This is a genomic window from Cupriavidus pauculus (genome assembly GCF_003854935.1).
Classification (GTDB): domain Bacteria; phylum Pseudomonadota; class Gammaproteobacteria; order Burkholderiales; family Burkholderiaceae; genus Cupriavidus; species Cupriavidus pauculus_C.
Genome location: NZ_CP033970.1, coordinates 1478265 through 1704144, shown reverse-complemented (window position 1 = coordinate 1704144; position 225880 = coordinate 1478265). Strand labels below are relative to the sequence as shown.

201 protein-coding genes, 1 pseudogene and 1 riboswitch are annotated in these 225880 nt (G+C 68.8%); of the genes and pseudogenes, 110 read left to right on the top strand and 92 right to left on the bottom strand.

Annotated features, from left to right (window positions below):
* The first annotated feature begins 47 nt into the window (after positions 1-47).
* Complete coding sequence (locus tag EHF44_RS25725; protein WP_124686500.1) at positions 48-275, top strand: hypothetical protein; 228 nt, start codon at positions 48-50, stop codon at positions 273-275.
* Positions 276-293: 18 nt separating this feature from the next.
* Here the strand turns inward: EHF44_RS25725 and EHF44_RS25720 are convergent, their stop codons facing one another.
* Complete coding sequence (locus tag EHF44_RS25720) at positions 294-1487, bottom strand: MFS transporter (RefSeq protein ID WP_124686499.1); 1194 nt, start codon at positions 1485-1487, stop codon at positions 294-296.
* Positions 1488-1603: 116 nt separating this feature from the next.
* On the opposite strand from EHF44_RS25720, the gene EHF44_RS25715 reads away from it, so the two are divergent.
* Both EHF44_RS25715 and EHF44_RS25710 read left to right on the top strand, forming a co-directional pair.
* Positions 1604-2050, top strand: a complete 447-nt coding sequence (locus EHF44_RS25715; protein ID WP_124686498.1) for a winged helix-turn-helix transcriptional regulator — start codon at positions 1604-1606, stop codon at positions 2048-2050.
* A gap of 97 nt (positions 2051-2147) precedes the next feature.
* Positions 2148-4283: a LamG-like jellyroll fold domain-containing protein gene (locus tag EHF44_RS25710; protein ID WP_124686497.1), complete on the top strand. Its 2136-nt coding sequence runs from the start codon at positions 2148-2150 to the stop codon at positions 4281-4283.
* A gap of 65 nt (positions 4284-4348) precedes the next feature.
* Here EHF44_RS25710 and EHF44_RS25705 read toward each other — a convergent pair whose 3' ends face one another.
* Complete coding sequence (locus EHF44_RS25705; protein ID WP_172966182.1) at positions 4349-5281, bottom strand: DMT family transporter; 933 nt, start codon at positions 5279-5281, stop codon at positions 4349-4351.
* An 80-nt stretch (positions 5282-5361) separates the two neighbouring features.
* Here EHF44_RS25705 and EHF44_RS25700 point away from each other — a divergent pair, with 80 nt between their 5' ends.
* Positions 5362-6231, top strand: a complete 870-nt coding sequence (locus tag EHF44_RS25700) for a LysR family transcriptional regulator (RefSeq protein WP_124686496.1) — start codon at positions 5362-5364, stop codon at positions 6229-6231.
* Positions 6232-6558: 327 nt separating this feature from the next.
* Entirely contained in the window at positions 6559-8139 is a 1581-nt protein-coding gene (locus EHF44_RS25695; protein ID WP_124686495.1) for an isocitrate lyase, read from the top strand.
* A 100-nt stretch (positions 8140-8239) separates the two neighbouring features.
* On the opposite strand, the gene EHF44_RS25690 is transcribed toward EHF44_RS25695, so the two are convergent.
* Complete coding sequence (locus EHF44_RS25690) at positions 8240-8887, bottom strand: TetR/AcrR family transcriptional regulator (protein WP_124686494.1); 648 nt, start codon at positions 8885-8887, stop codon at positions 8240-8242.
* 118 nt (positions 8888-9005) lie between these two features.
* Positions 9006-10439 carry a cardiolipin synthase gene (cls, locus tag EHF44_RS25685; protein ID WP_124686493.1) on the bottom strand — a complete coding sequence of 478 codons (1434 nt, stop codon included), beginning with the start codon at positions 10437-10439 and terminating at the stop codon, positions 9006-9008.
* A gap of 337 nt (positions 10440-10776) precedes the next feature.
* On the opposite strand from cls, the gene EHF44_RS25680 reads away from it, so the two are divergent.
* Positions 10777-11547, top strand: a complete 771-nt coding sequence (locus EHF44_RS25680; protein ID WP_124686492.1) for a response regulator transcription factor — start codon at positions 10777-10779, stop codon at positions 11545-11547.
* A 7-nt stretch (positions 11548-11554) separates the two neighbouring features.
* On the opposite strand, the gene EHF44_RS25675 is transcribed toward EHF44_RS25680, so the two are convergent.
* Complete coding sequence (locus EHF44_RS25675; protein ID WP_124686491.1) at positions 11555-13387, bottom strand: EAL domain-containing protein; 1833 nt, start codon at positions 13385-13387, stop codon at positions 11555-11557.
* A gap of 308 nt (positions 13388-13695) precedes the next feature.
* Between EHF44_RS25675 and EHF44_RS25670 the strand changes: the two genes are divergently transcribed.
* From EHF44_RS25670 to EHF44_RS25660, 3 genes are all read left to right on the top strand, one after another.
* Positions 13696-15300 (top strand): methyl-accepting chemotaxis protein, encoded by a 1605-nt coding sequence (locus EHF44_RS25670; protein WP_124686490.1) that lies wholly within the window; start codon positions 13696-13698, stop codon positions 15298-15300.
* A gap of 174 nt (positions 15301-15474) precedes the next feature.
* Positions 15475-15675: a hypothetical protein gene (locus EHF44_RS25665; RefSeq protein WP_124686489.1), complete on the top strand. Its 201-nt coding sequence runs from the start codon at positions 15475-15477 to the stop codon at positions 15673-15675.
* A 313-nt stretch (positions 15676-15988) separates the two neighbouring features.
* Entirely contained in the window at positions 15989-16639 is a 651-nt protein-coding gene (locus EHF44_RS25660; protein WP_124686488.1) for an HAD domain-containing protein, read from the top strand.
* A 95-nt stretch (positions 16640-16734) separates the two neighbouring features.
* Here the strand turns inward: EHF44_RS25660 and EHF44_RS25655 are convergent, their stop codons facing one another.
* Positions 16735-17280, bottom strand: a complete 546-nt coding sequence (locus EHF44_RS25655) for a carboxymuconolactone decarboxylase family protein (protein WP_124686487.1) — start codon at positions 17278-17280, stop codon at positions 16735-16737.
* 129 nt (positions 17281-17409) lie between these two features.
* On the opposite strand from EHF44_RS25655, the gene EHF44_RS25650 reads away from it, so the two are divergent.
* Positions 17410-18303 (top strand): AraC family transcriptional regulator, encoded by an 894-nt coding sequence (locus tag EHF44_RS25650; protein ID WP_124686486.1) that lies wholly within the window; start codon positions 17410-17412, stop codon positions 18301-18303.
* On the opposite strand, the gene EHF44_RS25645 is transcribed toward EHF44_RS25650, so the two are convergent.
* From EHF44_RS25645 to EHF44_RS25630, 4 genes are all read right to left on the bottom strand, one after another.
* The gene (locus EHF44_RS25645; protein ID WP_253700216.1) at positions 18297-20489 is read right to left on the bottom strand and encodes a TonB-dependent receptor; all 2193 of its coding nucleotides are present in this window, start codon (positions 20487-20489) and stop codon (positions 18297-18299) included. The genes EHF44_RS25650 and EHF44_RS25645 overlap by 7 nt on opposite strands.
* 127 nt (positions 20490-20616) lie before the next feature.
* Positions 20617-21000 (bottom strand): DUF3325 domain-containing protein, encoded by a 384-nt coding sequence (locus tag EHF44_RS25640; RefSeq protein ID WP_124686485.1) that lies wholly within the window; start codon positions 20998-21000, stop codon positions 20617-20619.
* Positions 20997-22679, bottom strand: a complete 1683-nt coding sequence (locus EHF44_RS25635; protein WP_124686484.1) for a PepSY-associated TM helix domain-containing protein — start codon at positions 22677-22679, stop codon at positions 20997-20999. The genes EHF44_RS25640 and EHF44_RS25635 overlap by 4 nt, the downstream gene beginning before the upstream one ends.
* Entirely contained in the window at positions 22679-22993 is a 315-nt protein-coding gene (locus EHF44_RS25630; RefSeq protein ID WP_253700214.1) for a DUF3649 domain-containing protein, read from the bottom strand. Before EHF44_RS25630 ends, EHF44_RS25635 begins: the two co-directional genes overlap by 1 nt.
* A 277-nt stretch (positions 22994-23270) precedes the next feature.
* On the opposite strand from EHF44_RS25630, the gene EHF44_RS25625 reads away from it, so the two are divergent.
* Together EHF44_RS25625 and EHF44_RS25620 are read left to right on the top strand one after the other, a co-directional pair.
* A complete protein-coding gene (locus EHF44_RS25625; protein WP_124686483.1) occupies positions 23271-24848 on the top strand; it encodes a class I adenylate-forming enzyme family protein in 1578 nt (525 codons plus the stop codon).
* 11 nt (positions 24849-24859) lie between these two features.
* The gene (locus tag EHF44_RS25620; protein WP_124686482.1) at positions 24860-25717 is read left to right on the top strand and encodes an IclR family transcriptional regulator; all 858 of its coding nucleotides are present in this window, start codon (positions 24860-24862) and stop codon (positions 25715-25717) included.
* Positions 25718-25735: 18 nt separating this feature from the next.
* Here the strand turns inward: EHF44_RS25620 and EHF44_RS25615 are convergent, their stop codons facing one another.
* Entirely contained in the window at positions 25736-26275 is a 540-nt protein-coding gene (locus tag EHF44_RS25615) for an MgtC/SapB family protein (protein ID WP_124686481.1), read from the bottom strand.
* A gap of 90 nt (positions 26276-26365) precedes the next feature.
* On the opposite strand from EHF44_RS25615, the gene EHF44_RS25610 reads away from it, so the two are divergent.
* The 3 genes from EHF44_RS25610 to EHF44_RS25600 all read left to right on the top strand — a co-directional run bounded on the left by EHF44_RS25610 (position 26366) and on the right by EHF44_RS25600 (position 27549).
* Positions 26366-26734, top strand: coding sequence for a 5-carboxymethyl-2-hydroxymuconate Delta-isomerase (locus EHF44_RS25610; RefSeq protein ID WP_124686480.1), 369 nt, complete (start codon positions 26366-26368; stop codon positions 26732-26734).
* 86 nt (positions 26735-26820) lie between these two features.
* Entirely contained in the window at positions 26821-27060 is a 240-nt protein-coding gene (locus tag EHF44_RS25605; protein WP_124686479.1) for a DUF2789 domain-containing protein, read from the top strand.
* A 120-nt stretch (positions 27061-27180) separates the two neighbouring features.
* Positions 27181-27549, top strand: coding sequence for a hypothetical protein (locus EHF44_RS25600; RefSeq protein WP_124686478.1), 369 nt, complete (start codon positions 27181-27183; stop codon positions 27547-27549).
* Positions 27550-27674: 125 nt separating this feature from the next.
* Here EHF44_RS25600 and garD read toward each other — a convergent pair whose 3' ends face one another.
* Entirely contained in the window at positions 27675-29264 is a 1590-nt protein-coding gene (garD, locus tag EHF44_RS25595; protein WP_124686477.1) for a galactarate dehydratase, read from the bottom strand.
* Between the two features lie 14 nt (positions 29265-29278).
* Positions 29279-30643, bottom strand: a complete 1365-nt coding sequence (locus EHF44_RS25590; protein ID WP_124686476.1) for an MFS transporter — start codon at positions 30641-30643, stop codon at positions 29279-29281.
* 434 nt (positions 30644-31077) lie between these two features.
* Here EHF44_RS25590 and kdgD point away from each other — a divergent pair, with 434 nt between their 5' ends.
* Both kdgD and EHF44_RS25580 read left to right on the top strand, forming a co-directional pair.
* A complete protein-coding gene (gene kdgD, locus EHF44_RS25585) occupies positions 31078-31992 on the top strand; it encodes a 5-dehydro-4-deoxyglucarate dehydratase (protein ID WP_124686475.1) in 915 nt (304 codons plus the stop codon).
* 315 nt (positions 31993-32307) lie between these two features.
* Positions 32308-33300, top strand: a complete 993-nt coding sequence (locus tag EHF44_RS25580; RefSeq protein WP_124686474.1) for an isopenicillin N synthase family dioxygenase — start codon at positions 32308-32310, stop codon at positions 33298-33300.
* Positions 33301-33408: 108 nt separating this feature from the next.
* Here the strand turns inward: EHF44_RS25580 and EHF44_RS25575 are convergent, their stop codons facing one another.
* Positions 33409-33870 (bottom strand): HU family DNA-binding protein, encoded by a 462-nt coding sequence (locus EHF44_RS25575; protein ID WP_124686473.1) that lies wholly within the window; start codon positions 33868-33870, stop codon positions 33409-33411.
* A gap of 271 nt (positions 33871-34141) precedes the next feature.
* A complete protein-coding gene (locus EHF44_RS25570) occupies positions 34142-34639 on the bottom strand; it encodes a DUF962 domain-containing protein (RefSeq protein ID WP_124686472.1) in 498 nt (165 codons plus the stop codon).
* Positions 34640-34828: 189 nt separating this feature from the next.
* On the opposite strand from EHF44_RS25570, the gene EHF44_RS25565 reads away from it, so the two are divergent.
* The 3 genes from EHF44_RS25565 to EHF44_RS25555 all read left to right on the top strand — a co-directional run bounded on the left by EHF44_RS25565 (position 34829) and on the right by EHF44_RS25555 (position 38487).
* Positions 34829-35734, top strand: coding sequence for an arylamine N-acetyltransferase family protein (locus tag EHF44_RS25565; protein ID WP_124686471.1), 906 nt, complete (start codon positions 34829-34831; stop codon positions 35732-35734).
* A gap of 191 nt (positions 35735-35925) precedes the next feature.
* Entirely contained in the window at positions 35926-36690 is a 765-nt protein-coding gene (locus EHF44_RS25560) for an SDR family oxidoreductase (RefSeq protein WP_124686470.1), read from the top strand.
* Positions 36691-36714: 24 nt separating this feature from the next.
* The gene (locus EHF44_RS25555; protein ID WP_124686469.1) at positions 36715-38487 is read left to right on the top strand and encodes a class I adenylate-forming enzyme family protein; all 1773 of its coding nucleotides are present in this window, start codon (positions 36715-36717) and stop codon (positions 38485-38487) included.
* Between the two features lie 21 nt (positions 38488-38508).
* Here the strand turns inward: EHF44_RS25555 and EHF44_RS25550 are convergent, their stop codons facing one another.
* The 3 genes from EHF44_RS25550 to EHF44_RS25540 form a co-directional block, all read right to left on the bottom strand.
* On the bottom strand, positions 38509-38985 hold the full coding sequence (locus tag EHF44_RS25550) for a CreA family protein (protein ID WP_124686468.1): 477 nt from the start codon (positions 38983-38985) through the stop codon (positions 38509-38511).
* Positions 38982-39470 (bottom strand): acyl-CoA thioesterase, encoded by a 489-nt coding sequence (locus EHF44_RS25545; RefSeq protein WP_124686467.1) that lies wholly within the window; start codon positions 39468-39470, stop codon positions 38982-38984. The genes EHF44_RS25550 and EHF44_RS25545 overlap by 4 nt, the downstream gene beginning before the upstream one ends.
* 179 nt (positions 39471-39649) lie before the next feature.
* Complete coding sequence (locus EHF44_RS25540) at positions 39650-39931, bottom strand: HU family DNA-binding protein (RefSeq protein WP_008651272.1); 282 nt, start codon at positions 39929-39931, stop codon at positions 39650-39652.
* A 552-nt stretch (positions 39932-40483) separates the two neighbouring features.
* Between EHF44_RS25540 and EHF44_RS25535 the strand changes: the two genes are divergently transcribed.
* Positions 40484-41686 carry an ammonium transporter gene (locus tag EHF44_RS25535; RefSeq protein ID WP_124686466.1) on the top strand — a complete coding sequence of 401 codons (1203 nt, stop codon included), beginning with the start codon at positions 40484-40486 and terminating at the stop codon, positions 41684-41686.
* A gap of 14 nt (positions 41687-41700) precedes the next feature.
* Here EHF44_RS25535 and EHF44_RS25530 read toward each other — a convergent pair whose 3' ends face one another.
* Positions 41701-41913 (bottom strand): hypothetical protein, encoded by a 213-nt coding sequence (locus tag EHF44_RS25530; protein WP_124686465.1) that lies wholly within the window; start codon positions 41911-41913, stop codon positions 41701-41703.
* Here EHF44_RS25530 and EHF44_RS25525 point away from each other — a divergent pair.
* Complete coding sequence (locus tag EHF44_RS25525; RefSeq protein ID WP_124686464.1) at positions 41912-42772, top strand: mechanosensitive ion channel family protein; 861 nt, start codon at positions 41912-41914, stop codon at positions 42770-42772. The genes EHF44_RS25530 and EHF44_RS25525 overlap by 2 nt on opposite strands.
* 9 nt (positions 42773-42781) lie before the next feature.
* On the opposite strand, the gene EHF44_RS25520 is transcribed toward EHF44_RS25525, so the two are convergent.
* Entirely contained in the window at positions 42782-43996 is a 1215-nt protein-coding gene (locus EHF44_RS25520) for a Bcr/CflA family multidrug efflux MFS transporter (protein WP_124686463.1), read from the bottom strand.
* Between the two features lie 262 nt (positions 43997-44258).
* On the opposite strand from EHF44_RS25520, the gene EHF44_RS25515 reads away from it, so the two are divergent.
* Complete coding sequence (locus EHF44_RS25515) at positions 44259-44840, top strand: hypothetical protein (RefSeq protein WP_124686462.1); 582 nt, start codon at positions 44259-44261, stop codon at positions 44838-44840.
* A gap of 97 nt (positions 44841-44937) precedes the next feature.
* On the opposite strand, the gene mdoH is transcribed toward EHF44_RS25515, so the two are convergent.
* Both mdoH and EHF44_RS25505 read right to left on the bottom strand, forming a co-directional pair.
* A complete protein-coding gene (mdoH, locus tag EHF44_RS25510; RefSeq protein WP_124686461.1) occupies positions 44938-47544 on the bottom strand; it encodes a glucans biosynthesis glucosyltransferase MdoH in 2607 nt (868 codons plus the stop codon).
* A complete protein-coding gene (locus EHF44_RS25505; RefSeq protein ID WP_124686460.1) occupies positions 47517-49031 on the bottom strand; it encodes a glucan biosynthesis protein G in 1515 nt (504 codons plus the stop codon). The genes mdoH and EHF44_RS25505 overlap by 28 nt, the downstream gene beginning before the upstream one ends.
* 562 nt (positions 49032-49593) lie before the next feature.
* On the opposite strand from EHF44_RS25505, the gene EHF44_RS25500 reads away from it, so the two are divergent.
* Positions 49594-49995, top strand: coding sequence for an RT0821/Lpp0805 family surface protein (locus EHF44_RS25500; protein WP_124686459.1), 402 nt, complete (start codon positions 49594-49596; stop codon positions 49993-49995).
* A 45-nt stretch (positions 49996-50040) separates the two neighbouring features.
* Here the strand turns inward: EHF44_RS25500 and EHF44_RS25495 are convergent, their stop codons facing one another.
* The 3 genes from EHF44_RS25495 to EHF44_RS25485 form a co-directional block, all read right to left on the bottom strand.
* Complete coding sequence (locus EHF44_RS25495) at positions 50041-50610, bottom strand: surface-adhesin E family protein (protein ID WP_124686458.1); 570 nt, start codon at positions 50608-50610, stop codon at positions 50041-50043.
* A 147-nt stretch (positions 50611-50757) separates the two neighbouring features.
* Positions 50758-51444, bottom strand: a complete 687-nt coding sequence (ribB, locus tag EHF44_RS25490; RefSeq protein ID WP_124686457.1) for a 3,4-dihydroxy-2-butanone-4-phosphate synthase — start codon at positions 51442-51444, stop codon at positions 50758-50760.
* Between the two features lie 125 nt (positions 51445-51569).
* Positions 51570-51729: riboswitch (FMN riboswitch) on the bottom strand.
* A gap of 70 nt (positions 51730-51799) precedes the next feature.
* Positions 51800-52687, bottom strand: coding sequence for a helix-turn-helix domain-containing protein (locus EHF44_RS25485; RefSeq protein ID WP_124686456.1), 888 nt, complete (start codon positions 52685-52687; stop codon positions 51800-51802).
* Between the two features lie 173 nt (positions 52688-52860).
* On the opposite strand from EHF44_RS25485, the gene EHF44_RS25480 reads away from it, so the two are divergent.
* From EHF44_RS25480 to EHF44_RS25465, 4 genes are all read left to right on the top strand, one after another.
* Positions 52861-53253, top strand: a complete 393-nt coding sequence (locus tag EHF44_RS25480) for a HigA family addiction module antitoxin (protein WP_216643998.1) — start codon at positions 52861-52863, stop codon at positions 53251-53253.
* 88 nt (positions 53254-53341) lie between these two features.
* The gene (locus EHF44_RS25475; protein ID WP_124686455.1) at positions 53342-54655 is read left to right on the top strand and encodes a hemolysin family protein; all 1314 of its coding nucleotides are present in this window, start codon (positions 53342-53344) and stop codon (positions 54653-54655) included.
* Positions 54656-55058: 403 nt separating this feature from the next.
* Positions 55059-56396 carry a GGDEF domain-containing phosphodiesterase gene (locus tag EHF44_RS25470; protein ID WP_124686454.1) on the top strand — a complete coding sequence of 446 codons (1338 nt, stop codon included), beginning with the start codon at positions 55059-55061 and terminating at the stop codon, positions 56394-56396.
* Between the two features lie 144 nt (positions 56397-56540).
* Positions 56541-56672 (top strand): entericidin A/B family lipoprotein, encoded by a 132-nt coding sequence (locus EHF44_RS25465; protein WP_124686453.1) that lies wholly within the window; start codon positions 56541-56543, stop codon positions 56670-56672.
* Between the two features lie 164 nt (positions 56673-56836).
* On the opposite strand, the gene EHF44_RS25460 is transcribed toward EHF44_RS25465, so the two are convergent.
* From EHF44_RS25460 to EHF44_RS25450, 3 genes are read right to left on the bottom strand one after another with little or no spacing between them, the layout of a single operon-like run.
* Positions 56837-57478, bottom strand: coding sequence for a bifunctional 4-hydroxy-2-oxoglutarate aldolase/2-dehydro-3-deoxy-phosphogluconate aldolase (locus EHF44_RS25460; RefSeq protein ID WP_124686452.1), 642 nt, complete (start codon positions 57476-57478; stop codon positions 56837-56839).
* 42 nt (positions 57479-57520) lie between these two features.
* Positions 57521-58456 carry a sugar kinase gene (locus EHF44_RS25455; RefSeq protein WP_124686451.1) on the bottom strand — a complete coding sequence of 312 codons (936 nt, stop codon included), beginning with the start codon at positions 58454-58456 and terminating at the stop codon, positions 57521-57523.
* 21 nt (positions 58457-58477) lie between these two features.
* A complete protein-coding gene (locus tag EHF44_RS25450) occupies positions 58478-59746 on the bottom strand; it encodes an amino acid deaminase (protein WP_124686450.1) in 1269 nt (422 codons plus the stop codon).
* Between the two features lie 134 nt (positions 59747-59880).
* Here EHF44_RS25450 and EHF44_RS25445 point away from each other — a divergent pair, with 134 nt between their 5' ends.
* The 7 genes from EHF44_RS25445 (at position 59881) to EHF44_RS25415 (ending at position 67349) form a co-directional block, all read left to right on the top strand.
* The gene (locus tag EHF44_RS25445; RefSeq protein WP_124686449.1) at positions 59881-60786 is read left to right on the top strand and encodes a MurR/RpiR family transcriptional regulator; all 906 of its coding nucleotides are present in this window, start codon (positions 59881-59883) and stop codon (positions 60784-60786) included.
* Between the two features lie 2 nt (positions 60787-60788).
* Positions 60789-62258, top strand: a complete 1470-nt coding sequence (locus EHF44_RS25440; protein ID WP_124686448.1) for an N-acyl-D-amino-acid deacylase family protein — start codon at positions 60789-60791, stop codon at positions 62256-62258.
* Between the two features lie 30 nt (positions 62259-62288).
* Positions 62289-62675 carry a RidA family protein gene (locus EHF44_RS25435; RefSeq protein WP_124686447.1) on the top strand — a complete coding sequence of 129 codons (387 nt, stop codon included), beginning with the start codon at positions 62289-62291 and terminating at the stop codon, positions 62673-62675.
* A gap of 156 nt (positions 62676-62831) precedes the next feature.
* Complete coding sequence (locus tag EHF44_RS25430; protein WP_124686446.1) at positions 62832-64190, top strand: GntP family permease; 1359 nt, start codon at positions 62832-62834, stop codon at positions 64188-64190.
* Positions 64191-64454: 264 nt separating this feature from the next.
* The gene (locus tag EHF44_RS25425) at positions 64455-65636 is read left to right on the top strand and encodes an ABC transporter substrate-binding protein (RefSeq protein ID WP_124686445.1); all 1182 of its coding nucleotides are present in this window, start codon (positions 64455-64457) and stop codon (positions 65634-65636) included.
* Between the two features lie 148 nt (positions 65637-65784).
* Complete coding sequence (locus tag EHF44_RS25420; RefSeq protein WP_253700375.1) at positions 65785-67023, top strand: PQQ-dependent sugar dehydrogenase; 1239 nt, start codon at positions 65785-65787, stop codon at positions 67021-67023.
* Complete coding sequence (locus EHF44_RS25415; protein WP_124686443.1) at positions 67020-67349, top strand: c-type cytochrome; 330 nt, start codon at positions 67020-67022, stop codon at positions 67347-67349. The genes EHF44_RS25420 and EHF44_RS25415 overlap by 4 nt, the downstream gene beginning before the upstream one ends.
* Positions 67350-67361: 12 nt before the next feature.
* Here the strand turns inward: EHF44_RS25415 and EHF44_RS25410 are convergent, their stop codons facing one another.
* The 4 genes from EHF44_RS25410 to EHF44_RS25395 are packed head-to-tail and all read right to left on the bottom strand — an operon-like array spanning position 67362 to position 70675.
* Positions 67362-68069: an ABC transporter ATP-binding protein gene (locus tag EHF44_RS25410; RefSeq protein ID WP_124686442.1), complete on the bottom strand. Its 708-nt coding sequence runs from the start codon at positions 68067-68069 to the stop codon at positions 67362-67364.
* Positions 68062-68814, bottom strand: a complete 753-nt coding sequence (locus tag EHF44_RS25405; RefSeq protein WP_124686441.1) for an ABC transporter ATP-binding protein — start codon at positions 68812-68814, stop codon at positions 68062-68064. The genes EHF44_RS25410 and EHF44_RS25405 overlap by 8 nt, the downstream gene beginning before the upstream one ends.
* The gene (locus EHF44_RS25400; RefSeq protein ID WP_124686440.1) at positions 68811-69812 is read right to left on the bottom strand and encodes a branched-chain amino acid ABC transporter permease; all 1002 of its coding nucleotides are present in this window, start codon (positions 69810-69812) and stop codon (positions 68811-68813) included. The genes EHF44_RS25405 and EHF44_RS25400 overlap by 4 nt, the downstream gene beginning before the upstream one ends.
* Positions 69809-70675 carry a branched-chain amino acid ABC transporter permease gene (locus tag EHF44_RS25395; protein ID WP_409558990.1) on the bottom strand — a complete coding sequence of 289 codons (867 nt, stop codon included), beginning with the start codon at positions 70673-70675 and terminating at the stop codon, positions 69809-69811. Before EHF44_RS25395 ends, EHF44_RS25400 begins: the two co-directional genes overlap by 4 nt.
* A 181-nt stretch (positions 70676-70856) precedes the next feature.
* On the opposite strand from EHF44_RS25395, the gene EHF44_RS25390 reads away from it, so the two are divergent.
* From EHF44_RS25390 to EHF44_RS25370, 5 genes are all read left to right on the top strand, one after another.
* Positions 70857-71780 carry an aldo/keto reductase gene (locus EHF44_RS25390; protein ID WP_124686438.1) on the top strand — a complete coding sequence of 308 codons (924 nt, stop codon included), beginning with the start codon at positions 70857-70859 and terminating at the stop codon, positions 71778-71780.
* Positions 71781-71790: 10 nt separating this feature from the next.
* On the top strand, positions 71791-73155 hold the full coding sequence (locus tag EHF44_RS25385; RefSeq protein WP_124686437.1) for an NTP/NDP exchange transporter: 1365 nt from the start codon (positions 71791-71793) through the stop codon (positions 73153-73155).
* 97 nt (positions 73156-73252) lie between these two features.
* Positions 73253-74359: an S-(hydroxymethyl)glutathione dehydrogenase/class III alcohol dehydrogenase gene (locus EHF44_RS25380; protein WP_124686436.1), complete on the top strand. Its 1107-nt coding sequence runs from the start codon at positions 73253-73255 to the stop codon at positions 74357-74359.
* Between the two features lie 10 nt (positions 74360-74369).
* Positions 74370-75218: an S-formylglutathione hydrolase gene (gene fghA / locus EHF44_RS25375; protein WP_124686435.1), complete on the top strand. Its 849-nt coding sequence runs from the start codon at positions 74370-74372 to the stop codon at positions 75216-75218.
* A 59-nt stretch (positions 75219-75277) separates the two neighbouring features.
* Entirely contained in the window at positions 75278-76747 is a 1470-nt protein-coding gene (locus EHF44_RS25370) for an amidase (protein ID WP_124686434.1), read from the top strand.
* A 32-nt stretch (positions 76748-76779) separates the two neighbouring features.
* Here EHF44_RS25370 and msuE read toward each other — a convergent pair whose 3' ends face one another.
* Together msuE and EHF44_RS25360 are read right to left on the bottom strand one after the other, a co-directional pair.
* Positions 76780-77343: an FMN reductase gene (gene msuE, locus EHF44_RS25365; RefSeq protein ID WP_124686433.1), complete on the bottom strand. Its 564-nt coding sequence runs from the start codon at positions 77341-77343 to the stop codon at positions 76780-76782.
* Between the two features lie 153 nt (positions 77344-77496).
* Positions 77497-78309: a MetQ/NlpA family ABC transporter substrate-binding protein gene (locus EHF44_RS25360; protein ID WP_124686432.1), complete on the bottom strand. Its 813-nt coding sequence runs from the start codon at positions 78307-78309 to the stop codon at positions 77497-77499.
* 146 nt (positions 78310-78455) lie between these two features.
* Here EHF44_RS25360 and EHF44_RS25355 point away from each other — a divergent pair, with 146 nt between their 5' ends.
* Genes EHF44_RS25355 through EHF44_RS25340 form a run of 4 tightly spaced genes read left to right on the top strand, consistent with a single transcriptional unit; the run spans position 78456 to position 82856 of the window.
* Positions 78456-79139: a DUF3348 domain-containing protein gene (locus EHF44_RS25355; RefSeq protein ID WP_124686431.1), complete on the top strand. Its 684-nt coding sequence runs from the start codon at positions 78456-78458 to the stop codon at positions 79137-79139.
* 9 nt (positions 79140-79148) lie between these two features.
* Positions 79149-81542, top strand: a complete 2394-nt coding sequence (locus tag EHF44_RS25350; RefSeq protein ID WP_124686430.1) for a DUF802 domain-containing protein — start codon at positions 79149-79151, stop codon at positions 81540-81542.
* Positions 81539-82186, top strand: a complete 648-nt coding sequence (locus tag EHF44_RS25345) for an OmpA family protein (RefSeq protein ID WP_124686429.1) — start codon at positions 81539-81541, stop codon at positions 82184-82186. The genes EHF44_RS25350 and EHF44_RS25345 overlap by 4 nt, the downstream gene beginning before the upstream one ends.
* On the top strand, positions 82179-82856 hold the full coding sequence (locus tag EHF44_RS25340; protein ID WP_124686428.1) for a DUF2894 domain-containing protein: 678 nt from the start codon (positions 82179-82181) through the stop codon (positions 82854-82856). Before EHF44_RS25345 ends, EHF44_RS25340 begins: the two co-directional genes overlap by 8 nt.
* A 30-nt stretch (positions 82857-82886) precedes the next feature.
* Here the strand turns inward: EHF44_RS25340 and EHF44_RS25335 are convergent, their stop codons facing one another.
* The 4 genes from EHF44_RS25335 to EHF44_RS25320 form a co-directional block, all read right to left on the bottom strand.
* The gene (locus EHF44_RS25335) at positions 82887-84167 is read right to left on the bottom strand and encodes a cytochrome c (protein ID WP_216643997.1); all 1281 of its coding nucleotides are present in this window, start codon (positions 84165-84167) and stop codon (positions 82887-82889) included.
* A gap of 11 nt (positions 84168-84178) precedes the next feature.
* Positions 84179-85948, bottom strand: coding sequence for a GMC family oxidoreductase (locus EHF44_RS25330; RefSeq protein ID WP_124686427.1), 1770 nt, complete (start codon positions 85946-85948; stop codon positions 84179-84181).
* Between the two features lie 133 nt (positions 85949-86081).
* A complete protein-coding gene (locus EHF44_RS25325) occupies positions 86082-86789 on the bottom strand; it encodes a gluconate 2-dehydrogenase subunit 3 family protein (RefSeq protein ID WP_124686426.1) in 708 nt (235 codons plus the stop codon).
* Between the two features lie 199 nt (positions 86790-86988).
* On the bottom strand, positions 86989-87720 hold the full coding sequence (locus EHF44_RS25320) for a GntR family transcriptional regulator (RefSeq protein ID WP_124686425.1): 732 nt from the start codon (positions 87718-87720) through the stop codon (positions 86989-86991).
* Positions 87721-87912: 192 nt separating this feature from the next.
* Here EHF44_RS25320 and EHF44_RS25315 point away from each other — a divergent pair, with 192 nt between their 5' ends.
* The 4 genes from EHF44_RS25315 (at position 87913) to EHF44_RS25300 (ending at position 92226) form a co-directional block, all read left to right on the top strand.
* On the top strand, positions 87913-89211 hold the full coding sequence (locus EHF44_RS25315; RefSeq protein WP_124686424.1) for an MFS transporter: 1299 nt from the start codon (positions 87913-87915) through the stop codon (positions 89209-89211).
* Positions 89212-89296: 85 nt separating this feature from the next.
* Positions 89297-90025, top strand: a complete 729-nt coding sequence (locus EHF44_RS25310; protein WP_124686423.1) for a maleate cis-trans isomerase family protein — start codon at positions 89297-89299, stop codon at positions 90023-90025.
* A 26-nt stretch (positions 90026-90051) separates the two neighbouring features.
* Entirely contained in the window at positions 90052-91470 is a 1419-nt protein-coding gene (gene hydA / locus EHF44_RS25305; RefSeq protein WP_124686771.1) for a dihydropyrimidinase, read from the top strand.
* Positions 91471-91488: 18 nt separating this feature from the next.
* On the top strand, positions 91489-92226 hold the full coding sequence (locus tag EHF44_RS25300) for an aspartate/glutamate racemase family protein (RefSeq protein ID WP_124686422.1): 738 nt from the start codon (positions 91489-91491) through the stop codon (positions 92224-92226).
* Positions 92227-92249: 23 nt separating this feature from the next.
* Here EHF44_RS25300 and EHF44_RS25295 read toward each other — a convergent pair whose 3' ends face one another.
* The 10 genes from EHF44_RS25295 to kbl all read right to left on the bottom strand — a co-directional run bounded on the left by EHF44_RS25295 (position 92250) and on the right by kbl (position 100976).
* Positions 92250-92504, bottom strand: coding sequence for a translation initiation factor 1 (locus EHF44_RS25295; protein ID WP_124686421.1), 255 nt, complete (start codon positions 92502-92504; stop codon positions 92250-92252).
* A 28-nt stretch (positions 92505-92532) separates the two neighbouring features.
* Positions 92533-92787: an isochorismatase gene (locus tag EHF44_RS25290; protein ID WP_253700211.1), complete on the bottom strand. Its 255-nt coding sequence runs from the start codon at positions 92785-92787 to the stop codon at positions 92533-92535.
* Positions 92788-93208: 421 nt separating this feature from the next.
* Positions 93209-93493, bottom strand: a complete 285-nt coding sequence (locus EHF44_RS25285; RefSeq protein WP_124686419.1) for a hypothetical protein — start codon at positions 93491-93493, stop codon at positions 93209-93211.
* Between the two features lie 140 nt (positions 93494-93633).
* Positions 93634-95082 (bottom strand): efflux transporter outer membrane subunit, encoded by a 1449-nt coding sequence (locus EHF44_RS25280; RefSeq protein WP_124686418.1) that lies wholly within the window; start codon positions 95080-95082, stop codon positions 93634-93636.
* Positions 95079-96050 (bottom strand): efflux RND transporter periplasmic adaptor subunit, encoded by a 972-nt coding sequence (locus EHF44_RS25275; RefSeq protein ID WP_172966181.1) that lies wholly within the window; start codon positions 96048-96050, stop codon positions 95079-95081. The genes EHF44_RS25280 and EHF44_RS25275 overlap by 4 nt, the downstream gene beginning before the upstream one ends.
* On the bottom strand, positions 96047-96256 hold the full coding sequence (locus EHF44_RS25270; RefSeq protein WP_124686769.1) for a DUF1656 domain-containing protein: 210 nt from the start codon (positions 96254-96256) through the stop codon (positions 96047-96049). The genes EHF44_RS25275 and EHF44_RS25270 overlap by 4 nt, the downstream gene beginning before the upstream one ends.
* Positions 96256-98232, bottom strand: a complete 1977-nt coding sequence (locus EHF44_RS25265; RefSeq protein WP_124686417.1) for an FUSC family protein — start codon at positions 98230-98232, stop codon at positions 96256-96258. Before EHF44_RS25265 ends, EHF44_RS25270 begins: the two co-directional genes overlap by 1 nt.
* 5 nt (positions 98233-98237) lie before the next feature.
* Positions 98238-98696, bottom strand: a complete 459-nt coding sequence (locus tag EHF44_RS25260) for a MarR family winged helix-turn-helix transcriptional regulator (RefSeq protein ID WP_124686416.1) — start codon at positions 98694-98696, stop codon at positions 98238-98240.
* Positions 98697-98787: 91 nt separating this feature from the next.
* A complete protein-coding gene (locus EHF44_RS25255; RefSeq protein WP_124686415.1) occupies positions 98788-99777 on the bottom strand; it encodes an L-threonine 3-dehydrogenase in 990 nt (329 codons plus the stop codon).
* A complete protein-coding gene (kbl, locus tag EHF44_RS25250) occupies positions 99774-100976 on the bottom strand; it encodes a glycine C-acetyltransferase (protein ID WP_124686414.1) in 1203 nt (400 codons plus the stop codon). Before kbl ends, EHF44_RS25255 begins: the two co-directional genes overlap by 4 nt.
* A 92-nt stretch (positions 100977-101068) precedes the next feature.
* Between kbl and EHF44_RS25245 the strand changes: the two genes are divergently transcribed.
* Positions 101069-101677: a helix-turn-helix domain-containing protein gene (locus EHF44_RS25245; RefSeq protein ID WP_124686413.1), complete on the top strand. Its 609-nt coding sequence runs from the start codon at positions 101069-101071 to the stop codon at positions 101675-101677.
* Between the two features lie 3 nt (positions 101678-101680).
* Here EHF44_RS25245 and EHF44_RS25240 read toward each other — a convergent pair whose 3' ends face one another.
* From EHF44_RS25240 to EHF44_RS25230, 3 genes are read right to left on the bottom strand one after another with little or no spacing between them, the layout of a single operon-like run.
* Positions 101681-102316, bottom strand: a complete 636-nt coding sequence (locus EHF44_RS25240) for a flavin reductase family protein (RefSeq protein WP_124686412.1) — start codon at positions 102314-102316, stop codon at positions 101681-101683.
* 9 nt (positions 102317-102325) lie between these two features.
* Complete coding sequence (locus tag EHF44_RS25235; RefSeq protein WP_124686768.1) at positions 102326-103072, bottom strand: GntR family transcriptional regulator; 747 nt, start codon at positions 103070-103072, stop codon at positions 102326-102328.
* 31 nt (positions 103073-103103) lie between these two features.
* A complete protein-coding gene (locus tag EHF44_RS25230; protein WP_124686411.1) occupies positions 103104-104084 on the bottom strand; it encodes a polysaccharide deacetylase family protein in 981 nt (326 codons plus the stop codon).
* A 236-nt stretch (positions 104085-104320) separates the two neighbouring features.
* On the opposite strand from EHF44_RS25230, the gene EHF44_RS25225 reads away from it, so the two are divergent.
* From EHF44_RS25225 to EHF44_RS25190, 8 genes are all read left to right on the top strand, one after another.
* Positions 104321-105496: an ABC transporter substrate-binding protein gene (locus EHF44_RS25225; RefSeq protein WP_124686410.1), complete on the top strand. Its 1176-nt coding sequence runs from the start codon at positions 104321-104323 to the stop codon at positions 105494-105496.
* A gap of 55 nt (positions 105497-105551) precedes the next feature.
* Positions 105552-106430, top strand: coding sequence for a branched-chain amino acid ABC transporter permease (locus EHF44_RS25220; protein ID WP_124686409.1), 879 nt, complete (start codon positions 105552-105554; stop codon positions 106428-106430).
* Between the two features lie 8 nt (positions 106431-106438).
* The gene (locus EHF44_RS25215) at positions 106439-109015 is read left to right on the top strand and encodes a branched-chain amino acid ABC transporter ATP-binding protein/permease (RefSeq protein WP_124686408.1); all 2577 of its coding nucleotides are present in this window, start codon (positions 106439-106441) and stop codon (positions 109013-109015) included.
* Positions 109012-110592: a gamma-glutamyltransferase gene (gene ggt / locus EHF44_RS25210; RefSeq protein WP_124686407.1), complete on the top strand. Its 1581-nt coding sequence runs from the start codon at positions 109012-109014 to the stop codon at positions 110590-110592. The genes EHF44_RS25215 and ggt overlap by 4 nt, the downstream gene beginning before the upstream one ends.
* 294 nt (positions 110593-110886) lie before the next feature.
* Positions 110887-111111 carry a hypothetical protein gene (locus EHF44_RS25205; protein WP_124686406.1) on the top strand — a complete coding sequence of 75 codons (225 nt, stop codon included), beginning with the start codon at positions 110887-110889 and terminating at the stop codon, positions 111109-111111.
* Between the two features lie 275 nt (positions 111112-111386).
* A complete protein-coding gene (locus EHF44_RS25200; protein WP_124686405.1) occupies positions 111387-112817 on the top strand; it encodes an MFS transporter in 1431 nt (476 codons plus the stop codon).
* A gap of 75 nt (positions 112818-112892) precedes the next feature.
* Entirely contained in the window at positions 112893-113186 is a 294-nt protein-coding gene (locus tag EHF44_RS25195; protein WP_124686404.1) for a helix-turn-helix domain-containing protein, read from the top strand.
* Positions 113183-114490 (top strand): type II toxin-antitoxin system HipA family toxin, encoded by a 1308-nt coding sequence (locus EHF44_RS25190; protein ID WP_124686403.1) that lies wholly within the window; start codon positions 113183-113185, stop codon positions 114488-114490. The genes EHF44_RS25195 and EHF44_RS25190 overlap by 4 nt, the downstream gene beginning before the upstream one ends.
* Before the next feature lie 15 nt (positions 114491-114505).
* Here EHF44_RS25190 and EHF44_RS25185 read toward each other — a convergent pair whose 3' ends face one another.
* Positions 114506-115225, bottom strand: coding sequence for an SDR family NAD(P)-dependent oxidoreductase (locus EHF44_RS25185; RefSeq protein WP_124686402.1), 720 nt, complete (start codon positions 115223-115225; stop codon positions 114506-114508).
* A gap of 178 nt (positions 115226-115403) precedes the next feature.
* Between EHF44_RS25185 and EHF44_RS25180 the strand changes: the two genes are divergently transcribed.
* Positions 115404-116270, top strand: a complete 867-nt coding sequence (locus EHF44_RS25180; protein WP_124686401.1) for an EamA family transporter — start codon at positions 115404-115406, stop codon at positions 116268-116270.
* Here EHF44_RS25180 and EHF44_RS25175 read toward each other — a convergent pair.
* Complete coding sequence (locus EHF44_RS25175) at positions 116267-116866, bottom strand: GNAT family N-acetyltransferase (RefSeq protein ID WP_124686400.1); 600 nt, start codon at positions 116864-116866, stop codon at positions 116267-116269. The genes EHF44_RS25180 and EHF44_RS25175 overlap by 4 nt on opposite strands.
* Positions 116867-116954: 88 nt before the next feature.
* Here EHF44_RS25175 and EHF44_RS25170 point away from each other — a divergent pair, with 88 nt between their 5' ends.
* From EHF44_RS25170 to EHF44_RS25130, 9 genes are all read left to right on the top strand, one after another.
* Positions 116955-117437 carry a winged helix-turn-helix transcriptional regulator gene (locus EHF44_RS25170; protein WP_253700209.1) on the top strand — a complete coding sequence of 161 codons (483 nt, stop codon included), beginning with the start codon at positions 116955-116957 and terminating at the stop codon, positions 117435-117437.
* A 322-nt stretch (positions 117438-117759) separates the two neighbouring features.
* On the top strand, positions 117760-119073 hold the full coding sequence (locus tag EHF44_RS25165) for an MFS transporter (protein WP_124686398.1): 1314 nt from the start codon (positions 117760-117762) through the stop codon (positions 119071-119073).
* A gap of 40 nt (positions 119074-119113) precedes the next feature.
* Complete coding sequence (gene nirB / locus EHF44_RS25160) at positions 119114-121675, top strand: nitrite reductase large subunit NirB (protein ID WP_124686397.1); 2562 nt, start codon at positions 119114-119116, stop codon at positions 121673-121675.
* A gap of 15 nt (positions 121676-121690) precedes the next feature.
* Positions 121691-122089 carry a nitrite reductase small subunit NirD gene (gene nirD, locus EHF44_RS25155; protein WP_124686396.1) on the top strand — a complete coding sequence of 133 codons (399 nt, stop codon included), beginning with the start codon at positions 121691-121693 and terminating at the stop codon, positions 122087-122089.
* A 31-nt stretch (positions 122090-122120) separates the two neighbouring features.
* Positions 122121-123377 carry an NAD(P)/FAD-dependent oxidoreductase gene (locus EHF44_RS25150; protein WP_124686395.1) on the top strand — a complete coding sequence of 419 codons (1257 nt, stop codon included), beginning with the start codon at positions 122121-122123 and terminating at the stop codon, positions 123375-123377.
* A gap of 33 nt (positions 123378-123410) precedes the next feature.
* Positions 123411-126158, top strand: a complete 2748-nt coding sequence (locus EHF44_RS25145; RefSeq protein ID WP_124686394.1) for a nitrate reductase — start codon at positions 123411-123413, stop codon at positions 126156-126158.
* A 130-nt stretch (positions 126159-126288) separates the two neighbouring features.
* Complete coding sequence (locus tag EHF44_RS25140) at positions 126289-126915, top strand: helix-turn-helix transcriptional regulator (protein WP_124686393.1); 627 nt, start codon at positions 126289-126291, stop codon at positions 126913-126915.
* On the top strand, positions 126905-127897 hold the full coding sequence (locus EHF44_RS25135) for an ornithine cyclodeaminase family protein (protein WP_124686392.1): 993 nt from the start codon (positions 126905-126907) through the stop codon (positions 127895-127897). Before EHF44_RS25140 ends, EHF44_RS25135 begins: the two co-directional genes overlap by 11 nt.
* Before the next feature lie 36 nt (positions 127898-127933).
* Positions 127934-128902, top strand: a complete 969-nt coding sequence (locus tag EHF44_RS25130) for a threo-3-hydroxy-L-aspartate ammonia-lyase (protein ID WP_124686391.1) — start codon at positions 127934-127936, stop codon at positions 128900-128902.
* A gap of 36 nt (positions 128903-128938) precedes the next feature.
* Here the strand turns inward: EHF44_RS25130 and mdtD are convergent, their stop codons facing one another.
* On the bottom strand, positions 128939-130384 hold the full coding sequence (gene mdtD / locus EHF44_RS25125) for a multidrug transporter subunit MdtD (RefSeq protein WP_124686390.1): 1446 nt from the start codon (positions 130382-130384) through the stop codon (positions 128939-128941).
* A gap of 102 nt (positions 130385-130486) precedes the next feature.
* Positions 130487-132535 carry a TonB-dependent receptor family protein gene (locus EHF44_RS25120; protein ID WP_437340356.1) on the bottom strand — a complete coding sequence of 683 codons (2049 nt, stop codon included), beginning with the start codon at positions 132533-132535 and terminating at the stop codon, positions 130487-130489.
* Between the two features lie 308 nt (positions 132536-132843).
* Here EHF44_RS25120 and EHF44_RS25115 point away from each other — a divergent pair, with 308 nt between their 5' ends.
* From EHF44_RS25115 to EHF44_RS25100, 4 genes are read left to right on the top strand one after another with little or no spacing between them, the layout of a single operon-like run.
* On the top strand, positions 132844-133590 hold the full coding sequence (locus tag EHF44_RS25115; protein WP_124686388.1) for a response regulator: 747 nt from the start codon (positions 132844-132846) through the stop codon (positions 133588-133590).
* Entirely contained in the window at positions 133587-134969 is a 1383-nt protein-coding gene (locus tag EHF44_RS25110; protein ID WP_124686387.1) for an ATP-binding protein, read from the top strand. The genes EHF44_RS25115 and EHF44_RS25110 overlap by 4 nt, the downstream gene beginning before the upstream one ends.
* Positions 134966-136156 (top strand): chromate efflux transporter, encoded by a 1191-nt coding sequence (gene chrA, locus EHF44_RS25105; RefSeq protein ID WP_124686386.1) that lies wholly within the window; start codon positions 134966-134968, stop codon positions 136154-136156. The genes EHF44_RS25110 and chrA overlap by 4 nt, the downstream gene beginning before the upstream one ends.
* 13 nt (positions 136157-136169) lie before the next feature.
* Positions 136170-136835, top strand: a complete 666-nt coding sequence (locus EHF44_RS25100) for a DUF2459 domain-containing protein (RefSeq protein WP_124686385.1) — start codon at positions 136170-136172, stop codon at positions 136833-136835.
* A 54-nt stretch (positions 136836-136889) separates the two neighbouring features.
* On the opposite strand, the gene katG is transcribed toward EHF44_RS25100, so the two are convergent.
* Positions 136890-139118 (bottom strand): catalase/peroxidase HPI, encoded by a 2229-nt coding sequence (gene katG, locus EHF44_RS25095; protein WP_124686384.1) that lies wholly within the window; start codon positions 139116-139118, stop codon positions 136890-136892.
* A gap of 951 nt (positions 139119-140069) precedes the next feature.
* Between katG and EHF44_RS25090 the strand changes: the two genes are divergently transcribed.
* Positions 140070-140384, top strand: a complete 315-nt coding sequence (locus EHF44_RS25090; protein ID WP_124686383.1) for a hypothetical protein — start codon at positions 140070-140072, stop codon at positions 140382-140384.
* 120 nt (positions 140385-140504) lie between these two features.
* Here EHF44_RS25090 and EHF44_RS25085 read toward each other — a convergent pair whose 3' ends face one another.
* A complete protein-coding gene (locus tag EHF44_RS25085) occupies positions 140505-141581 on the bottom strand; it encodes a porin (protein ID WP_124686382.1) in 1077 nt (358 codons plus the stop codon).
* Positions 141582-141888: 307 nt separating this feature from the next.
* Here EHF44_RS25085 and EHF44_RS25080 point away from each other — a divergent pair, with 307 nt between their 5' ends.
* Positions 141889-144627, top strand: a complete 2739-nt coding sequence (locus EHF44_RS25080) for a penicillin-binding protein 1A (RefSeq protein WP_437340337.1) — start codon at positions 141889-141891, stop codon at positions 144625-144627.
* Between the two features lie 453 nt (positions 144628-145080).
* On the opposite strand, the gene EHF44_RS25070 is transcribed toward EHF44_RS25080, so the two are convergent.
* From EHF44_RS25070 to EHF44_RS25060, 3 genes are all read right to left on the bottom strand, one after another.
* Entirely contained in the window at positions 145081-145872 is a 792-nt protein-coding gene (locus EHF44_RS25070; RefSeq protein ID WP_253700208.1) for an EAL domain-containing protein, read from the bottom strand.
* A gap of 158 nt (positions 145873-146030) precedes the next feature.
* Complete coding sequence (locus tag EHF44_RS25065) at positions 146031-147320, bottom strand: DUF1501 domain-containing protein (RefSeq protein WP_124686381.1); 1290 nt, start codon at positions 147318-147320, stop codon at positions 146031-146033.
* 26 nt (positions 147321-147346) lie between these two features.
* On the bottom strand, positions 147347-148927 hold the full coding sequence (locus EHF44_RS25060) for a DUF1800 domain-containing protein (protein ID WP_124686380.1): 1581 nt from the start codon (positions 148925-148927) through the stop codon (positions 147347-147349).
* 357 nt (positions 148928-149284) lie between these two features.
* Here EHF44_RS25060 and EHF44_RS25055 point away from each other — a divergent pair, with 357 nt between their 5' ends.
* From EHF44_RS25055 to EHF44_RS25015, 9 genes are all read left to right on the top strand, one after another.
* Positions 149285-150373 carry a substrate-binding domain-containing protein gene (locus EHF44_RS25055; protein ID WP_124686379.1) on the top strand — a complete coding sequence of 363 codons (1089 nt, stop codon included), beginning with the start codon at positions 149285-149287 and terminating at the stop codon, positions 150371-150373.
* Positions 150374-150419: 46 nt separating this feature from the next.
* A complete protein-coding gene (locus tag EHF44_RS25050; RefSeq protein WP_124686378.1) occupies positions 150420-151442 on the top strand; it encodes an ABC transporter substrate-binding protein in 1023 nt (340 codons plus the stop codon).
* 14 nt (positions 151443-151456) lie between these two features.
* Positions 151457-152275, top strand: a complete 819-nt coding sequence (locus EHF44_RS25045) for an ABC transporter permease (protein ID WP_124686377.1) — start codon at positions 151457-151459, stop codon at positions 152273-152275.
* Positions 152276-152285: 10 nt separating this feature from the next.
* Positions 152286-153173, top strand: a complete 888-nt coding sequence (locus EHF44_RS25040; RefSeq protein ID WP_124686376.1) for an ABC transporter permease — start codon at positions 152286-152288, stop codon at positions 153171-153173.
* Positions 153166-154224, top strand: coding sequence for an ABC transporter ATP-binding protein (locus EHF44_RS25035; protein WP_124686375.1), 1059 nt, complete (start codon positions 153166-153168; stop codon positions 154222-154224). Before EHF44_RS25040 ends, EHF44_RS25035 begins: the two co-directional genes overlap by 8 nt.
* Positions 154221-155078: a phosphodiesterase gene (locus tag EHF44_RS25030; protein ID WP_124686374.1), complete on the top strand. Its 858-nt coding sequence runs from the start codon at positions 154221-154223 to the stop codon at positions 155076-155078. The genes EHF44_RS25035 and EHF44_RS25030 overlap by 4 nt, the downstream gene beginning before the upstream one ends.
* 115 nt (positions 155079-155193) lie before the next feature.
* On the top strand, positions 155194-155889 hold the full coding sequence (gene pepE, locus EHF44_RS25025) for a dipeptidase PepE (RefSeq protein WP_124686373.1): 696 nt from the start codon (positions 155194-155196) through the stop codon (positions 155887-155889).
* A gap of 276 nt (positions 155890-156165) precedes the next feature.
* A complete protein-coding gene (locus EHF44_RS25020; RefSeq protein WP_124686372.1) occupies positions 156166-156819 on the top strand; it encodes a response regulator in 654 nt (217 codons plus the stop codon).
* Positions 156820-156843: 24 nt separating this feature from the next.
* Entirely contained in the window at positions 156844-158643 is a 1800-nt protein-coding gene (locus EHF44_RS25015) for an ATP-binding response regulator (protein WP_124686371.1), read from the top strand.
* Between the two features lie 19 nt (positions 158644-158662).
* Here EHF44_RS25015 and EHF44_RS28500 read toward each other — a convergent pair whose 3' ends face one another.
* From EHF44_RS28500 to EHF44_RS24975, 9 genes are all read right to left on the bottom strand, one after another.
* Positions 158663-158830, bottom strand: coding sequence for a hypothetical protein (locus tag EHF44_RS28500; RefSeq protein ID WP_172966180.1), 168 nt, complete (start codon positions 158828-158830; stop codon positions 158663-158665).
* Positions 158831-159148: 318 nt separating this feature from the next.
* Positions 159149-160264, bottom strand: coding sequence for an NADH:flavin oxidoreductase/NADH oxidase (locus tag EHF44_RS25010; RefSeq protein WP_124686370.1), 1116 nt, complete (start codon positions 160262-160264; stop codon positions 159149-159151).
* A gap of 105 nt (positions 160265-160369) precedes the next feature.
* On the bottom strand, positions 160370-161008 hold the full coding sequence (locus tag EHF44_RS25005) for a CDP-alcohol phosphatidyltransferase family protein (RefSeq protein WP_124686369.1): 639 nt from the start codon (positions 161006-161008) through the stop codon (positions 160370-160372).
* 48 nt (positions 161009-161056) lie between these two features.
* A complete protein-coding gene (locus tag EHF44_RS25000; RefSeq protein ID WP_124686368.1) occupies positions 161057-161347 on the bottom strand; it encodes an antibiotic biosynthesis monooxygenase family protein in 291 nt (96 codons plus the stop codon).
* Between the two features lie 88 nt (positions 161348-161435).
* Positions 161436-161897, bottom strand: a complete 462-nt coding sequence (locus EHF44_RS24995) for a DUF2127 domain-containing protein (RefSeq protein WP_124686367.1) — start codon at positions 161895-161897, stop codon at positions 161436-161438.
* 128 nt (positions 161898-162025) lie between these two features.
* Positions 162026-163510 carry an efflux transporter outer membrane subunit gene (locus EHF44_RS24990; RefSeq protein WP_124686366.1) on the bottom strand — a complete coding sequence of 495 codons (1485 nt, stop codon included), beginning with the start codon at positions 163508-163510 and terminating at the stop codon, positions 162026-162028.
* Between the two features lie 11 nt (positions 163511-163521).
* Positions 163522-166713, bottom strand: a complete 3192-nt coding sequence (locus EHF44_RS24985; RefSeq protein WP_124686365.1) for an efflux RND transporter permease subunit — start codon at positions 166711-166713, stop codon at positions 163522-163524.
* Positions 166714-166808: 95 nt separating this feature from the next.
* Positions 166809-168056, bottom strand: a complete 1248-nt coding sequence (locus tag EHF44_RS24980; protein ID WP_124686364.1) for an efflux RND transporter periplasmic adaptor subunit — start codon at positions 168054-168056, stop codon at positions 166809-166811.
* Positions 168057-168284: 228 nt separating this feature from the next.
* Entirely contained in the window at positions 168285-169157 is an 873-nt protein-coding gene (locus EHF44_RS24975; protein WP_124686363.1) for an alpha/beta hydrolase, read from the bottom strand.
* Between the two features lie 371 nt (positions 169158-169528).
* On the opposite strand from EHF44_RS24975, the gene EHF44_RS24970 reads away from it, so the two are divergent.
* Positions 169529-170455: a LysR family transcriptional regulator gene (locus EHF44_RS24970; protein ID WP_124686362.1), complete on the top strand. Its 927-nt coding sequence runs from the start codon at positions 169529-169531 to the stop codon at positions 170453-170455.
* Between the two features lie 164 nt (positions 170456-170619).
* On the opposite strand, the gene EHF44_RS24965 is transcribed toward EHF44_RS24970, so the two are convergent.
* Positions 170620-171873 carry a M20/M25/M40 family metallo-hydrolase gene (locus EHF44_RS24965; protein ID WP_124686361.1) on the bottom strand — a complete coding sequence of 418 codons (1254 nt, stop codon included), beginning with the start codon at positions 171871-171873 and terminating at the stop codon, positions 170620-170622.
* 107 nt (positions 171874-171980) lie between these two features.
* Positions 171981-172712: a BON domain-containing protein gene (locus EHF44_RS24960; RefSeq protein ID WP_124686360.1), complete on the bottom strand. Its 732-nt coding sequence runs from the start codon at positions 172710-172712 to the stop codon at positions 171981-171983.
* A 378-nt stretch (positions 172713-173090) separates the two neighbouring features.
* Here EHF44_RS24960 and EHF44_RS24955 point away from each other — a divergent pair, with 378 nt between their 5' ends.
* From EHF44_RS24955 to EHF44_RS24935, 5 genes are all read left to right on the top strand, one after another.
* Positions 173091-173585 carry a Csu type fimbrial protein gene (locus EHF44_RS24955; RefSeq protein ID WP_124686359.1) on the top strand — a complete coding sequence of 165 codons (495 nt, stop codon included), beginning with the start codon at positions 173091-173093 and terminating at the stop codon, positions 173583-173585.
* Positions 173585-174349, top strand: coding sequence for a fimbrial biogenesis chaperone (locus tag EHF44_RS24950; RefSeq protein WP_124686358.1), 765 nt, complete (start codon positions 173585-173587; stop codon positions 174347-174349). Before EHF44_RS24955 ends, EHF44_RS24950 begins: the two co-directional genes overlap by 1 nt.
* The gene (locus tag EHF44_RS24945; RefSeq protein ID WP_124686357.1) at positions 174346-176673 is read left to right on the top strand and encodes a fimbria/pilus outer membrane usher protein; all 2328 of its coding nucleotides are present in this window, start codon (positions 174346-174348) and stop codon (positions 176671-176673) included. Before EHF44_RS24950 ends, EHF44_RS24945 begins: the two co-directional genes overlap by 4 nt.
* Entirely contained in the window at positions 176670-177617 is a 948-nt protein-coding gene (locus tag EHF44_RS24940; RefSeq protein ID WP_124686356.1) for a Csu type fimbrial protein, read from the top strand. Before EHF44_RS24945 ends, EHF44_RS24940 begins: the two co-directional genes overlap by 4 nt.
* A gap of 78 nt (positions 177618-177695) precedes the next feature.
* Entirely contained in the window at positions 177696-178361 is a 666-nt protein-coding gene (locus EHF44_RS24935; protein ID WP_124686355.1) for an SOS response-associated peptidase, read from the top strand.
* Positions 178362-178374: 13 nt separating this feature from the next.
* Here the strand turns inward: EHF44_RS24935 and EHF44_RS24930 are convergent, their stop codons facing one another.
* Positions 178375-180489 (bottom strand): TonB-dependent receptor family protein, encoded by a 2115-nt coding sequence (locus EHF44_RS24930; RefSeq protein ID WP_124686354.1) that lies wholly within the window; start codon positions 180487-180489, stop codon positions 178375-178377.
* A gap of 317 nt (positions 180490-180806) precedes the next feature.
* Between EHF44_RS24930 and EHF44_RS28495 the strand changes: the two genes are divergently transcribed.
* Positions 180807-180974, top strand: a complete 168-nt coding sequence (locus EHF44_RS28495) for a hypothetical protein (RefSeq protein WP_172966179.1) — start codon at positions 180807-180809, stop codon at positions 180972-180974.
* 121 nt (positions 180975-181095) lie between these two features.
* Positions 181096-182178, top strand: a complete 1083-nt coding sequence (locus tag EHF44_RS24925) for a calcium:proton antiporter (protein WP_124686353.1) — start codon at positions 181096-181098, stop codon at positions 182176-182178.
* 71 nt (positions 182179-182249) lie between these two features.
* Here EHF44_RS24925 and pcaD read toward each other — a convergent pair whose 3' ends face one another.
* From pcaD to EHF44_RS24905, 4 genes are read right to left on the bottom strand one after another with little or no spacing between them, the layout of a single operon-like run.
* Positions 182250-183026 (bottom strand): 3-oxoadipate enol-lactonase, encoded by a 777-nt coding sequence (pcaD, locus tag EHF44_RS24920; RefSeq protein ID WP_124686352.1) that lies wholly within the window; start codon positions 183024-183026, stop codon positions 182250-182252.
* Entirely contained in the window at positions 183016-184008 is a 993-nt protein-coding gene (locus EHF44_RS24915) for a tripartite tricarboxylate transporter substrate binding protein (RefSeq protein WP_124686351.1), read from the bottom strand. Before EHF44_RS24915 ends, pcaD begins: the two co-directional genes overlap by 11 nt.
* 39 nt (positions 184009-184047) lie before the next feature.
* Entirely contained in the window at positions 184048-184326 is a 279-nt protein-coding gene (catC, locus tag EHF44_RS24910) for a muconolactone Delta-isomerase (protein WP_124686350.1), read from the bottom strand.
* Between the two features lie 30 nt (positions 184327-184356).
* Positions 184357-185481, bottom strand: coding sequence for a muconate/chloromuconate family cycloisomerase (locus EHF44_RS24905; protein ID WP_124686349.1), 1125 nt, complete (start codon positions 185479-185481; stop codon positions 184357-184359).
* A 134-nt stretch (positions 185482-185615) separates the two neighbouring features.
* On the opposite strand from EHF44_RS24905, the gene EHF44_RS24900 reads away from it, so the two are divergent.
* Positions 185616-186503 (top strand): LysR family transcriptional regulator, encoded by an 888-nt coding sequence (locus tag EHF44_RS24900; protein ID WP_124686348.1) that lies wholly within the window; start codon positions 185616-185618, stop codon positions 186501-186503.
* A 151-nt stretch (positions 186504-186654) separates the two neighbouring features.
* Here EHF44_RS24900 and EHF44_RS24895 read toward each other — a convergent pair whose 3' ends face one another.
* The 3 genes from EHF44_RS24895 to EHF44_RS24885 all read right to left on the bottom strand — a co-directional run bounded on the left by EHF44_RS24895 (position 186655) and on the right by EHF44_RS24885 (position 189427).
* Positions 186655-187809 (bottom strand): OpgC domain-containing protein, encoded by a 1155-nt coding sequence (locus EHF44_RS24895; RefSeq protein WP_253700373.1) that lies wholly within the window; start codon positions 187807-187809, stop codon positions 186655-186657.
* A 130-nt stretch (positions 187810-187939) separates the two neighbouring features.
* Positions 187940-188512, bottom strand: a complete 573-nt coding sequence (locus EHF44_RS24890) for a TetR/AcrR family transcriptional regulator (protein WP_124686346.1) — start codon at positions 188510-188512, stop codon at positions 187940-187942.
* Between the two features lie 57 nt (positions 188513-188569).
* Positions 188570-189427, bottom strand: a complete 858-nt coding sequence (locus EHF44_RS24885) for a class II glutamine amidotransferase (protein ID WP_124686345.1) — start codon at positions 189425-189427, stop codon at positions 188570-188572.
* A 191-nt stretch (positions 189428-189618) separates the two neighbouring features.
* Here EHF44_RS24885 and clsB point away from each other — a divergent pair, with 191 nt between their 5' ends.
* Positions 189619-190890, top strand: coding sequence for a cardiolipin synthase ClsB (clsB, locus tag EHF44_RS24880; RefSeq protein WP_124686344.1), 1272 nt, complete (start codon positions 189619-189621; stop codon positions 190888-190890).
* Positions 190887-191906 (top strand): lysylphosphatidylglycerol synthase domain-containing protein, encoded by a 1020-nt coding sequence (locus tag EHF44_RS24875; protein ID WP_124686343.1) that lies wholly within the window; start codon positions 190887-190889, stop codon positions 191904-191906. The genes clsB and EHF44_RS24875 overlap by 4 nt, the downstream gene beginning before the upstream one ends.
* Here the strand turns inward: EHF44_RS24875 and EHF44_RS24870 are convergent.
* From EHF44_RS24870 to EHF44_RS24860, 3 genes are all read right to left on the bottom strand, one after another.
* Positions 191872-192312 carry a M23 family metallopeptidase gene (locus EHF44_RS24870; RefSeq protein WP_253700371.1) on the bottom strand — a complete coding sequence of 147 codons (441 nt, stop codon included), beginning with the start codon at positions 192310-192312 and terminating at the stop codon, positions 191872-191874. The genes EHF44_RS24875 and EHF44_RS24870 overlap by 35 nt on opposite strands.
* 191 nt (positions 192313-192503) lie before the next feature.
* Positions 192504-193910, bottom strand: coding sequence for a dihydrolipoyl dehydrogenase (locus EHF44_RS24865; protein ID WP_124686341.1), 1407 nt, complete (start codon positions 193908-193910; stop codon positions 192504-192506).
* A 190-nt stretch (positions 193911-194100) separates the two neighbouring features.
* The gene (locus tag EHF44_RS24860) at positions 194101-194832 is read right to left on the bottom strand and encodes a glutathione peroxidase (RefSeq protein WP_124686340.1); all 732 of its coding nucleotides are present in this window, start codon (positions 194830-194832) and stop codon (positions 194101-194103) included.
* 237 nt (positions 194833-195069) lie between these two features.
* On the opposite strand from EHF44_RS24860, the gene EHF44_RS24855 reads away from it, so the two are divergent.
* A complete protein-coding gene (locus EHF44_RS24855; RefSeq protein ID WP_124686339.1) occupies positions 195070-196806 on the top strand; it encodes a dipeptidase in 1737 nt (578 codons plus the stop codon).
* 277 nt (positions 196807-197083) lie between these two features.
* Here EHF44_RS24855 and EHF44_RS24850 read toward each other — a convergent pair whose 3' ends face one another.
* The 4 genes from EHF44_RS24850 to EHF44_RS24835 all read right to left on the bottom strand — a co-directional run bounded on the left by EHF44_RS24850 (position 197084) and on the right by EHF44_RS24835 (position 201431).
* On the bottom strand, positions 197084-197563 hold the full coding sequence (locus tag EHF44_RS24850; RefSeq protein ID WP_124686338.1) for a DUF1348 family protein: 480 nt from the start codon (positions 197561-197563) through the stop codon (positions 197084-197086).
* A gap of 131 nt (positions 197564-197694) precedes the next feature.
* Positions 197695-198771, bottom strand: a complete 1077-nt coding sequence (locus tag EHF44_RS24845; protein WP_124686337.1) for an alpha/beta fold hydrolase — start codon at positions 198769-198771, stop codon at positions 197695-197697.
* Between the two features lie 381 nt (positions 198772-199152).
* Complete coding sequence (locus EHF44_RS24840) at positions 199153-199404, bottom strand: hypothetical protein (protein WP_124686336.1); 252 nt, start codon at positions 199402-199404, stop codon at positions 199153-199155.
* 272 nt (positions 199405-199676) lie between these two features.
* Entirely contained in the window at positions 199677-201431 is a 1755-nt protein-coding gene (locus EHF44_RS24835; RefSeq protein WP_124686335.1) for an FAD-dependent oxidoreductase, read from the bottom strand.
* Between the two features lie 356 nt (positions 201432-201787).
* On the opposite strand from EHF44_RS24835, the gene EHF44_RS24830 reads away from it, so the two are divergent.
* From EHF44_RS24830 to EHF44_RS24810, 5 genes are all read left to right on the top strand, one after another.
* Positions 201788-203314, top strand: coding sequence for an acetyl-CoA hydrolase/transferase family protein (locus EHF44_RS24830; protein ID WP_124686334.1), 1527 nt, complete (start codon positions 201788-201790; stop codon positions 203312-203314).
* 286 nt (positions 203315-203600) lie between these two features.
* A complete protein-coding gene (locus EHF44_RS24825) occupies positions 203601-204125 on the top strand; it encodes a helix-turn-helix transcriptional regulator (RefSeq protein WP_124686333.1) in 525 nt (174 codons plus the stop codon).
* A gap of 109 nt (positions 204126-204234) precedes the next feature.
* Positions 204235-205191 (top strand): patatin-like phospholipase family protein, encoded by a 957-nt coding sequence (locus EHF44_RS24820; protein ID WP_124686332.1) that lies wholly within the window; start codon positions 204235-204237, stop codon positions 205189-205191.
* Between the two features lie 236 nt (positions 205192-205427).
* A complete protein-coding gene (locus tag EHF44_RS24815) occupies positions 205428-205805 on the top strand; it encodes a hypothetical protein (protein WP_124686331.1) in 378 nt (125 codons plus the stop codon).
* Between the two features lie 232 nt (positions 205806-206037).
* Positions 206038-207261, top strand: a complete 1224-nt coding sequence (locus tag EHF44_RS24810; RefSeq protein ID WP_172966178.1) for a BON domain-containing protein — start codon at positions 206038-206040, stop codon at positions 207259-207261.
* A gap of 130 nt (positions 207262-207391) precedes the next feature.
* Here EHF44_RS24810 and EHF44_RS24805 read toward each other — a convergent pair whose 3' ends face one another.
* Both EHF44_RS24805 and EHF44_RS24800 read right to left on the bottom strand, forming a co-directional pair.
* Entirely contained in the window at positions 207392-209335 is a 1944-nt protein-coding gene (locus EHF44_RS24805) for a methyl-accepting chemotaxis protein (protein WP_301337488.1), read from the bottom strand.
* Positions 209336-209672: 337 nt separating this feature from the next.
* Complete coding sequence (locus tag EHF44_RS24800) at positions 209673-210437, bottom strand: SDR family NAD(P)-dependent oxidoreductase (protein WP_124686329.1); 765 nt, start codon at positions 210435-210437, stop codon at positions 209673-209675.
* A 172-nt stretch (positions 210438-210609) separates the two neighbouring features.
* On the opposite strand from EHF44_RS24800, the gene EHF44_RS24795 reads away from it, so the two are divergent.
* Positions 210610-211218 carry a TetR/AcrR family transcriptional regulator gene (locus EHF44_RS24795; RefSeq protein WP_124686328.1) on the top strand — a complete coding sequence of 203 codons (609 nt, stop codon included), beginning with the start codon at positions 210610-210612 and terminating at the stop codon, positions 211216-211218.
* 36 nt (positions 211219-211254) lie between these two features.
* Positions 211255-212568: an MFS transporter gene (locus EHF44_RS24790; RefSeq protein WP_124686327.1), complete on the top strand. Its 1314-nt coding sequence runs from the start codon at positions 211255-211257 to the stop codon at positions 212566-212568.
* 3 nt (positions 212569-212571) lie between these two features.
* Here the strand turns inward: EHF44_RS24790 and EHF44_RS24785 are convergent, their stop codons facing one another.
* Positions 212572-213438, bottom strand: coding sequence for a LysR family transcriptional regulator (locus tag EHF44_RS24785; RefSeq protein ID WP_124686326.1), 867 nt, complete (start codon positions 213436-213438; stop codon positions 212572-212574).
* 147 nt (positions 213439-213585) lie between these two features.
* On the opposite strand from EHF44_RS24785, the gene EHF44_RS24780 reads away from it, so the two are divergent.
* From EHF44_RS24780 to EHF44_RS24765, 4 genes are all read left to right on the top strand, one after another.
* Entirely contained in the window at positions 213586-214011 is a 426-nt protein-coding gene (locus EHF44_RS24780) for a VOC family protein (protein ID WP_124686325.1), read from the top strand.
* 39 nt (positions 214012-214050) lie between these two features.
* Positions 214051-214746, top strand: a complete 696-nt coding sequence (locus tag EHF44_RS24775; RefSeq protein ID WP_124686324.1) for a fumarylacetoacetate hydrolase family protein — start codon at positions 214051-214053, stop codon at positions 214744-214746.
* Positions 214747-215144: 398 nt separating this feature from the next.
* On the top strand, positions 215145-215729 hold the full coding sequence (locus tag EHF44_RS24770) for a copper resistance protein CopQ (RefSeq protein ID WP_124686323.1): 585 nt from the start codon (positions 215145-215147) through the stop codon (positions 215727-215729).
* Positions 215730-215971: 242 nt separating this feature from the next.
* Positions 215972-216577, top strand: a complete 606-nt coding sequence (locus tag EHF44_RS24765) for a TetR/AcrR family transcriptional regulator (RefSeq protein ID WP_124686322.1) — start codon at positions 215972-215974, stop codon at positions 216575-216577.
* Between the two features lie 216 nt (positions 216578-216793).
* Here EHF44_RS24765 and xth read toward each other — a convergent pair.
* Positions 216794-217600, bottom strand: a pseudogene (gene xth / locus EHF44_RS24760) (exodeoxyribonuclease III); the annotation flags it as partial.
* A 118-nt stretch (positions 217601-217718) separates the two neighbouring features.
* On the opposite strand from xth, the gene EHF44_RS24755 reads away from it, so the two are divergent.
* A complete protein-coding gene (locus tag EHF44_RS24755) occupies positions 217719-220052 on the top strand; it encodes an ATP-dependent DNA helicase (protein WP_253700207.1) in 2334 nt (777 codons plus the stop codon).
* 71 nt (positions 220053-220123) lie between these two features.
* Positions 220124-220450: a thioredoxin family protein gene (locus EHF44_RS24750; RefSeq protein ID WP_124686319.1), complete on the top strand. Its 327-nt coding sequence runs from the start codon at positions 220124-220126 to the stop codon at positions 220448-220450.
* Between the two features lie 9 nt (positions 220451-220459).
* On the opposite strand, the gene EHF44_RS24745 is transcribed toward EHF44_RS24750, so the two are convergent.
* Positions 220460-221053 carry a hypothetical protein gene (locus tag EHF44_RS24745; protein ID WP_124686318.1) on the bottom strand — a complete coding sequence of 198 codons (594 nt, stop codon included), beginning with the start codon at positions 221051-221053 and terminating at the stop codon, positions 220460-220462.
* A 136-nt stretch (positions 221054-221189) separates the two neighbouring features.
* Positions 221190-221663 (bottom strand): Lrp/AsnC family transcriptional regulator, encoded by a 474-nt coding sequence (locus EHF44_RS24740; protein WP_124686317.1) that lies wholly within the window; start codon positions 221661-221663, stop codon positions 221190-221192.
* Positions 221664-221868: 205 nt separating this feature from the next.
* Between EHF44_RS24740 and hppD the strand changes: the two genes are divergently transcribed.
* The 3 genes from hppD to EHF44_RS24725 all read left to right on the top strand — a co-directional run bounded on the left by hppD (position 221869) and on the right by EHF44_RS24725 (position 225807).
* On the top strand, positions 221869-222942 hold the full coding sequence (gene hppD, locus EHF44_RS24735; RefSeq protein WP_124686316.1) for a 4-hydroxyphenylpyruvate dioxygenase: 1074 nt from the start codon (positions 221869-221871) through the stop codon (positions 222940-222942).
* 213 nt (positions 222943-223155) lie between these two features.
* Positions 223156-224544: an amino acid permease gene (locus EHF44_RS24730; RefSeq protein ID WP_124686315.1), complete on the top strand. Its 1389-nt coding sequence runs from the start codon at positions 223156-223158 to the stop codon at positions 224542-224544.
* Between the two features lie 66 nt (positions 224545-224610).
* Positions 224611-225807, top strand: a complete 1197-nt coding sequence (locus EHF44_RS24725) for an amino acid aminotransferase (protein WP_124686314.1) — start codon at positions 224611-224613, stop codon at positions 225805-225807.
* Positions 225808-225880: the final 73 nt, after the last annotated feature.

Below are 225880 nucleotides of genomic sequence, written 5' to 3'. Positions count from 1 at the left end.
GCGGCTCGTAGCCTTGAGGCTGTTCCCTATCCACCGCCTACGCCCCGTTGAATCCGACCACGCCCCGCCACGCTCCGCCATCCGCCCCGCCCGGCCACCTGGACCGCGCCGCGGCCAGCATCTCGGCCCTGATCGCCAGCACCCAGGCCCTGGCCCACGCCACGCAGGCACTGCGGACATCGAACCTTGCCACCCGGCTGCGGCTGGCACAGCTCAACTGGCTGCCGTCGGCCGGGACCTGCGAACAGTGCAGGGACGGCATCGGCGGACGATAGGCTGCAATAACGCAGCCGCTACGCGACGCTGGCCACCTCTGTCTCGGCCGTTCCGCTCCGCCGCGTGGCGGCCCAGAATGCCAGCGCCGCCAGGCACACCGCAAACCCGATCATGCAGACCCCCTGCCAGCCCGCGCGGGCGTAAGTGGCCGTGGTGACGATGGCGCCAAGGCCGCTGCCCGCCGCGTAGAACAGCATGTAGAGGCTGATCATCCGGCTGTGCGCGTCAGGCCGGGTGCGCAGGATCAGGCTCTGGTTGGTCACGTGCAGCGCCTGCCCGCCCAGGTCGAGCAGCACGATGCCGACGATCAGCAGCGCGAGCCCGTGGACGCCGTCGAGCCTGGAGAGCGGCCACCATGCCGCCATCATCAGCAGCAAGGCACCCGCCGTGGTGCGCTGCGCGTGGCCGGCGTCGGCCCAGCGCCCGGCGCGCGCACCGGCCAGCGCGCCCACCGCGCCGACAAGGCCGAACGCGCCAATCGCGGTATGCGAGAACGAGAACGGCGGCGCGCTCAGCGGCAGCACCAGCGCGCTCCAGAAGATGTTGAACGCGGCAAACATCAGCATCCCCAGCACGCCCCGCACCTGCAGCGTCCGATCGCGGCGCAGCAGCGTCAGCAGCGAGCCGACCAGTTGTCCGTACCCCACCGCCGGTGCCGCTGCGGCCGTGGCTGGCAGGCGGCGGCGCAGCGCCAGCGCAATGCCCGCCATGGCCACGGCCGACGCCAGATAGACCGCCCGCCATCCGCCGATGTCGCCGACCATGCCGGCAAAGACCCGCGCGAGCAGCAATCCCACGAACACCCCGCTCTGCGCGGCGCCCACCACACGGCCACGCTGCTGCGGCGACGCGGCGCTGGCGGCATAGGCGATCAGGCCCTGCGTCATCGCCGTGCCGAGCAGGCCCACGGCCACCATCCCGGCCAGCAGCCACGGCACGCCCGGCGCGGCGGCCACCGCCAGCAGCGCCACGACCAGCGCGGCGAGCTGCCACGTCATCAGGCGCCGGCGGTCGACCCGGTCGCCCAGCGGCACCAGGCACACCAGCGCCAGCGCGCTGCCGAGCTGCGTGGCCGTGACCACGCCGCCCACGGCCGCGCCGGGCACGTGGAATTCGCGCGCCAGCACGTCCAGCAGCGGCTGGGCGTAGTAGACATTGGCCACGCTGGCACCGCTGGCGATGGCGAACAGCAGGACGAGGGCGCGCGGCATGGCGGCCGGATTCGACGGGCTAGGCATCGGCAAAGTAGTTGCAAATCGAAACCGGTTGAATGCTAGGCCATCTGGTTTTAAAATGCAACCACCTCAATCCACCATCGCACCCGCGCATGCCCAAGACCCCTGCCCCGCCGTACCAGCCCTGCCCCGTGGCGCGGACGCTCGACGTCATTGGCGAGCGCTGGACGCTGCTGATCGTCCGCGACCTGTTCGACGGCATCCACCGCTTTGGCGACCTGCAACGCAGCCTGGGCGTGGCGCGCAATATCCTGGCTGGCCGCCTGCACAAGCTGGTCGAAGCCGGCATCCTCGACACCCAGGCGGCGTCCGATGGGTCGGCCTACCAGGAATACGTGCTGACGACGGCCGGCGCGCAGCTCTTTCCGGTGGTGGTGGCGCTGCGCCAGTGGGGCGAGCGCCAGCGGTTTGCGCCCGGCGAACCGCATTCGGTGCTGATCGACAAACGCACCGGCAAGCCGGTGCCGCCGATGCAGCCGCATGGCAAGGACGGCGCCACGCTGCGTCCGGCCGATACCGAGGTGCGCAAGGTGTCGTAGCGCCCGAGCGCCACCGAGTCGTCACATTTCGATCAACACCCTGTCACGGACGCTGGCCAGAATCACCGGCTTTTCGTGGGTCAACAGGGAAGTCGACATGCAAGACAAAACGCCGGGCAAGCCATCCGCCATCGATACCGCCAGCCTGGAGGGCATTCCAGACCGTCAGCGCCGCCTGCTGCTGAGAGCCGGGCTGGGGATGTCGCTGGGTGCCTCCGCGCTGCTGGCCGCCTGCGGCGGCGGCGACGATGCCGCGCCCGGCACGCCGCCGGCCACCAGCCCCGGCACGGGCACGGGCACCACGCCGGGCACCGGCACGACGCCGTCGGCCAAGGTATCGAGCTTCGCGCTGGCCGTGCTGCCGGACACGCAGTTCTACTCGCGCTACGCGACCACGGACGAAAACCTGCAGTTCCAGCGCAAGTACGGCTCCACGCCGTTCATGGCGCAGACCAAGTGGATCACGGAAAACGCCGCCAGCCTGCGCATTCCGTTCACGATCCACCTGGGCGACGTGGTGGACCAGCAGGCCAAGCCGCTCCAATGGCAGATTGCCAGCGAGGCAATGGAGGTGATGGAGGCCGCCCGCGCACCGTATTCGATCCTGGCCGGCAACCATGACGTGATCTCCGACGTGGACTACGTCAACGCGGGCAGCCAGGCGTCGAACACCGACGCGCAGCGCAACCTGGCCAACGAGCCCTACCTCAAGAACTTCCCGACCACGCGGGCGCAACGCCAGGCCACGTTTGGCGGGCGCGACCCGTCGGGCTTCCACGAGTACCACTTCTTCGAAGTCGACGGCAACCGCTTCATGGTGCTGTCGATGTCGTGGCGCGCGTCGGACGCGGCCATCACCTGGGCGCGCAACGTGCTGAAGCGCTACCCGAAGGTGCCGGTCATCCTGTCGACCCACCAGCTGCTGAACATCGGCCCGGACGGCGTAAGCCCGCTGGAGGTGCCGTACGGCCTGATGCTCTGGGACAAGCTGATCAAGGACAACGACCAGATCTTCATGACGCTGAACGGCCACTACCATGGCGCCGCGCACCTGACCAAGACCAACGACTTCGGCAACCCGGTCGAGGAAATGGTGGTGGATTACCAGATGGCGTACATGGGCGGCAACGGCCTGATGCGGCTGTACGAATTCGACCTCACGCACAACAAGATCAAGGTCATCTCGTTCTCGCCGTGGGTGCCGCAGAAGCCCACCGAGACGCTGAACGAATTCGACGTGGCCGTGCTGACCGACAAGAACCAGCAGTTCGAGATCGACTTCGACTTCCGCAAGCGCTTTGCGCGCTTCAACCCGGACTTCGCCATCCCGGCGGCTGGCAACGACCCGATCAACGACCGCGCCAAGGCCGCCATCCTGGCCAACTACACCGAGCCGTCGGTGGCTGACAAGAAGGCCGCCGCCGATACCAACGACTATCCGCTGGTGGCCTCCACCGTGGCGCACTGGCGCTTCTTTGGCGGCGCAAACGGCGCGGCGGTGCCGGTGGGCCAGGTCATCAACGACATGACCGGCGCCAACCCGCTGAGCCGCGCGGCACTGGCCGATGGCGGCGCCGCCCAGCTGGGCGACGTGACGTGGTCGAACGACCACCACTTCCTGTCGGCCGCGCCGGGCAGCGTGAAGTTCGCCAACTCGGTGAACAGCCCCACGCGCATGAGCTTCTTTGCCACGGACACCACGGCGGCGCTCAACGCGATGACGTTCGACAACGGCTACACCGTCGAGGCGTTCATCAAGGTGCCCGCGTCGTGGACAGCCGGCAACAACGCCTGGATGAACATCATGGAGCGCGAAGGCCGGCGCGGCGCCGTGACGGGCTTTGGCAGCGGCGACGCCGACGAAAGCCCGCTGATCTTCGCCATTTCCAGCCTGCGCGAGGTGCAGTGGGAAGTCACGCCCAGCACGGCCGGCACCAAGAACCCGGCCGCCAACTGGTCGGGCGAGATCATCGCCGAGAAATGGGTACACGTGGCCGTGGTCAACACGCCGGCCAACAACGAGACGGTGATGTACGTGGAAGGGGCCCCGGTGCTGCGCAACGCGTCGAATACGCGCGGCATCGCCACCGTGGGCGCCGCCAGCCGCTTCTTCGTGGGCGGCGGCGTCTACGCCAACGTGCCGTCGAACGGCTTCCTCGGCCAGATTGGCGAGGTGCGGATCTGCACCGAGCCGCTGGCCGCGGACAAGTGGCTCACGGCGCGGCGCGCCTGATCCGCAGCGCTGCCCCGGCCGCCACGCGCACCGTGGCGGCCGGACGCGGGCTCTGCAGCGCCCGGTCAGCGTTGGCGTTCCGCCATCAGGATGGCCGCTGCCATCACGCCGATGCCGGCGATCTGCCACGCGCTCTGGCGGTGGCCGAGTACCAGCCAGTCCATCAGCACCGCCGTGGCGGGATAGACGAACTGGAACACGGCGATGCGGGTGGTGCGCAGCTTCGCCATGCCCGCGTAGATCAGCGTATAGGCCAGGGCCGTGTGCACGATGCCGATGCCGGCAAGCCACGCCCATGGCCAGCCCGGCGCCGGCCAGCCGTGGTGGATCGGCCACGCCAGCAGGACGACGCTGCCGATGGCGCATTGCCACCATGCCAGCACGCCGGCGCGCAGGTTGCCGAGCCGCCGCGCGATCAGCGTGGCGCCGGCCGTGCAGAGCGCGCCCAGCAGGCACGCGGCCACGCCGATCCAGTAGGCCGCGTCTGGCGCCCGGCCCGTGCCGGGCTGGAAGACCGGCTCCAGCAGGCCGGTGGCCAGCACAAGCCCGGCCATCGCAACCATCACGAACGCCAGACGGGCCTTGCCGACCGGCTCGCCGAGCCACAGGCCGCCCAGCACCAGCACGAACAGCGGCTGGACGTGGAACAGCACGACGGCCATGCCCGCCGACGTGCGGCCGATGGCATCGAAAAACAGCACCCAGCTGGCCACCATCAGCGAGGCGGCCGTCAGCACCCAGGCGGCATGGGCGCGCGTGAGCCGGACGTCGCGCAGCCTTCGTCGCCACAGCAGCCAGACGGTCAGGCCCAGCCACCCGAAGGCGCAGCGCGACCACGCAGCCGTGAGCGGCGGCGCGTGGGCCTGGCTCACGAAGATGCCGATGGTGCCCAGCAGCACGTTGCCAAGCAGGAATGGCCAGGCGCCATCGCCAAGTCCCGTACATAGCGTGCGGAGCGCGCCGGTCGTGGCGCCATGCGGTATCGGATCTGATTTCATGGCGACCAGTCTGGCGCCCCGCATCGATCGTGAAAAGCGCATAATCCGCGAGACATGGTTTCGATAATCGAAATATCACGATGACGACGACACCCCGCGATCTGCAGATGGACTGGCTCAAGTGCTTTGTCGCCGTGGTCGACGCTGGGTCGCTGGCCAGCGCCGCGGGCGAGATCCATCGCTCGCAGTCGGCCGTCAGCATGCAGATCAAGAAGCTGGAAGACGCCCTTGGCCAGCGGCTGCTGGAACGCAGCGCCCGCAAGCTGAGCCTGACGCCCGAGGGCCAGACGCTGCTGGGCTACGCGCGGCGCATCCTGGACCTGCACGCCGAGGCGCAGGGCGCGCTGACTGGCGACGAACTGACTGGCCGCGTGCGGCTGGGTGTGCCGGACGACTACGCCCAGAAATACCTGACGCCGGTGCTGAAGCGATTCGCCCCGCGCCACAGCGGCGTGGAAATCGAACTGATCTGCGAGCAGTCGACGTCGCTGATTCCCCGCGTGGCCAGCGGCGACCTGGACCTTGCGCTGGTCTCGCGCGACCACGCGCGGCGCGGCACGCTGCTGTTCCATGAGCCGAGGGTCTGGGTGGGATCGCCCGAGTTCGAAACGTGGCGGCGCGACCCGCTGCCTATCGCCGTCTACGAGGACGCCAGCCTGGCGCGGCGCGTGGCCATCCACTCGCTGGCGCAACAGGGGCGGCGCTACAAGGTCGTCTATCACAGCTCCAGCCTGGCCGGGCAGATCGCCGCCATCGAGAGCGGCCTGGCCGTGGCCGCCCTGACCCAATGCAGCGCGCCCCCGCACCTGCGCATCCTGGGCAGCGAGCAGGGCCTGGGGCCGCTGGAACCGATGGAAGTGGCCGTCTATCGCAGCCGCGAATCGCGCGGTGCAAAGGCGGTGGACGAACTGCAGGACCTGCTGACCCGCACGCTGCGGCTGGCGGCGTAGCTGTTGGCGGCTGCTATCTGCAGCGGCGCTTCCGGGCCGGGCGTTGCCCCCCGCCACTCAGCACCTGAAAGCACCTTTCACATTGCGAAATCTGACTGGGTCTGGCGCCCATCCGGCGGTTTCGTTCTGAGAAAACGCCTTCCACATTGCAAAATATCGCCGCTATTTCATTGATTCATAACGACAAACAAAGTCTTATGTCTTATATAAGAGTTACGTTGCAATGCGGGATTCGGCCATACACTTGTTCCCATGCTGCTGGCTGATACAGCCGGTGGCGGCACCGAATCCTTCTACCAACGCGTCAACTCTTATTAGGACTTCCCCATGGCCCAGTATCAAGACGACATCCAGGCAATCGCCGCGCTGAAAGAGACCAACGGCAGCGCCTGGAATGCGATCAATCCCGAGTACGCCGCGCGCATGCGGGCCCAGAACAAGTTCAAGACGGGCCTGGACATCGCCAAGTACACCGCCAAGATCATGCGTGCCGACATGGCTGCGTACGACGCGGACCCGTCGAAGTACACCCAGTCGCTGGGCTGCTGGCATGGCTTTATCGGCCAGCAGAAGATGATCTCCATCAAGAAGCACTTCAAGAGCACCGAACGCCGCTACCTGTACCTGTCCGGCTGGATGGTCGCCGCGCTGCGCTCGGAGTTCGGCCCCCTGCCCGACCAGTCGATGCACGAGAAGACGTCGGTCAGCGCGCTGATCCGCGAGCTGTACACGTTCCTGCGCCAGGCCGACGCCCGTGAACTGGGTGGCCTGTTCCGCGAACTGGACGCCGCCCAGGGCCCGGCCAAGGCCGCCATCCAGGAAAAGATCGACAACCACGTGACGCACGTGGTGCCCATCATCGCCGACATCGACGCCGGTTTCGGCAATGCCGAAGCCACGTACCTGCTGGCCAAGCAGTTCATCGAAGCCGGTGCCTGCTGCATCCAGATCGAGAACCAGGTGTCCGACGAAAAGCAGTGCGGCCACCAGGACGGCAAGGTCACCGTGCCGCATGAGGACTTCCTGGCCAAGATCCGCGCCATCCGTTACGCCTTCCTGGAATTGGGCGTGGACGACGGCATCATCGTGGCCCGCACCGACTCGCTGGGCGCCGGCCTGACCAAGCAGATCGCCGTGACCCGCACGCCGGGCGACCTGGGCGACCAGTACAACTCGTTCCTGGACTGCGAGGAACTGTCGGCCGACCAGCTGGGCAACGGTGACGTGATCATCAAGCGCGACGGCAAGCTGCTGCGACCGAAGCGCCTGCCGAGCAACCTGTTCCAGTTCCGCGCCGGCACCGGCGAAGCCCGCTGCGTGCTGGACTGCATCACCGCGCTGCAGAACGGTGCCGACCTGCTGTGGATCGAAACCGAAAAGCCGCACATCGCCCAGATCAACGGCATGGTCAGCGAGATCCGCAAGACCATCCCGAACGCCAAGCTGGTGTACAACAACAGCCCGTCGTTCAACTGGACGCTGAACTTCCGCCAGCAGGCGTACGACGCCATGAAGGAAGCCGGCAAGGACGTGTCGATGTACGAACGCGGCCAACTGATGAGCGTGGAGTACGACGATTCCGAACTGGCCAAGCTGGCCGACGAGAAGATCCGCACCTTCCAGGCCGACGCCTCGCGCGAAGCCGGCATCTTCCACCACCTGATCACGCTGCCGACGTACCACACCGCCGCACTGTCCACCGACAACCTGGCCAAGGAATACTTCGGCGACCAGGGCATGCTGGGCTACGTGGCAGGCGTGCAGCGCAAGGAAATCCGCCAGGGCATCGCCTGCGTCAAGCACCAGAACATGTCCGGCTCGGACATCGGCGACGACCACAAGGAATACTTCAGCGGCGAAGCTGCACTGAAGGCCGCAGGCAAGGACAACACGATGAATCAGTTCTGATTGGGGTGTTGGGGTTTGGGAAAACGCCGGCCGGGAGGCTGGCGTTTTTTTGTTTGGGGGTTGTGAATGGCGCGGCGCGAGTTGTCGTCGACGGCTTCCCCTACAACCCCCTCTCCACCATCGCCAGCAGCCGCTCCCCAATCACCCCCGCCTGTTCCTTCGCCCGGCTTCGCAGCGGCCCGTCGATCAGCAGCACCGCGAGCCCGTGCACCGCCGACCACGCCACGTACTCCGCTCCGGGCCGCCGTTCCGCCGATAGCAGGCCCGCGTCGACCCATCTGTCCAAAGCCGCCCCGAGCAGTTCGAAGGGGTTCATCCCGCTGTTGCCGGCCTTGGCCGGGTCGGCGTCGCCTTCCACGTCGTCCGGTACCGAGAATGCCGTGCGGAAAAGTCCGGTTTCCGCCAGCGCGAACTGCAGGTAGCCGATGCCCACTGCGCGCAGGCTGGCGCGGGCGCGGTCGGGTGGGGTTGCGTCGGGTGGGATGGCGGCCATTTCGGATTCCATGGCCATGGCGAGGCTGGAGAGCGCCGATGCGCGGACGGCCTGCAGCAAGTCCTGGCGGCTGGCGAAGTGTCGGTAGGCAGCGTTGGGGACCACCCCGGCGCGGCGGGTGGCTTCGCGTAGCACGATGGCGTCGGGGCCGCCTTCGCGGGCCAGGTCGATGCCGGCTTCGAGCAGTGCGCGGCGCAGGTCGCCGTGGCGGTATGTGGTGCGGGTGGGAGGCGTTGCGGCGGCAGTTCGGGTCATGTCAGCTCCCATGTGGACGTTGTCCACGCATCTACTGTGAATAGTAGACAGTGTACACAACGACTGCCAGTCGTCGATACGGCACACAGGGCGCGTTTGAATGGCGAAAACGCCACATCTACAGGATGGGCGCGAATAGCTTGGCGACGTGCATCGCCACGCGCAGGATGGCCGGCGAGCCCAGGAAATCGCGCGAGTCGATCTGGCGGGCCTGGGCGAAATCGGCTTCGAGCATGCGCGCCACGTCGGCAGCAAAGGCCGGGTGGGCGGTCATCACCATCAGCTCGAAGTTCAGGCGGAACGACCGGTTGTCGAGATTGGCGGTGCCCACCGCGGCCGCCTCGTCGTCGATCAGGACGACCTTCTGGTGCAGGAACCCCGGCTGGTAGCGATAGATCTTCACGCCCGCGCGCACCGCCTGATAGGCATAGATCGTCGACGCGCCGTACACCACCAGGTGGTCGGGCCGCGACGGGATCAGGATGCGGACGTCCACGCCGCGCAGCACCGCCAGCCGCAGCATCGCGAACACGGCCTCGTCCGGCACGAAGTATGGCGATGTCATCCACAGCCGGCGCGTGGCCGCCTGGATGGCCTCGACGAAGAACAGCGAGCAGGTTTCCTGAGCGTCGGCGGGCCCCGACGGCACGACCTGGCAGATCATGTCGCCCACGCGCCGCGGCGGCGGCGTCATCAGGTAAGGCACCTCGCGGGCGGCCCAATACCAGTCCTCGGCAAACGCCATCTGCAGGTCCAGCACCGCCGCGCCGCGGATGTCGACATGGGTGTCGCGCCACGGCGCCAGCGGCGGGCGCTTGCCCAGGTACTCGTTGCCGACGTTGTGCCCGCCGACGAACGCCCGCGCGCCATCCACGATCACCAGCTTGCGGTGGTTGCGAAAGTTGAGCTGGAAGCGATTGACAAAGCCGGGATGGGTGGAGAACGGCCGGGCCTGCACGCCGGCCTGCTGCAGCGTCCGCATATAGCCGCGCCCCAGCGCGTGGCAGCCGATGCTGTCGTAGAGGAAATAGACCCTGACGCCGGCCCGCGCCTTGTCGCAGAGGCGTTGCTGCAGCGCGCGGCCCAGATCGTCGTCATGGACGATGAAGAACTGCACCAGCACCTGTTCGGTGGCGGCGTCGATGGCGTCGAAGATCGCCGCGAACGTGGCGTCGCCATTCACCAGCAGCCGCACGTCGTTGTTCGTCAGGCACGGCATGCCGGTCAGGCTGGGCAGCGCCCGCAGGCACGCCTGCTGCGGCACCGGCACGACGTTGGCGGCCAGCGCCTCGCGCTCCTGGTGGGTCATGCCGTGGCGAATCTCGCGCAGGCGGTCGTTGTTGAAGCGGCGCGCGTTGACGTAGCCGGCAAAGCGGCTGCGGCCGAAGATCAGGTACGGGATGATCGCGAGGTACGGCATCATCACCAGCGACCCCGCCCACGCGATGGCGCCGGGCGCCGTGCGCACGGTCATGACGGCATGCAGCGCGGCAACGATCCCGACAATGTGGAACGCGAGGATGACGGCGGCAATCACGCTGGGACTGAACATAGGCACGTATACCGTGGACTGTCCTGGACACGATGAGCCGTATTCTGGCATAGCGCGTCGCGCCATTTGCACCCCGCCCGTCGCCGGCCGCGCGCTGCCCAATTTTTGATCACGCCGATGCGGTGGCGGCCCACCGCCGCGCCGCGCCACCCGCCGCCCCGGTTATCCACAAAATCTGTGGATAACGATCGGGCTTGTCCCCAGCGCCAGCCCGGCGCCACCCCGTCGTCGCCGGTCGGTCCTTTTAAAGAAACACCGATTGTTGCGCCCATGCCCCGTCGATACGCTGCATCGTGTTTGTTCCATTCAATGCATTTTGCAAGTTCGATAGTGTCGTATGAACCCCCAATCCAATATCGCGCTGCTCGCCAGCCGCAACTCGCCGCTCTATCCCATGCAGGAACTGCTGTCCATCGCGGGCTTCCAGTGCAGCGCCTTCCAGGCAGGTAGAGACCTGATCCACGGTCTGGGCCACGACAACTTCGACATGTTGCTCATCGACCGCGACCTTCCCGATATCTCCGCCATTGACGTCATCCGCGCCGTCCGCGCCGTGCGCAACCGCGACGTGCCGATCGTCATGATCTCCAGCGAGAACGATGACGACGACATGGTCGAAGCGCTGGACGCCGGCGCCGACGACTACATCGTCCGCCCGCTCAACGCCCGCGTGCTGCTGGCCCGCATCGCGGCCCTGCGCCGCCGCATGTCCGGCACCCGCCTGAGCATCCATATCCCCCTGCGCGCCGGCCCCTACGAACTGAACAACCCCGGCCGCTACGCCACGCTGCACGGCCAGCGCATTCCGATGACGCCGAAGGAATTCGACCTGGCGATGCTGATGTTTGCGAACGCGGGCCGCATCCTGGCGACGCAGCGCATCGAGAACACGATCTGGGGCCACTCACTGCCGCCTTCGTCGCGCGCGCTGGCCGGGCTGGTGTCGCGCATGCGCCGGACGCTCGATCTCTGCGCGGAGAACGGCGTGACGGTCACGGTGGTCTACGCGCAGGGCTACCGGCTCGACGTGCTGGACAGCGCCGCACGGGCCGAGCTGACCGCCCATCGCGCGCCACGGCTGGGCCTGGAAGCGCTGGCCAACCGCTAGGCCGGCGCTAGTTCTCCAGCTCGCCACGCGCGGCGAGGTCGGCGATGTCGATACCCGCCACGCCTTCCGGCGCCCCCTTCGCCTGCCGCTTGGCCACGGCGGCCGCCGCGCCCACGTGCTGGCTGCCCAGCCGCCACGTGGCCATTGCCTCGGCCCCCACGCGCACCGCGCCCACCGCCATCGTCACGAACGGGTAGAACATCGGCCGCCCGTGCCGGTCCTCGCCATGGATGCCGCCCGCCACGCGGTCCGCCGGCGCGTACATCGACAGCGCGGCATCATCGAAACTCGCCATCGCCCCGCGGATGCGGGCCTCCCAGTCGTCGCCCTGGAACAGCACCAGGAAATCGTCGCCGCCGATGTGGCCCAGGAAGTCGCGCGCCGGGTCGCACGCCTGCGCCAGGATCGCGGCGGCGCCCTTGAGCAGCTCGTCGCCCTTCCAGTAGCCGTAGTGGTCGTTGAACGGCTTGAAGTGGTTCAGGTCGGCGTAGCAGGCGTGAAAGGGGCTGCGGGCCTCGATCAGGCGGTCGATATGCTGGTTCAGCAGGATGTTGCCGGGCAGGAATGTCAGCGGATTCGCATAGCGTGCCGCCTCCATGCGGACATCGGTGATGGCGCGCAGCAGGTCAGCGCCCGTGCCCAGCCCCACGTAGCGGCCCTCGTCGGTAATCACAAAGCCGTCGGCCAGCGCGCGCGACGGCTCGCCGGCCACGTGGTCGGCCATCTCCTCCAGCGTCGCGCGCCGGTCGAAGCAGACCGGCTCCAAGTTGGCCAGCGCGATGCACGCCTTGCGGCCGTACAGCTCCCGGTGGAACGGCGTCGCGTAACGATCGAGCAGCGTCTGACGATTGATCAGCCCGATGGGCCGCTGGTGCTCGTCAAGCACGGCCATCGCATGCAAGTCACCATGCGCGTGGAAGCGCGCCAGCACGTCGTTGTTCGACGTCTCCGCGCTCACCGCCGGCACCGGCCGCAGCAACTGCCCCGCCGTGATGCCCGACCACCCCGTGCGCAGCATCTGCGGAAACACGGCGATCTGGCGTGATGCCAGCACCGTGCGCACCTCCGCCGCAATCTCGGTGGGCGGCAGCGCGGCGGGCCGGCCCAGGAAGTAGCCCTGCCCCGCCGCCACGCCCAGGTCGCGCACCAGCGCCAGTTCCTCGGCCGTCTCGATGCCTTCCGCAATCACCCGGCCGCCCAGCGCGTGCATCGTACCCAGGATCGCGCGCAATACCTCCAGCCGGCGCGAACTGGCATGAATGCCACGCACCAGCGATTTGTCGATCTTGATGTACTGCGGCGCCAGTTCGGCCAGCCGGTCCAGGTTGGCATGGCCGGTGCCAAAGTCGTCCAGCGCGTAAGGCACGCCCAGGTCGGTCAGCACCGCCATCACGGCGGCAAAGCTGCGGGCGTCGCCCACGGCGGTCTGTTCGGTCACCTCGATCACCACGCGCGAAGGGGCGATGCGCGTGCGGGCGCCCTGCCCGCCGTCCAGTCCCAGCAACGACGCCATGGCGCTGCCGCGCCGGTCCAGCAGATGGCGCAGCGTCAGCGGACTGAAGTTCAGGAACAGCTTGCCGGGCAGGTCCAGCGCCGCCCACGACGCCAGCGCGGTGCGCGCGGCCGACATCTCCAGGGCCACCGTGGTGCCGGTGTCCTGCGCCAGCCGGAACAGCGCGTCCGGCGATGCGTGCATCGACCCGGCCGGGCCGCGGATCAGCGCCTCGTAGCCCAGGATGTCGCCAGTGGCCAGCGTCACGATGGGCTGGAACACCGCGTGCAGCGGTGGCGGTCTCACGGCCTCTCGGGCCGCGGCCGAATCGGAGGCAACGGGCAACATGAAACGAACTCGGACGGATGGCAGGCCACCTGCTTGTTAACGGCCGACCCCAAGCACGCTTGAGCACGACTTTGCAATTCAGGCACAGAGGAAGCGCGCGCCATTGCAGGACAGAATTGTGTCGCCCGTATGACAAGCCCGCCACATGCCGACTGTCACGCCGTTGTCACATTGTTCACCGAGCATCACGCCGCACCGCAGCAAGACGGGCGTGGCCAGCCTCCCCTCATGGCCGTTTCGCCAAAAAGCCCGCTGTGGCGGTTGCCAGGGTCATGCATGGCGGAGCGCTGCTCCGAAGGAGTTCTGTTGTGTTGCAAGCCATCAAGCTGGCATTGCCGGGCCGGCGCGGCCAATCTGTCTGGCAGGGCCTGGCGGCGCTGCCGCTGGTCGTGCGTCTTTCCGCGGCATTTGTCCTCATCTATGCGTTTGGCGCGATGGTCGGGCTCACCGGCATCGTCAACCTGATCGATCTCAAACGCGATACCGATACGCTCTACCAGCGCGACATGCGCGGCGCCATCGCCGCCGAGCGCGCGCAGGCTTCGCTGGCGATGCTGGGCCGCGCGCAACTGGCGCTGACGCTGGCCACCAGTTCCGCCGAGCGCGACGCCGCGGTCCACGACATCACCGAGGCATCGCGCCATCTGGACGCGGCGGTGGACGGCGTCCGGCAGGCCGCCCCGGCCCAGGCCCGCGCGCTGCTGGCCGAACGCAAGGCCGCCGCCGAACTGGTCGGCAACTATGTCGATCTGATCCGCAAGCAGCCGCTAGACCCGTTGCAGTTCGACGCGGCGGTGTCCATCGACGGCCATTTCCTGGGCGAACAGTTGCAGAAGCTGGGCGCGCGGGTTGAAACCGTGCGGATGTCGATGGCCCAGCAGGCGGCCGACACCGTGGCCGGCGTGGCCTCGGCGCAAGTCACCGCGCAGACCGTGATGATCGGCCTGCTGGCCGCCAGCCTGGCCGCCGCCGCGCTGCTGGCGTGGGTGGCCGCGCGCAGCCTGACGCGCGAACTCGGCGGCGAGCCGCGCGATGCCGCCACGCTGGCCACGCGCATCGCCAGCGGCGACCTGACGGCCCACATCGCCCTGCGCGACCGAGACGACAGCAGCCTGCTGTTCAACCTGTCCGGCATGCGCGACCAGTTGGCCGGCGTGCTCGCGCGCATCCAGCATTGCGCGCACGAGATTACCGGCGCCAGCGACGGCATCGCCCAGGGCAACCAGGCTTTGGCCACGCGCACCGGCCTGCAGGCCACCGCACTGGCCGAGGCCGCGGCCAACGTCACGCGGCTGACGACGCTGGTGCAGCAGGCTCACGCGCAGGCGCAGGAATCGAGCGACATGGCCAGCCGCGCGCGCGAAGCCACCGGCGCCGGCATGGCCGCCGTGCGCGACATGAGCGGCGCGATGGCCAACGTCCACGCCCAGTCGCGCAATATTTCCGAGATCGTCTCGGTCATCGAGAGCATCGCGTTCCAGACCAATATCCTCGCGCTCAACGCCGCCGTGGAAGCCGCGCGCGCCGGCGAGGCCGGCCGGGGCTTTGCGGTGGTGGCGCAGGAAGTGCGTGCACTCGCGCAGCGCAGCGCCACGGCCGCGCGCGAGATCGGCGGCATCATCGGCGACGCCGCCAACGAGATCGCGCGCGGCGCGGACCTGAGCGGCCGGGTGGAAGCGGCGATGTCCGGCATCGACGCGGCCGTCAACCACAGCCACACCCTCGCGGCCGAACTGCGCATGCTGGCCGACGAGCAGGCCAGCGGCATCCGCACCGTTGGCGACGCGCTGGCACGGCTGGAACAGACCAGCGCCGACAACGCCACGCTGGTCGACGAGGTCAGCACGCAGGCCGCGCGGCTCGATCACCAGGCGGCCGCGCTGGAATCGGACGTCGCCCGCTTCCAGTTCTGACACGCCGCGCCGTTGCCGCACCGCCGCAAAACTTCAGCTTTCGTCGATTGCCGCCGTAATTAAGGCAGATCCGATTCGCCGCCCGGCCGCGCCCCGCTAGCATGGCAGGTCATGCCCAGGGTGGCGGCCGGTGTCGGATGGGAGCGCCCCGGCGGACGGAAAGCGGAGAAACGCATGCTACGCAAGGCAGTGCAGGACGACATGTCGTTCCAGGAGGACTTCGAAGCCGCGGGCCGCGACTGGGCGCCCCGGCTCAAGCCGTGCGGCACGTGCCACACCTGCGAGCAGCCCGTGGGCCAAGCCGACCTGTTCTGCGGCATCGCCTGCCAGTACGCATTCGAGCATTTCGAAATGCGGTTGCTGCGCAAGGGCTAGCCATCGACGATCGATTCCGGACGCCCCCGCCCCACTCGAACATTTCCTTTCATTTTCCTGTCAACCGGGCGCCCCGACGACCCGTTGAGGCTTGCATTACGGCGGTATCCGCGCAGCGGGACAGGCCGGAAAACAAGGCCTGGCGCGGCAGATGTGTCCGCGAGAAACACTTGGACCGAAGCGGTAACCGGCATTAACGAGTCCCGCGTAAAAGTTACACAACTGTTGCACTTGCGCACATTTTGTGTCGACTTTCCCACGCAAAACACGGATACGCTTGGTTCATCCCATCACCGATTGACCACGAGAAATCATGACCGAACGCCTCATCATGCTGGACGTACCCGGCGTCCTGTATTCGGACCGCTCCGCTGCCCGCCTGGGTGGTACGCCAAACACGGGGACCCTGCGTGACGTCAGGTTTTTCGATCCGATCGCCCTTGGCTTCCTGCGCCGCCTGTTCGGCATTGCCGGCGCCCGCGTGGTGGTTGCCGACGCATGGCGCCGTGGCACGCCGGCCGCGATCTTCCAGCAGCTCGACCTGCAGGTGGAAGGCATGACGCCGCCCGTGCAGGGGGGTCATCCGGCCGAGATCGACGCCTGGTTTGGCCAGCATCCGGCGCCGGGCGCATGGGTCATCATCTCCACCGCGCCGGCCGCGTCGTTCACCGCGGCCCAGCGCGCGCGCCTGGTGCAGGTGGATCCGGCCGAGGGCCTGACCGTTGACAACTTCCGCAAGGCGCTCGATATCCTGGGCGTGGCCTGCCCGTCCACCATCACGCCCGATTCGCGCGTCGAGCCTGGCCTGAAGGCCAAGCTGCGCCACCTGCAGCGGCTGGCCCGCGACGAGCCGGAGCGCTTCATGCCCGCCCCCGCCGCCGCCGAGGCGCGCGAGCAGGCCATGGCGGTGGCTGTGGCCAGCCTGACCGGCAAGCAGTTCGCGCCCGCCGCCATCCACGCCTGACCGGCGCCCGGCCTGCCGCCGGGTACCCATCACGGCATGATGCAATGCAAAAAGGCCGCCCATGTGGGCGGCCTTTCTCATGGCGAGGCGGCGAATCAGCGGGCGGTCAGCTTGACGGCCGGGAAATCGACCGGCACGTTGAATGCCACGTTCACGTAGTTCGTGAACAGGTTCAGCGCCACGTGTGCCAGGATTTCCACGATCTCGCCATCGTTGAAACCCACTTCGCGCAGGCGTGCCACGTCGGCATCGGATACCTGGCCGCGGCCTTCCACCAGTTGCAGCGCGAAAGCCAGCGCCGCAGCGGTTTTCGGATCGTCGGACTGGCCGGCTTGTGCGGATGCCATTTCCGCAGCCGACGCACCAGCTTTGCGGCCCAGCGCGGTGTGCGCGGCCAGGCAGTATTCGCAACGGTTGCGGTCGGCCACGGCGACGGCAATCTGCTCGCCCAGCCGAGCCGGGATGGCGCCACCGCCCAGCGCGCCGAACGCGCCCCACATCGACTGCAGCGCGGCCGGCGAATTCGAGACGGCGCGGAACATCTGTGGCACACCGCCAAAGGCGGCCTGGATCTGGTCGAGCGCGGGCTGGCTGGCAGCGGGAGCATGCGCGGGCTCCGGCACGGGGATACGTGCGGTCATGGTGGATCTCCTGTACGGTAGGTTCGTTTGGGTCAAGTCAGGACGTTGCCGTCCCTGGGTTCCACTATGGATGCCGACGACATACGATAGGATGCTGTTCGTCCACGAAAGCTACCCATTCGTCCAGCCGTGTCCAGCCACCCCGTTCCGTCCGGCATCGATCGCCTGTCCGCGCTGCTTGAGCGCTTTCGCATCCACGCCCACCTGTTCCACACCGGCCCGCTGTGCGGCATCTCGCGCTTTCACGAGCCCGAGCGCGGCTTCCTGCACGTCATGCGCGAAGGCGAGATGAGCGTGACCCATCACGCCAAGGGCCTGCCGCGCCGGCTGGACCTCCGCGAGCCGTCGCTGCTGCTGTATCCACGCCCGGCGCTCCACACGTTCCACAACCCGCCCGAGGAAGGCTCGCAGTTCTCGTGCGCGACGCTGGAGTTCGCCGGCGGCGCGCGTAATCCGCTGGCGCGGGCGCTGCCGCCGCTGATCGTGCTGCCCTTGGCCGAGGTGCCCGGGCTGTCCCCGGCCCTGTCGCTGCTGTTCGCGGAGACCGAGCAGGTGCGCTGCGGCCAGCGGCTGCTGGCCGACCGGCTGTTCGAGGTGGTGGTGATCCAGTTGCTGCGCTGGATGCTCGACAATCCCGCGCGCGTCGGCGTCCAGCCGGGGCTGATCACCGGGCTGTCAGACCCACGGCTCGCGCGGGCGCTGGTGGCCATGCACGAGGCACCGGGTGAAAACTGGAATCTGGAAAGGCTGGCGGCCTGCGCGGGCATGTCGCGCAGCGCGTTCGCGTCGGCGTTCCGCGAGGTGGTGGGGCAGCCGCCGGCGGACTACCTGACCGACTGGCGCATCAGCCTGGCGCAGACGCGCCTGCGCGACGGCAAGCCGCTCAAGCTGCTGGCCGACGAACTGGGCTATGCCAATCCGTCGGCGCTGTCACGTGTGTTCCTGGCCCGGGTGGGCCAGTCTCCGCGCGACTGGCTGCGCGCGGAGCAGCGGCACCTGGCGATGCCGGCGCACGATCAGTAGTCGACCGTCATCGACACCTTGAAGGTGCGCGGATTGCCGATGGCCAGCGTGTTGGCCGACGTCGACACGGTTGCCCAGTAGTCCTTGTTGGCGACGTTCTCCACGGCGGCGCGCAGCGTGTAGCGCATCTGCGACGCCTTGAACGTGTAGCGTGCCCCCAGGTCGAAGCGGTTCCACGACGGCAGCGCAATGGTGTTGGTCGGGTTGGCGTACTGGCGGCCCGTCTGGATGAAGCGGCCCGACACCGTGGCGCCAGCCAGGAACGGCAGGTCGTACTCGCCGCTCAGCGTCAGCGTGTAGTTCGGCACGCCCACGCCCTTCTTGCCCTCGGTGGCCGCGTTGCCCGTGTCCTGGTACTGCGAGTCGATGTACGACACGCCGCCCAGCAGGCGCACGCCGCGCACCGGTTCGCCGAACACGCTCAGTTCCACGCCCCGGTTACGCAGTTCCTGCAGGCCGAACACGTTGTTGCTCTGCGTGGTGCCAATGGGCTGCTCGATCTGGAAGAACGCCAGCGTCGTGCCGACCGAGCCGGCGTCGTACTTCACGCCCGCCTCGTGCTGCTTGGTCTTGGTCGGCGGGAACACCTCGCCGCGGTTCACGGCCGTGTTGCCGGCCGTCGGCCCCTGCGCCAGCCCCTGGATGTAGTTGTAGTACACCGACAGGTTCTGCAGCGGCTTGACCACCAGGCCGAACATCGGCGACGTGGCCGAGTCGCTGTAGGTGGACGTTTGCGCGCCGGTACCCGTGGCATAGCCGCGCACGTTGATCACCTGCTGGCGCACGCCGGCCGTCAGCAGCACGCGGTCGTTCAGGAAGCCCAGCGTATCGGCCACCGACACGCCGTTCAGGTTCACGCGTTGCGTGACGTACGGATCGGCCATGTTGCCCGTGGCCGGCGCGGCCGGATACGGCACCACGGGCGCGTTGTACAGGTTGGTGGGGAAGGTGCCGGAGAACTCGAACGCCGTGGCCTTCTTCTGCTCCAGGCCCGACCAGCTTACGTTGACCGTGTGGTTGACGGGGCCGGTCACGAACCGGCCGCGCACGCCCACTTCACCGCTGAAGGTGTCCTGCTGGAACGGCACCGTCAGCCGCGTGGCGTTACCCACGCCGTTGTTGCCGACGCTGGCGCCGCTGTAGCTGCCGTATTCATCGGTGTGATGGCCGCCGAACGCCGCGTAGGCCGTCCAGTCCTTGGTGATGTCGTACTCGGCGCGGATCGTCCCGTAGATGTCTTCCAGCGACGAATTGGTCCACGGCTGCGCGAAGTTGGTGGTGGCCGACGGCACCGGCGGCAGCGCCGTGCCGGTCAGCGTCACCGTGCTGCGGCCCTGGTAGATGCGCTGCTTCTGGTAGCCGAAGTCGGCGTTGACGCGGAAGGCGTCGCCCTGGTAGTCCAGGCCCAGCGTGAACAGGCGCTGCTGGCGGCTTTCGTTGTCGATGGCCGTGTCGCCACCGCGCGCCATCGCGTTCACGCGGACGCCGAATTCCTTCTTGCTGCCGAAGCGGCGGCCCACGTCCACGTGGCCGCCGGCCTGGCCGTCGCTGGTGTAGTCGAGCGTGCCCTGCGTGATCGGCGCGGCCGTGGCGTACTTGGGCACCAGGTTGATCGAGCCGCCCACGGCGGTCCCGGCGGCGGACACGCCGGTCAGGAACGCGTTGGCGCCGCGGAACACTTCCACGCGCTCCAGGCCCTCGGTCGACGACAACTGGCGCGGCGCGATGCCGTAGAGGCCGTTGTAGCTCAGGTCATCGGACGCAAGCTGGAAACCGCGCACCACGAACGTCTCGGCAAAGTTGCCAAAGCCGGAGCTGACGCGGATGGCCGGATCGTCGGCCAGCACCTGGCCCACCGTGCGGGCCTGCTGATTCTGGATCTGCTCGGCCGTGTACGACGTGACGCTGAACGGCACGTCCATGAAATCCTGGTTGCCCAGCACGCCCACGCGGGCGCCACGCGCCACCTGGCCGCCGGCATACGGGGCCGGCAACTGGTCGGCCGAGGCATCGGCCTTGACCGTCACGGTGGGCAGCGTCTGCTGCGGCGATGCCGGCGCGGCCTCCTGGGCCATGGCCAGCGACGGCAGCACGCCGGCCGCAGTCAGGGCCGTAACGAGGTGACGCAGTGGAATACGCGAGAAACGGACAGCGCGCGAGCGCGCGCGAGGTACGGCAAAAGACAAGATGACACTCCCAAAAGTAGAACGATTTCCCCAGCACCGCGTCCCGAACGCGGCGGACAGGCAAGACCCGTGTCCGTGAATGTCGGCATCGCTCTGCTGGCGATGCTCGTGTTGCCCGACGGCCCGGCTAGTGCGCGAGCCAGGGCGAAAGCAGTGCGGCGGCGGCGCCTACCGTCACCGAAGCCTTGGCCAGGCGCGGCGTGGCCAGCGGCGCCCACGAGAACGCCGCCACCACGGCCCATGCGCCGACGGTGAGCAGCCCGGCCCAGTAGACGACGCCATAGGCCCAGCCTTCCGCCACGACGCAGGCGGCCAGCGCCAGCGTCAGCGCGATCGTGCCCTGCCAGCGCAGGCGTTGCACGCGCGCGGGCGGGGGCACGCTGCCCCGGCCGAACAGGTCGGCATGATGGCGGTGCATCGCCTGCCCAAGCCAGGTAAAGCCGCCAATCGCAAAGCCCAGGCCGGCGACGCAGGCCGCCCAGACCGACACCAGCGCCACGCCGTCGCTCATTGCGTCACCTCGTGGGACACATTGCGCGACACGGCCTGCGGCGCGTGATGGGCCACGTGGTGGGCCTTGCCCGGCGATGCCTCGGCCGCCTGCCGGCGCGGCGCCTTGCCCCGCTTGCCAAGCATCCAGGCCGCCGCGCCCAGGCCGATGCCCAGCGCCAGCACGGTCAGGTCGAAGCCGGCGACCACGGCAGGGCCGTGGAACAGCGTCACGCCCAGGTGCGTCGGCGTGGTCAGCGCGTTGAGCAGCGGCAGTCCGGCAAACAGCGCCGCGCCGGCCCAAAGCTGCGCCCGCCACATCGCGCGGGTCGGGCGCCATTGCGCCAGCAATGCCGACAATGCCCAGGCCGCGAAGAATGCCTGAATCTCCGTGGCCTGACGTTGCGCCAGATCGACCGGCAGCAGCCGGTTGGCCCAGAAGTACACGGCGATGGCGATCGGCAGCCCGGCGATCGCACCAAGGTTCAGCGCCTCCACCAGCCGCAGGCCGAACGGCGTGCGGCCCGTGGCGGCAATCCGCTTGGCATGGTGCTGGCGCGTCTTCACCGCCCACAGCAGCGCGCCCGTGGCCACCATCAGGCAGCCGGCCAGCCCGGAGGCAAAGAACAGCGCGCGCAGCAGCCCGGGCGCGAAGTGGGCCACGTGCAGGCCGACCATCGTGAAGCGGGTGCTGCTGGCGGGCGCCATGTCGTCGCCGAGCTTGGTCTGCAGCGCGCCGGTGGCGCCGGCGAACACCACGGAAGGCGCCACCGTGCGGATATTGCGGCCGTCCTCGCGCGTGACCGACACCGTGGCGTTGGCCCTGTTCGGCGCGTCCACGACGATCCGGCGCGGCGCGGCGCCGTTCCACTGCGCGGTGGCCTGGACGATCATCGGCGCGATCGGTGCCAGCGGCGCGGCGTCCTTCGACCCCTTGATGCGCGGCGCGCGGGCCGCCACCTCGGCGTTGAACGCCTGCTCGTTGCCGTTGTAGACGGCCTGGATGCCCCACGGCATGTACATGAACAGCAGCGTCACCAGGCCCGTGTACGTGATCATCAGGTGGAACGGCAGCGCCAGCACGGCCATGGCGTTGTGCGCGTCCAGCCAGGAGCGCTGGCCCTTCTTCGCGCGGAACGTGAAGAAATCGGCAAAGATGCGCCGGTGCGTGATCACGCCGCTGACGATGGCCACGAGCATGAACATCGTGCAGAAGCCGATGATCCAGCGCGCCCAGATGGCGGGCATGTAGTGCAGGTCGAAGTGCAGGCGGTAGAGGAAGTCGCCGCCGCGCGTGTCGCGGGCGCCGGGCACGGGCTCGCCGGTCATGGCGTCGAGCGTGCGGATCTCCAGGCGGGCACGCGCGGGCTTGCCGGCGTCGGCCGGCGTGGCCTTGCGCGTCCAGAACATCGAGATGGCCGGATTGCGTTCGTCCGGCAGCGAGATGAACCAGCGCTCGGCATCGGGCGCCTCGCGCTGCAGGTAGGCGTAGGCGCGCTGGGCGGCGTCCTCGGGCGATACCTTCTGTCCCAGCAGCCCGTGCAGTTCGGGCTTCATCCAGACCGAAATCTCGTCCCGGTAGTAGCTGGCGGTGCCGCCCACGAAGACCAGGAACAGCACCCAGCAGACCGCCAGGCCGGACCACGTATGCAGCCAGGCCATCGACTGGCGCAGCCCCTGCCCTTTCTTGAGTTCAGTCATCACGCCCCCCGCAGGGCAAGCCAGCCCAGCCCCAGCACGGCGGCCGGCACGATCAGCCCGATCCACGCCCGCCAGGCGGAATCGGCCGCGAACACCCAGACCACGGCCAGCGCGAACCAGAGGAACGACAGCAGCGTCGACGTCACCACGGCCTCGGGCCGGCTCATGCCAACCCACTGCGACAGCACCAGCGACAAGCATCCCGTCGCCAGCGCGGCCACGGCGTAGCCGCCCAGAATGGCGGCCATCGCGCGCGAGGCAATTGCCATGCGGTATCCGAGCGAAACGCCCTGCTTCATGTTCTTGTGTGGCATCAAAAAAAATCCAATCGCCATGATAATCGTTCTCATCCGCATTGTCTGCAAAGATGTACAACCCGGCGAGGGTGTGTCGCGGTGGGTACAACGGAGGGACGGGGAAGCAAGTCAAGCCAGGTCGGCGTGCGATATTCGCACAGAGAATCGGATAGAGTTCCGCAGGGCAGAATCCTCATTCCGCCGTGCGGTTGACACATTTCCGGCAACGATGGGACGATGCCTCACATCGAATACCGGCGACTCCCAACGCCGGACAGCCTGACCCGGAGACAACATGAGCAGTACCCGCCAGACGTCGGCCCAGCCCGGGACCGCCGCTTCCGCTTCTTCCAGCCCGTCTTTCCAGCCCGCCTTCAGCCGCCTGCACCAGACCATGGGGCCGTGGGTGGCTGCCACGCCCGACCGCATCGCCATCCGCGATGCCCACCGCGCGCTCAACTACGCCGAACTCGACACCGCCGTGCGCGACACGGCCCGCACGCTGGCCGATCTGGGCGTGCGCGGCGGCGACCGCGTGGTGCTGGTGACCGAGAACAGCGTCGGCTGCGCGGTGGTGCTGCTGGCGCTGAGCGCCATCGATGCGTGGTCGGTGCCGGTCAATGCGCGGCTGTCGCCGCGCGAGATTGCCAACATCGTCGAGCACGCCGGCGCCCGCGTGACGCTCTACCTCGACAACGATTTCCCCGAGGCCCGCGAGCACGGCGAGGCCCGTGGCGCGCAGTGGGCCGAGTGGCCGCACGTCGGCAAGCTGCTGGTCAGCGCCGTCGATGACAGCGTGGCCCCGGAGCCGGTCGAGGCGGACCCGCGCCAGCAGGTGGCGGCGATGATCTACACCACCGGCACCACGGGCGCGTCCAAGGCCGTGATGCTGACGCACGCCAACCTGATGTTCATCGGCCATTCCAACCGGCTGCAGTCGCGCGTGCAGCCGGGCGACCGCGTCTACGGCGTGCTGCCGATCTCGCACGTCTATGGGCTGTCGGTGCTGCTGGTGGGGCCGGTTTCCAACGGCGCGACGGTGTTCTATGAGCCGCGCTTCCGCCCGGACAAGCTGGTCCGCACGCTGATCGACGACCAGTTGACCGTGCTGCACGGCGTGCCGGCCATGTACGCCAAGGTGATCGAATGGGGCCGCGCCAACGGCCAGTCGCTGCGCACGCCGTCGCTGCGCATCGCGCAGTCGGGCGGCGCGCCGCTGACGGCGTCGCTGAAGGCCGCCTTCGAGGAAGCGTTCGGCATCGTGCTACACAACGGCTACGGCATGACCGAGACGTCGCCCACCGTGTCCCAGACCCGCGTGGAAAGCCCGCGCAGCGACTGCTCGGTGGGGCTGGCCGTGCCCGACGTCGAGATCCGGCTTGGCAATCCGCTGCCCGATGGCAGCGGCGAGCTGCTGGTGCGCGGCCCGAACGTGATGAAGGGCTACTACAGGCGCCCGGACCTGACCGCGCAGACCATCGACGCCGATGGCTGGCTGCACACCGGCGACCTTGCGCGCATCGACGACGACGGCGCCGTGTCCATCGTCGGCCGCTCGAAGGAAATCATCATCCATTCGGGCTTCAACGTGTATCCCGAGGAAGTCGAGCAGTCGCTCAATGCGTTCCCGGCCGTGCTGCAGTCGGCCGTGGTGGGCCGCGCCGTGGAAGGCAACGAGGAAGTCATCGCCTTCGTGGAGGTGCGCGGCGGCATGACGCTGGACGAGGCAGCGCTGCGCGCGTTCCTGCGCGAGCGCCTGTCGCCCTACAAGATCCCGGCCGAAATCCGCACGGTGGCGCAGTTGCCCGCCGCGCCGTCGGGCAAGATTCTCAAGGCCCGGCTGCGCGAGCAGCTGGCCGCCGGCAACGTTTGAGCAGCCGCCTCATGGAAACGACCTTCACCGAACACCCCGACGCGACCGACGCGGATATCCCGTCGGCCGCCGACGCGCCGCCCGTCCGCAAGGACAACCGCAAGGAAGACCGTCATTTCGTCACCGCGCTGGCGCGCGGGCTCGACGTGCTGGCCTGCTTCCGCGCCTTCGACGCCGAGCTTGGCAACGCCGAACTGGCGCAGCGCTGCGGCCTGCCCAAGTCGACGATTTCCCGCCTGACCCACACGCTGACCGAGCTGGGCTACCTGCAGGCGCTGACCGATCCGGTGCGCTACCGGCTGGGCAGTTCCGCGCTGGCGCTGGCGCCGGCCGGGCAGCAAGGCGCCGACGTGCTGGCCGTGGCCAAGCCGTTCATGCAGGAGCTGGCCGAGCTGTCGCAGGGCGTGGCGTCGCTGATCGTGCGCGACCGCGGCCGCATGCTGATCTACGAGAACTGCCAGTCGGAAAGCTACCTGACGCTGCGCGTGCCGGTGGGCAGCCGGGTCTCGGGCCTGTCCACGGCGGCCGGCCGCGCCTATCTGCTGGCGCTGCCGCCGGCCGAGCAGCGCCAGGCGCTGACGGCCTTCCGCGCCGACGACAAGCTCAGCGCCGCGCAGGCCGAGGGCATCCTGTCGAGCTGCCGCGACGAACAGCGCCGGCTGGGCTGCACCACGTCGTTCGGCGAATGGCTGCCGGACATCAACTCGATTGCGCTGGCGTTCCGCCCCGGCTCGGCGCTGCCGCCGATGACGCTCAGTTGCAGCGGGCCCAACGCGCTGGTGCCGCCGGCCCATCTGCTGGAAAAGGTGCGGCCGCAGTTGCAGCACCATATCCGCCGGATCGAGGCGGCGCTCGGCGTCGGCGCCTGACGGCGTCGGCCGCCGCTTTCAGCGCTGCGGCGGGTCCTGGTCCCCGGCCTTGTCGTCAGGCCGGGTCTTTTCCTTGTGGCCGGGCGCCGCGTCGTCATGATCCTTCGGCAACGGCTTGCTCAGCGTGCCGTCGAAGCGGGCGTGGAGCCGGTTTTCCAGATGGCCGCCCAGGCGCAGCAGCACAAGGCCCAGCCCCAGCGAGATCACCACGATGGCGTAGTAGCCGGCGCCGGCTGCCGCCCCGAGGATGGCCGCCATCCAGATGCCGGCCGCCGTGGTCAGCCCTTGCGGACGGTCGTGCACGCCATGCCGGGCGATCACCCCCACCCCCAGGAAGCCCACCCCGGTCAGCAGCCCCTGCAGCACGCGCGACATGGCGTCGGGCGGATGCCCGTTCAGCGTCACCACGCACACCGCCGCAGCCGCGCCCAGCGACACCAACCCCAGCGTGCGCATGCCGGCCGCCTTGCCATGCAGGTTGCGGTCGAGTCCGATGATGGCGCCGGCGGCCAGCCCGCCCAGCAGGCGCCAGAACAGTTCCAGCGAGAATTGGTCCATGCCGGCAAGCTTAGCGCGACTCACGTCGACATGACAGCCGGGATTGCCGTACGATTCGGGTTCCCCCCGCTCTCCACCGGAAGCCGTTTCATGCCCCACCTCGTCATCGAAATCACCGAGAACACGCGCCTGACCTGCTCGCAGGAAGAACTGCTGGACGAAGCCAACGCGGCGCTGCTGTCGAGCGGCCAGTTCCAGGAGCCCGACATCAAGTCGCGCTGCGTGACGCTCGGCACGTTCCGCCAGGGCACCGAGCAGGCCGACCGCGCGTTCGTGCACGCCACGCTGCAGATCCTGGACGGCCGCGACCCGGCCGTGCGCAAGCAGCTAGGCGAACTGGTGGCGGGCGCGATTGCGGAAATGGTGCGGCCCGGCGCGGCTGACCAGACCGTGCAGGTGACGGTCAACGTGGTCGAGATGGAACGCGCGACGTTCGCCAAGCAGATCGTCGGCGGCTGAAATCGGCCGCCCCTGGGCGCCGGATGACCTAAGCTGGAAGCCTGGGCCCCGCCGCCCCATCCCCCGACAACCACAAGACCCACGCCATGGACACCCCATTCCACCCGTTCTCGGACCTGTTCGCCCAGCTTGGCCTGCCCAACGACGAGGCCAGCATCCGCGCGTTCATCGCCAAGCACTCCCCGCTGCCGCAGGACAAGCAACTGTGGGAAGCGCCGTTCTGGACGCCGGCGCAGGCCGCGCTGCTGCGCGACGAATTTATCGAGGACGCCGACTGGGCCGAGGTGGTCGACCAGCTCAACCTGGCGCTGCGCGCGCCGGCCTGATCGTCGACGCCCGCGATGGACGCCCCGTCGGTACCGGGGCTACCATCGCTTCACTTGCCCGCCGGAGATAGCGGCCGCCACGCGCCGCGCCGGGCATGCCGGTACGCTTTGGAGATAGCCATGCTGCTGCGCCGTCCCGTCGTCCAACTTGCCATCCTTGCCGCACTGCTGCCCGGCGTCACGCCGCTGTTTCACGGGCACGCCCAGACACCCCAGCCATCGCCGGCCGACGCCGCGATCAACGATGCGATCTCCGACGCCGTGCGCCAGGGATCGATCCGCTTCCAGCCCACGCCGGCCCAGCCGCGCACGCTGGAGGAACAGTGCGACCAGCTGGCCCTGCAGATCGGCGAAACGCCGCGCCGCAGCTACCGCCCGTCCGGCGGCCCGCCGGTCGAGAACAGCCAGGGCACGGAAATCTCCACGGTCGAACGCGACCGCACGCGCCGGCAACTGCAGAAGGTGTATCAGGAGAAATGCATGCAGTAAGGGATGCATGCAAAGAATCATGCTCCCCTCTCCCACCTGTGGGAGAGGGGTTGGGGGAGAGGGCGTTGAGCGTCTGCTTGCCGACTGGCCGCAATTTGCAGCTGTCGGCCCTCTTTCCCGCCCCCTCAGGTCACCGGCGCCGGGTTGAACAGGGCCAGCGAGTTGTGCAGGCCATGGTGTTCCGCCCAGGTCTTCTTGCGGCCGCTGGCCACGTCGATCATCAGGCGGAACAGCTCCCAGCCCACGTCCTCGATGGTTGCCTCGCCGGTGGCGATGCGGCCGGCGTTGACGTCCATCAGGTCATGCCAGCGGCGGGCCAGGTCGCTGCGGGTGGCCACCTTGATCACAGGCACCTCGGCCAGGCCGTACGGCGTGCCGCGGCCCGTGGTGAACACGTGCAGGTTCATGCCGGCGGCCAGTTGCAGCGTGCCACAGATGAAGTCGCTGGCCGGCGTGGCGGCGTAGATCAGGCCCTTGGTCTTGACGCGCTCGCCCGGCGACACCACGCCCGTGATCGGCGCGCTGCCCGACTTGACGATCGAGCCCATGGCCTTCTCGACGATGTTCGACAGCCCGCCCTTCTTGTTGCCCGGCGTGGTGTTGGCGCTGCGGTCCACGCGCCCGCGGTCCAGGTAGCGGTCGTACCAGTCCATCTCGCGGATCATCGCCTCGGCCACCTCGGGGGTGGCGGCGCGCGAGGTCAACTGGTCGATGCCGTCGCGCACCTCGGTCACCTCGGAGAACATCACGGTGGCGCCGGCGCGCACCAGCAGGTCGGTGGCAAAGCCGACGGCCGGGTTGGCCGTCACGCCCGAGAACGCATCGCTGCCGCCGCACTGCACGCCCACGACCAGCTCGGACACCGGCACAGTCTCGCGCTGGCGCGCGTTCAGCGCCTCCAGGTGCGGGATCGCCATCTCCACGATCGAGTCGATCATCGACCCGAAGCCCACGTGCTTGTCGTCCTGCAGGCAGACCACGCCCACCTGCACCTCCCCGGCGCCGGTCTGGATCGGGATCGTGCCAGGCGGCATCAGGCGGTCCGGCTGCAGCTTCTCGCAGCCCAGGCTCACCATCATGGCGGTGCCGCCGAAGTTCGGGTTCAGCGCGATGTTGCGCAGCGTGCGGATCGGCACCACGGCATCGGGCGCGTCGATGGCCACGCCGCAGCCGTAGGTGTGCTCCAGCCCGATCACGTCGTCCACGTTCGGGTACTTCGGCAGCAGTTCGGCCTTGATGCGCCGGACCGCGTGGTCCACCACGCCGGCCACGCACTGCACGGTCTGCGTGATCGCCAGGATGTTGCGGGTGCCCACCGAGCCGTCCGGATTGCGGAAGCCCTCGAACGTATAGCCCTCCAGCGGCGGCAGCGGCGCGGGCAGGCGGGTGCCCACCGGCAGGTCGGTCAGGCCGGGCGCCACCGGCATCTCGATGGTGCGCTCGTTGACCCAGCTGCCGCGCGGCAGGTCCTGCAGCGCGTAGCCGATGGTCACGTCGTAGCGCGTCACCGCGTCGCCCTTCTTCAGGTCGACCAGCGCCACCTTGTGGCCCTGCGGCACGCGCTCCACGAGCGTCAGCCCGCACGGGAACACGGTGCCGGCCGGCAGGCCGCCGTCGTTGGCCACGATGGCGACGTTGTCGTTGGGATGGATGCGGATGTACAGCGGCGGACGCTGCTCCGCGGCCTGGGCGTTCTGTACCGACAGGTCCGACATGATGGGGATTCCTTTTATTGGGGGTGCTTCAGTTCGACGCGCCGGATGTCCTTGACGATCACCAGGTAGCTCAGCACGGTAACCAGGGCGTTGATGCCCACGAAGACCAGCGCGCCGTTGAACGAGCCCGTGGCGCTCAGGATATAGCCGATCACGATCGGCGTCACGATGCCGGCGATGTTGCCGAAGGTGTTGAAGATGCTGCCGGCCAGGCCGATCACTTCCTTGGGCGCCGTATCGGCCACCACGGCCCAGCCCAGCGCGCCGATGCCCTTGCCGAAGAACGCCAGCGCCATGATGCCGACCACCAGCCACTCGGCGTCCACGTAGTTGCAGGCCACCATCGACACCGACAGCAGCATGCCGGCCACGATCGGCACCTTGCGGGCCACGGTCAGCGAATGGCCGCGGCGCAGCAGCGTGTCCGAGATCACGCCGCCCAGCACGCCGCCCAGGAACCCGCAGATGGCCGGCAGCGACGCCACGAAGCCGGCCTTCAGGATCGACATGCCGCGCGCCTGCACCAGGTACACCGGGAACCACGTGAGGAAGAAGTACGTCAGCACGTTGATGCAGTACTGGCCCAGGTACACGCCGGCCAGCATGCGGTTGGTCAGCAGCTGCCGCGCGTAGAACCAGCCGGCCGGGTTGGCGGCCTTGCCGGCCTTGCTGGCCTCGTCGCCCTCGCCCATGTGGATCAGGCCGCCGCCCTGCGTGATGTGCTCGAGTTCGGCCTGGTTCACACCGGGGTGCGTGGCCGGGCTGCGCATGACCTTGAGCCAGACCAGCGCCAGCAGCATGCCCATGATGCCCATCCACAGGTAGACGTGGTGCCAGCCCCAGCTATGGACGATCCAGGCCATCAGCGGCGTGAAGACCACGGCGGCAAAGTACTGCGCGGCGTTGAAGATGGCCGATGCCGTGCCGCGCTCGGCGGTCGGGAACCAGCTTGCCACCACCTTGGCGTTGGCCGGGAACGCCGGCGATTCGGCCAGCCCCACGGCAAAGCGCAGCGCAAACAGCACGCTGATGGCCTGCCCGATGCTGGCAAACACGCCAATCCAGCCCTGCAGCAGCGTGAAGAACGACCACAGGAAGATGCTGAACGCGTAGATGCGGCGCGCGCCGAAGCGGTCGAGCAGCCAGCCGCCCGGGATCTGCGCCATCACATAGGCCCAGCTGAAGGCCGAGAAGATATAGCCCATCTGCACGGCCGAGAAGCCGAACTCCTCGCGCATGGCGGGGCCGGTGATGGACAGCGTGGCACGATCCGCGTAGTTGATCGTCGTCACGATGAAGATCAGGGCGAGAATCCAGTAGCGGACGTTGGTGCGGCGGGCGCCCGAGGCGGCGGCGCTGGTGGTGGGTGTTACGTTCATCTGGGTCTCCGCACAGCCGGCGGACCAGGATGCGGGAATGCGTCGGGACCGGCGTGTGATATGTCGTCGTACGACCAGAATTATAGAGACGCGGTTCCTTCCACCACAGTGCGCGTTTACCCTGACGTGGTGCACGGCGCCGTCTTCCGGTGCATCGGCTGAAGCGCCGACCTTTCAATCAGCTTGCGGGTTTGCGGGGATTTAATGCACGCCGTCATCGCCCTGTTCGTCCCTACCCAGACACCCGAAACGCCACCCGAATGTCTGCCAGGTACCGGGGTTTTCCCTTGGTTGGCGCCGTACCGCTTGCACGGCCCCAGGGTTAGTTGTACGATGACTTATCTCGAAACATCACAACGATGGAACGAGTACAGGCACCGGCCTTGTTCCACACCCAACCCACCATTCGCCATGTGGCGACCAGGAAGAGCGACATGACTACACCGCAAGAACTGAAGCAGATTATCTCGGAAGGCCTGCTCTCGTTTCCCATCACCGACTTTGACGCGCAAGGCAACTTCCGCGCCGACACCTACGCCGCCCGACTGGAATGGCTGGCCCCGTACGGCGCCTCGGCCCTGTTCGCCGCTGGCGGCACCGGTGAATTCTTCTCGCTGACGCAGCAGGACTATTCGAACGTGATCCGCACCGCGGTGGAAACCTGCCGTGGCAAGGTGCCCATCCTGGCCGGCGCCGGCGGCCCGACCCGCGTGGCCATCGAATACGCCAAGGAAGCCGAGCGCCTGGGCGCCCACGGCATCCTGCTGATGCCGCACTACTTGACGGAAGCCAGCGAAGATGGCATCGCCAACCACATCGAAGAGGTCTGCAAGGCCACCAAGTGCGGCGTGATCGTCTACAACCGTGCCAACTCGCGCATCGGCGCCGAGCTGCTGGCCAAGGTTGTCGACAAGTGCCCGAACCTGATCGGCTTCAAGGACGGCGTGGGTGACATCGAGGCCATGGTGCGCGTGCGCCGCAAGCTCGGCGACCGCCTGGCCTACCTGGGCGGCCTGCCCACCGCCGAAGTCTACGCCGCCGCCTACAAGGCGCTGGGCGTGCCGGTGTACTCGTCGGCCGTGTTCAACTTCATCCCGAAGACCGCGATGGAGTTCTACCGTGCCGTGGCCGCCAACGACGAAGCCACGATCGGCCGCCTGATCGACGACTTCTTCCTGCCGTACCTGGACATCCGCAACCGCAAGCATGGCTACGCCGTGTCGATCGTCAAGGCCGGCGCCAAGCTGGTGGGCCACGATGCCGGACCCGTGCGCGCGCCGCTGACCGACCTGACCGAGGAAGAAATGGGCAAGCTGGACGTCCTGATCAAGAAGCTCGGTTCGCAATAAGCCGGACTGCGCTACCGCCAAAAGCCGACCTTCGGGTCGGCTTTTTCATGCCCCGCCGCTGCGCGACCTGCCCCGCCAGCGGGCGCGCGTGCGCCATTCTGGCGCTTTGACGATACGTGCGAGCGTGTCCGGGCTGGCCCGAAACCTGCTGTACCCCGCACCGAAGAGTAGAAGCGTTCAACCGCCCCCTCCCCTGGCTGGGCGGCAGGAAATTGCTCTTGATTGTCCGCGCCGAGCGCCGGAGATCGAGAGCCCTGCCGGGCCCTGCCTCCGCCGTCGGCCGGCCCGTTCACCTTTCCTGAACCCCGGAACGACATGATCGACACCACCCTCCCCCTCCACGAACTGGACCGCGAAGCGCGCATGGGCGCGCACGGCCGCGAGACCGACGCGCGCGAGATCCGGCGCATCGACCTGTCCGACTTCGCGCGCCGCAAGGCGGTGATCGCCGACCAGCTCTGGCAGGCGGCCACCGACATCGGCTTCTTCCAGATCGACAACCACGGCATCGACCTGGCCGCCGTGCGCGAGGCGTTTGCGATGACCGAGCGCTTCTTCGCGCTGCCGGAGCCCGTCAAGGCCAGGTATCCGCTGCAGAAGGCCAACAACGCCGGCTGGGAATCGCGCGCGCAGGTGCGGCCGTCCACGGGCACGCCGGACCAGAAGGAGTCGTACCAGATCACGCGCCCGCACATGGCGGCGCTGTGGCCGTCTGAGGATGAACTGGCCGGCTTCCGGGCGACGATGCTGGCCTTCGAGCGGCAGTGCTGGCACGTCGGCATGAAGGTGCTGTCCTGCTTTGCCGACCGGCTCGGCTTCGACAGCGAATTCTTCACGCGCGCGCACGACCCGGCCGCGCCCGACTACCAGAGCACGCTGCGGCTGCTGCACTACTACGCGATCCCGGCCGAAGCCCAGGACAAGCTCGACCTGTGGCGGGCGGGCGCCCATACCGATTTCGACTGCCTGACGCTGCTGTTCCAGCGCCAGGGCCAGGGCGGCCTGCAGGTGTGTCCGGGCAAGGAGATGGACGCGCAGGCGTGGACGCCGATCCCGCCCGACGAGGACGTGATCACCTGCAACATCGGCGACATGCTGATGCGCTGGAGCGACGACCAGCTACCGTCGAACTTCCACCGCGTGCGCAACCCCGCGCCGGGCGAGTACATGGGGCCGCGCTACAGCCTCGCGTTCTTCTGCCAGGCCAACCGCGACGCGCGGATCGAGGGGCCGGCGAAGCGGTATCCGCCCATCACGGCCGGCGATTTCCTGCGCCAGCGCGTGGCGGCCAACTTCAAGGCGTACTGAGCCGCCCGGCCCAACAAAAAACCCCACGCTCTCGCGAACGTGGGGTTTCAAGCCACCCGGTACCGGCGGGCCGGTATCGGGCAGGCGACTTCCAAAGGGATCGGGCTATCAGGCCGCGGCGTCCTTCAGCTTCTTCAGCGGACGGACCTTGACCTTGACGCTGGCCGGCTTGGCCGGGAACCAACGCTCTTCACCGGTGAACGGGTCCTTGCCGAAGCGCTTCTTCTTGGCCGGCACTTGCTGGGCGGTCACCTTCAGCAGGCCCGGCAGCGTGAATTCGCCGGCGCCCTTCTTGTTCAGCGCGCTGACGATGGTGTTTTCGAGATGGGCCAGCACCGACTTCACGGCCTTGGCTTCGAGCTGGGTTTGCGCTACCAGGTGAGCGACCAGGCTCGACTTGTTGAAGGTGTCCTTCAGCGGCTTCATGGTCGGCGTGGCAGCCGGCGCAGCCTTCTTGGCCGGAGCGGCGGCCTTCTTAGCGGCAGCCTTCACGGGTGCCTTGGTTGCTGCGGCCTTCTTGGCAGCAGGCTTGGTTGCAGTCTTCGCGGTCGGTTTCGCTTTGGTCGCCATATCTGGATGTACGAGAGTTGAAGATTGAAGTCCCGGCCGATTCGCCCGCACGTTGCAAGCATCGCTGCATGGCGATTCGTGCTGGCCGGCACGCACTGAATCATAGCGGAAACCGCCAGAAGTAAAGGGGTTTTCTCACATGCGGCAGGTCAAACCAAGTGAAAACCCCGGGTTTTGTCGCTGGTTTGCGTCAGCACCAACGCTGCGAAGCGCCACGTCCCCCCACTTTCGCGCTTCGCCCACGCGCCGCACGCGTCCGGAACGGGCGTGTTCAGTGCGCGTGCGCGGCCACCGCATCGCGCGTGCCACGCGCCAGGCCCAGCGCGAAAGCGGTCTCCGCCACCAGGAAAAGCGGGCCCACGAGCAGGCCCATGATGTCGTCGACAAAGGCCGGCTTGCGTCCTTCGAAGTAGTGGCCGACGAACTGGATGACCCATCCGGCCACGAACAGGCCGATGCCCGTGGCCAGCCAGGCCGGCGTGGAAAACGCGGCAATGCAGGCCCCGGCCCAGACGAACACGGCCAGGATCGCGGCCATCGCCACGCCAAAGCCGAACGACAGCCGCAGGTAGAACAGGCACGCCAGCACGTACACGACGATGGCCGGCGTCACGAACAGCGCGCCGTCGCCCAGCGGCATGACCGGCCGCCCGAGCAGCGCGGTCACCGCCAGCACGATCATCGGGATACCGATGAAATGGGTGAATACGTTGCGCGCATCGCGGTGGTACGCGGCGTACTGGGCAAGATGATCGATCAGGGTTTTCACGGGGACGTCTCCGGTGGATGGCCGGTGTTCCGGCCTGTTTTCCCAGGGCCGCCGCGCGATGCCGCGATGCCGCGAAACCACGCCGCCAACCCGGTTTTGATGTGGATTTATATTAGTGAGACACCGCGCGCTCGGGAAGAGGACTTCCCCGCCATTCGAGCCGCCCCACTAAATCACCCCAAAGCCGCCATGCGTGCCATCGACGAAATACCCGCCCTCTCCGCCGACCAGCGCGATGCCTGGCTGCGGCGCATCGGCATCCACGCCGTGCCGCCGCCGACGCTGGCCACGCTGGACGCACTGATCGCCGCCCACCTGGCGCACCTGCCATTCGAGAACCTGACGCCGCTGGTGGGCTGGCGCGTCGACATCGAGCCGCCCGCCGTGTTCGACAAGCTCGTGCGCCAGAGCCGCGGCGGCTACTGTTTCGAACTGAACACGCTGTTCTGCGCCGGGCTGAAGTCGCTGGGCTACACGGCCGTGCCGCTGGCGGCGCGCGTGCGCTGGAACGTGCCCGACGAACGGCCGACCGGGCTCTCGCACATGCTGCTGCGCGTGGAGGTGGCGCACGAGAGCTACGTGGCGGACGTCGGCTTTGGCGGGCCCACGCCGGACCGCGCGCTGCCGCTGTCGCTGCCGATCCCGCCCGCGGGCGGCGTTGCGTCGCCGTACCGGCTGCGCCCGCCCCCAGCCGATGCCGCTGGCACCGGCTTTCATTGCTACGACCTTGCGGTACGCGATCCGGACGCCGGAGACGCTGACGATGCAGACACGTGGCGCGTGCTGTACCGGTTCGACCTGACCCCGCAGCCCCGGATCGACTACGTGGCGCGCAACTGGTTCGTGTCGACGCATCCGGACAGCCACTTCACGCGCACGCTGATCGCCGCCCGCACGGAGGCGGACGGCACGCGGCTGGCCCTTGGCAACGCCACGCTGACCGAGCGCCCGCCCGGCGGCGCGGTGCGCCGCACGGTGCTGGCCAGTGCCGACGAGACCATCGACGTGCTGGCCGGCCGCTTCGGCATCCACCTGGACGACGCGCTGCGTGCCGCGCTGGCCGCCCGGCTGCCGGCGGTGCTGGCGGCATCCTGACGCCCGCCCGATTCCGCGCTGCGGCACGCGCCATGCATCGCGTGAATTGCCGGCAGAAAGTTTGCTGATACCGGCCCCGGCGGGCCGGCCCGGCTGTGGACTGAGGGGGTGCGGCTGCCCATAATGTCCCGGCCAATCCACGATTCCGGCCGGCGGCACGTACCGCCGGCCATCCTTTCAGGAGACATCCCATGTCGTTGTTCGATCTGTCGGGCAAGGTTGCCGTCATCACCGGATCCTCGCGCGGTATCGGCCGCGCCATCGCCGAGCAAATGGCCGTCCAGGGCGCCAAGGTCGTCATCTCGTCGCGCAAGATCGAGGCGTGCCAGGAAGTGGCCGATGCCATCAACGCGCAGCACGGCGCCGGCACCGCGCTGGCCGTGGCGGCCAATATCTCGTCGAAAGAGGCGCTCCAGCACCTGGTGGACGAGGCCAACCGCACCTTCGGCAAGGTGGACGTGCTGGTCTGCAATGCCGCGTCCAACCCCTACTACGGGCCGATGAGCGGCGTGTCGGACGAGCAGTTCCGCAAGGTGCTGGACAACAACGTGATCTCGAACCACTGGCTGATCCAGATGGTGGCGCCGCAGATGATCGAGCGCAAGGAGGGTTCGATCATCATCGTGTCGTCGATCGGCGGCCTGCGCGGGTCGCCCACGATTGGCGTCTACAACGTCTCCAAGGCCGCCGATTTCCAGCTGGCGCGCAACCTGGCCGTGGAGTTCGGGCCGCACAACGTGCGCGTGAACTGCATCGCCCCGGGGCTGATCAAGACCGACTTTGCCAAGGCGCTGTGGGACGACCCGGTGCGCTACAAGCAGTCCACCGAGAACGCGCCGCTGCGCCGCATCGGCGAGCCGGTGGAGATTGCCGGCGCGGCGTGCTTCCTGGCGTCGGCGGCCAGCACGTTCATGACCGGCCAGGCCATGGTGGTGGACGGCGGCGTCACGATCTAGTCCAACCTGCGCGGGAGGCCCTGCATGTCCCAGCATCCGCAGCAACCGCAGCAACCCTCGCCGGCCGGCCCGCAATGGCCGGCCATGTCCCTGGCCGACGCGCACGCCCGGCTGACAGCCCCCGGCGCGCCGTTCGAGACCGAGACGCGCGTGATCCGCGGCATTCCCACCACGGTCTGGAAGAACGCGCCGCCCACGCTGCGCGACCTGTTCCTGGTGGCCGCGGCGTGGGGCGAGCGCACCTTCGTCGTCTACGAGGACGAGCGCGTGAGCTACCGCGCGTTCGCGCTGGCCGCCACCGAGCTGGCGCACCAGTTGGTGCGCGACGGCGTGCGCAAGGGCGACCGCGTGGCCGTGGCAATGCGCAACCTGCCCGAATGGCCCGTGGCGTTCTACGCGGGGCTGCTGGCCGGCGCCATCGTCACCCCGCTCAATGCGTGGTGGACCGGCCCGGAACTGGAGTACGGGCTGACCGATTCGGGCAGCCGCGTCGCCATCGTCGACCATGAGCGGCTGGACCGCATCCTGCCGCACCTGCGCGACTGCCCGGCGCTGGCGCGCGTGTACGTGTCGCGCGCACCGGACGGCGCCACGTTCGACGACCCGCGCATCGTGGCGCTGTCCAGCGTGATCGGCGCGTCGCCGGACTGGCCCGCGCTGCCGTCGCAATCGCTGCCGCAGGTGCCGCTGGACCCCGAGGACGACGCGACGATCTTCTACACGTCCGGCACCACGGGCAAGCCCAAGGGCGCCGTCGGCACCCATCGCAACGCCTGCACGGTGGCGGTCTGCGCCCAGTTCAGCCCGCTGCGCAACCTGCTGCGGCGCGGCGAGCCGGTGCCGGAGCCCAACCCCGACGCGCCGCAGAAGGCCGCGCTGCTGGCCGTGCCGTTCTTCCACGTCACCGGCTGCATGTCCGTGCTGAACGGCGCGCTGGCCAACGGCGGCAAGATCGTGCTGCAGTACCGCTGGGACACGCTGCGCGCCATGGCGCTGATCGAACGCGAACGCTGCACGTCGGCCGGCGGCGTGCCGACTATCGCGTGGCAGATCATCGAGCATCCACAGCGGGCCGAATTCGACCTGTCGTCGCTGGAAAACATGCATTACGGCGGCGCGCCCGCATCGCCGGAACTGGTCCGCCGCATCCACGAGACGTTCCCCCACGCGGCGCCCGGCATTGGCTGGGGCATGACCGAGACGTCGGCCACGTTCACGAGCCACAGCGCCGAGGAATACATCCACCGGCCCGACAGCAGCGGCCCGGCCCTGCCCATCGGCGAGATGAAGATCGACGATGGCTTTGGCAACGCGCTGCCGCCGGGCGAGATAGGCGAGCTGATGGTGCGCGGCGCCAACGTCGTGCACAGCTACTGGAACAAGCCGGAGGCCACGGCCAGGACATTCGTCGACGGCTGGCTGCACACGGGCGACGTGGCGCGGCTGGACGCGGAAGGCTTTCTCTACATCGTCGACCGCATGAAGGACATGCTGATCCGCGGCGGCGAGAACATCTATTGCATCGAGGTGGAAAGCGCGCTGTACGCGCACCCGGCCGTCATGGACGCGGCCGTGGTCGGCATTGCGCACCGCACGCTGGGCGAGGAGCCCGGCGCGGTGGTCAGCCTGAAGCCCGGCGCCATGGCCACCGAGGCCGAGCTGCAGGACTTCGTGCGCCAGCAGCTTGCCGCGTTCAAGGTGCCCGTGCGGATCATCGTCATGCAGGACATGCTGCCGCGCAATCCGAACGGCAAGATCCTGAAGTCGAACCTGCGCAAGCTGTTCGAGGCGGCCTGAGGGGCCAGCAGACGCCGGCGCCTACTTGACCGGGATGGGCGTGGCGGCCGGCACCGGCACGGCGGTCACGGCGTTCTGGGGGCTGCCGCTGACGATCCGGTCCGAGTAGGTCAGGTAGACCAGCGTGTTGCGCTTGCGATCCACGGCGCGCACCACGTGCAGCGTCTTGAAGAGCACCGACATGCGTTCGGAGAACACGTCCTCCTGCTGCTTCACCGGCCCCTTGAACGCGATGGGACCCACCTGGCGGCAGGCAATCGACGCCTCGGCCGGGTCCTCGGCCATGCCGAGCGAGCCCTTGATGCCGCCGGTGCGCGCCCGCGACACGTAGCACGTCACGCCGTCCACGGCCGGGTCGTCGTAGGCTTCGATGACGACCTTGTCGGACCCCGTGACGCGGAAATGGGTCGATACGCTGCCGATTTCCTCGGCTGCGGCGGCCGTGGCCAGCGCGGCCAGGCCCAGGGCCAGCGCGCATCGCGATGCAGTGGACGTCATTCGGCCGTCGCCCCCTTGATCTCGTCGTGGCGGCGCTCCATTTCCTGGCGCAGCGCGCGGCGCTGGCGGGCGGCCTCAAAGCGCTGGCGCTCCACCTCGTCGCGCGGCTGCAGCGGCGGCACCTCGGCCGGCGTGCCGTTGTCGTCCACCGCCACCATCGTGAAATAGCAGCTGTTGGTATGGCGCACCACCTTGCTGCGGATGTTCTCGGTCACCACCTTGATGCCGATTTCCATCGAACTGCGGCCGGTGAAGTTCACGGCCGCCAGGAACGTCACGAGTTCGCCCACGTGGATGGGCTGGCGGAAGACCACCTGGTCCACCGACAGCGTGACGACATACCGGCCGGCATAGCGGCTGGCGCAGGCGTACGCCACCATGTCGAGGTACTTGAGGATGGTGCCGCCGTGGACATTGCCGGAGAAATTGGCCATGTCGGGCGTCATCAGCACGGTCATGGACAACTGGTGAGACAGATCATTCATCGCAAAAAATCCAGAATCGAGCCTGAGGCGCGGGCAGTGTAACCCGGTGGGCCGGGCAATGGCATACCCGGGCGCGGCGATTTCGGCGGTGCGACGAGAAAGGCGGGGAAAATGGTGGCCAACAAATAGAAAAGCGGCCGCGCAGGCCGCTTTCTGTGCTTCTCAGGAACGAGATGCGCTTACTTCTTCTTGTTCACGGCGTCCTTGAAGCCTTGGCCGGCGGAGAACTTTACCGTCTTGGCGGCCGGGATCTTGATCGTTTCGCCGGTGCGCGGGTTGCGACCGGTACGGGCTGCGCGCTTGCCCGAGCTGAAGCTGCCAAAACCCACCAGCGTGACGGAGTCACCCTTGGCCACTGCCTTCTTGATACTGTCCAGCGCAGCGTTCAGCGCGCGCTCGGCGGCGGCATTGCTGAGTTCTGCTTCCGCGGCGATGGCCGATACCAGTTCACCTTTATTCATGGCTGATTTCCCTTGTTTGGTCGTCGTCACCGGACTTATGCCAGTCGGCAAAAGTCCGATCGGCGCAGTCTAATCTGCCCTTTACGGCTTGAGCAATCCCCAGTGGCACCGATGCAACGGAAACTGCCGCAAATCGTTCTGCGACAAGACTTAGCGGGCGTTTTACCCCTCTGTTTCACGAATCGGCACGTCACTTTTCCGGAACAGGACGTATCGGACGGCGCACTTTGCGGACCGGACAGAATATTGCGCCCAAAGCGACGGCTACGGCAATTTTCCTGCATTATCCCGACACGAATCGCGCCCACTTATTCATGCCCGATCCGGGTGCAAAACCTGCCGATGCACCAATTCGGAACCGGCGCTCCCAATCCGGCGCGTCGATTTGGCGCATGCCGCCCCGTTACCGTGCGTCACTCAATTTTGGCTGGCTGGCAGCTAAACGCCGCGCCGGTGCGTCGCGCCCTGATTTGGCGCGGGATTCCCCGTTCTGCGCCCTGAACTGGAACGTTAATTGCTTACTCGTGCTCCCATTTTGAGCATGGGGTAACGATGGACAACCTGAAGACAGGCACGGATGCCTTGTTCATCCTGCTGGGCGCGATCATGGTGCTGGCGATGCATGCAGGCTTCGCTTTCCTGGAACTGGGCACCGTCCGCAAGAAAAACCAGGTCAATGCGCTGGTGAAAATCCTCGTGGATTTCGCCGTTTCCACCCTGGCCTATTTTTTCATCGGTTATACGATCGCCTACGGGGTCCAGTTTTTCTCCGGCGCCGAGACGCTGGCCGAAAAGAATGGCCACGAACTCGTGAAATTCTTCTTTCTGGCCACCTTTGCCGCGGCCATCCCGGCGATTATCTCGGGCGGTATTGCCGAGCGGTCGCGTTTTAATCCGCAACTGATTGCCACGTTCGTGCTGGTGGGTTTCGTCTACCCGTTCTTCGAGGGCATCGTCTGGAACAACCGGCTGGGCGTGCAGGACTGGCTCACCGCCGTGGCCGGCGCGCCGTTCCACGACTTTGCCGGCTCGGTGGTCGTGCACGCAGTGGGCGGCTGGATTGCGCTGCCCGCCGTGCTGCTGCTGGGCGCCCGGCGCGGCCGCTATCAGAAGGACGGCCGCATCAGCGCCCATCCGCCGTCGAACATCCCGTTCCTGGCCCTGGGCGCCTGGGTGCTGGCGGTGGGCTGGTTCGGCTTCAACGTGATGAGCGCCCAGACCATCGACAAGATCAGCGGCCTCGTGGCGATCAACTCACTGATGGCGATGGTGGGCGGCACGCTGGCCGCGTGGGCGGCCGGGCGCAACGATCCGGGCTTCTCGTACAACGGCCCGCTGGCCGGCCTGGTGGCGGTCTGCGCCGGCTCGGACATCATGCATCCGCTCGGCGCGCTGGTGACCGGCGCGGTGGCGGGCCTGCTGTTCGTCCATCTGTTTACGCTGGCACAGAACAAGTGGCACATCGACGACGTGCTGGGCGTCTGGCCGCTGCACGGCCTGTGCGGCGCCTGGGGCGGCATTGCCGCGGGCATCTTCGGCACGCGGATGCTGGGCGGCATGGGCGGCGTATCGCTGGGGGCGCAGTTGGCCGGCACGCTGCTGGGCATCGTGGTGGCGCTGGTCGGCGGCACGGTGGTCTACGGCGCGCTCAAGAAGCTGGTGGGCATCCGGCTGGATGCTGAAGAAGAGTTCAACGGCGCCGATCTGACGCTGCATCGTATTTCCGCCACGCCGGAACGCGAGACGAACTGGTAATCGACACATTCGCGTCATTTACCCGCAAGAAAGGCCGGAAAATCTCCGGCCTTTTTTACTTGGCGCCCAAAAAAGATTGTCTTGAACTTTCGAAGTGGCGCGCCCAATAATGCCCTTGGCTTTTTGCCGTTCGCCGACACCGGCAGGTGGTGCTGACTTGACCGACAGCGCGCGCCATATTGCTGTCCCTGGTTTTTCCTGCCCCGATCACCAAGGAGTGTGTCCATGGATACCACCTCGCTCGAAAGCATCCGCGACATCATTTACGGCTACGCCACCATTTTCGGCGTGAAGGTCCTGGCCGCGCTGGCCTTCTGGGTGGTCGGCCGATGGCTGATCCACTTCGTGGTGCGCATGGTGCAGGGGTCGCTGGCCAAGCAGAGCGTGGACCCGACGCTGCTGCGCTACGTCGGTTCGATTGTCACCGTCACGCTGAACGTGGTGCTGGTCATCGGCATCCTCGGCTATTTCGGCATCCAGACCACCACATTCGCCGCGCTGATTGCCGCGGCCGGCGTCGCCATCGGCATGGCGTGGTCCGGGCTGATGGCCAACTTTGCGGCCGGAGCCTTCCTGGTGGTACTGCGGCCGTTCAAGGTGGGCGATTTCGTGACCGTGGGCGGCGTGACCGGCACCGTGCGCGAGATCGGCCTGTTTGCCACCACGCTCGACACGCCGGACAACGTGCTGACCGTCATCGGCAACAACAAGATATTTGGCGACACCATCCAGAACTTCACCGCGAACCCGTTCCGGCGCGTGGAGCTGAAGGCCCAGCTGGCCGGCACCACCGATGCGGCCGCCGCCGTGGCGCTGCTCAAGGAAAAGGTGGCCGCGATCCCGAACGTGCTGGCCGACCCGCCCGTCGACGTCGAGATCCTGGAATTCACGCTGGTGGGCCCGGTGCTGGCCGTCCGCCCGTACTGCCACAACGACCACTACTGGCAGGTCTACTTCGACACCAACCGCACGATCCGCGACAGCTTCGGCGCCGCCGGTTTTGCCGCGCCCATGCCGGCGCAGATGGTGGTCATGCAGAACGCGCCGGCCATGCCGCTGGCCCAGCCGGCCAACCAGGCCGCGTGACGCGGGCCGTCAGCCCGGCTGGCGCATGCCCGCGTGGCCGTACAGCCGCAGCAGCACCGCGCCGCTGCCGCAGATCGCCATCACCACGGCCAGCGGCAGCGCCGTGCCGTCGTGCCAGACGCTGACGGCGGCGCCGGCCAGCGTGCCAAAGCCGAACTGGAGCGTGCCCATCAACGCGGACGCCGTGCCGGCGCGATGGCTCTGATGCGCCAGCGCCAGCGCCGACGCGTTGGGCGTGATGCAGCCCAGCCCGGCCAGGAACACGAAGAAGCAGCACAGCAGCACCGGTAGCGTGGCCACGCCCAGCAGCGTAGCCGCCGCCAGCGTCAGCCCGGCCACGCAGGGCGCCAGCAGCGCCACGCGCAGCACGTCGTCCAGCGCCCGGGCGCGCACCAGCCGCGCGTTGACCTGCGACATCGCGATCAGGCCAAAGGCGTTGGCACCGAACACAAAGCCGTAGTGGGAGGGATCGATGCCATGCAGTTCGATCAGCACGAACGGCGAGCCCGCGATGTAGGCGAACATGCCGCCCTGCACGCAACCCGCTGCCAGCGAATAGCCCAGGAACTCGCGGTCGCGCAGCAGTTCCCCGTAGCCGCGCAGCACGGTGCCCGGATGGAGCGTGCGGCGGCGCTGCGGGTCCAGCGATTCCTCCATGCGCGCGTGGATCAGCCACAGCAGCAACACGGCCGCGCCGCAGTGGATCCAGAAGATCGCGCGCCAGCCCGTGGCGGCCAGCACCGCGCCGCCGATCAGCGGCGCCAGGATCGGCGCCAGCCCCATCACCAGCATCAGCGAAGAGAACGCCCGCGCGGACTCACGCGCCTCCAGCCGGTCGCGGATCACTGCGCGCGACACCACCAGCCCGGTGCACCCGCCAAGCGCCTGCAGGAAGCGCCAGAACATCAGCGACTCCACCGTCGACGCCAGCGCGCACCCCGCGGCCGCCACGCCATAGATCGTCAGGCCCGCATAGAGCGGCGCCTTGCGGCCGTACCGGTCGCTCACCGGGCCGTAGAACGCCTGCCCGATCGCCAGGCCAACCAGGAACGTGCCCAGCGTGAGCTGCACGCGCCCGATATCGGTATGGAGATCGGCCGCCAGCGCCGGAAAGCTGGGCAGGTACATGTCGATGGACAGCGGGGCGATGGCGGTCAGCGATGCGCAGATCAGCAGCCACAGCGGAAAGCGCGCATTGGCTTGCGCGCTGGCGGAGGACGTCATGAAGGGGGTTCCGGTTGGCCAAGGCGCAATTGTTGCATAGCGCGCAAGCGCGTGGCGGCGCGCGCGTCAAGTCGCCGGAAGTAGCGTGGAAAATCCGCCGCAGACCGGCGCCGGGTGCGGCATTGCGGGTGGCGCGGCTTTCACGTGCACCAAGGTGGAGGGTACAATGCCTGCCTGTCGGGACAGATGTATTGCCGACCACGCAGTCAGACGCATCGCGGGAGACGGATCACGGGACCCGTCCCCGGCAACGTTATCCTGCATGACCATACGACAAACTCCGTTTATTGTTTCGCTGAGCCTGGCTGCACTGGCAGCCTTGCCGCCGCTGCCCGCAGGAGCCGCGCCCGGCAGGCCGTCCGCCATGGCTTCGGCACCGTCCTCCGCGCCCGTGGCGGTCGACGAAGCCGATGCCCTGTCACGCATGCTCAAGGGCGCCGCCACCGGCCAGAACACCGGCGGGGCCGGCGTGCCCGAACTGCTGCGCAGCACCAACCGTCCGGACAGCGTACTGGCGCGCGCCTGCCGCCAGTTGAACGACGCCCTGCCCATCGAGATCGACGGCGAGACGCGCCTGCGCCGCTGCCAGTCCATCCCCGGCAAGCATGTCCTCTTCCAGCTCGAACTGACGAACTACCGCGGCCCGATGCTCGACCTCGCCAGCTTCGAGGTGAACTACGCCGCGCCGCTCCAGCGCAACATCTGCGCCAACCGCGACGTGGAAATCCTGACCAAGATCGGCGTCAGCATGATGTTCCGCTACATGACCCGCAACGACCGCGGCGAACGCCGCGTGGGCGACGTGTACATCAACGCCCCAATCTGCGTCTCGGCCCTGCGGTAGCGTTTAAAACGGGGCTATGACCGCCACGTGCGCCCCAGAACGAAGACAAAAAAAACGGCAGGCCCGAGGCCTGCCGTTTCTCATCCCGCCAACCGATTCAAGCCGTCCGTGGCCGCAGCGGCAACACGTTGGGCGCGCGGCGCATCAGCACACGGGTTTCCTTCCAGGCCGCGTCCGCCAGCGGCGAGCCCCAGACCAGCTCGTGCAGCTTGGACAGCGCCAGCGGGTCGCCCAGCAGAATGTGCTTCTGCGCCGGCGACAGCGAACCCGGGCCGTGGGTCAGCGCGTGCTGCACCAGCGAGGCGTGCTGCAGCCGCGCCGGCTCGGGCATGACCGTGCGGGCCGTGCCGGTGGCGCACATCAGCGCGTTGGTCACCGGGTCCACCACCGCGTCGACAAAGCGCGGCGTCTCCGGTGCGCTTTCCACGTGCTGCTGGGTCTCGACGATCTCGCGCGGCACCATCGTTTCCTCGGGGATCATGAACAGGCCGGCGCGACGCGCGGCGCGGCCCAGCGACACGCGCGACAGCATCACCGACAGCGGGATCGACAACGCCAGCGAGCCGACGATCGGCAGCAGCCACCAGATGAAGCCCGGGCTCAGCCAATACACGCCCGCGCCCCACACCAGCCCCAGCACCGTGTGCCAGCCGTGGCGGGCAAACGCCTCGCCCCAGGTGGTCTCGGCGTCCTCGCGCGGCGGCGATTTCCACGAAATGCCCCAGCCGCTGTAGGCCGCCAGCACGAACTTGGTATGGAACAGCATGCGCGTGGGCGCCAGCAGCGCCGACAGCGTCATCTCGATCAGCATGCTGAGGAACAGCCGCACCACGCCGCCGTACTGCCTGGCGTCCTTGAGCAGCAGGATCACGCTGGCCAGCTTGGGCAGGAACAGCAGCGTGGCCGTGGCCGAGAACAGCGCCAGCGCCTTCTCCGGATGCCATTCGGGCCAGGTCGGGAACAACTGGTACGGCTTGGTGAAGTACTCGGGCGGCACCAGCGCATGCTTGGCCAGCGCGGCCGTGGACAGCAGCAGGAACAGGAACCAGAGCGGCGCCGACACGTAGGCCATGATGCCGGTCAGGAACACCGCACGATGCACCGCGTGAAAGCCCTGCTTCATCCACAGCCGGAAGTTCATCAGGTTGCCCTGGCACCAGCGGCGGTCGCGCTTCACCTCGTCCAGCAGGTTCGGCGGCAGTTCCTCGAACGAGCCCGGCAGGTCATAGGCAATCCACACGCCCCACCCCGCCCGGCGCATCATCGCGGCCTCGACAAAGTCGTGCGACAGGATTTCGCCCGACAGCGGCCCCTTGCCCGGCAGCGGCGCCAGCCCGCAATGCTCCATGAACGGCTTGATGCGGATGATGGCGTTGTGGCCCCAGTAGTGCGACTCGCCAAGCTGCCAGTAGTGCAGCCCTGCCGTGAACAGCGGCCCGTAGACGCGCGTGGAAAACTGCTGCACGCGGGCGTAGAGCGTGTCGCGGCCCACGGCCAGCGGCGCGGTCTGGATGATGCCGGCGCCCGGGTTGGCTTCCATCAGCCGCGTCAGCGTGGCCAGGCAGTCGCCGCTCATCACGCTGTCGGCGTCCAGCACGATCATGTAGCGGTACTTGCTGCCCCAGCGGCGGCAGAAGTCGGCCACGTTGCCGGTCTTGCGCTTCACGCGGTGGCGGCGCCAGCGGTAGAAGATGCGGCCGAAGCCGCCCACGGCCCGGCACAGCTCGATCCAGGCGTCGTGCTCGGCCGTGCGCAGGTCGGGATTGCCGCTGTCCGACAGCACGAAGAAGTCGAAATGCTGCAGTTCGCCGGCGCGCTCCAGCGATTCGTACGTGGCGCGCAGCCCGGCGAAGACGCGCGTCACGTCCTCGTTGCAGATCGGCATGATGATCGCGGTGCGCGCCGACGGATCGATCGGCGCGTCGCTGGCCGCGCTGCGCGAGATCAGGTGCTTGTCGCCGCCCTTGAACAGGACCAGGAAGCCCATCATGGCCGTCCAGAAGCCGGCCGACACCCACGAGAACAGGATCGCGAACAGCGACAGGATGGCCACTTCCAGCGGATCGGCGCCATGGTACGGCAGCACCTTGGCCATGAAATAGGTGGCCATGATGGTCTGCACGACCACCAGGAACAGCAGGAACCAGCGGCGGTGCGAGCCCGCCGGGTGCCACTTGCCCTCGGCGTCGGGGCCGTCGTGCACGGTGTCCCACGTCTCGGGCACAGGCGGGCGGCCCAGCATGCGGCGCCAGGCGTTGCGGATGCCGCCCCAGATGATGTGCGGCGGCCACTGGCGCGGCACCATCGACGCACGCTCGGGTTCCGGCCCCGTGTGCACGCGCACCGTGCCGTCTTCGTGCCGCTTCAGCAACGGCTCGCCGTCCACCTGCGGATTGCCATAGGCCATCGCGAAGCGACGACCCACCGATGCGTAGGTTGCCCCGCCCGGGGCGTTGACGGCATTCAAATCGGTGGCTTCCTTGTCCTTCGGGTCGCGGCCAGCCAGGCGCGCCTGCAATTCGATCATGGCCGATGGCACCTCGATACCGTCGGCGGGCACGCTGGACATCAGCGGCTTCGGCGTATCGGCCAGCAGTTCGCTACGCAGTTCGGGCGAAGCCGGCAGGCGATCGACATAGCGCTGGCATGCTGCCGCCGCCTGGGCCGGGCGCTGCTTCAGCCTGGGGGTAAGATGTAGCTCCATGTCTCGGATAGGGTTGTATTGCCGTTGCGAAGATAGCCGCGCAACTCAACCGGCTTGTTCTCGTCCTTGCGCCGCATGAACATCGTCATGCGCCAGCCACCGGTGGCCTCGTTGCGCTGGACCGTCGTCTTGAGCAGTTCGCCGTTGGCGTCTGCCGATACCACCGGGTCCAGGCGCGCCTCCTCGGGCAGCTTCTTGAACACCGGTCCTTCGAAATCCACTACCAGCGAGAAGCTGGTGTCGTCGGGCTTGCGCGTCAGGCCCTGGCCGCGGCGCGTCTGCGTGATCCACGACAGCGGCGGCAGGTTCTCGCCGTCCTTCTGCCATTTCAGCCGGTACTCGTAGTCGAACGCCTGCCTGGGCTTGGGCGGGCTGTCCGGCACCCAGTACGCCACCACGTTGTCGTTGGTCTCGTCCGGCGTGGGAATCTGCACCAGTTCCACGCGGCCCGAGCCCCAGTTGCCCTTGGGCTCCACCCAGCCGCTCGGCCGGCGCTCGTACCAGCTACCGATTTCCTGGTAGTTGTCGAAGCTGCGGTCGCGCTGCATCAGGCCAAAGCCCTGCGGGTTGGTTGCCGCGAACGACGTGACCAGCAGCCGCTTGGGATTGACCAGCGGGCGCCAGATCCATTCGCCGGTGCCAAGCTGGACCGACAGGCCGTCGGAATCGTGAATCTCGGGGCGGAAGTCCGGGCTGCCCGACGGCTGGTTCTCGCCGAACAGGTACATGCTGGTCAGCGGCGCCAGGCCCAGCTTGGTCACGTGCTCGCGCAGGAACAGACGCGACTTCACTTCCATCACCGTCTCGTTGCCGGGCTTGATGACGAAGCGGTAGGCGCCGCTCATGCGGCGCGAATCCATCAGCGCGTAGATCGTCAGTTGCTTGTCGTTGGCGGCCGGGCGCTCGATCCAGAATTCGGTGAAGCGCGGGAATTCCTCGCCCGAGTTCAGCGCCGTGTCCACGGCCAGGCCGCGCGCGGACAGGCCGTACCACTGGTCCTTGCCCACCGCGCGGAAGTAGCTGGCGCCCAGGAACGACGCCAGTTCGTCCTTGCGCTTGCCCTGGTTCAGCGGGTACATCAGCCGGAAGCCGGCGAATCCCAGCCCCTTGAGCTTGGCCGGATCCACGCGGTGCGAGCCGTAGTTGAACGCGGCGGGATCGAAGCGGAACTCGCGCACGCTGTTGTTGACCACCTCGTTGATCTTCACCGGCTGGTCGAACACCATGCCCTCGTGGAAGAACGAGATCTCGAACGGCAGCCGCGCGCCGCGCCAGGCAAAGCGCTCGGGCTTGTATTCGATCTCGCGGTAGCGTTCGTACGTCAGTTCCTTCAGCTCGCGCGGCAGTTCCTGCGCCTTGGGCGGCTTGTACGGCGACGCCGACAGTTGCCGCGCGCGGGCGGCCACGGTCTCGAAATCGAACGCGTGGGCCGTCAGCGCCAGCACGGCCAGCATGCCGCCGCCGATCCATCGTCCCAGCCCGGACATCCTGCCGGATAAGCGACGCGGGGGCGCGGCGGTCGGGCATGGGAGCGGGCGGAACGACGTCGGATGTGCGGTCATGAAGGCCGTGAGAAGGGTTATTGGGGATGCAGGCGGCCGGACGAGGCAGCCGCCGCGGGATTCGTCAGGAAACTTCAACGGGTGAATACAGCAAAAGACGGACCAGCGTGCGGTGCATCAGACGCGGCGACCGGGTAGCGACCCCGGCGCATCGGCGCGTCGGCGCCGGACGTTAGTCAGGATTGTTGCAATGCGATGCGAAACCTTAACAATTCGAGACTTAAAAGTCACGTTTCGGCGCCGCAACGTTTGCAACAAAATGTCTCGCCAGTGGGCTGAAAGCCGCTCCCCGTGTGCCCTGTACGGCTGAAGACAAGAATAGATCATGCCGGCGGACCAGCGAGGCGATGGTGGACGTCGGGGGCCAGGCCGGTTGGAACGCGCGGCGGGCCGCCCCGTCCGCTGGTGCACTCCGATGCACCGGAACGCACACCGCGCGCTTACAATCGCTCCCGTGTTCGACATTTCCCACCCGAGAGGATCTGACATGCGCACTTCGCGACAAACCCGCATGGCGGTAGCGGCCGGCCTTGGCTGCGCACTGCTGATGGGCACGATGCAGCCCGCCTTCGCCTATTTCGAGACGTACCTGTCCGGCAGCATCGTCGGCACGCTGACCAAGAAGGAAGCGGCGTCGCTGCAGAAATCGGTGCGCACGGCGCTGAACGATACGGAAGACAACAAGACCGTGACCTGGCACTACCCGGCCGAGAACCGCCGCCAGGCCGTCGACGGCACGATCGAGCCGGTCGCCACGAAGACCGACGCCGGCCGCACCTGCCGCCGTCTCAAGTCGGAACTGAAGCGCGGCAGCGCCACCGAGGCGTGGTCGGGCTGGTTCTGCAAGCAGCCGAACGGCACCTGGAAGGCCGCCCACGTGGCCGAGTAAGGCCGGGCGATGCGCCGCTGGCCGCCGGTCAGCGGCCTGCCACGCTCAGTGGCACAGGCGGGACACGAGATCGCCCGCCAGCGTACCCGACGCCGCCGGTTGCGGCATCCCGGCCTGCGGGCCGCGGATCGTATAGAGCGACTCGCCGCGCGCGTAGCGCTTGGCATAGAGCGTCTGCTCGACCACCGCGTACATCGACGTCGCGCAGTTCAGCACCATCCGCTTCAGCGACGAGCGGATCATCTCCCCGCTGGTCGTCTTGATCACGCCCGGCGGCGCGTTGTGGACCAGTGCCACGCCCACCTCGCTGCCGCGCCGGCGAATCGACGACTGGTCCAGATAGGAAATCACCCCGTTCGGCCCCATCAGCGGCAACCAGCGCTGCGGGTCCGGCGCGCCGGGATCGGGCGATGCCACGAGCGTGCGACCTTCGCGCGGCGTCGCGCGGAACACGGTGCCGCCATTTGGCCCCTGGCACTGGTACAGCGCACTGGCTGCGGCCGGACGGACGCTGGCGTTATTGAAGGGCGGCGCACCGTTCGATTCGGCGTGCGCCGCGAGACTGAGACACGCGCCGGCGAACAGGGCCGTGCGTGCGAGCATGCGGAAAAACATCGGGAGAACCCTCATAAGGACGGGAAGAGCCCGCGCATTCTCGCACAGCCCGCAGCCATCGCGACAGCCCGGCACACGTGAAAAAGCGCGCCCGGACCATACCGCATGGCCTCAAGGCGCGCTTAATCACGCAGACGTTGCGCAGGATCAGCCCTGCGACTCGCGCCACGCGACGAGGTCGGCAATCGTCAGCACCGGCAACTGGTACATCTCGGCGAAGGCCAGCGCCTCGGGCCGGCGCGCCATCGTGCCATCGGGATTCATCAGCTCGCACAGCACCGCCGCCGGCGACAATCCGGCCATGCGCGCCAGCTCCACCGAGCCCTCGGTATGCCCGCGGCGAGCCAGCACACCCCCATCGACGGCCACCAGCGGGAACACGTGCCCCGGGCTGACCACGGCGTCGGTGCCGGCATCGTCGGCGATGGCGGCGCGGATCGTCGTGATGCGGTCGGCGGCGCTGACGCCGGTGGTCACGCCCTCGCGCGCCTCGATCGACACCGTAAACGCGGTGCCGTACTGGCTGCGGTTGTGCTCGACCATCGGGCGCAGGCCCAGTTGGCGCACCTTGTCCGCGGTCAGGCACAGGCAGACGATGCCGCTGCATTCGCGGATCATCATCGCCATGTTGGCCTGCGTGAGCCGCTCGGCGGCCAGGATCAGGTCGGCCTCGTTCTCGCGGTCGTCGTCGTCCAGCAGCACGACGGGGCGGCCGTCGCGCATGGCGTCCAGCGCCTGGGCGATGCGCACGGCAAGCGGACGCGGATCGGCATCGGCCACGGCAAGCTCGCCTGCGGCCGGTTCGGGGGTATGGCTGGGGTTGAGGGTCAGCATGAGTGAAACGCTCCGAATCAAGTTTCCATGGGCGTTTCAGGGGAACGATTGGCGGCCCCGCGCCATGCTGGCGCCCGCGCGAACGGCCAGCGCCGCCTCGCGCGTGGGCCTGCCACGCGGTTGCCGCCCATCTTCTTTCATCCGGACTATGACCGTCGGCCCTGGCTTCTCACCAGGTCTGCTGACCCCGCACGATGTGCGGGCGCTCGCGGGCTCGCGGCACCCTGTTCTGCACAGTGGCCGCATACCGCCGGTGGGGACTTTCACCCCGCCCTGAAGACGTAACGATGCCGCCGCGGCATTGGGGGCCGCGACGGCCGGGCGATGGTAGCACGACTGTGCTTTTCTGGCGGAACTACGACGCCGAAGGGGTTTTCGCGTCGGCCGGACCGGCTGCCAGCGCCTCGAACAACTGCCGGGTCGCATCGTCGGCCGGATAGAAACACTCGATCCGCAGCTCCTGGAGCGTGATGTCCTGCGGGTTGCCGAGCGTGGTCAGCGTGGAGAACAGCGAGGCCCGGAAATCGCCCGAGCGCACCACCACGGGCAGCACCGGCGGCAGCGGACCTTCGGCCGGATCGTCGTCGCCGATCACCAGGCCGCCGGCGTCGACCATGTCCGGATGCCAGGCGGCGATGCGGCCCAGGATATCCCGCGCGGTCTGGTCGTGCGCCTGCACCTGCAGTTCCTGCCAGACGCGCCGCAGCAGGTAGTGGCCCACCTGCCGGGCGTTCTCGATCATCGGCCAGAGCCCGTCCGGGTCGAACACGGCCAGCATCAGATTGAGCCGCGCGCCCTCCTCGCCCCCCGCCGCCGGCTCGGGGCTGCCGAGCAGTTGGGCCAGCATGCGCCGGTAGGCATCGTTCGCGTCGACGAGGTGCCAGAAGCGGTCCAGCACCACGGCCGGATACGGTTCCTGCTTGGCCAGGATCAGCGAGATGGCCTGCCGCACCATCTGCATCGCGGGCGCCGCCAGCGTGTTTTCGCTGTAAGCGGGCGCATAGCCGCTGGCCAGCAGCAGCCGGTTGCGCTGCCGCAGCGGCACGCCCAGCCGCTCGGCCAGCGCCAGCACCATCTCGCGGCTCGGCCGCGCCCGCCCCGATTCCAGGAAGCTGATATGGCGCTGCGACACCCCCGCCGCCAGCGACAGCGCCAGCTGGCTATAGCCGCGCCGGGCGCGCCAGTAGCGCAGGAGTCCGGGAAAGTCGATGGCGGCTTCGGAGCCGGGCGTCAGGGTGTCCATGCGGTGCATTACAGCACAGCTGCCGCGCCGCCACGACTACCTCCCAGGTAATGACCGCCATTCCCGACCATCGCTCCGCGAGGCGCCGGTTTTCAGATTCGTCGCATTTCCGACCCAGTCCGCCACGCCTAAGCTGGGGTCATTCCCAACCCACCAGCGAGCCAGTGCCAGCCATGAGCGAAAACCTGCCCGATCCATCCAGCCACGTTCCACAAGAGGCGGCGCCGCGCGCCATGGCCGACCCGCCCCCGGCCCCCGGCGACGTGCTGCTGTACGAGTTCATGGTGCCCGCCGCGCTGTCCACCAGCGCGCTGGCGCTGGCCCTGCGTGTACCGGTGACACGCATCGAAGGCATCCTGTGGCAAAAGCGCGCGATGTCGCCCGAGACCGCGATCCGGCTGGCGCGCTATTTCGGCACGTCGGCCGAGTACTGGATGGAGCTGGAAGCCGCCTATGCGCTGCACGCCGCCCGGGACGCGGCCGGGCCAGCCATCGCGCGGGACGTGCAGCCCTGGCCCGGGCAAAACGCAGACGCCGGCCCGGATCGTGCACCCCGCAACAGGTGACGCCAACGTCACCACATGGCAGGCGGCGTCACATGCGGATGGTATGCTCTGATTTTTCAATTCCTGCGCGCACAGGGCGCGCACCCTGATGGAAATAGCCATACTGCTGGCGCTGATCCTGTTGAACGGCCTGTTCGCCATGTCCGAAATCGCGCTGGTCACGGCCCGCAAGGCCCGGCTCCAGCGCCAGATCGAAGCGGGCGACCGCGGCGCCATGGAAGCGGTAAAACTCGGCGAAGACCCGACGCGCTTCCTGTCCACGGTACAGATCGGCATCACGTCGATCGGCGTGCTGAACGGTGTGGTCGGCGAATCGACGCTGGCGTCACCGCTGGCCGTCTGGCTCCAGGGCTTTGGCATTTCGGCGACGACGGCCGGCTACATGGCCACCGCCATCGTCGTGGCCGGCCTGACCTATTTCTCGATCGTGCTCGGCGAGCTGGTGCCCAAGCGGCTGGGGCAACTGGCGCCGGAAACCATCGCCCGCCTGGTGGCGCGCCCGATTTCCATCCTGGCCACCGCGTCCAAGCCCTTCGTCAAGCTGCTGTCCGGCTCCACGCAACTGGTGCTGCGCCTGCTGGGCGTGAAGTCCGACCGTGGCCCCGCCGTGACCGAGGAAGAAATCCACGCGCTGCTGGTGGAAGGCTCCGAGGCCGGCGTGATCGAGCGCCACGAGCACACCATGGTCCGCAACGTGTTCCGGCTGGACGACCGCCAGCTTGCCTCGCTGATGGTGCCGCGCGGCGACGTGGCCTACCTGGACGTCGAACTGACCGAGGAAGAAAACCTGCGCCGCATCGAGGAATCCGATCACTCGCGGTTCCCGGTCGTGCGCGGCGGCATGCACGACATCCTGGGCGTGGTCAGCGCCCGCCAGTTGCTGGCGCGCCGGCTGCGTGGCGAGAAGGCCGACCTGACGGCCGTGCTGCAGGCGGCCGTGTTCGTGCCGGAAAGCGTGACCGGCATGGAACTGCTGGAGAACTTCCGGGCCTCGGGCGGCCAGATCGCCTTTGTCATCGACGAATACGGCGAAGTGCTGGGCCTGGTGACGCTGCAGGACCTGATCGAAGCCATCACCGGCGAGTTCAAGACCGAGACGGCTGGCGAGGAATGGGCCGTCCAGCGCGACGACGGCTCGTGGCTGCTCGACGGCCTGATCCCGATCCCCGAACTCAAGGACCGCACCGGCCTGCGCGCCGTGCCCGAGGAAGACAAGGAGCGCTACCACACGCTGTCCGGCATGCTGCTGCTGTTGCTGGGCCGCCTGCCGCAGACGGCCGACACCGTGCAGTGGGCCGACTGGAAGTTCGAGATCATCGACATGGACGGCAAGCGGATCGACAAGGTGCTGGCGTCGCGCGTGCCGCCGGATGACGGCCCAGAGGCCGAGACCACGGGCTGACCGCCCGGCACGCTGGCCGGGCAACCGGCTGGACCCGGCAGGACCCCAGGAACGGGCGCCCCAGGCGCCCGTTTTCTATTGGGCAGGCGGACGGCAAAACCTGGCGCGTTTATCGCTGATTCGGTGCCAAGGTCAAGACGTTGGCGGGCCGACCTGCACCACCGTTGTTTGCCATCAAAAAGCGAGCGACGAGGACGCCACGCAGGCATAGTCGTTTGACGAATTCTGCGCAGGCTGCCGTATGATCTGACCTATACGCACCAAGGCTACGTAGTACTACGTAGTAGCGTCGCAACAGCCGAATCGCGCCAGCAGAGCGCGTCGGCATACGTATGAACGGGAATGCAGTCCGGGTATCGCGGGCGGCCATTGCACATGAATTTGCTGCCAGCACGGGTAATTGATGGATCCTGACACCAACGGCACGCCACCTCCGGGCGTCGGTGGCAGTGGGTCGCCTGCCGACGCGCCTTCCGCCGCGCTCCAGCCGGTGGCGTTTCTGGCCGCCCTGGAAGAACACCGCGCGCACTTCAGCCCGGCCCACCTGCTGGCCGTGCTCGTCATCCGGCTCGACCGCTTCTCGCACGCCTGCGACACCATCGGCCCGGCCCGCGCGCAACTGCTGCGCGCCGAGGTCAAGCGGCGCGCCACCTCGGTGGCGTCGATGCCGGTGGCCGTGCAATGGCTGGGTCCGGCCGATCTGGGCGTGGCCTGCGTGCTGTCAGAAGGGTCCGACGACGCCCGCGCGCTCAGCGAGGCCATTTCCCAGGCGCTTGCCGGGCCGTTCCTCGTCGACAAGTTCGAACTGTTCCTGTCCAGCAGCATCGGCAGCGCCGTCGACCAGCCCGACACCGGGACGGAGCGACTGCTGCAACAGGCGTTCGACGCGATGCTGCAGGTCAACCGGCGCGGCGGCGCCGGCATCGGCTCGGCCAGCCGGCCCCCGGCGCCGCGCATGGCAACGCTGCTGGCCGCCCTGCCCAGCGCCATCGACCGTGGCGAACTAAGTCTGCAACTCCAGCCCCGCGCCTGCCTGGGCACCGGTGCGATCACGGCCTATACGGTCCGGCTGCGCTGGCAGCATCCGGTGCTGGGCCGCGTGGCGCCGCAAGACTTCCTGCCCGCCGCCGAAGCGCTCGGGATGATGAACGCCATCGGTGGCTGGACGCTCCAGCACGTGCTGCCGCTGCTGCGCGACGCCAGCGCGCTGGGGCCGCTGCAATTCACGCTGCTGGCCACCAGTTCGCAGATGCAGGCCGACGACACGATCGCCATGCTGCGCCGCGCCATCGCGTCGCTGGACGTGGCGCCCGGCCAGCTTTGCGTGGAAGTGCCGGTCGACATCGTGCCCGACAGCGCGGAGGCCACCGACAAGGCCGCGCGCCTGCGCGACGGCGGCGTGGGCATCGCGCTGGCCGACTTTACCGATTCGCCCGCCAGCCACGCCGCGCTGGCCCGCGTCCAACCCGACATGGTCACGCTGGACGCCCGTCACCTCGGCCACGCCGCCCAGCCGGCCGGCATGGCCGCCAATCTGCAGCGCGCGTGCGCATACGCCAAGGCCCGCGGCGTGGCCGTCTGCGCCAAGGGCGTGGAGACCGCCGCGCAGCTCGACGTGGTGCGCGCCTGGGGGTGCGACACCGTGCAGGGTTTCCTGCTGGCGCAGCCCTTCCCTGCCGCCTGGCTCCAGCAGACCCACCCGGCCATCGCGGCACGGGCGCGCCAGTTGCTCAAACGGTGACGCGGCCGGGGTTCAACACCGGGCCATCGGACGCCGTCTGTCAGACACTTTCCTAATTACAAATTGGCACACATCCTGCATCAACGGCCGTCAGGGCGACGATAAAATGTGCCCACTTCCTACTATCCCTGAAAGGAGCCGCTGATGAAAAAAGGATGGATCTGGTGTGTACTGGTTGCCTCGCTGCTGGCTGGCTGCAACACGATGTCCGGTCTCGGACAGGACGTCCAGAAGGGCGGACAGAAGCTGGAGAACACCGCCGAGAAGTCGAAGTAAGGCGGAAGCAGGAAGAACGATTTGCGTCGCCCGGGGGCATTCCAGCCCCGGCGGCAACAAGAAAGGGCGCCTCGCGGCGCCCTTTTTTCATCTGGCGGGCTTTCCATCCGGCGTGTCATTCGGACTGCCGTTGTAAGTCTTACCGCCCTACCCTGTTCTGCTTGTCAGGACTTGCCAAGTTGCGCGGCCTGCTGGGCCAGCGTGCGGATGCGCGCCCAGTCCTTGGCGGCCACGGCGTCCTTGGGCACCACCCACGAGCCGCCGACACAGACCACGTTGGGCAGCGCCAGGTACGTGGCCGCCTTGGCCAGGTCGATGCCGCCGGTGGGGCAGAACTTCAGTTGCGACAAAGGTCCGTGCAGCGACTTCAGCATCGGCACGCCGCCCGCCGCCTCGGCCGGGAAGAACTTTAGGAACGAGAACCCGCATTCCAGCGCGAACATCGCCTCGCTGGCCGTGGCCACGCCCGGCAGCAGCGCGATGCCGGCGCCCTGGGCGCCATCGGCCAGCGTCTGCGTCAGGCCCGGCGACACGGCGAACTGCGCGCCGGCGTCGCGCACGGCGTGAAGCTGGTCCACGCTCAGCACCGTGCCGGCGCCGACCACGGCTTGCGGCAGCGCCTTGGCCACGGCTTCCATGGCCTGCAGCGCCACCGGCGTGCGCAGCGTGATTTCCAGCATCGGCAGGCCGCCTTCGACCAGCGCCTCGCTGATATGCAGCGCGTCGTCGACCGAGTGGTATTCGAGCACCGGAATCACCGGCACGTGGGTCAGGCGTTCGATCAGCGGGGAAGGTTGGATTTGCATGACAGTATTCGGTAGGTTCATGGTGCTGTGTGACGGCCGGTCTCAGGCGATGACCGACACGCTGCGCTCCAGCCGGGCCAGCACGGCCTCGGCCGAGGGAATCGGCGCCACGGCGCCGTAGCCCGTGGTGGACAGCGCCGCCGCCACGTTGGCATAGCGGGCCGCCTCGAACGGGTCGTCGCCGGCCGCCAGCCGGGCGATGAAGCTGCCGCCAAAGCAGTCGCCCGCGCCCGTGGCATCGAGCGGCCGCACCGGGTACGGCGCCACCAGCGAGCGCGCCTCGGGCGTGGCCACGTAGCTGCCCTCCTCGCCCAGCTTCAGCGCGACGATCTTCACGCCGCAGGCCAGCAGGTGGTCGACGATGGCGTCGCGGTCGTCCAGGCCGGTCAGCACGGTGATGTCGTCCCAGCTCGGCAGGCAGACGTCGGTCAGCGAGAACGCCTCGCGCATGATGCCGCGCGCCCGCGCCAGCGACCACAGCCGCAGCCGCAGGTTGGTGTCCAGTGACACCTGCACGCCCGCCTTGCGCGCGTGTTCCATCGCCGCCAGCCCGGCGTCGCAGGCCGATGTGCTAATGGCCAGGCTGATGCCCGACAGGTGCAGGTAGCGCGCCTGCGCGATGGCCGCCAGCGGCAGTTGCTCGTGGTGGTAGCGGCTGGCCGCCGAGCCCGCGCGCAGGTAGTCGAAGCGGTGGCCGTGGCTGTCGTGGGACACGAAGTAGACGCCCGTGGGCGCCGCCGCGTTCACGCTGACGTGGCGCGTATCCACGCGCTCCTGGGTCCAGAGCGCCAGCAGGCGCTCGCCGAAGCTGTCGGCCCCCACGGCGCCGATGTAGCCGGCGCTCGCGCCCTGGCGGGCCGCCGCGATCGCAAAGTTGGACGTGTCGCCGCCAAAGCCCTGCAGGTAGCGGCTGGGGTCGTCGGGTTGCTGGTTGAACTCCACCAGCGGCTCGCCATAGGCAAGGATGTCGATACTCATGAAGGCGTGCCTCTCTGTGGGTCAGAAGAAGGTCTGCACGATGTCGATGACGCGCAACTGGCTGTCCAGCACGGGGATGTGGCGCCACTTGTCGAACGTCAGGCAGGGATGCGAGATATCGAAGGCAATCATATCGCCGACACGAATATCATCGCCAGCGCCGATTTCCAGGTACGCGTGCTGGTCCATCATGCCGGTCACCTGCCAGGCCGTCGGCACCGGCACCGGGGCGGCCGTACCGGGGCGATAGATCTGCGCGGGCAGCGGCATGCCCGCGTCGAACGCGGCGTCGCGCTTGCCCATGCCGATGATGGCGCGCCGCGGCTCCGGGATCGACTGCACGTAGGCCCAGAGCTGCAGCGCCGGCAACAGCCCCTCGCGCATCTTCTGTGCCACCGGGTTGCTGGCCAGGATGCGCTCCTGGGCGGCGCGGTAGATGCCCACGTCGTGGGTCAGGTAGCAGCCGGGGCGCAGCACGATGTCGATGGGCGCGCCGATGTCGGTCCGCGCGAACTCCTCTGCCACCACGTCGTACCACGCCGACCCCGCGCCGGACATCACCACGGGGCTGCGCCCGAAGCGGCCGGCCGCCGCCAGTTCACGCGTGACGGCCACGGTGCGCTGCAGGAAGTGGCGGATATCGGCCTCCTGCTGCAGCACGCCCTCGTAGACCTCCACACCGGCCAGCGACAGCGCGTCGGGCCAGCGCGACAGCGCCGCCAGCACCTCGGCCTGCTGCGCCGCGTCGCGCACGCCGGTGCGGCCGCCTTCCACGCCCAGTTCCAGCAACACTTGCAGAGACTGACCGCGCGCCTGGAAGAAAGCGCCCAGCTGGTCGACCAGCGCGGCCGAATCGACCAGCGTGAAGAACTCGAAGCCGGGGTCGCGCAGCAGATCGGCCACGATTTCCATGTTGCGGCGGCCCACCAGCTGGTTGGCCATCAGCACCCGCTTGACGCCGTGCGCGGCGGCGGCGGCCGTCTGCTGGGCCGTTGCCAGCGTGATGCCCCACGCGCCCTCCGCCAGTTGGCGGGCGAACAGCTTGGGCGCCATCGTCGTCTTGCCATGCGGCGCAAGCTGCACGTCATAGGCACCCATGAACTTCCGCATCCACTGGAGGTTGTGAACGAGCTTGTCTTCGTAGAGCACGGCGGCCGGCAGGCTCAATTCTTCCTGCAGCAGTTGCCAGCCGGTCTGGCCGGCCTCGGCGGGGGTCAGCGGCGCGTCCAGACGGCCCAGAGCCTTGTTCAGCGGATCGATCATTCCGGTCTGGTACTTTATTTCACGCATGGCTGACATCACCCTGTAAAAATTCGATTGACGTAATCATAGCCTTGAAACTACGATATTTCATCCTTGTTAGAAAGTAACATGCCGTGCCGGGCGGAGTGCCGTTCCGGCCCGCCAGCCTGCCCACGCCCGCCATGACCGCGCCCTTCGACATCCTGACCCGCATCGCCGAGCGCGGCCCGTCGCTGCGCCTGGCCGAGCAAAAAGTGGCGCAGGTGATTCTTGAGGATCTGGCCGGCGCGGCGGCCGCCAGCATCAACGAACTGGCGCGCAAGGCGGCCGTGAGCGAAGCCAGCGTCACCCGCTTTGCCAAGGCCATCGGCTGCCGCGACGTGCGCGACCTGAAGCTGCGCCTGGCCCAGGCCACGGCGGTCGGCACCCGCTTTCTCCAGCCCGTGCCGGCCCCGGCCGATGCCGACTCGCCCGCGGCGCTGGCCGAACGCATCCATACCGACGTACTGAACACGCTGGAAGTCAACCGCAAGCTGATCGACCCCGAGCGCATCGCCCAGGCGGCCCGGCTGTTGGTCGACGCACGCATGGTCTACGCTTTTGGCATGGGCGGCGGCTCGACGTTCATGGCGGACGAGGCGCGCTACCGGCTGGCGCGGCTTGGCGCGCCCGTGGCGACCTATCACGACGCGGTGCTGCAGAAGATGGTGGCGGCCACGCTGTCGCGCGACGACGTGGTGCTGGCGTTTTCCACCAGCGGCAACGTGCCCGAGATGCTGGCGAGCTGCGACATCGCACGCGAGTACGGCGCCCGGCTGATCGCCGTGACCGCGCTGGGGTCGCCGCTGGCGGCCCGCGCCGACGTGCTGCTGCCCGTGCGCACGCTGGAAACTGATTTCATCTTCAAGCCGTCGGCGTCGCGCTACGCGATGCTGCTGGTGGTGGACGTGCTCGCCACGCAGTGCGCCATGCTCCAGCAGGACCAGAGCAAGGAAAAGCTGCGCCGCCTGAAATACGTGCTCGACGCCCATCGCGGCGTCAGCCAGGACAGCGACGGCCCGGACAGCCGCCAGCCGCTGGGAGACTGACCATGCCACACCTGTTCGATACCCTGATCCGCGCCGTGATGCTGCTCGACGGCTCGGGCGCCGCGGCCCGCATGGCCGACGTCGGCATCCGCGACGGCCGCATCGCCCGCATCGACGACGCCGGCACCATCGACCCCGACACCGCGTCGCACGTGGTGGAAGGCCACGGCCTGGTGCTTTCGCCCGGCTTTATCGATGTGCACACCCACGACGACACCAACGTCGTGCGCGACCCGGCCATGACGCCGAAGATCTCGCAGGGCGTGACCACAGTGATCGTCGGCAACTGCGGCATCAGCGCCGCGCCGGTGACGCTGGCCGGCGACCCGCCCGACCCGATGAACCTGCTGGGCCGCGCCGACGCCTTCCGCTACCCCGATTTCCGCAGCTACGCCGATGCCGTGAACGCGGCACAGCCATCGGTCAACGTGGCCGCGCTGGTGGGCCACACGGCGCTGCGCAGCAACCACATGGACCGCTTCGACCGCGCCGCCACGGCCGACGAGATTGCCGCCATGCGCACCCAGCTGGAAGAAGCGCTCGCGCACGGCGCGCTGGGGCTGTCCACCGGGCTGGCCTACGCCAACGCCTTCAGCGCCCCCACCGAGGAAGTGCTGGCGCTGGCCGAGCCGCTGGCCGATGCCGGCGCGCTCTACGCCACCCACCTGCGCAGCGAATTTGCCGAGATTCTCGATGCGATGGACGAGGCGTACCGCATCGGCCGCCATGCCCGCGTGCCCGTGGTCATCTCGCACCTGAAATGCGCCGGCGTGCCCAACTGGGGCCGCAGCGGCGAGGTGCTGCAATCGCTCGAAGCCGCGCAGCGCTGGCAGCCCGTGGGCTGCGACTGCTATCCGTACACGGCCAGTTCGTCGACGCTGGACCTGAAGCAGGTGACCAGCGATTTCGACATCCAGGTGACGTGGTCTGAACCGCATCCCGCCATGGGCGGCCGGCTGCTGGCCGACATCGCCGCCGAATGGCAGGTGGACATGATGGAAGCGGCGCGGCGCCTGCAGCCGGCCGGCGCGGTCTACCACTGCATGGAAGACGCCGACGTGGACCGCATCCTGAGCCATCCGGCCACCGTGGTGGGGTCCGACGGCCTGCCCAACGACCCCCTGCCCCATCCGCGCCTGTGGGGCGCGTTTCCGCGCGTGCTGGGCCACTACGCCCGCGACCGCGAGCTGTTTCCGCTGGCGGTGGCCGTCAACAAGATGACGGGCCTGTCGGCCGAGCGCTTCGGCCTGCGCGAGCGCGGCTTTGTGCGCGAAGGCTACTGGGCAGACCTCGTGCTGTTCGACGCGGCCACCATCCGCGACGCGGCCAGCTTCACGGACCCGATGCAGCCGGCCGAAGGCATTGCCGCGGTCTGGGTCAACGGCGAGCTGACCTGGCAGCAGCGCGCCGCCACCGGCGTGCGCGCCGGACGCTTCCTGGCGCGCGGCGGCGCGGCCGCGTCCCATCCCTAATTCCCAAGCATCCGAGAAACAGGAGTTTTCATGGACATCAAGCGATTTGGCGTCGAAGGCGGCACGGGCCAGGGTGGCTCGCACATGCCCTTCGCGCGCGCCGTGCAGGCCGACGGCTGGCTCTACGTGTCGGGCCAGGTGCCGATGGTCGACGGCGAGGTCGTCGAGGGCAACATCGTCACCCAGACCCACCAGGCCATCCGCAACGTGCTGGCCATCCTGGCCGAAGCCGGCTACGGCCCCGAACACGTGGTGCGCTGCGGCGTCTGGCTGGACGACGCCCGCGACTTCCCGTCGTTCAACAAGATCTTCAAGGAATACTTCGGCGCCAATCCGCCCGCCCGTGCCTGCGTGCAGTCGAGCATGGTGGTGGACTGCAAGGTCGAGGTGGACTGCATCGCCTACAAGCGCCCCTGAGCGCCACGTAGCCCCCCAGCGCCACCGAGCGCGCCGCCGGCGAGCCAGCCGGCCACATCACGATTTCATTCACCCGCCGCGTACGCAGATTGCGGCTTTTTTCATAGCGGAAGCGGACCGTCCGTCAGGCCGGCGCCCGCCACAAGGAGACGAGACATGGGTGCCGTAACCGGAACCACGCTCTTGATTTACGCGCTGATCGCCGTGATCGCGCTGGTGATCCTGATCGCCAAGTACAAACTGAATCCGTTCATCACGCTGGTGGTGGTCTCGGTGGCCCTGGGCTTTGCCGTGGGCATGCCGATGGGCGACATCGTGAAGTCGTTCGAGGCCGGCGTGGGCGGCACGCTGGGCCATATCGCACTGGTCATCGGGCTGGGCACGATGCTCGGCAAGATGATGGCCGAATCGGGCGGCGCCGAGCGCATCGCGCTCACGCTGATCAACTTCTTCGGCGAAAAGAACGTGCACTGGGCCATGGTGGTCATCGCGTTCATCGTCGGCCTGCCGGTGTTCTTCGAGGTCGGCTTCGTGCTGCTGATCCCCATCGCGTTCAACGTCGCCAAGCGCACGAACACGTCGATGATCCTGGTGGGCATTCCCATGGTGTGCGGCCTGTCCGTCGTGCACGGCCTGATCCCGCCGCACCCGGCCGCGCTGCTGGCCGTGCAGGCGTACGGCGCCGACATGGGCCGCACCATCCTGTACGCGCTGATCGTGGGCATTCCCACGGCCGTCATCGCCGGCCCGCTGTTCGCCAAGCTGATCGACCGGCACGTGAAGCTGCCGGCCGTGAACCCGCTGGCCGAGCAACTGACCGAGGAAGCCGATTCGGCCAAGTCGGGCAACCTGCCGGGCTTCGGCATCACGGTGCTCACCATCCTGCTGCCGGTGTTCCTGATGCTGATCGGTAGCTGGGCGGATCTGATCACCACGCCCAAGACGTTCGCCAACGACTTCCTGAAGCTGATTGGCAACTCGGTGATGGCGCTGCTGATCGCCACGCTGTTCAGCTTCTACACGTTCGGCAAGGCGCGCGGCTTCAACCGCGACATGATCCTGAAGTTCACCAACGAGTGCGTGGCGCCGACCGCGATCATCACGCTGGTGGTGGGCGCCGGCGGCGGCTTTGGCCGCATCCTGCGCGACTCGGGCATCTCCACGGCCATCGTCGACGTGGCCACGCACGCCAACGTGTCAGTGCTGGTGCTGGGCTGGCTCGTGGCCGTGATGATCCGCATCGCCACCGGCTCGGCCACGGTTGCCATGACCACGGCTGCCGGCATCGTCGCCCCGATCGCCGCCAGCGTGCCGGGCACCCGCCCCGAACTGCTGGTGCTGACCACGGGCGCCGGCTCGCTGATCCTGTCCCACGTCAACGACGGCGGCTTCTGGCTGGTCAAGGAATACTTCAACATGACCGTCGCCCAGACGTTCAAGACCTGGTCCGTGGCGGAGACGATCATCTCCGTGGTGGCCCTGCTGTTCACGCTGGCCCTGGCGACCGTGGTCTGAAGCCCTCGCTCCCTCTCCCGCCCGCGGGAGAGGGGCTGGGGGTGAGGGCCGGCGTCCCAAGATGCGACTGCCGGCAATTTGAACCTCAACGCCCTCACCCCCGACCCCTCTCCCGCAATGCCGGAGAGGGGAGCCAACCATCCCGGTCGGCGTAGCGGCACCCACCGCCGTACAACATTCCCCGACTGGCACAAAACCGCCCGCGCCTCTACACTCCCTGATCGATGCAGCCGCCCGATGCTGCACTTTCACGGGAGACCTTCCATGACGTTCAGTCTGCTGCGGCGCGCCATGCTGGCGTGCGGCGCCCTTGCCGTCCTTGCGCATGTCCCGCTGTCCCGCGCCGCCGACCCGGTCAAGATCGGCCTGATCGCGCCGTTCTCGGGCAGCTTTGCCGACTACGGCAAGCAGATGGAAGGGGGCATCAAGGCGTGGCAGAAGCTCCACGGCGACACGGTGGCGGGCCGCAAGCTCCAGATCATCGTCAAGGACACCACAGGCCCGGTGCCCGAGGTGGCCAAGCGGCTGGCGCAGGAACTGGTGGTGCGCGACAAGGTGGACATCCTGGCCGGCTTCGGCCTGACGCCCGAGGCGCTGGCCGTGGCGCCGATTGCCGAGCAGGCCAGGAAGCCGATGGTGATCTTCAACGCGGCCTCGTCGGTCATCACGACCAAGTCCAGCTACATCGCCCGCGTGTCGATGACGCTACCGCAGATCTCGGCGCCGATGGCCACCTGGGCGGTGCGCAACAACATCCGCAAGGTGGTGACGCTGGTGGCCGACTACGCGCCCGGCATCGACGCCGAGACCGCGTTCAAGACCAATTTCCTGGGCGGCGGCGGCCAGATCGTGGAATCGATCCGCGTGCCGCTGCGCAACCCCGAGTTCGCGCCATTCATCCAGCGCATCAAGGACGCCCGTCCAGAAGCGGTGTTTCTGTTTCTGCCCGCGGGCGAGCAGGGCGTGGCGTTCATGAAGGGCTTCCGCGAACGCGGGCTGGCCGACGCCGGCATCCGCGTGATTGCCACCGGCGACCTGACCGACGACCACGTGCTGCCGGCCATGGGCGACGCCACGCTGGGCGTGATCACGTCGTTCCACTATTCGGCCGCGCATGATTCAAAGGAGAACAAGGCGTTCCTGAAGGCGTTTGCCGAGGCCAACCCGGGCGCCGGGCGGCCCAACTTCATGGCCGTGGCCGCCTACGACGGCATGGCCGCCATTGCCGAGGCGCTGAAGAAGACCGGCGGCGCCACCGACGGCGACAAGTTCCTGGGCGCGCTCAAGGGCATGAAGCTGCAGAGCCCGCGCGGGGCCATCACGATCGACCCGGCCACGCGCGATGTGATCCAGACCGTCTATATCCGCAAGGTCGAAAAGGTCAACGGCGAGCTGTTCAACGTCGAGTTCGACAAGTTCGCGGACGTGAAGGATTCCGGCAAGTAGCCGCCCGGCCATCGAAATCTTTCATCGCGATCTCGGGATTGTGCATTTCCCTTGGCGCAAAAGCTGTCCTACCCTTGTCTGGCGGCGCCTGCCCGGGCCGCCACACAAGAACTCCGGAGACATCACGATGAAGAGCTCAGCCATCGCCATGGCCGCGTCGTTGGTCGTGGCCGCATCACCCCTCCTCGCAGCCCCTGCCGACAACCTGCAGAAGCTCCAGAACTTCAAGCAGACCGGGGCCGCGCCCGCCGAGAAGATCGCCCAGGACGGCAAGAAGGCCGACGCCCTGCGCGAGAACCTGAAGACCATCAAGCTGCCGCAAGGCTTCAAGATCGAACTGTTCGCCGTGGTGCCCGAGGCGCGCCACATGGCCGTCGAGCCATCCACCGGCGTGGTGTTCGTCGGCACCCGCAAGAACCGCGTCTGGCAGGTGACGGACCGCACCAAGCGCCGCGTGGCCGACGACGTGGTCCAGTTTGCCAGCGCCATCACGTTCAAGGTGCCCAACGGCGTGTGCTTCTCGCCCGACGGCATCCTCTACGTCGTCGAGCAAAACCGCGTGCTCGGCTTTCCGGCCGCGCAGTTCTTTGGCGAAGGCGGCCCGGACGTGGCCGCCGCCGTGGTGGTGCCGCAGGGCAAGCTGATCCCGGCCGAATTCGAGAGCTTCAACCACGGCGCGCGGGCGTGCCGCGTGGGCCCCGACGGCAAGATCTACATCGCGCTGGGCCAGCCCTGGAACGTCCCGCCGAAGGACAAGCTGGCCGCGCTGAACAAGAACGGCATCGCCGGCATCATCCGGGTGGGCCAGGACGGCAAGAACCGCGAAAACTACGCGCTGGGCGTGCGCAATTCCGTGGGGCTCGACTTCAATCCGGCCGACAAGACCCTGTGGTTCACCGACAACCAGGTGGACGGCATGGGCGACGACCAGCCGCCCGGCGAGCTGAACCGCGCCACCAAGGCCGGCCAGAACTTCGGCTTCCCGTGGTACGGCGGCGGCAAGGTCCGCACCGTCGAGTACAAGGACCAGGAGCCGCCCAAGGACGCGGTCTTCCCGGTGGTGGAATACGCCGCCCACGCGGCCGACCTGGGCATGTCGTTCTACACCGGCAAGATGTTCCCGGCCAAGTACCAGGGCGGCGTGTTCGCGGCCGAGCACGGGTCGTGGAACCGCACCAAGCCCATCGGCGCGCGCATCGTCTACACGGCCGTCAAGCCCGATGGCAGCGCCGGCGAGACCGAGGTCTTTGCCGAAGGCTGGCTGACGCCGAACGGCGAGTACATCGGCCGCCCCGTGGACGTGCAGCAGCTGCAGGACGGCTCGCTGCTGGTATCGGACGACTACGCCGGCGCCATCTACCGCATCTCGTACTCGGGCGCGAAATGACCGGTCCGCTCGTCAGGCACCCCACCTTGCGCGCCGCCGCGCTCCTGCTGCTGGCGGCGGCGTTGTGCCCGCCCGCGCTGGCCGCCGACGCCAAGGCCGGCCGGGCCAAGGCCATGCAGTGCCAGGCGTGCCATGGCCTGGACGGCAAGTCAAAGCTGCCCGAGGCGCCCCATCTGGCCGGCCAGGTCGAGGCCTACCTGGCCAAGGCGCTCAAGGACTACAAGACCGGCGCGCGCAAGGACGAGATGATGACGATGATGGCCAAGCCGCTGTCGGACGCCGACATCGCCAACCTTGCGGCCTTCTACAGCAGCCTGCCGCCCTAGCGCGCCACTGCCCTACCCCTGGCGCACCGTCACCAGCCGGTCCAGCAGCGCCCGGTCGGCGAGCAGGCTGGCGCTGTCGGACCGGTGCACCACGCGGCCGCGATCCAGCACCAGCGCCTGCCGGGTCATCGCCAGCGCCATCCGGGCATGCTGCTCCACGACGATCACGGCCATGCCGGCGTCGCCGATCAGCGTCGCAATCGTCCGCTGCAGCTCCTGGACGATGATCGGCGCCAGCCCCTCCAGCGGCTCGTCCAGCAGCAGCAGCGCGGGGTTGGTCATCAGCGCCCGGCCGATGGCCAGCATCTGCTGCTCGCCGCCGGACAACTGGTTGCCAAGGTTGCGCCGGCGCTCTTCCAGCCTGGGAAAGGCCCGGTAGACGCGCGGGATGTCCCACGGCCCCGGCCGGGCCACGGCGGCCAGATGCTCCTCGACCGTCAGCGACGGAAACACCCAGCGCTCCTGCGGCACCCAGCCGATGCCGGCCTGCGCACGCCGGTGCGGCGGCGTGCGGCCCAGTTCGCGGCCCTGCCAGAACACCTTGCCGCCGCGCACGCGCGTGAACCCCATCAGCGTGGCCAGCAGCGTGCTCTTGCCCACGCCGTTGCGGCCCAGCAGCGCCAGGCTGTCGCCGGCGGCCAGCGACAGGTCCACCTGTTCCAGCACCACGGCGTCGCCGTACCCGGCGCGGATGCCCTCCACGCGCAGCAGTTCAGTCATGGGCGGCCTCCCCCAGGTAGACCTCGCGCACACGCGTATCGGCGGCAATCTCGGCCGGGGTGCCTTCGGTCAGCACGCGGCCGCCCACCAGCACCGTGATCCGCTCGGCAAAGCGGAAAACCAGGTCCATGTCGTGCTCGATGAACAGGATCGTGATGTCGCGCGGCAGCGCGGCAATCACCGCGAACAGTTCGGCGCTCTCGCCGGCCGGGATGCCGGCAGCGGGCTCGTCGAGCAGCAGGATCGACGGCCGCGTGGCCAGCGCCAGCGCCATCTCCAGCAGCCGCTGCTTGCCGTACGGGAGCTGGCGGGTCTCGGTATCGGCATCGCGGTCCAGGCGCAGCAGCGCCAGCAGCGCCATGGCCTCGTCAACCAGGGCGGCCTGCGACGCCACCGTGCGGGCCCAGATCCGCGCCGCGCCGGTGCGCTCGGCCACGGCCAGCACCACTGATTCGAGCACCGTCAGCCCGGGGAACAGCGTGTTGATCTGGAACGTGCGCGTCATGCCCAGCCCCACGCGCGCGTGCTGCGGCAGGCCCGTGATATCGCGGCCGCCCAGCCAGATGCGGCCGGCCGTGGGCGGCAAGGCGCCGGTCAGCAGGTTGATGAACGTGGTCTTGCCGGCCCCGTTCGGGCCGATCAGCGCATGGCGCGCGCCCGGCGCGAAATGCAGCGAGATATCGGTATTGGCGGCAAAGCCGCCCCAGGACTTGCACAGCCCCTCGGTGCGCAGCGCGGCGGTCATGCGTCGGCCTCCTGTTCCAGCGCGGCCCGTGCACGGCGGCGCGACGTCCACGCGTCCACCGCCCCCATCACGCCGCCCCGCGCGAACAGCACGATCAGCACCAGCAGCAGCCCGATCCAGAATTGCCAGTACACCGGGTTGATGCCGGCCAGCACGTCCTGCGCGATCATGAACAGCGCGGCGCCCACCAACGCGCCGTAGAGCCGGCCCGTGCCGCCCAGCACCAGCATCACCAGCAGTTCGGCCGAGCGCGGAAAGCCCAGCACGTCCATGCCGACGAACTGCGTGGTCTGCGCCAGCAGCCCGCCCGCCACGCCCGCGATGGCCGCCGACACCGTGAATACCGCGCGCAGCCGCTGCGGCACGTTGGCGCCCAGCGCCGGCATCCGCCGCGCGCCTTCGCGCACGCCGCGCAGCGACAGCCCGAACGGCGACGCCACGATGCGCCGCACCAGCACGAACAGCAGGAACAGCACCACCAGGCTGTACACGTAAGCGGTCTTGCCGAACAGGTCGAATTCGAACAGGCCCAGCAGCGGCTGCATCGTCACGCCCGACAGCCCGTCCACGCCGCCGGTCACGAAAGCCGCCTTGTTGGCGGCCTCGAACAGCATCAAGCCGATGCCGAGCGTCACCATCAGGCGCGTAAGGTCGCCGCCGCGCACCACCAGGAAGCTGCACAGCCAGCCCGCGAACGCCGCCACGCCAGCGGCGGCCAGCAGCCCGGACACCGGCTCGCCCCAGCCATGCGCGCCGAGCAGGCCGGCCGTGTAGGCGCCCAGCCCGAAGAACGCCGCATGGCCCAGCGAGACGATGCCCGCGTAGCCGAGGATCAGATCCAGCGACAGCGCGAACAGGCCGACAATCAGGATCTGGCTGCCCAGGATCAGGTAGCCGGGCAGCGCGAAGAATGCCGCCACCGGCACCAGCCAGAACACGATCTCGGCCGCATGCCAGCGGGCGTCGGGCAGGCGATGGGAAGACGTCACGCGCGTCATGCCGGGCGCCTCCCGTACAGGCCGGCCGGAAACGCCACCAGCAGCAGCACCATCATCGCGTAGATCACGAACGCGCCCACGGCGGGCACGTAGTATTTGCCGGCCACGTCGGCCACGCCCAGCACCATCGCCGCCACCAGCGATCCGCGGATGCTGCCCGCGCCGCCCACGGCCACCACCAGCAGGAAGTACACCATGTACTTGAGCGGGAACGTGGGGTCCAGCCCCAGCACGTCGATGCCAAGCCCGCCGCCCAGCCCGGCCAGCCCGGACCCCAGCGCGAAGGTCAGGCTGAACACGCGGTCCACGTCGATGCCCAGCCCGCTGGCGGCCTGCTGGTTGTCCACGGCCGCCCGCACCTGCGCGCCAAAGCGCGTGCGGGCCACCAGCCAGCCCAGCGCCAGCGTGATGACCACGACCACGGCCAGCAGGAACAGCCGGTAGGCGCCCAGGTCCAGCCCGGCCACCCGCACCTGGCCGATCAGGAACGCCGGCAGCGTCACGGGCTGCTGGCCGGGGCCGAACAGCCACGTGGCGCCGGCCATCGCCATGAACGTCAGGCCGATGGAAAACAACACCTGGTCGAGATGACTGGCGCGGTAGAGCCGGCGGTAGAGCGTGCGCTCCAGCAGCCAGCCGGCCAGCGCGGCGGCCACGAACGCCACCGGCAGCGCAGCCAGGAACGGCACGCCCGCGCGGTTCATCGCCACCACGGACACGTAGCCGCCCAGCATGGCAAACGCGCCGTGGGCAAGGTTGACGAAGTTCATCAGGCCCATCGTCACCGACAGGCCGATGCTGATCAGGAACAGCAGGCTGCCGTATGTCACGCCGTCGAACAGCACGCCGGGCAAGCTCGATATCACGATCGGTTCCTCTCCATGGGTGGGTGGCCGCCGCCGATTGTTCAGTGGGCGCCGCTTTTTTGCAATCGGGCCGGACCCGCGCGGCGGCCCCGCCCGGCGCTGCGGCCCCGTACGGTCCGGTTTACATCGCCCCGCGCTCGCGCTAAGGTCCTCTGGACCCGACCGCCGAAGGATTGCCATGCCGATCGACCGACGCACCTTTCTGGGTATCACCGCCACGCTTGCCGCTTGCCCGGCCGGCCAGGCCCTGGCCGCCAGCGCCCAGGCCGCCACCGTGGACGCGCCAATGCGCCGCAAGATCCCGGGCACCACCGAGCAGTTGCCGGTGATCGGCATGGGCACGGCGGACACGTTCAACGTGGGCAAGGGTAGCGACGACCGCGCGCCGTTGACGGAGGTCATGACCATGCTGCTGCAGCGCATTCCGCGCGCCGTGGTGGATACCGCGCCCAGCTACGGCAACGCCGAGACCGTGACCGGCGACCTGCTCCAGGCCGCCAACGCGCGCGGCAAGGTGTTCCTGGCAACCAAGGTATCGTCGAGCGCGTCCGGCACCGTGGCCCAGTTCACGGAATCGCGCGTGGACCTGCGCTCGGACAGCGTGGATTTGCTGCAGGTGCACAACCTGATCGACTGGCGCGACAACCTGCGCATCCTGCGGCAGCTCAAGGAACAGGGCAAGACGCGCTATATCGGCATCACCCACTACCGCGACGACGCCCACGACCAGCTCGCGCAGATCCTGCGCAGCGAGAAGATCGACTTTCTGCAGGTTAACTACTCGCTGGCCGAGCGCAACGCCGAGAAGACGCTGCTGCCGCTGTGCGAGGAACGCGGCGTGGCCGTGCTGGTCAACCGCCCGTTCCAGGACGGCCGGCTGTTCGCGGCCGTGCGCGGCAAGCCGGTGCCCGACTGGGCCGGCGAGATCGACTGCAACTCGTGGGGCCAGCTCTTCCTGAAGTTCATCGTCAGCCATCCCGCCGTCACGGCCGCCATCCCGGCCACGTCGAAGCCGAAGAACATGGCCGACAACCTGGGCGCCGCGTTCGGCCGCATGCCGGACACGCGCGAGCGCGCGCGCATTGCCGCCGCGCTGGCGTAGCGGGCCGCCGATGGACGCCCACGATCCACTGCCCGACGCCCCGCGCACCGGCCGCCTGCTGGGCGTGCGCGCGGGCGAGATGCCGGCCGTGGCGGGCGCCTTCCTGTTCTTCTTCTGCCTGTTCGCCAGCTATTTCATGCTGCGCCCCGTGCGCGAGACGATGGGCATCGCCGGCGGCGTGAAGAACCTGCAGTGGCTGTTCACGGCCACGTTCGTGGTCATGCTGGTGGCCATCCCGTTCTACGGCGCCTGCTGCAAATGGCTGCCACGGCGGCGCTTCGTGCCGTGGGTCTATGCGTTCTTCATCGCCAACCTGCTGGCGTTCGCCCTTGCCACGCGCGCCATGCCGGACAGCGTGTGGCTGGCGCGCGTGTTCTACGTCTGGCTGTCGGTGTTCAACCTGTTCGTGGTCTCGGTGGCGTGGAGCCTGATGGCCGACGTGTTCCGGCCCGAGCAGGCGCGGCGGCTGTTCGCGCTGATCGCGGCCGGCGCCAGCGCGGGCGGGCTGGCGGGGCCGGTACTGGGCGGATGGCTGGTCGCCAGCATCGGGCTGACCGGGCTGATGCTGCTGTCGGCGGCGCTGCTGGCCGCCACGCTGCCCGGCGCGGGTTTCCTGTTCCGCTGGCGCAGGCGGCACGGCGCCGGCGCCCCCGGTGCGCATGGCGCCAGCGACGCCGCGCCGGGACCCGACCCTTCCCAGCCCGTGGGCGGCGGGCTCTGGGCGGGACTGGTGCTGGTGGCACGGTCGCGCTATCTGCTCGGCATCGGCCTGTTCGTGATCCTGCTGGCCACGGCCAGCACGTTCCTGTATTTCGAGCAGGCGCGGCTGGTGGCCGAGGCGTTCCCGTCGCGCCAACAGCAGACGCAGGTGTTCAGCGCGCTGGACGCCACGGTGCAGGCGCTGACCATCCTCGTGCAGGTGTTCTTCTCGGGCCGCGTGGCGCGGCGCCATGGCGTGGCGGCGCTGCTGACGCTGGTGCCGCTGGCCGTGGCCGGGGGCTTCGTGCTGCTGGCGATCTGGCCGACGTTCGGCGTGCTGGCCGGCGTGATGATCCTGCGCCGCGTGGGCGAATACGCGATGCTGCGGCCAGGCCGCGAGATGCTGTTCACCGTGGTCGACCCCGAGACCAAGTACAAGGCCAAAAACGTGATCGACACCGCCGTCTACCGCGCCGGCGATGCGGTCAGCGCGTGGGTCAAGACGGCCATCGACGCGCTCTCCGGCCACCCGGCCACCGTGCCGCTGGCCGGCGCGCTGCTGGCGCTGGGCTGGGCCGCACTGGGCTGGTGGCTCGGGCGCCGGCACGCGGGCCAGCTTTCCGCTGCCGCGCCAGCCCCGGCGGGACTCGCCCGCCAGTCGACGGGCAGCCGATAATCGCTCACCTGTCTGGCCGCAGCGTGCCGATGGCCGTATAGTCTTGGCCTGTCGGCGCGCCGCTGGCCGCCCCATCCATCTGCACAGGAGTTGCCCCATGAAGACCAAAGCCGCCATCGCCTGGAAAGCCGGCGCCCCGCTGACCATCGAGGAAGTGGATCTCGACGGCCCGCGCGCCGGCGAGGTACTCGTCGAGATCAAGGCCACGGGCATCTGCCATACCGACTACTACACGCTGTCCGGCGCCGATCCGGAAGGCATCTTCCCGGCCATCCTGGGCCACGAGGGCGCGGGCATCGTCACCGATGTGGGCCCGGGCGTGACGTCGCTGAAGCCGGGCGACCACGTGATTCCGCTCTACACGCCCGAATGCCGCCAGTGCAAGTTCTGCCTGTCGCGCAAGACCAACCTGTGCCAGGCCATCCGCGCCACGCAGGGCAAGGGCCTGATGCCGGACGGCACGTCGCGCTTCTCGATCGACGGCAAGCCGGTCTTCCACTACATGGGCACGTCCACGTTCGCCAACCACATCGTGGTGCCGGAGATCGCGCTGGCCAAGATCCGCCCGGACGCCCCGTTCGACAAGGTCTGCTACATCGGCTGCGGCGTGACCACGGGCGTGGGCGCGGTGCTGTTCACGGCCAAGGTGGAGGCCGGCGCCAACGTGGTGGTGTTCGGGCTGGGCGGCATCGGCCTGAACGTGATCCAGGCCGCGAAGATGGTGGGCGCCGACAAGATCATCGGCGTGGACATCAACCCGGGCCGCGAGGCCATGGCGCGCAAGTTCGGCATGACGCATTTCGTGAACCCGAAGGACGTGGGCAACGTGGTGGACCACATCGTGCAGCTTACCGATGGCGGCGCCGACTACTCGTTCGAATGCATCGGCAACACGCAGGTCATGCGCCAGGCGCTGGAGTGCTGCCACAAGGGCTGGGGCAAGTCGATCATCATCGGCGTGGCCGAGGCCGGCGCGGAGATCTCCACGCGCCCGTTCCAGCTTGTCACGGGCCGCGAGTGGAAGGGCTCCGCGTTCGGCGGCGCGCGCGGCCGCACCGACGTGCCGAAGATCGTGGACTGGTACATGGAAGGCAAGCTCAACATCGACGACCTGATCACCCACACGCTGCCGCTGGACCGCATCAACGAGGGCTTCGACCTGATGAAGCGCGGCGAGTCCATCCGCTCCGTGGTGCTGTACTGAGGACGGGCCCATGGAACTGCTGAGCGAACACGGCTGCCACGGAGGCGTGCAGCGCTTCTACCAGCACCAGTCGGCGGCCATCGGCCTGCCGATGCGGTTCTCGGTCTACCTGCCGCCGCAGGCGCTGGCCGCCGATGCCGGCCGCCTGCCGGCGCTGTTCTACCTGGCCGGGCTGACCTGCACCGAGGAAACGTTCGCGATCAAGGCCGGCGCCCAGCGCCACGCCGCCGAGCACGGCCTGATCCTGGTGGCACCGGATACCAGCCCGCGCGGCGCCCACGTGCCGGGCGAGGCCGACGCATGGGACTTCGGCGTCGGGGCCGGCTTCTACGTCGATGCGGTGGAAGCACCGTGGCGCATGCACTGGCGCATGGAAAGCTACGTGGCCGACGAGCTGTTCCACCTGGTCACCAGCGACCTGCCGGCCGACCCTGCCCGCGTGGGCATCTTCGGCCATTCAATGGGCGGCCACGGGGCGCTGACGCTGGCGCAGCGCTACCCGCAACGCTTCCGCTCGGTCTCGGCCTTCGCGCCAATCGCGGCGCCGTCGCAATGCCCGTGGGGCGTCAAGGCATTCACCGGCTACCTGGGCGATGACCGCACCCGCTGGGCCCAGCACGACGCCACCGCACTGATGGCCGCCCAGCCCTCGGCCCCGTTCCCGTCCGGCATCCTCATCGACCAGGGCCTGGCCGACAAATTCCTGGCCGAGCAGCTCTACCCCGAAGCCTTCGAGGCCGCCTGCGCCAGCGTGGGCCAACCCCTGACCCTGCGCCGCCACGCGGGCTACGACCACGGGTACTACTTCATCAGCACGTTCATCGCCGACCATGTGCGGCACCATGTTGAGCGGCTTTGAGACAGGGCTGAGGGGGCGCCGCCGCGCTTCCCCGTGCCCGCAATAGAGGCTTGTCGCCAATGACCACCCCCTCCCCCATCGTCATGCTGTCCGCCCGGCAGCTCTCCCAGGCCATTCACGCGCGGCAGGTGTCGTGCGAGGACGTGATGCAAGCCTATCTGGCGCATATTGCGGCCGTGAATCCGGGGGCGAATGCCATTGTCGCGTTGCAGGACGAGGCGGGACTGCTGGCCGAGGCCCGCGCGGCCGATGCGGCGCTGGCGCGCGGGGAATCGGCGGGATGGATGCACGGCATGCCGCAGGCGCCGAAGGATCTGGCGATGACGCGCGGCATCCGTACGACCTATGGGTCGCCGATCTTCCGCGACAACGTGCCGGCCACCGATTCCGTCGTGGTGGAGCGCGTGCGGCAGGCCGGCGCGATCCTGATCGGCAAGACCAACACGCCCGAGTTCGGGCTGGGGTCGCACACGTTCAACCCGGTCTATGGGCCGACGCGCAACCCCTACGATCCGACGCGCTCGGCCGGCGGCAGCAGTGGTGGCGCGGCGGCGGCGCTGGCGTTGCGGATGCTGCCGGTGGCCGATGGCAGCGACTTTGGCGGGTCGCTGCGCAATCCGGCCGGGTTCTGCAACGTGTTCGGCTTCCGGCCGTCGATGGGTCGCGTGCCCTACGGTCCGACGCCCGAACTGTTCCTGCCGCAACTGGGCTGCGAGGGCCCGATGGCGCGCACGGTGGAGGACCTGGCGCTGCTGCTAGGCACCCAGTCCGGCCCCGACGACCGCACGCCGCAGGCCCTGCCGGCGGACCCGGTGCTGGCGACGCTGTCGCCAGCCAACGTGCGCGCGGCGCTCGATGTCGACCTGACCGGCAAGCGGGTGGCGTGGCTGGGCGACTGGGCCGGCTACCTGCCGATGGAAGACGGCATCCTGCAGCTCTGCGAACAGGCGCTGCGGTTCTTCCCCGATTTCGGCGTGCAGGTGGATGCCATCGCACCGCCCTACCCGCCCGAGAAGATCTGGCAGACCTGGCTGGTGCATCGCCACTTCCTGACCGGCAACGCGCGCATGGCCCTCTACACGAACCCGGCCACGCGCGCGCAGCTCAAGCCGGAAGCGATCTGGGAGATCGAGGGCTCGCTGGGGCAGACGGCCGGTGAGCTGTATGCGGCGAGCGTGCAGCGCAGTGCGTGGCACCAGGCGCTGCAGCGCACGTTCCAGCAGTTCGACTACATCGCCGTGCCAACCGCGCAGGTCTTTCCGTTCGACGTCACGCAGCACTGGCCCAGATCGATCGCCGGGCGGCCGATGGATACCTACCACCGCTGGATGGAGGTGGTCGTGGCATGGACGCTGTCGGGCTGCCCCGTGATCAGCGTGCCGGTCGGCTTCAACGCCGTCGGCCTGCCGATGGGCATGCAACTGATCGGCCGTCCCCGCGACGACCTGAGCGTGCTGCGGCTGGCGGCGGCTTATGAAAAGGTGCGGGATTGGGTGGGCAGCCGGCCGCCGGCGGCGGTGGCGGGGTAAGAATCCGCCGTGCGGGGTGGTAGAGCGCAGGGTCAAGCCACCCGCCGCAACGGCCTGGCCGCGCCCGGAAACAACGGCGCGGCGCGTTCCGCTGCCAGCTTGATCCGTTCGGCCAGCGCGCCGTTGCCGATCTCGTGGCCGTCGAAGTCGCCGGTCGATGTGTAGACGCCGATCGGCAGCGTCAGCGCCTGCAGGAAGCTGAACAGCGGCCGCAACTGGTGTTCCAGCACCAGCGCGTGGCGGTCGCTGCCGCCGGTGGCGGCCAGCAGCACCGGCTTGCTGGCCAGCGCATCCATGCCGACCAGGTCGAACAGATGCTTGAAGTGGCCCGGGAACGATCCGCGATAGACCGGCGCGGCCGCGATCAGCAGGTCGGCCGATTCGATGGCCGCCAGTTGGACCTCGATGTCGGCGGGCAGCTCCTGGCGCGTCAGCGCGCCACCGAGCGGGCGGGCAATCTCGCTGAGGTCCACGACCTGGGTATCGAGCACGAGCCGCTGCGACAGCTCGGCCAGCAGCGCCTGCACCAGCACCAGCGTGCGCGAGGGTCGATGGGCGCTGCCGTTGACGGCGACGACTTTCAAGGGCGTGGACACGGGCGATTCTCCGATGCGCAAGGGGCGATCGGCATACCTTAGCGCCGCCGTCCGCCGGCGGGAACGAACCAATTCAACTATCCATAGATGCAAAAACGGCAGCGCCGGCCGAAGCCGGGGCTGCCGCGTCGCGGGGCGGGCGTGAAACGTCGCTCAGAACGACGGCACCATCGCGCCCTTGAACTGCGTCTTCATGAACTGGCGTACTTCCTCGGACTGGTAGGCGGCCACGAGCTTCTTGACCCACGGCTTGTCCTTGTCCTGCGTGCGCACGACGATGACGTTGGCGTACGGGCTGCGGATGTCTTCCAGCGCGATGGCGTTCGTCGTCGGCTGCAGGCCGGCGGCCAGCGCGTAGTTCGTGTTGATCACGGCGGCGGCCACGTCGGGCAGCGCACGGGCCAGTTGGGCGGCGTCGAGTTCGACGATCTTGATCTTCTTGGGATTCTCGGCGATGTCGAGCGGCGTGGCGTTCACGCCATTCGTGCCGACGCCGGGCTTGAGCTTGATGACGCCCTGGGCGGCCAGCAGCAGCAGCGCGCGGTTTTCGTTCGACGGATCGTTGGGCACGGCAACCTTGGCGCCCGGCTGCAGGTCCTTGGGCGACTTCAGGCTCTTCGAGTAGATGCCCAGCGGCGAGATGTACGTGTAGCCGACGCTGACCATCTTGTAGCCGCGCTGCTTGATCTGGCTGTCGAGGTACGGCTGGTGCTGGAAGCTGTTGGCGTCCAGGTCGCCGGCGTCCAGCGCGGCGTTCGGCTGCACGTAATCGTTGAATTCGACGATCTTGACGTTCAGGCCGTTTTTCTTGGCCACCTTCTGCACCACCTGCCAGACTTCGGCGTCGGGGCCGCTGACGGTGCCAAGGCGCATCGTCTGTTCCTGGGCCGCCGCGTTGCCGGCAGCCATCACACCCAGCGCCACGGTAGCGGCGGCCAGGGTCTTCGTGATCGAGAGCATCTTCATAGGTCTTGTTTTTTCCTGGGAATCGAGGAGCGGCGCACCGGGTAGGTGCGGCCGAGGCGCAAGCTTACCGCAATGTTCCGGGTGCCGAGGGGGCGCCAGCGGGCCCGCAACCGTGTAAACTCCCCGCTTTTTCCGATTCTGGCGACATGACGCAAGTGCCACAGCGCACGGGCCTCAGCGGCCCGAAACTGGTGCGCCTGCTGGCGCGCCTGACCGACGCCGGGGCCCCCGGCGCCGCGCCGTCGCTGTCGGCGGAGATCAGCCGCTGGCTGGGCTGGACCGATGCCATCGCGCTGTCCGCCGCGCTGAACGGCAGCCCGCCCGAAGTGGCGTCCGGAGCGCCCGCCGCGCGCGGCCTGGCGGGCGAGGCGGCCGGCCGGCACGTACGCGCGACGCTGACCGCCGCCATCACGGGGCAAGGCGCCGCGTCGGACAGCCGCCGCAGGGTGCCGGCGCGCCTGGCGGCGCCTGACGCGGCCGAATCCGACTTTGCCGACCATCGCCAGCGCTACGTGGCGCTGCAGCAGCAGATGGAGCGCGAGATCGGCGGCCTGCGGGCGCGGCTGCGCACGTCGCTGGCCGCGCGCACGCCGCAGGCGGGCCGGCTGGCGATGCTCGACACCGTCATGGAACAGGTGCTGGGCGCGCGCGAGCAGGCCGTGCTTGCCGCCGTGCCGGGGCTGCTGGAACCGCATTTCACAAGGCTGCGCGCCGCGGAGGGCGCGTGGCTCAACGTATTTCGCACGGACATGCAGAGCGTGCTGCTGGCCGAGCTGGAAATTCGCTTCCAGCCGGTGGAAGCGCTGCTCGCGGCCCTGCGCGATACCTGACCGACCGACATGAACAGACACCTCACCTCCCTCGCCGCCCCCGTCGTCTTCCTGGCCGGCCTTGCCGTTGTCGGCTGGGTTGGCGCCGGCTACGCGGGCACGAATGCGCTGGCGCTAGCCGTCACGCTGCTGATCGGCGGCTTCTATGTCGGCGGCGCGCTGGAACTGCATCGCTACCGGCAGGCCACGCCGACGCTGACCGCCGCCATCGCCGCGCTCTCGACGCCGCCGGCCAGCCTCGGGGCATGGCTGGATCGCCTGCACCCGAGCCTGCGCAACGCGGTGCGCCTGCGCGTGGAAGGCGAGCGCGTGGCGCTGCCCGGCCCGGCCATGACGCCTTACCTCGTCGGGCTGCTGGTGCTGCTGGGCATGCTCGGCACGTTCCTCGGCATGGTCGGTACGCTGCGCAGCACCGGCGTGGCGCTCGAAGGCGCCGCCGACCTGCAGGCCATCCGCGCGTCGCTGGCGGCGCCGGTCAAGGGGCTGGGCTTTGCGTTCGGCACGTCGGTGGCGGGCGTGGCCACGTCGGCCATGCTCGGGCTGCTGTCGACGATGGCGCGCCGCGAGCGTGTGCAGGCGGCGCAACTGCTCGACGAACAGCTTGTCACCACGCTGCGCGGGTTCTCGCGCCATCACCAGCACGACGCGGTGTTTGCGCTGCTGCAACGGCAGGCCAAGCTGATGCCGGCCCTGGTCGACCGGCTCGACACGATGGCGACCACGCTGGCCAGCCAGCACGAGGCGCTGGGCCAGCGGCTGGCGGACGGCCAGGACGCGTTCCACGCCCGCACCGACGCCGCCTACGCGCGGCTGGCCGAGACCGTCGGCGCGTCGCTCAAGGACGGCATTGCCGACAGCGCCCGGGCAGCCAGCGCCGCGATCCAGCCCGCCGTCGATACGACCATGGCCGGCCTCGCCCGCGAGGCATCCGCGCTGCGCGACGCGATCACGCTGACCGTGCAGCAGCATCTGGACGGCACCGCCGCCCGCTTCGAATCCACCACGGCCGCCGTGGTCGATACCTGGCGCGCGTCCCTGGCCGACCATCGGCAGGCCAATGGCGCGCTCGCGGCCGACCTGCGCGCGACGCTGGACGGCTTCGGCGAGACCTTCGCGCAGCGCTCGGCGGCGCTGGTCGATGGCATCGGCGCCCGCCTGGACACGGCCACGGCCGACGCGGCGCGCACCTGGGATGCGGCGCTGTCACGCCTGGCCGATACCGGCACCTCGCTGGCCAGCGCCAACCGCGCGGCCATGACCGACGCATCGTCGGCGTTCTCGCAGCACGCCGCCGCCTTTGCCGCGCAGGCCACCGACTTCGCCGGCACGGTTCGCCAGTCCCATGCCGACCTCCACGCGCAACTGGCCGCGCAGGAGACGGCTCGCCAGTCGACGCTGGACAGCCGCGACGCGGCCCGTCTTGCGGCGTGGCAAGAGGCGCTGGCCGCCATGGCGAGCACGATGCGCGAGCAATGGCAGGCCGCCAGCGCCCAATCGGCCGCCGACCAGCGGGCCGTGCGCGACGCGCTGTCGCAAAGCGCCCGCGACATCGCCACGCACGCGCAGGCCCATGCCACGGGCACGCTGGCCGAGATCGACCACCTGCTGCAGGCTGCCGCGTCGCTGCAGGCCGATCTGGCCGCGCGCGACGCCCAGCGCCTGACGGCCTGGCAGGACACGCTGGCCACCATGGCCGCCACGATGCGCGACGAATGGCAGGCCGCGAGCACGGCGTCGGCCGGGCAGCAGCGCGCACTCCATGACGCGCTGGCCGACACCGCGCGCGAAATCGCCACGCACACGCAGCAGCAGGCCAGCGACACGATTGCCGAGGTCGCCCGCCTGGCGCAGATCGCCACCGAAGCGCCCAAGGCGGCCGCCGAGGTCATCGCCGAGCTGCGCCAGAAACTGACCGACGGCATGGCGCGCGACAACGCGATGCTGGAAGAACGCGGCCGGCTGCTGGAAACGCTCGGCACGCTGCTGGACGCCGTGAACCACGCGTCGACCGAGCAGCGCGCGGCGGTGGACGGGCTGGTCACCACCACGGCCGACCTGCTGGACCGGGTGGGCACGCGCTTCACCGAGCAGGTGGCGCAGGAAACCGGCAAGCTCGACGGCATCGCCGCCCGCATCACGGGCAGCGCGGTGGAAGTGGCAAGCCTGGGCGAAGCCTTCGGCATGGCGGTGCAGATGTTCAGCGCGTCGAACGACAAGCTGGCCGAGCACCTGGCGCGCATCGAGGCCGCGCTCGACAAGTCGATGGCGCGCAGCGACGAGCAACTGGCCTACTACGTGGCCCAGGCGCGCGAGGTGGTGGACCTGAGCATGCTGTCGCAGAAGCAGATCCTGGAAAACCTGCAGCAGTTCGCCGCCCGGCAGGCTGGCGCCGAAGCCGCATGACGGACGATCACGACGCCGGCGTGGAGACCACCGTCCCGGCCTGGGCGGTGTTTGGCGACCTGATGTCGGTCATGCTCGGCGCCTTCGTGCTGGTGCTGCTGGGCGTGATTGGCGTGCAGATGGAGCTGTCGGCACGGCTGGAAAAGGAAGTGAAGCAGCGGCAGGAAGAACTGCAGCGGCGCCAGACGCTGGAGCAGGCGCTGGCCGGGCCGCTGGCGGCGGGCCGCGTCACGCTCAAGGACGGCCGGATCGGCATCAGCGGCAACGTGCTGTTCGCGGTGAACTCCGACCAGTTGCAGCCAGAGGGCCAGGCGCTGCTCAAAAGCCTGGCGGCGCCGCTGTCGGCTTACCTGGGTGCGCGCGATGAAATTCTGATGGTCAGCGGCTTTACCGACGACCGGCAGGTGCGCGAAGGCAACCGCCGCTTTGCCGACAACCTGGAGCTGTCGGCGCAGCGCGCGCTGACCGTGACGCGCGCGCTGATCGATGCGGGCGTGCCGCCGGTGTCGATCTTCTCCGCCGCGTTTGGGGCGCAGCAGCCGGTGGCGCCCAATGCCACCGAAGAAAGCCGCGCCAAGAATCGGCGCGTGGAAATCGCGCCGGTGCCGCGCGTGTCGGCCGGGGGCCAGAAGCCGCATGCATGAGGACGCCCAGCCCGATCCGCGCGCCCGGCTGGATGCCTGGCGGCTGTCCGGCGCCGACCGCGCGGACCCGGTGCGCTTCTGCCTGATCGACGCGATGGCGCGACGCGCGGCTGGCTTCGACGGCGAAGCACGGCGGTGGCTCGACGCGCGGCTGGCGGCGCTGGTGGCGGCTTACGGAGAGGCGATCGAGCGGGACGCGGCCGGCGAAGCTTCCGTATGCGAGGCATCGCCCTCGCCCACGGGCGCGCTGGCGGACCTCGCGGCGCTGACGGCGCGACTGGCGCGCGGCGCGGACGTCGACACCTGCCCGCCCACTGCATCGCCAACGGCGCCCACGGCGCCTACGTCACCGACCCCGTCGAACACCCTCCCCCGCGGCGCGGCCGCCGAGCCAGCGCTGGCCGACTACTTCCGCGACACCTGGGCGCGTGTCAGCGTCGAGCGGCAACTGCGCCAGTCGCAGGCGCACGTGCCCGACAACGCCGGGCCGCTGAACACCAACCATCTGGTGCACCGCGCGCTGTCGCTGATGCGCGAGGTCTCGCCCGGCTATCTCGAACAGTTCCTGTCGTACGTCGATGCGCTGTCCTGGCTGGAAGGCATGCATGCCATCCCGCTGGTGCCCGAGCGCAAGGCCCGGACCCGGGGCGGCAAGGTCGGCAACGGCTGAACGCGCCGCCAGCCTGCGCTGGCCGGGCGCTCAGTGCGCCGGCGTCAGCGACGTGCGCACGGCCTTCACATTGCGCTCGGTGACGGGCGCCGCGTGGTTGCTCCATCCCTGCCGCAGGAACGTGGCCAGCTCGGCCACTTCGGCATCGTTCATCCGATGGGCAAAACCCGGCATCACCAGGATCGACGGCGCCTTGGCCGTGGACGGCGTGCGCGCGCCGGCCAGGATCACGTTGACCAGCGCGGTCGGACTGTCGGCGTTGACGACGGTGGCGCCGTCCACGCGCGGGAACACGCGCTCGGCGCCCTTGCCCGTCACGAAGTGGCAGGCCGCGCAGTTGTCGAGATACAGCCGCTCGCCCAGCGTCAGGTTCCTGGCCGCGGTCAGCTTGCGGATCGTGGCGTCGGCGCCCTGCGGCTTCACGGCGGCGGACGCGGCCGGCACCGGCGGCAGGCTCTTCAGGTAGGCCGCAATCGCGGACAGGTCCACCGGACGCATATGCGAGGTGCTGTGCTCGACCACGGCCGTCATCTCGCCCGCCACGGCCGCCGTGCGGTTGCGGCCGGTCAGCAGGTAGTCGACGATGTCCTGGTCGGTCCAGTGCGGCATGCCGCGCAGCGACGGCACGGGCCAGCCGTTCAGATCGCCGCCGGCCAGGTACTGCGCGTCGGCGCTGGAATCGGCCTTCTCGTTCATGGCGATGCCGCGCGGCGTGTGGCAGCTGCTGCAGTGGCCCAGCCCTTCCACCAGGTAGGCGCCGAGCTTGACCTGGTCGGTCCAGGCCGCGCGCGGCTGGAACGGCTTGTCCGACGTGAACACGTAGTTCCACACCGCCATGCCCCAGCGCAGGTTGAACGGAAAGTCCATGCTGGTCTGGGGCGGCTGCGCGCTGCTGGGCGCCACGCCTTCCATGAAGAATGCGTAGAGCGCGTGGATGTCCGCGTCCGTCACCTTGCGGTAGTTCGGGTACGGCATGGCCGGGTACAGGTGCTGGCCATCGGCGCGCACGCCCTTGCGCACCGCGTCGGCAAACTGCTTCTCGGTGTACTGGCCGATGCCATGCTGGCGGTCGGGCGTGATGTTGGTGGCGTAGATGATGCCGTGGCCGCTGTCGATGGGCAGGCCGCCGCTGTACGCGGGCTTGCCCGGCGCGCTGTGGCAGGCCATGCAGTCGCCCACGCGGGCCAGGTAGGCGCCGCGCTGGATCAGCGCCGGGTCCGAGGCGGCCAGCGCCGACGACGCCGCGCCTAACGTGGCGGCCATGGCCGCGGCGGTCGCGGCGGCATTGAAGAGGGAACGGAAAAGGGTCATGGTCGTCTCGGTCAGGCTTGCACCAGCGGTCCCGGGTTCTTGAGGTACTGCTTCTTGATGGCGTCCGCGGCCATCAGCGTGATGGCGCCGATCGTGGCGGTGGGATTGGCCTGGAAGTTCTGCGGAAACGCGTTGCCGCCGGGCACGAAGACGTTGTGGACGTCCCACGACTGCAGGTAGCGGTTCAGCGCCGAGTCGCGCGGCGACATGCCCATGATCGCGCCGCCCACGTTGTGGGTCGACACGTACTTGGTGATGTCCCAGTGCGAATCGAGCGCCAGGAAGCTCTCCGACATCACGTCCGGCTTCATCTCCTTTGCAATCTTCAGCACGATCTCGCGCAGGTAGCGCTGGAGCTTCAGCTCGTTCTCGCGCCAGTCGAACGTCATGCGCAGCAGCGGCTGGCCCCACGGGTCCTTGTAGCGCGGGTCCAGGTCCAGGTAGTGGCCGCGGTACGACATGCACGTGGTCGTGATGCTGATCTTCATCGAGCGGCCGTACCAGTCCACCATGCCCTCCTTCCAGCCCTTGCCCCAGCCTGGCGTGCCGGGCGGCAGCGCCGTGCCGATGGGCGCGCCGGTTGCCTGCGAGCTATGGATCTTGGCGCCGCCGATGAAGCCCAGCGACGGGCCGTCGAAGTTGCCCGGCGAGATGTCGTTGAACATCTCGCCCGTGGCGCCGGCCGTGGCGAACGGGTTGAAGTGCTTGTCCTTGAAGAACAGCGTGGCGCCGCCGTTGCTCAGGAACGCGTAGTTGCGCCCCACCGTGCCGGTTTCGGACACCGGGTCGTACGGCTTGCCGATGCCCGACAGCAGCATCAGCCGCACGTTGGCGAACTGGAAGCTCGACAGCACGACGATCTTTGCCGGCTGGAACACCTCCTTGCCGTGCTCGTCGATGTAGGTCACGCCGCGCGCGGTCTTGCGGTCCTTGTGCAGGTCCACGCGGATCACGTTGGCGTTCACGCGGTACGAGAAGTTCGGCATGCGCTTGACCACATCCAGCACGGTGGTCTGCGGCGACGCCTTCGAGTAGTTCAGGCACGGGTACTTGCTGCAGTAGCCGCAGTAGTTGCACGGAGCGAGCTGGGCGCCGTACGGGTTGGTCCAGGCCCGCGACACGTTGGCCGACGGGTTCGGGAACGGGTGGTAGCCCAGCTTGCGCGCCGTCTCCGCGAACATCGAACAGTTCAGCGTGTCTTCCAGCGCGGGCAGCGGATACGGGTTCGAGCGCGGGCCTTCGAACGGGTCGCCGCCGGGCTGGATCTGGCCGCGCAGGTTGCCGGTGTTGCCAGACAGGCCGCAGACCTTGTCGAAGAAGTCGTAGTACGGCTCGATCTCGTCCCACGTGAACGGAAAGTCCTTGATGCGCATGTCGGCGTCGAGCGTGCCGCGCCGGTAGGCCTGGTCGGCGTAGGTCTTGAGCTTGAGGTCGGTGGGCGTCGGGCGGATCAGCACGCCAGTCCAGTGCAGGCCCGACCCGCCCACGCCGGTGCCGGGCGCGAAGGCGCCCCACTTGCGCGTGGGCAGCGCGGTCTCGTCCTGCTTGTAGCGTACGGTCAGCGCGGCATCGCGCGGCGTGGCAAAGACCTTGTTGCGCGTGGCATAGCCGTACTGGTCGGCGGGCTTTGGGTAGGCAAAGTCCTCGGGTGGCCGGTCCGGGCCGCGCTCTAGCGCGCGCACCTTGAGGCCGGCCTGGGCCAGTTCGATGGCCATCAGCGAACCGGCCCATCCAAGGCCGACGATGACGACGTCGACGTCGTCGTTGGTGATCTGGGGCATATGACGTGCTTGTGCTGGGCGTGAAGCGGGCCACGGCGCGGCCGGGTGCGCCTCACGCGGAAATTGGGAAAGACAGTGGACGGAGCGGCCGGACGGACGGCTGGCGCGCTCAGGGGATCAAGCGCTCAGGCCCTCAGGCCCGCTTGCCGCTCACGCTGACGGGGCCCAGCGGATAGGGGACGTTGTGCTGGTCCACCCACTCGATGTACTGGGCGCGCGCGCCGGGGAAGCCAATGGCGACCCAGGCCTTCATGTCCTTGTTGCCGCCGTACATCGGATCGGCCAGGTAGCCGTTCTTGGTATCGCCAAGCAGTTGCGAGAAGAACTGCGACGCCTTGAGGCTGCTCTCGCCCAGCGCGGTGAAGTCGATGGTGTCTTTCTGCAGCGCGGTCAGCAGTGCGTCCTGGTCGGCGCTCGACAGGCGGTGGAACGGCTGGCCGTGGCGAGCCGTGGCCGCCTGCTGCACCAGCGCGATGCCGCGCCGGTAGACGTCCTGCGGCGCGTACGGCAGCTGGAAGCCCAGCGTTTTGGGCGCGGCCACGTTGTGCGGGCCCTGCAGGTAGATGTCGTCGCCCAGGCCGCCCTTGAGCTGCTGGTCGATGAAAACGGGGACATTGGTTTCCAGCGCGCCCGGCCCCTTCCCTTCGGCCGGGATCAGGCGGTCGCAGGCGGCCAGGATGAACTGCCACTCGGGCGCGCTGAAGAAGACGGGCTGGTAGTGCTGCAGATGCACGTCCTCCAGGCCCTTGGCGCGGAGATCGTGAAGCGGAATGGTGGCGACCGGCACGGCAACCGCGGTCGCCTTCAGGAAGGCACGACGTGAGAACGGGGGCGTAGACATGTGAGGTCCGTGGTTATCAGGCGTTGTCCCCACGCGGATCTCTGTTTGGCGCCGCTATTGACGTCCCGGACCCGTCTCACGCTGGAAAAGGTCGGTCATCGTACATCCAAATTGTTATGGAATGCAATGATTTGATTGCTAATGAATTGTGCATGGGACGGGACAATGGCGACTCCCTCGTCCGACGGACCCCGGACCGTCAGGATTCCCGGCCGCGGCGCACGTGGGTGGCGCGGCCGCCGGGCTCGGCCAGGCTCTGTTCGACCACGCGCAGCACTTCCCTTGCGGTGTTTTCCGAATGCGCGCGGAGGATGGATGCCAGACGCGGCCGCCCTGGCTCGCGTAGCGCCGCCATGATGGCGTCGTGCTCTTCGTGAGACTCCTGCCACCGCAACTGGTCGGCATTGGCGGCACCACGGGCGCGGTGCACCTTGCTCATCAGCGTTGCATAGATCCCCGACAGCACGGCGTTGCCGACGCTGTCGACGATCATCTGGTGGATTTCCTGGTTGATGCGGAAGTAGTCGGTACGCTTGCCGGCCGCATGGGCGTCGATCATGGCCTGGTGCTTGCGCTCGATTCTTGCCAGCGCGGCATCGCCCAGCCGATTGGCGACCAGTTCGCCCGCATGCGCCTCCAGGCCGTGCAGCGTTTCGAAGGTCTGCCGCAGTTCGTCCAGGTCCAGCGGCGCCACGCGATAGCCGATGTACTGCCGGTGCAGCACCAGCCCTTCGGCCACCAGCACCTTCAGCGCCTCGCGCAATGGCGTCTTCGAAACGTCGAAGGCGTCGCACAGCGATTTCTCGTCGATGCGTGCCCCGGGAGGCAACTCGCCCTCCTGGATCATCGTGCGCAGACGCGCCGCAATCTCGGCGGCCATGCCCAGCGTGCGCAGGCGGGCGGTTTTGGGTAACGCTTGTGTCACGGACATCACCAGAACGGGGAATCTGCACCAGACGGAAGACTATCACACCGAATTGGTGCTTACTCTATATCTATATTTTTCAATAACTTAGCGGCGTTGTAATTACCGATTACGTATCCTATACTCGCTCCAGTTGCGCGACACCCTGACACGAAACATCCAGACAACACAGTACCCAGGAGCAAGGAGACCCCCGTCATGCCACCCACCAGTCAGGCCGCCACGATGACCCCTGCACGCAGCGGCGTCCGTTGGAAGATCTTCCTGATGATGCTGTTCCTCATCGCCATCAACTACATCGACCGCGCGTCGCTGTCCGTGGCCATGCCACTGATCGCCAAGGAGTTCGACCTCAGCCCCGCGATGCAGGGGCTGATCCTGAGTTCGTTCTTCTGGACCTATGCCCTCATGCAGGTGCCGGGGGGCATGCTGGCCGACAAGTACAAGCCGCGCATCGTGATTGCGTCCGCCACGGTGTTCTGGGGCGCGTTCCAGGCGCTGGCCGCGGTGTGCACCAACGCCACGTCCCTGCTGCTGACCCGCCTGGGCCTGGGCGCCGCCGAAGCGCCGATCTACCCGGCGGGCGGCAAGCTCAATGCCATCTGGATGACCCAGAACGAACGCGGCCGCGGCGCGACGCTGCTGGACGGCGGCGCCCCGCTGGGCGCGGCACTGGGCGCCATCATCATTACGTGGCTGATTGCCGCACTCGGGTCGTGGCGCCTGGCCTTCGTGGTGGCCGGCGTGGGCACCGTCATCGCCGGGGCCATGGCATGGTGGTACATCCGCAACTCGCCGCGCGAGCATGCGGGCGTCAACGAGCTGGAAGCGCGCTACATCGAGGAAGCCCAGGCCAATGAAAACCGTGCCGAGCCGGCAAACCTGTCGGGCCGGTCGCTCGATTTCTTCAAGTACCGCTCGGTCTGGTGCATGGCCATCGGCTGGATGTGCTTCAACACCGTGTTCTACGGGCTGCTGACCTGGATGCCGAACTACCTGAACAAGGTGCATGGCTTCGATATCAAGGCCATGGGCGGCGCCAGCTTCATCATCTTCTTCTGCGGCTTCATCGGCGAGCTGATCGGCGGCTGGATTGCCGACAAGTGGAAGGAAGCGGGCGGCCGGCCGAACGTGGTGATGCGCACGCTGTTCGGCATTGCCGCCGTGGTCGCCACGGTCTCGATCTTCTCCGTGGCGTATGTGACGAACCCGGTCGCAGTGGTGGCCCTGCTCTCCTCCACGCTGTTCTTCCTGCGCTGGTGCGGCCTGTTCTGGTGCATCCCGTCGATCCTGGGCACCCGGAACAAGATCGGCTTCCTGGGCGGCGTGATGAACCTGGGCGGCAACATCGGCGGCATCACCGTGCCGATCATCGTCGGGATGATCGTGCAGTTCACGGGCTCGTACTTCCTCGCCCTGATGTTCTTTGCTGCCGCTGGCGTCGGGCTGCTGCTGGCATCCACGGCCATCGACTACGAGAAGAAGCTTCCGGTCTGATTCAGCGACCACCCCGAACAACAAGACCCACACCAACTTGAGGCACTGCGCCCAGACAGTGCCCGACAACTCCTGAGAACCCACCATGAGCAAGAAAACCCGTCTCGGCATGCTGACGCCGTCGTCCAACACCGCGCTGGAGCCCATTACCAGTGCGATGGTCAGCGGCCTGCCCGGCGTCAGCGCGCATTTCTCGCGCTTCACGGTCACCGAGATTTCGCTGAGCAACCAGGCACTGGGCCAGTTCGACCTGGAGAAGATCCTGGCGGCGGCCCGGCTGCTGGCCGACGCCCGCGTCGATGTCATCGCCTGGAACGGCACCTCGTCGGGCTGGCTCGGCTTCGACCGAGACCAGGCGCTGTGCCGGCAGATCACGGAAGCCACGGGCATCCCGGCCACCACCTCGGTGCTGGCGCTCAACGAGATCCTGGAGATCACGGGCGCGCGCCGCTTCGGGCTGGCCACGCCGTACCTGGCCGACGTGCAGGAACGCATCGTGGCCAACTACCAGCGCAGCGGCTTCGATTGTTCGGCCGAACGCCACCTGGGGCTCCAGGTGAACTACAGCTTTGCCGAAGTCGAAGCAGACACCATTCGCCGGATGGTGCGCGAACTTGCCGCGGAAAACGTGCAGGCCATCACCACGTTCTGCACGAACCTGCACGCGGCCCACCTGGCCGAGGAGCTGGAGGCCGAGACCGGCATCCCGCTCTACGACACGATCTCCACGGTCGTCTGGAGTTCGCTGCGCCTGGCCGGTGTCGACACCCGCGACGTGAAGGGCTGGGGCCGCCTGTTCCAGGAAGTCCACTAAGCGCGAAGCACCGGAGAGTGATGACCATGACTGCAGACAACAATCTCGACCTCGTGATCCGCAATGCGGACGTGGTCACCGCTTCCGATCGCTTCCGCTGCGACATCGGCGTACGCGGCGGCAAGATCGTTTCACTTGGCCACGGCTTGCCCGCCGCGCGGCAGGAAGTCGACGCCACCGGCCTGCTGGCCCTGCCCGGCGGCGTTGACGGCCACTGCCACCTGGACCAGCCCATGCCCGAGGGCATGCGCATGGCCGACGACTTTTTCACCGGCACCCGGGCGGCCGTGTGCGGGGGGACGACCACCGTCATCCCTTTCGCGGCGCAGGAAAAGGGACAGTCCCTGAAAGCCGCGGTGGCCGATTACCACCATCGCGCGGAAGGCCGCGCCGTGATCGACTACGCGTTTCACCTGATCGTCGCCGACGCCACGCCCACGGTCCTGCGCGAGGAATTGCCCGCGCTCATCCGCCAGGGCTACAGCTCGTTCAAGGTGTACATGACCTACGACGACCTGAAGCTGTCCGACCGTGAAATGCTGGAAGTCCTGGCCGTGGCCCGCGAGAATCAGGCGCTGGTGATGGTGCATGCCGAGAACGCCGACTGCATCTCGTGGCTGACCGACAAGCTGACCGGCGAAGGCCGCCTGGCCCCGCGCTTCCACGGGCTTGCACGGCCGGCCGTGGTGGAACGCGAAGCCACCCATCGTGCCATCTCGTTCGCCGAACTGGTCGACGTGCCGATCCTGATCGTCCATGTGTCGGGAAAGGAAGCCATCGAGCAGATTCGCTGGGCGCAGGGCCGGGGACTGAAGATTCTGGCGGAGACCTGCCCGCAATACCTTTATCTCACTGCCGAGGACATGGGCCTGCCCGGTGACGATGGCTACGAAGGTGCCAAGTGCGTGTGCAGCCCGCCGCCGCGCGATCCCGAGAACCAGGCCGCCGTCTGGCGCGCGCTGGCAAACGGCGTGTTCAGCGTGTTCTCGTCGGATCACGCGCCCTTCAACTATGACGATCCGCAAGGCAAGAAGCTTGGCGGCGGCCCGCAACCGTTCGACCACATCCCCAACGGTGTGCCCGGCATCGAGACGCGGCTGCCGCTGCTGTTCGATGGCGTCCAGCGCGGCAAGCTGTCCCTGCACCAGTTCGTGGAGCTCACGTCATACCGGCCGGCAAGAATCTATGGCCTCTACCCGCGCAAGGGGACCATCGCCATCGGCGCCGACGCGGACATCGTGTTGTGGGATCCCGAGCGCAAGGTGCGCATCACCAACCGCAATCTGCACCATGCCGTCGACTACACGCCCTATGAAGGCACGGAAGTCACGGGCTGGCCCATGACCACGTTCTCTCGCGGCGAGATGATCGTGCGGGATGGCGAGTACCTGGAGCCCACCGCCGGACGCGGGCGGTTCCTGGAAGCAGGACAACCCGAGCTTTGACGCATGACAGTGGCAGCCATGAATATCCTGATCGTCAATCCCAACATCAGCGAATCCGTCAGCGACCTCATCTACGCAGAGGCAAAGCGCACGGCGTCGCCCGACACGCACCTGACCATGGCCACTGCCAGCTTTGGCGTGGCCTATATCGAAACCCGATTCGAAGCCCTGGTGGGCGGCTACGCCACGGCGTGCGCGGCCGCCGAGCGCGCGGGCACCTTCGATGGGCTCATCGTCGCGGCATTTGGTGATCCGGGCCTTGCCGGCATCAAGGAACTGTTCGACGTGCCGGTCGTGGGCATGACCGAGGCCGCATTGGCCAGCGCATGCCTGCTCGGCCAGCGCTTTTCCATCATCGCGATCTCCCATCGCATCGAGGCGTGGTACAGGGAGTGCGTGGCGGCCAACGGGCTCGCCTCCCGGCTGGCGAGCATCCGATCGTTGCAATCGCCGTTGCGCGACATCGGGAGTGTCCAGCAGGACCACACGCGTGCGCTCGAAGACATGAGCCTGCGGGCAGTCCGCGAAGATGGTGCCGACGTCATTATTGTCGCCGGTGCGCCGCTTGCGGGGCTGGCGCGGGCCCTGCAGGGCAAGATACCCGTGCCGGTGGTGGACGGGGTCAGCAGCGCGGTGCGCCATTGCGAGTCGCTGCTGGCATTGCGCGCCGGTCACAGCCAGGAAGGCAGCTTTGCCAGGCCGCCAAGGAAGCCGAACAGCGGACTTCCTGCGGCGCTGGCGTCATTGCTGGCCTGACGGCGCGCGTGGCGCCAAGCCACCTAGATACTGAACTCCGGGCTGCCGAAGCGCGCCAGCAGCGACTCGATGAGCGCCATGTCCTGCGTGGTCGGCGTGCGGTCTTCCACGGCGCGCGACGGGCCGCAGTAGGTGGCCGTCACGTGGCGGCGCACCGTCAGCACGCCGGTTTCCGGCGGCGCCACGTCGACCCCGGGCCACGGGGTGCGGCGGTAGCTGCCGGCGATCCATCCGCCCGGGGTCAGGTGCAGTTCTTCCCATTCTTCGTTGTTCGACATGGCTGGTTCTCCTATGGTGTTCGGGTGGTCAGGCAAGGCGGCCTGGCTCGGTGACGCGATGGTGTTGCTGCCGCATGCGCACGGCCACACGCTCGCCGGCCTGGCGGGCCGCCTGCTTGGCTTTGGTTTCGGAGCGGTGCGTGGCGTGCCGCATCGACACGTTGGCGACGACATGCTCGGCGCCGTTGCGGTACTCCGAGATCATGTAGTTGGCAAACCAGACGCCCGGGGCTTGCTGGATGGGGTACACCGAAACGGTGAACGGCGTGATACCTGGATTCAAATTGTTCCTGTCTCTTTGGGGCACGCGATCGGGTGGCGTCATCGGGCACCACGCGGTTCGTGCGTGTGCGCTGGACGGCCGTCGGGAGCCATTGGAAAAAATCAGTGCCGCTCGCGCGCGTTGGCGGAGACGGAAGACTGGCGTGAGAGGGACCTGGCTTTCGCTGCCCGACGGCCAGAAATGGGCGCGTCAGTCGCGGAGCGGGCGTTGCCGCAGGTCAGATAGAGTTGTGGGCACTGTCACGGCGAAACAGCCGTGTGCCAGCCCGAGAGGCCGCGCATGCGCTTTTTCAGGACGATGTCTGGCGGCCGCACCTTGGCGCCGAGCGATATCGGCACGTTGCAAGGCCGTGCATGATACCACCTATCGCGATGCACGGCCGGCGGGCGCCCGTGGCGCCGCGCCCTGCCGCGTGGCGCGATCACAATCCGCTGATCGACTTCCCGGGCACCAGGCCGGCCACGATGTCCTCGCCATGGCGCACGGCAGCGCGCTTGGCCTGGCCCAGATCGTCCCATTGGATGTCGGGCACGGCGAAGACGCGGCCGTTCTCGGCACCGGGCACTTCGCCTTCGCGGCAGATCACCACGGAAGCGCTGTAGGACCGGTCCGGCCGGCGCTCGTTCCATTCGCGCGGCGGGTCGTACTTGTACACCAGCGGGTAGATGTCGAAGCCGTTGATGTTTCCAGAAGGACGGGCGTCCATGGCAAATCTCCCGATGGGTGTGTAGTCGCCCCACTCTACGCCTGATTGCGGAGATACGGGAGATATTCGCGCCAGTCGGGCAGATCGGGGGCAGGACCGGCCAGAAACCGACCGATGCGCCCCATTCCGGCCGCTACGGCCTACTGCGTCACCACCGCAATCGCCGGCGCGTTCTGCCAGCCGCCACCCAGCGCCAGGAACAGGTTGATCTGGTCCATCGCCACCTGGGCGTCGGACGCGGCCAGCGCGGCGTCGGTGTTGGCCAGCGTGCGGTCGGCGTCCAGGCTCTGCAGGTACGGCGAGCGGCCGGCCTGCCACAGCATGCGGTTCTGGCGCGCGGCCTCGTCGGCCTTGTCGCGGGCGGCGCGCAGCGATGCGTTGCGCTCCAGCTCGTGGGTGTAGGCCGACAGCGCGCCCTGCGTCTCGCGCAGCGCCTTGAGCACCACGCCGTCGAAATGGGCGAGCGCCCCTTCCGCGCCAAACTCCATGTTGTGGATGCGCGCGCGCGTGCCGCTGGTGGGAATCGTCCACGAGATCGCCGGGCCCCAGCCCCAGTGGGCCGTCGGCGCCTGCCCCAGGTGGTCCAGGATGCCGGTGAAGCCCGCCGACGCGCCGATGCGGATCTGCGGGTACAGGTCGGCCGTCGCCACGCCGATCTTCGCGGTGGCCGATGCCAGCTCGCGCTCGGCCTGCCGCACGTCCGGGCGCCGCTTGAGCAGTGCCGTGCCGTCGCCCACGGGCAGCGGCTGCTTCAGCGCGGGCACGTGCTCGCAGGCCACGCTCTTGACGTCCAGCGCCATCGGCGGCTTGCCCAGCATCACGGCCAGCCGGTAGGCCGCGCCCTCCTGCTCGGCGCGATACCGGGGCAGCACGGCGCGCAGCGTGTCGGCCTGGGCCTGGGCGCGCAGCAAGTCGGTCGGCTGGCCGCGTCCGGCGTCGACCAGCTTCTGCGCCAGCTTCACGCCGCGTTCCTGCAGATCGAGCTGATGCTGGGCCACGTGCAACTCGTGCGTGGCCGTGCAGCCCTGCACGTAGGCGCGCACGGTCTCGGCCACCACGCCCACGCGCGCCTGGTCCAGCGCGGCATGGCTGGCCTGCGCGGCCGCCAGCGCGGCCTCGTCGGCGCGCTTGAGCTTGCCCCAGAAGTCGATCAGGTACGACACCTCGAAGCCGATGTCGCCGAAGTTCATCGCCGGGATCTTCTCCTCGTGCAGCAGCGGCTCGCCGGCAATCTGGCCGCGCTCGGCGCTGGCGCGGAACTTCGCTTCGGGCAGGTTCTCGGCTTCCACCTCGTGGTAGACGGCGATCGACCGCTTCAGGTTGGCCGCCGCCACGCGCAGGTCCGTGTTGGCGACCAGCGCCTGCTGCACGAGTTCGTCGATGCGGGGGTCGTCGTAGAGGCGCCACCAGTCGGTGGGCACGTCGGCAATCGACACCGCGTCGCTGTCGGCATGGGCGAACGGGCCGTTGGCCGCGGCCGACTTGACGGCCGCCGCGTCGGGCACCTTGTGGTCGGGGCCAACGGTCATGCAGGCGGCCAGCGCCAGCGGCATCATGGCCGCCAGCGTGGCACGGGCAAGGCGATTCACTGCAGCACTCCGGTTGCGGGCGCGCCCTTGCCGGCCAGCGCGACCTTGTCTTCAGCGGCATCGCGTGCCGCGGCCGGCGCGGCAGGCTTGTCGGCCGTCTGGCCGCCGTCCTTGACGGACACCGTCGCGGTGCGGCCCGCCACCAAACGCACGTCCGCCGGCATCTGGTCGAAGTGGATGCGCACCGGCACGCGTTGCGCCAGACGCACCCAGTTGAACGTCGGGTTCACGTTGGGCAGCAGGTTCGAGCCATTGGTGCGGTCGCGATCCTCGATACCGGCCGCGATGCTCTGCACATGGCCATGCAGCACGCGCTTCTCGCCCATGATGCGGATGTCCACCGGGCTGCCGATATGGATGCCATGCAGCTTGGTTTCCTCGAAATAGCCTTCCACGTGGAACGACCGGGCGTCGACCATCGACAGCACCGGCTTGCCGGTCACCACGTAGTCGCCCAGGCGCGGCAGCCGGTCGTTGACGTAGCCTTCCACCGGGCTCAGCACCCTGGTGCGCGCCAGGTTCAGCTTCGCCACGCCGATGGCGGCATCGGCCTGCGCCAGCTGGGCCTCGCCCTGCTGCACCTTGGCCAGCCCTTCCTCGATGATTTCCTTGGACACCACCTCGGACAGCTTCTGGCTGCGCGATGCCTCGCGCCGCGCCTGGGCCAGATTGGCGCGCACGGCCGCGGCGGTGGCCTCGGCCTGGCGCAGCGCCAGCGCGTAGCGTTCGTGGTCGATCTCGAACAGCACGTCGCCGGCCTTCACATACTGGTTGTCCTTGACGGCGATGTGCGTGACCAGCCCCGAGACGTCGGGCGCCACCTGCACCACGTCGGCGCGGATATGCCCGTCACGGGTCCACGGGGCCACCGTGTAGTAGTCCCACAGGTGCTTGACGACAACCGCGCCAGCGGCGGTGACGGCCAGCGTCAGCACGACCGGCCCGAGCGAAGAGAGTCTGAGTTTCATGATTGCAGCGAAGGAACCAGCGCCACCACGCCACCGAGGACGATGGCGTACAGCGCCAGATTGAAGAGGGACCGATGCCAGACAAGCCGGTAGAACCCCACGCGCGACAGCACCGCGCGGGCCCCGCTCGTGATGACGAACGCGACGAGCATCCACACCAGCAGGCTGGGGATGAACACGCCATAGAGACTGATTTCACCGGGCATCATGCTTTTCCGGAAACGGTTGCCGGCACAGCCGGCGGAAACAGGGCCACCTGCATGTCGACCAGCGCGGCCAGCGCCACGGGCGACTGCACCTTCTGCCGGGCGTTGTCCAGCCGGGTGCGCAGCGCGGGCGGCGGCGCGTCGGCCGTGCCATCGAGCCGCGCCTTGTAGTAGCCGGCAATGCTGCGCAGCACGCGCCGCACCGCGTGGCGGGCATCGTCGGGCATGGCCGGCATCTCGCGTTGCAGCGCCAGCGCGGTCAGTTCCACGCGCACCTCGCTGAAGCCGTCGGACGAAACCTCGCTGGCGCTGGCGGCCAGCCGCGGCACCAGTTGCGCCAGGCGGTCGAGCATCCGGGCGCGCAGCCGCGTATGCGAGCCGGGGTCGCTGCCCAGCGCGTTCTCGGCGATGTCGCTCCACCCCGCCCGCACCAGCCGGCGCGTGGCGGCGCGGGTGCCGAACGGCCGCACCACCAGCGTCCACGCCAGCGCGAACGCGATGCCGGCGATGCCCGCCACATTGCTGTTCAGGAACGACTGGAAGTTGGCGCTGTAGGCGCCCTGGATGCCGATGTCGTTGGCGGTGACCACGGCCAGCGGCATGCCGATCATCGCCAGGCGCGGCTGCGCCACGAGCAGGCCGATGATCAGGTACGGCACCGCGAACATCAGCACCAGCATCTCGAAGTCGTGCGCCACCGGCAGCACCGCGAACAGCATCACCAGCGAGATCAGCAGGCAGACCAGGTTCCAGTTGAAGAACGACTGGATCATCGGCGCCGGTTCGTCCAGCGCGGCAAAGAAGCAGCACGAGATGGCGCCCAGCGCCACGGCACCGGCGCCATCGGCCCAGCCCGTGTGGATCCAGACCATGCCCATCGCGTAGATCGCCAGCGCCACGGTGACCACCGAGAACAGCAGCATGCCGTGGTCGTAGTGGCGCGCGCGGCCCACTTCCCAGCGCAGGAATTCGGGCACCCACTGGCCCTCGATGTGCTTGTCGCCCAGGCGGCGGCACAGCGTCACGCAATCGTGCCAGAGCGCCAGCATCTGCTGCAGCCGGTCTTCGGCGGCGGCAACCAGCGCCGCGTCCCAGCCCGGCTGGAGCGGCGTGGGCGACAGGACCGGCCGCGCACCATCGGCCGCGCCGGCCTGGATCCAGTCGCGCACGGCCCGCATCTGCGCGGCCAGCGGCGCCGGCACGCCACCGGCGGCCTGCAGCGATTCGACGATCGTGGCCAGCGACGACAGCACCGGTAGCAGCATCGTCATGCGGCCGCGCAGTTCGCGGGCGGCACGCACCCGTGCGGCGCTTTCGGCGTCGTAGCCAAGCTGGCTGATCAGTTGGTCGAGGGCAAGGATGTCGGCCGCCAGGCGGTGGCGGCTGTGGTGGCGCGACACTGCCGCGCCGGGCGTCGGCGACAGCATGTCCCCGGCCCACAGCGCCGCGTCGGCCATCCACTGGCGCGACTTGTCGCGCAGCACGTTGGCGACGCTGGCCGGAAACACCACCGCGCCCACCACGGCCGCGCACAGGATGCCCAGGCAGATTTCCTCGGCACGGGCCACGGCAAGGTCGAACACGGCGCCGGGGTTGTCCACGGAAGGCAGCGCGATCAGCGGCAGCGTGTAGGCGGCCAGCATGAAGACGTAGCTGCGCGGCGTGCGGTGCATCAGCGCCACATACAGCAGGCAGGCCACCCAGACGGCCACGGCGGCCATCAGCAGCGGCGGCGAGTTCACCAGCGGCGGCACCATGGCCACGCCGGCGGCGGCGCCGATCAGCGTGCCCAGCACGCGGTACAGCGCCTTGGAGCGCGTGGCGCCGGTGAGCGGATGGGCGACGATGTAGACCGACCCCATCGCCCAGTACGGACGCGGCAGCCCCAGATACATCGCGATCCAGAGCGCCAGCATGGCGGCGGCGAACGCCTTGAAGGAAAAGACCCAGTCCCGGGCCGACGGCCAGCTCATCATGGCGGTCAGGACTCCTGCTTGCCGCCCGCCGATGCGGCCGCCCGCGACAGTGCATCGAGCACGCGCAGCGCGGCGGCCATGTCGGCCTCGCTGATCTCGGCGAACACTTCGGCCCGCAACTGCTTGAGTTCCACCTCGATGCACTCGGCCATGCGCTCGCCGGACTCGGTCAGCGACAGCACGTTGGCGCGCCGGTCGCTCGGGTCCACCTCGCGGCGCACCAGGCCGGCCGCGCAAAGCTGGTCCACCAGCCGCACCAGCGTGGCACCTTCCACGCCCACGTAGTCGGCCAGCGTCACCTGGCGCACGCCGCCGCCGAGGCGACGGATAAACAGCAAGGGGGCGGCCGCCGCGGCGGAGATGCCGTGGGCGGTCACTGCGGCTTGGCTGATTTGTCGCCATTGGCGCCCGGACAGCATGAGCTGGCCGGTGAAGGCGAAACGGAGGGCGTCTATCGGAGGCATGGGCCGAATGATAGACGTGAATTAATTAGGATGCAAATGATTTCTTTGCGAATTGTTTCACGTACACTATCCGCCACATTGAGACAGCAGCTCAGCCAGATGTGCTGGAAACGACAGGCGGCGCGGCGGTGCGCAGGTTTGTCAGCATGTCGTCGACCATCTCGGCCAGGCCGAATTGCGGCTGCCAGCCCCAGTCCCGCCGGGCGGCGCTGTCGTCGATGGAATCGGGCCAGCCCTGCGCGATGGCCTGGCGGTAGTCCGGCGCGTAGCGGACCTCGAAGCCGGGCACGCGCTGGCGGATCGCGTCGGCAATCTCCTGCGGCGTAAAGCTCATGCCGGCCAGGTTGTAGCTGCCGCGCTCGCGCACGGCGTCGCGCGGCGCCTCCATCAGTTCCAGCGTGGCGCGGATGGCGTCGGGCATGTACATCATCGGTAGCCGTTCGCCGGCGTTCAGAAAGCAGGTGTAGGGCTCGCCGCGCACCGCGTAGTGAAAGATGTCGACGGCATAGTCCGTGGTGCCGCCGCCGGGCGGCGTCTTGTGCGAGATCAGGCCCGGGTAGCGCACGCTGCGCACATCCACGCCATGATTCTCGAAGTACCAGCGGCACCAGCCCTCCCCGGCCTGCTTGGAAATGCCGTAGACCGTGGTCGGCTCCATGACGGTCTTCTGCGGTGTGTCCACGCGCGGCGTGGTGGGGCCGAACGCGGCGATCGAGCTGGGCCAGAACACGCGCGTGATGCCGTGATGCCGGGCAGCTTCCAGCACGTTGAGCAGGCCGGTCATGTTCAGGTTCCAGGCCCACTGCGGCGCCTTCTCGCCGGTAGCGGACAGCGCGGCGGCCAGCAGGTAGATCTGGTTGATGCCGTGCCGCTCGATCACCGTCGCCAGCTCGCCGCGGTCGGTCACATTGAGCATTTCATGGGCGATGTGGACATGGCGGCCGGTGGGCACCACGTCGGACGTCACCACCTGCCCGCGGCCGTAGCGCTCGGCCAGCGCCAGGGCCAGTTCGGAACCGAGTTGCCCGTTGGCGCCGATGATCAGGATCTTCGGCACGGGGGATTCGCCGGCGCCGCTCATCGGATCAGCCCCAGCTCGCGGCCGGCCTGCGCAAAGGCGTCCAGCGCGGTTTGCAGCGTGGCCTCGTCGTGGATCGCGCTCATCTGCACGCGGATCCGCGCCTGCCCCTTCGGCACCACGGGATAGAAGAAGCCCACGACGTAGACGCCCAGCGCCAGCAGCCGGTCGGCCAATTGCTGCGCTTTCTCGGCGTCGTAGACCATGATCGGCACGATCGGATGGTCGCCGGGCTTGATGTCGAAGCCCAGCCGCACGATGCCTTCGCGGAAGAACCGCGTGTTCTGTTCGAGCTTGTCGCGCAATGCGGTGCTGGCTTCGAGCAGGTCCAGCACCTCGATGCTGGCCCCCACGATCACCGGCGCCACCGTGTTCGAGAACAGGTAGGGACGCGAGCGCTGGCGCAGCAGGTCGATCACTTCCTTGCGGCCCGACGTGAAGCCGCCCGACGCCCCGCCCAGCGCCTTGCCCAGCGTGCCCGTGATGATGTCGATCTTGCCGAAGACGCCGCGCGCCTCGTGCGTGCCGCGCCCGCGCGGGCCCATGAAGCCCGTGGCATGGCATTCGTCGATGCCCAGCAGCGCGCCGTGTTCGTCGCAGATGGCGCGGATCTCGTCCAGCCGCGCCACGGTGCCGTCCATCGAGAACACGCCGTCGGTGAACACGAGCTTGTACCGCGCGCCGTCGGCGTCGGCCTGGCGCAACTGGGCGCGCAGGTCATCCAGGTCGTTGTGCTGGTAGCGATAGCGGCGCGCCTTGCTCAGGCGGATGCCGTCGATGATCGACGCATGATTCAGCGCGTCGCTGATCACGGCGTCCTCGGCGCCCAGCAGCGTCTCGAACAGCCCGCCGTTGGCATCGAACGCCGAGCCGTAGAGGATGGTGTCCTCGGTGCCCAGAAAGCGCGCCAGGCGCCCTTCCAGCGTCTTGTGCAGGTCCTGCGTGCCGCAGATGAAGCGCACCGACGACATGCCGTAGCCGTGCGTGCGCAGCGTGGCATGGGCCGCTTCCAGCACCCTGGGATGCGACGACAGGCCCAGATAATTGTTGGCGCAGAGGTTGATCACCTCGCGCCCGTCCGCGGTGCGCACGGTGGCGCCCTGCGGCGTGGCGATGATGCGCTCGCGCTTGTACAGCCCCGCGTCGCGGATGGCATCGAGCTCCGCGCGGAGCGATGCATAAAACGCCTCGGCACTCGACATGGCCAGACTCCCGGTGTAGTGTCTCGGATCGCTCGATTCGATAAATCGAACGTGTTCTATATAACGAACGTGTCGTGCACTATAACGAACCCATGACGACCACGCAACCCTCTTCCGCCAAGTTGCCGGCCGCCCCCGACGGGCCGCCGGCCGTTGGCAGTGCGCTGCAGGCGCTGCGGCAAAGCCAGCAGTTGTCGCTGGACGACCTGTCGCGCCGCGCCGGTGTCTCCAAGTCTATGCTGTCGCAGATCGAACGGAACCTGGCCAATCCGACGGTGGCCGTGCTCTGGCGGCTGGCCAACGCGCTCGGCGTCAGCCTGGCGGACTTCCTGGCCCAGGGCCCGGGCGCCGCGCCGGCGCCGGCCATTGCCGTGGTGCAGGCGCACGCCATCCCTGCGCTGAAGAGCCCGGACGGGCGCTGCGAGCTGCGCATCCTCGGCCCGATTGACCTGGCGGGACGCTTTGAATGGTATGAATTGACGATCCAGCCAGGCGGGGTGCTGGCGTCGGAGCCCCACGAGGCCGGCACCCAGGAGCACCTGTCGGTGCTGGGCGGCGCGATGACCGTACGGTCGGCCGGGGACGAAAGAAAGCTGAAGCATGGGGAAACCGCCCGCTACGGCGCGGACGTGTCCCATGCGATTGCCAATCCGGGCAAGAGCGTCGCCACCGCGCTGCTGGTGGTGGTCCACCCGGCCTGACGATCACATCTCGTCGATCGCGGTCGAGGCCGTGACCACGCCGGCGTCCCGCTCCAGCGAGAACCGGTCGCGCGTGGTCACGTAGAAGCTGGCGCCGAAGCGGCCCACCGGAAAGTAGTCCTGCAGCCGCACGCGCCAGCGCTCGGTGTCGATCAGGCCGTCACGCGCGTGCAGCCGCAGCACCCGGCCGATGAAGATCTGGCGGCTGTCGGTTTCCAGCGTCTCCCAGAGTCGGCACTCGAACGCAACGGGCGCCTCGGCAATGCGCGGCGGCGCCACCTCGGTACACGGCGCGGCGGTCAGCCCCACGTGCGCCAGTTCGCTCATGTGCGGCGGCAGCCGCTCGCCGCAGCGGTGCATCTTCTCCGCCATCGCCTCGTCGCTCAGGTGCACCACGAACTCGCCGGTGCGCACGATATTGGCCGCCGTGTCCTTGAGCGCGCCGTCGCCCAGCCGGTTGACGCTGATCATCACGATCGGCGGCTCCTCGCCCAGCATGTTGAACATCGAGAACGGGGCCGCGTTGGCGGTGCCGTCCGGGCCCAGCGTGGTGACCAGCGCAATCGGGCGCGGCACGATCAGGCTGGCCATGAGCTTGTAGCGCTGATATTCGGTGATCGCGCTGAAATCGATTTCCATGGGGTGTCCTCAGGGGTTGCGGCCGGGCTTCTGCGGCAGCCCCAGCATCTGCGCCAGGCTCTTTTCGCCCTGCATGCGCGAGGTCTCGATGCGCTGTTCCAGTTCGCGCAGATGGGCTTCCATCAGCGCAACCGCACCGGCCGCGTCGCGGGACTCGATGCAGGCGACGATGGCCGCGTGCTCGTCATGCTCGCATGGCGCGTGGCCCGGCGGCTCGTACAGGCCGACGATCAGCGAGCAGCGCGACACCAATTCGGTCAGGTAGCGCTGCAGCACCGGGTTGCGCGCCAGCGCGGCAATGCGCAGGTGGAAGCCGCTGGCCAGCCGCGCCCACGACGGCTGGTCGAAGCGGTGCATCGCGTCGTGCTCGTCGGCCAGCTGGCGGCGCAGGTCGCAGATGTCGTCGCGCGTGGCCCGCTCCACGGCCAGCTCCACCAGCACGCGCTCCATCGCGCGGCGGGCTTCGAAGATCTGGCTGGTCTCCTCAGGCGTGGGTTCGGCGATCACGGCGCCCTTGTTCGGCCGCAGCGCGACGATGCCGTCGTGCGCGAGCTTTTCCAGCACGCGCCGCACCACGGCCCGGCCCACGCCGAACAGGTTGCAGAGCTCGGGTTCCGGCAGCTTCGTGCCCGGTGTCAGGCGGTGGTTGAGCACCCCGTCGAAGATCGCCTGGTAGATGCGGCTGTCGGCATCGGCGGGCTCGGGGGTTTCCGGCGCGGCCTCGGCGGGGGCTTTCCTTGCGGCTTTGGTGGACATGACGTCGGTCAGGGAAACAATGGCCATGATGTTAGCGCGGTGTGCCAGCGGTCGCCGCCGGGCGGTCCATGGCGTCCCACGCCGCGCAGATCGCGCCCGGCGTGGTCATCCAGACGTCGCCCGTGGCACGGTGCGCGGCGATGTGCGCCAGCGCGCGGCGCAGGTGGCGCAGGCGGTAGGGCTGGCCCACCAGGTACGGATGCAGCGCAATGCCCATCACCAGCGGCTGCGGGTGGCGCGCGTGGTTGGCCTGCGCCAGCATCTCGTCGAACTGGTCGACGATCATGTCGGCAAACGCGGCCCCGTCGAGCTGCCGCGCGATGATCATCGGGATGTCGTTCAGCTCCTGCGGGTACGGGATCGACAGCAGCGTGCCGCCGTCGCGCGTCTGCATGCGCACGGGACGGTCGTCGTGCGCCCAGTTCAGCGTGTAGCGGTAGCCGGCCTCGGCCAGCAGGTCCGGCGTGACCAGCGTCTCCGATATCCACGGCGACAGCCAGCCGCCGGGCGCCTGCCCGCAATGGGCCTGGATGCGGTCGCGGCAGTGGACGATCAGCGCGCGCTCGCCGGCTTCGTCGAACTCGCTCTGGCGGTGCGCGTTGGTGTGACCGTGGCCGATCAGCTCGTCGCCGCGCGCCAGGCAAGCGTCCAGCACCTCGGGGCAATGGTCGTAGAGCGCCGTGTTCAGCAGCACGCCGGCAGGCATCTGCAGGTCGTCGAACAGGTCCAGGCAGCGCCACACGCCCACCCGGTTGCCGTATTCGCGCCAGCTGTAGTTGAGCACGTCCGGCTGCGGCGATACGGGCCCCAGGTTGGCGCCCAGCCCCTCGCCAAACGCGAAATGCTCGATGTTGAAGCCCAGGTAGACGGCCAGGCGCGCGCCGCCGGGCCAGCGCGCGTCGGCGGCGTCGGTGATCGGCCGGTACGGAAAGCGGCCGTGGTGGCGCAGCGGACCGAACGTCGGCGCGGCCGTGGCTTGCGCGGCGGCCAGCGGGCTCGGGTTGAAGGTCATGGACGGTTGCCTTTCTTCGGGTTGGTGCATCCGGCGCCGGGCACCGCACTGGCTTCGTGCGTGATGCCCCGTTCCGGATCGTATGCATGGATGCACCCGGATCGTTCGCAATATCCGGACCATATCGTCAGCACGTTGGAAACCGGCGTGTCGCGGAAGCTGGCGTGGATTCGTCAACGCGGTGGCACGGCTCTTGCGAGCCACGGCCCCGACATCCACCCATCCGGAGATCTGCCATGTTTCGTCCCCAACGCCGTGCATTGATCGCTGCCGCCGCGGCCGCCTGCGCGATGACCGCGCTGCCCGCGCACGCCGCCGACACCATCAAGATCGGCCTGATCACGGCGCTCTCCGGCCAGTCGGCCCGGGCCGGCGAATCGCTGACGCGCGGCATGACCATCGCCATCGACGAGATCAACGCCAAGGGCGGCCTGCTGGGCGGGCGCAAGCTGGAACTGGTGCGCCGCGACGACGAAGGCAACCCCGCCAAGGGCGTGCTGGCCGCGCGCGAGCTGATCTACAAGGAAAAGGTGGCCGTGCTGTTCGGCGGGCTGGACACGCCGGTCTCGATGGCCATCGTGCCCATCGCCAACCAGGAAAAGGTGCCGTTCATGGGCCCGTGGGCGGCCGGCACGCCAATCACGCACAACGGCGCCAATCCCAACTTCGCGTTCCGCGTGTCGGCCGTGGACGAGGTGGTCGACAAGGCCATGCTCCAGTACGCGCAGAAGGCGTTCAAGGCCTCGCGGCCGGGCCTGATCCTGGTGAACAACCCGTGGGGCGAATCGAACGAGAAAGGCATCGTCGCCGCGATGGCCGCCAAGGGCGGCAAGCCGGTGGGCGTGGAGAAGTTCGAGGCCAACGACGTGGACCTGGTGCCGCAACTGGGCCGCCTCAAGGCCGCCGGCGCCGACGTGCTGCTGATGGTGGGCAATGTCGGGCCGTCCGCGCAGGTCGTGAAGTCGCTGGACCGCATGGGCTGGAAGGTGCCGGTGGTCTCGCACTGGGGGCCGGCCGGCGGCCGCTTCACCGAACTGGCCGGGCCCAACGCCCGGAACGTCCATTTCGTGCAGACGTACAGCTTCTTCGGCACGCCCACGCCGGTCAGCACGCGCGTGGTCAATGACCTGAAGGCCAAGTACAGCGACGTGAAGGGCCCGGACGACATCACGCCGGCCGTGGGCGTGGCCAACGCCTATGACGCCACGCAGCTCGCGGCGCTGGCCATCGCCAAGGCCGGCAGCACCAAGGGCGACGCCGTGCGCGAGGGCTTCTACAAGATCGACCGCTACGAGGGCCTGATCAAGACCTACGTGAAGCCGTTCTCGCCGCAGCAGCACGACGCGCTGACCGAGAACGACTACGTCTGGGCCCAGTTCATCGACAACCGCATCGTGCCGGTGAAGCAGTAACGCCGCCTCGCCCGCCTGCGGCGGGCGGCAGCACAACGACAGACAAGGACTCACCATGTTATGGATTTCCGCCCTCATCAGCGGGCTGGGCCTGGGCAGCATGTACGGGCTCATGGCGCTGGGGTTTCACATCACCTACGCGGTGTCGGCCACCGTCAACTTCGCGCAGGGCAGTTCGATGATGCTGGGCGCCGTGCTCACGTACACGTTCGCGCAGACGCTGGGCTGGCCCATGCCGCTGGCGGTGCTGCTGGCGCTGGCGCTGTGCGCGCTGTACGGGCTGGCCGTGGAATTCCTGGCCGTGCGGCCGTTTGCCAGCCGGGGGTCGAACGCGTGGCTGATGGCTACCGTGGCGCTGGGCATCGTGCTCGATAACGTGGTGATGCTCTGGTTCGGCACCGAGCCGCGCAGCCTGCCGTCGCCGCTGGCCACGCAGTCGGTGCAGCTGGGCAGCGCCGGCGTGGGCGTGTATCCGCTGCAACTGGTGATTCCGGTGGTCGGCCTGGCGCTGGCCGCGCTGCTGCACTGGGTGCTGCGCAAGTCCCGCTGGGGCGTGGCGATGCTGGCCGTGGTGCAGAACCGCGACGCCGCGCGCCTGATGGGCATCCCCATCCGCCGCACCATCGCCGGCGCGTTCGCACTGTCTACGCTGCTGGCCGGCATTGCCGGCGTGCTGATCGCGCCGTTGTTCAACGTGCAGGCCGACATGGGCACCGTGTTCGGGCTCAAGGCGTTTGCCGTGGCGATCCTGGGCGGGCTGTCCAGCGCCTGGGGCGTGATGGTGGCCGGGCTGATCTTCGGCGTGGCCGAGGCGCTGGTGACCGCGTCGCTGGGCTCCAGCTACACGCAGATCATCACGTTCGCGCTGGTGATCGCGCTGCTGGCGCTGCGCCCCGATGGGCTGTTCGGCCGTGCGGAGGTACGAAAGGTATGAGCAAGACAATGACGACCGCCCTGCCCGCTGCCGCGACCGGCGCGGCCCCGCTGGCGCCCGCCCCCTGGCTGGGCCTGGGCACGCCGCTGCAGATCGTGGCCATGGTGGCCGCGCTGCTGGCCGCCGCCGCGCTGACGCTGACGCTGAACGGCTACTTCGTGTTCGTGATTGCCGGCGTCGCCATGCTGGCGATCTGCGGCGTGGGCCTGAACCTGCTGCTGGGGCTGACCGGCCAGGTGTCGTTCGGCCACGTGGGCTTCTATGCGATTGGCGCCTACGCGGTGGCCATCCTGACCGGCCAGGCCGGCTGGAGCTTCTGGGCCGCCTGGCCCGTGGGCGCGCTGGTGGCCGCCCTGCTGGGCGCGCTGCTGGCGCTGCCCGCGCTGCGGGTCAAGGGGCCGGGCCTGGCGATGGTGACCATCGCGTTCGGCTTTATCGTCGAGCACGGTGCCGTGGAATGGCGCGCGCTGACCGGCGGGCAGAACGGCCTGATGGGCATCGCCCAGCCGTCGCTGCCCGGTGTCGATAGCGGCGAGCGCGCGCTGGCGCTGATCGCCATTGCCGTGCTGGGCGTGGCCGTGGCGGCCTATGCGCGGATCGCGCGCGGAAGCTGGGGCGCGGCCATGCGTGCCGTGCGCGACAGCGAGACCGCCGCGGCGTCGATCGGCGTGAACCCGCTGGTCGTCAAGACCGTCGGCTTTGCGTTCTCGGCGGCGCTGGCCGGCCTGGCCGGCGGGCTGTTTGCGCCGCTGCAGGGCATGGTCACGCCGGGCATGTTCTCGTTCCTGCAGTCGATCCTGTTCGTGCTGGTGGTAATGATCGGCGGCGCCGGCACCGTGGCGGGCCCGCTGGCCGGGGCCGTGATCGTCGGCCTGCTGCCCGAGATCCTGTCCAGCCTGGAAAACCTGCGGCTGCTCTGCTTTGGCGTGCTGCTGCTGGTGGTGCTGTGGGTGGCCCCCACCGGCATCGTGGGCGTGGTCACGGCGGCATTCCGCCGGCTGCATCCGGCCGCGCCAGCCAGCCACGCGCCGGTGGCCGGGGCCTCGCTGCCCGTGCGTGAAGCGGTGCAGCGGCGCGGGTTGTCGGCGCTGGGCCTGTCGATTGTGTTCGGCGGCGTGCGCGCCGTGGACGACCTGTCGTTCGACCTGCCGCCCGGCCAGGTGACGAGCCTGATCGGCCCGAATGGCGCGGGCAAGTCCACCGTGCTCAACATGCTGTCCGGCTACTACCGCCCGCGCGCCGGGGGTCGCCGGCTGGGCGCCGATGCGCTGCCCGCGCGCGGCGCCTGCCACAGCGCCCGGCACGGCATCTCGCGCACGTACCAGACCACGCAGCTTTTCACCGGCATGAGCGCGGCCGACAACGTCGCCATCGCGCTCACGCGCGGCAAGCTCGGCACGCTGCTTGGCATTGCCGGCTTCACGGCCCCCGCCGTGCGCGCCGAAGCCTGCGCGCTGCTGGCCGCGTGCGGCTACACCGGCCATCCCGATACCAGCGCCGCCGACCTTGCGCACGTGGATCGCCGGCTCGTGGAGATTGCCCGCGCGCTGGCCACGCGGCCGGCCGTGCTGCTGCTGGACGAACCGGCCGCCGGCCTGTCGCGCGAGGACAAAGCGATGCTCGGCCGCCTGCTGCGCCGGATTGCCGATAGCGGCGTGGCCGTGGGGCTGGTCGAGCACGACATGTCGCTGGTGATGGACGTGTCCGACAACATCGTCGTCATCGACGCCGGCCAGCATCTGGCACGCGGCACGCCCGATGCGGTACGCGCCGATCCGGCCGTGCGGCGCGCCTACCTGGGCGAGGCGTCGGGAACGGTCACGCGCCGCCGTGCCCGCACCGGCACCGACGCCACGCCGCCCGAAGTGCTGGGCGTCAGCGCGCTGCGCGCCGGCTACGGCGCGGCACCCGTGCTGCACGACGTCGACCTGCAGGTGCGCGAAGGCGAAATGGTGGCGCTGCTGGGCGCCAACGGCGCCGGCAAGTCCACGCTGATGCGCGCGCTGTCGGGCCTGCACCGGCCGGTGCGCGGCGGCATCACGTTCGACGGCATCGACCTGGCCCGGCTCGACGCGGCCCGCATTGCCGAACTGGGCGTGGTGCTGGTGCCCGAAGGCCGTCAGGTGTTTCCGGAACTGTCGGTACTGGACAACCTGCGGCTCGGCGCGTTTCCGTCCGGCCGCCTGCCGCGCGCCGAGATGACGCGCCGCATCGAGTCGATGTTCGCGCGCTGGCCCCGGCTGCGCGAGCGCCAGCACCAGCGCGCCGGCCTGCTGTCGGGCGGCGAGCAGCAGATGCTGGCGGTGGCGCGCGGGCTGATGTCGAACCCGAGCGTGCTGCTGCTGGACGAGCCGTCGCTGGGCCTGGCGCCGAAGGTCATCGACGAACTGTTTGCGTCGCTCGATACGCTGCGCGACGCGTCGATCACGATCCTGCTGGTCGACCAGATGGCCGCGCTGGCGCTGTCGCTGGCCGACCGCGCGTACGTGCTGGAAGAGGGCCGCGTGGTGGCCAGCGGCGATGCCGAGTCGCTGGCGCGTGACCCGGCGCTGGTGCAGGCGTACCTGGGCGGGCAACACGGATGAGCGCGCTGGCCACTTCCCGGACCGGCATGGTCACGAGCCCGCACCGGCTGGCGAGCGAGGCCGGGCTGGACATCCTGCGCGCGGGCGGCAACGCCATCGAGGCGGCCATTGCCGTCGGCGCCACGCTGGCCGTCACCTATCCCCACTTCACCGGCCTGGGCGGCGACGCGTTCTGGATTGTCGGCGACCGGCATGGCAACGCGCGCGCGCTGTCCGGCATCGGGCAGGCGGCCGCCGCGCTGCCCGACTATGGCGATGCGATACCCACGCGCGGGCCGGCGTCGGCGCTGACCTCGGCGGCCACGGTGGACACCTGGGACCGCGCCTTCGCCATCAGCCGCGACCAATGGGGCGGGCGCCTGGGCTGGAGCCGGCTGTTCGAGCGTGCCATCGCGCTGGCCGAGGACGGCTTTCCGGTCACGCCGTCGCAGCGCTTCTGGCAGGCATTCCGCGCCGCCGAGCTGGCCGACTGGCCCGGCTTTGCCGACGTCTTCCTGCCCGATGGCCGCCTGCCCGAAGCCGGCGACCGCCTGCGGCAGCCGGCGCTGGCCCGCAGCCTGGAGCGCATCGCCCGCTTCGGCGCGCGCGAGTTCTACGAAGGCGAACTGGCCGCGCGCATCGCCGCGGGCCTGCAGGCGGCCGGATCGCCGCTCACCCGCGACGACCTGGCGCGCACCGCCGCGCGCGACGAGGCGCCGCTGCGCGTGCCCTATCGCGGCGGCGAGCTGCTGAGCCTGGCGCCGCCCACGCAGGGCGTGACCACGCTGCAGATCCTCGGCATCCTGGACCGGTTCGACGTCGCCGCCATCCCCGAAGGCAGCGCGGACTACTACCACCTGCTCGTGGAAGCCGTGAAACAGGCGTTTATCGAGCGCAACCGCCATGTGGCGGACCCCGAGTTCGCGGCCGTCCCGGTCGACGCCATGCTGGCCCCCGACCGGCTGGCCACGCTGGCCGCGCGGATCGATCCGCAATGCGCCCAGCCCTGGCCGCACGTCTACCAGCACGGCGACACCGTGTACCTGAGCGCGGTGGACGCCGAGGGCCGCTGCGTGAGCGTGCTGCAGACCGTGTACTTCGACTGGGGCAGCGGCGTGGTGGCCGGCGACACCGGCATCCTCTGGCACAACCGCGGCGCGGCGTTTTCTGCCGATCCCACCCATCACAACGCGATACAACCGCGCAAGCGGCCGTTCCATACGCTCAATCCAGGCATGTACCTGCGCGACGGCAAACCCCGGCTGAGGTATGGCACGCAGGGCGCCGACGGCCAGCCGCAGACGCTGGCGGCCGTGCTGACGCGGCTGATCGACTACGGGATGAACCCGCTGCAGGCGCTGGCGCGGCCGCGCTTCCTGCTGGGCCGCACGTTCTCGGACAGCCGCGACAGCCTGAAGATCGAGGCCGACGCGGGTGCCGATGTGATCGCGGCGCTGTCGACCCGCGGCCACGAAGTGAGCCCCATCGACACGCAGAGCCCGCTGGCCGGCCATCCGGGCGCCATCGCGTTGTACGACGGCGGCACGATCGCCGGCGCGCACGACCCCCGCAGCGACGGCATCGCCATGGGGCTGTAAGGGGCATGGCACCCGGCGCGGCCGCGCTGGGGCATCATGCTGGAAAACCGGCACCGCCGCGCATGACGCAGGCATGACAGCCCTGCAACGTGTAGCGGTTTTGTTTCGGACAGGAACCCGTGCAGGGGATGCCCGTCCAATGCCCATGACTGTCGACTCGCCATCACGATGCGATGCAGCGTGCAAGCGCCGGGGCGATGGTCCACAATTCCGCCGGAGGGGCGCACCGCTGCATACGGTTCACGCGCTCCCCATGTCCCCAGCAACCGCTCCCCTCTCGCCAAGGAGAACACCGTGCTGAGCCCACATGAACTTGCCACGCTGATGTTGATCGGCAATGGCCCGCATACCCGCGACGATACGTCGACCATCCCCGCGCGCGAAATCGATCCCGTCGATCTCGATGCGCTGATCTCCAAGGAAATGGTGATCCTGCAGTCCGAACAGGGCAAACGCCCCTGTCCGCAGATCACCGCGCACGGCCGCTCGATGCTGGCCGCCGTGGGCCGCCTGGGCTAGCTGCCCGGGCCTTGCCCACAGCCTCTCTCGCTATCGACCCCGTGACCCGATGCCGGGTGGCTATCGCGTGACGGTAGCGGTCGGTCAGCGGCTGCCATCGCAGCCATCCCCCAGCCATACGGGGCGTCCATGTCGACGCCCCGTTTTTCGTTCCCGCCCGTGCCCGGCGTCGGCCATGCGCCGACAGGCAGCGGCGGATGCAATCGCTATAGTCTGCTGAGCACCCGTAGGCGGCGCCGCGCGGCCCGCCCTGCCCCCCGTTACAGGAGCCCGCCATCGCAGCCTGGCAATCGGACATCCCCGCCCGCCTGGACCGCCTGCCGTGGTCGCGCTGGCACTGGCGCGTGGCCATCGCGCTGGGCATCGCCTGGGTGCTGGACGGGCTCGAAGTCACGCTGGTCGGGTCGGTGGGCGCCGTGCTGGAGCGCCCGGACACGCTCGGCCTGAGCGCCGCGCAGGTGGGCTGGACCGGATCGCTGTATATCCTCGGCGCCGTGCTGGGCGCGCTGGTGTTCGGCCGGCTGGCCGACCGGCTGGGCCGCAAGCGGCTGTTCCTGGCCACGCTGGCCGTCTACATGGCCGCCACGCTGGCCACCGCGTTCTCGCCGAATTTTGCGTTCTTCGCGCTGTGCCGCTTTGTGACCGGGCTGGGTATTGGCGGCGAATACGCGGCCATCAACTCGGCCATCGACGAACTGATACCCGCCCGCGTGCGCGGCCGCGTCAACCTTGCGATCAACGGCAGCTTCTGGCTGGGCGCCGCGCTTGGGGCGGGCCTGAGCCTGTTGCTGCTGGACCCGCGCGTGTTCGGGCCGGTCTGGGGCTGGCGCGCCTGCTTTGCGCTGGGCGCGGTGCTGGCCGTGGCAATCGTGCTGATCCGCCGGCACGTGCCCGAAAGCCCCCGCTGGCTGACCACGCACGGCCGGCACGACGAGGCCGCGCGCGTGATCGCCGCCATCGAGGCCGAGGTGACGGCGCAGCATGGGCCGCTGCCCGCCCCCGACGCGGCGACCCACGTGGCCTATGCCGGCAAGCCGATTCCGTCGCTGCGCGAGATCGTGCGGCTGCTGGTGCATCGCTACCGGACGCGCAGCGTGGTCACGTTTGCGCTGATGGTGGCGCAGGCGTTCTTCTACAACGCCATCTTCTTTACCTACTCGCTGGTGCTGACCAAGTTCCAGGGCGTGCCCGAGGAGCGCGTGGCGCTCTATATCTTCCCGTTCGCGCTCGGCAACGCGCTGGGGCCGCTGTTGCTGGGGCCGCTGTTCGACCGTATCGGCCGGCGCAAGATGATTGCCGTGACCTATGTGCTGTCCGGCATCGGGCTGGCGGCCACGGGCTGGGCGTTCCGGGAAGGCTGGCTGGACGCGCGCTCGCAGGCGCTGTGCTGGTCGGCCGTGTTCTTCCTGGCGTCGGCCGCGGCCAGTTCGGCCTACCTGACCGCCAGCGAGGTGTTTCCGCTCGAAATGCGCGCGCTGGCCATCTCGGTGTTCTACGCGGTAGGCACCGGCACGGGCGGCTTTATCGCGCCGGTGCTGTTCGGCATGCTGATCGAAACCGGCAGCCGGGGCGCGGTGGCGGTGGGCTATGCCATCGGCGCGGCGCTGGTCATCGTGGCCGGGCTGCTGGCGCTGCGGTTTGGCGTGGATGCGGAGCGCCGCGCGCTGGAGGACATCGCCCCGCCGCTGGGCGCCGAGCGCGGCTGACAGAAAAAAATATTCTTTTTCATACTTTTCCGGCGTATGTTATGTTATTCCATAACATTTCTACCGGATTCCGAGATGCCAACGCTCCACACCCAACTGCGCGCACTCCGCAAGCTGCGGGGCGTGACGCTGGGCGACGTCGGCCGCACTATCGGCATGGCGGCGTCTAACCTGTCCCAGGCCATCAGCGGCAAGCAGGATGTGCGCGGCTCGACACTCATCGCCATCGCCGCAGCCATGGATGCCGAATGGGTGCTGGTGCCGCGCGAGCACCTGAACGACGTCCGGCAACTGCTGGCCGGCAAGACGGCCGGCCCTGACCGCGCCGCGCCCACCTCGGTCGACCTGCTGCTCGGGGACCAGACATGAGCGACGACCTGCGCCCGCGCTACCTGTCCGTCCACCTGCACGGCGTGCTCTGCGGCTACCTGTGCGAAGCGGGCCGCACCACGCGCTTCGTGCCCGGCGAGCAGTTCCGTGGCGATCCGGGGCGGCCCACGCTGAGCCTGTCGCTGTCCGTGCCCGGCAACGAGGCGGCCACCGCCACGGTGCTGTCCAACCCTTTCCATCCCGCGCTCTACAACACCGGCGGCGAGCTGCCGCCCTATTTTGCCGGCCTGCTGCCCGAGGGCGAGCTGCGCAAGCGGCTGGAAGCCACGCGCCATCACCCGGACGACCGCGACGACTTTGGCGTGCTGGCCGCCGCCGGCGAGGACCTGCCCGGCGCGCTGACGATCCGCCCGGCCGACCTCGACGCGCTGCCGGACTACGTGCGCACCGTGGGCGTCACCGGCGGGGCCGACAACCTTGAAATCGCCGTGGTCGAAGGCGCCACCGAGGGCGCCGCGTCGGTGTCCGGCGTGCAGAACAAGCTGGCGCTGTCCACGGCCTACGCGGGCCGGTGCTACACGATGCCTACGCACGGCCGCCTGTCGGACCTGATCGCCAAGCTGCCGGCCCGCAACGACGACAGCCAGATCTTCAACGAATACGTGTCGATGCAGCTGGCGCAGGCGGCCGGCGTGGCGGTGGCCGTCTGCCGGCCCCAGCCGCTGGCCGCGATCGACGTGCCGGGGCTGGCCGAGGCGCTGGGGCCGGACCTGCATTTCCTGGCCGTCGACCGTTTCGACCGCGAACCGGGCGGGCGCGTGCATGCCGAGGACGGCTGCCAGATCCTGACCCGCATGCCGGCGCGCAAGTACGCCGGCAGCGACGCCTACGTGGCCATCGTCCGGCTGCTGGACCGGCTCAGCGTGCGCGGCATCGAGGACGTGCGGCAGTTCTTCATGCGCCAGGCCGTGCATACGCTGCTGGGCAACAGCGACGCCCATCTCAAGAATTTCTCGTTCCTGTACCGCAATGGCAGGATGCCGGAGCTGTCGCCGGCGTACGACATCGTCAGCGTGGCCGCGCTGCCGGGCTTTGCCGCGTTCGGCCAGAACGTGGCGATCGACGCCCTGCAGCGCCAGCAGACGCTGGAGACGTACCGCCAGTTCGCCCGGGACGCGCGGATCGCCGACCGCATTGCCGTGGCGGCGGTCAAGGACGCCGTGACGATGGCGCAGGCGCGCTGGCCCGAATTGCTCGACACGCTGCCCACGCCACCGGCCATGCGGACCCTCGTGCTGGACCGCCTGCGCACGCTGCCGCTGGCACGGCTGGCGCGCCGCTAGCGGCCGGCCGACGGCTCAGCTCAGCCCGTCGAGCACCATGTGCTGGCCGTGGATGGCATCGGCCGCGTCGGAGGCCAGGAAGGCCACGGCCCGTGCCGCGGCGCCCGTGGAGACCCAGTGCGACGGCTCCGCCGACGGCATGGCGCGGCGGTTGGCCGGGGTATCGAGGATGCTCGGGGCGATGCTGTTGACGTTGATGCCGGCGCCGCGCACCTCGTGCGACAGGCTTTCCACCAGGCGCTGCAGCGCGCTCTTGGACGCCACGTAGGCGCCCATCGTCGCCGCCCCGGCCGCCGCGCTCCGGGCGGACACGGCCACCACCTTGCCGTGCCGCTGGAACATCATCGACGGGATGAAATGGCCGGTGACGGCCACGAACGACCACGCATTCAGGTCCATCATGCGCAGCCACGACTCGCGGCTCATGGCATGGGTCGGGTCGCCCATCTCGAAGCCGCCCGCCACGTGCACCAGCACGTCGACCGTGCCGAAGGCGTCGAGGATGGCCGCCGCCACGCCAGCCATCGCCGTATCGGACGTGACGTCGGCCGCGTGCAGCAGCGTGCCGCCATGGTCGGGCTCGGGGTGGGCAAAGACGCTCTGCAGGTGCTGCAGGCTGTGGTCGATTAATGCCAGCCGCGCGTGTTCGGCGGCAAAGCGGCTGGCCACGGCGCGCCCGAGGGCGCCGGCCGCGCCGGTGATCACGACATGACGACGGGGGGCCTTCGCATCCATGGCTGGCTCCGGAACAGGGGTCCTTCCACCATAGTGCGTGGGTCCGGACTCCGCCAGCGGCCGGGCGGCGCCAACTGTACAGCACGTGGCACCGGCATCTGTGCATGGCCGCGCGGTCGATGTTCGTGCAAGATGCGGCACCGCCCGCCCCTCGGGCTTTTCGTACCAGGATGCAGACGTGCCCCTTTCCCGCCTCAGGCAGAGCGAAACCCTGCTGGCCGTTGCCGCGCTGGTCGGCTCGATGGCGTCGCTGTGCATCGGCACGTCGTTTGCCAAGAGCCTGTTCGGCGCCGTGGGCGCGCAAGGCACCGTGGCATTGCGGGTGGGGTTTGCCGCGCTGATCCTGATCGCGGTGTGGCGGCCGTGGCGGTTCCGGCTGTCGGGCACCCATGCGCGGGCCATCGCGCTGTACGGCGCGGCGCTGGGCGCGACCAACCTGCTGTTCTATATGTCGCTGCGGACCATCCCGCTCGGGCTGGCCATCGCCATCGAGTTCACGGGCCCGCTGACCGTGGCGGTGCTGTCGTCGCGGCGCGCCATCGACTTCCTGTGGATCGCCTGCGCCGTGGCCGGGCTGGTGCTGCTGCTGCCGCTGGGCGATGCCGCCACGCACCTAGACCCCGTCGGCATCGGCTTTGCGCTGGCGGCCGGCGTGGGCTGGGCGCTCTATATCGTCTTCGGGCAGATGGCCGGCAACGCGCACGGCGGCCAGGCCACGTCGCTGGGCATGACCATGGCGGCGCTGGTGGCGCTGCCGTTCGGGCTGGCCCATGCGGGCCCGGCGCTTTTCAGCCCGGCGGTGCTGCTGGCCGGGCTGGCGGTGGGGCTGATGTCGAGCGCGATTCCGTATTCGCTGGAGATGGTGGCGCTGAAGCGGCTGCCTCGGCGGACCTTCGGCATCCTGCTGAGCCTGGAGCCCGCCATGGGCGCGCTGGCCGGGCTGGCGTTCCTGCACGAGCAGTTGACGCTGATCCAGTGGGTGGCGATTGCCGCCATCATCACCGCGTCGATCGGCTGCACGGCCACGTCGCGCGGCAAAAGCTAGTTGCCGGCGAACCAGTCGTGCGGCAGCCAGTGGTCGCGGCGCGGCCGGGTGGTGTCTGCCAGCGACAGGCTGACTTCGTGCAGGTAGCTGTCCTCGGGGTTGCGGCGCGTGGCAAAGCCGCAGTCGCGCATGATGGCCAGCATGCGGCGGTTTTCGCTCAGCACGTCGCCGCGCATGCCGCGTAGCCGGCCGGCCCGCGCCACCTGCTGCAGCCGCTGGATCAGCCGCCGCCCCAGTCCCTGGCCCTGCCAGTCATCGGCCACCACCACGGCCAGTTCGGCCACGTCATCGGCATTCACCACGTATTCGGCATTGGCGACGATGGTTTCCTCGCCCGATGCGGCGGGCGCCGTCACCGCCATCGCCACGTCGCGTCCCGGGCGATGGCCGACAAAGCCCTGGATGGTCTCGTCGGCTACCCGGCCGCCGGTCAGAAAGCGGTAGTAGCGGCTTTCGCGCGACAGGCTGTCGACGAAGGCCCGCAGCGCGTCGCGATCGGCCGGCCGCACCGGCCGCACCGTCACCTGCCTGCCGCCGCGCGCGATCCACTGTTCCGCGCCCGCCTCTTCTTGCTGTGTTCCGGTATCGCCACGCATCGCCCACCCCTGACTTCATTTTCTGTAGGCAGGACTATAGTCGAAACCCTGACTTTTGCAAATGAAGTTAGAGTGCTATCCTGAATTCATGCCGACCACCGCTCCGCCCCTCTCGCCCGACGACTTCGCCCAATGCTCAATTGCGGCCACGCTTGGCCTGATCGGCGAAAAGTGGACGATCCTTATCCTGCGCGACGTGTTCTCCGGCGTCCGCCGGTTCGACGACTTCCTGGCCCGCCTGCAGTGCTCGCCGGCCGTGCTGTCCGCGCGGCTCAAGACGCTGACCGAGGCCGGCCTGCTGCGCAAGGTCGGCTACAAGGAACCCGGCGAGCGCGAGCGCTTTGCCTACCATCCCACCAAGTCCGCCGTGGACCTGCTGCCGGTCATCGTTGGCCTGATGCAATGGGGCGATGCCCACATGAAGCCGTGCGGCCAGGGCCCGGCCGAGATCCGCTCGCGGGTCAACGGGCTCAAGGTGCGCGCGGCCCTGATCGACGACGAAAACCAGCTCGTCTCCCCCTCGGACATGCAGCTCATCTCGCTGCTCGATCCCGCCACGTCCCCCCGCTGATCGGACCGGCGCGCACCGGCGCCGCACATTGCACTGCACCATAGCCGTGCGGCCGCCCTAGTCTGGCGCCGCACCACGATGCGTTAATGTGCCTGATGCGCCGCTTCAAGGCGGTTTTTCGGCCGCCCAGGCATCCCAGTCGCCACCTTCATCCCCTGGCACACCGCTTGCGATAGGTAGTGCGGGCCGGTCAACGGCGATCCGCCCACCCCACACAAGCGCGGCCGCCTTCTTCAAGGCGACCGGGCAGGACAACGGCGTCCCCAGAACTGGCCCCCATTGGCCAGGCTCTCGGGACGCCATTTGTTTTTGGAGCCCAAGGATGAACGGCAAAGCCACCCGGATCGACCTGCTGAGTCTGAAGACCCCGCAGATGCGCGCCTTCCACCTGACCTGGATGGCGTTCTTCGTCTGCTTCTTCGCCTGGTTTGCCTGCGCGCCGCTGATGCCGGTGCTCAAGGGCGAATTCGGGCTCACGCCGGGCCAGATCGCCAACATCAACATCGCCGCCGTGGCCGTCACGATCATCGTGCGGCTGATCATCGGGCCGATGTGCGACCGCTTTGGCCCGCGCAAGACCTATACGGGCCTGCTGGCCATCGGCGCGATCCCGGTCATCGGCGTGGCCTTTGCCCAGAACTACGAGACGTTTCTGTTCTTCCGCCTGCTGATCGGCGCGGTGGGCGCGAGCTTTGTCATCACGCAGTACCACACGTCGGTGATGTTCGCGCCCAACGTGGTGGGCACCGCCAACGCCGCGTCGGCCGGCTGGGGCAACGCCGGCGGCGGTGCCGCCCAGGGCGCCATGCCGCTGCTGCTGGCCGCCGTGCTGTTCCTGGGCGTGGACCACGCCATGGGCTGGCGCGTGGCGCTGATTGTGCCGGGCGTGCTGATGCTGGTGATGGCCGTCGTCTACTGGCGCTTCACGCAGGACTGCCCGGAAGGCAATTTCTCGGACCTGCGCGCCCAGGGCATCGCCGTGAGCGGCGGCAAGGGCGGCGGCGGCTGGGCCAGCTTCCGCGCCGCCAGCACCAACTACCGCGTCTGGATGCTGTTCATCACCTACGGCGCCTGCTTTGGCGTGGAGATCTTCATCCACAACGTGGCCGCCACGTTCTACGTGGACCGCTTTGGCCTGTCGCTGTCCGCCGCCGGCATGGCCGCCGCCAGCTTCGGCCTGCTGGCCCTGTTTGCCCGGGCGCTGGGCGGCTACCTGTCCGACAGGGTGGCCCGCCGCCGCGGCCTGGATGCGCGCTCGATCGTGCTGTTCGTCTTCATCCTGGGCGAAGGGCTGGGCCTGCTGGCCTTTGCCCACGCCTCGGGCGTGGTCACCGCCGTGGCCGCGATGCTGGTGTTCGGCCTGTTCACGCACATGGCCTGCGGCGCCACCTACGCGCTGGTGCCGTTCATCGACCGCAAGGCGCTGGGCGGCGTGGCCGGGATCATCGGCGCGGGCGGCAACGTCGGCGCGGTGGCGGCCGGCTTCCTGATGAAGGGCCTGGGCGACCTGCAGCTCACGCTGACGTACCTGGGCGTGGCCGCCACGCTGGCCGCGCTGTGCGCCATCGCCGTGCGCTTCAGCGCCGAGCACAAGGCCCGCGAGCAGGCGCTGTACGACAGCGCGCTCGCCAACTGATCGACGCCTCACACAAGATACCCCGCACAAGGAAAGCATCATGAAGATCATCATCGTCGGGCACGGCATGGTCGGCCACAAGTTCCTGGAATGCCTGGCCGATGCCGGCGCGCAGGACCTGGAAGTGACGGTGCTCTGCGAGGAGCCGCGCCCCGCCTACGACCGCGTCCACCTCTCGGAATTCTTCGCCGGCAAGTCGGCCGATGACCTGTCGCTGGTGCCGGCGGGCTTCTTCGACCAGCACAACAACATGCTGCTGCGCCTGAACGCCAGGGCCACGGGCATCGACACGGCGGCGAAGACCGTCACCACGTCCACCGGCGAGACACTGTCCTACGACAAGCTGGTGCTGGCCACCGGCTCGTACCCGTTCGTGCCGCCGCTGCCGGGCAAGGACCGCAAGGACACCTTCGTCTACCGCACCATCGAAGACCTGGAAGCCATGCTCGAATGCGGCCGGCGCGCCCGCACGGGCGTGGTCATCGGCGGCGGGCTGCTGGGCCTGGAATGCGCCAAGGCGCTGCGCGACATGGGGCTGGAAACCCACGTGGTGGAGTTTGCCCCGCGCCTGATGGCCGTGCAGGTGGACGACGGCGGCGGCCGCATGCTGCGCCAGAAGATCCAGGACCTTGGCGTGACGGCCCACACGGGCAAGAACACGGTGGAGATCGTCGATGGCGTGGACGGCACGCACCGCATGAACTTTGCCGACGGCACGCACCTGGACACCGACATGATCGTGTTCTCGGCCGGCATCCGCCCGCGCGACGAACTGGCGCGCCAGGCCGGCCTGGCCGTGGGCCCGCGCGGCGGCATCACCATCGACAACAACTGCCTGACCTCGGACCCGCACGTCTACGCCATCGGCGAATGCGCGCTCTGGGACGGCAAGATCTACGGCCTGGTGGCCCCCGGCTACGACATGGCCCGCGTGGCCGCCCGCCACCTGCGCGGCGAGGCCGCCGAGTTTGCCGGCGCCGACATGAGCACCAAGCTCAAGCTGATGGGCGTGGACGTGGCCAGCATCGGCGACCCGCACGGCAACGCGCCGGGCAGCCGGTCGTACCAGTTCACCGACGAGCGCAAGCAGGTCTACAAGAAGCTTGTGGTGTCCGATTGCGGCAAGTACCTGCTCGGCGGCGTGCTGGTGGGCGATGCGGCCGAGTACGGCACGCTGCTGCAGATGATGCTGAACCGCATCGAGCTGCCGGAATCGCCCGAATTCCTGATCCTGCCATCGTCGGACGGCCAGGCCAAGCCTGCGCTGGGCGCCGACGCGCTGCCCGACACCGCCCAGATCTGCTCGTGCAACAACGTCAGCAAGAGCCAGATCTGCGCGGCCGTGACCGACGGCGCCACCAGCATCGGCGCGCTGAAGACCTGCACCAAGGCCGGCACCGCGTGCGGCGGCTGCGTGCCGCTGGTCACGCAGATCATGAAGGCCGAGATGAAGAAGCAGGGCATGGCCGTCAACAACCACATCTGCGAGCACTTTCCGTACTCGCGCCAGGAGCTGTACCACCTGGTGCGGGTGGGCAAGTTCAAGACGTTCGACGACCTGCTGGCCGCGCACGGCAAGGGCCTGGGCTGCGACATCTGCAAGCCCACGGTGGGCAGCATCCTGGCCTCGTGCTGGAACGAGTTCGTGCTCAAGGAAGAGCACGCCAGCCTGCAGGATTCGAACGACTACTTCCTGGCCAACATCCAGAAGGACGGCACGTACTCGGTGGTGCCGCGCATGCCGGGCGGCGAGGTCACGCCTGACGGCCTGATCGCCGTGGGCCAGGTGGCCAAGAAGTACGGCCTCTACACCAAGATCACCGGCGGCGCGCGCGTGGACATGTTCGGCGCCCGGCTGGAGGAACTGCCGCTGATCTGGGAAGAACTGGTGGCCGCCGGCTTCGAATCGGGCCACGCCTACGGCAAGTCGCTGCGCACGGTGAAGTCGTGCGTCGGGTCGACGTGGTGCCGCTACGGCGTGGACGACTCCGTGGGCCTGGCGATCGACATCGAGAACCGTTACAAGGGCCTGCGCGCGCCGCACAAGATCAAGTTCGGCGTGTCGGGCTGCACGCGCGAGTGCGCCGAGGCGCAGGGCAAGGACGTGGGCATCATCGCCACCGAGCGCGGCTGGAACCTCTACGTCTGCGGCAACGGCGGCATGAAGCCGCGCCACGCCGAACTGCTGGCCGGCGACCTGGACCGCGAGACGCTGGTGCGCTACATCGACCGCTTCCTGATGTTCTACGTGCGCACGGCCGACCGCCTGCAGCGCACCAGCACCTGGCGCGACAACCTGGAAGGCGGCCTGGACTACCTGAAGGCCGTGGTCATCGACGACAAGCTCGGCATCGGCGCCGACCTGGAAGCCGAGATGCAGCACGTGGTGAACACCTACGAGGACGAGTGGAAGAAGGCCATCACCGACCCCGAGACCCGCAAGCGCTTCCGCCACTTCGTCAACAGCGACCTGCGCGACGACAACCTCGTCTTCCTGGAAGAGCGCGGCCAGATCCGCCCGGCCACGCCGGAGGAACGGAACTTGCAGCGCAACCGCCTGAGCCACATTCCCGTGGTTGCCGTGCCCGCCAAAGCTGCCTGAAACAAGGAGAACGTGATGAGCCAAGCCCACCATCCCGAAACCTGGACCGCAATCTGCACCTTGCGCGACATCGTGCCCAATACTGGTGTCTGCGCGCTGGTGGACCGGCAGCAGGTGGCCGTGTTCCGCATTGGCCGGGGAGAAGAGGTCTACGCGATCGCCAATTTCGATCCGAATTCGCAGGCCAACGTGCTGTCGCGCGGCCTGGTTGGCAGCCTGGGCGACCGCATCGTGGTGGCTTCGCCGATCTACAAGCACCACTTCGACCTGCGCACCGGCGAATGCCTGGAGGCGCCCGAGCACTCGGTCACGGCCTACGCGGCCCGCGTCTACGACGGCAAGGTCTGGGTGGCCGCATCGGCCACCACGGGCGCCGCTACGCCGGCCGGGGTCGAGGAAGAACTCGCCGCCTGAACCCCCTGCCCCCTCCACGCGCCCTACGATCATGCTCACGACGTCAAACGCCTCATCTCCCGCCGCGTCGGCCCGGCCGCGCCTGGTCGTCGTCGGCAACGGCATGGCCGGCATGCGCACGGTGGAAGAACTGCTCAAGCTCGCGCCGGACCTGTACGACATCACGGTGTTCGGCGCCGAGCCCCACGGCAACTACAACCGCATCCTGCTGAGCCCGGTGCTCGCCGGCGAGAAGACCGTCGACGACATCATGCTCAACACGCGCGACTGGTACACCCAGCACGGCATCGAGCTGCTGGCCGGCGACCCCGTGGTGGCCATCGACCGGCCGCGCCGCATCGTGCGCTCGGCCTCGGGCCGCGAGGTGCGCTACGACCGGCTGCTGCTGGCCACGGGCTCCAAGCCGTTCATCATCCCGGTGCCCGGCCACGCGCTGGACGGCGTGATCGCGTTCCGCGACATCCAGGACGTGGAGACGATGCTCCACGCCGCGCGCAACCACCGCCACGCCGTGGTCATCGGCGGCGGCCTGCTGGGGCTGGAAGCCGCCAACGGGCTGATGCGCCAGGGCATGGACGTCACCGTGGTGCACCTGGCCGACAGCCTGATGGAGCGCCAGCTCGACAAGCCCGCCGCCGAACTGCTGAAGGCCGCGCTGGAGCGCAAGGGCCTGCGCTTCCTGCTGAAGGCGCAGACCGCGGCCATCCTGGGCGACGACCGCGTCACCGGCGTGCGCTTCCAGGACGGCTCGCAGGTGCCGGCGGACCTGGTGGTGATGACCGCCGGCGTTCGCCCGAACATCGAACTGGCGGCCGGCGCCGGGCTGCACTGCGAGCGTGCCATCGTCGTCGACGACACGCTGCAGACGTTCGACCCGCGCATCTACGCCGTGGGCGAATGCGTGCAGCACCGCAACGCCACGTTTGGCCTGGTGGCGCCGATCTGGGACCAGGCGCGCGTCTGCGCGGCGCACCTGGCCGGCGCGGGCCATCGGCGCTACATCCAGCAGGCCACGGCCACCAAGCTCAAGGTGACGGGCGTGGACCTGTACTCGGCCGGCGACTTCATCGGCGCTGAAGGCAGCGAGGACCTGGTGCTGCGCGATGCGCGCCGCGGCGTGTACAAGCGGCTGGTGCTGCAGGATGGCCGGCTCGTCGGCGCCGTGCTGTACGGCGACGTCAAGGACGGCCCGTGGTATTTCGACCTGATCCAGAGCGGCAAGCCCGTGGCCGCGCTGCGGCAGCGCCTGCTGTTCGGCCAGGCGCAGTGCGAGTCCCTGGCGGCCTGACGCCGGCCGCCGCCGACCTTAGAGATTGATACCGTGAACCTGTCCGATATTGCGGTGGTCGCCACCACCGCCACCAAGACTGTCTCCACCACCTGCCCGTACTGCGGCGTGGGGTGCGGGGTGCGCGCCACGCTGCGCGCCGACGGCCAGGTTGAAGTCCAGGGCGATGCCGACCATCCGTCGAACTTCGGCCGCCTGTGCGTGAAGGGGTCGGCGCTGGGCGACACCGTCGGCCTGGACGGCCGGCTGCTGCACCCGCAACTGCGCCAGCCCGACGGATCACTGCGCCGCGTGAGCTGGGACGCCGCGCTGGACAAGGTCGCCAGCGGCTTTGCCGACATCGTGGCGCGGCACGGCCCGGACGCCGTGGCGCTCTACGTGTCCGGCCAGATCCTGACCGAGGACTACTACATCGCCAACAAGCTGATGAAGGGCTTCATCGGCTCGGCCAATATCGACACCAATTCGCGCCTGTGCATGTCGTCGGCCGTGGCCGGCCACAAGCGCGCGTTTGGCGAGGACCTGGTGCCGTGCAGCTACGACGACCTGGAACAGGCTGACCTGGTGGTGCTGGTGGGCTCCAACACGGCGTGGTGCCACCCGATCCTGTTCCAGCGCCTGACGCGCGCCAAGGAAGCGCGGCCCGGCATGAAGATCGTGGCCATCGACCCGCGCCGCACCGCCACGTGCGAGCTGGCCGACCTGCATCTGCCGCTGCGCGCCGGCACCGACGTGCGGCTGTTCAACGGCCTGCTCGGCTATCTGGCGCGCCAGGGCCATGCCGATGCCGCGTTCGTCGACGCCCATACCAGCGGGCTGGACGCCGCGCTGGCGGCCGCCGATGCCGACGGCACCGACCTCGACGCGCTGGCCCGCGCGTGCAAGCTCGACCCGCAGGACGTGCGCACGTTCTTCGAACTGTTTGCCGGCACCGGCAAGGTCATCACGGCGTTCTCGATGGGCGTGAACCAGTCGTCGTCGGGCACGGACAAGGTCAACGCGATCATCAACTGCCACCTGCTGACCGGCCGCATCGGCCGCCCCGGCATGGGCCCGTTCTCGCTGACCGGGCAGCCCAACGCGATGGGCGGCCGCGAGGTGGGCGGCCTGGCCAACATGCTGGCCGCGCACATGGAGCTGGCCAACCCGGTCCACCGGGACATCGTGCAGGATTTCTGGCAGTCGCCGCGCATGGCCGACCAACCCGGCCTGAAGGCCGTGGACCTGTTCCGCGCCATCGAGGCCGGCCAGGTCAAGGCCGTCTGGGTTATCGCCACCAATCCCGTGGTCAGCCTGCCCGATGCCGACCAGGCGCGCCGCGCGCTGGCAAAGTGCGAACTGGTGGTCACGTCCGACGTGGTCACGCATACCGACACCAACGACGCCGCCCATGTGCTGCTGCCCGCGCTGGGCTGGGGCGAGAAAGACGGCACGGTGACCAACTCCGAGCGCCGCATCTCGCGCCAGCGGGCGTTCCTGCCCGTGCCCGGCGAGGCGCGCGCGGACTGGGACATCCTGTGCGACGTGGCACGCCGCATGGGCTTTGCCGGCTTCGACTACGCCAGCCAGCACGAGATCTTCGACGAGCACGCGCGGCTGTCGGCCTGGCGCAATGGCGACGCCGACGCCACCGAGGCGCCCCGCATGTTCGACATCGGCGGGCTGGCCGGCCTGGCCCGGCGCGACTACGACGATTTCGTGCCCGTGCAGTGGCCGGTGCCAGGCGCCACGGCCGCCGGCACCAGCCGGCTGTTCGAGGATGGCCGCTACGCGTTCCCCGATGGCCGGGCGCGGTTCGTGCCGACGGCGTCGCGCGCCCCGGCGCATGCCGCCGACGACGAATTCCCGCTGATCCTGAACACCGGCCGCGTGCGCGACCAGTGGCACACCATGACGCGCACCGGCAAGGCCGCGCGGCTGGCCGACCACCTGCCCGAGCCGTTCGTCGACATGCACCCGCAGGACGCGCTGCTGTGCGGCGTGGGCGAAGGCAAGCTGGCGCGCGTGACCAGCCGCTGGGGCGCCATGGTGGCCCGCGTGCGCTTTGGCGGCGGCATTCCGCGCGGCAGCGTGTTCGTGCCGATCCACTGGAACGACCAGTTCAGTTCCGACGCGCGCGTGGGCGCCGTGGTGAATCCGGTGGTCGACCCGGTCTCGGGCGAGCCCGAGTTCAAGCACACGCCGGTGCGCGTGGAGGAATTCCGCGTGTCGTGGCACGGCTTTGTGCTGAGCCGCCGCGCGCTGCCCGCCGAGGCGCTGACGTACTGGACGCGCGTGCAGGGCCGCCAGTTCCAGCGCTATGAATTCGCCGGGCGCGAGCACGTGGCCGACCGCGCCGCCTGGGCCCGCGCGCTGCTGGGCGTGCAGGACCCGGATGCCGACTGGCTGGAATACGAGGACCGCACCGCCGGGGTCTATCACGCCGGCTACGTGGTCGACGACCGGCTGGAGGCATGCGTGTACGTGTCCACCCGCGCCGAGCTGCCGTCGCGCGCGTGGCTGTCGCAGCTCTTCGGCCAGGACCGGCTGGAAGACGGCGACCGCATCGGCCTGCTGCTGGGCCAGCCGCTGGAAAAGACCGCCGATGCCGGCCCCACCGTCTGCTCGTGCTTCGGCGTGGGCCGCAATACGATCTGCGACGCCGTGCGCCAGCACGACCTGAAGTCCACGGCCGAGATCACGGCCTGCGTGAAGGCCGGCGGCAACTGCGGATCGTGCGTGCCGGAGCTGCGCAAGCTGCTGGCCGAGATCCGCATCGTCGAAGCCGCCGAAGCGGCCTGACATCAGCAGCGGACTCACATGGCGCGGCAGCCAGGCGGCTCCCGCGCCATTTTTCCGTCGATTTCTTGACAATTCGTCCAGTTTTATACAAACTGTCCAGCATCGTTTTTCATCGCCGATGCGGCCCGCCATGCCAGAACGGACCCCGGAGCAGCGCCTGCTGCTCGAACAAGTGAAGCAGATAGCCGACGGGCTGGGCCAGACGCTGGCGCCGTTCTGCGAGGTCGTGCTGCACGACCTGCTGGAGCCGGGCCAGTCGATCCTGGCGATCCACAACAACCTGTCCGGCCGCGCCGTGGGCGACCCCACCACCGAGCTGGGCGAGGCCCGCATCACCGATCCCGGCTATCCGCAGATCCTGGCCAACTATCCGAACCAGTTTGCCGATGGCCGGCAGGCCAAGAGCACGTCGATCGGCATCAAGGACAGCACAGGCCGCTACGTGGCCGCGCTGTGCATGAACGTGGACCTGACGCTGTTCCGCAGCCTGCAGATGGCGATGGGCCAGTTCGTGCAGACCACCGCCGAGGGCCCCGAGGAAACGCTGGACCCGGCCAGCACCGAGGCGCTGCGCGCGCGCATCGACGCCTTTGCCGCGCGGCTGGCCACCACGCCGCGCGCGCTGAAGATCGAGGACCGGCGCGCGCTGCTGGCCGAACTGAAGGCCGGCGGGCTGCTGGAAGTGCGCCGGGCCATGGAAACCATCGCGGCCCACCTGGGGGTGTCGCGTGCCACCGTCTACACCTATGCCCGCTGACCGCGCCGCCGCGCAGCTGCTGCTGCTCGACAAACATGCCGTGGAAGCGGCGCTGATTCCCGACGACGTCGTGGCGGCCGTGCGCGAGGCATTCGTGCTGCACAGCCACCGCGAAGGCCGCGTCTTTCCGCTGATCCGCGAAACGCTGCATACCGGCGGCGTGTTCGGCATCAAGGCCGGCGACGTGGGCCGGCAGAACCTGCTGGGCTTCAAGGCCGCCGGGTTCTGGCCCGGCAACCGCGAGCGCGGCGGCGAACCGCACCAGGCGACCATCATGCTGGTCGACCCGGACACGGGCCGGCCGCTCTGCATCCTCGACGGCAACGCGATCACCACGGCCCGCACCGGCGCGGCCGGCGGCATCGGCCTGCAACGGCTGGCCCGGCCGGACAGCCGCCGCGTCTGCGTGTTCGGCACCGGCGTGCAGGCGCGCGTGCAGCTGGCGTACGCGCTGGCGCTGCTGCCGTCGCTCGCCGAGGTCAGCTACGTGACCGCCAGCGGCGCGCCAGACGCCGGTTTCGAGGCCGAGTTCGCGGCCAGCCTGGGCGGCCGTGGCCGCATCACCCACGCGCCGGACCGCAATGCCGCCGTGGCCCAGGCCGATGTGGTCATCACGGCCACGCCGGGCGGCGGCGCGCTGTTCGACGCCGGCGCCGTGCAGCCGGGCACCCACCTGACCTGCGTGGGCGCCGACACCACCGGCAAGCGCGAGCTGCCGGACGGCGTGCTGGCGCGGGCCACGGTGATTGCCGACGACCTGGACCAGGCGCGCCGCATCGGCGAATGCCAGTGGGCGCCGGACCTGCACTGCATCGAACTGGGCGACCTGCTGACCGGCGCCGCCACGTTCGCGCGCCAGCCCGACGACATCACCGTGTTCGACATGACGGGCCTGGCGCTGCAAGACCTGACCGTCGCGCGCTTCCTGCACGAACGGGCCCTGGCCGACGGCGCCGGCACGCGCCTGGCCTGGCCCTGGTAACCGATTTCCTCCCGCGTCCATCCGCTCCCGACCATCATGACGACCCTGCCCCTGCCCACCTACGCCGACGTCGAAGCCGCCGCCGAACGCATTGCCGGCTACGCCAACCGCACGCCGGTCCATACGTCGCGCACGCTCAACGACCGGCTTGGCGCCGAAGTGTTCTTCAAGTGCGAGAACTTCCAGCGCATGGGCGCATTCAAGTTCCGCGGCGCCTTCAACGCGCTGTCGAAGTTCACGCCCGCGCAGCGCCAGGGCGGCGTGGTGGCGTTCTCGTCCGGCAACCACGCCCAGGGCATCGCGCTGTCGGCCCGGCTGCTGGGCATGCCGGCCACGATCGTGATGCCGGCCGACGCCCCGGCGCTCAAGATCGCCGCCACCAAGGGCTACGGCGCCAACGTGGTGATCTACGACCGCTACACGGAAGACCGCGAGGCCATCGGCCGCGACCTGGCGGAAAAGCACGGCATGACGCTGATTCCGCCCTACGACCATCCGGACGTGATGGCCGGCCAGGGCACGACCGCCAGGGAACTGTTCGAGGAAGTGGGCACGCTGGACGCGCTGTTCGCGCCGCTGGGCGGCGGCGGGCTGCTGTCGGGCACGGCGCTCGCCACGCGCGCGCTGGCGCCGCAATGCGAGCTCTACGGCGTGGAGCCGGAAGCCGGCAACGACGGCCAGCAGTCGTTCCGCAGCGGCAGCATCGTCCACATCGACACGCCCAAGACCATCGCCGACGGCGCCCAGACGCAGCACCTGGGCCAGCACACGTTCCCGATCATCCAGCGCGATGTCACCGACATCCTGACCGCCACCGACGCGCAACTGGTCGACGCCATGCGCTTCTTTGCCGAGCGCATGAAGATGATCGTCGAGCCGACCGGCGCCCTGGGCCTGGCCGCCGCGCTGCAGCAGGCGGACGCGCTCAAGGGCAAGCGCGTCGGCATCGTCATCAGCGGCGGCAACGTCGATATCGCGTGGTTTTGTGAGTTGATGAAGCGGTAGGGTTACCGCCCCGCCCCGCCAGCCTGGGGGGCTCCCCTACACCTCTTCCGACGGCTGCGCCCTGGCCACCGCCACGATCGGCTCGCGGTCGAGCTGCATGAAGATCCAGGCCGACGCCGACGTGATCAGGCCCACGCAGATGAACGTCGCGTGGAAGGCCGGCAGCACGTCGAAGTGGTGCGAGCCGATGCCGCCCTGGAACGTCGCCAGCAGCGCGCCGGCGGACGTTACCGCCAGGCTCATCGACAGCATCTGCACCATCGACAGCATGCTGTTGCCGCTGCTGGCCGTCACGCCGCTCAGGTCCTTCAGCGTCACCGTGTTCATGGCCGTGAACTGGATGGAGTTCACGGCGCCGAAGATCGCCATCATGACGATCACCAGCGGCAGCGGGCGCTCGGGCGAGATCAGCGCGAACGACGCCATCACCAGCCCCACCACGAACGTGTTGGTCACCAGCACCTTGCGGTAGCCAAAGCGTTCGATCAGGTGCGTGGCCAGCCGCTTGGACGCCATGCCGGCCACGGTCACCGGCACCATCATCAGCCCGGCGTTGAACGGCGAGTAACCCAGGCTCAACTGCAGCGTCAGCGGAATCAGGAACGGCATGGCGCCGTTGCCGATCCGCGCGAACAGGTTGCCCAGCAGCCCCACGCTGAACGCGTGGATGCCGAACAGCTGCAGCGGAAACAGCGGCGCCGCGCTGCGCCGGGCGTGGAACACGTAGGCGGTCAGCGCGGCCATGCTGGCAATCAGCAGCATCAGCACCGTGGCGTGCTGGAAGCCCATGCCGGCCAGCCCGTCGAGCGAGAACGACAGCGTCACCATGGCGATGGCCAGGAACGCATAGCCGGCGATGTCAAAGCGCCCGATGCCGGGCAGCCGCGCGTTGGGCATGTAGCGCACCGTGGCCACCGCGCCAATCAGCCCCACCGGCACGTTGATCAGGAAGATCCAGTGCCAGGAGAACGTCTGCGTGATCCAGCCGCCCAGCGTCGGCCCGATCAGCGGCCCGATCATGCCGGGGATGGCCACGAAGCTCAGCGCCTGCAGATACTGCTCGCGCGGGAACGTGCGCAGCACCGACAGCCGCCCCACCGGCAGCAGCATCGCCCCGCCCGCGCCCTGCACCACGCGCGCCGCCGCCAGCAGCGGCAGCGTGGGCGCCCAGGCGCACAGCAGCGACCCCAGCACGAACAGGCCGATGGCGGTCTGGAAGATCGTGCGCGTGCCAAAGCGGTCGGCCAGCCAGCCCGACGCCGGGATGATGACGGCCATTGTCAGCGAGTACGCGATGACCACCGACTGCATGCGCAGCGGGCTCTCGCCCAGGCTGCGCGCCATCGACGGCAACGCGGTGTTGACGATGGTGGAGTCCAGCGTCTGCATGAAGAAGCCCACGGCCACCACCCACAGCATGATGCGCAGCTTGGGGTCCTGGGGCGTGGAGACGGTATCGACGGGGGGCGGGGCTAACGGCATGGCGGCGCGCGGAAGGCGGCTAAAACCGCAACCTTAGGCGGGCGATGGCCGCATGGCAAGCGCGCGGCACGATCATCGCCCATTCGGGGCTCCCGGCCCCGGTCACATCGACGCCCGCAGACCGACGAAGAAGCGCCGCCCCGGCGCCGGCTCGTAGTATCTGCCATTGGCTTCATTGACGATGACCGAGCCGATGTAGTGCCGGTCGGCCACGTTGTCGATCCGGCCGAACACGTAGAGCTGCGTGGCGCCTACCTTGAACGTGTAGCCGGTCTTCAGGTTGATGGTGAGGTAGCCGGGCGCGGCCTGCGTGTTCAGGTCGTCGGCGTAGACCTTGCTGTCCGCGCGGGCCTCCACGCCCACCATCCACTGGCCCCACGGCCGGTACGTGACCTCGGCGCCCAGGCTGTGCCGCGCGGTGCCCGGCAGCCGGTTGCCAGCCGCCACGGTGGCGCCCTGCGCGTTGACGAACGATTCGCCGAAGTAGGCCGACAGGTAGGTGTAGCCCAGCCCGGCCGCCAGCCGCTCGCCCGGACCGAACGCGCCGCGCCAGCCCAGTTCCAGCCCGCGCCGGCGCACGCCATCCACGTTCTGGTAGACCGTGCGGCCGGCATCGTTGGCCAGCGGCACCACCTCGGCGTGGCTGTCGGCATCGAACAGCGCGGCCTCCAGCCGCTGGCTGCCTGACTGCCATTTCACGCCGATCTCGCCCTGCCGGCTCGTGGACGCCTGCAGCCCCAGGTTGGCCCCGACGCCGCCCGGGCCGTAGGCCACCTCGGTCAGCGTGGGCGTTTCGAAGCCGCGCCCCAGGTTGGCGTAGACGTTGAGCGACTCCATCGCATGCCAGACCACGCCCAGCACCGGGCTGACGTTGTGGTACGTGGACGTGCCACTGTCGTCGGGGCTGGCGGCGGTCACGAAATGGTCGTCGATGCGCAGCCGCACCCTGCTGGCCCGCACCCCGCCCACCAGTTCCCAGGCCGGATGCACGGTCCAGTTGAATTGCGCGAAGGCGCCGTAGTCGGCCGCCTCGTCGGTCTCGTCGCGGCGCAGCGCGCCCTGCTGGCCGTTGTCGTTGACGTAGCCGTGGCGCCCGTCGCGCATGGCGTTGGCCTCGATGCCGGCTGTCCATTGCAGCGGCAGGCCGTTGGCCGTGGTCTTGCGCGTCCACGACAGCGCGCCGCCGCCGTAGGTGCGGTCCAGGTCGACGATGCCGCCCGCCGACGTGGGCGCCGCGCCGCTGAAGCCCAGCCGCTGCGTAAGCTGCCGGCCGCCGCCGTAGAGCCGGAAGTTCAGGCTGTCGCGCTCGGTCAACTGGTGCTCCACGACCACCCCGGCCTGGGTCTGCTCCACGTCCTTGCCGGTGTTGAACTGGGTGGCGGCCGGCACCGACTGGCGCGGATTGGCCTCGGCCTGCGCGCGCGTCAGCCCCAGCGGGTCTTCGGCCAGCGGCTGGTTGAAGTAGTTGAACTGGCCCGTGACCCTGGTGCCCGTGGCGGGCCGGGCCACGATCTTGGCGTTGAGCTGGTAGCGCCGCGCGGCGCTGTGGTCGCGGTAGCCGTCGGTCTGGTAGGTCCAGGCATCGAGCGTGCCGCCCAGGCGGTCGTTGCCGCCGCCCAGCGTCACGCCGGCCTGCCACTGGCCGTCCGACCCGAAGCCGGTGGACGCTCGCCCGGCAAACCCCTGCGTGGGCGGGTCGGGCGTGAAGACCTGCACCACGCCGCCCGAGGCATTGCCGTACATCTGGGCAAACGGCCCGCGCAGGATTTCCACGCGGCTGGCGTTGGCCAGGTCGAACGTCGACGACTGGCCCTGCCCGTCCGGCATCGTCGCCGGAATGCCGTCGACAAACAGCCGCACGCCGCGCACGCCGAACGTCGACCGGCTGCCAAACCCGCGCACCGCGATCTGCAGGTCCTGCGAATAGTTCTGGCGGTCGCGCACGGCGATGCCGGGGCTGGTCAGCGTCAGCTCGGACAGGTTGACCAGCGGCGACGTGGCCGTGAACGGGTCCACGGCGATGCTGTCGATGGCGGCCGGCGCGTCGAAGCGCCGCTGCTCGTTGCGGCTGGCGCTGACCACCACGTCGGGCAGCGCCGCTTCTTGCGCGCTGGCCGGCACGGCCGGGGTCATGGCCAGCGGCACCGCCATCCAGGCGGCCGGCCGGCGCCCGAGCGCGGCCAGCAGTGCGGTACGCAGTGCGGAAGTCTGGGTCCTGCCGGCAGCGTGCATGGGGGCGCGTCCCGAAGATAGACACCTCGCACGCGCGGATTGCGCGTGGCGCCTAGTCTACTCCCGGCCATCGGGCCCGCGCCGTCGGGCGCACGCTGACAGCGCGGCGGCGTGGCGCCCGGGCGTCAGATTGATGATGCGCCGTGGCCGGCGCAATGCTACCCTCTGGTGCCGCCGCACGCTGTCTGGCGCGGCCGGCGCAAACCTTCGGCCCCCATCCCTGCCAGATGAGAATCCTTATCGTTGAAGACGACCCCATGCTCGGCGATGGCCTGCATCGCGGACTGAAGCTGATGGGGCATGCCGCGGACTGGTTCCGCACGGCGGCCGAGGCCGACCGCGCCATCGCCGCCATGCATTACGACGCCGTGCTGCTGGACCTGGGCCTGCCCGACGAGGACGGCGTGACGATGCTGCTGCGCTGGCGCAACCAGGGACGGCATACGCCGGTGGTCATCCTGACCGCGCGCGACGCCGTGCAGGACCGCATCGGCGGGCTGGACGCTGGCGCCGACGACTACCTGATCAAGCCGGTCGACCTCGACGAACTGGCCGCGCGGCTGCGCGCCGTGTCGCGCCGGGCGGCGGGCATGCTGGAGCCGGTCTGGCGCCACGGCCCGCTCGAATACCATCCGGCCGCGCGGCTGGCGGTCTGGCACGGCAAGTCCGTGGACCTGACCAGCCGCGAGTCGATGCTGCTGGAACTGCTGCTGACCCATCCCAACCGCGTGCTGACGCGCGAATTCCTGCGCGACAAGCTCTACGAATGGGAGAAAGGCTCGGAGAGCAACACGCTCGAAGTTCATATCCATCATCTGCGCCGCAAGCTCCATCCCGGCATCGTCCGCACGCTGCGCGGCGCCGGCTATACGCTGGGCACGGTGGATGCGCTGGCGGCGCCGGCCCCCGACGCTGGCGAAGCGGGTGACAGTGGAGACCATGGCGACGGTGGCGCAGGCGGGGCCCCCGCATGACGCTGCAACGGCGGCTGATCCTGGTCGTCCTGCTGACCGTCTTCTTTGCCTGGGTGGTGACCAGCGTGCTGGTCTTCCGCAACGCGCGGATGGAAGTCAACGAACTCTACGACACCGCGATGGTGCGCATGGCCCAGCAGATGCAGGCCGTGCTGCCGCTGGTGCAGCCAGGTGCCATCCACCAGCCGCCCCCCGGCGGCTACGGCACCGGCAATGCCGAGGTGGGCGATCTTGGGGCGGCCGGCCTGGGTGACCTGGCGATTGCCGCGTGGCGCGCAAACGGCGAGCCGCTGCACATCGACCCCGACGGCGACCGCCTGCCCCGCCTGCCGCAGGTGGCCGGCTTTACCGACCGCACGCTCGACGCCCGCGCATGGCGGCTGTACTACCTGGAAGACCCCGTGGACGGCTGGCGCGTCTGCGTCGGCCAGTTGATGGCCGAGCGCGAGGAACTGGTGGTGGCCTACCTGCAGGCGCAGGTGCTGCCGTGGGCGCTGGGCCTGCCGCTGCTGACCATGCTGCTGATCCTGGGCATCCGCCGCATGCTGCGGCCGCTCACCGACATCTCGCAAGCCATCGCCACGCGCGCGCCGGGCGATCCCACGCCGATTGCCGCGCATGGCGTGCCGCGCGAACTGATGCCGCTGGTCCAGGCGATGAACCGGCTGCTGGACCGCGTGTCGGCCCTGCTCGAACATGAACGCCGCCTGACCGCCGATGCCGCGCACGAGATGCGCACCCCGCTGGCCGCGCTCAAGGCGCAATGGGACGTGGCGCGCCGCTCGGCCGATGCGGACGAACGCGCGCAGGCCGCCGTCAAGGTCGAGGCCGGCATCGACCGCCTGGGCCACCTGGTGTCGCAACTGCTGACGCTGAGCCGGCTGGAGGATGACACCACGTCGCCCGCCCGCGCGCCGGTGGACTGGCGCGAGGTGTCGCGGCAGGTGCTGTCCGATTGCCTGCTGCTGTCCGAGCGCCGGCAAGTCGACATGGAAGTGCTCTGGCCGGCGGACGGCCGCCCGCCGCTGGACGTCTGCGGCGACGGCACGCTGCTCGGCACCCTGCTGCGCAACCTGATGGACAACGCGCTGCGCTACGGCCCGGCCGGCTCGGTGGTCACGCTGGCGTTCGAGCCGGACCGCATCGTCGTGGCCGACCGCGGGCCCGGCGTTGACCCCGCGCATATGGAACGGCTGGGCCGGCGCTTCTTTCGCGGCGGCGGCCAGCAGGAACAAGGCACGGGGCTGGGAATTTCGATTGCGCGGCGCATTGCCGAGCTGCATGGCCTGACCATCGACCTTGCCAACCGCCCGGCTGCCGACGGCACGGGACTGGTGGCAACGATCCGGCCCGCCACCACGGGGAGAAACAAGCGTTGAGCGCCGTCTGGGAAGTGTTCGCCGTGTTCCTGCGCCTGGGCCTGACCTCGTTCGGGGGGCCGGTGGCGCATCTGGGGTATTTCCGTACCGCGTTCGTAGCGCGGCGGGGCTGGCTCAGCGAGGCGGCGTATGCCGATATCGTCGCGCTGTGCCAGTTCCTGCCCGGGCCGGCCAGCAGCCAGGTCGGCATGGCCGTGGGGCTGTCGCGCGCGGGCTATGCGGGCGCGCTGGCGGCGTGGATCGGCTTCACGCTGCCGTCGGCCGTGGCGCTGATCCTGTTTGCCTATGGGCTGTCGCACTTCGGGCAGGCCGTGCCGGCCGGTGCGCTGCACGGGCTCAAGGTGGCGGCGGTGGCGGTGGTAGCGCAGGCCGTGTGGGGCATGGCGCGGTCGCTCTGCCCCGACGCACCGCGCCTGACGATGATGACGCTGACGGCGGTCGTGGTCGCCATCGCGCCCTCGCCGGCCTGGCAGGTCGGTGCGATGGTCGTGGCCGGGCTGGTGGGCGCGCGGCTGTTTCGCACCGCCCAGGCCGCGCCGCACGAGCCGTTGTCGGTGCCGGTCAGCCACGGCTTTGCGGTGCTGTGCCTGGCCGTGTTCGCGGTGCTGCTGGTGGGCCTGCCGTTCGCGGCCCGCGAATCGGGCAGCCACGCGCTGGCGCTGGTCGACGCGTTCTACCGCGCCGGCGCGCTGGTGTTCGGCGGCGGCCACGTGGTGCTGCCGCTGCTGCAGGCCGCCGTGGTGCCGCCGGGCTGGGTCGACAACGACACGTTCCTGGCCGGCTACGGCGCCGCGCAGGCGGTGCCCGGCCCGCTGTTCACGTTCGCGGCCTTCCTTGGCGCGGCCAACACGCTGGCACCGAACGGCTGGGCTGGCGGGGCGCTCTGCGTGCTGTCCATCTTCGCCCCGTCGTTCCTGCTGGTGTTCGGCGCGCTGCCGTTCTGGGAGCGGCTGCGCCGCCAGCCGGCCACGCGCGCGGCGCTGTCCGGTGTCAACGCGGCCGTGGTGGGCCTGCTGCTGGCCGCGCTCTACCAGCCGGTCTGGACCAGCGCCGTGCAGGGCCCGGCCGATTTCGCGCTGGCGCTGCTGGCGCTGACCGCGCTGACGGCGTGGCGTGTGCCGCCGTGGGCCGTGGTGGCGGGCTGCGCGCTGGCCGGGTGGGGATGGCAGGCGGCGGGGTTCGCCTAGCCGGCAGCCAACGATGCGCGGCGTGCGCCGGTTCATCCTCGCAGCGGGCACGGGCGTGGCGATCACGCTGGCGGTGGCTGGCTGCGGCGTGGCGCCGGCCGCGATGGCGTCGCCACCGGCCGCCCGCATCGCGGTGGTCGAGCAGGACTGGCACACCGACGTCTGCCTGCGCATGGCCGACGCCGACGCCCCGCTGCAACGCCTGGCGGCCGGCTATCGCGACCCGATGTTCCTGTGCTTCGGCTTTGGCGACCGCCAGTACTTATTGGACACCGCACCTGGCCCGCTGACGCTGCTGTCGGCCCTGCTGCCCGGCGACGGCGCGATCCTGCTGACACTGCTGCGGGACACCCCGGCCGCCGCGTTCGGCGCCGACATGGTCGTGGAACTCGACATCGACGCGCCGGGCCTGGACCGGCTGCGCGCGTTCCTGACCGACGCCGTGCGCACCGACGACGCCGGCGCGCCGCGGATGCTCGGCGACGGCCCGTATCCAGGCGGCCGCTACTTTGCCGCGACGGCGCGCTACAACGGCTTCTACACCTGCAATACCTGGACGGCCGACGCGCTGCGCGCGGCCGGCATTCCGATGCACGGGCCGGTGCTGTTCGCGGGCGGCGTCATGCGGCAGGTGCGGGCGGTGCGGGCAACACAGACGGGAAGCGAAACGGCCCCCTGACAGGGGGCCGGCGAAAGCCCGATCCGGGCGGATCAGGCAGGCGGGACAGGCAGATCAGCTGCGATCGAAGCGGTCGAGGTTCATGACCTTGACCCAGGCGTTGACGAAGTCCTGGACGAACTTCTCCTTGCTGTCGTTCGAGCCGTAGACCTCGGCCACCGCGCGCAGCTCGGCGTTCGAGCCGAACACGAGGTCGACCGGCGTGGCCTGCCAGCGGACCTTGCCCGTGGCGCGGTCCTGGCCTTCATACAGGCCCGGCTGCTTTGCCGACTTCGACCACTTGGTCGACTGGTCGAGCAGGTTCACGAAGAAGTCGTTGCTCAGCGTGCCGGGACGATTCGTGAACACGCCGTGCTTCGACCCGCCGGCATTGGCGTCCAGCGCGCGCAGGCCGCCCACCAGCACCGTCATCTCGGGCACCCGCAGGTTCAGGTAGCTGGCGCGTTCCACCAGCATCTCGGTGGGCGCGCGGTGGCTCTGCTTGCCGTAGTAGTTGCGGAAGCCGTCAGCCACCGGCTCCAGCACCGAGAACGACTGCACGCTGGTCTGTGCCGCCGAGGCGTCCATCCGGCCCGGCGTGAACGGCACCTTGACCTTGTGGCCGCCCTTGCTGGCCGCTTCCTCCACGGCCGCCGAGCCACCCAGCACGATCAGGTCCGCCAGCGACACCTTCTTGCCGCTGGCCTGCTGCGCCGTGTTGAAGTCCGTCTGGATCGCCTCCAGGCGCTTGAGCACCTTGGCCAGTTCCGCCGGGTCGTTCACGGCCCAGTCCTTCTGCGGGGCCAGCCGGATCCGCGCGCCATTGGCGCCGCCGCGCATGTCGGTCACGCGGAAGGTGGCTGCCGACGCCCACGCGGTGCGCACCAGTTCCGGAATCGTCAGGCCCGATGCCAGGATCGTGGTCTTGAGCTTGGCCACGTCGTTGTCATCGACGAGCTTGTGGTCGACCTTGGGGATCGGGTCCTGCCAGATCAGGTCTTCCTTGGGCACCTCGGCGCCCAGGTAGCGCGACTTCGGCCCGAGGTCGCGGTGCATCAGCTTGAACCACGCGCGGGCGAAGGCGTCCTCGAACTCCTTGGGGTTCTCCAGGAAGCGCTTCGAGATCTTGCGGTACTCGGGGTCCATCTTCAGCGCGATGTCGGTCGTGAACATCATCAGCTTGTGGCGCTTCTTGGGGTCGTGGGCGTCCGGCACGAAATTGGCGCTCGCGTTGTTCTTCGGCACCCACTGGATCGCGCCGCCCGGGCCGCGCGTGGTTTCCCACTCGAAGCTGTAGAGCCAGGTCAGGAATTCGTGGGTCCAGCGCGTCGGGTTGGTCGACCAGGCGCCTTCCAGGCCGCTGCTGACCGTATCCACGCCCTTGCCCGTGCCGCACTTGCCGGTCCAGCCCAGGCCCTGCTCTTCCAGCCCGGCGGCGGCGGGCTCCTTGCCCACGCAGCCGGCCGGCTTGTAGGCGCCGTGTGCCTTGCCGAAGGTGTGGCCGCCGGCGATCAGCGCGACGGTGTCCACGTCATCCATGCTCATGCGGCCAAAGGTCTCGCGGATTTCCTTGGCCGATGCCAGCGGATCGGGCTTGCCGCCCGGGCCTTCCGGGTTCACGTAGATCAGACCCATCTCGCTGGCTGCCAGCGGCTTTTGCAGCGCGCCCTTGGCGTCGGTGCGCTTGTGGGCCAGCATCTTCTTCTCCGGGCCCCAGTTCACCATCTCGGCTTCCCAGTCATCGACCCGGCCGCCGGCGTAGCCGAACGTCTTGAAGCCCATTTCTTCCAGCGCGACGTTGCCGGCCAGCACCATCAGGTCGCCCCAGGAGATCTTCTTGCCGTACTTCTGTTTGATCGGCCACAGCAGGCGGCGGGCCTTGTCCAGGCCAACGTTGTCGGGCCAGCTGTTGAGCGGCTCGAAGCGCTGCTGGGCGCCGTTGGCGCCACCCCGGCCGTCGAACGTCCGGTAGACGCCCGCGCCGTGCCAGGCCATGCGGATGAAGAACGGGCCATAGTTGCCGAAGTCGGCCGGCCACCAGTCCTGCGATGTCTTCATCAGCACCGCGATGTCACGCTTCACCGCCTGCAGGTCGAGCGACTTGAACTCTTCCGCGTAGTTGAACGCCTTGCCCATCGGGTCCGACTCGGCCGCATTGAAGCGCAGCGGGCTCAGGTCCAGTTGCTCGGGCCACCAGAAGCTGTTGGGCGTCACGTCGGTCTTGGCCATCAGCGGCGTGGTGGCCAGCGCGGCAGACACCGCCACGGCGAGCATAGAAACTCTTAATGTTTTTCCGATGTTCATGGAGGAAATGACTCCTTGTAGTGGGTTGCAATTGCCGCTGCCGCCACGCAAATGAATCCATATGCGACGGCGATGCCCTGCGATCAGCGCGGGATATATCGTTGATTTCCTATTCGACTTCTGCAGATACCAGATCTGGAATGGGAGAAGCCAAGGCGACCGAACGGAAATGTTCTCGCACTCTACGAGGGCCCACGAATTGGAGCCATTCAATGATTTCAATGAAGCAAATTACCCAAATCAATTGGAAAGGGACGCGGCAAATCGATGCGGTCTCGTGGTATTGCCTGCCAACCCAATGGATACAAGGGTTTCCGGCCGGATAACCGCCTTATTCCCGGCTGAATAGGGACGCCATTTCCCCCTCGTCATCCCCAGATCGACCGGTTTCCGACAAATAATCCGAACATGATTATTGACGGTTATCAATTGCAACGTTTTGGTGAGAAGTTTCTGATGCGCCAGATACACAATTCCTAAATGCTATCGGAAATGCAAGCGCAAACAGCCAGCCGGAGAGACCGGTTATGGCGAATGGAGAACGGGATTTTCCGGCGGATCCGCCGAAGGAATGGGCTACGAATGCGACGCCCGAAGGGCAAGGCGGAAAAACAAGTAGAGCCGTCCTGACAGACGGCCCTACGTCCCCGCGTACTTTGCTGCAATTCGCCGCCTGCCCACCCTGGTGCCTCTGTGGGCGGCCATGGGCGATGTCTGGCAGGCTGGCGAGTCGGCCCGGCGGCAACCCCTCCGGTCGCTTTCTGTTCCCGACTTGTTCAGCGGGGCCGACGAGATGACATTCTGACGATGAAATATTTCGGAAATAAGAAGCGCGAAGGCACGTTACCGCACAAATGTCCGCAATCACAGACAAAGGCAACTTTAGCGGCGTCATTCAATCACTAGAATGAATCGGTCGATTCAGTCCAGTCACCCCTCACCGGAGCCGCGATGAAGCGCCACACCCATGTCGTAACAGAGACCACGGCCGACGGCCTGGCCGCCCTGCTCTACCACATCGCCCACGGCGCCAGCCAGGGCCAGCTCGACCCGGAGTTCGTGCGCAAACTGTGCAAGCGCGTGGACAAGGAAATCGAGGCCATGGAAGATGCCGACAAGCTGACGGCGCCCGACCGCGAGCGGCTGCAGCACGCCGTGTCGACGCTGCGCAATACCGCCGATGCCGAGGAAGGCGCGCTGCTGACGCGCGCACTGGAACGGCTGCGCTCGGTAGACGGGCAGGCCGCCCGGTCCGCCCCAGCCTGACGCCGGGCCAGATCCAGCCCCCCAAAGCAGAACGCCCCTCCTCCCGCCAAGTCGGGTGAGGGGCGCTTTGTTATCCGGCAGGGGCGGGGGGAAAGGCCCCGTCTGCCGGTGTCTCCCTGCTTAGAAGCGGTGACGGATACCGACGACGGCGCCGGTCTGGTTCGAACCCGGAACGACCGGGGCCGAGCTGCTCATCGACAGTGCCGACGTGCCCTTGTTCTTCGTGTAGCCAACGTTCAGGTAGGCGTCCGTGCGCTTCGAGAACGCGTAGTCGGCCGACAGCACGAACAGCCACGGGTCGTTGCCGCTGTTGTGGGTGTACGTGTAGTAGGCGGCGCCCGTCAGCGACAGGGCCTGCGTCACGCGGTACAGGCCGCCCAGCCAGTAGACGTTGTTGCGCACCGAGGCGGTCGTGGCCGAGGCCACGCCGTCGTCACGCATCCAGCGGTAGCCGGCGAACACCTTGGCCACGCCCAGGTCGTACGAACCGCCAACGGCCCAGCGCTTGACGGCGCGGTCGTCGGTGGCAACCGTGTTGCCCTGGTACTGGTCGTAGGCGGTGCCGATCGAGAACGGGCCGGCGTTGTAGGCCAGGCCGGCGCCGAAGTTGCGGCCAACCTTGTAGTTGCCCGGCACTTCGGTGCTGTTGGCGACGGTCGAATCGCGGCCCGTGCTGTAGAAGGCCGTGGCGGTCAGGCCGCCGAACTTGCCGGTGTACTTCAGCGCGTTGTCGGCGCGGCCGTTGAAGGCCGAGTCAACCGAGTTCAGCGAGTACTTCGGGCCCACGCCCATCGGGTCGTAGGCGCCGAACAGGTCGTACAGCGAGTTCTGCTGGCGACCCAGGGTCACCGAGCCGAACGTGCCTTGCAGGCCCACGAAAGCCTGGCGGCCGAACAGGCGGCTGCCCTGGCCCGACGTGCCGGTATCGATGTCGAAGCCCGACTCCAGCGTGAAGATGGCCTTCAGGCCGCCGCCGAGGTCTTCGGCGCCGCGCAGACCCCAGCGCGAACCGGACATGTTGCCCGAGCTGACCATGGCCTTGCTGCCATTGGCCGCGGCGGTACCCGAGTGGTTGGCGAATTCGATACCGGCATCGGCGATACCGTACAGCGTCACGGAGGTGGAGGACTGTGCCGACGCCACGCCGGAGAGTGCGCAGGTACCCGCGGCCGCCAGGGCAAATAGTGCTTTCTTCACTGTGAGTTCTCGTATTTGTTAAGACATTGAGATGCTTCCCGCCCACCAGCGTCAGAATCTGACCTGCGCGAACGCGCTGCCGGATTTCGAAACGATGGCCTCTGGGTGCGGGCGAATTGTTTCAGGGAATTATGAAAGCCATGTGTCTGTTGCGTCTCAGCAACGGTGGCGGATGCCCCACGTTGGGGGGAAGCGGGCGCGGCGGCCCTGCAGAATTCGGGTTTTCCCGACCCGCCTTTTGGTAGGATGCACACTTTTCTTGAACGGCATTTGACAGGTCCGTGACGGTGCGCGCGCCGGACCTGCCATGCCCGCGTCAATGTCCCTGCCCGACTACACGACCCACATCGCCCCCCGGCTGGCCCGGCTGCGGCAGCATCTGCGCCGCCCGAGCCGGCGCACCGTGCTGCTGGCCCTGGCCGGGCTGCCCGCCCTGCTCCTGCTCTATGTCCTGCTGCTGGTGCCGTTCACGCCAGGCATCAGCGACATCCGCAAGGCCAAGTCCGAGCAGCCGGCGCAGGTGCTGTCGGCGGACGGCAAGGAACTGGCGGTCTACCGCTGGGCCAACCGCGACTGGGTCAAGCTGGCCGATATCTCGCCCAATGTGGTCAATGCGCTGATCGCCACCGAAGACCACCGCTTCTACCAGCATTTCGGGCTCGACTGGCGCCGCACGGCATCGGCGGCGCTGCACACGTTCTCGGGCGACCGCCAGGGCGGGTCGACGATCACCCAGCAGCTTGCGCGCAACCGCTATCCGGACGACATCGGCCGGGCGCCCACGCTGACGCGCAAGCTCAAGGAGGCGATCACGGCGCTGAAGATCGAGGCGCTCTATTCAAAGGACGAGATCCTTGAGACGTACCTGAACACGGTGCCGTTCCTGTACAACGCGTTCGGCATCGAGATGGCCGCCCGGACCTACTTCGACAAACCGGCGGACAAGCTGGACGTGCTGGAGGCCGCCACGCTGATCGGCATGCTCAAGGGCAACAGCTACTACAACCCCGTGCTGAACCCCCAGCGCGCGCTGGAGCGCCGCAATATCGTGCTGGCGCAGATGGTCAAGCGCGGCAAGCTCGACGCCGCCCGCTACGATCAGCTCAAGAAGCGTCCGCTGCGGATCGACTTCGAGCGCCAGGTGGAGGAACCGGGCCCGGCCGCCCACTTCGCGCAGCAACTGCGCAAATGGCTGATCGCCTGGGCCGACCGCAACGACTACAACCTCTACACCGACGGGCTGGTGGTCCACACGACCATCGATTCGCGGCTGCAGGCCATGGCCAACCTGGCCGTGGCGCGCCAGGGCAACCAGCTCCAGTCGATTGCCAACGCGGCCTGGGCGCCGCGCGCCGGCTGGGCCGAAAGCCGCGCGCTGGTGCAGCAGTTCGTGCGCGAGACCCCGGAGTTCCGCGCCGCCGTGGCCGGCGGCCAGCCCGAGGCCGACGCGCTGCAGCACCTGATGCGCGACAACGCGTTCATGCAGGCGCTGCGCCAGAGCAAGACGCGCGTGCAGGCCGGCTTCCTGGCGATGGACCCCGTCACCGGCGAGGTCCGCGCCTGGGTGGGCAGCCGCGATTTCACCGTCGACGCCTTCGACCACGTGGCGCAGGCGCGCCGCCAGCCCGGCTCCACGTTCAAGCCGTTCGTCTACGGCGCCGCCTTCGCCAACGGCCAGAGCCCCGACGAGACGATCATCGACCAGCCCGTCGAGCTGAAGCTGGCCGGCGGCGAGATCTGGCGCCCCACCGACGAATCGCCCGCCACGGGCCGCGCCATGAGCCTGCGCGACGGCCTGGTGTATTCCAAGAACACGATTACCGCGCAACTGGTGCAGACCGTCGGCGCCGACCGCGTGGCCCGCCTGGCCCGCGCGATGGGCGTGCGCGAGAGCAAGCTGGACGAGGTGCCGTCCCTGGCGCTGGGCACGAGCCCCGTGTCGCTGAAGGAGATGGTCAGCGCCTACGGCTCCATCGCCAACGGCGGCCAGTACCTGGCGCCGACCATGATCACCAGCATCGCCGACCGCGACGGCAACGTGCTGGCCCGCTTCCACCCGGCATCGCCCGAGCGCGCGCTGTCGCCGGCCGCCAACGCCACGCTGCTCGACGTGATGCGCGACGTGGTGGACCGCGGCACCGGCACGGCCATCCGCACGCGCTACGGCATCCGCGCCGACGTGGCCGGCAAGACCGGCACCACGCAGGACAACGCCGACGGCTGGTTCATCCTGATGCACCCGCAGCTGGTGGCAGGCGCATGGGTCGGCTTCAATGACAGCCGCGTGACACTGCGCAGCGACTACTGGGGCCAGGGCGCCCACAGCGCGCTGCCGATGGTTGGCGACTTCTACCAGCGCGCCCTGCGCGGCCGCATCATCGACGCCCGGGCCCGCTTTGCCGAAGTCGACCAGCGCACGTGGTACTCGGGCCTGACCGATTCGGTACGCGGCTGGTATCAGAAGCTGTTCGCATCCGACACGCCCGACGAAACGGTCCCGACGCCACGCCCGGCACCCCGCCGCCCCGTGCTGCCCGCCACCGACGCCGACGCCATGCCCCCGGCATCGGCACCGCCCGCCACGACCGACAACGGTATGGCGCTTGATCCCGGCGAAGTCGTGGAAGCCGCGCCGCCAGCGGGTCAGGATGGTGCGGGGAATGGCGAGGCATCAGCGGTGCCAGCCGAGCCGGCGCCGGCGGAGATGGGGGTTGGTGGTGCTGGTGCTGGTGCTGGTGCTGGTGCTGGTGCTGGTGCTGGTGCTGGTGCTGGTGGTGGTGCTGGTGCTGGTGCTGGTGCTGGTGCTGGTGCTGGTGCTGGTGCTGGTGGTGGTGCTGGTGCTGGTGCTGGTGCTGGTGCTGGTGCTGGTGCTGGTGCTGGTGCTGGTGCTGGTGCTGGCGCGGGGGCTGGCGCGGGGGCTGGCGCGGGGGCGGGGGCTGGGGCTGGGGCTGGTGCTGGGGCTGGTGCTGGTGCCGGTGCAGGTGCCGGTGCTACCGGAGCCGGAGCCCCACCGTCGTCCGGCGCATCAACGCCCGCACCACTCTGATCGGCTCGCAGCCTCAGCCATCACCGCCGGTTTGGCTCCCCTCTCCCGCGCGCGGGAGAGGGGCTGGGGGTGAGGGCGTTGCGTGTCTGCTTGCCGATCAACGTCGCATTTTGATCCGCCGACCCTCACCCCCGACCCCTCTCCCGCAGGCGGGAGAGGGGAGAAAGACAGGGCTCGCGGCTTCGCCATCACCGCCGGTTTGGCTCCCCTCTCCCGCGCGCGGGAGAGGGGCTGGGGGAGAGGGCGTTGAGTGTCTGCTTGCCGATCAACGTGGCACTTTGAACCGCCGGCCCTCTCCCCCGCCCCCTCTCCCGCAGGCGGGAGAGGGGAGAAAGAAGAACCATCAGCCTCAGCCATCACCGCCGGTGTGGCTCCCCTCCCGCAACGCGCGAGAGGGCAGAAAAACAAAACCCGCACCAGCATCCATCACCGCCGTATCCCCCGCCGCCGCCCCTACTTCGCCACCCGCAATCGCCCCCGATGCAGCGCGCGCAGCGCCGCGTCGGACAGCGTGAGCGGGGGCTCAGGCGATGGGCGGGCCAGCAGGTAGCCCTGCGCGAAGTCGATGTCGAGGTCGCGGCAGACCACGAGGTCGTCTTCCTGTTCGATGCCTTCGGCGATCAGGCGCGTGCCGGACGTGCGCGCGAGCTTGCATAGCGCCTGCAGCGCCTCGCGCTGGAATGGCGACGCGGCCACGCCGTCGATGATGACGCGGGCGATCTTCACGTAGTCGGGTTTCAGCGCGATCCACTGGCCCAGGCTGGCGTGGCCGGTGCCGTAGTCGTCCAGCGCGAACTGCGCGCCGCGGCTGCGGATCGAGAACACGGCCTTGGCCAGCGATTCCAGCGGCCCCAGCGGGGCCTGTTCGGTCAGCTCCAGCACGATGCGGTCCGACGGCAGCCCCTGCGTCTGCAGGAACGTCCGCACCTCGTCGCGCGTGTCCTCGATGTCGCGCAGCGAATCGGCGCTGTAGTTCAAGAACAGCTTGCCGGGCAGCCGCGACGCCATGAACACGCCGATCGACACGCGCGCGGCCATCCGCTCCAGTTCGACGTGGCAGCCGGCGCGGGCGGCCTCGGCGAACAGCGCCACGGGGCTTTCCAGCGCGGTGCCGGCCGGGCCACGGATCAGCGCCTCATATCCGAAGATGTCGCCCGTCACGAGCGAGCCAATCGGCTGGAAAACCGGCCGCAGCAATCGGTGTTCGAGGCAATCGGCAATGGATGGCGTCAGGGGTCGCGACAAGGCTTGCACTCAAACTGGCTGGGAATCGTGTTGTACGAATCAGGCTATGGGCAGATGCCACTCCCACTGCAGGAGTATCGGCATTGCCCGCACCGACTTGAGTGCAACCGCGTACTGCTTTGGGAGGGTGCCCGCCCCTGCCACCCCCGGCCAGCCCCTCAGACCAGCCCCAGATCGCGCGGCCGGCTGCCCGGGAACACGCGCGCCAGCCGCGCCTCGTCCAGCCCGTACAGCCGCGCGAACAGGCCGCCCAGCACGGCCCGGTAGTCGTTGAGCACGGGGTAGTCGCGCCCCTGGTTGAGCGTCGATGGCGCCACGGCCGCCTGCTCGCCCGCCAGCCGTCCGCCGCGCACGTTGCCGCCGGCCACCCAGTAGACCGTGCCGTGGCCGTGGTCGGTGCCGCGCGTGCCGTTCTCGCGGAAGGTGCGGCCGAATTCGGAGATCGCCACCACCGTGGTCTGGCGCCACGCCGGGCCCATTTCCTCGGCAAACCCGGCGATGCCCCGGCCCAGGTTGTCCAGCAGGCCGGCCAGCTGGCCCTGCGCGCCGCCCTGGTTGACGTGGGTGTCCCAGCCGCCGACGTCGATAAAGCCCAGGTTGAAGCGGTCGCGCATCAGGCCGGCCATGCGGCGCGCTTCCTGCTCGAAGCCCCGGGCGCTTAGCGCGCGCCGGCTGGCCGCCTGCATTTCCTGCATCCGTCCGGCCATGGTGTCGCCGCCAGCGCGCATGGCCGCGTCATGGCGCCGCATGGCCTCGGCCTGCTCGGCCACGGTCTGGCGCAGCTCAAAGCCTTCGGCAATCAGTGACTCGAAGCGCGTGCCCGCGTACATGCGGGCGATGGCCTGCGTCTGCCGCGCATCCAGCGGCGCGCGGCCGTTGCCCTTCAGCGAGACGTTGGGCACGTTGACGGCGCCGGACAGCACCATCGGCAGCCCATCGGTGAACGCCACCGGCGCGGCCTGCCCGCCCATGGCCTGCGTCAGCCGGTTCAGGAAGCCGCTCCCCTGCGGCACGCCGCCGCCGTGGCCATCGCCGCCCTGCCCGGCCTCGATGCTGTCCTGGGTCTCGAAATGGCTGCGCGACAGGTCGGCGGTGCCCGCGAACGGCACGGCGGCCAGTTGCTGGCGCTGCCACATCGGCAACAGCGTCGCCCCCAGCGCGGGATGCAGCGCCCAGCCGTCCACGCCCAGCGGCAGCGCCGCCGCGGGGTCGGGCGCGGCACCGGGCGGCACCGGCGGGCGGATGGCGATGGTCGGCCGCGACGCCTGGTAGAAATCGTTGCCGGCCGGCACCAGCACGTTGGCGGCGTCGTAGCCGCCGCGCAGGAATACCAGCAGGAAGCGGGCGTCGGCCTGCGCCGGCAGCGCGAACACGCGCGATGTCACGGCCGGCAGCGCCAGCGTGATGCCCGCGTGGCCCATGGCCTGGAGCCAATGGCGTCGATTCATGGTCATGTCTCCTGTCGTGCCGTGCGCTACCGCTGCATCCATTCCGGCGAACTGAGCAGCACCGCGTTCCATTCGGGTTGCGATCCGGCCTGCGACAGCGCCTGCCGCGTGGCCGGCCCCAGCGTGCCCTCGACCAGCGTGTAGAACACGCGGTTGTTCGGCATCGGGAAACCGCGCTGTGCCGACGGCTGGCCGCTTTCGTCCTGGAACAGCCCCGCCGGCCCGCTGCCGATGGCGCGCGCGATCTCGAAGCGCTTCACGAGCTGGCCCGAACTGGCCCACGCGCTCTCCGTGAGCGGATAGCCGTCGGGCGCCACGTGGCCGTACAGCGGCTCGCCAAGCTGGTTGAGCCAGTTGATCACCGGGCGCAGGTTGGTCACGGGCCGGCCGTCGTACGCCAGGCGCATCGACGACACCACGAACACCATCGGGTCCTTGAACTTGCGCGCGCCATCGGCGGCCGCACGGTCGAACCAGCTCGATCGGAACATCGTGCGCAGCACGGCGGCGATGTCGCCGTCGGTGCGGGCGAAGGTATCGGCCATCTGCCCCACAAGCTGCGGCGGCGGGTTGTCGGCCACGAAATAGGTGGCCAGCCGGGTCGAGATGAAGCGGGCCGTGGCCGGGTCGCGCGCCAGGATCGCCACGGCCTGCTCCACCTCGGCAAAGCCGGCCGGCGCGATGGCATGGCCCAGCAGCGTCTTGGGCCCGAAATCGTGCCGGTTCGGATTGAACTCGAACAGGCCGTCCGCGCGGTACAGCGCCGCGCGCGCCGGCGCCAGCCTGGGCGGCTCGCCCCGTGCGTTGATGCCGAGCCCGGTCAGCACGCGCGCCAGCTCCTGCACGTCCTGCTGCGTATAGCGCGACCCGCTGGGCCCGCCCGCCACGCCCAGCGTATGCAGCTCCATCAGCTCGCGCGCGTAGTTCTCGTTGATGCGGTTAGCGCTGCTCTGGGCGTTGTCGAGGTATTCGAGCATGGCCGGCGCGGTCACCGTGGCCATCAGCAGGTCGCGGAACTTGCCCAGCGCGTGCGGCCGGATGGCGCGCGCCTCGAAGTCGGCCAGCGCGTAGCGGACCTGCCCCTTGCCCGCGTAGACGTTGAAATGGTTCATCCAGAACCACGTCATCTGCTCGCGCAACTGCGCCGGCGAATACAGCGCGCGCAGCAGGTGCCGGCGCGCGGTGTCCACCACCAGCTCGCGGCCCTGCCGGTTCAGCGCCTCGCGCGCCTGCTGCTTCGCGTCATCGTCGGGCAGCGTCTGGATGCGCTGGCGCTCGGCGCGCAGCGCCTGCGTCCGCTGCAGCGCGTCGCCCTCGCTGACCGGCAGCGCGGCGATGGCGGCGGCCAGCGGCGGCGGATCGGCCAGCGGCATCGCAAGCTGTTCGTCGAGATAGCGCTGGCGGCCGACGGCCTGCAGATGCGCGGCGCTGGCCTGGTCGGCGCCAAAGCTGACGGTGTTCAACCAGCGCAGGTCCGCCGCGGTCAGCGGGCCCCCGCCGCCGGCCTGATCGCCGGTGGCGCACGCGGCCAGCAGGCAGGCCGTCACCGCCAGCAGCGCCAGGCGGCCCGTGGCGCGGGCGCGCCAGCCAGATCGTCGGTCAGTCATGTGCGTCCTTGTCTCGTTGCCGCATCGTCGGCATCCCGGTTTGACGTTCGCCACGCCGGATGGTTGACCGCGCCCCGCCCCGACTCTGTTACGAAAGCTTTCCCATCCGGGTAGCGGCCGCGCGCGTATCCGCCAACAAGACCTTCAGCGCCGCCCCCAAGACCGCGACATAGCCGGCGCCGGGCCTGTCATCGGCCCGTCACAGAGCGGCCCGACAATGCGCGGCATGACACAGGCGCGGGAGCGCTGCGGCGCCGGATTGCGGCGGTGCAGCAGATTTATTCCTTGACGCCTGATTTTTCGGCGCTTCAATGAAAACGTTTTCATCCGAAGTGCGCTTTCCGAAAAGAGGAATGGATGCCCGCAACCCGTCGCGCCGCACTGCCGCCCCGCCTGGCGTCCGCCGAACCCGGCCAGGGGGTCACGCTGGCCGACGTGGCGCTGGCCGCCAAGGTGTCGCTGGCCACCGCGTCGCGCGTGTTCAGCCACCCCCAGCTCGTGCGCGAGGCCACGGCGCAGCGCGTGCATGAGGCCGCGCAGCGGCTGTCGTTCCGCCCCAACCTGCTTGGCGCCAAGCTGCGCGCCCAGCGCACGCGGATCATCGGCGTGATGCTGCCCACGCTGGACAACGCGGTGTTCGCCGAATGCTGGCGCGGCATCGAGGAATCGGCCATGGCGGCAGGCTACTCGCTGATGCTGGTCACCAGCAACTACGACCCGGCCCGCGAGACCGAGCGCGTGGAATACCTGCTGCGCCACCGCGTGGACGGCATGGTCCTGACCGTGGCCGACGCCAGCGACAGCACCGTGCTGGACCAGCTGGACCGCGAATCGGTGCCCTACGTGCTGGCCTACAACCAGGTGCCGGCGGAAGGCGCCGTGGCCGGCCGGCATTCGGTCTCCGTCGACAACCGCACCAGCGCCTGCGAGGGCGTCAACGCGCTGATCGCCGCCGGCCACCGCCGCATCGCGGTCATCTCGGGCGCGTTCACCGCGTCAGACCGCGCGCGCCAGCGCTTTGCCGGCTATGCCGACGCCATGCGCGCGCACGGCCTGCCGGTGCTCGATCCGGTCAACCTGCCGTCCCACACCGCCAGCAACGCCGCGCAGATCCGCGCGTTGATGGATGGCGGCCAGGCGCCCACCGCGTTCTTCTGCACCAACGACCTGCTGGCGATCGGCGTGATTTCAGACCTGAAGCGCCTGGGCCTGCGCGTGCCGCGCGACGTGTCGGTGCTGGGCTACGACGGCATCGCGCTGGGCGCGCTCGTGGAGCCGCCGCTGGCTACCGTGGTGCAGCCCAACGCCGACATCGGCGCGCACGCCATCGGCGAACTGCTGCAGCGGCTGGAAGCCGTGCCGCCCGCCGCCAACGGCCACGCTACGCTGCTGCCGCATGCGATACGAATCGAGGGCACCGTCAGTGCGCCCGCAATGCCTGCCTGATCCAACCACCGGTCCGACTCGACCGACCTCTACCAGGGAGCCTCACATGCCGAAGCAATCCTTCTGGCGCCGTCCGCTGCGCTGGCTGGCCGTCACCGCCACGTTTGCCGCCTTCAGCCAGGGCGTGGCCGCGCAGACCGCCATCTGCTACAACTGCCCGCCCGAATGGGCGGACTGGGCCGCGCAGATCCGCGCGATCAAGGAAAAGACCGGCGTCACCGTGCCGTTCGACAACAAGAACTCGGGCCAGTCGCTGGCGCAGCTTGTGGCGGAAAAAGCCGCCCCGGTGGCCGACGTGACCTACCTGGGCGTGACGTTCGGCATCCAGGCCAAGGCCGACGGCGTGACGCAGCCGTACAAGCCCGCGCACTGGGCCGACATCCCCGACGGCCTGAAGGACCCGCAAGGCAACTGGTTCGCCATCCACTCGGGCACGCTGGGCTTCATGGTCAATGTCGATGCGCTGCGCGGCAAGCCGGTGCCGCAGTCGTGGGCAGACCTGCTCAAGCCCGAGTACAAGGGCCTGATCGGCTACCTGGACCCGGCCAGCGCGTTCGTCGGCTACGTGGGCGCCGTGGCCGTGAACCAGGCCATGGGCGGCACGCTCGACAACTTCGGCCCGGCCTTCAAGTTCTTCCGCGACCTGCAGAAGAACCAGCCGATCGTGCCCAAGCAGACCGCCTACGCGCGCGTGCTGTCCGGCGAGATCCCGATCCTGCTCGACTACGACTTCAACGCGTACCGCGCCAAGTACAAGGACCGCGCCAACGTGGCCTTCGTGATCCCGAAGGAAGGCTCGCTGGTGGTGCCGTACGTGATGAGCCTGGTCAACAACGCCCCGCACGCGGCCGAGGGCCGCAAGGTGCTGGACTTCGTGCTGTCCGACCAGGGCCAGGCGCTGTGGGCCAACGCCTACCTGCGCCCGGTGCGCAACGTGCCGATGCCGGCCGACGTGCAGGCCCGCTTTCTGCCCGCCGCCGACTACGCGCGCGCCCGGCCCGTGGACTTCGGCAAGATGGCCCAGGTGCAGAAGGCGTTCAGCGACCAGTACCTGAAGGAAGTCCGCTAGCCGCGGCACCCGCGATGACCCGCCGATCCCCCGCCCTGTTCCTGTTCGCGCTGCCCGCGCTGGTCGTGTTCCTGGCCTTCTTCTGCCTGCCGATGGCGCGGCTGATCGAGGTCAGCCTGACGGGCAAGGACGGCGCGGGCGTCTATGTGACCGTGCTGACCAGCGCGCGCTACCTGCACAGCCTGATGGTGACGGTGGTGCTGTCCGCGCTGGTGACGCTGGCCACGCTGGTGATCGCGGGCATCGCCGGCACCTTCCTGCAGCGCCACCGCGTGCCGGGCAAGCCGGTGCTGGTGGCCATGCTGACCTTTCCGCTGGCGTTCCCCGGCGTGGTGATCGGCTTCATGGTCATCATGCTGGGCGGCCGCAACGGGCTGCTGGCCACCATTGGCGACGCGCTGGCCGGCGAGCGCTGGACCTTTGCCTACGGGCTGGCCGGGCTGTTCGTCGGCTACCTGTACTTCTCGATTCCGCGCGTGATCCTGACCGTGATGGCCGCCGTGGAAAAGCTCGACCCCTCGCTGGAGGAAGCGGCCCGCTCGCTGGGCGCCGGCCCGTGGCGCGTGGTGCGCGACGTGATGCTGCCCGCGCTGATGCCGGCCATGCTGTCCAGCGGGGCGATCTGCTTTGCGACCAGCATGGGCGCGTTCGGCACGGCGTTCACGCTAGCCACGCAGCTCGACGTGCTGCCGCTGACCATCTACAACGAATTCACCAACTACGCCAACTTCGGCATGGCCGCCGCGCTCTCGATCCTGCTGGGCGCGGTCACGTGGGCCCTGCTGGCGCTGGCGCGCTGGTACTCCGGCGATGCCGTCGCCGCCACGGCCTGAGGACCGCCGCATGCGCCCATCCCTGCTCCCCCGCCGCACCGGCTACTGGCTGCAGCTTGCGCTGACGCTGCTGGTCTGCGCGTTCATGACCGTGCCGGTGGTGCTGTCAGTGCTGGCCGGCCTGACCAACAACATCTTCGTGGGCGTGTCCAGTGGCCTGACCACGCGCTGGCTGGCCGAGGTCTGGGCGCTCTATCGCAACACGATCTTCCTGTCGCTGGGCATTGCGCTGGCCTGCCTGGCCTGCACGCTCGTGATCGGCGTGCCCGCCGCCTACTACATGGCGCTGCGGCGCAACCGCGTGACGCGGCTGATCGAGGAGCTGCTGATGCTGCCGGTGGCGCTGCCGGGGCTGGCCACGGCGCTGGGGCTGATCCTGCTCTACGGCAGCTTCCAGGGGCTGCGCACGAGCTGGGTGTTCATCCTGATCGGCCACGTGGTGTTCACGCTGCCGTTCATGGTGCGGGCGGTGCTGGCCATCCTGGCGGCCATCGACATCCGCACGCTCGAAGACGCCGCCGCCAGCCTGGGCGCCACGCGGCTGCAGCGCTTTTTCACGGTGGTGCTGCCCAACTGCCGCCAGGGCATCCTGGCCGGCGCGCTGATGGTGGTCACGCTGTCGGTGGGCGAATTCAACCTGACGTGGATGCTGCACACGCCCACCACGCAGACGCTGCCCGTGGGGCTGGCCGACAGCTATGCGTCGATGCGGCTGGAGATTGGCTCCGCGTACACCATCGTCTTCTTCGTCATGATCATCCCGCTGCTGGTGTTCATGCAGGCCCTGAGCGCGCTGGGCGCCCGCACCCGCCGCCATGCCTTGCCTGCCGATGCCGCCGCCGTCCTGCCGGCCGGCGCCCCGCCCGTCACCCCTGTTGCCGAACGCCGCCATGCATGAACCGACCCCCATCCGCCTGCGCCAGTGCGCCAAGACGTTTGCCGACGGCACGCTCGCGCTGCACCCGCTGGACCTGGACATCGGCGCCGCCGAGACCGTGGTGCTGCTGGGGCCGTCCGGCTGCGGCAAGACCACCACGCTGCGCATCATCGCCGGGCTGGAGCAGCCCGACGCGGGCGGCGACGTCTGGTTTGGCGACACCCGCGTGACCGACCTGCCGATCGAGCAGCGCGGCGTGGGCATGGTGTTCCAGAACTACGCGCTGTTTCCGAACATGAGCGTGGCCGAGAACATTGCCTACGGCCTGCGCGTGCGCCGCGTGGATGGCGCAACCCGCCGCCGCCGCGTGGACGAGATGCTGGCGATGATGCACCTGGAGCCGTTTGCCGACCGGCGCATCGACCAGTTGTCGGGCGGCCAGCGCCAGCGCGTGGCGCTGGCCCGCGCCATCGCCGTGCAGCCGCGCGTGCTGCTGCTGGACGAGCCGCTGACCGCGCTGGACGCCAAGCTGCGCGACACGCTGCGCGCCGACATCAACCAGCTCCTGCGCAGCCTGCGCATCACCGCCGTCTACGTGACCCACGACCAGGCCGAGGCCATGGCGCTGGGCGACCGCATCATCGTGATGGACAAGGGCCGCATCGCGCAGGTGGGCACGCCGCAGGACATCTACCGCGCGCCGGCCAACGCGTTCGTGGCCGATTTCATCGGCACCATGAACCACCTGCCCGGCACGGCCGAGGCCGGCCGCTGGCGCGTGCCGGGCGGGACGGTGCCGATGGGCCCGCCCGATGACGCACCGGTGTCCGCCAACGCGCGGCTCATGTTCCGGCCCGAGGACGTGGCACTGGTACACGCCGATGACGCCCACGTGGAAGGCGTGGTCGTGACGGCGCTGTTCCTGGGCAACCACACGCGGCTGCTGGTGGACGTGGGCGCCGCCACGCCGCTGATCGTCGACACCGCGCGCCGCGACGCGTGGGCAGCCGGCGCGCGCGTGGGCCTGCGCATCGATACCAACCACCTGATCACGCTCGCCGAAGCCGCATGACCCCCGCATCCTCCGCACCCGCCTGCCTGGTGGCGCAACTGACCGACCTGCACATCAAGGCGGGCGGCAAGCTGTCTTACCGGATGGTGGACACCGCCGGCGCGCTGCACGCCGCCATCGACACGCTGCTGGCCGCGCCGCAACTGCCCGACGTGGTGGTGGTCACCGGCGACCTCGTCGACTTTGGCGATCCGCACGAATACCGCTTCCTGCGCGACATCCTGCAACGGCTGCCGATGCCGGTGAAGCTGCTGCCGGGCAATCACGACCACCGTACGTCGCTGCGTGCCGTGTTCCACGACCACGACTACCTGTTCGCGCACGGCGATGCCGAGGCACCGGTGCACTACGCGATCGACGCGGGCCCGCTGCGGCTGGTCGGTTTCGACTGCACGGTGCCCGGCCAGCCGGGCGGCCATGCCACGCCCGACGGGCTGGCCTGGCTCGACGCCACGCTGGCGGCGGCGCCGGGCCGGCCCACGCTGGTGATGCTGCACCATCCGCCGTTCCATACCGGCATCGGCCACATGGACGCCCAGGGGCTGGGCAACGCGGCCGGGCTGGAAGCGGTGATTGCGCGGCACGCGCACGTGGAGCGCGTGATCTGCGGCCATCTGCACCGCCATATCACGCGGCGCTTTGGCGGCACCATCGCCATGACCGCGCCGGGCCCCGCGCACCAGGTGGCGCTGGACCTGGACCCGCAGGCCGCGTCGCGCTTCCGCATGGAGCCGCCCGGCTACCTGCTGCACTGGTGGCATCCCGCGCACGGGCTGGTCACGCACCTGGCGGCCATTGGCGACCACGGCCCACTGCACCCGTTCTTCGACGCCCAGGGCAAGCTGATCGACTAGCCGGCCGCCCGCACGGCGGGCCCGCACCGAAGTGGCATTGCGGTACCATCCCCGGTTTCATTTTCCCGATGCCGGACCGGGGCGCCGCCCGCCGGCCCGCGCTTTTCTCCCTGACATGGACCTGCTTCTGCTCAGCAATTCGACGTCGGACGAGGGCTACCTCGTCCATGCCCGCCAAGCCATCGAAAGTTTGGCCGATGGCCGCACCCACGCGCTGTTCGTACCCTACGCCGGGGTGACGCGCGACTGGGACGGCTATGCCGCGCAGGTGCGCGAGGCGCTGGCGCCGGCCGGCATCGCGGTGGCGAGCCTGCACGAGCAGGCCGACCCGCAGGCGGCCGTGGCCGCCGCGACGCTGATCGTGGTGGGCGGCGGCAACACGTTCCGCCTGCTGCAGGTGCTGCGCCAGCAGGGACTGCTGGCGCCGATCGCGGCGCGGGTACGCAGCGGCGCCGCGCGCTACATCGGCTGGAGCGCCGGCTCGAACCTGGCCGCGCCGACCATCCGCACCACCAACGACATGCCGGTGGTGGACCCAGGCGGCTTCGACGCGCTCGGCCTTGTGCCGTTCCAGATCAATCCGCACTACTACAACGTGGAAATCGAAGGCTTTCGCGGCGAAACGCGTGACCAGCGGCTGGCCGAATTCACCACGCTGTCGCCGGACACGCCCGTGCTGGGCCTGCCCGAAGGCGACTGGGTGCGCGTGTCGGGCAACGCCTTTGCGCTGCACGGGCCGCACGCGGCACGCTGGTTCCTGGGCGAGCGGCGCTGGGACGTGACCGCCGGGCCGCTGGCATTGCCGGCCTGACCCGCACGCGGCGGACAAAAAAAATACCCGCAGCCGGGAGGAGCAGGTACAGAAGTGGTATGGACAAGTCGCGGAATTCGTCCACGGGAAAAATGCTGTCATCGCATCATTGCGCTGCCAATAATCTTTCCGGACTAGTCAGCGGCTGTCACGTATTTGTCGCGTACCTGACACGTATGGCAGCTTCGCCACATCGGCGGTTTGGGCGCATGGACAACGCGGCGGGAATCCAGTCCAATCGAGCACTTGCCGCCCCTGCCCTGCCCCGCCTGCCCCATGTCGCGTGCCCGCCTGCTGTTGATCGATGACCACACCCTGTTTCGCACCGGGCTAAAACTGCTGCTGGCCGACAGCCCCAGCGTGGCGACGATCATCGAGGCCGGGTCGGTCATGGAGGCCGTCGAGGCGCACGGCAGCCAGCCGGTGGACATCCTGCTGCTCGATATCCAGATGCCGGGGCTGAACGGCATCGAGGGCGTCAAGGTGCTGCGGCGCCACTTTCCGGCCGCGCGGATCGTGATCGTGTCGGGCACGTCACATATCGACGCCATCCCGCCCGAGGCGCGCCGCGAGATTGCCGGATTCCTGCCGAAGTCGGCCGACGCGCTCGACATCGAGCGCGCCATCGCCAGTTGCCTGGCCGGCGGCACGCATTTCTCGGCCGACGGCCTCGGCCACGGCGCAGACCCCGGCGCCAGCGGTGACCCGCCGCCGGCCTACGAGCCAAGCCAGCTCACGCCGCGCCAGCTGGAGGTGCTGTCGCAGTTGAGCCTGGGGCGGTCGAACAAGGTCATCGCCTACCACATGGGGTTGTCCGAGAACACCGTGCGCGTGCATGTGGCAGCCATCCTGAACCACCTTGGCGTGGTCAGCCGCGTCGAAGCCATCCTGGAGGCCCAGCGCCGCGGGCTGGTGCAGACCCGGCGCTAGCCCGCCACCGACCCCGCCGCGACCATGGCGCTGCCCTTCCTGCCCCACTACGACGAGCCGCGGCTGCTGTCCGCGCAGATGGAGCTGATCGACCAGAGCTTCGGCATGGCGATGCTGGGCTGCACGCTGGCGGCGATCTTCCTGGGCACCGGGCTGGCGCTGACCGACGGCCATCCCGGCGCGCTGCCGTGGGCGGCGGCCGTGACCATGGTCTGCGCCATCGCGCATTTCGGCCGGCGCGCCGTGCCGGACCGCCTGAGCGAGGCGCGCTGCGGCCTGTACGCGCGCGGCATGACGGTCGTGCTGGTGCTGATCGGGTGCCTTTGGGGGTTGGCCGGCTGGCTCTACCTCGACATCCGGTCGCCGGCCGTGGTGATCTGCGTGCTGTCGCTGATCGCCGGCATGAGCGCCGCGGCGCTGGCCGTGTTCTCGGCCTGCCTGCCGGTGGCCGTGGGCTTCTTCATCCCGGCCATCATGCCGGTGTGGGCCGTGTTCATCGTCACGCACGATATCGCCTACCTGCCGATGTTCCTGGCCACGCCGCTCTACCTGTTCGTGCTGATCGTGTTTGCGCGCAACTACTCGCGCATGGCGCGCCACTCGCTGGCGCTACGGTTCGAGAACGTCGAGTTGATCTCGCAACTGCGCGACCAGACCGCGCGCGCCGGGCGGGCCCAGCGCGAGGCCGAGGAGGCCAATCGCGCCAAGTCGGTGTTCCTGGCATCGGCCAGCCACGACCTGCGCCAGCCGCTGCATGCGCTGGGGCTGTTCCTGGTCTCGCTGGCCCGCACGCCGCTCGACGCGCGGCAGCGGCAACTGCTGGACCACATCGAAGCCTCGTCGGGCGCCGCGCGCGAGATGCTGAACACGTTGCTCGATTTCTCGAAGCTGGACGCCGGCGTGGTCACGTCGCGGCCCCGCCCGTTCCGGCTCCAGCCGCTGCTGCACAAGCTGGAGAACGAATTCGCGCCACAGGCCAATGCGCGCGGGCTGGTCTACCGCACACGCGATACCACGGCCACGCTGTTCGGCGACCCGACGCTGACCGAGCTGATCCTGCGCAACCTGATTGCCAACGCCATCCGTTACACCCGCGCCGGCGGCGTGCTGGTGGCCTGCCGCGCGCGGCGCTTCCACGTGTCGATCGAGGTCTGGGACACCGGCGTGGGCATCCCGGCCGAGCACCACCGGGCGATCTTCCGCGAGTTCCACCAGCTCGGGAATCCGGAGCGCGACCAGCGCAAGGGGCTGGGCCTGGGGCTGGCCATCGTCGACGGGCTGGCGCGCACCATGCGCACGGTGGTGACGCTGGGCTCCACGCCGGGCCGCGGCTCGGTGTTCCGGCTGCGGATGCCGCTGGCGTGGGCCGCGCCCGAGGAAGCCGCGGAGCCGGGGCTGGCGATGCGGTGCGACGGGCTGCGCGTGCTGGTGATCGACGACGATCCGGCCATCCGCGATGCCATGGCCGGGCTGCTGGCGGTCTGGCACTGCGACAGCCGCACGGCCGAGACCGAGGAACAGGCGCTGGCGCTGGCCGCGACCTTCGCGCCGGACCTGATCCTGGCCGACTACCGGCTGCGCGGCCATCGCACCGGGCTGGAAGCCATCGCCGCTATCCGGGCGCAGGCCGGGCGCGACGTGCCCGCCATCGTCATCACCGGCGACACGGCGGCCGACCCGCTACGCAACGTCCATGCTGGCGGCGTGGCGCTGCTGCACAAGCCAGTGGTACCGGGCGAGCTGCAGGCGGCCATCGCCGCACTGCTGCACGAGGCTTCCGCCCACGCCGACGCCCCGGCCGAATGGAAACCGGCCGAACGATAAGCAGGACATGGGGGGGCCGTCAGCCGATCATCCGCATCGGCAACAGCGCGTAGGCCAGCACCAGCACGCCGACGATGGCCGGCGACACGTACTTCAGCGCAAGGCTCTGCGACTGCACGCCCAGATAGGCGTACATGCAGACGAGGATCATGGCGCAGCCAAAGACAAGGCCGTCATAGACTTGCATGGATGTCTCCCAGAGTGCGTTCTTCGACTACTTCTGTGATGACGGGCGTGCTCTTCGGGGGCGCCCGGGTACTGCCCACTGCAATCTATTGCGACCGATGGTCGCGCCATCGGGGGGACGCGGCAATCATGGTAATCCCTCCATTTCTGGCGTTTTAACAATGCTGCGGCGCGGGATGGGAGACCGGGGGGATACCGCTCGGGGCGGCGGGGGAAGTCAAGGGAAATCTGGAGCGGGGGGGTGTTCAGGCTTTCGTATCGCCGGGGCCCCTCACCCGCGTGGCGGGCGAGGGATTGCAGCTATAGGCGGACGGGGGGTCTATCGCTGGCCGAAATGGGCGTCGCGGAACAGCTTCTCCAGGCCGCGCGGCTGCGAGCGCCAGTACTGCTTTGGCGCGTCGACCTGGGCGCCAAGCCTGGCGGCGGCATGCCACGGCCAGCGCGGGTCGTACAGCATCGCGCGGGCAATCGAGATCATGTCGGCCTCGTCGTTGGCGATGATCGCCTCGGCCTGCTCGGGCTCGGTGATCAGGCCCACGGCCAGCGTCGGCAGGCCCACCTCGGCCTTCACGCGCTGGGCGTACGGCACCTGATAGCCCGGGCCGATCTTGATGGCCTGCTGCGGCGACACGCCGCCGGTGCTCACATGCACCGCCGCGCAGCCGCGCGCCTTGAGCGCATGGGACAGCGCGATCGTGCCGTCGATGTCCCAGCCATTCGGCACCCAGTCCGTGGCCGACACGCGCATCCAGACCGGCCGTTCGGCGGGATACGCCTCGCGCACGGCATCGAACACCTCCAGCGGAAAGCGCATGCGGTTTTCCAGGCTGCCGCCGTACTCATCTGTGCGATGGTTGGCAATCGGCGACAGGAACTGGTGCAGCAGGTAGCCATGCGCGCCGTGCACCTCGATGCCCTCCACGCCCAGCCGCGCGGCACGCCGGGCGGCCGCCACGAAGTCATCGCGGATCTTGCGCAGGCCGGCCTTGTCCAGCGCGGTGGGCGGCGCCTCGTCGGCCGCATGCGGCACGGCCGAAGGCGCCACGGTCTGCCAGCCGGCCGGCGCGTCCGGACGGATCTGCGCGCCGCCGTCCCACGGCGCCTGGCTGGACGCCTTGCGCCCGGCATGGCCAAGCTGCACGGCCACGGCAATCGGCGAGTAGCGGCGCACGGCATCGAGCACGCGCCCCAGCGCGGCTTCGTTGGCGTCGCTGTAAAGCCCCAGGTCGGCCGGCGAAATGCGGCCCTCCGGCGACACGGCCGTCGCCTCCACGATCATCAGCCCCGCGCCCGAAAGCGCCAGGCTGCCAAGGTGGATCATGTGCCAGTCAGTGGCCGAACCCTGTTCCGCGGAGTACTGACACATCGGCGCAATGGCGATCCGGTTGGACAGCGCGAGTTCGCCGATCCGGTAGGGGTCGAAGAGATGGGGCATGGGGTTCCTTGTCGTCTTGCTGGCCGCCGGGACACGGCCAATGTCCCGGGGAATTGTAGGCGGCCGCGGAAATCCGTGCAGACGGCGCCGCGCCCTGCCCCTGCGTCAGAACTTCGGAATCCTCAGCGTCTTGCTGATCATCAGGCTGCCGCTAAGCACGAACAGCAGCGCCAGCGGGTGGAACGTGCCGCCGGCGATGTCCCATGCACCGCCGGGCAAGGCGTCGCCGATCAGGCCGCGCGATGCGCACCAGGCCAGTACGCCGGTCAGCACCACGCTGGTTGGGATGGGCGTGCCTTCGAAGTACTTGACCTTGCCCTGCGCGGAGCCCTCGGCCAGCGTTTCGGCCGTGACGTTGAAGCGGGCCAGGCGGCTGACGCCGCAGCAGACGAAGTAGATCAGCGCGGCGAGGTCCCAGCCGCCGCGCATGCCGGCCGCAAAGGCCAGCGTGGCGGGGCCGACGCCGAACGAGATGATGTCGGACAGCGAATCGAGCTCGCGGCCCAGCGCGGAATGCGCGTGGCGCCAGCGGGCGATGCGGCCGTCGAGCACGTCGAAGATGAACGCGGCCGGCGCCAGTGCCGCCGCGATGTAGAAATACCGGAGCGTGGGCTCCGCGACGAAGTACATCGCGTAGAAGACGGAGCCCATGCCGCACGCGGCGTTGGCCAGCGTGAAGAAGTCCGCAAGCTGCAAGTCGCGCAGCATCGAGAAATGCCTGGGGCGCTGCTGAGGGGTGGACATGCGGCGGACTCCTTTGTGCGTTGGCGCCCGGGCCGGGCGCCCGGACGGTCAGAGTACGGTGTTCACGTGATGCACGGCCGGCGGCGCGGCAAAGCAGTCGCTGACCAGCTTGCGCCACTCCTGGAACTCGTCAGATTCGCGGAAGTGGACCATGTGGTCTTCCACGGTTTCCCAGGCCACCACCAGCGCATACTGCGACGGCTGCTCGATCGAGCGCTGCAGGTTCAGGCCGTGGCAACCGCGGGAACGCAGGAACAGCGGCTTTGCCTTGGCCACGTTGGCCTCGAACTGCGCTTCCATGCCGGGCTTGATCGTGATCTGTGCAATTTCGTGAATCATGATGGGTCTTCTCTGGGTGGCTTGATATCGGTGCCTGTCTGACAGCGCGGCACGCGCGTTCTACCTTAGCAGATTTGCGCCAGGCGGCTTACTTGACCGTCCGCCGCGCCAGGCTTTGCACCAGGTAGGCCACCACCAGCGCATTGGCCACCGCCAGTCCGACATGGAGCCACGTGGGGTGGCGCACGGCCTCGTACACCTCTACCGGGATATAGATGCCGCCAGACCACACGCCGATCCAGTTGCCCCAGGCCCGGCCGTGCCACAGGCCGTAGGCTTCGGCAAAGCGCATCAGCGCGTACACGGCGGCGGAGCCACCGATGGCCCAGAGCCGGCCGTCGGCGGGATGGTTCAGCAGCGCCAGGAAGATCTTCGGGTAGTGGCCGGCGGGATTCAGGTGCAGCCGCGCGACGATGGACTCGGCCACCGCCTGGGCGTCGCTGTGCAGCAGCGCCACCAGGCCAAGACCGGCCAGGATGACCAGCGCGCCCTTGGCGGCTTCGAACAACGCAATGCTTTTGAGCCCCAGCGGGGAACCGGCGTGTGCCATGGCGGCGGGGTGGGAGTGGGGAAGCCGGTATTGTGCAGGATTGGCGGCGGCCTGCCATCGGGAAAATGGCAGGCGCCCCTCTCCCGATGGCGCGGGAGAGGGGCGAACGCGGACAGGTCAGGCCGCGCTCAGTTCTTCGCCACGGTCTCGGACGTCGGGCCCCAGCCGCCGCCGAGGCTGCGCACCAGCGCCACCGTGGCGGCGGCGCGCAGGCCGGCTACCGCGTTGGCATCGCGCTGCGACTGCAGCACGGTACGGTCCGCGTCGATCACGGTCAGGTAGTCGACCGCGCCGGCATCGTAGCGGCTGCGTGAGATGCGCTGCGCGCGGCGGGCGCCGGCCAGTGCGCCATCGAGCGCCGTAGCCTGCTGGCTGAGCCAGCGTACGTCGGCCAGGCTGTCCTCGACCTCGCGGAACGCCACCAGCACGGTCTGCTGGTAGCGGGCCACGCTTTCCTCGTGCGCGGCGCGGGCGCCGGCCAGGTTCGAGCTGTTGCGGCCCCCGTCGAAGATGGTCTGCGCCACCGTCGTGCCCACCAGCGGCCCGAGCATCCAGGTGCGCGACGACCACTTGAACAGGTTCGACAGGTCCGCCGACTCGAAGCCGAACAGCGCCGTCAGCGAGATGCGCGGGAAGAACGCGGCCTTGGCGATGCCGATGCGCGCGTTGGCCGCCGCCATCTGGCGTTCGGCCGCCGCGATGTCGGGACGCCGCTCCAGCAGCTCGGACGGCAGCCCGGCCGGCACAGCCACCGGTGCGGTATCGAACGGCCGCGCGGCCAGTCCGAACTGCGACGGTGCCACGCCGGTCAGCACGGCCAGCGCATGCTCCTGGTTGGCCCGGCGGCGCTCGATGCTGGCCAGGTCCGCACGCGCGGTGCCGAGTTCCGATTCGGCGCGGGCCGGATCGAGGTCGGTGGTCTCGCCGGCCTCGTACCGCTTGCGCAGCAGCGACAGCGAATCCTCGCGCAGCTTGATCGTGGCGTGCAGCAGCTCGCGGTCGCTGTCCAGCGTACGCAGCGCGAAGTACGCCTGCGCCGTGTCGGCCTGCAGCGCAAGCTGCACCGACCGGTACAGGTCTTCCGCGCCCTTCTCTTCCGCCCGCGCCGCGTTGACGCTGCTGGCCACGCGGCCGAACAGGTCCAGCTCGTAGTTGGCAAACAGCCGCGCCTTGTACACCGTCTGCGGCGACACGCGCGTGCCATCGGGCAGGCCCTGCGAGGCCGCCGACGGCTGCGTGCGCGTCGGGTCCAGCCCGGCGCTCAGTTGCGGGTACATGTCCGCCTCGGTGGCGCCGGTGAACGCCCGCGCCTGCTTCAGGCGGGCCGCCGCGGCGGCCAGGTCCTGGTTGTGGGCGTTGGCCGCGTCGATCAGGCGGTCCAGCTCGGCGTCGCCGAACACCTTCCACCAGTCGCCGCGCTGCTGGCCCTCGGCCGGCGTGGCGGTCTTCCACTGCGCACCCTCGGCGGCGGCCGCGTCGGCCTCCTTGAAGGTGGCGGCGGTGGGCGTCTCGGGCACCTTGTAGGTCGGTGCCAGCGAGCAGCCGGCCAGCACCAGGGCGGCAGCCAGCGTGGCCAGCCTCGGCAGGTACTGCTTCATCACGTTGTCTTGCATGTCGATCCCCATCACTCAGCCGACGGTACGGCGTGCGACGCCGACACATCGGTCGATACGGCCTCGCGGCGCTGCTTGCGCGTGGCCAGCAGCCGCAGGGCCACGTAGAACACCGGCGTCAGGAACAGGCCGAAGAACGTCACGCCCAGCATCCCCGCGAACACGGCCACGCCCATGGCATGGCGCATTTCCGCGCCGGCGCCGGTGGAGATCACCAGCGGCACCACGCCCATGATGAACGCGAACGACGTCATCAGGATCGGGCGCAGACGCAGGCGGCTGGCCTCGATCGCGGCCTGCACCACGGTACGGCCCTGGTGCTCCAGCTCGCGGGCGAACTCCACGATCAGGATCGCGTTCTTCGCGGACAGCCCCACCAGCACGATGAAACCGATCTGCGTGAAGATGTTGTTGTCCCCACGCGTGAGCCACACGCCGGTCATGGCGGCCAGCAGGCTCATCGGCACGATCAGGATCACCGCCAGCGGCAGCGTCAGGCTTTCGTACTGCGCGGCCAGCACCAGGAACACCAGCAGCACGCACAGCGGGAAGATCCAGACGCCCGCGTTGCCGGCCAGGATGTCCTGGTAGGTCAGCTCGGTCCACTCGAAGCCGATGCCCTTGGGCAGCGTTTCCGCGGCAATGCGCTCGGCGGCGGCCTGGGCCTGGCCCGACGAGAAGCCCGGCGCCGGGCCACCGTTCATGTCGGCGGCCGTGAAGCCGTTATAACGCGTCACGCTGTCGGGGCCAAAGCTCTGCTTGACCTTCACCAGCGACGACAGCGGCACCATTTCGCCGGAAGCGCTGCGCGCCTTCAACTGCAGGATGTCCTCCGCATGCTGGCGGAACTGCGCGTCGGCCTGGACCTTGACCTGGTACGTGCGGCCGAACTTGTTGAAGTCGTTCACGTACGACGAGCCCAGGTAGGTCTGCAGCGTCTCGAACACGTCGGTCACGGGCACGCCAAGCTGCTTGGCCTTGGTACGATCGAGCTGCACGTCAAGCTGCGGCACGTTCACCTGGTAGTTGCTGAAGATGCCGGCCAGCTCGGGCGTGGCGCGCGCCTTGGTCATGAACGCGTTGGTCGCGTTGAACAGCTCGTCGTAGCCCAGCGCGGCACGGTCCTCGATCATCATCTTGAACCCGCCGATGGTGCCCAGGCCCTGTACCGGCGGCGGCGGGAACACGGCGATAAACGCGTCCTGGATCGATCCGTACTGCTTGTTCAGGTCTGCCGCGATGGCGTTGCCGGACAGCTCGGCGCTCTTGCGTTCGTCGAACGGGTTCAGCGTGACGAACACGATGCCGGCGCTGGGGCTGTTGGTGAAGCCGTTGATCGACAGGCCCGGGAACGCCACCGCCGACTCCACGCCCGGATGCTTGAGCGCGATGTCCGACATGCGGCGGATCACGTCTTCGGTGCGATCCAGCGTGGCGCCGTCGGGCAGCTTGGCAAAGCTCACCAGGTACTGCTTGTCCTGCGCCGGCACAAAGCCCTTCGGCACCATCTGGAACACGCCCCACGTGGCCACCAGCATCACGGCGTAGACGCCGAACACCGAGCCCTTGCGGCGGATCACGCCCTTCACGCCGCGGCCGTAGCTTTCCGAGCTGCGCCCGAAGAAGCGGTTGAAGCGGGCGAAGAACTTGCCGAACACCTTGTCCATGCCGCGCGTCAGCCAGTCCTTCGGGGCGTCGTGGCCCTTGAGCAGCAGCGCGGACAGCGCCGGCGACAGCGTCAGCGAGTTGAACGCCGAGATGATCGTCGAGATCGAGATCGTCAGCGCGAACTGCTTGTAGAACTGGCCGGTCAGGCCCGTCATGAACGCCAGCGGCACGAACACGGCGATCAGCGTCAGCGCGATGGCGATGATCGGGCCGCTCACCTCGCGCATGGCCTTGTACGTCGCTTCCTTCGGCGACAGGCCCTCCTCGATGTTCCGCTCGACGTTTTCCACCACCACGATCGCGTCGTCCACCACGATACCGATCGCCAGCACCAGCCCGAACAGGCTCAGCGCGTTGATCGAGAAGCCAAACGCGTGCATCAGCCCGAACGTACCGACGATCGACACCGGCACGGCCAGCAGCGGGATGATCGATGCGCGCCACGTCTGCAGGAACAGGATCACCACCAGCACGACCAGCGCGATGGCCTCGAACAGCGTGTGGACCACGGCCTCGATCGAGTGACGCACGAACTGCGTGGGGTCATAGACGATGCTGTAGTCCACGCCTTCCGGCATGTTGGCCTTCAGCTCGGCCATGGTCTTGCGTACGTCGTTGGAGATCTGGATCGCGTTGGAGCCCGGCGACTGGAAGATCGGCAGCGCCACGGCGGACTTGTTGTCCAGCAGCGAGCGCAGCGCGTATTCCGAGGCGCCCAGTTCGATGCGGGCGATGTCCTTGAGGTAGGTGACCACGCCGTCGGGCGACGTCTTGACGATGATGTCGCCAAACTCCTCGACGGTCTGCAGCCGGCCCTGCGCGTTCACGGAAAGCTGCAGGTCGGTGCCCGGCAGCGACGGCGACTGGCCGATCACGCCGGCCGCCACCTGCACGTTCTGCTCGCGGATGGCGCGCACCACGTCGGACGCGGCCAGGCCGCGCTCGGCGATCTTCTCCGGGTTCACCCAGACGCGCATCGAGTAGTCGCCCGCGCCGAACATCTGCACCTGGCCCACGCCCTGGATCCGCGCCAGGCGGTCCTTCACGTTGATCAGCGCGTAGTTGCGCAGATACGTCATGTCGTAGCGGTCGTTCGGCGACGTCAGGTGCACCACCATGGTCAGGTCAGGCGAGCTCTTGACCGTGGTGATGCCCAGCCGGCGCACGTCTTCCGGCAGGCGCGGCTCTGCCTGCGAGACGCGGTTCTGCACGAGCTGCTGGGCCTTGTCGGGGTCGGTGCCCAGCTTGAACGTCACCGTCAGCGTCAGGTTGCCGTCGCTGTTGGCCTGCGAGTTCATGTACAGCATGTCCTCGACGCCGTTGATCTGCTCTTCCAGCGGCGTGGCCACGGTCTCGGCGATCACCTTCGGGTTGGCGCCCGGGAACTGCGCGCGCACCACCACCGACGGCGGCACCACTTCCGGGTACTCCGAGATCGGTAACTTGAACATCGAGATGGCGCCGATCAGGAAGATCAGCACCGACAGCACGCCCGCAAAGATCGGGCGATCGATAAAGAATTTCGAGAGATTCATCTTGGTCTCGGCGAAAGCAGTCCCCCTGGCCGTCCGCTCGGAAGCGGACGCCATACAGCTTCAGGGGAAATTTCAGTTTGGTGCCGGGGCGGCGCTCAGCCCACCTTGGCCTTGCCCGCCTTGTCGGCACGCCCGTCGTCCGCGGCCTGCTTGCGGTCGGGGGTGGTGCCGCGCGGCTCCAGTTCGCTGCGGTACGCCATGGCCACGGCCTTGGGCGCCACGGTGTCGCCGGGGCGCACGCGCATCAGGCCGTTCACGACGATGTTCTCGCCCGGTTGCAGCCCCTTGCGGATCACGCGCAGCCCTTCGTACGTGGGCCCGAGTTCCACCTCGCGGTAGACGAGCTTGTTGGCCTTGTCCACCACCAGCACGAACTTCTTGCCCTGGTCCGTGCCGATGGCGCGGTCGTTGATCAGCACGGCCGGATGCGGCGAACCGCCACCGAGCTTGACCTTGGCGTACAGGCCCGGCAGCAGGCGGCCGTCCTCGTTGTCGAACACCGCCCGCACGCGGATAGTGCCGCTGCGCGTGTCGAGCCGGTTGTCGATCGAATGGATCTTGCCCTTGTGCGGGTTGCCGTCCTCGTTGGCCAGGCCCAGGAACACCGGCAGGTCGTTCTTGCCGCCGCCGGCGCCCGGCGCCGTGTAGCGCAGGTAGCTCTGCTCGTCGACGTCGAAGCTTGCATAGACCGGCGAGACCGACACCACCGACGTCAGCGGCGGCGACGCCGCGCCAGCCGCCACGAGGTTGCCCACCGTGATCTCTGCGCGCGACACCTTGCCCGCCACCGGCGCCACGATGCGCGTGTAGCTCAGGTTCAGCTTGGCCACTTCCAGCGCCGCCTGCGCGCCGCGCACGTCGGCCGACATCTCGCTGGCCGCGTTGATGCGCTCGTCGAACTCGCGGCGCGAGATCGCGTTGTCGTCCAGCAGGCGCTGGGCGCGGGCCTTCTCGGTCTGCGCGTGCGAGGCGCGCACCTGCGCGGCGGCCAGTGCGGCTTCGGCGCGGGCCACTTCGGCCGCGTACGGGCGCGGATCGATCGTGAACAGCGGGTCGCCCTTCTTCACGATCGAGCCTTCGCGGAAGTGCACCGTTTCGATCGTGCCGGAAACGCGCGGACGGATTTCCACGCGGTCCACGGCCTCGATGCGGCCGGAGAACTCATCCCATTCGGTGATGGTCTGGCCCACCGCCGCGGACACTTCCACCGCCGGTGCCGGGGGCGGGGTATTGGCCTGCGCTTCCCCGCCGTGCCAGGGACGCAGTACCGAGGTTGCCACGCCCGCCCCAAGGATTGCCACGATGGCAAAGGCGATCAGCGTGCGTCGAGACTTGTGATTCATCTTTCTTCACTCCGTGTTTTCGTCGGGTTTCTTCAACTGGAAAAGCAAAACTCCGGGCCGAACGTCTCCCGCCGGCTCGATGGGCCGGAAAAACGGGAACAGCAAGGGGTACTCCGCCCGGGAACGAGCGAAGCAAAGCCACTACAGGGGTGCCAGCCTCAAAGGGCGCTGGCGGGAGAATCCGGCACCGTCACTGCTTTCACGGCGCCGGCCGGCGTTCGGACCGGATTACGAGGCGTCGTCGGCCTTCGCGAAACTTTCGCGCAGGAACCGCGCACCTTCTTTGACCCATGCCTGACACATCTCATGGGACTGTTCCACCCCGTCGCCACAGGCGCCGGGCATGATCAACGCCTTGGCCGGAATGCCGGCCTTGGCAAGCTTGGCGGCGAAGGCTTCGCCCTCGGCGCGCAGCGCATCCTGCTCTGCCACCTGCACCAGCGTGGGCGGCAGCCCCGCCAGCCGCGACGCCAGCGCCGGCGCCGCGTACGGGTGCACCGTGGCTGCCGGCGTGGGCAGGTAGTCGCGATAGTTGCAGGCCAGCTTGCGCAGCATTTCCATCGGCACCTGCCCGCCGGACGCGTGCTGCAGGCACGGGTCGGTCACGGGCCGGATCAGCCACTGGCCAGCCGGCTGCGGCAGGCCGCGGTCGCGCAGCATCTGCGCCGTGGCGATCGCCAGGTTGCCGCCGGCTTCCTCGCCGACCAGCGCAAAGCGCAGCTTGTCGACCTTGAGCTTGCGCGCCTGCTTGAGCACCCACGCCACAGTACTGACCGCGTCTTCGGGGGCCGCCGGGAACGGGTTTTCGGGCGCCAGCGAATAGTCGGGCGTCACCACCACGGCCGGGACCGACTCCGCCAGATCCCGCACCAGTTCCTTCGCGGCTTCCACGCCGCCGTCGACGAAGCCACCCGCGTGCAGGTAGATCATCCATGGCAACAATGGCGCACCGGCGCTCACGGGCCAATAACCTGCGGGGTAACAGACGCAGACCTTGATCTCCCGCTCGCCGCTGGACACCACGTGCTGGATCACGATGGCCTCGCCCTGTTCTGCGGCCGGTTGTACGGCGGAACTACGGGGAGTCGTGGTCTTGGTCATGGTTGTCCGGGCGACCGGCAATGGCCGTCGATGCTGTATTGCGATGCAGCGAATTATGGTGATTGACAACAACGGGATAAAGCGAGCTATTGCCAATGCACTGTTTCTGCGTTGGAATAATCGTCGAAGTGATCCCACATGGCTTGAAATGGATAGTGGAAATGTGATTCACTCCGGTCCTTCGGCATCTGCGCACTTGGGGAAACAGCGCAAACGCCGGCGCCCCAACCCTCCACCCGTCCCCGCTCCGGCCGCCACTGGCGGACCGCCGGCAGCAAATCCAGGCCGCGCACTTGACATGCAGCGGACCCGATCCCGCCAGACATCCTTCGGAACGTAGCCTCGGTCTTACTCCTTTCGAAAGCAACATCATGGATCGTCTTGTCTCAATGCAGGCATTCACTCGGGTGGTGGATGTCGGCAGCTTTGCGCGCGCGGCGGAGTCTCTGGACCTGCCCAAGGCCACGCTCACCCGGCTCATACAAAACCTGGAAACCCACCTGGGCGTCAAGCTGCTGCACCGGACCACGCGCCGCATCAGCGTGACCACCGACGGCGCCGCCTACTACGAACGCTGCGTCCGCATCCTGGCCGACGTGGAGGAAGCCGAACAGTCGCTGACGCGCCACAACAACTCCCCGCGCGGCACGCTGGCCGTGGACACCACGAGCGGGCTGGCGCAGATGGTATTGATGCCTCAACTGCACGACTTCTTCAACGCCTACCCGGAGCTGAAGCTGGAGCTGACCATCAACGGCAAGCCCATCGACCTGCTCAAGGAAGGCGTGGACGTGGTGCTGCGCGTCGGGACGCTGGACGAGGCCATGGTGGCGCGCCGCATCGGCCAGGTAAAGCTGGCGTTCTATGCGTCGCCAATCTACCTGCGCCGCTTCGGCACGCCGCGCGACCTGACGGAGTTGGCCCAGCACAAGGCCGTAAACTTCCTGTCGAACCGCACCGGACGCGAGACGCCCTGGACGCTGGCGCGCGGCGGCGAGCGCACCGAGGTGCTGCTGCCCTCGGTCATCTCGACCAACGACGCCGACGTCTACCTGGGCTGCGCGGTGGAAGGCCACGGCATCGCGCGCATCTCGCGGGCGATGGCGGAGCCGTACATCCACAGCGGCCGGCTCGTGGAAGTCATGGCCGACTGGCAGACCGACGAACTGCCGATCTCGGCGATGTATCCGCAGAACCGCCACCTGTCGGCCAAGGTGCGGGTATTCGTGAACTGGGCCGCCGAGATCTTCTCGCGGCACCCGCACTTCGGCGCGGCGCCGCAGCAGTTGGCGGCGTAGGTTCACGGGTGGCTCCCCTCTCCCGCCGCGCGGGCGAGGAGTCGTGGATGCGGGCATGGCGTTTCCATCCGCGACCTGTCTCTTTGGATGCGCTGGCCCTCACCCCCGGCCCCTCTCCCGCCGCGCGGGAGAGGGGAGCAACCCCCTTCCCGCAGCCTGTTCCCCTATTCCTTCCCGATCTCCTGCAGCATCCGCGTCATCAGGTAGAGCCGCGGCACGATCGAGTCCAGTTCCACGTATTCGTCGCGTGCGTGGTAGCCGAAGCCTGACAGCCCGAAGCTTTCCAGCACCACCGCCTTGCCCGAGCGGCCCGCAAAGCCCGCGTCGGTGCCGCCGCCCGTGCCCGGGATCAGGATGAGCTGGCGGCCGTCCAGTTCGGCGTAGATCTGCTGCGCGCGGGCGGCCAGTTGCCTGGAACGCGCGTCGGCCACGTAGGCGGGACGCCCCTCCTCCATCGCCACCGTGGTCTGCGTATCGGGGATCAGATGGCCGGCGGCCACCTTTTCCTGCAGCGCGGCCTGCAGCTTCTGCGCGGCGCCGCCCACGGTCACGCGCACGTCGCCGGTGGCGCTGGCCGATTCGGGAATCTGGTTCAGCGGTCCCGTGGTGCGCGCCTGCGTCCAGTTCAGTTGCGCACCGGGAATCTGGCGCGCCGTGTCGCGCGTCTGCTGCATCTGGTAGGCCAGCTCCAGCAGCGCGTTGCGGCCCAGCTCCGGCGCGGCGCCCGCGTGCGATGCGCGGCCCTTGACCTGCATCGTCGCCGTGGCCGTGCCGGCGGCGGCCAGCAGCAGCGATTCGGACTTCGCCACCGACTTGGCCACGTTGGGTTCGCACGACAGCACCACGTCATGCTGGGCGGCCAGCGTGGCGATGGTCTCGCCCGATCCCTGCGAGCCGATTTCCTCGTCCGGGTTCAGCAGCACGGTGATCTGCGCGTAGTCCTTCCAGCCCTGCGCCTTGAGGATGTCCAACGCGTGCAGGATCACGGCCAGCCCGCCCTTGTCGTCGGCGATGCCGGGCCCGTAGAGCCGGTTGCCATCCTCGCGGATCGGCTGCGTGGCCAGGATGCCGGCCGGGTACACCGTGTCCATATGGCCGATCAGCATGATCCGGCGCTTGCCGGCGCCCGTCAGCGTGGCCTTGACCATCGGCGCGGCGCTGGTCGTCATCGGCAGCCGCTCCACCTTGGCGCCCGCCGCCTGCAGCCGCTGCGTCACGTAGTCGGCCATGCGCGTCAGCCCGGCAATGTTGGCGCTGCCCGATTCGATCGACACCATGTCTTTGAGCGACTGCACGACGGCCGGCTGCGCGGCGCGCGCGGCGTCCAGCAGCGCCGGGTCGGCCTGCGCGGCAAGGGCCCCGTGGCACGCCACGGCGGCAGCAGCGGCGATGGCAAGGTGGCGAAGGGAAAGCGGCATGGTGTCTCCTGTTGTTGGTGTGGGATAGGAGGCTCCAATGTACCGCTTGCGGCATCTTGCAGGGAAGCCCGCGCGTCCACGCGCGCGGGGCGTTGCCGGCCCGGACGCTAGCTGCTGAGCGTGATGTGGTTGACCACCTCCTCCACGCCATGCACGTACCAGGCGTCGCGTTCCACCTGGCGGCGCGCGCCCTCGCTCGATGCGTAGCCGTCGAGCGTCACCACCCGCCCGGCCGTGCGCACCCGTAGCCGCGATGCATCGACGAACGGGTCGGTTTCCAGCACCAGTTGCAGCGCCTCGCTCAGTTCCTCGTCGCTGTCGGCCTCTGCCGGCGCCACCACGATGTCGTTGACCACGTTGCGGCAACCGCGCGTCCACCATGCCAGCACACCGGCCAGCCGCATGTGGGACAGGCTGATGACATGCCCGCTCAGCATCACCGCGCCGTCGTGGACGGCCACCTCGATCCAGCCGCTGCGCTCGCCCACGGCCTCGCGCACCGGCTCGGGCTGCCCCTTGACCTTCGCGCAGAGCTTGCAGTTGCGGAAGTCGATCGCATTGGCCAGCCGCTCGCAGACGGCCGCGCGCAGGTCGCCGTCGCCCACCACGGGCCCGGCGTGCGCAATGCGCAGATGGTCGATCACGGTCGATACGCCGTCCACCCGGCGCAGCCGGGCCACGGCGCGGGCCTTGTCCATGACGTCGGGCACCTCGCCCTCAAGGATCAGGGCGCCGTCGGACAGCCGCAGGTGGATGGTGGGATGGATCTGGTGGCCCTGGTATGGCACATGCGCCAGCGCGGCTCGCGCCTGCGTCAGCACCGCTTCGCTACTCAGCATGATGTGTGTCTCCCCCGTTGACGTGGAGATGGCTGGGAAGCGCGCCCCTGCCTGCAAGCGCGCGTGGGGGCGGCATGGCGCCGCACCACAGAGCCATTATAGGAAGGGGGCCGGCGATGTCTGCGCGCCCGGCCATCGGCGCGGCGTCGATGTTTCAAACATCCGTTGCGCCGCCGACGCCACGTGCGGCGGCCCGCGCAAGACTGCATCAGGCAGCCTGAAACCCAGTCCTGACAACGGTTTCCGGCGGTTGTACTGTATTCAATGTCGCTAATGTCTCCGACTCTGCGCGTTAAGCATTGCTGAACATCGTAAAAGCGGATGCCGGGTGACGGCGCCATCGCTAAGATCGGGGCGTCGGTTGCCACGGAGAAGCCCATGACGCCGTCTTGCCACTTTCGCGTCGCAGTGTTCGCCACCCTCGCGGCCCTGCCGGTCTGGCTGGGCGCGGCCACCAAGACCACCACGTTCGCGGTCCGGCTGACGCTGACCGCCGACTGCACGATTACCGCCAGCGACCTCGATTTCGGCTCGCAGGGCGTGCTGGCCGCCAATGTCGACCAGACCTCGTCGCTGTCGGTCACGTGCAGCAACAGTGCGCCGTACCAGGTGGGGCTTGACGGCGGCACCGCCGCAGGCAGCAGCATCGCCAACCGGCTGATGGCCGGCACCGGCGCCGCGACCGTGCAATACCAGATCTACCGCGACAGCAGCCGCACGCAGATCTGGGGCAACACGCCCGGCACCGATACCGTGGGCGGCACCGGCAACGGCGCCGCGCAGGCCATCACGATGTACGGCCGCGTGCCGCCGCAATCCACGCCGGCCGCGGGCACCTACACCACCACCGTCACCGCCACCGTCAACTTCTGATGCCGATTGCCGCCCCCGCGTGGCGGCCGGCATCCTGGTCCTGGCCCGCGCTGGCGCTGGCCGTGCCGGGCTTTTGCCTGCCGGTGCATGCCACCTCGCTGCAGATCTCGCCGGTCCGGGTGGACCTGCCGGCCGGCCCGGGCGCTGCCGCGCTGACGCTGCGCAACGCCGCGGGCGCGCCCATCCACGCCCAGGTGCGCGTGTTCCGCTGGACGCAGGCCGACGGCGACGACGTGCTGACACCCGCCGACGACGTACTGGCCAGCCCGCCCATCGTGCGCATTGGCGGCAATGGCGAGCAGATGATCCGCGTGGTGCGGCCCGGCAAGACGCCCGCCACGGCCGAGCAGTCGTACCGGCTGCTGATCGACGAGCTGCCGCAGCGCGACGCCCCGGCCGACCAGAGCGGCGTGCGCGTGCAGCTACGCTATTCGGTGCCGGTGTTCGCCGGCACGCCGCCCGATGGCCCCGTGCCGCGCCTGGCCGTGGCGCTCTGGCGCGACGACGGCGAATGGCGGCTGGCCGCGCGCAACGAGGGCGTGCGCCACGCGCGGCTGAGCGCTGTGACGCTGGTCAGCGGCAGCCGCCGCGCCACGGTGACCGAAGGGCTGCTCGGCTACGCGCTGCGGGGCGCCACGCGCGTCTGGAAGGTGCGCCTGCCCGCCGCGTTCGCGCCGGCTGCCGGGATGCGGCTCGAAGCCGACGTCAACGGCGAGACGCAGCGCCTGCCCGTGGCCGCCGGCCGACCCGAAGCGAGCCCATGACATGGCGACGGCGTCCCACGCCCCGCCGCGCGACGCTGTCGCGGCTTGCCATGATCGCCGTCTCGCTGACCGGCGCCGTGGCGAGCAGCCCGCTCCGTGCGCAGACGATCGACAAGGTACCCGGACACACCGCCTACCTGGAGGTTATGGTCAACGGCGAATCAACCGGAAGCGTCGCCCGCTTCGCGGACCGCGACGGCACGCTGCTGACGCCGGTGGACGAACTGCTCGACCTGGGCCTGCGCGCCGACCCGGCGCTGGCCGACGCCCAGGGCATGGTCGCGCTGGACCGCCTGCCCGGCGTGACGTGGCGCTATGACCCCGCGATGCAGCGCGTCTACCTGACCGTGCCCGACGGCCAGCGCATGCCGGCGCAACTGGGCACGCGGGCGCGCGAGCGGCCACCGGTCACGCCCGGCACCGGGTTCGTGCTGAACTACGACGCCTACGCCCAGCCCGACACGGGCCAGCAGCTCGGGCTGTACAGCGAGCAGCGCCTCTTTCATCCCGGCGGGGTGTTCAGCAACACCGGTGTCGCCACCGTGTACGACCGCAGCACCCGCTACGTGCGGCTCGACACCAGCTGGACCCACGCCGACCCCACCGGCATGCAGTCGGTGCTGATCGGTGACATGATCACCGGCGCGCTGCCGTGGTCGCGCCCGGTACGGCTTGGCGGCTTCCAGCTGCGCCGCAACTTCGGGCTGAGGCCGGACCTGATCACCTATCCCCTGCCCGCGCTGGCGGGCTCGGCGGCCGTGCCGGGCGCGGTGGACCTCTACATCAACAACGTCCGCCAGTACTCCGGGCAGGTGCCCAGCGGCCCGTTCGTGATCAACAACGCGCCGGCGCTGAGCGGTGCCGGCCAGGCCACCATCGTCGTGCGCGACGCGCTGGGCCGCGACGTCAGCACCACGGTGCCGCTCTACGTGGATGCGCGGCTGCTGGCGCCGGGCCTGTTCGACTACGCGCTCGAAGTGGGCTTTCTGCGCACGCAGTACGGCGTGGATTCGTTCCGCTACGACAGCGCGCCGGCCGCGAACGGGTCCGTCCGCTACGGCTGGACCGATAGCGTCACGCTGGAAGCGCACGCCGAGGCGTCGCGCGGTGTGGGCATTGGCGGCGCTGGCGTGCTGTTCAAGCTGCCGTTGACCGGCGTGCTGAACGTGGCGGCCAGCGCCAGCGCGGCGGGCGGCGCGCAGCTCGGGCTTGGCTACCAGTGGCGCACGCCGCGCTTCAGCATCGACGTACAGGGCACGCGCGCGTTCGGCCACTACGAAGACCTGGCCGCGCGCTCGGGCGCGCCGATGCCGCGGGCGCTGTACCGGGCGACCGTGTCGGTGCCCGTGGCGCGCAACGGCAATATCGCGGCCAGCTACGTGAACCTGTCGGACCTGGTCTACGGCGCGTCGCGCATCGGATCGCTGGCGTGGACGGCACAGTGGAACCGGCGCACGTCGCTCACGGCCAGCGCCTACCGCGACTTCGCGGCCGGGTCGTCGTACGGCGCGTCGCTGACGCTGACCTACCTGATCGACAGCGACACGACGGCGTCGGCCACGGTGGGGCGCGACAGCGGCAATCCCACGGTGATCGGCACGGTCAGCCACGCCACGCCGTACGAAGGCGGCTGGGGCTGGCAGGTGGCCGGCCAGAAAGGCGCGGGCATGTGGCGCGGCTTTGCGCAGGCCAACTTCCGCGGCCGCTACGGCGACGTGTTCGGCGCGGTGCAGGACCTGCAGGGCCGCGTGAGCACGCAGCTTGGCGCCAGCGGGTCGCTGGTGGCGATGGACGGCACGGTGATGGCCGGGCGGCGCATCGACCAGAGCTTTGCGCTGGTGTCGACGGGCGGCGTGGCGGACCTGCCCGTGCTCGTGGAGAACCGCCGGATCGGCAACACTAACCGCTCGGGCCATATCCTGGTGCCCAACCTGCTGGCGTACGACGCCAACCGCGTGGAGATCGACGCGCTGGCGCTGCCCGTCAACACGCGGCTCAGTTCCACGCGGCTGTCGATCGCGCCGGCGCTGCAGTCGGGCGCGCTGGCCACGTTCCGGATCGAATCGTTCCGCGGCGCCCAGGTGATGTTCGTCGACGGCGAGGAGACGCCGCTGCCGCCCGGCACGGCCATCGTCCATCTGGAAAGCGGCGGCCGCACCGTGGTGGGCTACGACGGGCTGGCGTTCTTCGGCGCCCTGGGCGACGACAACACGTTCCGCGCGGAGACCGACGCCGGCGTGTGCACGGCCCGGCTGCACTACCGCGCCAGCGCAGACCCGCTGCCCAGGCTCGGGCCCGTGCGCTGCGCGGCGGAAGCACCATGAAAGCCGCCTGGCTGGCGATACTGCTGATGGCCGCGCCGGCCGCGCGGGCCGTCTGCACGGCCACGGCGCCGTCGGTTGCGTTCGGCAACTACAGCCCGGTCAGCGGCAGCCCGGTCGACATCCAGGGCACCATCACGGTGAGCTGCACCGGCATTGCGGTGTCGGCGCGCGTGCGGGCGTGCATCAACATCGGCACCGGCTCGGCCGGCACCACCGTGTCGCCGCGCGTGATGGCCAACGGCAGCCGCACGCTCGGCTTCAACCTCTACACGGACAGCGCGCGCACGCAGATCTGGGGGTCGCGCAGCACCGGCACCACGGCGACGCCCGTGATGCTCGACTTTGGCGCGCTGCTGGGCAACGGCAGCGCGTCCGTGAGCTACTACGGGCGCATCCTGGCCAACCAGACGGCGGCCACGGCCGGCGCCTACACATCCCAGTTCACCGGGCTCAACGCCGAGGTCACCTACGTCGAATACCTGCTGTCGCCGCCCGCGTGCAGCACGCTTGCCACCAACAGCCTGCCGATCACGTTCACGGCCAGCGCCACCGTGGTGGCCGATTGCAATATCTCGGCCACGCCGCTCGATTTCGGCTCGGTCGGCCTGCTGACCGGCAACCGCGACGCGGCCAGCACACTGACCGTGCAATGCACCGCCAGCGCACCCTATTCGATCGCGCTCAACGCCGGCACCGGCAACGGCGCCAACGTCGCCGCACGCCGCATGACGCGCAGCGGCGGCCAGCAGACCGTGAGCTACCAGTTGTATTCGGACGCCGCGCGCACGGTGCCGTGGGGCGACGGTTCGCGCGGCACATCCACCGTGGGCGGCACCGGCACGGGCACGGCCCAGACACTCAACGTCTACGGCCGGATTCCGCCGCAGGTGACGCCCACGCCGGGCACCTATGCCGACACGGTGACGGCGACGATCACGTACTGACCCCTGGGCCGTCCACGGTTGACCGGCGCCGGGCGTTGCGCCACGATAGGCCCACCCCAGCCACATGAGCGCCCCACCATGTGCGTCAACTACGCCCCCGTCCAGCGGCGCATCCTGCGCGAGATCTTTGGCGTCGAGCCGCCGCCCGGCCTGTATCCGTCGGAAACCTGGCCCGACTACGCGGCCCCGATCGTCCGGCAGCGGACCGATGCGGATGCCTGGGAAAGCGTGCTGGCGTCGTTCAGCATGGTGCCGAAAGCGACCATCCCGCCCGGTACGCGCTACTTTCCCACGGCCAACGCGCGGGTCGAGACCATCGGCAAGCTGTCGTCGTTCGCGCGGTTCTGGAAGGCGTGCCAGTTCGCGCTGATCCCGGCCACGGCGTTCTTCGAGCCGAACTACGAAAGCGGCAAGGCGGTGCGCTGGAAGATCGGCCTGCCGGACGGCGAGCCGTTTGCGATTGCGGGGGTATGGCGGGCGTGGCCCGACGGGGCCGTGTCGTTCACGATGCCGACGGTCAACGCCGACCATCATCCGCTGATGCAGCGGTTTCACAAGCCCGGGGACGAAAAGCGCGGCGTGGTGATCCTGCCGCGCGAGGACTGGGACGGCTGGCTCGGTTGCCGCGACCCGGAGGCGGCGCGCACGTTCCTGCGCCTGCTGCCGGCCGACCGCCTGGTGGCGGAGCCGGCCCCGCTGCCGCCCCGGGGGGCGACCAAGGGGCCGCCGCCACCCTCGGACTAGCCGGCCGTCGCCATCAGAACCCTGCGCGCGCCTGGATGTAGACCATGCGCGGCGCGCCGACCAGGCGGCCCGCGTTGCTGTCGGTCGTGCGCGTGTAGTAGCGCTTGTCGAACAGGTTGTTGATGCCGATGGCGATGTCGGTGTTCTTGCGCTGCGGCACCTTGAACATCGCCTGGATGTTCCACGTGCGGAAGCCCGGGATCAGGCCGTTGGCGCCGTCCGGCGTCTCGGCCACCGTGTTGGCCAGGTCGGCGTACTGCTTGCTCTGGTGCGTGGTCGAGACGTTGAACGTCCAGCTCCGCCAGTCGTAGCGCGCGCCCAGCGTGTCGGTGGTGCGCGAGTAGAACGGCACGTCCAGGCCCGCCGTGGTGCCCGACTTCTGGATGGCCCGCGTGTAGGTGTAGTTGGCGTACAGGTTCAGGCCGCCCAGCAGGCTGCCGCGCTCGAACGTGTAGTCGATGGCCGCTTCCACGCCGTCGTGGTCGGTGGCGCCGATGTTCTGGAACGTGGCCGGGAACAGGCCCGGCACCTGCAGGATCTGGTTGTCGAACTTGATCTTGAAGGCCGTCAGCTCGCCCTTGATGCGGTTGTCCGTCCAGCGCGTGCCCACTTCGAACGTCTTGGCCACTTCGGGCTGCAGCGGGTTGTTCGGCGTCTGGGAGTTGAGTTGCGTGTTCTGCACCGGGCCGAACGACGTGCTGTAGTCGGCAAACACGGTCCAGGCGCTGTTGACCAGGTACGACACGTTGATCGACGGCAGCGCCTTGTTGTTCACGCTGTCCCACTGCGTGGCCGTGTTGCGCTGCTGGCGCGTGGTGTCGATGTGCTCGAACCGCACGCCCGGCACGATGCGCCAGTTGCCGTAGGCGATGCGGTCGTCGATGTAGACCGCGTGGGCGTCCGTGGCGTTGTCGAACGTGGTGGTCGGGCCGTTCACGCCGGTGCGGATCGTGGTGCTGTACTGGTTGTCGTCGCCGCGCTCGCGGATGTAGCGGTAGCCGACCGTCACGTCATGCGTGGTCGGGCCCAGCCCGAAGCGCTGCGTGTAGCGCGGCTCCACGCCGAACGTGGTGTAGTTGCGCGGCTGGTGCGCGATGACCGTGGCGCTCTGCTGCAGCGTGCTCTGGCGGTAGCTGTCGTTGAAGAACGTGCGGATCTCGAACTCCTGGTTCGCCGAGATCGTGTTCACGTAGCCCAGGTCGAAGCCGTAGCGGTTGCCGCTCCAGTAGTCGTTCGGGCGCGTGTTCTGGAACGGGTCGGCGTTGAACTGCGCCACGGTCAGGCCGCCCGGCGTGCGGGACTTCACGTCGTAGTACGACAGCTTGCCGTAGACCTGCGACGTGGGCGTGATGTCGTACGCGAACTTGACGGCCAGGTCGTTGACGTCGTCGTCGCTGCCCTTGCGCCATTCGCGGCCGGTCATGCCCGAGTACAGCAGCGCGATGCCCAGGCCGCTGTCCAGCGTGGTGCCGACGAACGCGCTGTACTGGGTGTTGTTGCCGCCGCCTTCGGTGAAGATGTTCTGGCGCACCGACGCATCGCCGCTGAACACGCCCGGAATCGGCTTGGTGTTGAAGTTGATGATGCCGCCCACGTTCTGCGGCCCGTAGCGCACGGCGCCGCCGCTGCGCACCACGTCGATCGACTCGATGTTGCCCAGGCTGACCGGCGCGAATGAGAGCTGCGGCTGGCCGTACGGCGCCACGGCCATCGGGATGCCGTCCAGCAGCACGGTGGAGCGCGGCGTGTAGCGGCCGGTCAGGCCCCGCACGCCGATGTTCAGCGAGATGGCGCTGCCGGCCGTGCCCGAGTTGTCGGTCGACTGCACGCCGGGGATGCGGCGCATCACGTCGCCGATGTTCTGGGCGCCGCTCTGTTCGATCTGCTGCTCGTTGACCACGGTGCGCGCACCGGGAAAGGTCTTCACGCTGTTCTGCAGGCCGGTACCGAGCCAGTTGCCGGACACCTGGACCGTTTCCAGCATCTTTTCCGAGCCCGCCGCCGGCGCATCGGCCGTCTGGGCGGCCGCCAGTTGCGGCATCAGGCACAGCGTGGAGACGGCCAGCGCCGTGGCGCACAGCGTGAAATGGGGCGCGACGGCTGGCAGTGGTCGGCGGCTCGAACTCATGGTCAATCCCTTGTCACAAGATGCTTACGAAAGGCCATGAATGTAAGTGATAACAGTTCGCGTTTGTAGCCTTGACATCGAATGACGGCCGTAATGTATTGCGGCTGCGACAATGTGTTGCCCAGGCACGACATTTAGCAGAATCTGACCGGTTTGTTGACCGCTCAAACGGTCCGGCTGGAGCACACCCGCGCCATTCGTGCAGCCCTCGGATGGGTGATGGTTGCGCCCCTCCGATAGAGGGTGTCCGCACGACGGCCGGGCACCCATACTGACCCTCCACCGGCCAGAAGAGCCGGACCAACCGGGTCAGAACCATGCATGCAGTCTCCTTCGTCGGATATGGTGTGGCGTTTCTGGTGGTCGTCATCGTGGCGGCCCGCTGGATCTACCGGCACCACCCCGCCCTGCGCGATCTCGATCCGCCCGTGCCCCGCCGCGACAAGCGCGCCGGCGTCCCGGCGCCTGGTCCCGCCGCGGACTGATCGCGCGCCAGATCGCCCCCGGCGGGAACTGCCGCCTGCCTGCGTTGCCTGAACCTCTTGCGCCCGCGTTCCGCGGGGCGCACGCTCGCGCCTGTGAGCCACAAGAAGAAAGGGAACAAACATGGCAACTTCCAACAAGCTGCCGGCGTGGACCATCTGGTCGCCGCTGGCCGCCTGGGCCGCCTTCGGCCTGGGCCTTCTGATGACGGGTCAGATCTGGACGATCGCGGTGATGACCATCGCGCTGGCCGGCGCGGTGTTCTCCGCCGTGCATCACGCCGAGGTGGTGGCGCACAAGGTGGGCGAGCCGTTCGGCACGCTGGTGCTGGCCATCGCCGTGACGGTGATCGAGGTAGCGCTGATCGTGTCCGTGATGCTGTCCTCGGGCCCGGAGAAATCGGGCCTGGCGCGCGACACGGTATTCGCCGCCGTGATGATCATCTGCAACGGCATCGTCGGCGTCTGCCTGTTCGTCGGCGCGCTGCACCACCGCGAGCAGGCGTTCCAGGCGCCCGGCGCCAACGCCGCGATGGCCATCCTGGTCACGCTGCTCGGGCTGACCATGGTGCTGCCGAACTTCACCAGCACCACGCCGGGGCCGGCGTTCTCGCCGTCGCAACTGGCGTTCTCGGGGGTGATGTCGCTGCTGCTCTACGGCTGCTTCGTGTTCGTCCAGACCGTGCGGCACCGCGACTACTTCCTGGTGGAAGGCACCCGCGACGAGAACGTCCACGCCCCGCCGCCGCCGGGGCGCGTGGCCGCGGCCAGTGGCGCGCTGCTGCTGGTCTGCCTGGTGGCCGTGGTGGCGCTGGCCAAGCTGCTGTCGCCGTCGGTGGAAAAGGCCGTGGCGGAAGCGGGCCTGCCGGCCGCCGTGGTGGGCGTGGTGATCGCCGCGATGGTGCTGCTGCCCGAAGGGCTGGCCGCGCTGCGCGCCGCGCGGTCAGACCGCATCCAGACCAGCCTGAACCTGGCGCTGGGCTCGGCGCTGGCCAGCATCGGCCTGACCATCCCGACCGTGGCCGTGGTCTTCATTTCGCTGGGCCGAACAATCGAGCTCGGGCTCAACCCCAAGGAAATGGTGCTGCTGTTCCTGACGATGATCGTCGCGTCGCTGACGCTGGGCATGGGCCGCACCACGATCCTGCAGGGCGTGGTGCATATGGTGATTTTCGCGGCGTATCTGTTCTTGACGGTGGTGCCGTAGCCGCTGCGCCACGCCCGCTGCCTCTCCGCTCCCGCACGGCGGGAACGGGGAGCACGGCGGGGTTCGGATGCTTACCGCTGCCCCAAGAACCCCACCACCGCATTTCCAAACGCTTCCGGCAATTCCCAGTTCGACAGATGCGCGGCGGGCAGTGCTGCGTATTGCGCGCCCGGGATCGATGCGGCGACTTCGCGGCCCTGGGCGGGCGTGGTGGCCAGGTCGTGTTCGCCGGCGATGACCAGCACCGGAGCGTCGATGGCGCCCAGCAGGCCGCGCAGGTCGGCGTCGCGCACGGCGGCACAGTTGGCCGTGTAGCCGGCCGGGCTCGCGGTGTCCAGCATCCGCCGCACCGGCGCCAGTTCGTCGCGGCGCGTCAGCAGGTAGTGGTCGGTGAACCAGCGGGCCAGCACGCCGTCGACGATGGCGGCCATGCCGTCGCGCTGGACGGTGGCGATGCGCGTGTCCCAGACCGATGCCGGGCCGATCAGCGCGGCCGTGTTGGCCAGCACGAAGCGGCCGAAGCGGCTGGCGTGGTGCCGGGCCAGCACCATCCCGGTCATCCCGCCCATCGACAAGCCGCAGAAATGCGCGCGCGCCACGCCCGCGTGGTCCATCACCGCGATCACGTCGGCGGCCAGCTCGGCCATGTCGAACGACCCGGCCGGCAGCGCCGAACGGCCATGCCCGCGCGCGTCATAGCGCAGCACGCGGTAGTTCTGGGTCAGCGCCGGCATCTGCGGGTCCCACATCTCCAGCGTGGTGCCGAGCGAATTCGACATGACCAGCACGGGCTTGTCCGCGTCGCCCTCGATCACGTAGTGCAACTGGCGGCCTGGCTCAATCGGCATGGATGCCCCGCTCGCGGATCAGCGCGCCCCACTTGACCGTTTCGCGCGCCAGGTGGTCCTTCAACTGCGCCGGGGAGCTGCCGATCGGCTCGGCGCCGATGCCGGCCAGGCGCTGCTGCACGGCGGGCTTCTTCAGCGCGTCGAGCATGGCCTTGTTCAGCGTCTCCACCACGGCCGGCGGCGTGCGCGCCGGCACGAACGCGGCGAACCATGGCGACAGGTCGTAGCCGGGCACGCCGGCCTCGGCCACGGTCGGCACGTTGGGCAGCGCCGACGACCGCTTGCTGGTGGTCACCGCGATGGCGGTCAGCTTGCCGCTGTCGATATGGGGCTTGGCCGACGTGATGCTGTCGAACATGTAGTCCACCTGGCCGCCCAGCAGGTCGGTCATCGCCGGACCCGAGCCCTTGTACGGGATGTGCAGCATGTCGACCTTGGCCATCGACGTGAACAGCTCGCCCGCCAGGTGGATCGACGTGCCGTTGCCGGCCGACGCATACGTGTACTTGCCCGGCTTGTTCTTGGCACTGGCGATGACCTCGGCCACGGTCTTCTGCGGGTTCCGGGCCTTGTTGGTCACCAGCACATTGGGCACCACGGCCAGCAGCGACACCGGCGCGAAATCCTTCACCGGGTCGTAGTTGAGCTTGCCGTAGAGCGCCGGGTTCACGGCCATGCCGTTGGCCACGATGATCAGCGTGTAGCCGTCGGCCGGCGCACGGGCCACCAGTTCGGCGCCGATGTTGCCGCCGGCGCCGGGCCGGTTTTCCACGACGATGGACTGGCCCAGCGTCTTCGACATTTCCTCGCCCAGCGTGCGGGCGATGTTGTCCATCGCGCCGCCCGCCGGGAACGGCACGACCCAGCGGATCGGGTGGTCGGGATACGCGGCGTGGGCCGGCGCGGCGGCCGAGCACAGCAGCGCGGCGGTCAGGGCGAGTGCGGCCGGCAGGCCAGCCGGGCGTTGCAGCAGGGTAATCATTGTCTCCGTTCCTTCTCTTCTAGGGCGCCGCGGTCCGCTTCAGCGAATCGACGACGGGTGCCGCGCCAGCGGCGTGACGTGGATCTTCATGTACGGGAACAGCGGCAGGCCGGACAGCAGCGTGTGCAGTTCATCGTTCGACTCCACGTCGAACACGCTGTAGTTGGCGTACTCGCCCACCACGCGGTAGAGCGCCTGCCACTTGCCCTGCCGCTGCAGGTCCTGTGCGTACGCCTTTTCGCGTGCCTTGATCGCGTCGGCCGTGTCGGCCGGCAGGTCGTGCGGAATCTGCACGTCCATCCTGACGAGAAACAGCATCGTGGTCTCCTGTGTCCTGTGTATCGGGAATCAGCCCGCCTTGCGGCGGTAGTGGCGCAGCTTGTCCTCGTCGATCTCCAGGCCCAGCCCCGGGCCCTGCGGCAGGTGCAGCGCGAAATCCTTGAAGACGGGCCGCTCGGCGACGATGTCGTCCTTTACCAGCAGCGGGCCGAACAGTTCGGTGCCCCATGCCAGTTGCTGCAGCGTGCAGAAGCCATGGGCCGCCGCGATGGTGCCCACGGCGCCTTCGAGCATCGTGCCGCCGTACAGCGCAATGCCAGCGGCGTCGCCCACCGCGGCCGTGCGCAGCATGCCGAAGATGCCGCCCGACTTGGCGATCTTGAGCGCGAACACGTCGGCCGCGCCCAGCCGCGCCAGTTCCATCGCGTCCTCGGGGCCGGTCACGGCCTCGTCGGCCATGATCGGCACGACAAAGCGCGCGGCCAGCCGGGCCAGCGCGGTGCGGTGCTCGCGCGGGGTGGGCTGCTCGACGAGGTCGATGCCGGCCGCTTCGAGCATGGCAATGCCCGTGGCCGCGTCGGCCTCGTTCCACGCCTGGTTGACGTCGACGGTCACGCGCGCGCGGTCGCCCAGTGCGCGCTTGATGGCCGACACGTGCGCCACGTCGTCGCGCACGCTGCGGCGGCCGATCTTGAGCTTGAACGTGTTGTGGCGGCGTGCCTCCAGCAGTTGCTCGGCTTCCTCGATGTCGCGGGCCGTGTCGCCGCTGGCCAGCGTCCACAGCACCGGCAGCGTGCTGCGCACCGCGCCGCCCAGCAGCGTGGCCACCGGCACGCCCAGCCGCTTGCCTTGCGCGTCGAGCAGCGCCGATTCCAGCGCGCTCTTGGCAAACCGGTTGCCGCGCGCCACCTTGTTCAGGCGGGCCATCGCGGCGTGGATGTTGGTGGCGTCCTGCCCGGCCAGCGCGGGCTCCAGGTAGGTGTCGATCGTCAGCTTGATGCCTTCGGGGCTTTCGTCGCCGTAGGACAGGCCCCCGATCGTGGTGGCCTCGCCGATACCCTCCAAGCCGTCGCTGCAGCGCAGGCGCACGATCACCAGCGTCTGCTGCTGCATCGTGGCCATCGCCAGCTGGTGGGCGCGGATCGTCGGCAGGTCCACCAGGACGGCCTCGATGGCGGAAATCGTTGCTGTCATACCCGAAGTCATACCTTTTCCATGCAATAGCGTTCTTGCCTCGCAGTATGGACCTTGACCTTTGGTGCGTCCAAGACCGATGATGTCTCGATCGATACCTTCCGGGTATGCAACTGCCCTGCCCGCTCCCCGCCATGGAACTCCGCCATCTTCGCTATTTCCAGACCGTTGCCCAGGAACTCAATGTGACGCGGGCGGCAGAAAAGCTGCACATGGCGCAGCCGCCGCTGTCGCGCCAGATCCGGCAGTTCGAGGAAGAGGTGGGCGTGCCGCTGTTCGACCGGGTCGGGCGGGGGCTGAAGCTGACCGAGGCGGGGCGCTTCCTGCTGGAGCAATCGCTGCAACTGACGCAGCGGCTGGAGGAAACGCTGGAAGGGACGCGGCGCATCGGCCGCAACGAGAAGCGCTGGTTCGGCATCGGCTTCGTGCCGTCGGTACTGTATGGGGTGCTGCCGGAGCTGATCCGCGTGCTGCGCGGCGACGACAGTGAGGTGGAGGTCGGGCTGACCGAGATGATTACCGTCCAGCAGCTCGAAGCGCTGAAGTCCGGCCGGATCGATCTGGCGTTCGGCCGACTGACGTTCGGCGACGCCGCCATCGTCCAGCAGGTGGTGATGGCCGAGACGCTGGTGGCGGCGATGCCGGTGACCGCGCCCGCGCCGGCCGGACCGTTCGACGCCGCATCGCTGGCCCGCCAGCCGCTGATCCTCTATCCGGCCCGCCCCCGGCCCAGCTACGCCGACCACGTGCTGTCGCTGTTCCGCGCCCAGGGCCTGCAGCCGCGCGTGGTGCAGGAAGCCAACGAACTCCAGACCGCGCTGGGACTGGTGGCCGCAGGGCTGGGCATCACGCTGGTGCCGTCGTCGGTCCAGCGGCTGCATCGGGACGACGTGCGCTACGTGCCGGTCGACGCCCCCGGCTTTGTCTCGCCGGTCATCATGAGCTACCGCGCCGGGGACACGTCGCCGCAACTGGCGCGCGCCGTGGCATGGGTCAGGGCGCAGGCAGGCGATCTATCGTAGGGGAACGGTTTTCCTCCCCTCTCCCGCGCGCGGGAGAGGGGTCGGGGGTGAGGGCCAGCGGTTCAAATTGCCACCTGTCGGCAAGCAGATCCTCAACGCCCTCACCCCCGACCCCTCTCCCGCGGGCGGGAGAGGGGAGCCACACCGCCCCCTACGCCGACACCATCTTTGCCGACGCGGCCTGCTTTGCCGCCATCTTCCGGGCGTCCTTGCGGCGGCCGTACCAGCCGCCCACCACCAGCAGCACCGCCACGGCGATCAGGTCGCCGGTCAGGGCGACGGGGCGCGTGGGCCGGCCGCCGGCCACGCCGTAGGTCAGTCCTTCGATGCCCACCGAGACCACGGCGCCCAGCACGAAGCAGAACAGGCTGTGGCGGCCAATCTGCACCACCGGGCCCATGAAACGCGCCAGCCGGGCGATCCAGCCGGCGCGCACGGCCAGGTAGACCAGCCATGCCAGCCCCAGGAAGCTGACCACGCGCAGCGCCGCCAGGCTTTGCTTGGGCAGCGGAAAGGCCATGGCCGGAATCCACGCGGGCAGCCAGGCTTCGTACAGGTGCGGACGCATCCAAAGGTAGGCGGCCGCCATGCAGACCAGCGCCACGACCACGGCGCCGGCCGTGCAGGCGCGGCGTACCAGCGCCTGCTGCGGCAGCACAAAGTCGGGCCGCAGCCGGGCCAGCAGGCCCATACCGAACATCAACTGCCAGGCGAACGGGTTGAAGCTCCAGCCGCGCGGTTCGCTGCTGGGCAGCAGCGGCAGCAGCGTCGGCGACATGATCCACAGCGCCACGCTGCCGCAGATGAACGCCAGCGGCTGTGCGCGCGCCCAGCGGATGGCCAGCGGGGCCAGGCCGATGAACACCGCGTACATCGGCAGCACGTCGGACACGAACGGCTGGCGCGCCAGCCCGATCACCTCCAGCACGGTGGCCAGCGGCTGCGCCATGAAATCGAGCGCCTCGGTGGCGCGCACGGCTGGCGCGGGGATGCGGCACATCGCCAGCACAAGGCCGAACAGCAGCATCAGCACGCCGGTCAGCACGAACGCCTGGTAGATTTCCCAGCTACGGCGGCGCAGGCGGCGACGCGCGGCGCTGGCGCCGTGGCGGGCCTCCATCGCCAGATACGCGGCGCCGGCCGAATAGCCGGCCAGGAAGACGAACACCTCGGCGGCGTCGAAGAGCTGGAAATTGCGGATCGTGTAGTCGGCCAGCACGCTGCCATTGACGTGATCGACCACGATGAAGAGCAGCGCGATCCCGCGAATCAGGTCGATCTCGGTGCGCCGCTGGTTGTTGTTCACTGCGTTCAAGGAAGGGCTTCCCAAGGCTTGCCGGCAGCCCAGGGCGCCACGCGGCAATCACGGCCCGCATCTTACCGTGACCTCAGGGTTTACCTTGTATGGCAGTGTTTCAGCGCGTTACGCGATGTTGTCAGGTGGCGTAAGCGGCATGAAGCCGGGCCAGCGAGCGTCGTCCCGCCGCCACGACCGCCGCATCGTGGGTGGTCTGGGCGCGGACGATCATGCCTTCGATGGTCAGGATGGCCTCTTGCGCCACCTCGTCGGGCTGGCGCAGTCCCAGTTCGGCCGCCACGGCGGCCACGAAGCGCTGCAGCGACGCCTTGTGCGACACGGCCTGCTCCAGCAGCCGGTGGTCGTCGCCGGCGCCGCCGCCCGACTCGGCCACCATGTTGATGAACGCGCAGCCGCGGAAGTCGTCGGTGCCGAACCACTCGCCCAGCGTATCGGCCAGCACGTCGAGGTTGGCCCGCGCGGCCAGCCGCTGCCGCACGCCCGCCTCGAACCAGTCCATCCAGAACGCATGGCGCCGCTGCAGGTATTCGAAGATCAGGTCGTTCTTCGACGGAAAGTGGCGATATAGCGACATCTTCGCCACGCCCGACTCGGCAATGATGCGGTCGATGCCCGTGGCGCGGTAGCCGTCGCGGTAGAACAGCCGTGCGGCGGTATCGAGAATGCGCTCGCGGGCGGAAGGGGTGGCCATGGCGGTCTATTGAGTAAGAGGCTGGATACCCGCCATTATAGGAGACAGGTCTGTCTTTCACGCGCGCTGGGCGATGTTCATGTCCGGCAGCCGGGGTTCAAAGCAGCGCTGCTGGATCTGGCCGCCGCGCGCCACCAGGATGGTCGCCTCGGGAATTTCCTCCCACACGCCCTGCACGTCGATCAGCGGCTCGGACAGCACCAGGAAGGCGTCGTCACCGGCGGCGATGATACGCGGGTCCTCGGGGTACAGCGCCCGCAACTGCCGGAACGACGTGCTGTGGAACAGCGACCGCGAATCGCGCTCGCTGGAATAGCGCGCCGCCACGATCTGCTGGCCGTCGGTCACGCAGACGGTCATGTTGAGCGGCGATGCCACGTCGTGCCGGCGGCCGACCTCCTCGATCAGGCCCGCCATCTGCTCCAGCGCGCCCTGCGGATCGCGTTCCAGCCCGAAGGTCAGCGCCAGGAAGAACATCACCTCGGAATCGGTCGAGCCTTCGATCCAGCGGAACAGGTGCGGCGCCACGGACATCATCAGGTCGCGCCGCAGCAGCGGATATTCGCGGATCAGCCCGTTGTGGGCAAACAGCCAGCGGCCAAAGCGGAACGGGTGGCAGTTGGTCTCCTGCGTGGGCGTGCCGGTGGCCGCGCGCACGTGCGCCACAAACAGCGGGGCGCGCACGGCCCGGGCGGCCTCGCGCAGGTTGGTGTCGCTCCAGGCCGGATGCAGGCAGCGGTAGCGGAACGGGAGTTCGGAATGCCGGCCGTACCAGCCGACGCCAAAACCGTCGCCATTGGTGGTGGTATGGCCCAGGCGGGCGTTCAGGCTCTGGTCGATCAGCGAATGCTCGGGCTGGAACAGTACGGCCTCTAGCGGCACGGAGCGGCCCGAATAGGCCAGCCAACGGCACATGGTGCTCTCCTCTTGTCGGGTGCGGGGGCGATGTCTTCACTTCAGGATAGCAAGGGGCCGGCCCTGCCTGCCAGCCGGGCAATTCCTACATGGCACGCCCGTTCGGGCAGCGCGTTTTCCACCACGGCGGGGCGGGAACGCCCGCCGGACGCAGGCGGCGCGGCAGGCATCAATCGTGCTAGTTGCCGGAAATGAAATACGAATGGACTACCGGAAACCGGTTCCGGCTGCTGGAAAACGGCGAGGAATACTTCCCCCGCCTGATCGCCGCCATCGACGCCGCCCGCGCCACCGTACTGCTGGAAACGTTCATCCTGTTCGAGGATGACGTCGGCAACCAGTTGGCCGACGCGCTGGCCCGCGCCGCGCGCCGCGGCGTGCAGGTGGCGCTGACCGTCGACGGCTTCGGCACGGCTGACCTGTCGACCGACTACATCGCGCGGCTGACCGAGGCCGGCGTGGTGCTGCGCCTGTTCTCGCCGGGCCGGCGGCTGCTTGGCAAGCGCACCAACCTGTTCCGCCGGCTGCACCGCAAGCTCGTGGCCGTGGACGCGTCGCTGGCATTCGTCGGCGGCATCAACCTGTCGGTCGAGCATCTGGTCAAGGCCAGCCCGCTGTCCAAGCAGGACTACGCGGTGGAAGTGCACGGCCCGGCCGCGCAGGTCATCCACAGCTTCATGCTCGAAGCGATCGATGCCGGCGCCACCGGCCCCCACGCGCGCCGGCGCCGCCGGCTGCCGCGTCCGGGCGCGGGCGACGGCTACGACCCGGCGCTGGCCGGCGCGGCGCTGCTGGTCACGCGCGACAACCAGGACCACCGCAACGACATCGAGCGCCATTACCTGATGGCGATCCGCGCCGCGCGGCGCGAGGTGATCATCGCCAACGCCTACTTCCTGCCCGGCTACCGGCTGCTGGAAGCAATCTGCGCGGCGGCCGGGCGCGGCGTGGACGTGTGCCTGATCCTGCAGGGCCGGCCCGACATGCTGTGGGTCAAGCGCACGGTGGACATGCTCTATGCCCGGTTGCGCGAAGCGGGCGTGCGGATCTTCGAATACTGCGAGCGGCCGAACCACAGCAAGGTGGCCGTGGTCGACGACGACTGGGCCACGGTGGGATCGAGCAACCTCGACCCGCTGAGCCTGTCGCTGAACCTGGAGGCCAACCTGATCATCCGCGATGCGGAGTTCGTCGCCACGCTCAAGCACAACCTGCGCGGGCTGATGTCGCGGAGTTGCACCGAGGTGTCAGCGGCGGACCACGCCCATGGCCGCTGGTGGCACCGCATCGCCACGCCGGTGATCTTCCACTTCTTGCGCAAGTTTCCCGCCTGGGCGGGATGGCTGCCCGCGCATACCCCCCGGCTGGTGGCGCCCGAGGTGCCCACGCCGGCCGAGCAATCCGCCGCGATGCCGGTGCGGCCCGTGCCGCCCGTGCAGCGCGTGCAAGGGGATGGCCCATGACGACGTCCACCAACCTCCGCCGCTCGCTGCGGCGCGGCATCCGCTGGTCCATCGTCAAGCGCGTGCTCGGCATCGCGTTCGTGGCGGTGGTCGTGTACCTGATCTACCGCAGCCTCAGCGGCGTGGATTGGCCGCAGGTCTGGCAGTCGCTGAAAGCCTACAACGTGGCCACGCTGCTGCCGGTGGTGGGGCTGGCGTGCGTCAGCTTCGCGCTGCATGCGTCGTTCGACATCCTGGGGCGCCGCTACACCGGCCACCACCTGTCCGCGCCGCGCGTGATGGTCATCGCGTTCATCGCCTACGTGTTCAACCTGAACGTGGGGGCGATGATCGGCGGGCTGGGCATGCGGCTGCGGCTCTATTCGCGCGCCAACGTCAGCGGGTCGCAGGTGGCGGGCATCTACACCATCGCCATCATCACCAACTGGACGGGCTACATGCTGCTGGCGGGCGTGGTGCTGACGGCGATGCCGCCGACGCTGCCGGCCGACTGGGGCATCACGCCGTGGATGCTGCGCGCGCTGGGCGTACTGATGCTGGCCTGCGGGCTGGGCTACTGGCTGGCCTGCGCCAAGGCCAGGACGCGCAGCATCCGCTTCAAGCGGCACGTGTTCCGGCTGCCCGGCTTCCGGTTCGCGCTGCTGCAGAACGCGCTGTCGGTGACCAACTGGATCGTGCTGGCCAGCATCCTGAACCTGCTGCTGCCCAAGGAGGTGACGCTCTGGCAGGCGCTGGGCGCGCTGCTGGTGGGCGCCGTGGCCGGCGCGCTGGCGCATATCCCGGCCGGCATCGGCGTGCTGGAAGCGGTGTTCGTGGTGATGTTGCGCCCGGTGGCGCCGGAGCATGTGGTGGTGGCGGCGCTGATCGCCTACCGCGCGCTGTACTACCTGCTGCCGATGGTCATCGCATCGGCAGCCTATGCGTGGATGGAACTGCGCGGCGCCCGGGCCGGCGCGGTGGAGGCCAAGCCGCGCGGCGACTTCATGGCGAAGCCGTCAGCAGCGGATAGGGATTGATCGCGCCGCCCGCGCCATAGACGCCGTAGTGCAGGTGCGGCGGCGTGCCCCGCGCGTTGCCGGTGTCGCCGACGTAGCCCAGCGGGGTGCCGGGCGCCACGCGGTCGCCGGCGCGGATCGGCGCGTAGCCGTCCAGGTGGGCGTAATAGTGCATCTGCCGCCCCGGCCCCATCACCCAGACCACGTTGCCGCCCAGCCGGTTGGTGCCGACCCGCGTGACGATGCCCTCGGTGGCGGACAGCACCGGCCGGCCCCGGCTGGCGAAGATGTCGATGCCTTCGTGCTTGCGGCCCCCGCTGCGGGCGCCGCCCCAGGTATCGCGCAGCGCCTTGCGCGATACGCCCTGCACCGGCACGGGCAGCGACGTCGGCGCGGGCTGCGCGGACAGCCGGGCCGCGTAGATCATCCGGTCGATGGCCGGCGCCAGCCACGGCCACGCGGCCCAGGCGATGGCGACGAGCAGCGCCGGCGCGATCCAGCGGGACAAGGAAAAACGGGGGACGGGAGTCGGTTCCATAGGCCGTTCGATCGGCCGGGCGGCCGGAGATTCCCGCCCCACCGCCCCGCCCAGCCCCGCCCTGCCCCGTCACGCTGCGATCAGGCCGCGGCCTTGAGTTGCGTCAGCTGCGCTTGGGCATCGCGCAGCGCGGTGCGCAGGCCCTCTTCCACCACCGGGTGGTAGAACGGCATCGCCAGCATGTCGGCGATGGTCAGGCCCTGCTGGTACGACCACGCCAGCAGGTGCGCGATGTTCTCGGCGCGCGGGCCCATCCATTCGGCCCCCAGGAAGCGGCCCGTGGCGCGGTCCGCGTACACGTGCATCAGCCCCCGGTTCTTCAGCATCACGCGGCTGCGGCCCTGGTCCTCGAAGCTGACCTCGCCGGTGACAAAGCTGCCCTGGGTCAGGTCGGCAAAGCGCTTGCCGACCATGGCGATCTGCGGGTCCGAGAACACCACGGCGATGGGCGCGCGGCGCTTGAGCGGGCGCAGCTTGGGCCAGTGCGCGGCGTTCTCGCCGGCAATGCGGCCCTCGTCGGCGGCCTCGTGCAGCAGCGGCAGCACGTTGTTGGCGTCGCCGGCGATGAACACGGGCGCGTCGCCACACTGCAGCGTCACCGGATCGAAGACCGGCACGCCGCGGGCGTCCAGCACCAGGGCAGTGTTCTCGATCTGCAGCGTATCGACGTTCGGCCGGCGGCCCGTGGCGGCCAGCACGTATGCAAAGCGTTCGGTCACCCTGGTGCCAGTCTCGTCGTCGAACGTCAGCACGGCCTCGTCGCCTTCGCGGCGCATGTCGACGACGTTCGCGTCGGGCAGCAGCGAGAATTCGCCTTGGAACGCCTGTGCGGCATAGGCCCGCACGTCCGGGTCCGTCAGCGGGCCCACGCCGCCGCCCACGCCGAACACGCGCACCCGCACGCCCAGCCGGGACAGCGCCTGGCCCAGTTCCAGCCCGATCACGCCGGGGCCGAAGACCGCCACGCTGGCGGGCAGGTCATCCCAGGCAAACACGTCGTCGTTGATGATCAGGCGGTCGCCGAAGACCGCGAACGGCTGCGGCACGGCCGGGCGCGAACCCGTGGCGATGACCACGCGGCTGGCGCGCACCACGGTGTCGCTGCCTACTTGCAGGATGGTGTTGTCGATGAAGTAGGCGTGGCCGCGCAGGCGGTCTGCCTCGGGAATATTCTCCACGCCGCGCACCACGAAGCCGACAAAGCGGTCGCGCTCGCTGCGCACGCGCTGCATGACCTCGCGGCCGTCCACGCGCACCGGGCCATCGACATGGACGCCAAACGGGGCGGTGTGGCGCGCCTCGTGGGCGGCCTCGGCGGCGGCGATCAGCAGCTTCGACGGCATGCAGCCCACGCGGGCACAGGTGGTGCCGTACTCGCCACCCTCGATGATCACGGCGCGCTTGCCGGCTTCGATGGCGGCGCGGTAGGCGGCCAGGCCGGCCGTTCCCGCGCCAATCACTGCCACGTCGGTCTGAATTGTTTTCATGGTCGTTTTCCTTGTACTGCCGGGCTATCAATCGGCGGATCGGATGGCACGGCCCGCCATGGCGCGGCCAGGCAATGCCATCGGGTCCGGCGACTGCAACGTTGTTGCCGCGATGGGCGGCGGTTGGAGTGCGGGGGGAAAAGGTGCCCAGGACACCGGCCGGGGGAGCCGGGCCCGGGCGGGGGGAGGATCAGGCGCCCAGGTACTGTTCGAGCGCGGCGGCGCCGCCCACGAGCTTGCCGTTGATGAACACCTGCGGCGCGGTCATTTCACCGGACACGGCGCCCAGCACCTTGCCGCGGATCTTGTTGTCCAGCGGAACGTCGATGTACTCGTAGCCCTTGTCCTGCAGCAGTTGCTTGGCCTTGGCGCAATGCGAGCAGCCAACCTTCGAGAACACCACCACCTGGTCCGGGCGGCGGGCGTCCGGGGCGATGTAGTTCAGCATCGTGTCGGCGTCGGACACCTTGAACGGGTCGCCCGGCTCTTCCGGCTCGATGAACATCTTGTCCACCACGCCGTCCTTGACCAGCATCGAATAGCGCCAGCTACGCTTGCCGAAGCCCAGATCGGCCTTGTCGACCAGCATGCCCATGCCGTCGGTGAACTCGCCGTTGCCGTCGGGGATCATGACGATGTTCTCGGACTCCTGGTCCTTGCTCCACTCGTTCATGACAAAGGTGTCGTTGACCGACACGCAGAGGATGGCGTCCACGCCGGCGGCGCGGAAGGCCGGGGCCAGTTCGTTGTAGCGCGGCAGGTGGGTGGACGAACACGTCGGCGTGAAGGCCCCCGGCAGCGAGAACACCGCTACGGTCTTGCCATGGAACAGCTCGGCCGTGGTCACGTCCTTCCACTCGTTGTTGTCACGCACTCGGAACGTGACGTTGGGAACGCGTTGGCCTTCACGGGATTGCAGCATCGGAAACACTCCTTTGGGTTAGTTGGGCGTCACGTGCGGTGACGACGGAGTGCATTCTCCCTGTCTGAATGTGATGCGGGAAATTTATTGTTTTTACCGCACTCATTGAAACTAACTATTATCAATCGTCGAAAGGCGATTGACCCAGGCTATCGGGTGGTGTCCGGGCCGCTTTCGCTGACTTGCCGCCGTGGCTATCATGCGCACACACCAAAAACCACGAAGGGACATCCATCCATGACTCGCCTGCCCGTCCGGCTGCCCGCGGCTACCCTGCTGGCCGCCGCGCTGCTTGCCATCACCCCCGGCAGCACGATTGCCGCGCCGCTGGCCAAGCCCGAGATCGACAAGCTCGTGGCCAGCGCCACCGCCACGCCGCCCGCCAGCTTCAACGCGTTTCTGGACACGGCCGTCAAGGCCGACCCCAAGCTGGCCCGCAGCGTGCGCGCCTACCGCGCCAGCCAGCCGCTGCACGGCGACGACCTGGTCAACATCGGCCGCCTGCTTGGCATCTACAACCGCGTGCACAACCACCAGGCGGTGCTGGACAGCATCAGCGAGATGGTGGCGCTGCGCACCGTGCGCGACGACAAGGTGCCGCAGCACGAAAACCCGGCCATCGTCGATTTCGGCAAGCTCGTGGCGCGCATGGCGCGTGACTTCGGCCTGCAGTTCCGCAACGTCGACAATCGCGTGTTCGAGGTGATGCTGCCGGGCCAGGGCAGCGAGACGTTCGGCATCCTCACGCACGCCGACGTGGTGCCCGTGGTGGCCGACGAATGGATGCTCGACGACGGCACGAAGCTCGACCCGTTCAAGGTCACGCGCGTGGGCGACTACCTGTACGGGCGCGGCACGATCGACGACAAGGGGTCGATCGCCGCCGCGCTCTACGCGATGAAGACCGTGCGCGAGAGCGGCGTGCCGCTGGCGCGGACGATCCGGCTGATGATCGAGACCACCGAGGAGACCGGCGGCGACGGCATGAAGTACTACCGCGACAAGACCGCCCTGCCCGAGTACAACATCGTGCTGGACAGCAAGTACCCGGCCGTGGTGGCCGAGAAAGGCTCCGGCGCGCTGACCGTGCGCTTTGCCGACCAGCCGGTGGATGGCAAGACGCCGGCCATCGTCGCCATGGCGGGCGCGGCGTCGGCCAACGCGATCCCGCAGACGGCCACCGCGCGCATCACCGGCGGCGACCTGAACCAGGTGGCGGCCACGCTGGAACGCGCGCGCGACGCCTTCATCGCGCAGCACGCCGCGCAGGGCAAGTTCTCGATCGACATCGCGCGCAGCGCCGACGCCGTCGACGTGAAGGTCACGGGCGTCTCGGCCCACGGATCGCGGCCCGAGGAAGGCGTGAACCCGGTACCGCGCCTGGCGATGTTCCTGCAGGCGTCTGGCGTGCCGTTCGCCGACAACCACTACGCACGCGCCACGCGCTACCTGACGGACCTGTACGGCACCGGCTACCTGGCCGAACAGCTTGGCGTGGGCTATCGCGACGACTTCATGGGCCCGCTGACGGTCTCGCCCACGCTGATCCGCGCGCGCAACGGCAAGCTGGAAGTCACCGCCAACGTGCGCATGCCTCGCGGCAGCACACCCGACGCGCTACGCAGCCGCATCGCGGAACGCATCCAGGCGTGGTCGTCCCGGACCGGCACCGCGCTGGAGATCCAGCACGACCAGGGCGACTGGATGGCCCGCGACCCCAAGGGCGCATGGCTGGCCACGCTGCTGAACATCTACGGTGACACCACCGGGCTCGAAGCCAAGCCCGTGCCGACGGCCGGCAGCACCACGGCCAAGCTGATGCCCAACGCCATCAACTTCGGCCCGGCCATGCCCGGCAAGAAATACACCGCCCACAACGCCAAGGAATACAAGGAAGTCTCCGACCTGAACCTGGACATGCAGATGTTCACGGAGATGCTGGTGCGGGTGGGGAACCTGGAACGGATGCAGTGAGGGGGTGGGTCAGGGGAGCGGGGATGGGGACGGTTGTTTCTTGTCGGTTGTCGATTTTCGATTTCGCTTCCCGCAGACCGGCTCGGTTTGCTCCCCTCTCCCGCCTGCGGGAGAGGGGTTGGGGGTGAGGGCGTTGAGGATCTGCTTGCCGACAGGTCGCAATTTGGACCGCCTGCCCTCACCCCCGGCCCCTCTCCCGCGCGCGGGAGAGGGGCGCAAACAACCAGTGCGGATTCGGGGCAGGGAGAGCGGGCGGCCGCTAGCGGATCGCCCCCCCTCAAAACCCCAGTTCGCTCAAGCCCGGGTGATCGTCGGGCCGGCGGCCCAGCGGCCAGTGGTACTTGCGGTCGGCCTCGCGGATCGGGGCGTCGTTGATGCATGCGAAGCGGCGGCGCATCAGGCCGTTTTCGTCGAATTCCCAGTTCTCGTTGCCGTACGAGCGGAACCAGTTGCCCGAGTCGTCGTGCCATTCGTAGGCAAAGCGCACAGCGATGCGGTTGCCGTCGTGGGCCCACAGTTCCTTGATCAGCCGGTAGTCCAGTTCCTTCTGCCACTTGCGCGCCAGGAAGGCGACGATCTGCTCGCGCCCGTTGACGAATTCCGCGCGGTTGCGCCAGGCGCTGTCGACGGTGTAGGCCAGCGCCACGCGGTTGGGATCGCGGCTGTTCCAGCCGTCTTCGGCCGCGCGCACCTTGGCGGCGGCGGTTTCGCGGGTGAACGGGGGCAGCGGCGGGCGGACTTCGGGTTGGCTCGACATCGGCAAGGCTCCAGAAAGGATGGGATTCGTCGGAACGGGATGGAATACGTGTCGACCTGATGTAGACAGATCTGTCTCATAGTGTTGGGTAGACAGATCTGTATGTCAAGGACAAATTGCCGTCTGCGCGGCTATGCCCGCTGGCGGTCGAAGCCCGATTCACGCGCCAGGACGATGGCCTGCGAACGGTTTTCCACTTCGAGCTTCGAGAAAATGCTGGTGATGTGGTTGCGCACGGTCTTCTCGCACAGCCCAAGGTGGGCGGCGATCTGGGCGTTGTCGCGGCCCTGCGCGATCAGCACGACGATGTCGCGCTCGCGCCGCGTCAGCGTGCCGAAGGCCGGATCGGTCGACGGCGCCGGTGCCGGCAGGAACGCGCGCACTTCCTCGATCCAGCGCTCCCAGGCCGGCTCTGACTCCAGCAGCAGGTGGTTGCCACTGTCCAGCGGCACGAACCGCGCGTTGGGGATCATGCTGGCGATCAGCCGGCCTTCGTCGAACGGCACGCGGGCGTCGCGCACGGCGTGCAGCACCAGCGTCGGGCACGCAACCTGGGGCAGCAGCTCCACCACGTCGATGTCGTTGAAGATCCGCATGAAGCGCGCGGCGTTGACCGGCGACGTCGACACGCGCTCCAGTTCGTTGAACCAGCGGTGCTGCTCGGCCGTGCCGCCGGGGATGAACTGCGTGGTGAAGAACTGGCGGAAGGCCGGATTTTCCTGGCCCCAGCCGATCTCGGCCAGCCGGATCATCAGCTCGGCTTCCTCGCACATCTCGGGGCCCTGGTTGCGCTTCAGGCGGCCGCGCGCGTAGCCGCCGTGCAGCACCAGGTGGCTGACCCGTTCGGGGTGCGCCACCGCGTACGCCACGGCGATGGACGCGCCCTGCGAGATGCCGAGCAGCGCAAAGCGGTCCACGTTCATCGCGTCGACGATGGTTTCCAGGTCGCGCAGCCAGGCGTTGAACGACAGGTCGTCCACATGGCGGTCCGACAGCCCGCAGCCGCGTTCGTCGTAGCGGATCAGCGTGTGCTGCTCGGACAGCGCGCAGAGCATGTGGCTCCAGACCGGGCTGCCGACGTCGAACTCCAGGTGGCTCATCCAGTTGGCGGCCTTGACCAGCGGCGTGCCGCTGCCCGTGATGGCATACGCCAGGCGTACTCGGTCCGGGCAGGTGCATAGGCGGATCTGCTGCTTGAGCATCGGCATGGGCGGGTCGCGCGCGGGGCAGGTTACAGGCGGCGCGGCGTGCCGCCGCCGGTGGACGGGCGATGGCGCGCCGCCCGGGGTGGTGCCGCGCGACTCACCTATCTTAGACAACGAACCCCGCCTCGCCGACATCGATGAGGACAGTCGGCCGCGCAATGTGCGGAAGGCCAGACGCGGGGCGTGGGCCACGCGCCGGATCGGATACGCCACGGTTGGGGGATGGACGCGCCTTGCCGGCCCGCGCCGGCAAGGCATCGGCCGCACGGGGCTGCCATGCGGCCGGGAAGGCGGTTCCGGGGTCCGCCGGATCAGCAAGCTCGGCCGTCGTCAGCCGGACATCGTCCGACTGCGGCGGGCCCGGACCGCGTGACGCGCCAGGCGTCAGGCGGCGCGCATCGCGCAGTCGCCCGGGCCGCCCACGCTGCGGGCGCCGTCGGTGTACGCATCGCGCGGGCCCATGCGGTTGCCGCCATCGCTGAACGCATCGCGCGGCCCCATTCGGGCGCCATCGGTGTAAGGATCGAACGCCCCGCGCTTGCAGGCGGACTTGCCCACATGCAGCGCCGAGCCGTTCGCCGGCATGAATGCTTCGCTCCACGCCGCGTGGGCGGCCGGGGCGAATCCGATGGTCAATACGGAAACGGCGGAAACTGTGGAAACGGCAACCAGGGTCTTTGCAACAAACGTACGCATCGCGACTACTCCAACTTTTGAACTCCGATCAGAAGACGAACACGGATGGCCTTGGCCGGGATGGCGCTGGCCGATCCGTGACGACATTGTCGGAAATGGCGCGATGGTGCGTAGGAGACGGGTGTCCCGGTTTTCCGGGCGTTCGCGGGAAAACCCGGTGCCGGGACGTGGGACTTCGGTCCTGCACCGGGGGTAAACCTCGGGGCGGCGCGTCAGACCCGCGCGTGCTGGAGCGTGGCCAGGTAGCGGTGGATCTGCGCGACCACGGCGGCGCCCTCGCCCACGGCCGCCGCCACGCGCTTGGTCGATCCCGAGCGCACGTCGCCGATCGCAAACACGCCGGGCACGCTGGTTTCCAGCGTGTAGTCGGCCCGGTCCGTGCACGAATGGTGCGCCTCGTAGCCGGTCAGGATGAAGCCCTTGTTGTCGGTTTCCACGTGGCACGAGCGCAGCCATTCGGTGTTGGGCGCGGCGCCGATGAACAGGAACACGTGGCGCATCGGCACGGCCACGCAGTCCGGGCCCTGCGCGCGCTCGCGGTAGCGCACCGTCGACAGCCAGCCGTCGCCCTCCATCGCCGTGATCTGCGCGTGGGTGTGCAGGTAGACGTTCGGCAGGCTGCGCAGGCGGTCGATCAGGTAGCGCGACATCGTGGCTTCCAGCCCCTCGCCGCGCACGAGCATGTGCACCTCCGCCGCGTGGGATGCCAGGTACACGGCGGCCTGCCCGGCCGAATTGCCGCCGCCCACCAGCATCGCGTGCTCGTCCTTGCACAGCTTGGCCTCCACCGGCGACGCCCAGTAATAGACGCCGCGCCCCTCGTACTTGTCCAGCGATTCGATCTCGGCACGCCGGTACTGCGCGCCGCTGGCGATGACCACGGTCCGCGTCTGGATGCGCTGGCCGTCGTTCAGTTCCAGCACGATCGGGCTCTCGCCGCAATGCAGCGCGCGGGCTTCGAGCGGAATCGCCAGGTGCGCGCCAAACTTCAGCGCCTGCACGAACGCGCGGCCGGCAAGCGCCTGCCCGGAAATGCCCGTCGGAAAGCCCAGGTAGTTTTCGATGCGCGCACTGGCGCCCGCCTGCCCGCCCGGCGAGCGGCAATCGATCACGGCCACCGATAGCCCTTCGGACGCCGCGTAGACCGCCGTCGCCAGCCCGGCCGGCCCGGCACCGACCACGATCACGTCGTAGACATGGTCCGGATCGAACTCGGGCACCAGCCCCAGGCAACTGGCAAGCTGGCCCTCGTCGGGCGCGCGCAGCACGCTGCCGTCGGGGCAGATCACCATCGGGAAGTCGCTGGCCGGCGCCTTGCTCAGGTCGAGCAGGCAGACGGAATCGGTGTCGGTCTCCACGTCGATCACCCGGTGCGGATGCCCGTTGCGCCGCAGGAACGCCTGCAGCGACAGCAGCAGCGGCTGGGTGCCCTTGCCCACCAGCACCGGTCCGCCGCCCTGCTCGATCAGCCCCACCCGCCGCAGGATCAGCGCACGCATGATGCGCTCGCCCAGGTCGGCCTCGGCCACCAGCAACGCGCGCAGGCTGGCCGGCGGGATGACCAGGATCGTGCAGTCCTCCAGCGCCACCGCATCCACCAGCGCGGGCTTGCCGGTCAGTTGCCCGACCTCGGCCAGGAACTGGCCCGGCCCTTCCTCGGTGATCGGCGAGCTATGGCCCAGGCCGTCGCGCCGGTCGATGCGCACCCGGCCGGACAGCACCACGTGCATGCCGCGCCCCGCATCGCCCACGCGGAACACCAGCTCGCCGGCCTGCCACGTGCGCACCTGGCCAAAGCGCTGGATGCGCGCGATCTCGGCCTGCGTCAGCGTGGGAAACATCTGATGGCGTCGTGTCTCCAGATTCGAGAACGGCGCCTCCAGTTCGGCCGCCGGCGCCTGCGCGCCCGGCACCTCGTCGTTGTCTGGCCGGGCGTCGAGTTCCGACGTTGCCTGCGTCATCTCCATGCTGTTCCCCAAGTTCGGTGGTCAAGATTGCCTGGCCCGTACACCGGCCGCGCTGCAGAAGATAGTAATCCGCCTAGGCAGGAATCACAGACGGACTTTGGGACACGCCGCGCATGCACCGTCCTTGCGCATGGTCATGCGTCGTCCGGGGCGCCCCCTGTATGGTTTCGCACGCTACGCCGCCGGCGTGCCACCGTCATGACGATGAAAAAACCGACTGATTTCCAGAGCTTTAAATCATGGTGAGAATATTAAGCGCTCGCTACACTGTCCTGCGCGCCTTCAGGACGCACCGTCCGTCGCGGACCTCCGGGGCCCCGGGCGGCAGACCAGACAGCCCCCAGCAAGGAGACTAGATGTACCGCGATCGCATTCGCCTGGCCGCCCTCCAGGACAGGATCATGTCGGCCGAAGACGCCGCGACGCTGATCAAGGACGGCATGACCGTCGGCATGAGCGGCTTCACCCGCGCCGGGGACTGCAAGGCCGTGCCGCTGGCGCTGGCCCGCCGCGCCGCCACCGATCCGCTGCAGATCACGCTGATCACGGGCGCATCGCTGGGCCACGACACCGACCGGATCCTTGCCGAAAGCAACGTGCTGGCGCGCCGCTTGCCGTTCCAGTCCGACGCCGCCCTGCGCCGCAAGATCAACGATGGCGAGGTCATGTTCATCGACCAGCACCTTGGCGAGACCGCCGAGCAGCTGCGCAGCGGCCAGATCGGCCCGGTCGACGTGGCGGTGATCGAGGCCGTTGCCATCACCGAGACCGGCGGCATCGTGCCGACCACGTCGGTCGGCAACTCGGCCAGCTTCGCGCGGATGGCCCGGCAGGTCATCGTCGAGCTGAACCTGAACATGCCGGCCGGGCTGGAAGGGCTGCATGACATCGCCTACCCGGTGCAACGCCCCTACCGCCAGCCGATCCCGCTGATCGCCGTGGAGCAGCGCATCGGCCTGCCCTACATCCCCGTGGACCCGGCCCGCATCGCGGCCATCGTCATCACGGCGCGCGACGACAGCCCGTCGAACGCGCTGCCGCCCGACGCCGAGACCAGCCAGATTGCCGGCCACCTGAACGCGCTGCTGGAGCGCGAAGTGCGCGCGGGGCGGCTGGCGCCGTCGCTGCAACCGCTGCAGGCCGGCATCGGCACGATCGCCAACGCCGTGCTGCACGGGCTGGCCGACTCGCCGTTCCACGACCTGACCATGTATTCGGAGGTCCTGCAGGACAGCACCATCGCGCTGCTCGACGCCGGCAAGATGCGCGTTGCCTCGGCCGCGTCGATGACGCTGTCCGCCCCGGTGTACCACCGCGTGCTGGCCGACATCGACCGGTACCGCCAGAAGCTGCTGCTGCGGCCGCAGGAGATCAGCAACCATCCCGAAGTGCTGCGCCGGCTGGGCCTGATCACGATCAACACGGCGCTGGAATGCGACATCTACGGCAACGTGAACTCCACCCACGTGGGCGGCACGCACATGATGAACGGCATCGGCGGCTCGGGCGACTTCGCGCGCAACGCCTACCTGTCCGTGTTCGTGACCAAATCCGTGGCCAAGGACGGCCGGATCTCCAGCATCGTCCCGATGGTCACGCACGTGGACAACAGCGAGCACGACGTGGACATCCTGGTGACCGAGCACGGCCTGGCCGACCTGCGCGGCCTGGCCCCGCGCGAGCGCGCGCTGCAGGTCATCCAGAACTGCGCCGACCCGGCATACCGCGACGGCCTGCTGGACTACTACCGCCGCGCCTGCCTGCGCGGCGGCCAGACACCCCACGTACTGGAAGAAGCGTTCGCGTGGCACGTCCACTACCGCGAGCACGGCACCATGCCGACGCAGGCGGGCAAGGCAGCCAACGAGGAACTGGCGGCCTGAGGCTTGCCTGCGGGGCGACTCGCAGGTGATGGGTGCGAAAGCCCGAAGCGTTTGCTTCGGGCTTTTTTCTTGATGGCCACGCATGCGGCCGGGGCGATCGCATGGCAGTTAATTGCAGACACATAACCGCGCGAGAGCGTGACAAAGTGTGATGAAAGCCCCACATGGCGTCGCCGGGTTGGTAGGCTGCGCGGGCGTCGGTGTGGATCAAGCGCAGCCCATGTTGTCGCTTGACAACCGACTCTTTGCAACCTAACGTGGGTGGGGCTGATGGGTCGAACAAGACATGGAATACAACTTCACGCTGAAATACCAACTTTCCGATGACGACAACGATCACGACGAGATCGTGGAACGCCTGGGCGCGGCCGGCTGCGACGACGCCCTGGTCGGCATCGGCATTCCCGGGCGCATCGCCCTGATGTTCGCGCGGGAGGCGGAATCTGCCAACGCGGCGATCGTGACCGCACTGGCCGACGTCCGCGCGGCCGTCCCCGCGGCAAGGCTGGTCGAAGCCACGCCCGATCTGGTGGGCCTGACCGACGTTGCGGAAACCATCGGCGTGTCGCGCCAGAACATGCGCAAGCTCATGACAAGCCATTCGGCGTCGTTTCCGTTGCCGGTGCACGAGGGGTCTGCCTCGGTCTGGCATCTGGCCGACGTACTGCACTGGCTGGCCCAACGTGGCAGCTATGACATCGACCCGATCCTGCTCGATGTGGCGCAGGCCACCATGCAGGTCAATCTTGCCCGCAGCGCAACCCGCCTGCCGCCCGAAGTCCGCCAGCAGCTCGAACCGCTGCTAACCTGACCGGCCCCCTCGCACTTCCCCGAGCTTTTGCCCGGCCGCGAAGTGGCCTATTCTCTCCACACCACGCCAATTCGACCCATTGACGGGCGCGCGCCCGATCTTCGAGACCATGGAAAAGACTGCATTCGTGTTTGCCGGCGGCGGCAGTTTGGGCGCCATCGAGGTCGGCATGCTCCGGGAACTGGTGAACTGGGGGGTATCGGCCGACCTGGTGATCGGGGCGTCGGCGGGCGCCATCAATGGCGCGTACTTTGCCAGCAATCCGCACGCCGACGGCACGGCGAAACTGGAAGGCCTGTGGCGCAGCATCACGCGCGCGGAGGTGTTGCCGTGGTCGTGGCGCAGCATGCTCGGGATGATCATGGGCAACCGGGGGCATCTGGTGGAGTCGCAGGCGCTGAAGCGGTTGCTGACCCGCCATTTTGGCGAGGCCCGGATCGAGGACGCCCGGCTGCCGTTGCACATCGTGGCCACCGACATGCATAGCGGCGCGGAGGTAGTGCTGTCGTCGGGCAACATGGTCAAGGCGGTGCTGGCCAGCGCCGCCATTCCCGGCGTGTTCCCGCCGGTCGAGATCGACGGCCAGAAGCTGATCGATGGGGGCGTTGCCAACAACACGCCGGTGTCCACGGCGATCCGGCTGGGCGCCACGCGGATCATCGTGCTGCCAGCCGGCTTTGCGTGCGCGGAGCGTCGGCCGCCCAAGGGGGCGATCGAGCACGCGTTCAACGCCCTGTCGCTGCTGGTGGCCCGCCAGCTCGTGCACGACCTGGAACGCTGGGGCGATCACGCGCACATCGCCGTCGTGCCGCCGCTGTGTCCGCTGGACGTCTCGCCGTACGACTACAGCCGCTGCGGCGAGCTGATCGACCGCGCGGCCGGGGCCACGCTGGCGTGGCTGCGGGCGGGTGGGCTGGAAAGCCGCCGCGTGCCCGGCGCGCTGGAGCCACACGAGCACGACGCCGAAAACCCGAGCTGCAGCGCCGACATCGGCATGCCCGCGCCCGGCGCCATCCCCACCCATCACGGGCACGACCACTCGACCACCCAGCGCGGCCTCCACTAGCCCGGCCATCCAGACTGTTGGGCGCCGGCCGACGGTCTGGCACCCGGTGTTGGCATTCTCTGCCCAGGCATCCCGTTTTGTCGCGTCGAAAGTGGCGTTGGCCGCCTTCCGGGGCCGGGATTTCCGATGGCATGTTCTCTGCAATCTGACGGAGCATCCGCGGCGCCCGCCGCGGCATCGAGCGCGGCGCCGCCGCCTTGCTGATTCCGAGCGTTCGCGCTCCCCCGGAGACCGTCATGTTGATTCCGCCCCAGCCGCGGCCGGGCGCCGTCGCGCCGCGCCTGCCGCCCGAAGCCCGCTTCTTCCGCTACCGCCTGCGCGGATTCATCCTGCTGTTGCGGGTGCTGCTGCTCTGCTGGCACGCCGGGGCGCACGCCGACCGCCCGCTGCCGAACCCGCCCACGCAGCCGACGCTGCCCAATTTCCTGGAAGCCACGGCCGTCGATTACGCCCACAGCCAGCTGTTCAATACCGTGGAAGGCATCGCGCCGGTCCGGGAGCCGCGCAGCGCCCGCCCCGAGCCGTCGCCGGGCCCGGCGCCGTCCTCGCCAGCGGCCGGGGCGCCGATGCTGGCCCCGCCATCGGGCAACCTGCGCCGTGTGAACGCTCCCTGACACGCGCCGGTCCCTGCCCCGCCCCGCCGACGTGCAGTCTTTACATGCAGCCGGGCAACGCTTGCATGGCGCCGGCCCCGCCCCTTCGCCCGCCACGCCAGTCTCCACAAGGGCGGGCGGCGACGGTACGGAACTTGCCCCCATCCTGGAATGGCCAGCGACATGGCCAGCCGTGCCCGGCGGGATGCCCGTTGCGGCACGCATGGCAACCGCAACTTTTCAGGAGCGCAACATGGGCGACTACCAAAGCGAGCGATATCGCCGGAACACCCCCTGGCGAGCCGAGGACAACCGGCGCGACGACGACCTGGGTGACCCCTGGGACGACAACCGCGGCTCCCGATGGACCCGTGACGACTGGCAGCCAGAATCGTCGGGCGATAGCTGGGACGAGGCGCGCCGCCGCCAGCGGCTGACGCCGGGACAACTGAGCGAAGGCGGCCCCGTGCCGTCGGGCTACCGCAGCGGCAGCGAACAGGGCAGCAACCTGCGCTACGGGCTCAACGGCGGCTACGGCTGGGAGCCGGAGCAGGAAGAAAACTGGCGCCTGCAGGAGCAGTACAAGAGCCGGCAATACGCCAGTGAATATGGCGATTACGGTGACGTGGGCGACACGGGCGGCCAGCGCGGCCGGCAGCGCGGGCAGCAGCAGCGCGACTTCGGCGGCGAAAGTGGCTATGGCGGCTACGGCGGCAACTACGGCTCCGGCTACGGCGGCGGGTCGGGCGAGCGCTACGGCAGCCAGCAGCGCGGCCAGTTCAGCGACAGCGGCTACGGCCAGCAGCGTGGCTTCGGCAATGCGGACCAGGAATGGCTGCGCGAAGCCGAGCGGCGCGCGCCGGCCTATCGGGGCCAGCGTGGCCAGGGCGGGCAGACCGCCTACTTCAACGACCTGCGCAGCGACACCCGCTACTGGACCGAACCGCGCGACGAATGGGGCGACAACCGCCCGCAGCACGCGCAGCGCTACGGGCGCGACTACATGTCGTCGCGCGGCTACGACGAGGAGCTTGGCTACGGCCAGCGCCGTTCGTCCGGCAACGACTGGCGCGACCGTGACGACGACGACCGCGAGTACCGCGCGGAAGAACACGGCCCGCTCTACAACCTGGGCCACCGCATCGGCCAGGTCATGAGCGAATGGTTCGGTTCGGACTCCGAGGAAAAGCGCACCGGCCCGCGCGGCTACACGCGCACCGACGAGCGCATCCGCGACGAGATCTGCGAGCGCCTGACGTTCACCACCGGGCTCGACGTCCGCGAGGTGTCCGTCGACGTCGACAAGGGCAAGGTCACGCTGAGCGGCACCGTGCAGACGCGCGGCCAGAAGTACGACATCGAGGACCTGGCGGACAACACGTTCGGCGTCACCGAGGTCGAGAACAACATCCGCGTCCAGCGGCCGCAGGATGTCGATAAAGCGGTAAGCGGCGCCGGCGGCTTCAACGGCTGGTGATCGCGGCGGCGGCGCCTTGCCGCCGCCCTGGCCACCGCCTCCGTCCGGAAGGCTGATTGGGACTTGGCGCCTGTGTCACAGCGGGCGCCCTTTTTATGTCCGGGCCGGCACCCCGATGACTGTCCGCCGGTCAGGCCGCCAGCCGGAACACGCTGACCGCCTGTTCCATCCGCTCGGCCTGCTCCTGCAGCGCCCGCGCGGCCGCCGCGGCCTCTTCCACCAGCGCGGCGTTCTGCTGCGTCACCTGGTCCATCTGCGTGACGGCCTGGTTCACCTGTGCGATGCCGCCGCTCTGCTCGTGCGAGGCGCGGCTGATGTCGTCCATCATGCCGGTCATGCGCTGCACGGCTGCCACCACGCCGTCCATGGTCGCCGCCGTGTCGTTGGCCAGCGCCGTGCCGCTGGCCACGCGCCCGGCCGACTGCGAGATCACCGCGCGAATCTCCTTGGCCGACGTCGCGGCACGCTGCGCCAGCGTGCGGACCTCGCCCGCCACCACGGCAAAGCCGCGCCCCAGCTCGCCGGCACGGGCCGCTTCCACGGCGGCATTGAGCGCCAGGATATTGGTCTGGAAGGCAATGCTGTCGATCACGGCGATGATGTCGACGATGCGGCGCGAATCGGCCTCGATCTCGCTCATGGTCTGGCGCATCCGCACCACGGCCTCGCCGCCGGCCACCGCGACGCTGGCCGCCTCGGCCGCCAGCGTGCTGGCCTGGCTGGCGTTGCCGGCGTTCTGCTGGACGATCGACGTCAGTTCCTCCATGCTCGCCGCCGTCTGTTCCAGCGACGACGCCTGCGCCTCGGTGCGCTGCGACAGGTCGGCGTTGCCCTGCGCGATCTGGCCGGCCGCCACCAGCACGTTCTGCGCGCTGTCGCGCGTGTCGCCGATGATGCCGCGCCACGCGTCCACCAGCGTCATCAGGTGCCGCTTCACGTCGCTCAGTTCGTCGCGGCCGTGGGCCGCGATCCGCACGGACAGGTCGCCGCTGTTGATGCGCGCCACAAGGTCGGCCACGTCGCGCACGTCGTCGCGCATGCCCCGGCTGAACCCGGCGAACAGGTACAGCGCGCCGCCGACCGTCGCCAACGCGATGGTGGCCAGCAGCGCCAGCTTGCGCTGTTCCGCTGCCACTCGCTGGGCCAGCATGGTTTGCGCCAGCGTCGCGAACTCGCGGCTGACGGCCGACACGGCGTCGATCGCGGCCGTGCCTTCGGCGAAGTACGTCTTGGCGTCGATCGTGATGCCAGCGGACCCCAGCATGCTGACCTTGAGCGTGCGATAGAAGTTGTCGACGGCGGCCAGCTGGCGCACCGCCGCGGCCACGCGGTCGCGGTACTGCGGCGCGCCGTGCTCCACGCGCGCCATGTCGCGGCGCACCGTTTCCAGCCCGTCCTGGATCTGGTCGGCCAGCGCCGCCAGGTCGGCCTGCTGGGCGGCGTCGGAGTAGCCACCCTGCGCGATGATGCCGGCGCCGCGCCCGCGTGCCAGCGCGCTGACCTCGGCCAGCTTGGGCATCGGCCCGACCATCAAGTTGACCAGGTAGTAGGAACCGGCCTCGGGATCGAGCGCCAGCGACGAGCGGTCGGCCACGTCCGCAATGAACAGACGCGTCTGCTTGACCAGGTCCGTATGGCGGCCGAACAGCGGCGCGGCGGCCGTGTCCAGCCCGAGCCGGCGAATCTGCTGCCAGCCTTCGTCAAGCTTTCTGGCGTCGGGCACCACGTCGAAGGTCTGCACGGCCGCCGCCTCGGCCAGCAACGCCGCCAGGTGCTGCCCGGCCTTGCCATCGGCTGCATCGAACGTGGGCCGGAAGCTGGCGTTGCCCAGCAGCACGCCGTTGGCCGCGCCACGGCGCACCTGCGTCTCGCGCATGAAATCCAGCGCCAGCCCGGCCAGCTTCAGGCCGCGCTGCTCGTCGCGCGTCTCGTGGATCGACTGCACCGACTGGTTCAGCACGGCGAACAGCGCCCCGCACAGCGGGATCAGGAAGAGCACGGACAACAGCACCAGCTTACGCGAGATGGTCAGCCGCGCCATCAGGCGGATGGCAGGGGTCAGGAAAGCGGTCACGATGCTCCTTGTATCGAAGTCCTTTGCCCGCTGTAACGGCGTCAATGCCGCGGAATGAAGCCGTTTTTCCTGCGATTTCGGAGGGATTTTGATGTTGCACAACCGGGGTGCAGGCCGCGCACAGTGGGGGTGCGGCGGGGCACGGATTTGGCGCTGCGACGAGCGTCTCACGCCGATGGTTGGCTCCCCTCTCCCACTTGTGGGAGAGGGGTTGGGGGAGAGGGCCGGCGGCGCTATATGCGACGGGTCGGCAAGCAGAGCCTCGACGCCCTCTCCCCCAACCCCTCTCCCGCGCGCGGGAGAGGGGAGAAACCGTAGCCGCTTGAAACCCCTTACCTCAAGCCGTAGCCCCGCCATCCACCCCGATCGTCTGTCCGGAGATATAGCGGCCTGCCGGCGAGGCCAGCAGCAGGGCAAGGCCGGCCACGTCGACTGCTTCGGCGATGCGACGCAGGGGGATGCCGGCGGACAGGGCCTTTTCGCGTTCGGGGTCGCCCCAGAGCGCGTCGCGCGAGAAATCGGTGCGTACCGGGCCGGGGTTGATGCTGTTGACGTTGATGTTGTACGGTCCCAGCGTCTGCGCGAGGTTGCGCATGGCCAGGTCCGTGGCGCCCTTGGAGATGCTGTAGAGCGCCAGCATGGCCGATCCGCGGCGCGCGGCGATGCTCGACATGAACGTGATCGAGCCGTCCTTGCGCTCCATCATCTGCGGTGCCAGCGCGTTGACCAGCACGAGGTTGCCGCGCACGTTGCCGGCCATCACCTCGTCGAACTGCTCGGGCCCCTGCCCCAGCATCGACCCGACGGCCGTGCTGCCGGCCGCGTTCAGCACCAGCGCGTCCACGCGGCCAAACTTGGCCAGCACCTGGTCGGCAAACGCGCGCACGCTGGCCAGATCGACGATGTCGCAGGCAATGCCCGTGGCGTCGATGCCCTGCTCGCGCAGCCCGGCCGCCACCTGCTCGGACACATCGGCCGCCCGGCCCGACACAACCACGCGCGCACCGGCCTGGCCCAGCGCGCGGGCCATCTCCAGGCCCATTCCCTTGGTGGATCCGGTCACCACCGCGACGCGGCCGGACATATCGAACAGTTTGAACATGGCAGGTTCTCCTTTGGATGAGACAGAGGTTTCAACGGGGGTGTCGACGCTGGCCCGCCATCGGGTCATTTGGATGACGACCAACATCTATTGAATAAAGTATGGATGTCATCTAAACTCCTGGCAAGCGCAATTTTTCTATCTGCACGATTGCATCGGGGGAGGAACGGATATGGCACGCGCATCGCGGGCAGTTGCCGATCAGCATAGGTCGGCCATCGAGGCTTCGTCAGCCCGCCTGTTCCGCCAGCATGGCCTGCATGGCGTATCGGTCGCACAGGTGATGGCCGACGCGGGCCTGACGCACGGCGGCTTCTACGGTCACTTTGCGTCGAAGGACGACCTGGCAGCCGTCGCCTGCGCGCGGGCGTTCAGCGATTCCGCCGCGCTGTGGGAACAGCGGATCGCCGACGCCGGCAGCCCGCGCGCCGCCCGCGAGGCACTGGTCACGTCGTACCTGCACGAGCGGCACCGCGACGCGCCGGGGCATGGCTGCCCCGCGTCGGCACTGGTTGGCGACGTGGCGCGCGAACCGGCCGGCAAACCCGTGCGGCAGGCGTATGTCGACGGCATCCGGCAACTGCTGGCCGCCTGGAAATCGACCGCCCCGGCCCAGCCGGACACGGCCGACGCCGCCCATCGCACCGCCCTGCTGGAACTGGCCACGATGGTCGGCGCCATCACGCTGGCGCGCGCCACGGCCGGCGACGCGCTGTCCGACGAAATTCTCGACGCCGCCCGCGCCGCCCTGCTGGCCGACCCGGTGCCCGCCGCCGCCTGACTTCCTTTTCTGAGCCCCCACCCATCCCGGAGCCCCATGTTCGCGCAAGCCCTTTCCCGCCGGCTGGACCGGCGCGGCGTCCATTACGCCTGGATCGTCGCCAGCCTCACGTTCTGCGTGATGCTGACCACTTCCGCCGCGCTCGGTCTGCCCGGCGCCTTCTTGAAACCGTTGACCGCCGAGATGGGCTGGAGCACCGACCAGGTCTCGTCGATCCTGGCCTTCCGCTTTGCGCTGTTCGGCCTGATGGCGCCGTTTTCCGCGATCCTGATGGAGCGCTTCGGCATTCGCAACGTGGTCTGCGCGGCGCTGGCGCTGATTGCCGGCGGCATGGCGCTGGCCACGGTATCAACCCAGCTCTGGCAACTGTTCCTGGCCTGGGGGCTGATGCTCGGCGTTGGCTCCGGCCTGACGGCGCTGGTGCTGGCCGCGCTGGTCGCCAACCGCTGGTTCACGGCGCGGCGCGGGCTCGTGATTGGCCTGCTGACGGCCAGTTCGGCCACCGGCCAGCTGGCCTTCCTGCCCGTGGCGGCCTGGCTGATCGAGCACATGGGCTGGCGCGTGGCCGTGCTGCCGGTGCTGGCGGCGTGCGGCACGCTGGCGCTGGTCGTGCTGGGGCTGATGCGCAACCGCCCGTCCGACGTGGGCCTGGCGCCATTCGGCGAGTTACCGGCCACCCCGGCCACCCCGGCCGCGCCCGCCCCAGGGCCGGCGGCCGTGCCGATGTCCTGGAAGGGCCCGTTCGTCGTGCTGGGCGAGGCCGCCCGGACGCAGACGTTCTGGATCCTGGCCGGCACGTTCTTCATCTGCGGGCTGTCGACCAACGGGCTGATCCAGACGCACTTCATCGCGCTGTGCGCGGACTTCGGCATGTCGGCCGTGCCGGCGGCATCGGCGCTGGCGATGATGGGCGCGTTCGACTTCGTCGGCACCATCCTGTCGGGCTGGCTGTCGGACCGCTACGACAGCCGCAAGCTGCTGTTCTGGTACTACGCGCTGCGCGGCCTGTCGCTGTTCTGGCTGCCGCATTCGGAATTCACGCTCTACGGCCTGTCGATCTTTGCGATGTTCTACGGCCTGGACTGGATTGCCACGGTGCCGCCGACGATCAAGCTGGCCGGCAGCACGTTCGGCCGCGAGCGCGCGCCGATGGTGTTCGGCTGGATCTTTGCCGCGCACCAGATCGGCGCGGCGACGGCGGCGTTTGGCGCAGGGCTGTCGCGCACGCTGTGGCTGACCTATTCCCCGGCGCTCTATGTGGCGGGATCGGCCTGCCTGCTGGCCGCGCTGCTGGCGCTGATGGTGCGCCGCAAGTCGCCCGAGCCGGCCGTGCGCGCCGCGCAGGCGTAAGCGCTAAAGATCGCGGCTGGCCGCGGCAAAAGCGTCGATCAGCGCGGCGGCCGGCGCGCGCTTGAGCGCCGACTGCCGCACCAGCACGCCGATCTCGCGATACAGCGGCTGGCCCGGCATCGGCACCTCGACGATGTTCGGCGTCTGCCGCAGCGGCACCAGTGCCGACGGGATGATCGCGCAGCCCAGCCCCTCGCTGACCATCTGCAGGATCACGGCGGGCTCGTCCAGCTCCATGCCCTCGCGCACCCAGAACCGGTGGCGCCGCAGGTAGCGGTCCACCAGCTGGCCGCCGGTTGAATGGCGGTTGTAGCGGATGAACGGCACGGTTTCCAGCAGCGCCTTGAGCGTGTCCGGCGACCCCGGCGGCGCCACGGCCACGAATCGCTCGTGGATCAGCGGCACCCATTTCAGTTCGGGCGGGATGCCCAGCCGGGGCTTGACCAGCACGGCGATGTCGAGCTCGCGGGCATCTACCTGCGTCAGCAACTGCGTCGACATGCCCGGCACGATGTTCACGTGCGTGTCGGGATGCGCCTGGCGAAAGCGCTGCATCGCGCGCGGCAGCAGGCTCGACTGCACCGTCGACACGGCGCCCAGGTCCAGTGGGGCCGTATCGCGCTGCGCCCGCGCGCCTTTCATCGATTCATAGAGCGCCACGATCCGCGCGGCATCGGCCAGCGCCTGCTGGCCTTCGTCGCTCAGCGTCACGGACTTGCCGGAGCGGTCGAACAGCGTGCAGCCGAGGTCTTCCTCCAGCCGGCGGATCTGGGTGCTGACCGCCGACTGGGTCAGGCCAAGCCGCGCGCCGGCGGCCGAGAACGAGCCGGTTTCGGCGGCGACGAGGAAGGTCTTGAAATAACGGAGCACGGGGCGGGGGGGCGGTGTGGATGGCGGAGGGAGCGGCGCGCCAGGCATCGAAAATTTCGATGCTCAGTCAGAAAATCATTCGTTTCATATTACGAGTTCTGCTGATTACAATCAACGACAGTCCTTTCCACACCCCCACAGAAAGCCATGACTGCCGCCATTCCCCTGTTCCACCTGGCCTTTCCGGTCCACGACCTTGCGACGGCCCGCCAGTTCTACGGCGACCTGCTCGGCTGCCCGGAAGGCCGCAGTTCCGATGCCTGGGTCGACTTCAACTTCTACGGCCATCAGGTGGTGGCGCACCTGTCGCCCGACGAGTGTGGCCATCGCGCCACCAGCGCCGTCGACGGCGACGACGTGCCGGTCCGCCACTTCGGCGCGATCCTGCCGATGGACGAATGGGAGCGGCTGGCCGACAAGCTGCGCGCCGCCGGCACCCGTTTCGTGATCGAGCCGCACGTGCGCTTCAAGGGCCAGGTGGGCGAGCAGGCGACGATGTTCTTCCTGGATCCGTCGGGCAACGCCCTGGAATTCAAGGCATTCGGCGACATGAGCCAGGTGTTTGCCAAGTAACCGGCCGTCAGCCCACCATTTCTTCCACCGAGCGAGACCATGACCGATTTCGTCATCCAGCCGGCGCCGCAGCCGAGCGTTGCAGTGGCCGGCAGCCAGGCCCGTTTTCCGATCCGCCGCGTGTTCTGCGTAGGCCGCAACTATGCCGCGCACGCCCGCGAGATGGGCAAGGACCCGGACCGCGAGCCGCCGTTCTTCTTCACCAAGCCGGCCGACGCCGTGGTGGCTGCCGAGGGCACGGTGCCCTACCCGCCGCTGACGGAGAACCTGCACCACGAGATCGAACTGGTGGTGGCCATCGGCAAGCCGGGCGCCAACGTCAAGCCGGCGCAGGCGCTGGACCTGGTCTGGGGCTACGGCGTGGGCGTGGACCTGACGCGCCGCGACCTGCAGGACGTGGCCAAGAAGATGAGCCGCCCGTGGGACTGGTCGAAGTCGTTCGACGCGTCGGGCCCATGTGGCCCGCTGCAGCCGGTGTCCGCCATCGGGCACCCGGCCCAGGGCGCGATCTGGCTCAAGGTCAACGGTGAGCCCCGCCAGCAGGGCGACCTGAACGAGCTGATCTGGCCGGTGGCGGACGTCATCGCCTATATCTCCGAAGCGATGACGCTGCAGCCCGGCGACCTGATCTTCACCGGCACGCCGGCCGGCGTGGGGGCATTGAACCCCGGCGACAAGGTAACCGGCGGCGTGGAAGGTGTCGGCGAGATCGCTTTTTCGATTGGCCAGCGCTAGAGCCCGGGCGACCCCGGAAGCCGGAGCGTCGGCATCGCGTCAGCGGTGCCGGCGTTTTTTCTTTTTGAATTTAAAGTCTTACGATGGGCCAGTGAAGGGTCTAGAGGCAGACCTCCAGAAGTACATCGCAATTTCTCCAAATTTCCCTTGCTTATCTATCTAGTAGTAGATAATATTCGAGCCATGGACGACGCACTGCCGCAGCAAGACAAAGCGAACAGCGCTGAAGCCAAGCATCACAGGTTGGATAGTCAGTACCGGAAGCGGTCTTTTTTTTAGCCCCCGCCATCTACCTATCAGTAGATAGCAACAAAGAAAGATCGCGATATCGCCAAACAGACATCGGCCCCCGACCCGCCCCTGAACCAGGATCGCCGGCCCGAGCAAAGGAGAGCATCATGAACGTCAAGACCATCGTTACCGCCGCCGCCCTCGCCGCCGCTTTCGTTGCTGGCGCCGCCCAGGCCGCCCCCGCCGTGCAGAAGGCCGGCGAAGTCTACGGCTACAGCTACCGCGTCAATGACCCGCGCAGCGCCTTCACCGACGGCGCCCGCCAAGGCAAGTTCGACTCGTTCAGCGAAGGCGCCCGCATCGGCACCCGCGATGCCTACACCGACGGCGCACGTGTGACGAACCGTGACGGCCTGGTGGCCGGCATCGGCCAGCGCGACGTCTTCACCGAAGGTGCCCGCGTGACCAACCGTGACGGCCTGGTGGCCGCCGTGGGCAGCCGCGACGTGTTCACCGACGGTGCCCGCATCGGCAAGGCCGACCCGTTCACCGACGGCGCCAAGATCGGCAAGTTCGACCCGTACACCGACGGTGCCCGCACCGTGGCCGGCCTGGACACGAAGGGTGTGTCCGCCAGCCCGGCCCGCAAGGTCGATCCGTACCTGGACGGCGCCCGTGGCAACGGTCCGCGCAACCCGTACTTCGACGGCGCCCGTTCGACCGACGTCTACACCGACGGCGCGCTGGCCTGATACCCGCGCCGGTGGCGCCCGGGCAAACCCGGGACGCCGCCGGCATCGAATTCTGGAGTGACATCATGACCTTGCGTGACACAGCCCTGATCCTGGGCGGCTGGGTGGTGCTTTGCCTCGCCAGCGGCGCAGTCCTATCGCTGGTTGCGCAGACGATGACCGTCTGACGCCTGCCCCCCGGGCAGGATGCCGACGCACCGATAACAGGAGGGTCCGGCGCCAGGCTGGCGCGGGCAACCGAAATGAAGACGCATTCCGTACGTGATCAACTGCTCGAGCACGCCTCCGTGCTGATCCGGCAACGGGGCTACAACGGTTTCAGCTACCGCGACCTGGCGGAGCTGGTGGGCGTGAAGACGTCGAGCATCCACTACTACTTCCCGGCCAAGGACGACCTGGTGCTGGAGGTGGTACGCCTGTACCGCGAACGCTCGCAGGCCCGGCTGGCCGCGATCGACACGACGGCGCCGCTGATCGAGCAGGCCGAGCGCTACGTTGGCCCGCTGCGCAACGACATCGGGCTGAACCAGATCTGCCTGGCCGGCATGCTGTCCGCCGAGGTCCTGGCGCTGCCCGATTCGATCCGCAAGTACCTGCAGGAGCATTTCCAGGCCAACGAGACCTGGATCGCCAACCTGCTGCGCCGGACCGAGATCGAAAGCGGCCAGCCGTATCCGGTGCCGCCGCCGGCGCTGGCCAAGGTGCTGTATGGCGCGATCCAGAACGGCATCATCACCGCGCGGATGTCGGGCTCGACGGACCGGCTCGATGCCGCGGCCGACATGCTGCTGGGCGCGGTGCGCGGATCGCTCTGCGTGGTGGCCCACCGCGAGCCGGTGCCCGCCTGAACGATTTCAGGGCGCCCCGGTTCAGGCGCCCGACGCCCGCCGTCTTGCTCTCGCGACGGGCGTCACCTCTTTCTCCGACGCCGGGGTCGTCCTCCCGGCGGTTTTTTTTGCCTCGGACGCCGGCTTGGCCGCGGGCTTCTTCGCCGCCGCCTTCTTTGCCGGGACCTTCTTCGCTGCCGCCTTCTTCGCTGCCGCCGTCTTTTTCGCCGCCGGCTTCCCGCCGACCGCCTCCTCCCCTGCCCCGCCCTGCACGTCGATCACGACCCACGCCGGCGCGTGGTCGCTCGCCTTTTCCTCGCCCCGCACCCACTTGTCCACGCCCGCATCGCGCATGCGCAGTTCCGGGCTCAGCAGCAGGTGGTCGATCCGCAGCCCCGAGTTGGTCTGCCAGTGCTGGCGGAAGTAATCCCAGAACGTGTAGATCTTCTCGTCGGGATACCGGGCGCGCAGCGCGTCGGTCCAGCCCTGCGCCAGCAGCCGCCGGTAGCACTCGCGGCTTTCCGGCTGCAGCAGCGCGTCCTTGAGCCACGACCGCGTGTTGTAGATGTCGTCGTCGGTCGGCACCACGTTGAAGTCGCCGGCGATGACCACCGGGTGGCCGCTGTCGCGCAGCGCCTGGGCGTGGCGGATCAGCCGTTCGAACCACGCCAGCTTGTAGTCGAACTTCGGCCCCGGCTGCGGGTTGCCATTCGGCAGGTACAGGCAGGCGATCAGCACGCCCTCCACGGCGGCCTCCAGGTAGCGGCTCTGCGTGTCGTCTTCCGCGCCGGGCAGGCCGCGCCGCACTTCCACCGGGTCCGTGCCCCGGGCCAGGATCGCCACGCCGTTCCACGACTTCTGGCCGTGCCAGATCGCCCCGTAGCCGGCCGCGCGGATCTCGTCGATCGGAAAGCCTTCGTCCACGGCCTTCAGCTCCTGCAGGCAGGCCACGTCGGGCGCCTCGCGTTCGAGCCACGTCAGCAGCGACTGCAGGCGCGTGCGCACGCCATTGATGTTGAAGGTGGCAATCTTGAGCGAATGCATCGGGCGGGTCCTCCGGGCCGGGTCGGTGCTTCATCTTAGATTCGTCGGCGCGGATTTCCTGTCGGTGTCCGATCACTGTATATTCATACAGTCCCGCGATTCTCATCCTTTCAGCGCCTTGTCCGTCACTTCTGCCCCGCCACCCCGCTATACCGTCGCCGTGCGCACGCTGTGCGAGTTCACGGCCAAGGCCGGGGACCTCGACCTGCGCTTCACGCCGTCGCCCACCGGGCAGGAAGGCGTGGCTGGCCATGGCGTGGTGACGGCCCGGCGCGGGCCCGGCTACGAGGCCGAGGTATCGCTCGCCGCCGATTTCGAGGGACTGCGCGTGCGCGGCCGGGCCGATGGCTATAACCCGGTGGCCAACCGCGTCGAGGAAATCAAGACCGTGCGCGGCGAGAAGGTCGAGATTCCGCAGAACCACCAGGCCCTGCACTGGGCGCAGGCCAGGATCTACGGCTGGTTGCTCTGCCAGTCGCGCCAGCTCGACCATATCGACGTGGCGCTGGTCTACTTCGACATCGTCAGCCAGCGCGAGCGCGTGCTGAAGGAGCGCTACGAGGCGCCAGCGCTGCGCGCGTTCTTCGAGGACAGTTGCCGGCGCTTCATGCACTGGGCCGAACGCGAGGCCGCCCATCGCGAGGGCCGCGACGCGGGGCTGCAGTCGCTGGCCTTTCCGCACGGCACGTTCCGCGAGGGCCAGCGGCTGCTGGCCGAATCGGTCTACAAGGCCAACGCGTCGGCGCGGACGCTGCTGGCGCAGGCGCCCACCGGCATCGGCAAGTCGATCGGCACGGTCTTTCCGACGCTCAAGGCCATGCCGACCCAGCGCCTGGACAAGGTGTTCTTCCTGTCCGCCCGTTCCACGGGCCGGGCCGTCGCGCTCCACGCCACGCGCCAGCTTCGCCAGCATGCCGACGACACCCCGCTGCGCGTGCTGGAGCTGACCGCGCGCGACAAGTCGTGCGAGCACCCGGACCTGGCCTGCCATGGCGAATCCTGCCCGCTGGCGCAAGGCTTCTACGACCGCCTGCCCGCCGCCCGCGACGCCGCGAGCCACGCGCCGCTGCTGGACCGGCCCGCGCTGCGCGAGATCGCGCGCCAGCATCAGGTCTGCCCGTATTACCTGGGCCAGGAGATGATCCGCTGGAGCGACCTCGTCGTGGCCGACTACAACTACTATTTCGACCGCAGCGGGCTGCTGTACATGCTGACAGCCATGAACGAGTGGCGCGTGAGCGTGCTGGTGGACGAGGCGCACAACCTGGTCGAGCGCGGCCGGGGCATGTACACGGCCACGCTGGACCATGCGGCGTTCCGCGGCGTGCGGCAATCCGCGCCGGCCGCGCTGAAACGGCCGATGGACCGCGTCTATCGGCAGTGGAACGCACTGGCCAAGTCGGGCGACGCCGCCTACGAGACCCGCGACGAGGAGCCGGCCGCGTTCGTCGAGGCGCTGGTGCAGCTCTGCACGGCCGTGATCGACGACATGAGCGAGCATCCGCAGCGCCATGACGCCACGCTGGAACGCTTTTACTTCGACGCGATGCACTTCCTGCGGCTGGCCGAGCAACTGACCGAGTACGGCGGCAAGCATTCGCTGTTCGACATCACGCGCACGCCGCGCCAGCGGGCTGGCGTAGACGCCGACCTCTGCGTGCGCAACCTGCTGCCCGCGCCGTACCTGGCGCCGCGCTTTGCCGGCGCGCATTCGACCACGCTGTTCTCGGCCACGCTGCAGCCGGCCGACTACTATCGCAACCTGCTCGGGCTGCCTGCCAGTGCCGTGTGGGTCGAGGTGCCATCGCCATTCCGCGCCGACCAGCTCGACGTGCACGTGGCGCGTCATATCTCCACGCGGTACGCCCAGCGACAGCGGTCGCTGCCGGCCATCGTAAAGCTGATGGCCGAGCAGTTCGCGGCGCGCCCCGGCAACTACCTGGCGTTTTTCAGCAGCCACGACTACCTGCAGCAGGCCGCCGCGCTGCTGGCGGCGTCCCATCCGGACATCCCGACCTGGGCGCAGGCGCGCGGCATGTCGGAGGCCGGACAGGCCGCCTTTCTGGACGCCTTCGCGCCCGGCGGCCAGGGCATCGGCTTCGCCGTGCTCGGGGGCGTGTTCTCGGAAGGCGTCGACCTGCCCGGCGACCGCCTGATCGGCGCCTTCGTGGCCACGCTGGGCCTGCCGCAGATCAACCCGGTCAACGAGCAACTGCGCGAGCGCATGGACGCCGTGTTCGGCCAGGGCTACGACTACGCCTACCTGTACCCCGGCCTGCGCAAGGTGGTACAGGCGGCCGGCCGCGTGATCCGCACCCAGCAGGACCGCGGCGTGGTCTGGCTGATCGACGACCGCTACGCGCGCGCCGAGGTACAGGCGCTTTTGCCGGCATGGTGGGAAATTCTTACCGCCGCGCCGCGCAGCATGCCCGCGCCGTCGCTGGCAGAATGACGCTTGCGCCGCTGGCGCGGAAATCGCATGTCAGCGCAGTGTCCATCGCCCGCCGAACGGAGCCCCGACCGATGAGCATGACCCACAGCTTCACCACGCCCGAACCGACCCGCGCCGAAATCGACGCCCTGCCCGGCGCCACCATCCTCGAATTCGGCACCGGCTGGTGCGGCTTCTGCCAGCGCGCCCAGCCACTGATCGAAGCCGCGTTCCGCGACCATCCCGGCATCGGCCACATCAAGGTGGAAGACGGCAGCGGCCGCCCCCTGGGCCGCTCGTTCCGCGTCAAGCTCTGGCCCACGCTGATCTTCCTGCGCGATGGCCAGGAAATCGCCCGCCTGGTCCGCCCGGACGCCACGGCCGAGATTACGGCGGCGATGCGGAAGATCGATCAGTAAATCCCACCTTCACCTGGGCGGAAACGCCTTGAACGTCTTGATGTCCGCGACGGTGTAGTAGAGCCGCATCGTTTTGCCTTTGGCCGGCGGCATCCGCCCGATATAACCGGCCACGACAAACGCGGCCGTGCCTTGGCCGTTGGCCTCGGTCACACAGACATAGCGGTGCTTGCCCTGCCGGACCACGCCATAAGTAGCCAGCAGCGGCACTTCCAGCCGCTCGGGACGCCACTTTGTCAGCGCCACGGCACGGCGAATGTAGCCACGATAAGGACCGGCAAAGATGTAATCGTTCCCGCCTTTCTCATCGGTGGCATAACCAATGCGCGTGCCACGCGCTTCCTCCGGCCAGATCAGGAGGTATCGGCCCCGCTGCTCCATGGATTGGTTTCCAGGCGCATTGACAGAGACGGATATTCCGTCGGCAGCGGGGGCGCCCATCAAGCAGCTTTCGACCACGGCCTGCGGCGGCGTGGCGTGGGCGGCCACGGGGTTGCCGAAGGTGGCGAACAGGGCGAGCAGGGAGAAGGCGAAACTCGGCGAACAGCCGTTGAAGACCAGTCCGTGCGAACGACAAGCCGGGCAGGTGGGCGTACGCTTCATTCAGATCGCTCCGTTGCTCGTGGAACGGGCAGCTCTAGCACGGAGCGCTTCTCGGCTACATCGTAGTTCTACGATTTATGACCCTTACACACAAAAAAGCCCGCCTAAGGCGGGCGTTCTCCGATGACACACCGGATTACGGATCCAGCGGCATCGCACTCGTACACTTGATCTCGTCCAGGCAGACGCTGGACTTCACGCCGCTCACGCCCGGGATGCGCATCAGCGTGTCGAGCAGGAAGTCCGACAGCGACTTCAGGTCCTTGGCCACCACCTTCAGCACGTAGTCGATGTCGCCGGTCACGGAGAAACACTCCTGGATCTGCGCCAGCTCGGCCACCAGGCTCTTGAACCTGGAGAGGTCGCGGATGTGGCCGCGCTCCATCGTCACGTGGATGAACGCGGTCACGCCGAAGCCCAGGGCGGTGCTGTCCAGCCGGGCTTCGTAGCGCTTGATGATGCCGCCCTCCTCCAGGCGGCGGTGGCGGCGCAGGGTCTGGGCGGGCGACAGGTTGATCGCCTCGGCCAGTTCCAGGTTCGATGCGCGGCCGTGTTCCTGCAGTTCGGCCAGCAAGCGGCGATCGATGCGATCCAGCTCGGTTTGCTGCATTTCGATTTCCTCAAATGGCAGTTTGACGAAATCTTATCTCATATCTCAGGGTTTCCCTGCGTCCCTAACGAAATCCTATTTACCGGGGCGAGTTCTACAATTTCCTCACGTTGCGCGGCGCGCCAAGCGTCTCACAAGCCACTCGCGCCGCAGCCTGACCGAATATTATTTCCATCCCCCTAGCCCGCCCCCGAGCGCTGAGACCATGGCCGACCTGTTTGAAAATCCGATGCAACTGATGGGCTTCGAGTTCGTTGAATTCGCGTCGCCCACGCCCAACGTGCTGGAGCCACTGTTCGAGAAGATGGGCTTCACGCTGGTGGCGCGCCACCGTTCGAAGGACGTGGTGCTGTTCCGCCAGGGCGACATCAACTTCATCGTGAACAACGAGCCGCACAGCGAAGCCGCCTATTTCGCGGCCGAGCACGGTCCCAGCGCCTGCGGCATGGCGTTCCGCGTCAAGGATTCGCACAAGGCGTACAACCGCGCGCTGATGCTGGGCGCTCAGCCGATCGAGATCGCCACGGGGCCGATGGAACTGCGCCTGCCGGCCATCAAGGGCATCGGCGGCGCGCCGCTGTACCTGATCGACCGGTTCGAGGACGGCAAGTCGATCTATGACATCGACTTCGAGTTCATCGAGGGCGTGGACCGTCATCCGAAGGGCCACGGCCTGAAGCTGATCGACCACCTGACGCACAACGTCTACCGTGGCCGCATGGCCTACTGGGCCAACTTCTACGAACGCCTGTTCAACTTCCGCGAAATCCGCTATTTCGACATCCAGGGCGAGTACACGGGCCTGGCGTCGAAGGCGATGACCGCGCCCGACGGCAAGATCCGCATTCCGCTGAACGAGGAATCGTCGAAGGGTGCCGGCCAGATCGAGGAATTCCTGATGGCCTTCAACGGCGAGGGCATCCAGCACATCGCTTTCTCGGTCGACAACCTGATCGAGGTCATCGACAACCTGCAACTGGCGGGCGTGGAGCTGATGACGGCCCCGAACGACTACTACTACCAGGCGCTGGAGACCCGCCTGCCCGGCCACGGCCAGCCCGTGGACCAGCTCAAGGCCCGAGGCATCCTGCTGGACGGCACGACCGAAGGCGGCAAGCCCCGCCTGCTGCTGCAGATCTTCTCGAAGACCGTGCTGGGCCCGGTGTTCTTCGAGTACATCCAGCGCTCGGGTGACGACGGCTTCGGCGAAGGCAACTTCAAGGCGCTGTTCGAATCGCTCGAACGCGACCAGATCGAGCGCGGCACGCTGAAGGTATGACCTTCAGGTAACCCGGACGGCCCCGCATCCGCGCCGGGCCGTCCCGGTTGGCCCGTTTTTCCTGTTTTTCCAAGCGTGTGCCGGTAAACTCTCGGGTTTTCGCCGGCGCGCACCCCTGCGTCCGGCGTTACCCGCGCCGGCGCTTTTTCCAAGCGCCCATCCCACAGAGGCGCCAGCCATTCCACAAGAATGGGTAGAGGACAGACAACTCCAATGCATGCACCCGACAACCAGGGCACGCTCCAGCGCGGCCTGAAGAACCGTCACATCCAGCTGATCGCCCTGGGCGGCGCCATCGGCACCGGCCTGTTCCTGGGCATCGCCCAGACCATCAAGCTGGCCGGCCCGTCCGTGCTGCTGGGCTACGCGCTGGCCGGCATCGTCGCCTTCTTCATCATGCGCCAGTTGGGCGAGATGGTCGTGGACGAACCGGTAGCCGGCTCGTTCAGCTACTTCGCCAACAAGTATTGCGGCCACTTTGCCGGCTTCATGTCGGGCTGGAACTACTGGGTGCTCTACATCCTCGTGAGCATGGCCGAGCTGTCGGCCGTGGGCATCTACGTCCAGTACTGGTGGCCGGCCATCCCCACGTGGGTGTCGGCGCTGGCCTTCTTCCTGATCATCAACGCGATCAACCTTGCCAGCGTGAAGTCGTTTGGCGAGATGGAATTCTGGTTCTCGATCATCAAGGTGGCGGCCATCATCGGCATGATCGGCTTCGGCGGCTACCTGCTGGTGTCCGGCGGCGCCGGCCCCGAGGCCAGCGTGGCCAACCTGTGGCAGCACGGCGGCTTCTTCCCCAACGGCCTTGGCGGCCTGGTGATGGCGATGGCCGTGATCATGTTCTCGTTCGGCGGGCTGGAGCTGGTGGGCATCACCGCCGCGGAAGCCGACAACCCGGGCAAGAGCATTCCCAAGGCCACCAACCAGGTGATCTACCGCATCCTGATCTTCTACGTCGGCGCGCTGGCCGTGCTGCTGTCGCTGTACCCGTGGCAGAAGGTGGTCACCGGCGGCAGCCCGTTCGTGCTGATCTTCCACGCGATGAACAGCGACATCGTCGCCACCGTGCTCAACATCGTCGTGCTGACGGCCGCGCTGTCGGTCTACAACAGCGGCGTCTACTGCAACAGCCGGATGCTGCTGGGCCTGGCGCAACAGGGCAATGCCCCGCGCGCGCTGCTGAACGTGAACCGCCGCGGCATTCCGCTGACCGCGCTGGCCGTGTCGGCCGTGGCCACCGGCATCTGCGTGCTGGTCAACTACTTCATGCCCGGCCAGGCGTTCGAGATGCTGATGGGCCTGGTGGTCTCGGCGCTCATCATCAACTGGGCGATGATCAGCGTCATCCACCTGATGTTCCGCCGCGCCAAGCGCGCCGAGGGCAAGACCACGGCCTTCCAGAGCCTGGGCTATCCGCTGACCAACTACCTGACGCTGGCGTTCCTGGCGGGCATCCTCGTGGTGATGTTCCTGACGCCGGGCCTGCGGCTGTCGGTCTACCTGATTCCGGTCTGGCTGCTGGTTCTTGGCGTAAGCTATCGCCTCCGGCAGAAGAACGCCGGGTCGGCCCTGCCCGCCGCGCGCGCCCAGATCCAGTAAAGACGGCTGCGCGGCCCGCCGGCATCGCGGGCCGCCGCCCCCTGAACCCGTAGCCAGACGCATCCCATGTTCGAACACATCGAAGCCTTTCCCGGTGACCCGATCCTCTCGCTCAACGAGGATTTCCAGCAGGACCCGCGTACCAGCAAGGTCAACCTGAGCATCGGCATCTACTTTGACGACGAAGGCCGCCTGCCGGTCATGCAGGCCGTGGCGGAGGCCGAGGCCGCGCTGCTGGCGGACATGGGCCCGCGCCCGTACCTGCCGATGGCCGGCATCCCCGGCTACCGCCAGGCCGTGCAGGCGCTGGTGTTTGGCGACGACAGCGCCGCGCGCGCCGAAGGCCGCATCGCCACCGTGCAGACGCTGGGCGGCTCGGGCGCGCTGCGCGTGGGCGCCGACTTCCTGCGGCGCTACTTCCCGAAGGCCCAGATGTGGATCAGCGATCCAAGCTGGGAAAACCACCGCGTGGTCTTCGAGCGTGCCGGCTTCCAGGTCGACGCCTACCCGTACTACGACGCCGAGACCGGCGGCCTGAAGTTCGACGCGATGCTGGCCGCCATCCAGGCCATCCCGCAGGGCGACGTGGTGCTGCTGCACGCCTGCTGCCACAACCCGACCGGCGTGGACCTGAACGAGGACCAGTGGCGCCAGGTGATCGGCGTGCTCAAGGCCCGCAAGCTGCTGCCGTTCGTCGACATGGCCTACCAGGGCTTTGGCGCCGGCCTGGACGACGACGCCTTCGCGGTGCGTGAACTGGCCCGCCAGAACGTGCCGGCGCTGGTCGCCAACTCGTTTTCGAAGAATTTCTCGCTGTACGGCGAACGCTGCGGCGGCCTGAGCGTGATCTGCCAGAGCCCCGACGAAGCCAGCCGCGTGCTGGGCCAGCTTACCGGCGCCGTGCGCGCCAACTACAGCAACCCGCCCACCCACGGCGCCCGCGTCGTCGCCCGCGTGCTGACCACGCCGGCGCTGCGCAAGAGCTGGGAAAACGAACTGGCGGCCATGTGCCAGCGCATCGCGCGCATGCGCCAGGCGATCCACGACCAGCTCCGGGCACACGTGAGCGGCGAGAAGCTGTCGCGCTACATCAAGCAGCGCGGCATGTTCACCTACACCGGCCTGTCGGCCGAGCAGGTGGACCGCCTCAAGAACGAGCACGGCGTCTACGTGCTGCGCTCGGGCCGGATGTGCGTGGCCGGGCTGAACGAGCGCAACGTCGGCGTGGTCGCCAACGCGATCGGCGAGGTGCTGAAGGGCTGACGGCGACGGCCTTCGGCAGACAGGTAGCCACCTTCGGGTGGCTATTTTTTTGGCCGGCAGCCACGATTTTGTG

Excerpts from the sequence above, each read along its gene's own strand:
- katG (WP_124686384.1), bottom strand. The coding sequence starts at position 139,118 with ATGAACATCGGAAAAACATTAAGAGTTTCTATGCTCGCCGTGGCGGTG.
- EHF44_RS25335 (WP_216643997.1), bottom strand. The coding sequence starts at position 84,167 with ATGACCCTTTTCCGTTCCCTCTTCAATGCCGCCGCGACCGCCGCGGCC.
- EHF44_RS25450 (WP_124686450.1), bottom strand. The coding sequence starts at position 59,746 with ATGCGTGAAATAAAGTACCAGACCGGAATGATCGATCCGCTGAACAAG.
- EHF44_RS25220 (WP_124686409.1), top strand. The coding sequence starts at position 105,552 with ATGTTATGGATTTCCGCCCTCATCAGCGGGCTGGGCCTGGGCAGCATG.
- EHF44_RS25405 (WP_124686441.1), bottom strand. The coding sequence starts at position 68,814 with ATGACCGCCGCGCTGCGCACCGAGGGGCTGTGCAAGTCCTGGGGCGGC.
- EHF44_RS24845 (WP_124686337.1), bottom strand. The coding sequence starts at position 198,771 with ATGCCGATGCTCAAGCAGCAGATCCGCCTATGCACCTGCCCGGACCGA.
- EHF44_RS25270 (WP_124686769.1), bottom strand. The coding sequence starts at position 96,256 with ATGCCCGGTGAAATCAGTCTCTATGGCGTGTTCATCCCCAGCCTGCTG.
- EHF44_RS25610 (WP_124686480.1), top strand. The coding sequence starts at position 26,366 with ATGCCCCACCTCGTCATCGAAATCACCGAGAACACGCGCCTGACCTGC.
- EHF44_RS24965 (WP_124686361.1), bottom strand. The coding sequence starts at position 171,873 with ATGCCGCTTTCCCTTCGCCACCTTGCCATCGCCGCTGCTGCCGCCGTG.
- EHF44_RS24955 (WP_124686359.1), top strand. The coding sequence starts at position 173,091 with ATGACGCCGTCTTGCCACTTTCGCGTCGCAGTGTTCGCCACCCTCGCG.
- EHF44_RS25440 (WP_124686448.1), top strand. The coding sequence starts at position 60,789 with ATGCCACACCTGTTCGATACCCTGATCCGCGCCGTGATGCTGCTCGAC.
- EHF44_RS25215 (WP_124686408.1), top strand. The coding sequence starts at position 106,439 with ATGACGACCGCCCTGCCCGCTGCCGCGACCGGCGCGGCCCCGCTGGCG.
- EHF44_RS25690 (WP_124686494.1), bottom strand. The coding sequence starts at position 8,887 with ATGACCCGAACTGCCGCCGCAACGCCTCCCACCCGCACCACATACCGC.
- EHF44_RS25055 (WP_124686379.1), top strand. The coding sequence starts at position 149,285 with ATGCCCGCAACCCGTCGCGCCGCACTGCCGCCCCGCCTGGCGTCCGCC.
- EHF44_RS25425 (WP_124686445.1), top strand. The coding sequence starts at position 64,455 with ATGACGTTCAGTCTGCTGCGGCGCGCCATGCTGGCGTGCGGCGCCCTT.
- EHF44_RS25555 (WP_124686469.1), top strand. The coding sequence starts at position 36,715 with ATGTCCCAGCATCCGCAGCAACCGCAGCAACCCTCGCCGGCCGGCCCG.
- EHF44_RS25235 (WP_124686768.1), bottom strand. The coding sequence starts at position 103,072 with ATGTCCACCAAAGCCGCAAGGAAAGCCCCCGCCGAGGCCGCGCCGGAA.
- EHF44_RS24985 (WP_124686365.1), bottom strand. The coding sequence starts at position 166,713 with ATGAATCTCTCGAAATTCTTTATCGATCGCCCGATCTTTGCGGGCGTG.
- EHF44_RS25485 (WP_124686456.1), bottom strand. The coding sequence starts at position 52,687 with ATGGACACCCTGACGCCCGGCTCCGAAGCCGCCATCGACTTTCCCGGA.
- clsB (WP_124686344.1), top strand. The coding sequence starts at position 189,619 with ATGAAATACGAATGGACTACCGGAAACCGGTTCCGGCTGCTGGAAAAC.
- EHF44_RS25665 (WP_124686489.1), top strand. The coding sequence starts at position 15,475 with ATGCTACGCAAGGCAGTGCAGGACGACATGTCGTTCCAGGAGGACTTC.
- EHF44_RS25285 (WP_124686419.1), bottom strand. The coding sequence starts at position 93,493 with ATGGACGCCCGTCCTTCTGGAAACATCAACGGCTTCGACATCTACCCG.
- EHF44_RS25080 (WP_437340337.1), top strand. The coding sequence starts at position 141,889 with ATGCCCGCGTCAATGTCCCTGCCCGACTACACGACCCACATCGCCCCC.
- EHF44_RS25580 (WP_124686474.1), top strand. The coding sequence starts at position 32,308 with ATGATCGACACCACCCTCCCCCTCCACGAACTGGACCGCGAAGCGCGC.
- EHF44_RS25605 (WP_124686479.1), top strand. The coding sequence starts at position 26,821 with ATGGACACCCCATTCCACCCGTTCTCGGACCTGTTCGCCCAGCTTGGC.
- garD (WP_124686477.1), bottom strand. The coding sequence starts at position 29,264 with ATGTCGGACCTGTCGGTACAGAACGCCCAGGCCGCGGAGCAGCGTCCG.
- EHF44_RS25410 (WP_124686442.1), bottom strand. The coding sequence starts at position 68,069 with ATGACTGAACTGCTGCGCGTGGAGGGCATCCGCGCCGGGTACGGCGAC.
- EHF44_RS25550 (WP_124686468.1), bottom strand. The coding sequence starts at position 38,985 with ATGACGTCCACTGCATCGCGATGCGCGCTGGCCCTGGGCCTGGCCGCG.
- EHF44_RS24765 (WP_124686322.1), top strand. The coding sequence starts at position 215,972 with ATGAAGACGCATTCCGTACGTGATCAACTGCTCGAGCACGCCTCCGTG.
- EHF44_RS25535 (WP_124686466.1), top strand. The coding sequence starts at position 40,484 with ATGGACAACCTGAAGACAGGCACGGATGCCTTGTTCATCCTGCTGGGC.
- EHF44_RS24870 (WP_253700371.1), bottom strand. The coding sequence starts at position 192,312 with ATGATCTACGCGGCCCGGCTGTCCGCGCAGCCCGCGCCGACGTCGCTG.
- pepE (WP_124686373.1), top strand. The coding sequence starts at position 155,194 with ATGGACCTGCTTCTGCTCAGCAATTCGACGTCGGACGAGGGCTACCTC.
- EHF44_RS25525 (WP_124686464.1), top strand. The coding sequence starts at position 41,912 with ATGGATACCACCTCGCTCGAAAGCATCCGCGACATCATTTACGGCTAC.
- EHF44_RS24875 (WP_124686343.1), top strand. The coding sequence starts at position 190,887 with ATGACGACGTCCACCAACCTCCGCCGCTCGCTGCGGCGCGGCATCCGC.
- EHF44_RS25325 (WP_124686426.1), bottom strand. The coding sequence starts at position 86,789 with ATGTCTACGCCCCCGTTCTCACGTCGTGCCTTCCTGAAGGCGACCGCG.
- EHF44_RS25185 (WP_124686402.1), bottom strand. The coding sequence starts at position 115,225 with ATGGATGCGAAGGCCCCCCGTCGTCATGTCGTGATCACCGGCGCGGCC.
- EHF44_RS24890 (WP_124686346.1), bottom strand. The coding sequence starts at position 188,512 with ATGGCCACCCCTTCCGCCCGCGAGCGCATTCTCGATACCGCCGCACGG.
- EHF44_RS24960 (WP_124686360.1), bottom strand. The coding sequence starts at position 172,712 with ATGCTGAGTAGCGAAGCGGTGCTGACGCAGGCGCGAGCCGCGCTGGCG.
- EHF44_RS25300 (WP_124686422.1), top strand. The coding sequence starts at position 91,489 with ATGAATATCCTGATCGTCAATCCCAACATCAGCGAATCCGTCAGCGAC.
- EHF44_RS24820 (WP_124686332.1), top strand. The coding sequence starts at position 204,235 with ATGGAAAAGACTGCATTCGTGTTTGCCGGCGGCGGCAGTTTGGGCGCC.
- EHF44_RS25390 (WP_124686438.1), top strand. The coding sequence starts at position 70,857 with ATGCCGATCGACCGACGCACCTTTCTGGGTATCACCGCCACGCTTGCC.
- EHF44_RS25230 (WP_124686411.1), bottom strand. The coding sequence starts at position 104,084 with ATGACCTTCAACCCGAGCCCGCTGGCCGCCGCGCAAGCCACGGCCGCG.
- EHF44_RS24725 (WP_124686314.1), top strand. The coding sequence starts at position 224,611 with ATGTTCGAACACATCGAAGCCTTTCCCGGTGACCCGATCCTCTCGCTC.
- cls (WP_124686493.1), bottom strand. The coding sequence starts at position 10,439 with ATGTTCAGTCCCAGCGTGATTGCCGCCGTCATCCTCGCGTTCCACATT.
- EHF44_RS25480 (WP_216643998.1), top strand. The coding sequence starts at position 52,861 with ATGAGCGAAAACCTGCCCGATCCATCCAGCCACGTTCCACAAGAGGCG.
- EHF44_RS24745 (WP_124686318.1), bottom strand. The coding sequence starts at position 221,053 with ATGAAGCGTACGCCCACCTGCCCGGCTTGTCGTTCGCACGGACTGGTC.
- EHF44_RS25430 (WP_124686446.1), top strand. The coding sequence starts at position 62,832 with ATGGGTGCCGTAACCGGAACCACGCTCTTGATTTACGCGCTGATCGCC.
- EHF44_RS24980 (WP_124686364.1), bottom strand. The coding sequence starts at position 168,056 with ATGAATCACAAGTCTCGACGCACGCTGATCGCCTTTGCCATCGTGGCA.
- EHF44_RS24995 (WP_124686367.1), bottom strand. The coding sequence starts at position 161,897 with ATGGCACACGCCGGTTCCCCGCTGGGGCTCAAAAGCATTGCGTTGTTC.
- nirD (WP_124686396.1), top strand. The coding sequence starts at position 121,691 with ATGAGCCAAGCCCACCATCCCGAAACCTGGACCGCAATCTGCACCTTG.
- EHF44_RS25000 (WP_124686368.1), bottom strand. The coding sequence starts at position 161,347 with ATGATTCACGAAATTGCACAGATCACGATCAAGCCCGGCATGGAAGCG.
- EHF44_RS24800 (WP_124686329.1), bottom strand. The coding sequence starts at position 210,437 with ATGTTCAAACTGTTCGATATGTCCGGCCGCGTCGCGGTGGTGACCGGA.
- EHF44_RS24970 (WP_124686362.1), top strand. The coding sequence starts at position 169,529 with ATGGATCGTCTTGTCTCAATGCAGGCATTCACTCGGGTGGTGGATGTC.
- kdgD (WP_124686475.1), top strand. The coding sequence starts at position 31,078 with ATGACTACACCGCAAGAACTGAAGCAGATTATCTCGGAAGGCCTGCTC.
- fghA (WP_124686435.1), top strand. The coding sequence starts at position 74,370 with ATGGAACTGCTGAGCGAACACGGCTGCCACGGAGGCGTGCAGCGCTTC.
- EHF44_RS25050 (WP_124686378.1), top strand. The coding sequence starts at position 150,420 with ATGCCGAAGCAATCCTTCTGGCGCCGTCCGCTGCGCTGGCTGGCCGTC.
- nirB (WP_124686397.1), top strand. The coding sequence starts at position 119,114 with ATGAAGATCATCATCGTCGGGCACGGCATGGTCGGCCACAAGTTCCTG.
- EHF44_RS24865 (WP_124686341.1), bottom strand. The coding sequence starts at position 193,910 with ATGAAAACAATTCAGACCGACGTGGCAGTGATTGGCGCGGGAACGGCC.
- EHF44_RS25225 (WP_124686410.1), top strand. The coding sequence starts at position 104,321 with ATGTTTCGTCCCCAACGCCGTGCATTGATCGCTGCCGCCGCGGCCGCC.
- EHF44_RS25135 (WP_124686392.1), top strand. The coding sequence starts at position 126,905 with ATGCCCGCTGACCGCGCCGCCGCGCAGCTGCTGCTGCTCGACAAACAT.
- EHF44_RS25330 (WP_124686427.1), bottom strand. The coding sequence starts at position 85,948 with ATGCCCCAGATCACCAACGACGACGTCGACGTCGTCATCGTCGGCCTT.
- EHF44_RS25275 (WP_172966181.1), bottom strand. The coding sequence starts at position 96,050 with ATGAAACTCAGACTCTCTTCGCTCGGGCCGGTCGTGCTGACGCTGGCC.
- EHF44_RS25090 (WP_124686383.1), top strand. The coding sequence starts at position 140,070 with ATGAAGCGCCACACCCATGTCGTAACAGAGACCACGGCCGACGGCCTG.
- EHF44_RS25400 (WP_124686440.1), bottom strand. The coding sequence starts at position 69,812 with ATGACGCGCGTGACGTCTTCCCATCGCCTGCCCGACGCCCGCTGGCAT.
- EHF44_RS24795 (WP_124686328.1), top strand. The coding sequence starts at position 210,610 with ATGGCACGCGCATCGCGGGCAGTTGCCGATCAGCATAGGTCGGCCATC.
- EHF44_RS24790 (WP_124686327.1), top strand. The coding sequence starts at position 211,255 with ATGTTCGCGCAAGCCCTTTCCCGCCGGCTGGACCGGCGCGGCGTCCAT.
- EHF44_RS25635 (WP_124686484.1), bottom strand. The coding sequence starts at position 22,679 with ATGACTGAACTCAAGAAAGGGCAGGGGCTGCGCCAGTCGATGGCCTGG.
- EHF44_RS25415 (WP_124686443.1), top strand. The coding sequence starts at position 67,020 with ATGACCGGTCCGCTCGTCAGGCACCCCACCTTGCGCGCCGCCGCGCTC.
- EHF44_RS25600 (WP_124686478.1), top strand. The coding sequence starts at position 27,181 with ATGCTGCTGCGCCGTCCCGTCGTCCAACTTGCCATCCTTGCCGCACTG.
- EHF44_RS25680 (WP_124686492.1), top strand. The coding sequence starts at position 10,777 with ATGAACCCCCAATCCAATATCGCGCTGCTCGCCAGCCGCAACTCGCCG.
- EHF44_RS25695 (WP_124686495.1), top strand. The coding sequence starts at position 6,559 with ATGGCCCAGTATCAAGACGACATCCAGGCAATCGCCGCGCTGAAAGAG.
- EHF44_RS25465 (WP_124686453.1), top strand. The coding sequence starts at position 56,541 with ATGAAAAAAGGATGGATCTGGTGTGTACTGGTTGCCTCGCTGCTGGCT.
- EHF44_RS25030 (WP_124686374.1), top strand. The coding sequence starts at position 154,221 with ATGACCCCCGCATCCTCCGCACCCGCCTGCCTGGTGGCGCAACTGACC.
- EHF44_RS24750 (WP_124686319.1), top strand. The coding sequence starts at position 220,124 with ATGAGCATGACCCACAGCTTCACCACGCCCGAACCGACCCGCGCCGAA.
- EHF44_RS25045 (WP_124686377.1), top strand. The coding sequence starts at position 151,457 with ATGACCCGCCGATCCCCCGCCCTGTTCCTGTTCGCGCTGCCCGCGCTG.
- EHF44_RS24925 (WP_124686353.1), top strand. The coding sequence starts at position 181,096 with ATGGCAACTTCCAACAAGCTGCCGGCGTGGACCATCTGGTCGCCGCTG.
- EHF44_RS25190 (WP_124686403.1), top strand. The coding sequence starts at position 113,183 with ATGAGCGACGACCTGCGCCCGCGCTACCTGTCCGTCCACCTGCACGGC.
- EHF44_RS24945 (WP_124686357.1), top strand. The coding sequence starts at position 174,346 with ATGACATGGCGACGGCGTCCCACGCCCCGCCGCGCGACGCTGTCGCGG.
- EHF44_RS25720 (WP_124686499.1), bottom strand. The coding sequence starts at position 1,487 with ATGCCGCGCGCCCTCGTCCTGCTGTTCGCCATCGCCAGCGGTGCCAGC.
- EHF44_RS24775 (WP_124686324.1), top strand. The coding sequence starts at position 214,051 with ATGACCGATTTCGTCATCCAGCCGGCGCCGCAGCCGAGCGTTGCAGTG.
- EHF44_RS25130 (WP_124686391.1), top strand. The coding sequence starts at position 127,934 with ATGACGACCCTGCCCCTGCCCACCTACGCCGACGTCGAAGCCGCCGCC.
- EHF44_RS24885 (WP_124686345.1), bottom strand. The coding sequence starts at position 189,427 with ATGTGCCGTTGGCTGGCCTATTCGGGCCGCTCCGTGCCGCTAGAGGCC.
- EHF44_RS25515 (WP_124686462.1), top strand. The coding sequence starts at position 44,259 with ATGACCATACGACAAACTCCGTTTATTGTTTCGCTGAGCCTGGCTGCA.
- EHF44_RS24900 (WP_124686348.1), top strand. The coding sequence starts at position 185,616 with ATGGAACTCCGCCATCTTCGCTATTTCCAGACCGTTGCCCAGGAACTC.
- EHF44_RS25540 (WP_008651272.1), bottom strand. The coding sequence starts at position 39,931 with ATGAATAAAGGTGAACTGGTATCGGCCATCGCCGCGGAAGCAGAACTC.
- EHF44_RS24915 (WP_124686351.1), bottom strand. The coding sequence starts at position 184,008 with ATGATTACCCTGCTGCAACGCCCGGCTGGCCTGCCGGCCGCACTCGCC.
- mdoH (WP_124686461.1), bottom strand. The coding sequence starts at position 47,544 with ATGGAGCTACATCTTACCCCCAGGCTGAAGCAGCGCCCGGCCCAGGCG.
- EHF44_RS25560 (WP_124686470.1), top strand. The coding sequence starts at position 35,926 with ATGTCGTTGTTCGATCTGTCGGGCAAGGTTGCCGTCATCACCGGATCC.
- EHF44_RS25420 (WP_253700375.1), top strand. The coding sequence starts at position 65,785 with ATGGCCGCGTCGTTGGTCGTGGCCGCATCACCCCTCCTCGCAGCCCCT.
- EHF44_RS25655 (WP_124686487.1), bottom strand. The coding sequence starts at position 17,280 with ATGACCGCACGTATCCCCGTGCCGGAGCCCGCGCATGCTCCCGCTGCC.
- EHF44_RS25255 (WP_124686415.1), bottom strand. The coding sequence starts at position 99,777 with ATGAGCGGCGCCGGCGAATCCCCCGTGCCGAAGATCCTGATCATCGGC.
- hppD (WP_124686316.1), top strand. The coding sequence starts at position 221,869 with ATGGCCGACCTGTTTGAAAATCCGATGCAACTGATGGGCTTCGAGTTC.
- EHF44_RS25150 (WP_124686395.1), top strand. The coding sequence starts at position 122,121 with ATGCTCACGACGTCAAACGCCTCATCTCCCGCCGCGTCGGCCCGGCCG.
- EHF44_RS24950 (WP_124686358.1), top strand. The coding sequence starts at position 173,585 with ATGCCGATTGCCGCCCCCGCGTGGCGGCCGGCATCCTGGTCCTGGCCC.
- EHF44_RS25590 (WP_124686476.1), bottom strand. The coding sequence starts at position 30,643 with ATGAACGTAACACCCACCACCAGCGCCGCCGCCTCGGGCGCCCGCCGC.
- EHF44_RS25345 (WP_124686429.1), top strand. The coding sequence starts at position 81,539 with ATGACGGACGATCACGACGCCGGCGTGGAGACCACCGTCCCGGCCTGG.
- EHF44_RS25260 (WP_124686416.1), bottom strand. The coding sequence starts at position 98,696 with ATGCCTCCGATAGACGCCCTCCGTTTCGCCTTCACCGGCCAGCTCATG.
- catC (WP_124686350.1), bottom strand. The coding sequence starts at position 184,326 with ATGCTGTTTCTCGTCAGGATGGACGTGCAGATTCCGCACGACCTGCCG.
- EHF44_RS24740 (WP_124686317.1), bottom strand. The coding sequence starts at position 221,663 with ATGCAGCAAACCGAGCTGGATCGCATCGATCGCCGCTTGCTGGCCGAA.
- EHF44_RS25505 (WP_124686460.1), bottom strand. The coding sequence starts at position 49,031 with ATGTCCGGGCTGGGACGATGGATCGGCGGCGGCATGCTGGCCGTGCTG.
- EHF44_RS25020 (WP_124686372.1), top strand. The coding sequence starts at position 156,166 with ATGTCGCGTGCCCGCCTGCTGTTGATCGATGACCACACCCTGTTTCGC.
- EHF44_RS25195 (WP_124686404.1), top strand. The coding sequence starts at position 112,893 with ATGCCAACGCTCCACACCCAACTGCGCGCACTCCGCAAGCTGCGGGGC.
- mdtD (WP_124686390.1), bottom strand. The coding sequence starts at position 130,384 with ATGCCGTTAGCCCCGCCCCCCGTCGATACCGTCTCCACGCCCCAGGAC.
- EHF44_RS25370 (WP_124686434.1), top strand. The coding sequence starts at position 75,278 with ATGACCACCCCCTCCCCCATCGTCATGCTGTCCGCCCGGCAGCTCTCC.
- EHF44_RS25705 (WP_172966182.1), bottom strand. The coding sequence starts at position 5,281 with ATGAAATCAGATCCGATACCGCATGGCGCCACGACCGGCGCGCTCCGC.
- EHF44_RS25005 (WP_124686369.1), bottom strand. The coding sequence starts at position 161,008 with ATGTCCACCCCTCAGCAGCGCCCCAGGCATTTCTCGATGCTGCGCGAC.
- EHF44_RS25660 (WP_124686488.1), top strand. The coding sequence starts at position 15,989 with ATGACCGAACGCCTCATCATGCTGGACGTACCCGGCGTCCTGTATTCG.
- EHF44_RS25575 (WP_124686473.1), bottom strand. The coding sequence starts at position 33,870 with ATGGCGACCAAAGCGAAACCGACCGCGAAGACTGCAACCAAGCCTGCT.
- EHF44_RS24930 (WP_124686354.1), bottom strand. The coding sequence starts at position 180,489 with ATGAGTTCGAGCCGCCGACCACTGCCAGCCGTCGCGCCCCATTTCACG.
- EHF44_RS25460 (WP_124686452.1), bottom strand. The coding sequence starts at position 57,478 with ATGCAAATCCAACCTTCCCCGCTGATCGAACGCCTGACCCACGTGCCG.
- EHF44_RS24860 (WP_124686340.1), bottom strand. The coding sequence starts at position 194,832 with ATGCTGCAATCCCGTGAAGGCCAACGCGTTCCCAACGTCACGTTCCGA.
- EHF44_RS25100 (WP_124686385.1), top strand. The coding sequence starts at position 136,170 with ATGCGCGGCGTGCGCCGGTTCATCCTCGCAGCGGGCACGGGCGTGGCG.
- EHF44_RS25115 (WP_124686388.1), top strand. The coding sequence starts at position 132,844 with ATGAGAATCCTTATCGTTGAAGACGACCCCATGCTCGGCGATGGCCTG.
- EHF44_RS25710 (WP_124686497.1), top strand. The coding sequence starts at position 2,148 with ATGCAAGACAAAACGCCGGGCAAGCCATCCGCCATCGATACCGCCAGC.
- EHF44_RS25065 (WP_124686381.1), bottom strand. The coding sequence starts at position 147,320 with ATGAATCGACGCCATTGGCTCCAGGCCATGGGCCACGCGGGCATCACG.
- pcaD (WP_124686352.1), bottom strand. The coding sequence starts at position 183,026 with ATGCCGATTGAGCCAGGCCGCCAGTTGCACTACGTGATCGAGGGCGAC.
- EHF44_RS25675 (WP_124686491.1), bottom strand. The coding sequence starts at position 13,387 with ATGTTGCCCGTTGCCTCCGATTCGGCCGCGGCCCGAGAGGCCGTGAGA.
- EHF44_RS24835 (WP_124686335.1), bottom strand. The coding sequence starts at position 201,431 with ATGGAGATGACGCAGGCAACGTCGGAACTCGACGCCCGGCCAGACAAC.
- EHF44_RS25010 (WP_124686370.1), bottom strand. The coding sequence starts at position 160,264 with ATGCCCCATCTCTTCGACCCCTACCGGATCGGCGAACTCGCGCTGTCC.
- EHF44_RS25320 (WP_124686425.1), bottom strand. The coding sequence starts at position 87,720 with ATGTCCGTGACACAAGCGTTACCCAAAACCGCCCGCCTGCGCACGCTG.
- EHF44_RS24975 (WP_124686363.1), bottom strand. The coding sequence starts at position 169,157 with ATGACCAAGACCACGACTCCCCGTAGTTCCGCCGTACAACCGGCCGCA.
- EHF44_RS25615 (WP_124686481.1), bottom strand. The coding sequence starts at position 26,275 with ATGGACCAATTCTCGCTGGAACTGTTCTGGCGCCTGCTGGGCGGGCTG.
- EHF44_RS25165 (WP_124686398.1), top strand. The coding sequence starts at position 117,760 with ATGAACGGCAAAGCCACCCGGATCGACCTGCTGAGTCTGAAGACCCCG.
- EHF44_RS24940 (WP_124686356.1), top strand. The coding sequence starts at position 176,670 with ATGAAAGCCGCCTGGCTGGCGATACTGCTGATGGCCGCGCCGGCCGCG.
- EHF44_RS24825 (WP_124686333.1), top strand. The coding sequence starts at position 203,601 with ATGGAATACAACTTCACGCTGAAATACCAACTTTCCGATGACGACAAC.
- EHF44_RS24935 (WP_124686355.1), top strand. The coding sequence starts at position 177,696 with ATGTGCGTCAACTACGCCCCCGTCCAGCGGCGCATCCTGCGCGAGATC.
- EHF44_RS24990 (WP_124686366.1), bottom strand. The coding sequence starts at position 163,510 with ATGCAAGACAACGTGATGAAGCAGTACCTGCCGAGGCTGGCCACGCTG.
- EHF44_RS25360 (WP_124686432.1), bottom strand. The coding sequence starts at position 78,309 with ATGAAGATGCTCTCGATCACGAAGACCCTGGCCGCCGCTACCGTGGCG.
- EHF44_RS24830 (WP_124686334.1), top strand. The coding sequence starts at position 201,788 with ATGTACCGCGATCGCATTCGCCTGGCCGCCCTCCAGGACAGGATCATG.
- EHF44_RS24730 (WP_124686315.1), top strand. The coding sequence starts at position 223,156 with ATGCATGCACCCGACAACCAGGGCACGCTCCAGCGCGGCCTGAAGAAC.
- EHF44_RS25035 (WP_124686375.1), top strand. The coding sequence starts at position 153,166 with ATGCATGAACCGACCCCCATCCGCCTGCGCCAGTGCGCCAAGACGTTT.
- EHF44_RS25700 (WP_124686496.1), top strand. The coding sequence starts at position 5,362 with ATGACGACGACACCCCGCGATCTGCAGATGGACTGGCTCAAGTGCTTT.
- EHF44_RS25140 (WP_124686393.1), top strand. The coding sequence starts at position 126,289 with ATGCCAGAACGGACCCCGGAGCAGCGCCTGCTGCTCGAACAAGTGAAG.
- EHF44_RS24850 (WP_124686338.1), bottom strand. The coding sequence starts at position 197,563 with ATGTCGAGCCAACCCGAAGTCCGCCCGCCGCTGCCCCCGTTCACCCGC.
- EHF44_RS24770 (WP_124686323.1), top strand. The coding sequence starts at position 215,145 with ATGAACGTCAAGACCATCGTTACCGCCGCCGCCCTCGCCGCCGCTTTC.
- kbl (WP_124686414.1), bottom strand. The coding sequence starts at position 100,976 with ATGTCGAGTGCCGAGGCGTTTTATGCATCGCTCCGCGCGGAGCTCGAT.
- EHF44_RS25120 (WP_437340356.1), bottom strand. The coding sequence starts at position 132,535 with ATGGCGGTGCCGCTGGCCATGACCCCGGCCGTGCCGGCCAGCGCGCAA.
- EHF44_RS25445 (WP_124686449.1), top strand. The coding sequence starts at position 59,881 with ATGACCGCGCCCTTCGACATCCTGACCCGCATCGCCGAGCGCGGCCCG.
- EHF44_RS25355 (WP_124686431.1), top strand. The coding sequence starts at position 78,456 with ATGACGCAAGTGCCACAGCGCACGGGCCTCAGCGGCCCGAAACTGGTG.
- EHF44_RS25630 (WP_253700214.1), bottom strand. The coding sequence starts at position 22,993 with ATGCCACACAAGAACATGAAGCAGGGCGTTTCGCTCGGATACCGCATG.
- EHF44_RS25475 (WP_124686455.1), top strand. The coding sequence starts at position 53,342 with ATGGAAATAGCCATACTGCTGGCGCTGATCCTGTTGAACGGCCTGTTC.
- EHF44_RS25455 (WP_124686451.1), bottom strand. The coding sequence starts at position 58,456 with ATGAGTATCGACATCCTTGCCTATGGCGAGCCGCTGGTGGAGTTCAAC.
- EHF44_RS25175 (WP_124686400.1), bottom strand. The coding sequence starts at position 116,866 with ATGCGTGGCGATACCGGAACACAGCAAGAAGAGGCGGGCGCGGAACAG.
- EHF44_RS28500 (WP_172966180.1), bottom strand. The coding sequence starts at position 158,830 with ATGCAAGTCTATGACGGCCTTGTCTTTGGCTGCGCCATGATCCTCGTC.
- EHF44_RS25110 (WP_124686387.1), top strand. The coding sequence starts at position 133,587 with ATGACGCTGCAACGGCGGCTGATCCTGGTCGTCCTGCTGACCGTCTTC.
- EHF44_RS25170 (WP_253700209.1), top strand. The coding sequence starts at position 116,955 with ATGCCGACCACCGCTCCGCCCCTCTCGCCCGACGACTTCGCCCAATGC.
- EHF44_RS25620 (WP_124686482.1), top strand. The coding sequence starts at position 24,860 with ATGGAAACGACCTTCACCGAACACCCCGACGCGACCGACGCGGATATC.
- EHF44_RS25040 (WP_124686376.1), top strand. The coding sequence starts at position 152,286 with ATGCGCCCATCCCTGCTCCCCCGCCGCACCGGCTACTGGCTGCAGCTT.
- EHF44_RS28495 (WP_172966179.1), top strand. The coding sequence starts at position 180,807 with ATGCATGCAGTCTCCTTCGTCGGATATGGTGTGGCGTTTCTGGTGGTC.
- ggt (WP_124686407.1), top strand. The coding sequence starts at position 109,012 with ATGAGCGCGCTGGCCACTTCCCGGACCGGCATGGTCACGAGCCCGCAC.
- EHF44_RS25015 (WP_124686371.1), top strand. The coding sequence starts at position 156,844 with ATGGCGCTGCCCTTCCTGCCCCACTACGACGAGCCGCGGCTGCTGTCC.
- EHF44_RS25545 (WP_124686467.1), bottom strand. The coding sequence starts at position 39,470 with ATGAATGATCTGTCTCACCAGTTGTCCATGACCGTGCTGATGACGCCC.
- EHF44_RS25245 (WP_124686413.1), top strand. The coding sequence starts at position 101,069 with ATGACGACCACGCAACCCTCTTCCGCCAAGTTGCCGGCCGCCCCCGAC.
- EHF44_RS25640 (WP_124686485.1), bottom strand. The coding sequence starts at position 21,000 with ATGAGCGACGGCGTGGCGCTGGTGTCGGTCTGGGCGGCCTGCGTCGCC.
- EHF44_RS25500 (WP_124686459.1), top strand. The coding sequence starts at position 49,594 with ATGCGCACTTCGCGACAAACCCGCATGGCGGTAGCGGCCGGCCTTGGC.
- EHF44_RS25470 (WP_124686454.1), top strand. The coding sequence starts at position 55,059 with ATGGATCCTGACACCAACGGCACGCCACCTCCGGGCGTCGGTGGCAGT.
- EHF44_RS25380 (WP_124686436.1), top strand. The coding sequence starts at position 73,253 with ATGAAGACCAAAGCCGCCATCGCCTGGAAAGCCGGCGCCCCGCTGACC.
- ribB (WP_124686457.1), bottom strand. The coding sequence starts at position 51,444 with ATGCTGACCCTCAACCCCAGCCATACCCCCGAACCGGCCGCAGGCGAG.
- EHF44_RS25310 (WP_124686423.1), top strand. The coding sequence starts at position 89,297 with ATGAGCAAGAAAACCCGTCTCGGCATGCTGACGCCGTCGTCCAACACC.
- EHF44_RS24815 (WP_124686331.1), top strand. The coding sequence starts at position 205,428 with ATGTTGATTCCGCCCCAGCCGCGGCCGGGCGCCGTCGCGCCGCGCCTG.
- EHF44_RS25315 (WP_124686424.1), top strand. The coding sequence starts at position 87,913 with ATGCCACCCACCAGTCAGGCCGCCACGATGACCCCTGCACGCAGCGGC.
- EHF44_RS25520 (WP_124686463.1), bottom strand. The coding sequence starts at position 43,996 with ATGACGTCCTCCGCCAGCGCGCAAGCCAATGCGCGCTTTCCGCTGTGG.
- EHF44_RS25565 (WP_124686471.1), top strand. The coding sequence starts at position 34,829 with ATGCGTGCCATCGACGAAATACCCGCCCTCTCCGCCGACCAGCGCGAT.
- EHF44_RS25715 (WP_124686498.1), top strand. The coding sequence starts at position 1,604 with ATGCCCAAGACCCCTGCCCCGCCGTACCAGCCCTGCCCCGTGGCGCGG.
- EHF44_RS24780 (WP_124686325.1), top strand. The coding sequence starts at position 213,586 with ATGACTGCCGCCATTCCCCTGTTCCACCTGGCCTTTCCGGTCCACGAC.
- EHF44_RS25530 (WP_124686465.1), bottom strand. The coding sequence starts at position 41,913 with ATGGACACACTCCTTGGTGATCGGGGCAGGAAAAACCAGGGACAGCAA.
- EHF44_RS25265 (WP_124686417.1), bottom strand. The coding sequence starts at position 98,232 with ATGATGAGCTGGCCGTCGGCCCGGGACTGGGTCTTTTCCTTCAAGGCG.
- EHF44_RS25240 (WP_124686412.1), bottom strand. The coding sequence starts at position 102,316 with ATGGAAATCGATTTCAGCGCGATCACCGAATATCAGCGCTACAAGCTC.
- EHF44_RS25350 (WP_124686430.1), top strand. The coding sequence starts at position 79,149 with ATGAACAGACACCTCACCTCCCTCGCCGCCCCCGTCGTCTTCCTGGCC.
- EHF44_RS24855 (WP_124686339.1), top strand. The coding sequence starts at position 195,070 with ATGACTCGCCTGCCCGTCCGGCTGCCCGCGGCTACCCTGCTGGCCGCC.
- EHF44_RS25060 (WP_124686380.1), bottom strand. The coding sequence starts at position 148,927 with ATGACTGACCGACGATCTGGCTGGCGCGCCCGCGCCACGGGCCGCCTG.
- EHF44_RS25625 (WP_124686483.1), top strand. The coding sequence starts at position 23,271 with ATGAGCAGTACCCGCCAGACGTCGGCCCAGCCCGGGACCGCCGCTTCC.
- EHF44_RS25495 (WP_124686458.1), bottom strand. The coding sequence starts at position 50,610 with ATGTTTTTCCGCATGCTCGCACGCACGGCCCTGTTCGCCGGCGCGTGT.
- EHF44_RS24905 (WP_124686349.1), bottom strand. The coding sequence starts at position 185,481 with ATGACAGCAACGATTTCCGCCATCGAGGCCGTCCTGGTGGACCTGCCG.
- hydA (WP_124686771.1), top strand. The coding sequence starts at position 90,052 with ATGACTGCAGACAACAATCTCGACCTCGTGATCCGCAATGCGGACGTG.
- EHF44_RS24810 (WP_172966178.1), top strand. The coding sequence starts at position 206,038 with ATGGGCGACTACCAAAGCGAGCGATATCGCCGGAACACCCCCTGGCGA.
- EHF44_RS25435 (WP_124686447.1), top strand. The coding sequence starts at position 62,289 with ATGGACATCAAGCGATTTGGCGTCGAAGGCGGCACGGGCCAGGGTGGC.
- EHF44_RS25340 (WP_124686428.1), top strand. The coding sequence starts at position 82,179 with ATGCATGAGGACGCCCAGCCCGATCCGCGCGCCCGGCTGGATGCCTGG.
- EHF44_RS25295 (WP_124686421.1), bottom strand. The coding sequence starts at position 92,504 with ATGTCGAACAACGAAGAATGGGAAGAACTGCACCTGACCCCGGGCGGA.
- EHF44_RS25385 (WP_124686437.1), top strand. The coding sequence starts at position 71,791 with ATGGACGCCCACGATCCACTGCCCGACGCCCCGCGCACCGGCCGCCTG.